Source organism: Nocardiopsis sp. M1B1 (assembly GCF_052466615.1).
On sequence record NZ_CP196194.1, the window covers coordinates 2,237,795 to 2,463,907 of the forward strand.

At 71.1% G+C, this 226,113-nt stretch carries 202 protein-coding genes, 5 tRNA genes, 1 pseudogene and 1 other annotated feature (1 of these 209 running past the window's edge); of the genes and pseudogenes, 100 read left to right on the forward strand and 108 right to left on the reverse strand.

Translation table 11 applies throughout. The annotated features are described in order from the left end of the window. Positions 1-210: 210 nt before the first annotated feature. Positions 211-1,455, forward strand: a complete 1,245-nt coding sequence (locus ACSTA4_RS09610; RefSeq protein WP_444963236.1) for a Kelch repeat-containing protein — start codon at positions 211-213, stop codon at positions 1,453-1,455. Positions 1,456-1,495: 40 nt separating this feature from the next. On the opposite strand, the gene ACSTA4_RS09615 is transcribed toward ACSTA4_RS09610, so the two are convergent. The 3 genes from ACSTA4_RS09615 to ACSTA4_RS09625 all read right to left on the reverse strand — a co-directional run bounded on the left by ACSTA4_RS09615 (position 1,496) and on the right by ACSTA4_RS09625 (position 3,964). Beyond that, positions 1,496-2,140: a GOLPH3/VPS74 family protein gene (locus ACSTA4_RS09615; protein WP_444963237.1), complete on the reverse strand. Its 645-nt coding sequence runs from the start codon at positions 2,138-2,140 to the stop codon at positions 1,496-1,498. Positions 2,141-2,264: 124 nt separating this feature from the next. Beyond that, positions 2,265-2,993, reverse strand: coding sequence for an ABC transporter permease (locus tag ACSTA4_RS09620; RefSeq protein WP_274977090.1), 729 nt, complete (start codon positions 2,991-2,993; stop codon positions 2,265-2,267). A gap of 86 nt (positions 2,994-3,079) precedes the next feature. Then, positions 3,080-3,964, reverse strand: a complete 885-nt coding sequence (locus ACSTA4_RS09625) for an ABC transporter ATP-binding protein (protein ID WP_444963238.1) — start codon at positions 3,962-3,964, stop codon at positions 3,080-3,082. Positions 3,965-4,468: 504 nt separating this feature from the next. Between ACSTA4_RS09625 and ACSTA4_RS09630 the strand changes: the two genes are divergently transcribed. The 3 genes from ACSTA4_RS09630 to ACSTA4_RS09640 all read left to right on the forward strand — a co-directional run bounded on the left by ACSTA4_RS09630 (position 4,469) and on the right by ACSTA4_RS09640 (position 7,518). Next, entirely contained in the window at positions 4,469-5,071 is a 603-nt protein-coding gene (locus ACSTA4_RS09630) for a response regulator transcription factor (RefSeq protein WP_047868736.1), read from the forward strand. A 362-nt stretch (positions 5,072-5,433) separates the two neighbouring features. Then, positions 5,434-6,219 (forward strand): DUF3159 domain-containing protein, encoded by a 786-nt coding sequence (locus tag ACSTA4_RS09635; RefSeq protein WP_444963239.1) that lies wholly within the window; start codon positions 5,434-5,436, stop codon positions 6,217-6,219. Between the two features lie 483 nt (positions 6,220-6,702). Continuing rightward, positions 6,703-7,518 (forward strand): SAM-dependent methyltransferase, encoded by an 816-nt coding sequence (locus tag ACSTA4_RS09640; protein WP_444963240.1) that lies wholly within the window; start codon positions 6,703-6,705, stop codon positions 7,516-7,518. A 158-nt stretch (positions 7,519-7,676) separates the two neighbouring features. Here ACSTA4_RS09640 and ACSTA4_RS09645 read toward each other — a convergent pair whose 3' ends face one another. From ACSTA4_RS09645 to ACSTA4_RS09665, 5 genes are all read right to left on the reverse strand, one after another. Then, positions 7,677-9,230, reverse strand: a complete 1,554-nt coding sequence (locus ACSTA4_RS09645; protein WP_444963241.1) for a glycoside hydrolase family 43 protein — start codon at positions 9,228-9,230, stop codon at positions 7,677-7,679. Positions 9,231-9,379: 149 nt separating this feature from the next. Further along, entirely contained in the window at positions 9,380-10,285 is a 906-nt protein-coding gene (locus ACSTA4_RS09650; protein ID WP_444963242.1) for a carbohydrate ABC transporter permease, read from the reverse strand. A gap of 1 nt (position 10,286) precedes the next feature. Continuing rightward, on the reverse strand, positions 10,287-11,234 hold the full coding sequence (locus tag ACSTA4_RS09655) for a carbohydrate ABC transporter permease (protein ID WP_444963243.1): 948 nt from the start codon (positions 11,232-11,234) through the stop codon (positions 10,287-10,289). Continuing rightward, on the reverse strand, positions 11,231-12,586 hold the full coding sequence (locus tag ACSTA4_RS09660) for an extracellular solute-binding protein (protein ID WP_444963244.1): 1,356 nt from the start codon (positions 12,584-12,586) through the stop codon (positions 11,231-11,233). Before ACSTA4_RS09660 ends, ACSTA4_RS09655 begins: the two co-directional genes overlap by 4 nt. Before the next feature lie 68 nt (positions 12,587-12,654). After that, positions 12,655-14,499: a glycoside hydrolase family 2 protein gene (locus ACSTA4_RS09665; protein ID WP_013152135.1), complete on the reverse strand. Its 1,845-nt coding sequence runs from the start codon at positions 14,497-14,499 to the stop codon at positions 12,655-12,657. 189 nt (positions 14,500-14,688) lie between these two features. Between ACSTA4_RS09665 and ACSTA4_RS09670 the strand changes: the two genes are divergently transcribed. Further along, on the forward strand, positions 14,689-15,741 hold the full coding sequence (locus ACSTA4_RS09670; protein WP_444964136.1) for a LacI family DNA-binding transcriptional regulator: 1,053 nt from the start codon (positions 14,689-14,691) through the stop codon (positions 15,739-15,741). Between the two features lie 151 nt (positions 15,742-15,892). Here ACSTA4_RS09670 and ACSTA4_RS09675 read toward each other — a convergent pair whose 3' ends face one another. Continuing rightward, positions 15,893-16,261: a hypothetical protein gene (locus tag ACSTA4_RS09675; protein WP_444963245.1), complete on the reverse strand. Its 369-nt coding sequence runs from the start codon at positions 16,259-16,261 to the stop codon at positions 15,893-15,895. 97 nt (positions 16,262-16,358) lie between these two features. Here ACSTA4_RS09675 and ACSTA4_RS09680 point away from each other — a divergent pair, with 97 nt between their 5' ends. Together ACSTA4_RS09680 and ACSTA4_RS09685 are read left to right on the forward strand one after the other, a co-directional pair. Beyond that, positions 16,359-17,135 (forward strand): Scr1 family TA system antitoxin-like transcriptional regulator, encoded by a 777-nt coding sequence (locus ACSTA4_RS09680; protein WP_444963246.1) that lies wholly within the window; start codon positions 16,359-16,361, stop codon positions 17,133-17,135. Beyond that, positions 17,135-17,305: a DUF397 domain-containing protein gene (locus ACSTA4_RS09685; RefSeq protein WP_275102131.1), complete on the forward strand. Its 171-nt coding sequence runs from the start codon at positions 17,135-17,137 to the stop codon at positions 17,303-17,305. The genes ACSTA4_RS09680 and ACSTA4_RS09685 overlap by 1 nt, the downstream gene beginning before the upstream one ends. Positions 17,306-17,347: 42 nt before the next feature. Here ACSTA4_RS09685 and ACSTA4_RS09690 read toward each other — a convergent pair whose 3' ends face one another. The 4 genes from ACSTA4_RS09690 to ACSTA4_RS09705 form a co-directional block, all read right to left on the reverse strand. Beyond that, positions 17,348-18,094: a spermidine synthase gene (locus tag ACSTA4_RS09690; RefSeq protein WP_444963247.1), complete on the reverse strand. Its 747-nt coding sequence runs from the start codon at positions 18,092-18,094 to the stop codon at positions 17,348-17,350. A 139-nt stretch (positions 18,095-18,233) separates the two neighbouring features. Beyond that, positions 18,234-20,558 carry a phosphodiester glycosidase family protein gene (locus ACSTA4_RS09695; RefSeq protein ID WP_444963248.1) on the reverse strand — a complete coding sequence of 775 codons (2,325 nt, stop codon included), beginning with the start codon at positions 20,556-20,558 and terminating at the stop codon, positions 18,234-18,236. Positions 20,559-20,933: 375 nt separating this feature from the next. Further along, on the reverse strand, positions 20,934-22,283 hold the full coding sequence (locus tag ACSTA4_RS09700; RefSeq protein WP_444963249.1) for an MFS transporter: 1,350 nt from the start codon (positions 22,281-22,283) through the stop codon (positions 20,934-20,936). A gap of 91 nt (positions 22,284-22,374) precedes the next feature. Next, the gene (locus ACSTA4_RS09705; RefSeq protein ID WP_013152143.1) at positions 22,375-22,974 is read right to left on the reverse strand and encodes a TetR/AcrR family transcriptional regulator; all 600 of its coding nucleotides are present in this window, start codon (positions 22,972-22,974) and stop codon (positions 22,375-22,377) included. 90 nt (positions 22,975-23,064) lie between these two features. Here ACSTA4_RS09705 and ACSTA4_RS09710 point away from each other — a divergent pair, with 90 nt between their 5' ends. From ACSTA4_RS09710 to ACSTA4_RS09720, 3 genes are read left to right on the forward strand one after another with little or no spacing between them, the layout of a single operon-like run. Then, positions 23,065-24,621: a class I adenylate-forming enzyme family protein gene (locus ACSTA4_RS09710; RefSeq protein ID WP_444963250.1), complete on the forward strand. Its 1,557-nt coding sequence runs from the start codon at positions 23,065-23,067 to the stop codon at positions 24,619-24,621. A 16-nt stretch (positions 24,622-24,637) separates the two neighbouring features. Beyond that, positions 24,638-25,819, forward strand: a complete 1,182-nt coding sequence (locus tag ACSTA4_RS09715; RefSeq protein WP_444963251.1) for an acyl-CoA dehydrogenase family protein — start codon at positions 24,638-24,640, stop codon at positions 25,817-25,819. Next, positions 25,816-27,645, forward strand: coding sequence for an alkyl/aryl-sulfatase (locus ACSTA4_RS09720; RefSeq protein ID WP_444963252.1), 1,830 nt, complete (start codon positions 25,816-25,818; stop codon positions 27,643-27,645). Before ACSTA4_RS09715 ends, ACSTA4_RS09720 begins: the two co-directional genes overlap by 4 nt. A gap of 81 nt (positions 27,646-27,726) precedes the next feature. On the opposite strand, the gene ACSTA4_RS09725 is transcribed toward ACSTA4_RS09720, so the two are convergent. The 5 genes from ACSTA4_RS09725 to ACSTA4_RS09745 all read right to left on the reverse strand — a co-directional run bounded on the left by ACSTA4_RS09725 (position 27,727) and on the right by ACSTA4_RS09745 (position 31,969). Further along, positions 27,727-28,185 (reverse strand): carboxymuconolactone decarboxylase family protein, encoded by a 459-nt coding sequence (locus ACSTA4_RS09725; protein WP_444963253.1) that lies wholly within the window; start codon positions 28,183-28,185, stop codon positions 27,727-27,729. After that, complete coding sequence (locus tag ACSTA4_RS09730; RefSeq protein ID WP_444963254.1) at positions 28,182-28,577, reverse strand: GNAT family N-acetyltransferase; 396 nt, start codon at positions 28,575-28,577, stop codon at positions 28,182-28,184. The genes ACSTA4_RS09725 and ACSTA4_RS09730 overlap by 4 nt, the downstream gene beginning before the upstream one ends. Positions 28,578-28,737: 160 nt before the next feature. Beyond that, positions 28,738-29,841, reverse strand: coding sequence for an LLM class flavin-dependent oxidoreductase (locus ACSTA4_RS09735; RefSeq protein WP_444963255.1), 1,104 nt, complete (start codon positions 29,839-29,841; stop codon positions 28,738-28,740). Between the two features lie 177 nt (positions 29,842-30,018). Next, positions 30,019-30,486 carry a MarR family winged helix-turn-helix transcriptional regulator gene (locus ACSTA4_RS09740; protein ID WP_444963256.1) on the reverse strand — a complete coding sequence of 156 codons (468 nt, stop codon included), beginning with the start codon at positions 30,484-30,486 and terminating at the stop codon, positions 30,019-30,021. A 541-nt stretch (positions 30,487-31,027) separates the two neighbouring features. Beyond that, on the reverse strand, positions 31,028-31,969 hold the full coding sequence (locus ACSTA4_RS09745; RefSeq protein WP_444963257.1) for a DUF5996 family protein: 942 nt from the start codon (positions 31,967-31,969) through the stop codon (positions 31,028-31,030). A 538-nt stretch (positions 31,970-32,507) separates the two neighbouring features. On the opposite strand from ACSTA4_RS09745, the gene ACSTA4_RS09750 reads away from it, so the two are divergent. The 3 genes from ACSTA4_RS09750 to ACSTA4_RS09760 all read left to right on the forward strand — a co-directional run bounded on the left by ACSTA4_RS09750 (position 32,508) and on the right by ACSTA4_RS09760 (position 34,185). Next, positions 32,508-33,164 carry a hydrolase gene (locus tag ACSTA4_RS09750; protein ID WP_013152152.1) on the forward strand — a complete coding sequence of 219 codons (657 nt, stop codon included), beginning with the start codon at positions 32,508-32,510 and terminating at the stop codon, positions 33,162-33,164. 128 nt (positions 33,165-33,292) lie between these two features. Then, positions 33,293-33,601, forward strand: a complete 309-nt coding sequence (locus ACSTA4_RS09755; protein WP_444963258.1) for a GNAT family N-acetyltransferase — start codon at positions 33,293-33,295, stop codon at positions 33,599-33,601. 245 nt (positions 33,602-33,846) lie between these two features. Then, a complete protein-coding gene (locus ACSTA4_RS09760; RefSeq protein WP_444963259.1) occupies positions 33,847-34,185 on the forward strand; it encodes a hypothetical protein in 339 nt (112 codons plus the stop codon). A gap of 33 nt (positions 34,186-34,218) precedes the next feature. Here ACSTA4_RS09760 and ACSTA4_RS09765 read toward each other — a convergent pair whose 3' ends face one another. Both ACSTA4_RS09765 and ACSTA4_RS09770 read right to left on the reverse strand, forming a co-directional pair. Continuing rightward, positions 34,219-34,626, reverse strand: a complete 408-nt coding sequence (locus ACSTA4_RS09765; RefSeq protein WP_444963260.1) for a hypothetical protein — start codon at positions 34,624-34,626, stop codon at positions 34,219-34,221. A gap of 233 nt (positions 34,627-34,859) precedes the next feature. Beyond that, entirely contained in the window at positions 34,860-35,321 is a 462-nt protein-coding gene (locus ACSTA4_RS09770; protein WP_444963261.1) for a TetR-like C-terminal domain-containing protein, read from the reverse strand. Here ACSTA4_RS09770 and ACSTA4_RS09775 point away from each other — a divergent pair. Beyond that, positions 35,307-36,236 carry an oxidoreductase gene (locus ACSTA4_RS09775; RefSeq protein WP_444963262.1) on the forward strand — a complete coding sequence of 310 codons (930 nt, stop codon included), beginning with the start codon at positions 35,307-35,309 and terminating at the stop codon, positions 36,234-36,236. The two genes, ACSTA4_RS09770 and ACSTA4_RS09775, sit on opposite strands and share 15 nt — an antisense overlap. A 111-nt stretch (positions 36,237-36,347) precedes the next feature. Here ACSTA4_RS09775 and ACSTA4_RS09780 read toward each other — a convergent pair. Continuing rightward, positions 36,348-36,437, reverse strand: a tRNA-Val gene (locus ACSTA4_RS09780). A 173-nt stretch (positions 36,438-36,610) separates the two neighbouring features. Between ACSTA4_RS09780 and ACSTA4_RS09785 the strand changes: the two genes are divergently transcribed. Further along, complete coding sequence (locus ACSTA4_RS09785; RefSeq protein WP_212643327.1) at positions 36,611-37,327, forward strand: DUF2637 domain-containing protein; 717 nt, start codon at positions 36,611-36,613, stop codon at positions 37,325-37,327. 433 nt (positions 37,328-37,760) lie between these two features. Continuing rightward, a complete protein-coding gene (locus ACSTA4_RS09790) occupies positions 37,761-38,516 on the forward strand; it encodes a DUF5131 family protein (protein ID WP_212643328.1) in 756 nt (251 codons plus the stop codon). Here the strand turns inward: ACSTA4_RS09790 and tcmP are convergent. Together tcmP and ACSTA4_RS09800 are read right to left on the reverse strand one after the other, a co-directional pair. After that, positions 38,513-39,631, reverse strand: coding sequence for a three-Cys-motif partner protein TcmP (tcmP, locus tag ACSTA4_RS09795; protein ID WP_212643329.1), 1,119 nt, complete (start codon positions 39,629-39,631; stop codon positions 38,513-38,515). The genes ACSTA4_RS09790 and tcmP overlap by 4 nt on opposite strands. Positions 39,632-40,603: 972 nt before the next feature. Then, entirely contained in the window at positions 40,604-41,167 is a 564-nt protein-coding gene (locus tag ACSTA4_RS09800; protein ID WP_444963263.1) for a maltokinase N-terminal cap-like domain-containing protein, read from the reverse strand. Positions 41,168-42,225: 1,058 nt separating this feature from the next. On the opposite strand from ACSTA4_RS09800, the gene ACSTA4_RS09805 reads away from it, so the two are divergent. The 12 genes from ACSTA4_RS09805 (at position 42,226) to ACSTA4_RS09860 (ending at position 56,918) form a co-directional block, all read left to right on the forward strand. Beyond that, complete coding sequence (locus tag ACSTA4_RS09805) at positions 42,226-44,616, forward strand: molybdopterin-containing oxidoreductase family protein (RefSeq protein WP_444964137.1); 2,391 nt, start codon at positions 42,226-42,228, stop codon at positions 44,614-44,616. A gap of 775 nt (positions 44,617-45,391) precedes the next feature. Beyond that, positions 45,392-45,865 (forward strand): hypothetical protein, encoded by a 474-nt coding sequence (locus tag ACSTA4_RS09810; protein WP_444963264.1) that lies wholly within the window; start codon positions 45,392-45,394, stop codon positions 45,863-45,865. Next, positions 45,862-46,635 carry an SDR family NAD(P)-dependent oxidoreductase gene (locus ACSTA4_RS09815; protein WP_444963265.1) on the forward strand — a complete coding sequence of 258 codons (774 nt, stop codon included), beginning with the start codon at positions 45,862-45,864 and terminating at the stop codon, positions 46,633-46,635. The genes ACSTA4_RS09810 and ACSTA4_RS09815 overlap by 4 nt, the downstream gene beginning before the upstream one ends. A 59-nt stretch (positions 46,636-46,694) precedes the next feature. Then, on the forward strand, positions 46,695-48,011 hold the full coding sequence (aroA, locus tag ACSTA4_RS09820) for a 3-phosphoshikimate 1-carboxyvinyltransferase (protein ID WP_444963266.1): 1,317 nt from the start codon (positions 46,695-46,697) through the stop codon (positions 48,009-48,011). Then, a complete protein-coding gene (gene gpmI, locus ACSTA4_RS09825; protein ID WP_444963267.1) occupies positions 48,008-49,603 on the forward strand; it encodes a 2,3-bisphosphoglycerate-independent phosphoglycerate mutase in 1,596 nt (531 codons plus the stop codon). The genes aroA and gpmI overlap by 4 nt, the downstream gene beginning before the upstream one ends. Beyond that, on the forward strand, positions 49,600-50,742 hold the full coding sequence (gene aepY, locus ACSTA4_RS09830; protein WP_444963268.1) for a phosphonopyruvate decarboxylase: 1,143 nt from the start codon (positions 49,600-49,602) through the stop codon (positions 50,740-50,742). Before gpmI ends, aepY begins: the two co-directional genes overlap by 4 nt. A gap of 55 nt (positions 50,743-50,797) precedes the next feature. Further along, positions 50,798-51,703, forward strand: coding sequence for a phosphate/phosphite/phosphonate ABC transporter substrate-binding protein (locus ACSTA4_RS09835; protein WP_444963269.1), 906 nt, complete (start codon positions 50,798-50,800; stop codon positions 51,701-51,703). Positions 51,704-51,756: 53 nt separating this feature from the next. Further along, entirely contained in the window at positions 51,757-52,572 is an 816-nt protein-coding gene (gene phnC, locus ACSTA4_RS09840; protein ID WP_444963270.1) for a phosphonate ABC transporter ATP-binding protein, read from the forward strand. A 77-nt stretch (positions 52,573-52,649) separates the two neighbouring features. Continuing rightward, entirely contained in the window at positions 52,650-54,299 is a 1,650-nt protein-coding gene (gene phnE, locus ACSTA4_RS09845) for a phosphonate ABC transporter, permease protein PhnE (protein ID WP_444963271.1), read from the forward strand. A 273-nt stretch (positions 54,300-54,572) separates the two neighbouring features. Continuing rightward, complete coding sequence (locus ACSTA4_RS09850; protein WP_212643340.1) at positions 54,573-54,734, forward strand: hypothetical protein; 162 nt, start codon at positions 54,573-54,575, stop codon at positions 54,732-54,734. Between the two features lie 522 nt (positions 54,735-55,256). Further along, a complete protein-coding gene (locus ACSTA4_RS09855; protein ID WP_444963272.1) occupies positions 55,257-56,132 on the forward strand; it encodes an amino acid kinase family protein in 876 nt (291 codons plus the stop codon). 189 nt (positions 56,133-56,321) lie between these two features. Then, positions 56,322-56,918, forward strand: a complete 597-nt coding sequence (locus tag ACSTA4_RS09860) for a cupin domain-containing protein (RefSeq protein WP_212643342.1) — start codon at positions 56,322-56,324, stop codon at positions 56,916-56,918. 232 nt (positions 56,919-57,150) lie between these two features. Here the strand turns inward: ACSTA4_RS09860 and ACSTA4_RS09865 are convergent, their stop codons facing one another. From ACSTA4_RS09865 to ACSTA4_RS09875, 3 genes are all read right to left on the reverse strand, one after another. Continuing rightward, positions 57,151-58,041, reverse strand: coding sequence for a permease (locus tag ACSTA4_RS09865; RefSeq protein ID WP_212643343.1), 891 nt, complete (start codon positions 58,039-58,041; stop codon positions 57,151-57,153). Then, positions 58,034-58,441 (reverse strand): ArsR/SmtB family transcription factor, encoded by a 408-nt coding sequence (locus ACSTA4_RS09870; RefSeq protein WP_212643344.1) that lies wholly within the window; start codon positions 58,439-58,441, stop codon positions 58,034-58,036. Before ACSTA4_RS09870 ends, ACSTA4_RS09865 begins: the two co-directional genes overlap by 8 nt. Positions 58,442-58,773: 332 nt before the next feature. Continuing rightward, entirely contained in the window at positions 58,774-59,052 is a 279-nt protein-coding gene (locus ACSTA4_RS09875; protein WP_444963273.1) for a TetR family transcriptional regulator, read from the reverse strand. Positions 59,053-59,474: 422 nt separating this feature from the next. Between ACSTA4_RS09875 and ACSTA4_RS09880 the strand changes: the two genes are divergently transcribed. Beyond that, on the forward strand, positions 59,475-60,503 hold the full coding sequence (locus ACSTA4_RS09880; RefSeq protein WP_444963274.1) for a ParB/RepB/Spo0J family partition protein: 1,029 nt from the start codon (positions 59,475-59,477) through the stop codon (positions 60,501-60,503). Positions 60,504-61,594: 1,091 nt separating this feature from the next. Next, a complete protein-coding gene (locus ACSTA4_RS09885; RefSeq protein ID WP_444963275.1) occupies positions 61,595-62,275 on the forward strand; it encodes an arsenate reductase/protein-tyrosine-phosphatase family protein in 681 nt (226 codons plus the stop codon). Between the two features lie 210 nt (positions 62,276-62,485). Here the strand turns inward: ACSTA4_RS09885 and ACSTA4_RS09890 are convergent, their stop codons facing one another. Both ACSTA4_RS09890 and ACSTA4_RS09895 read right to left on the reverse strand, forming a co-directional pair. Continuing rightward, positions 62,486-62,917, reverse strand: a complete 432-nt coding sequence (locus ACSTA4_RS09890) for an arsenate reductase ArsC (protein WP_444963276.1) — start codon at positions 62,915-62,917, stop codon at positions 62,486-62,488. Positions 62,918-62,928: 11 nt separating this feature from the next. Further along, complete coding sequence (locus tag ACSTA4_RS09895) at positions 62,929-63,585, reverse strand: arsenate-mycothiol transferase ArsC (protein ID WP_444963277.1); 657 nt, start codon at positions 63,583-63,585, stop codon at positions 62,929-62,931. A gap of 101 nt (positions 63,586-63,686) precedes the next feature. Between ACSTA4_RS09895 and ACSTA4_RS09900 the strand changes: the two genes are divergently transcribed. The 3 genes from ACSTA4_RS09900 (at position 63,687) to ACSTA4_RS09910 (ending at position 66,196) form a co-directional block, all read left to right on the forward strand. Then, the gene (locus ACSTA4_RS09900; protein ID WP_248774720.1) at positions 63,687-63,971 is read left to right on the forward strand and encodes an ArsR/SmtB family transcription factor; all 285 of its coding nucleotides are present in this window, start codon (positions 63,687-63,689) and stop codon (positions 63,969-63,971) included. Beyond that, positions 63,971-65,053, forward strand: coding sequence for an ACR3 family arsenite efflux transporter (arsB, locus tag ACSTA4_RS09905; RefSeq protein ID WP_444963278.1), 1,083 nt, complete (start codon positions 63,971-63,973; stop codon positions 65,051-65,053). The genes ACSTA4_RS09900 and arsB overlap by 1 nt, the downstream gene beginning before the upstream one ends. Positions 65,054-65,116: 63 nt before the next feature. Then, complete coding sequence (locus ACSTA4_RS09910) at positions 65,117-66,196, forward strand: ArsO family NAD(P)H-dependent flavin-containing monooxygenase (protein WP_444963279.1); 1,080 nt, start codon at positions 65,117-65,119, stop codon at positions 66,194-66,196. Between the two features lie 13 nt (positions 66,197-66,209). On the opposite strand, the gene ACSTA4_RS09915 is transcribed toward ACSTA4_RS09910, so the two are convergent. The 4 genes from ACSTA4_RS09915 to ACSTA4_RS09930 form a co-directional block, all read right to left on the reverse strand. Further along, a complete protein-coding gene (locus ACSTA4_RS09915; RefSeq protein ID WP_212643352.1) occupies positions 66,210-66,512 on the reverse strand; it encodes a hypothetical protein in 303 nt (100 codons plus the stop codon). Between the two features lie 83 nt (positions 66,513-66,595). Then, on the reverse strand, positions 66,596-67,645 hold the full coding sequence (locus ACSTA4_RS09920) for a flavin-containing monooxygenase (RefSeq protein ID WP_212643353.1): 1,050 nt from the start codon (positions 67,643-67,645) through the stop codon (positions 66,596-66,598). A gap of 48 nt (positions 67,646-67,693) precedes the next feature. Next, complete coding sequence (locus tag ACSTA4_RS09925) at positions 67,694-68,923, reverse strand: MFS transporter (protein ID WP_444963280.1); 1,230 nt, start codon at positions 68,921-68,923, stop codon at positions 67,694-67,696. Further along, positions 68,920-70,410, reverse strand: coding sequence for an FAD-dependent oxidoreductase (locus ACSTA4_RS09930; RefSeq protein ID WP_212643355.1), 1,491 nt, complete (start codon positions 70,408-70,410; stop codon positions 68,920-68,922). The genes ACSTA4_RS09925 and ACSTA4_RS09930 overlap by 4 nt, the downstream gene beginning before the upstream one ends. A gap of 95 nt (positions 70,411-70,505) precedes the next feature. Between ACSTA4_RS09930 and ACSTA4_RS09935 the strand changes: the two genes are divergently transcribed. Beyond that, positions 70,506-71,405, forward strand: a complete 900-nt coding sequence (locus ACSTA4_RS09935) for a helix-turn-helix domain-containing GNAT family N-acetyltransferase (protein ID WP_212643356.1) — start codon at positions 70,506-70,508, stop codon at positions 71,403-71,405. Positions 71,406-71,620: 215 nt separating this feature from the next. On the opposite strand, the gene ACSTA4_RS09940 is transcribed toward ACSTA4_RS09935, so the two are convergent. Beyond that, on the reverse strand, positions 71,621-71,848 hold the full coding sequence (locus tag ACSTA4_RS09940; protein ID WP_444963281.1) for a three-helix bundle dimerization domain-containing protein: 228 nt from the start codon (positions 71,846-71,848) through the stop codon (positions 71,621-71,623). Between ACSTA4_RS09940 and ACSTA4_RS09945 the strand changes: the two genes are divergently transcribed. The 4 genes from ACSTA4_RS09945 (at position 71,841) to ACSTA4_RS09960 (ending at position 73,169) form a co-directional block, all read left to right on the forward strand. Continuing rightward, the gene (locus tag ACSTA4_RS09945; RefSeq protein ID WP_444963282.1) at positions 71,841-71,978 is read left to right on the forward strand and encodes a hypothetical protein; all 138 of its coding nucleotides are present in this window, start codon (positions 71,841-71,843) and stop codon (positions 71,976-71,978) included. The two genes, ACSTA4_RS09940 and ACSTA4_RS09945, sit on opposite strands and share 8 nt — an antisense overlap. A gap of 34 nt (positions 71,979-72,012) precedes the next feature. Next, positions 72,013-72,321, forward strand: a complete 309-nt coding sequence (locus ACSTA4_RS09950; protein ID WP_212643358.1) for a PadR family transcriptional regulator — start codon at positions 72,013-72,015, stop codon at positions 72,319-72,321. Between the two features lie 236 nt (positions 72,322-72,557). Then, entirely contained in the window at positions 72,558-72,779 is a 222-nt protein-coding gene (locus ACSTA4_RS09955) for a DedA family protein (protein WP_212643359.1), read from the forward strand. A 27-nt stretch (positions 72,780-72,806) separates the two neighbouring features. Continuing rightward, on the forward strand, positions 72,807-73,169 hold the full coding sequence (locus ACSTA4_RS09960; RefSeq protein WP_256448863.1) for a DedA family protein: 363 nt from the start codon (positions 72,807-72,809) through the stop codon (positions 73,167-73,169). A 40-nt stretch (positions 73,170-73,209) separates the two neighbouring features. On the opposite strand, the gene chrA is transcribed toward ACSTA4_RS09960, so the two are convergent. The 9 genes from chrA to ACSTA4_RS10005 form a co-directional block, all read right to left on the reverse strand. After that, a complete protein-coding gene (chrA, locus tag ACSTA4_RS09965; protein WP_212643360.1) occupies positions 73,210-74,433 on the reverse strand; it encodes a chromate efflux transporter in 1,224 nt (407 codons plus the stop codon). A 370-nt stretch (positions 74,434-74,803) separates the two neighbouring features. Next, a complete protein-coding gene (locus ACSTA4_RS09970) occupies positions 74,804-75,976 on the reverse strand; it encodes an endonuclease/exonuclease/phosphatase family protein (RefSeq protein WP_249352227.1) in 1,173 nt (390 codons plus the stop codon). A 28-nt stretch (positions 75,977-76,004) separates the two neighbouring features. Beyond that, positions 76,005-76,376: a hypothetical protein gene (locus ACSTA4_RS09975; RefSeq protein WP_212643361.1), complete on the reverse strand. Its 372-nt coding sequence runs from the start codon at positions 76,374-76,376 to the stop codon at positions 76,005-76,007. Continuing rightward, a complete protein-coding gene (locus ACSTA4_RS09980; protein WP_212643362.1) occupies positions 76,373-76,651 on the reverse strand; it encodes a WhiB family transcriptional regulator in 279 nt (92 codons plus the stop codon). Before ACSTA4_RS09980 ends, ACSTA4_RS09975 begins: the two co-directional genes overlap by 4 nt. A gap of 79 nt (positions 76,652-76,730) precedes the next feature. Next, the gene (locus ACSTA4_RS09985) at positions 76,731-79,634 is read right to left on the reverse strand and encodes a type I polyketide synthase (protein ID WP_444963283.1); all 2,904 of its coding nucleotides are present in this window, start codon (positions 79,632-79,634) and stop codon (positions 76,731-76,733) included. Beyond that, positions 79,631-80,356, reverse strand: a complete 726-nt coding sequence (locus ACSTA4_RS09990; RefSeq protein ID WP_212643364.1) for a methyltransferase domain-containing protein — start codon at positions 80,354-80,356, stop codon at positions 79,631-79,633. The genes ACSTA4_RS09985 and ACSTA4_RS09990 overlap by 4 nt, the downstream gene beginning before the upstream one ends. Positions 80,357-80,397: 41 nt before the next feature. After that, positions 80,398-81,717, reverse strand: a complete 1,320-nt coding sequence (locus tag ACSTA4_RS09995) for a hypothetical protein (RefSeq protein ID WP_212643365.1) — start codon at positions 81,715-81,717, stop codon at positions 80,398-80,400. Next, the gene (locus ACSTA4_RS10000; protein ID WP_212643366.1) at positions 81,714-82,517 is read right to left on the reverse strand and encodes a DUF742 domain-containing protein; all 804 of its coding nucleotides are present in this window, start codon (positions 82,515-82,517) and stop codon (positions 81,714-81,716) included. Before ACSTA4_RS10000 ends, ACSTA4_RS09995 begins: the two co-directional genes overlap by 4 nt. Continuing rightward, complete coding sequence (locus tag ACSTA4_RS10005; RefSeq protein ID WP_212643367.1) at positions 82,514-83,002, reverse strand: roadblock/LC7 domain-containing protein; 489 nt, start codon at positions 83,000-83,002, stop codon at positions 82,514-82,516. The genes ACSTA4_RS10000 and ACSTA4_RS10005 overlap by 4 nt, the downstream gene beginning before the upstream one ends. A gap of 213 nt (positions 83,003-83,215) precedes the next feature. Between ACSTA4_RS10005 and ACSTA4_RS10010 the strand changes: the two genes are divergently transcribed. Beyond that, the gene (locus tag ACSTA4_RS10010; protein WP_444963284.1) at positions 83,216-84,658 is read left to right on the forward strand and encodes a helix-turn-helix transcriptional regulator; all 1,443 of its coding nucleotides are present in this window, start codon (positions 83,216-83,218) and stop codon (positions 84,656-84,658) included. A 2-nt stretch (positions 84,659-84,660) separates the two neighbouring features. Here ACSTA4_RS10010 and ACSTA4_RS10015 read toward each other — a convergent pair whose 3' ends face one another. Then, complete coding sequence (locus ACSTA4_RS10015; protein WP_444963285.1) at positions 84,661-85,560, reverse strand: phosphotransferase enzyme family protein; 900 nt, start codon at positions 85,558-85,560, stop codon at positions 84,661-84,663. Positions 85,561-85,601: 41 nt separating this feature from the next. Beyond that, a complete protein-coding gene (locus ACSTA4_RS10020) occupies positions 85,602-86,246 on the reverse strand; it encodes an HAD family hydrolase (protein ID WP_249352229.1) in 645 nt (214 codons plus the stop codon). Between the two features lie 300 nt (positions 86,247-86,546). Here ACSTA4_RS10020 and ACSTA4_RS10025 point away from each other — a divergent pair, with 300 nt between their 5' ends. The 4 genes from ACSTA4_RS10025 (at position 86,547) to ACSTA4_RS10040 (ending at position 91,184) form a co-directional block, all read left to right on the forward strand. Then, complete coding sequence (locus ACSTA4_RS10025; RefSeq protein ID WP_256448851.1) at positions 86,547-87,557, forward strand: NAD-dependent epimerase/dehydratase family protein; 1,011 nt, start codon at positions 86,547-86,549, stop codon at positions 87,555-87,557. Between the two features lie 29 nt (positions 87,558-87,586). Continuing rightward, positions 87,587-88,534, forward strand: a complete 948-nt coding sequence (locus tag ACSTA4_RS10030) for a thymidylate synthase (protein ID WP_249352433.1) — start codon at positions 87,587-87,589, stop codon at positions 88,532-88,534. Continuing rightward, positions 88,491-89,978 (forward strand): carbamoyltransferase N-terminal domain-containing protein, encoded by a 1,488-nt coding sequence (locus ACSTA4_RS10035; protein ID WP_444963286.1) that lies wholly within the window; start codon positions 88,491-88,493, stop codon positions 89,976-89,978. The genes ACSTA4_RS10030 and ACSTA4_RS10035 overlap by 44 nt, the downstream gene beginning before the upstream one ends. Continuing rightward, positions 89,950-91,184, forward strand: a protein-coding gene (locus ACSTA4_RS10040; RefSeq protein WP_444962296.1) for an IS3 family transposase whose coding sequence is annotated in 2 segments (ribosomal slippage) — positions 89,950-90,229 and positions 90,229-91,184 — 1,236 coding nt in all. Because the reading frame shifts where the segments join, the coding sequence is not laid out codon by codon here. Before ACSTA4_RS10035 ends, ACSTA4_RS10040 begins: the two co-directional genes overlap by 29 nt. Beyond that, positions 90,228-90,341, forward strand: a sequence feature (AL1L pseudoknot). (Overlaps the previous gene by 114 nt.) A 262-nt stretch (positions 91,185-91,446) precedes the next feature. On the opposite strand, the gene ACSTA4_RS10045 is transcribed toward ACSTA4_RS10040, so the two are convergent. The 6 genes from ACSTA4_RS10045 to ACSTA4_RS10070 form a co-directional block, all read right to left on the reverse strand. Further along, positions 91,447-93,237 (reverse strand): VirB4 family type IV secretion system protein, encoded by a 1,791-nt coding sequence (locus ACSTA4_RS10045; protein WP_212643401.1) that lies wholly within the window; start codon positions 93,235-93,237, stop codon positions 91,447-91,449. Further along, positions 93,237-94,043 carry a PrgI family protein gene (locus ACSTA4_RS10050; RefSeq protein ID WP_444963287.1) on the reverse strand — a complete coding sequence of 269 codons (807 nt, stop codon included), beginning with the start codon at positions 94,041-94,043 and terminating at the stop codon, positions 93,237-93,239. Before ACSTA4_RS10050 ends, ACSTA4_RS10045 begins: the two co-directional genes overlap by 1 nt. A 122-nt stretch (positions 94,044-94,165) precedes the next feature. Further along, the gene (locus tag ACSTA4_RS10055) at positions 94,166-95,617 is read right to left on the reverse strand and encodes a hypothetical protein (protein ID WP_212643402.1); all 1,452 of its coding nucleotides are present in this window, start codon (positions 95,615-95,617) and stop codon (positions 94,166-94,168) included. After that, complete coding sequence (locus tag ACSTA4_RS10060) at positions 95,617-95,925, reverse strand: pilin (protein ID WP_444963288.1); 309 nt, start codon at positions 95,923-95,925, stop codon at positions 95,617-95,619. The genes ACSTA4_RS10055 and ACSTA4_RS10060 overlap by 1 nt, the downstream gene beginning before the upstream one ends. A 236-nt stretch (positions 95,926-96,161) precedes the next feature. After that, on the reverse strand, positions 96,162-96,905 hold the full coding sequence (locus tag ACSTA4_RS10065; RefSeq protein ID WP_212643403.1) for a sigma-70 family RNA polymerase sigma factor: 744 nt from the start codon (positions 96,903-96,905) through the stop codon (positions 96,162-96,164). A gap of 286 nt (positions 96,906-97,191) precedes the next feature. Then, positions 97,192-100,932: a DUF4365 domain-containing protein gene (locus tag ACSTA4_RS10070; protein WP_444963289.1), complete on the reverse strand. Its 3,741-nt coding sequence runs from the start codon at positions 100,930-100,932 to the stop codon at positions 97,192-97,194. A 502-nt stretch (positions 100,933-101,434) separates the two neighbouring features. On the opposite strand from ACSTA4_RS10070, the gene ACSTA4_RS10075 reads away from it, so the two are divergent. The 5 genes and pseudogenes from ACSTA4_RS10075 (at position 101,435) to ACSTA4_RS10095 (ending at position 105,057) form a co-directional block, all read left to right on the forward strand. Then, positions 101,435-102,277 carry a hypothetical protein gene (locus tag ACSTA4_RS10075; RefSeq protein ID WP_444963290.1) on the forward strand — a complete coding sequence of 281 codons (843 nt, stop codon included), beginning with the start codon at positions 101,435-101,437 and terminating at the stop codon, positions 102,275-102,277. Then, positions 102,274-102,813, forward strand: a pseudogene (locus ACSTA4_RS10080) (DNA cytosine methyltransferase); the annotation flags it as partial. The gene ACSTA4_RS10075 and the pseudogene ACSTA4_RS10080, both read left to right, overlap by 4 nt. Before the next feature lie 354 nt (positions 102,814-103,167). Next, positions 103,168-103,425, forward strand: a complete 258-nt coding sequence (locus tag ACSTA4_RS10085) for a hypothetical protein (protein ID WP_444964317.1) — start codon at positions 103,168-103,170, stop codon at positions 103,423-103,425. Further along, positions 103,422-103,775: a helix-turn-helix domain-containing protein gene (locus ACSTA4_RS10090; RefSeq protein WP_444963291.1), complete on the forward strand. Its 354-nt coding sequence runs from the start codon at positions 103,422-103,424 to the stop codon at positions 103,773-103,775. The genes ACSTA4_RS10085 and ACSTA4_RS10090 overlap by 4 nt, the downstream gene beginning before the upstream one ends. Before the next feature lie 61 nt (positions 103,776-103,836). Then, positions 103,837-105,057: a tyrosine-type recombinase/integrase gene (locus ACSTA4_RS10095; RefSeq protein WP_444963292.1), complete on the forward strand. Its 1,221-nt coding sequence runs from the start codon at positions 103,837-103,839 to the stop codon at positions 105,055-105,057. A gap of 48 nt (positions 105,058-105,105) precedes the next feature. Here ACSTA4_RS10095 and ACSTA4_RS10100 read toward each other — a convergent pair. From ACSTA4_RS10100 to ACSTA4_RS10110, 3 genes are all read right to left on the reverse strand, one after another. Continuing rightward, positions 105,106-105,182 (reverse strand) — tRNA-Val (locus tag ACSTA4_RS10100). Positions 105,183-105,198: 16 nt separating this feature from the next. Next, positions 105,199-105,269, reverse strand: a tRNA-Cys gene (locus ACSTA4_RS10105). Between the two features lie 41 nt (positions 105,270-105,310). After that, a tRNA-Gly gene (locus tag ACSTA4_RS10110) sits at positions 105,311-105,383 on the reverse strand. A gap of 231 nt (positions 105,384-105,614) precedes the next feature. Here ACSTA4_RS10110 and ACSTA4_RS10115 point away from each other — a divergent pair. Next, positions 105,615-106,796 carry a molybdopterin molybdotransferase MoeA gene (locus ACSTA4_RS10115; RefSeq protein ID WP_444963293.1) on the forward strand — a complete coding sequence of 394 codons (1,182 nt, stop codon included), beginning with the start codon at positions 105,615-105,617 and terminating at the stop codon, positions 106,794-106,796. A 264-nt stretch (positions 106,797-107,060) separates the two neighbouring features. Here the strand turns inward: ACSTA4_RS10115 and ACSTA4_RS10120 are convergent, their stop codons facing one another. Further along, positions 107,061-108,845 (reverse strand): MFS transporter, encoded by a 1,785-nt coding sequence (locus ACSTA4_RS10120; RefSeq protein WP_444963294.1) that lies wholly within the window; start codon positions 108,843-108,845, stop codon positions 107,061-107,063. Positions 108,846-109,029: 184 nt separating this feature from the next. Between ACSTA4_RS10120 and ACSTA4_RS10125 the strand changes: the two genes are divergently transcribed. Continuing rightward, positions 109,030-109,581 (forward strand): TetR/AcrR family transcriptional regulator, encoded by a 552-nt coding sequence (locus ACSTA4_RS10125; protein ID WP_248774416.1) that lies wholly within the window; start codon positions 109,030-109,032, stop codon positions 109,579-109,581. A 73-nt stretch (positions 109,582-109,654) separates the two neighbouring features. Here the strand turns inward: ACSTA4_RS10125 and ACSTA4_RS10130 are convergent, their stop codons facing one another. Beyond that, entirely contained in the window at positions 109,655-110,152 is a 498-nt protein-coding gene (locus ACSTA4_RS10130) for a GNAT family N-acetyltransferase (RefSeq protein ID WP_444963295.1), read from the reverse strand. 543 nt (positions 110,153-110,695) lie between these two features. On the opposite strand from ACSTA4_RS10130, the gene manA reads away from it, so the two are divergent. Then, complete coding sequence (manA, locus tag ACSTA4_RS10135) at positions 110,696-111,880, forward strand: mannose-6-phosphate isomerase, class I (RefSeq protein WP_444963296.1); 1,185 nt, start codon at positions 110,696-110,698, stop codon at positions 111,878-111,880. Between the two features lie 519 nt (positions 111,881-112,399). Further along, positions 112,400-112,774, forward strand: coding sequence for an FKBP-type peptidyl-prolyl cis-trans isomerase (locus tag ACSTA4_RS10140; protein WP_444963297.1), 375 nt, complete (start codon positions 112,400-112,402; stop codon positions 112,772-112,774). Between the two features lie 290 nt (positions 112,775-113,064). Here the strand turns inward: ACSTA4_RS10140 and ACSTA4_RS10145 are convergent, their stop codons facing one another. After that, on the reverse strand, positions 113,065-114,240 hold the full coding sequence (locus tag ACSTA4_RS10145; RefSeq protein ID WP_358419450.1) for an acyl-CoA dehydrogenase family protein: 1,176 nt from the start codon (positions 114,238-114,240) through the stop codon (positions 113,065-113,067). A gap of 268 nt (positions 114,241-114,508) precedes the next feature. On the opposite strand from ACSTA4_RS10145, the gene ACSTA4_RS10150 reads away from it, so the two are divergent. Beyond that, on the forward strand, positions 114,509-115,144 hold the full coding sequence (locus ACSTA4_RS10150; RefSeq protein WP_444963298.1) for a TetR/AcrR family transcriptional regulator: 636 nt from the start codon (positions 114,509-114,511) through the stop codon (positions 115,142-115,144). 65 nt (positions 115,145-115,209) lie between these two features. Here the strand turns inward: ACSTA4_RS10150 and ACSTA4_RS10155 are convergent, their stop codons facing one another. From ACSTA4_RS10155 to ACSTA4_RS10170, 4 genes are all read right to left on the reverse strand, one after another. Next, the gene (locus ACSTA4_RS10155; RefSeq protein WP_444963299.1) at positions 115,210-117,768 is read right to left on the reverse strand and encodes an MMPL family transporter; all 2,559 of its coding nucleotides are present in this window, start codon (positions 117,766-117,768) and stop codon (positions 115,210-115,212) included. 42 nt (positions 117,769-117,810) lie between these two features. Continuing rightward, positions 117,811-118,473, reverse strand: coding sequence for a TetR/AcrR family transcriptional regulator (locus ACSTA4_RS10160; RefSeq protein WP_444963300.1), 663 nt, complete (start codon positions 118,471-118,473; stop codon positions 117,811-117,813). Between the two features lie 200 nt (positions 118,474-118,673). Beyond that, complete coding sequence (locus ACSTA4_RS10165; RefSeq protein WP_444963301.1) at positions 118,674-120,335, reverse strand: hypothetical protein; 1,662 nt, start codon at positions 120,333-120,335, stop codon at positions 118,674-118,676. Next, positions 120,320-121,093, reverse strand: coding sequence for an ABC transporter ATP-binding protein (locus ACSTA4_RS10170; protein WP_444963302.1), 774 nt, complete (start codon positions 121,091-121,093; stop codon positions 120,320-120,322). Before ACSTA4_RS10170 ends, ACSTA4_RS10165 begins: the two co-directional genes overlap by 16 nt. 154 nt (positions 121,094-121,247) lie before the next feature. Here ACSTA4_RS10170 and ACSTA4_RS10175 point away from each other — a divergent pair, with 154 nt between their 5' ends. From ACSTA4_RS10175 to ACSTA4_RS10195, 5 genes are all read left to right on the forward strand, one after another. Next, the gene (locus ACSTA4_RS10175) at positions 121,248-122,504 is read left to right on the forward strand and encodes a sensor histidine kinase (protein WP_444963303.1); all 1,257 of its coding nucleotides are present in this window, start codon (positions 121,248-121,250) and stop codon (positions 122,502-122,504) included. Continuing rightward, entirely contained in the window at positions 122,504-123,193 is a 690-nt protein-coding gene (locus ACSTA4_RS10180; protein ID WP_444963304.1) for a response regulator, read from the forward strand. Before ACSTA4_RS10175 ends, ACSTA4_RS10180 begins: the two co-directional genes overlap by 1 nt. Positions 123,194-123,277: 84 nt before the next feature. Further along, complete coding sequence (locus ACSTA4_RS10185; RefSeq protein WP_444964138.1) at positions 123,278-123,721, forward strand: nitroreductase family deazaflavin-dependent oxidoreductase; 444 nt, start codon at positions 123,278-123,280, stop codon at positions 123,719-123,721. A 1,256-nt stretch (positions 123,722-124,977) separates the two neighbouring features. Beyond that, positions 124,978-125,424 (forward strand): carboxymuconolactone decarboxylase family protein, encoded by a 447-nt coding sequence (locus tag ACSTA4_RS10190; protein WP_248774427.1) that lies wholly within the window; start codon positions 124,978-124,980, stop codon positions 125,422-125,424. Between the two features lie 191 nt (positions 125,425-125,615). Next, positions 125,616-127,580 (forward strand): AMP-dependent synthetase/ligase, encoded by a 1,965-nt coding sequence (locus tag ACSTA4_RS10195; protein ID WP_444963305.1) that lies wholly within the window; start codon positions 125,616-125,618, stop codon positions 127,578-127,580. A gap of 12 nt (positions 127,581-127,592) precedes the next feature. On the opposite strand, the gene ACSTA4_RS10200 is transcribed toward ACSTA4_RS10195, so the two are convergent. Further along, entirely contained in the window at positions 127,593-128,186 is a 594-nt protein-coding gene (locus ACSTA4_RS10200; protein ID WP_444963306.1) for a diadenosine tetraphosphate hydrolase, read from the reverse strand. A 74-nt stretch (positions 128,187-128,260) separates the two neighbouring features. Then, on the reverse strand, positions 128,261-129,019 hold the full coding sequence (locus tag ACSTA4_RS10205) for an IclR family transcriptional regulator (RefSeq protein ID WP_130397229.1): 759 nt from the start codon (positions 129,017-129,019) through the stop codon (positions 128,261-128,263). 222 nt (positions 129,020-129,241) lie between these two features. Between ACSTA4_RS10205 and ACSTA4_RS10210 the strand changes: the two genes are divergently transcribed. From ACSTA4_RS10210 to ACSTA4_RS10220, 3 genes are all read left to right on the forward strand, one after another. Further along, positions 129,242-130,612 (forward strand): NAD(P)-binding domain-containing protein, encoded by a 1,371-nt coding sequence (locus ACSTA4_RS10210; RefSeq protein ID WP_444963307.1) that lies wholly within the window; start codon positions 129,242-129,244, stop codon positions 130,610-130,612. Between the two features lie 103 nt (positions 130,613-130,715). Then, positions 130,716-132,062, forward strand: a complete 1,347-nt coding sequence (locus ACSTA4_RS10215) for a TRAP transporter large permease subunit (protein ID WP_444963308.1) — start codon at positions 130,716-130,718, stop codon at positions 132,060-132,062. A 3-nt stretch (positions 132,063-132,065) separates the two neighbouring features. Then, positions 132,066-132,317, forward strand: a complete 252-nt coding sequence (locus ACSTA4_RS10220; protein WP_444963309.1) for a hypothetical protein — start codon at positions 132,066-132,068, stop codon at positions 132,315-132,317. A 200-nt stretch (positions 132,318-132,517) separates the two neighbouring features. Here the strand turns inward: ACSTA4_RS10220 and ACSTA4_RS10225 are convergent, their stop codons facing one another. Then, positions 132,518-133,051, reverse strand: a complete 534-nt coding sequence (locus tag ACSTA4_RS10225) for a DUF7144 family membrane protein (RefSeq protein WP_444963310.1) — start codon at positions 133,049-133,051, stop codon at positions 132,518-132,520. Positions 133,052-133,278: 227 nt separating this feature from the next. Here ACSTA4_RS10225 and ACSTA4_RS10230 point away from each other — a divergent pair, with 227 nt between their 5' ends. The 8 genes from ACSTA4_RS10230 to ACSTA4_RS10265 all read left to right on the forward strand — a co-directional run bounded on the left by ACSTA4_RS10230 (position 133,279) and on the right by ACSTA4_RS10265 (position 139,877). Beyond that, entirely contained in the window at positions 133,279-133,803 is a 525-nt protein-coding gene (locus ACSTA4_RS10230; RefSeq protein ID WP_444963311.1) for an ArsR family transcriptional regulator, read from the forward strand. A gap of 10 nt (positions 133,804-133,813) precedes the next feature. Further along, the gene (locus ACSTA4_RS10235) at positions 133,814-134,890 is read left to right on the forward strand and encodes a serine hydrolase domain-containing protein (RefSeq protein ID WP_444963312.1); all 1,077 of its coding nucleotides are present in this window, start codon (positions 133,814-133,816) and stop codon (positions 134,888-134,890) included. After that, a complete protein-coding gene (locus ACSTA4_RS10240) occupies positions 134,887-135,270 on the forward strand; it encodes a hypothetical protein (RefSeq protein WP_444963313.1) in 384 nt (127 codons plus the stop codon). Before ACSTA4_RS10235 ends, ACSTA4_RS10240 begins: the two co-directional genes overlap by 4 nt. Before the next feature lie 269 nt (positions 135,271-135,539). Next, a complete protein-coding gene (locus ACSTA4_RS10245) occupies positions 135,540-137,156 on the forward strand; it encodes a sensor histidine kinase (RefSeq protein ID WP_444963314.1) in 1,617 nt (538 codons plus the stop codon). 61 nt (positions 137,157-137,217) lie between these two features. Further along, positions 137,218-137,643: a roadblock/LC7 domain-containing protein gene (locus ACSTA4_RS10250; protein ID WP_444963315.1), complete on the forward strand. Its 426-nt coding sequence runs from the start codon at positions 137,218-137,220 to the stop codon at positions 137,641-137,643. Beyond that, positions 137,640-138,002: a DUF742 domain-containing protein gene (locus tag ACSTA4_RS10255; RefSeq protein ID WP_444963316.1), complete on the forward strand. Its 363-nt coding sequence runs from the start codon at positions 137,640-137,642 to the stop codon at positions 138,000-138,002. Before ACSTA4_RS10250 ends, ACSTA4_RS10255 begins: the two co-directional genes overlap by 4 nt. Further along, positions 137,983-138,615 carry a GTP-binding protein gene (locus ACSTA4_RS10260; RefSeq protein ID WP_444963317.1) on the forward strand — a complete coding sequence of 211 codons (633 nt, stop codon included), beginning with the start codon at positions 137,983-137,985 and terminating at the stop codon, positions 138,613-138,615. The genes ACSTA4_RS10255 and ACSTA4_RS10260 overlap by 20 nt, the downstream gene beginning before the upstream one ends. Further along, positions 138,612-139,877, forward strand: a complete 1,266-nt coding sequence (locus ACSTA4_RS10265) for a cytochrome P450 (RefSeq protein WP_444963318.1) — start codon at positions 138,612-138,614, stop codon at positions 139,875-139,877. The genes ACSTA4_RS10260 and ACSTA4_RS10265 overlap by 4 nt, the downstream gene beginning before the upstream one ends. A 236-nt stretch (positions 139,878-140,113) precedes the next feature. On the opposite strand, the gene ACSTA4_RS10270 is transcribed toward ACSTA4_RS10265, so the two are convergent. Next, complete coding sequence (locus ACSTA4_RS10270) at positions 140,114-141,070, reverse strand: SDR family NAD(P)-dependent oxidoreductase (RefSeq protein WP_444963319.1); 957 nt, start codon at positions 141,068-141,070, stop codon at positions 140,114-140,116. 171 nt (positions 141,071-141,241) lie between these two features. On the opposite strand from ACSTA4_RS10270, the gene ACSTA4_RS10275 reads away from it, so the two are divergent. Beyond that, on the forward strand, positions 141,242-142,213 hold the full coding sequence (locus ACSTA4_RS10275) for an alpha/beta fold hydrolase (protein WP_444963320.1): 972 nt from the start codon (positions 141,242-141,244) through the stop codon (positions 142,211-142,213). A 64-nt stretch (positions 142,214-142,277) separates the two neighbouring features. Here ACSTA4_RS10275 and ACSTA4_RS10280 read toward each other — a convergent pair whose 3' ends face one another. Then, entirely contained in the window at positions 142,278-143,294 is a 1,017-nt protein-coding gene (locus tag ACSTA4_RS10280) for a methyltransferase (RefSeq protein WP_444963321.1), read from the reverse strand. 193 nt (positions 143,295-143,487) lie between these two features. On the opposite strand from ACSTA4_RS10280, the gene ACSTA4_RS10285 reads away from it, so the two are divergent. From ACSTA4_RS10285 to ACSTA4_RS10295, 3 genes are read left to right on the forward strand one after another with little or no spacing between them, the layout of a single operon-like run. Beyond that, positions 143,488-144,012: a nitroreductase family protein gene (locus ACSTA4_RS10285; RefSeq protein WP_444964139.1), complete on the forward strand. Its 525-nt coding sequence runs from the start codon at positions 143,488-143,490 to the stop codon at positions 144,010-144,012. Continuing rightward, positions 143,993-144,310, forward strand: a complete 318-nt coding sequence (locus tag ACSTA4_RS10290; RefSeq protein WP_444963322.1) for a DUF6092 family protein — start codon at positions 143,993-143,995, stop codon at positions 144,308-144,310. The genes ACSTA4_RS10285 and ACSTA4_RS10290 overlap by 20 nt, the downstream gene beginning before the upstream one ends. Then, complete coding sequence (locus ACSTA4_RS10295) at positions 144,294-145,043, forward strand: tRNA-dependent cyclodipeptide synthase (protein WP_444963323.1); 750 nt, start codon at positions 144,294-144,296, stop codon at positions 145,041-145,043. Before ACSTA4_RS10290 ends, ACSTA4_RS10295 begins: the two co-directional genes overlap by 17 nt. Positions 145,044-145,126: 83 nt before the next feature. On the opposite strand, the gene ACSTA4_RS10300 is transcribed toward ACSTA4_RS10295, so the two are convergent. From ACSTA4_RS10300 to ACSTA4_RS10320, 5 genes are all read right to left on the reverse strand, one after another. Further along, positions 145,127-146,149 (reverse strand): methyltransferase, encoded by a 1,023-nt coding sequence (locus ACSTA4_RS10300; RefSeq protein WP_444963324.1) that lies wholly within the window; start codon positions 146,147-146,149, stop codon positions 145,127-145,129. Positions 146,150-146,330: 181 nt separating this feature from the next. Further along, on the reverse strand, positions 146,331-147,188 hold the full coding sequence (locus tag ACSTA4_RS10305; protein ID WP_444963325.1) for an NAD-dependent protein deacetylase: 858 nt from the start codon (positions 147,186-147,188) through the stop codon (positions 146,331-146,333). A gap of 103 nt (positions 147,189-147,291) precedes the next feature. Further along, positions 147,292-148,080, reverse strand: a complete 789-nt coding sequence (locus ACSTA4_RS10310) for a hypothetical protein (RefSeq protein WP_444963326.1) — start codon at positions 148,078-148,080, stop codon at positions 147,292-147,294. Positions 148,081-148,344: 264 nt separating this feature from the next. Further along, on the reverse strand, positions 148,345-148,950 hold the full coding sequence (cyaB, locus tag ACSTA4_RS10315) for a class IV adenylate cyclase (RefSeq protein WP_444963327.1): 606 nt from the start codon (positions 148,948-148,950) through the stop codon (positions 148,345-148,347). A gap of 8 nt (positions 148,951-148,958) precedes the next feature. Then, positions 148,959-150,338, reverse strand: a complete 1,380-nt coding sequence (locus tag ACSTA4_RS10320) for a hypothetical protein (RefSeq protein ID WP_444963328.1) — start codon at positions 150,336-150,338, stop codon at positions 148,959-148,961. A gap of 171 nt (positions 150,339-150,509) precedes the next feature. Between ACSTA4_RS10320 and ACSTA4_RS10325 the strand changes: the two genes are divergently transcribed. Next, on the forward strand, positions 150,510-151,976 hold the full coding sequence (locus tag ACSTA4_RS10325) for a peptide deformylase (RefSeq protein WP_444963329.1): 1,467 nt from the start codon (positions 150,510-150,512) through the stop codon (positions 151,974-151,976). Between the two features lie 320 nt (positions 151,977-152,296). Then, positions 152,297-152,950, forward strand: a complete 654-nt coding sequence (locus ACSTA4_RS10330; RefSeq protein ID WP_444963330.1) for an HAD family hydrolase — start codon at positions 152,297-152,299, stop codon at positions 152,948-152,950. Positions 152,951-153,171: 221 nt separating this feature from the next. Here the strand turns inward: ACSTA4_RS10330 and ACSTA4_RS10335 are convergent, their stop codons facing one another. From ACSTA4_RS10335 to ACSTA4_RS10350, 4 genes are all read right to left on the reverse strand, one after another. After that, positions 153,172-156,552 carry a pyruvate carboxylase gene (locus ACSTA4_RS10335; RefSeq protein ID WP_444963331.1) on the reverse strand — a complete coding sequence of 1,127 codons (3,381 nt, stop codon included), beginning with the start codon at positions 156,550-156,552 and terminating at the stop codon, positions 153,172-153,174. A 388-nt stretch (positions 156,553-156,940) separates the two neighbouring features. Beyond that, entirely contained in the window at positions 156,941-157,528 is a 588-nt protein-coding gene (locus ACSTA4_RS10340; protein WP_444963332.1) for a DUF488 domain-containing protein, read from the reverse strand. A gap of 5 nt (positions 157,529-157,533) precedes the next feature. Next, positions 157,534-157,755: a DUF2945 domain-containing protein gene (locus ACSTA4_RS10345; protein WP_444963333.1), complete on the reverse strand. Its 222-nt coding sequence runs from the start codon at positions 157,753-157,755 to the stop codon at positions 157,534-157,536. A 110-nt stretch (positions 157,756-157,865) separates the two neighbouring features. Further along, the gene (locus ACSTA4_RS10350) at positions 157,866-158,537 is read right to left on the reverse strand and encodes a TetR family transcriptional regulator (protein WP_444963334.1); all 672 of its coding nucleotides are present in this window, start codon (positions 158,535-158,537) and stop codon (positions 157,866-157,868) included. 124 nt (positions 158,538-158,661) lie between these two features. Here ACSTA4_RS10350 and ACSTA4_RS10355 point away from each other — a divergent pair, with 124 nt between their 5' ends. From ACSTA4_RS10355 to ACSTA4_RS10365, 3 genes are all read left to right on the forward strand, one after another. Beyond that, positions 158,662-159,135, forward strand: a complete 474-nt coding sequence (locus tag ACSTA4_RS10355; RefSeq protein WP_444963335.1) for a hemerythrin domain-containing protein — start codon at positions 158,662-158,664, stop codon at positions 159,133-159,135. 401 nt (positions 159,136-159,536) lie between these two features. Next, complete coding sequence (locus ACSTA4_RS10360; RefSeq protein WP_444963336.1) at positions 159,537-160,025, forward strand: hypothetical protein; 489 nt, start codon at positions 159,537-159,539, stop codon at positions 160,023-160,025. A gap of 87 nt (positions 160,026-160,112) precedes the next feature. Further along, a complete protein-coding gene (locus ACSTA4_RS10365; protein ID WP_444963337.1) occupies positions 160,113-160,685 on the forward strand; it encodes a suppressor of fused domain protein in 573 nt (190 codons plus the stop codon). A gap of 40 nt (positions 160,686-160,725) precedes the next feature. Here the strand turns inward: ACSTA4_RS10365 and ACSTA4_RS10370 are convergent, their stop codons facing one another. The 3 genes from ACSTA4_RS10370 to ACSTA4_RS10380 form a co-directional block, all read right to left on the reverse strand. Next, on the reverse strand, positions 160,726-162,381 hold the full coding sequence (locus ACSTA4_RS10370; RefSeq protein WP_444963338.1) for a glycoside hydrolase family 10 protein: 1,656 nt from the start codon (positions 162,379-162,381) through the stop codon (positions 160,726-160,728). Positions 162,382-162,538: 157 nt separating this feature from the next. Beyond that, positions 162,539-163,636, reverse strand: coding sequence for a hypothetical protein (locus tag ACSTA4_RS10375; protein ID WP_444963339.1), 1,098 nt, complete (start codon positions 163,634-163,636; stop codon positions 162,539-162,541). Positions 163,637-163,869: 233 nt separating this feature from the next. After that, on the reverse strand, positions 163,870-164,913 hold the full coding sequence (locus ACSTA4_RS10380; RefSeq protein ID WP_444963340.1) for a LacI family DNA-binding transcriptional regulator: 1,044 nt from the start codon (positions 164,911-164,913) through the stop codon (positions 163,870-163,872). A 436-nt stretch (positions 164,914-165,349) separates the two neighbouring features. Between ACSTA4_RS10380 and manD the strand changes: the two genes are divergently transcribed. After that, positions 165,350-166,564, forward strand: coding sequence for a D-mannonate dehydratase ManD (gene manD / locus ACSTA4_RS10385; protein ID WP_444963341.1), 1,215 nt, complete (start codon positions 165,350-165,352; stop codon positions 166,562-166,564). A 238-nt stretch (positions 166,565-166,802) separates the two neighbouring features. Here manD and aztD read toward each other — a convergent pair whose 3' ends face one another. The 4 genes from aztD to aztB form a co-directional block, all read right to left on the reverse strand. Next, positions 166,803-168,005 (reverse strand): zinc metallochaperone AztD, encoded by a 1,203-nt coding sequence (aztD, locus tag ACSTA4_RS10390; RefSeq protein WP_444963342.1) that lies wholly within the window; start codon positions 168,003-168,005, stop codon positions 166,803-166,805. A gap of 79 nt (positions 168,006-168,084) precedes the next feature. Next, complete coding sequence (gene aztC / locus ACSTA4_RS10395) at positions 168,085-169,050, reverse strand: zinc ABC transporter substrate-binding protein AztC (RefSeq protein WP_444963343.1); 966 nt, start codon at positions 169,048-169,050, stop codon at positions 168,085-168,087. Next, positions 169,044-170,243, reverse strand: a complete 1,200-nt coding sequence (locus ACSTA4_RS10400) for an ABC transporter (RefSeq protein ID WP_444963344.1) — start codon at positions 170,241-170,243, stop codon at positions 169,044-169,046. The genes aztC and ACSTA4_RS10400 overlap by 7 nt, the downstream gene beginning before the upstream one ends. Further along, positions 170,233-171,129 (reverse strand): zinc ABC transporter permease AztB, encoded by an 897-nt coding sequence (aztB, locus tag ACSTA4_RS10405; protein WP_444963345.1) that lies wholly within the window; start codon positions 171,127-171,129, stop codon positions 170,233-170,235. Before aztB ends, ACSTA4_RS10400 begins: the two co-directional genes overlap by 11 nt. A gap of 63 nt (positions 171,130-171,192) precedes the next feature. Here aztB and aztA point away from each other — a divergent pair, with 63 nt between their 5' ends. The 5 genes from aztA to ACSTA4_RS10430 all read left to right on the forward strand — a co-directional run bounded on the left by aztA (position 171,193) and on the right by ACSTA4_RS10430 (position 175,784). Next, complete coding sequence (gene aztA / locus ACSTA4_RS10410) at positions 171,193-171,882, forward strand: zinc ABC transporter ATP-binding protein AztA (RefSeq protein ID WP_444963346.1); 690 nt, start codon at positions 171,193-171,195, stop codon at positions 171,880-171,882. Positions 171,883-171,973: 91 nt separating this feature from the next. Then, a complete protein-coding gene (locus ACSTA4_RS10415; protein WP_444963347.1) occupies positions 171,974-173,224 on the forward strand; it encodes an MFS transporter in 1,251 nt (416 codons plus the stop codon). A 230-nt stretch (positions 173,225-173,454) separates the two neighbouring features. Continuing rightward, positions 173,455-174,822 carry an L-lactate MFS transporter gene (locus tag ACSTA4_RS10420; protein ID WP_444963348.1) on the forward strand — a complete coding sequence of 456 codons (1,368 nt, stop codon included), beginning with the start codon at positions 173,455-173,457 and terminating at the stop codon, positions 174,820-174,822. An 84-nt stretch (positions 174,823-174,906) separates the two neighbouring features. Further along, positions 174,907-175,035: an MFS transporter small subunit gene (locus ACSTA4_RS10425; RefSeq protein WP_019610327.1), complete on the forward strand. Its 129-nt coding sequence runs from the start codon at positions 174,907-174,909 to the stop codon at positions 175,033-175,035. Between the two features lie 188 nt (positions 175,036-175,223). Next, entirely contained in the window at positions 175,224-175,784 is a 561-nt protein-coding gene (locus ACSTA4_RS10430) for a hypothetical protein (RefSeq protein WP_444963349.1), read from the forward strand. 59 nt (positions 175,785-175,843) lie between these two features. Here ACSTA4_RS10430 and ACSTA4_RS10435 read toward each other — a convergent pair whose 3' ends face one another. Next, a complete protein-coding gene (locus tag ACSTA4_RS10435) occupies positions 175,844-177,319 on the reverse strand; it encodes a potassium/proton antiporter (protein WP_444963350.1) in 1,476 nt (491 codons plus the stop codon). A gap of 47 nt (positions 177,320-177,366) precedes the next feature. Between ACSTA4_RS10435 and ACSTA4_RS10440 the strand changes: the two genes are divergently transcribed. Continuing rightward, positions 177,367-178,191 (forward strand): universal stress protein, encoded by an 825-nt coding sequence (locus ACSTA4_RS10440; RefSeq protein ID WP_444963351.1) that lies wholly within the window; start codon positions 177,367-177,369, stop codon positions 178,189-178,191. 102 nt (positions 178,192-178,293) lie between these two features. On the opposite strand, the gene ACSTA4_RS10445 is transcribed toward ACSTA4_RS10440, so the two are convergent. The 15 genes from ACSTA4_RS10445 to ACSTA4_RS10515 all read right to left on the reverse strand — a co-directional run bounded on the left by ACSTA4_RS10445 (position 178,294) and on the right by ACSTA4_RS10515 (position 190,807). Next, positions 178,294-178,773, reverse strand: coding sequence for an SRPBCC family protein (locus ACSTA4_RS10445; protein WP_416028678.1), 480 nt, complete (start codon positions 178,771-178,773; stop codon positions 178,294-178,296). Further along, positions 178,770-179,099 carry an ArsR/SmtB family transcription factor gene (locus ACSTA4_RS10450; RefSeq protein ID WP_212640584.1) on the reverse strand — a complete coding sequence of 110 codons (330 nt, stop codon included), beginning with the start codon at positions 179,097-179,099 and terminating at the stop codon, positions 178,770-178,772. The genes ACSTA4_RS10445 and ACSTA4_RS10450 overlap by 4 nt, the downstream gene beginning before the upstream one ends. Before the next feature lie 183 nt (positions 179,100-179,282). After that, complete coding sequence (locus ACSTA4_RS10455; protein WP_150254920.1) at positions 179,283-179,675, reverse strand: DUF2267 domain-containing protein; 393 nt, start codon at positions 179,673-179,675, stop codon at positions 179,283-179,285. Between the two features lie 98 nt (positions 179,676-179,773). Then, positions 179,774-180,883: a prephenate dehydrogenase gene (locus ACSTA4_RS10460; protein WP_444963352.1), complete on the reverse strand. Its 1,110-nt coding sequence runs from the start codon at positions 180,881-180,883 to the stop codon at positions 179,774-179,776. Then, entirely contained in the window at positions 180,880-181,251 is a 372-nt protein-coding gene (gene aroH / locus ACSTA4_RS10465) for a chorismate mutase (protein WP_047869121.1), read from the reverse strand. The genes ACSTA4_RS10460 and aroH (ACSTA4_RS10465) overlap by 4 nt, the downstream gene beginning before the upstream one ends. After that, positions 181,248-182,630: a class II 3-deoxy-7-phosphoheptulonate synthase gene (locus ACSTA4_RS10470; RefSeq protein ID WP_444963353.1), complete on the reverse strand. Its 1,383-nt coding sequence runs from the start codon at positions 182,628-182,630 to the stop codon at positions 181,248-181,250. Before ACSTA4_RS10470 ends, aroH (ACSTA4_RS10465) begins: the two co-directional genes overlap by 4 nt. A 156-nt stretch (positions 182,631-182,786) precedes the next feature. After that, entirely contained in the window at positions 182,787-184,016 is a 1,230-nt protein-coding gene (locus tag ACSTA4_RS10475; RefSeq protein WP_444963354.1) for an MFS transporter, read from the reverse strand. Between the two features lie 145 nt (positions 184,017-184,161). Further along, positions 184,162-184,758, reverse strand: coding sequence for a TetR/AcrR family transcriptional regulator (locus ACSTA4_RS10480; protein WP_444963355.1), 597 nt, complete (start codon positions 184,756-184,758; stop codon positions 184,162-184,164). A gap of 98 nt (positions 184,759-184,856) precedes the next feature. Then, positions 184,857-185,609, reverse strand: a complete 753-nt coding sequence (locus ACSTA4_RS10485; RefSeq protein ID WP_444963356.1) for an SDR family oxidoreductase — start codon at positions 185,607-185,609, stop codon at positions 184,857-184,859. Further along, positions 185,606-186,184 (reverse strand): quercetin 2,3-dioxygenase, encoded by a 579-nt coding sequence (locus ACSTA4_RS10490; protein ID WP_444963357.1) that lies wholly within the window; start codon positions 186,182-186,184, stop codon positions 185,606-185,608. Before ACSTA4_RS10490 ends, ACSTA4_RS10485 begins: the two co-directional genes overlap by 4 nt. Further along, entirely contained in the window at positions 186,181-187,167 is a 987-nt protein-coding gene (locus tag ACSTA4_RS10495; RefSeq protein WP_444963358.1) for a methionyl-tRNA formyltransferase, read from the reverse strand. The genes ACSTA4_RS10490 and ACSTA4_RS10495 overlap by 4 nt, the downstream gene beginning before the upstream one ends. A gap of 47 nt (positions 187,168-187,214) precedes the next feature. After that, entirely contained in the window at positions 187,215-188,429 is a 1,215-nt protein-coding gene (locus ACSTA4_RS10500) for an acyl-CoA dehydrogenase family protein (RefSeq protein WP_444963359.1), read from the reverse strand. Positions 188,430-188,461: 32 nt separating this feature from the next. Then, positions 188,462-189,910 (reverse strand): FAD-binding oxidoreductase, encoded by a 1,449-nt coding sequence (locus ACSTA4_RS10505; RefSeq protein WP_444963360.1) that lies wholly within the window; start codon positions 189,908-189,910, stop codon positions 188,462-188,464. A gap of 49 nt (positions 189,911-189,959) precedes the next feature. Then, the gene (gene aroH, locus ACSTA4_RS10510; RefSeq protein WP_444963361.1) at positions 189,960-190,316 is read right to left on the reverse strand and encodes a chorismate mutase; all 357 of its coding nucleotides are present in this window, start codon (positions 190,314-190,316) and stop codon (positions 189,960-189,962) included. Next, entirely contained in the window at positions 190,313-190,807 is a 495-nt protein-coding gene (locus ACSTA4_RS10515; RefSeq protein ID WP_444963362.1) for a flavin reductase family protein, read from the reverse strand. The genes aroH (ACSTA4_RS10510) and ACSTA4_RS10515 overlap by 4 nt, the downstream gene beginning before the upstream one ends. A gap of 434 nt (positions 190,808-191,241) precedes the next feature. Here ACSTA4_RS10515 and ACSTA4_RS10520 point away from each other — a divergent pair, with 434 nt between their 5' ends. The 7 genes from ACSTA4_RS10520 to ACSTA4_RS10550 all read left to right on the forward strand — a co-directional run bounded on the left by ACSTA4_RS10520 (position 191,242) and on the right by ACSTA4_RS10550 (position 197,959). After that, positions 191,242-192,243, forward strand: coding sequence for an aldo/keto reductase (locus tag ACSTA4_RS10520; RefSeq protein WP_444963363.1), 1,002 nt, complete (start codon positions 191,242-191,244; stop codon positions 192,241-192,243). A 157-nt stretch (positions 192,244-192,400) separates the two neighbouring features. Beyond that, positions 192,401-192,766 carry a VOC family protein gene (locus tag ACSTA4_RS10525; RefSeq protein WP_444964140.1) on the forward strand — a complete coding sequence of 122 codons (366 nt, stop codon included), beginning with the start codon at positions 192,401-192,403 and terminating at the stop codon, positions 192,764-192,766. Positions 192,767-192,912: 146 nt separating this feature from the next. Continuing rightward, complete coding sequence (locus ACSTA4_RS10530; RefSeq protein ID WP_444963364.1) at positions 192,913-193,581, forward strand: phosphoribosyltransferase; 669 nt, start codon at positions 192,913-192,915, stop codon at positions 193,579-193,581. An 84-nt stretch (positions 193,582-193,665) separates the two neighbouring features. Then, positions 193,666-194,325 carry a dienelactone hydrolase family protein gene (locus ACSTA4_RS10535; RefSeq protein ID WP_444963365.1) on the forward strand — a complete coding sequence of 220 codons (660 nt, stop codon included), beginning with the start codon at positions 193,666-193,668 and terminating at the stop codon, positions 194,323-194,325. Continuing rightward, complete coding sequence (locus ACSTA4_RS10540) at positions 194,322-195,620, forward strand: erythromycin esterase family protein (RefSeq protein ID WP_444963366.1); 1,299 nt, start codon at positions 194,322-194,324, stop codon at positions 195,618-195,620. Before ACSTA4_RS10535 ends, ACSTA4_RS10540 begins: the two co-directional genes overlap by 4 nt. Before the next feature lie 273 nt (positions 195,621-195,893). Continuing rightward, complete coding sequence (locus ACSTA4_RS10545) at positions 195,894-197,774, forward strand: outer membrane protein assembly factor BamB family protein (RefSeq protein ID WP_444963367.1); 1,881 nt, start codon at positions 195,894-195,896, stop codon at positions 197,772-197,774. 111 nt (positions 197,775-197,885) lie between these two features. After that, positions 197,886-197,959: transfer RNA gene (locus tag ACSTA4_RS10550), tRNA-Pro, on the forward strand. Positions 197,960-198,201: 242 nt separating this feature from the next. On the opposite strand, the gene ACSTA4_RS10555 is transcribed toward ACSTA4_RS10550, so the two are convergent. Then, entirely contained in the window at positions 198,202-199,803 is a 1,602-nt protein-coding gene (locus ACSTA4_RS10555; RefSeq protein ID WP_444963368.1) for an FAD-dependent monooxygenase, read from the reverse strand. A 120-nt stretch (positions 199,804-199,923) separates the two neighbouring features. On the opposite strand from ACSTA4_RS10555, the gene ACSTA4_RS10560 reads away from it, so the two are divergent. The 7 genes from ACSTA4_RS10560 to ACSTA4_RS10590 all read left to right on the forward strand — a co-directional run bounded on the left by ACSTA4_RS10560 (position 199,924) and on the right by ACSTA4_RS10590 (position 208,605). After that, positions 199,924-200,508, forward strand: a complete 585-nt coding sequence (locus ACSTA4_RS10560) for a TetR/AcrR family transcriptional regulator (protein ID WP_444963369.1) — start codon at positions 199,924-199,926, stop codon at positions 200,506-200,508. Between the two features lie 705 nt (positions 200,509-201,213). After that, positions 201,214-202,659 carry a GntP family permease gene (locus ACSTA4_RS10565; protein ID WP_444963370.1) on the forward strand — a complete coding sequence of 482 codons (1,446 nt, stop codon included), beginning with the start codon at positions 201,214-201,216 and terminating at the stop codon, positions 202,657-202,659. A gap of 353 nt (positions 202,660-203,012) precedes the next feature. Beyond that, positions 203,013-204,188 carry a CaiB/BaiF CoA transferase family protein gene (locus ACSTA4_RS10570; RefSeq protein ID WP_444963371.1) on the forward strand — a complete coding sequence of 392 codons (1,176 nt, stop codon included), beginning with the start codon at positions 203,013-203,015 and terminating at the stop codon, positions 204,186-204,188. Beyond that, entirely contained in the window at positions 204,188-205,057 is an 870-nt protein-coding gene (locus ACSTA4_RS10575) for an HpcH/HpaI aldolase/citrate lyase family protein (RefSeq protein WP_444963372.1), read from the forward strand. Before ACSTA4_RS10570 ends, ACSTA4_RS10575 begins: the two co-directional genes overlap by 1 nt. A 16-nt stretch (positions 205,058-205,073) precedes the next feature. Further along, positions 205,074-206,093 (forward strand): LysR substrate-binding domain-containing protein, encoded by a 1,020-nt coding sequence (locus ACSTA4_RS10580; RefSeq protein WP_444963373.1) that lies wholly within the window; start codon positions 205,074-205,076, stop codon positions 206,091-206,093. Positions 206,094-206,577: 484 nt separating this feature from the next. After that, positions 206,578-207,144 carry a type I-E CRISPR-associated protein Cas6/Cse3/CasE gene (locus tag ACSTA4_RS10585; RefSeq protein WP_444963374.1) on the forward strand — a complete coding sequence of 189 codons (567 nt, stop codon included), beginning with the start codon at positions 206,578-206,580 and terminating at the stop codon, positions 207,142-207,144. 594 nt (positions 207,145-207,738) lie between these two features. Then, entirely contained in the window at positions 207,739-208,605 is an 867-nt protein-coding gene (locus ACSTA4_RS10590; RefSeq protein ID WP_444963375.1) for a SigB/SigF/SigG family RNA polymerase sigma factor, read from the forward strand. 83 nt (positions 208,606-208,688) lie between these two features. On the opposite strand, the gene ACSTA4_RS10595 is transcribed toward ACSTA4_RS10590, so the two are convergent. The 10 genes from ACSTA4_RS10595 to eccD all read right to left on the reverse strand — a co-directional run bounded on the left by ACSTA4_RS10595 (position 208,689) and on the right by eccD (position 224,112). Then, positions 208,689-211,997: a right-handed parallel beta-helix repeat-containing protein gene (locus tag ACSTA4_RS10595; protein ID WP_444963376.1), complete on the reverse strand. Its 3,309-nt coding sequence runs from the start codon at positions 211,995-211,997 to the stop codon at positions 208,689-208,691. A gap of 66 nt (positions 211,998-212,063) precedes the next feature. Continuing rightward, on the reverse strand, positions 212,064-213,809 hold the full coding sequence (locus tag ACSTA4_RS10600) for a hypothetical protein (RefSeq protein WP_444963377.1): 1,746 nt from the start codon (positions 213,807-213,809) through the stop codon (positions 212,064-212,066). Between the two features lie 72 nt (positions 213,810-213,881). Continuing rightward, a complete protein-coding gene (locus ACSTA4_RS10605; protein ID WP_444963378.1) occupies positions 213,882-214,235 on the reverse strand; it encodes a hypothetical protein in 354 nt (117 codons plus the stop codon). Positions 214,236-214,282: 47 nt separating this feature from the next. Then, positions 214,283-214,621: a YbaB/EbfC family nucleoid-associated protein gene (locus tag ACSTA4_RS10610; RefSeq protein ID WP_071621734.1), complete on the reverse strand. Its 339-nt coding sequence runs from the start codon at positions 214,619-214,621 to the stop codon at positions 214,283-214,285. Beyond that, the gene (locus ACSTA4_RS10615; protein ID WP_444963379.1) at positions 214,521-217,823 is read right to left on the reverse strand and encodes a hypothetical protein; all 3,303 of its coding nucleotides are present in this window, start codon (positions 217,821-217,823) and stop codon (positions 214,521-214,523) included. Before ACSTA4_RS10615 ends, ACSTA4_RS10610 begins: the two co-directional genes overlap by 101 nt. A gap of 31 nt (positions 217,824-217,854) precedes the next feature. Further along, the gene (locus tag ACSTA4_RS10620; protein ID WP_444963380.1) at positions 217,855-220,398 is read right to left on the reverse strand and encodes an AAA family ATPase; all 2,544 of its coding nucleotides are present in this window, start codon (positions 220,396-220,398) and stop codon (positions 217,855-217,857) included. A gap of 139 nt (positions 220,399-220,537) precedes the next feature. After that, the gene (locus ACSTA4_RS10625) at positions 220,538-220,840 is read right to left on the reverse strand and encodes a WXG100 family type VII secretion target (RefSeq protein ID WP_444963381.1); all 303 of its coding nucleotides are present in this window, start codon (positions 220,838-220,840) and stop codon (positions 220,538-220,540) included. Positions 220,841-220,900: 60 nt separating this feature from the next. Continuing rightward, positions 220,901-221,224 (reverse strand): hypothetical protein, encoded by a 324-nt coding sequence (locus ACSTA4_RS10630; RefSeq protein WP_248774495.1) that lies wholly within the window; start codon positions 221,222-221,224, stop codon positions 220,901-220,903. Between the two features lie 22 nt (positions 221,225-221,246). After that, positions 221,247-222,692: a type VII secretion protein EccB gene (gene eccB / locus ACSTA4_RS10635; RefSeq protein WP_444963382.1), complete on the reverse strand. Its 1,446-nt coding sequence runs from the start codon at positions 222,690-222,692 to the stop codon at positions 221,247-221,249. Between the two features lies 1 nt (position 222,693). After that, positions 222,694-224,112: a type VII secretion integral membrane protein EccD gene (gene eccD, locus ACSTA4_RS10640; RefSeq protein ID WP_248774497.1), complete on the reverse strand. Its 1,419-nt coding sequence runs from the start codon at positions 224,110-224,112 to the stop codon at positions 222,694-222,696. 212 nt (positions 224,113-224,324) lie between these two features. Between eccD and eccCa the strand changes: the two genes are divergently transcribed. After that, positions 224,325-226,113, forward strand: the 5' end (the start) of a protein-coding gene (eccCa, locus tag ACSTA4_RS10645) for a type VII secretion protein EccCa (RefSeq protein ID WP_444963383.1). 2,174 nt of this gene lie beyond the right edge of the window; the window shows 1,789 of its 3,963 coding nt (coding positions 1-1,789); the start codon lies at positions 224,325-224,327; its stop codon lies off the right edge, out of view.

The window sequence follows — 226,113 nt, forward strand, 5'->3', positions numbered from 1 at the left end:
ACGTTTACTCCCCGGAAACCCCGTGGCGCTTCGGCAGAGAGGCCCACGCCTCGCCCCGCGCCGGGGGAGCGGTCGGAGTCGTGACCGGGCGGGTCCGCCGTGGCGCCGGAGGGGCGGTGTGGCCGGTTGCGGCACGAAACCCCCGCGCCACCGGGCTTTCTGGGATCATCGGGGCAGAACGGACCACTCCCTGCGCGCGGAAGCGGTGCCATGGCACACCCCCCACACGACGGCGCGCCCTCCCCGGGCGACTCCCGGCCGCACCGGAACACGGCGGTGCGTCGGGGGCGGGCTCGGCGCCTGACCAGGATCGCGGCCCCGGTACTGGCACTCCTGGTCACGGGCACCTCCTGCTCCCTGATCGGGGAGTTGACCGAGGAGCCGTGGGAGGCCCGGATCTCCGTGCGCGCGCTCGCGGAAGGGCCACTCACGCCCCGCGCCGACCACAGCCTGGCCTGGTCCGGTGAGGAGGTCCTGGTCTGGGGCGGGCACGTCGGGAGTCAGCACGACTCCTTCTCCGACGGCGCCGCCTACTCCCCGGAGAGCGACACCTGGCGCCCCCTGCCCGACAGCGGACTGGAGTCCAGGACCCGCCACAGCGCGGTCATGGTCGGGGGCCGGATGCTGGTCTGGGGAGGCTTCACACCGACCTACGACGGTGAGCGGGACGCGCACCTGGCCCGGGACGGGGCCCTCTACGACCCCGAACGCGATGTCTGGGAGCCGATCGAGCCCGCGCCGGAGAGCAGGACCGGGGCGCGCGGAGTGGTCGCCGACGGCCACGTCGTCTTCGGCGGCGGGTACAGCGAGCGGGGCGGGGAGGGCTTCCTGGTGTACTCGCCTGAGGAGGACGCCTGGCACACCGTCCCCCTCCGCCACGCACCCGAGAGGGCCGTCGTCCACGACTTGGCGGCCTTGGACGACACCGTGGTGGCCGTCGGCGGCTCCCGCGACGGGATGTTCCTGGCGACGATGCGCCTCGGGGAGGAGGCCGCGTCGGTCCAGGACGTCTCCGACCTCCCCGGGGCGCGGGAGCAGGACGCCTTCGTCGGGCTGGCGGCCTCGTCCGAGGGGCGTGTGCTCCTGGCGCTGAGAGGCGGTGAGAGTGCGGGCGTGTACGAGGTCGGTCCGGCCGGTGCGCAGCCGCTGGACACGTTGGACTACTCCGACTTCCGCCCTCCGGTGCCGACCTACACCGGCGGCCTGCTCTCGGGAGGAATGGACTTCGCCGCCGGACTGGGGCTGGTCGCGACCGGACCCGGCGAGATCAGCCTGTGGGACGTCGGGGCCGGGAGGGCCCGCCGCTTCCAGACTGAGGCGCTGTCCGGGTACTGCGGCCCCCTCGTACCCGTTGCCGAGGACGCGCTGGTCGGCTGGGGCGGTCCGGACTGCGCCTCCGCCGGTGTCCGGGTCGACGTCTCGGTTCCCGAACCGGGGGAGCCGTCGGCGTCGTGACCGGGCGACCGGGCGGATGCGGACGAGCGCGCCGCGCCGGTCAGGCGGACGCGCCCTTGCCGGTGGCCATGACGGCCGTGCGGACCGCGTTGCGCAGTCCGGGGGCGGCGGCGTCGAAGCGCTCCTGGAGCGCCCTGACCGCGGGCCGGTGCCGCCAGCGCTCGTTGGGGGCGAACACGGTCCACACGTCGCCCTCGGTCGCGATCGCGACCAGGGCCGCGTCCTGGAGGGGCACCGCCGCCGGGTCGCCGCCACCCAGGACCGCCCCGCGCGTGCGCTCGCGCAGCCGGTCCACCTCCTCGGGCCGGTCGGGGGTGACCGTGCGGGTGGGGAACACCCCCAGCGTCCGGCCGCGCCTGACCGTGACCGCCCCGTTGGCGACCAGTTCCCCGCGCACCATCTCCTCGGCCCTGCCCATCTGGGGGTAGAGGAGGTTGATCCAGTGGTGCGGCTCGTCGGGGGACAGGTCGGACAGGACCCGGGCCAGGAACGGGTCCCGGGGGGCCCGGGCGATGGCGCGCGTCACCTTGCCGTCGCGGGGGCGCAGCAGCCCGCCCAAGGTCAGGTCGGCCAGCGCCGCGGCGCACAGCAGCTGGCCGCGGTAGCCGGCGCTGACGGGGTCGAACCGGTTCTTGTCGGTGTCGTAGCTGAGCAGGTAGAGCCGCTGCGGCAGCGTCAGGTCCATGTCGTTCTCCTCTCGAAGGCGTCCTCGCGGGGAGCCCGCACGCGGCGGGAGACCTCGCGGGCCCGGTCGGGCTCTGCCGTGGAAGCACCCCGTTCGCGTGCGCGGGCGGTCCGTCACGGGGTCCTCACCTGCGCGGTTCCCAGCGGAAGATCCGGGTGGCCGCCGCGACGGCGACGACGACCCAGGCCAGCGTGGGCGCCAGCAGGAACAGGGACTCGGTGACCGGGACGCCTCCGCTCCAGGCGTTGACGACCAGCTCCGAGGCCGAGCCGCCGGGCAGCAGCCGCTTGAGCAGGGTCAGCTCCTCGGTGCCGGTGAACCCGACCCATCCGGAGACGGCCAGGACGCCGAGCATGATGGGCAGCGTGGTCACCTGGGCGTGGTCGGGGGAGTTGGTCAGTCCGGCCGTGGCCAGCCCCAGGCCCGCCATCATGACCATCGTCGCGACGACGGCCGCCACCAGCAGGAGCACGTTGTCCGGGGCGCCGCCGACCACGGCCAGCACTGCCAGGATCACGGTCACCTGCACCAGCGTGACGGCGGTGACCGGGAGCAGCAGCCCGGTGAGGATGCCGGCGTCGCCCGACGCCGTGGAGCGCAGCCGCTTGAGGAAGAGGTTCTGCCTCCGGGAGGCGAGCGTTGTGACCGAGGTGGTGTAGAGCCCCATGGTCACCACGAGGAACACCAGGATCGAGGCGATGGCGCCCAAGTCCACGGCCTCGCGCAGCGCCGGGAAGGTCTGGTGCATGTAGATGTAGAACGCGCTGGAGGCCGCCGGGACGATGAGCATGGTGACCAGGACCAGTCGGTTCCGGAAGATCTGGATCAGCTCGCTCTGAGCGATCGTGAGCATGGTGCGGGTCCTTTTTCCTGGAAGGTGCGGGGAGTCGGAGCGTGTTCGGCGCGGGCCCCGGAGAGCACGGGCCCGGTGAGAGCGGGCTAGTCGTCGCCGATGGAGCGGAAGACGTCGTCGAGCCGGGTCGGCCCGGCCTCCAGCCCCCGCAGTTCGACCGCGTTGTCCTGCGCCCAGCCCAGCAGGGTGTACAGGTCCTTCTGCAGGCCCAGGGTCTCGACGAGGAACGCCCCGTCGCCCTGGCGCACGGCCTGGACCGGCGGCGTCGGCGCGGTGTCGGGCAGGGAGAAGCGGATCGTGGCCGGAAGGGTCTGCGTCAGCTCGGCCACGGTCCCCTCCCTGTGGAGGGAACCCTTGTGCATCAGCCCGATGCGGTCCGCGCGCTGCTGGGCCTCCTCCAGGTAGTGCGTGGTCAGCACGATGGTCGAGCCGTCCTCGCGCAACCTGTCCACGGCCTCCCACAGCCCGTCCCGGGACTGGATGTCCAGACCGGTGGTGGGCTCGTCCAGGAAGATCAGCTCAGGCGACCCGTACGCGGCGGTGGCGAAGTCCAGCCGCCGCTTCTCGCCGCCCGAGAGCTGGGACACCTTGGTCCCGGCCTTGGCGGTGAGGCCGACCATGCCGAGCACGCGTTCGACCGTGTCCGTGCGCCGGGTGAGCCCGCCGATCAGCCGGACTGACTCCTTCACCGTCAGGTCCGGGGAGAACCCGCTCTCCTGGAGCATGATGCCCACCCGGGGCCGCACGGCGCGCCGGTCGCGCGGGTCCTGGCCGAAGACCCGTACGGTGCCCGAGGTGGCGGTGCGGTGGCCCTCGACGGTCTCCAGGGTCGAGGTCTTGCCCGCGCCGTTCGTGCCGAGCAGCGCGTAGAGTTCCCCGCGCCCCACCTGGAGGGACAGGTCCCTCACGGCGTGGAAGTCCCCGTACTTGAGGTTGAGCCGTTCGACGTCGATGACTGCTGTGGAGGTCATGCTTCCATTGCAGCGCTCACCGCGCCCGCGGGGCAGTGGGACCACGTCACCACCTGGCCGTGACGTTTGTGGGGGTGAGCCCATGACGCGGTGTCACTGGTGGGCGCGGCCCGATCGGCGGAATACTGGGAGGGACCCCCGTCCTCGGACCCGGAGAGCCGCACATGGACACCCGGCCCCCGCGCACCCCGCCGACGGCGGCTCCGGCCCTGCCGCGGCCGCCCCGCCCGGCCGCCGGGCCGTTGGCGGAGGGGCGGTGAGCCGCCTCTCCCGCGTCGGGCTCCCGTGCCCGGCCGCCACCGAGGCGGTCGGTCCGTCCGGGACGCCGGTCCGGGACGGCCCGTCGGCGTCCTATGGTTGCGCTGCCGTGGCCGTTCCGAGCGAACGCGCGGCCGACCGCTGCGGCGGGTCGGCGGTCCGACACGACAAGGGCCGGTCCCCGACCGCCGCGCAGTTCCCGCGCCCGGCCCCGGCACAGCGCACGACAACGCGGAAGGACTGCAGATGACCACCGTGGTACTCGCCGACGACGAGGCCCTCCTGCGCAAGGCGATGGCCGCCCTGCTCCCGCTGGAGGGGGAGATCACCGTGCTCGCCGAGGCGGAGGACGGGGAGGAGGCCGTGCGGGCCGTGCTGGACCACCGGCCCGACGTGCTCGTCATCGACCTGGAGATGCCCAACGTGGACGGGCTCGGCGCCGTCGAGCGGATCCGCCGCGAACTGCCGGACCAGGTGATCCTCATGCTCACCCGCCACGCCAGGCCCGGCGTGCTCCGCAAGGCGCTCAAGCTCCGGGTGCAGGGCTTCGTCAGCAAGTCCGCGGAACCGGCGCACATCGCCTCGGTCATCGACAACCTGCACCGGGGCAAGCGGTGGATCGACCCGGACGTCTCCGCGCTCGCCGTCATCGACGACTGCCCGCTCACCGACCGCGAGGTGGACGTGCTGCGGGCGACCAGCGAGGGCTACTCGGTCGCCGACATCGCCGCCCAGCTCCACCTGGCGGAGGGCACGGTGCGCAACTACCTGTCCAACGCGATGCAGAAGACCCAGACGCGGACCCGGCACGAGGCGGCGCGGTACGCGCGCGAGCACGACTGGCTGTGAGCCCCCGGCGGCGCCCGTGCGGGCGCACGCTTCCCGGACGCCGCGGTCCCGTGACACGGGACCGCGGCGCCTTCCTCACAGATCGGTGACCTCGCGTTTCGCGTTCCACCAGTGACACCACGTCATGGTCTGCCTCAGCGCGACGTCACGGCGAAGTGGTGACGCCGTCGCACTGCCCGACGAGCGCGCGAACCGGTGGAATAGGGGTCAAGAACTTCACACCGGCCGCCGCCGGGAGACACCCGGAGCGGACGCGGGACACCCCGTCGCCCCTTCCCCGCACGGGGGCGGCCCGGACGCGACCGCGACGGGGCGCCGACCCGGCGGCGGAGCCGGACCCGGACGCGCAAGAGAGGAACGACATGGCACGCAGCGACACGACCGCCTACCGGAACCTCCTCGACTCCCCCGAGCACACCGACCCGACCACCTCCCCGGACGGAGTGACCATGACCGAGCACCACCCCGCCCAGCCCCAGCCCGAGCAGGCCCCCGGCCCCGCCCAGCCCGAGCAGCCCGTCAGCGCCAAGCAGGCGGCGATGGACGCGGCGGGCGGTCCCTGGGGGATGGTCCTCTCGGCGATTCCGGCCCTGGTCTTCGCGGGGGCGGTCGCCTTCGTCCCGCCGCTGGTCGCCGTCGGGATCGCGATCGCCCTGGCCGTGGTGATCGCCGTGGTGCAGCTCTGGCGCGGCAAGCCCTTCAGCTCCGTGTACGGCGGGGTACTCGGCGTCGTGATCGCCGGAGGCATCGTCGCCTGGACCGGTTCGGCCAACGACTTCTTCGTGATCGGGATCTGGGCCGCCCTGGTGGTGGGCGTGGTCGTGCTCGTCACGACCCTCATGAACCGGCCGGTGACCGGCGTCGTCTGGAACGCCGTGCACGGCGGCACCCACGCCTGGCGTGAGGACCGGCCCACGCTGGTCGCGCACCACGCCGCCACGTTCGCGGTGCTGATGCTGTGCGTGCTGCGGTTCGTGGTGCAGGGCTGGCTCTACCTGGCCGACTCCACCGCCTGGCTGGCGGTCGCCGACACCGTGATGGGCTTCCCGCTGCTGGCCCTGGTCGCCGTGGTGGTCATCTGGGCCTTCCGCCGCTCCACCAAGCGCCTGGTCAAGTCCGCCGACTCCGAAGCCGCCGAGCGGGGCTGACCGTCCCCCACCGGCCTCCGGGCCGCCCGCCCCGGCACACCCCCACAACACGCCCCCGACACCCCGCCGCGCGGGCCGACCACCCTCGGCCCGCGCGGCGGGGTGTCCGGTACACGGTCCCGGCGCGCGGCAGGACGGGCGGCGGTCACCGCGGCGCGTGCCGACGCCCCGCTGTCCCGCAGCCCTACCGCCGCGCCCCCCTGCCTCTGGGCCGCCCCACCGCCGCGTCCGGCGGGGTCTTCCCCTTTCGCGGGGAACACCCTCCCCCCGGGGCGCGCGCGTCTTCGGTGCCGGGGCTTTCCCTTTCGTGAGGAAATACCGCCGGTAAGGGGAGGAATCGGGCATTCGGTGGGGGGCGTGCACACACGGTGTGGATAGCATCGGTGCGAGCAGTTTCCCCGACCACGGCGGTGTTCCGGCTCCGTGAGCACCGGGGGCTGCGTTCCGTGACGTCCGCCCCCGTCTATCGAGGTAGATGCCCAGATGACCGACGATGCGTCCACTCCCGCCTCCGCCGGCCGCCCGCCGCAGATCGACACCACCCGGACCCACTCGGCCCGGATCTGGAACTACTGGATGGGCGGCAAGGACCACTACCCGATCGACCGCGAGGCGGGCGACGCGGTCGCCGCGGGCTTCCCCGAGATCGTGGACCTGGCCCGCACCAGCCGGGAGTTCCTGATCCGCGTCGTGACCCACCTGGCGGGCGAGGCGGGCATCCGCCAGTTCCTCGACATCGGCACCGGCATGCCCACCGCCAACAACACCCACGAGGTCGCCCAGTCGATCGCCCCGGAGGCCCGCGTGGTCTACGTGGACAACGACCCCCTCGTGCTCGCGCACGCCCGCGCGCTGCTGGTCGGCACCCCCGAGGGGGTCACCGACTACATCGACGCCGACCTGCGCGACCCCGACGCGATCCTGGAACGGGCCGCCCGGACCCTGGACTTCGACCAGCCCATCGCGCTCATGCTCATGGGCGTCCTGGGCCACGTGCCCGACGGCGAGGTCCTGCCGGTCGTGCGCCGCTTGGTGGACGCGCTGCCCCCGGGCAGCTACCTGGCCAGCTACGACGGCACCAACACCAGCGAGGCCTACAACGAGGCCATCGAGGTGGGCAACAAGCAGGGCGCGGTCCCCTACCTCCTGCGCAGCCCGGAGGAGGTCGCCGCCCGCTTCGAGGGTCTGGAGCTGCTGGAGCCGGGCGTGGTCCCCTGCCCCCTGTGGCGCCCCGCCCCCATCGAGGTCGGCTCCCGGCGCGGCATGGACCAGTACGGCGGCGTGGCCCGCAAGCCCTGACGCCGCGCGGTGCCGGTTCCGCCCGCGGCCCGGCCGCGGGCGGAACCGGCACGGGTACCGCGTGGTGGAGGCGGCCGGGCGGGCGGCCCCGCTCCCGCGCGGGGCCGCCGGTGCTCAGACGTCGCGGCCCCGCTCCCGTTCACGGAACCGGCGCGCGCTCAGGGCGCGGGGTAGACCTCCGCGCGGTCGATGGTGACGATGGCGTCGCTGGACCCGGCGGGCCGGTCACCGGTGACCGTGACGGTCAGGGTGTGCTCGCCGGGGCCGAGTTCGGGGCTCAGGTACACGCGCTGCTCGCCGACCCGGAACGGGTTGTGGTAGCTCACCGGCTCCGAGGGCGGCCCACCGTCCACCGAGAACGTCGCGTAGCCGTGGTCGGTGTCCAGGGAGGCGTACACCGCGATCCGCGACCCGGTGAAGTGGTAGGTGGCCGTGGCCCCGGCCTGGGCGGTGTAGTGGTCGTCGCCGTAGAAGCAGTACGCCCCGCAGCGGTCCCCCGTGGTCCAGTCGCCCCCGTAGGAGATCCGCGGTCCGCCCCGGCCGGTGTCGGTGTCGTTGACCGCCGTGCTGCCCGCCCCCGGGTCGCCGGAGGGGAGGCGCTGGGTCGCCCCCGCCGCCAGCGGCCGTCCGAGGTCGGGGGTCCCCTCGGGGGTCCAGCCGATGCGCTGGGCGCGCGTGGACCGGAAGGAGTAGGTGTACTCGGGCGTGTTCTTGGCGTGGTAGGCGATCCAGTCCTCGGTGCCGTCGGGCGAGCGGAAGAAGAAGTGGTGCCCGGGACCCCAGACCCCGGCCGCGTCGTCGCGGCTGAACAGCGGCCCCGGCAACTGCTCCCAGTCGTCCGCCGACAGCGGGTCGGCGCCCTCGTCCAGTGCGATCGACCAGATCTGGTAGTCGGGTTTGCCGGTGTCGCAGGTGGAGTAGGTGAGGAAGGTCCGGCCGTCGCGGTACAGCGGGGTCGGCCCCTCCCGGACCTCGGGGCAGCCGCCCTCGTTGGGCAGCGCGACGGGTTCGCCCTCGACCGTCCAGGGGTTGCTCATCCGCGCGGCGTAGAGCTGCTGGGGGCCGCCGTCGAACCCGCGTCCGGGGCTGCTCCAGGCGAAGTAGGGCTGCCCGTCGTGCACGAACGGCTCGCCGTCGATGGCGTAGGTGCCGGTGTCGGCGATCCGCGCCTTGAACTCGTAGGGACCGGCCGGATCGTCGCCGGCCGACTCCAGGACGTAGAGCCGGTGGCTGGCGTCCCGCTCCACGGGGTCGGTCAGCCTGCTGTCGGCGGCCGTGTAGTAGAGGTACCAGCGCGGCCCGTCCCCGGTCTGGAACCGGTGCAGCGCCGGGGCCCACAGTTCGGTGTCGCGGCTGGGGTCGCTGTCGCGCCACACCTCCACGGGTTCGGCGGTGGCCAGGGTGGCCAGGCTGGGTGAGCTCCACACGGAGATGCGGTCGCCCTGGGTGGTGGACAGGTGGTACTTCCCGTCGTGGTGCACGATCGTGGGGTCGGCTCCGGCGTTGAGGGGGTTGCGGAACGTCCCCTCCCGCGCGGCTCCGGCGGCCGTGTCGGCGTCGGCCGCGCTGGCCGTCGTGGCGGCGTTACCGCCGGAGGCGTCGGCGGTGGCGGATGTGGCGGCGGTGGCGAGGGGGAGTGCGAGCAGCGCCAGGGTCAGGGCGCTGAGAGCCCTCAGGCGGCGTCGCGGGCGAGGGGACGTGCGTGGTGACATCGCTGTTTCCCGTCCGGTGAGTGGTGCTCTTCCTGTTTCTTGCGTCGTTGTCGTCGTGCGGTGGGGCCCGCGCGCCCGCGGCCCCGGCGGCGCGCGGTGCGCCCGCGGGTACGCCGCGGCCGGTCGGCCCCGGACGCGCGGGCCGGCCCTCACTGTCCGCCCAGACCCGTCGTGGCGACGCTGTTGACGATCTGGCGCTGGAACAGCATGAACACCACCACCATCGGCGCCGCCGCCACCATCGACGCCGCCAGCTGCGAGGCGTAGAAGGTGCCGTAGGAGTCCAGGATGTTGGGGATGCCCACGGGCAGCGTCATCAGGGCCGGATCGGTCGTGACGATGAACGGCCACAGGTAGTTGTTCCAGGCGGTGATGAACACGAAGATCGACGCCGCCGCCAGGATGGGCCGCGACAGCGGCATGATCACCGTCGTGAACAGCCGCCAGTAGGAGGCCCCGTCCATGCGGGCCGCCTCGTCCAGCTCGCGCGGCACCGCGTCGAAGAACCGCTTGAGCACGAACACGATGACCGGCGCCACCAGTTGCGGCAGGACCACCGCCGCGTAGGTGTCCACCAGGCCCAGCGACACCATCTGCTGGAACAGCGGCACGATGAGCAGCTGCGGCGGGACCACGATCGCCGCCACCGTGAGGGCCGCCAGCGCCGCGCGGCCCCGGAAGTCCATGCGCGACATCGCGAAGGCCGCCGGGGCCGCCACCGCGATCGTGAGCAGGGTGACCAGCACGGCGATGACCAGGCTGTTGAACAGCCACATCTGCACGTTCCCGGCCTCGAACAGGTTGCGGTACTGCTCCAGGGTGAACCCGGTCCCGGGGACCAGGGTCGGCGGCAGCGAGACCGCGTCCCCCTCGGTCTTGAACGAGGTGACCAGCGCCCACCCCATGGGGGCCAGCCACAGCACCGCGAGGACCGTCAGCGCCGTCATGGCGGCGATCCGCGGTCCGCGGCCCCCGCCCAGCATCAGGTCGCGCTGCCTGGCGCGGTCCAGGGCCGCCTCGGCCCGCCGCGTCGAACGAATGCTCCGCGTCGCCATGTCAGACCCTTCTCCGCGCGCTGATCCACAACTGGAGGGCGGCCACGCCCAGGACGAGCGCCAGGAACAGGTAGGAGACGGCGGCGCCGTACCCGAACCGGTAGCCGGTGAAGCCCACGTCGTAGATGTAGAGCAGTAGCGAGCGGGTCGCCTCGCCCGGGCCGCCCCCGGTGAGCAGGTAGATCTGGTCGAAGACCTTCAGCGAGGCCAGCACCTGCAACAGCAGGACGACCACCGTGGTGCCCCGCAGTTGGGGGAGGGTGATGTGGCGCAGCCGTGCCCACACCCCCGCGCCGTCCAGCGCGGCGGCCTCGTACAGGTGGCCGGGGATCGACTGGAGGGCGGCCAGGTACAGCAGGAAGTTGAACCCGACCGTCCACCACACCGTGGTCAGCGCCACCGACCACATCGCCACGCCCTCGTCGGTCAGCCAGCCCAGGCCTTCCGCCCCCAGCAGTCCCAGCGTGTGGTTGAGCAGGCCGAAGTCCTCCACGTACAGGAACTTCCACACCAGCGCCACCGTGGCCACCGGCAGCAGGAACGGCAGGAAGAACGACAGCCGCCACAGCCACTGCCCGGGCAGCCCGGTGTGCACCAGCACCGCCATGGCCAGCGCGACCACCACCAGGGGGACGGTGGTGATGAGGGTGAACAGGACGGTGTTGCCCAGGGTCCGCCACACCATCGGGTCGCCCAGCGCCTCGGCGTAGTTGCCCAGTCCGACGAACGCGCCGCCCGCCCCGTTGAGAGCGGTGTCGGTGAAGCTCATCCACAGGCCGCTCACCAGCGGCCAGGCCAGGAACAGCGCGTACACCAGCAGGAAGGGCAGCAGGAACACCAGGGGCGAGTCCGCCAGGCGCAGCCACAACCGCCGCGCGAGGCCGGGGCCGCCCGGCGTCAAGGCCCCGCCCGCGCGGGGGCGGGCCGGGGCCCGCGTGGTCACGCTCATTCCTGGCCTCCCGGGTTGGTGCGGGCGGCCCAGGAGTCCAGGGTCCGGCCCAGGTGGTCCACCGCCGCCTCGGGTCCGTCGCCGGTCAGGGCCGTGCGCAGCGCCTCGCTCACGTCGGAGTGGAACCGCGATCCGGCCCCGGCGAACCACACCTCGGGGTCGAGCACGGGGGTCTCCCCGGCGGCGGCGTAGTCCGACTGCGGGTCCAGCGCCAGGTACTCCGGCGACTGGGCGATCGGCGAGTAGGCCGGGATGTGGCCCGCCTCGCCCCAGATCAGGCTGTTGCGCACCATGAGCGCCACGAACTCGTGGGCGGCGCGCACCCGTGCGGGGTCGGGGTCGCCCTGGCGAGGCAGCACGAAGGCGTGGGAGTCGGCGTACCCGCCGGGCTGGTCGAAGACCGTGGGGAAGGGGGCCGCCCCCAGGTTCTCCACGTGTTCCGACAGGTAGGGCAGCTCCCACTCCCCGCACACGAGCATCGCCGAGCGCCCCGAGGCGAAGGCCGCCAGGGCGGTGGGGTAGTCCAGGTTCGGCTCCGACGTCCGGCCGTCGAGCAGTTCGGCGAGGAAGGAGTACACGCGCAGCGCCGCGTCGCGGTCGAACACCGCCGGTCCGCCCTCGGGCAGCTCCATGGATGCGCCGGTCTGGTTGTACAGCATCCAGAACAGCCGCCACCCCTGGGAGTCGTCGTTGACGTGCCCGTAGGAGACGCCGTTGCCGCCCCCGGCCTCGGCCAGCGCCCGGGAGGCCGCGAGGAACCCCTCGGGGGAGTCCATCCCGGTCAGCTTCCCGTCCCCGTCGAGCAGACCGGCCCGGTCGGCGACTTCGGCGTCGTAGAAGACGATCACCGGGTGGGTGTCCAGCGGGACGGCGTAGGTGGCGCCGTCGTGGATGCCGCGTTCCCACAGGTCGGGTACGAAGTCCTCGGCGGTGACCCCGAACTCGGCCAGCAGGTCCAGGTCGAAGGGTTCGAGCAGCCCGCCGGGGGCGTACCCGGGCAGGCGGGACAGGTGCAGCACGGCCGTCTCGGGGGCCCGACCGCCCACGGAGGCCACCGCCAGCTTGGTGTAGTACGGCGGTCCCCAGGCCAGTGTGCTGGGGGTGACGTCCAGGTGCGGGGCCTGTTCGCGCACCGCGTCCAGCATGGTCTGCACCCGGGCGCCGTCGCCGCCCTGGAACAGGCTCCAGAACCGCACTTGCGTGGTCGATCCCGAACCGGGGGCGGGGGCGCATCCGGCGGCGCCCAGGGCCGAGCCCAGGGCGAGGGCTCCCGTGCCCAGGAGCACGCGGCGCCGCGAGAACGGCGGGGGAGATCCTGTGGGCGGGCTGGGTCTGCGTGGTGGGTGCGGCATCGGCGGACTCCAAGGGGGGGCGGGGGGTGGTGGGGGGCGGTGGTCCCCGGGGCGTCCCGGGGACGCACTCACTCGGGCCGACGATCGGCCTTCTCGTACGCGGCGGTCCTGCGCTGGGCGGCCGCGATGCGGGCGGTGTCGAGCTTGTCGCCGCGGTCGAACCGGTAGACGCCGTTGCGTTCCTGGAACACGTCGGTGAGCTGCGTGTAGCAGTAACCGAACATGTCCGGGTCCTCCAGCAGCACGCCCGTCAGACCCTCGAAGCGGGTGTGGAACTCCTCCGGGGTCCTGGGGTCGTCGCCGTACCCCCACGACTGCTCGCCGCCGTCGGTGCCGGGGTCCCAGCGGATCCCGCCGAACTCGCTGCAGAAGTAGGGCTGGCCGCGGTAGGGCACCGACCAGTCGCGGCCGTCCGCGCCGCGGTTGACGTAGGGGTCGTCCTGGGCGAGGCCGCTCATCTGCTTGCGGAACGCCTCGGGGTCCTGCTCGTAGCTGTGGGAGTCGTAGACGTCGGTCTCGGGGACCCGGTGGGCGTATCCGGAGGCGTCCACCACCGGGCGGGAGGGGTCGATCGCCTTGGTGGCCAGGAACATCGCCCGGGTCACGTCGTCCAGCGCGGTGAAGCGGTCGTGCAGCCGCTGGAAGGTCTCGTTGAGCGGGCACCACCCGACGACGCTGGGGTGGGAGTAGTCGCGTTCCACGGCTTCGGTCCACTGGGCCACGTAGGAGGCGTCCGGCCGCTGGTTGTCGTCGGCGGGGCCGCCGTGGGCCGCGCACCCCCAGTCGCCGAATTCGCCCCAGACCAGGTAGCCGAGCCGGTCGGCGTGGTAGAGGAAGCGCTCCTCGAAGACCTTCTGGTGCAGGCGGGCCCCGTTGAACCCGGCCCGCAGACCCAGTTCGATGTCGCGCACCAGGGCGGCGTCGTCGGGCGCGGTCATCAGCCCGTCGGGGTAGTAGCCCTGGTCCAGGACCAGGCGCTGGAACACGCGTCGGCCGTTGATCAGGATCGCCTTGCCCTGGACGGAGACCGACCGCAGGCCCGCGTAGGACCCGGCCCGGTCCACCACCCTCCCCTCGGCGTCCAGCAGTTCCAGGCGCAGCGTGTACAGGTGCGGGTCCTGCGGCGACCAGGCGCGGCGCCGCTCCACCGGCACCGCCAGTGTCAGCCGGGGCGCGGTGTCCAGGTCGGCGCGGGCCTCGGCGGCGGTGACCTCGCCGTCCCCGTCCTCCAGGACGGCGCGCACCCGCAGGCCCTCGCCGCTGCCGGACAGCGGCAGGAGCAGGTGGAAGGCCCCGTTGGCCAGGTCCGGGGTGATGCGGGGGCGGCGCAGGTGCGTGTCGGGGACCGGTTCCATCCACACGGTCTGCCAGATCCCGGTGGTGCGCGTGTAGTGGCATCCGGTGTTGGCGTACCAGGTGGCCTGCTTGCCGCGGGCCTGGAAGCCGTGTCGGCTGTCGCGGGCGCGCACGACCACCACGGCCTCCTCGCCGGGGGCCGCGACCCCGGACAGGTCGGCGGTGAAGGGGGTGAACCCGCCGCGGTGGCGCACGACCTCCGTGCCGTTGACCCACACGGTGGTGTCGTGATCGACGGCCTGGAAGTGCAGTAGGACGCGCCGTCCCGCCCAGGCGTCGGGGACGCGGACGGTGCGCCGGTACCAGACCGCCTCCATGAAGTCGGTGTCGCCCACGCCGGACAGCTCCGACTCCGGGCAGAAGGGGACGGTGATGGTGCCGGAGAGTCCGGCCTCGCGCAGGCCCCGTTCGAGCCCGCTGTCGCCGCGGTCGATCTCGAAGTCCCAGGTGCCGTTCAGGCACAGCCAGTCGGGGCGGGTGAACTGCGGGCGCGGGTACTCGGGGCGGGGCGGGGTGGCGGGCCCGTCCCCGCGCTGTGAGCGCTGGTGCGTCGGCACGGAGGTGTTCTCCTTCTCACGGCGTCGTCCTGTGACTGGCGTCACGCCACATGTCAGCACATTTTTACATCGATGTAAATACCTCGATCCGAAGGTCAGGAGGCTCCGAACGCCGTGCTGGGGAGGGCCGGGTCCGAGCGCCGGGCGGCGGCCGGGCGCGGGCTAGGATGGCGCTGATCGGGGGTGGACGTGGGCACGAGGCCGCGTATCAAGGACGTCGCGCGTCAGGCCGGGGTCTCGGAGAAAACGGTTTCCAACGTTATTAACGACCACCCGCACGTCAGGCCCGCCACGCGCGCCGCCGTGGAGGCGGCCATCGACGCCCTGGGCTACTGGGTCAACCTGGCCGGACGCCACCTGCGCCGCGGCCGGACCGGCGTGATCGCGCTGGTCGTGCCCGAACTCGACCTGGGCTACTTCGCCGAACTCGCCGACCTGGTCATCCGCGAGGCCGAACGCCTCTCGCGCACCGTCCTGGTCCACCAGAGCGAGGCCCGCCGCGAGCGCGAGGAGTCCGCGCTGGAGGGGTTCGGCGCCGACTTCGTGGACGGGGTCATCCTCAGCCCGCTCGCCATGGACGACGCCGCCCTGCGCACGCACCCCTCCCGGCTGCCGGTGGTGCTCCTGGGCGAGCTGCCCCGCACGGTCCGGCACGGCCACGTCGCCATCGACAACGTGGCCGCCGCCCGGGAGGCGACCGAGCACCTGCTCGACGGCGGACGCACCCGGATCGCGGTGGTGGGCGGTCGGCCGCCGGGCCCCTCCGGCACGGCCGAGCTGCGCACCCGCGGTTACCGCGAGGCCCTGGAGGCGCGGGGGAGGGACTACGATCCCGCGCTGGTGCGACCGGCCGGGCACTTCCACTGGAGGGACGGGGCGGAGCTGGCCGCCGAACTCGTCGCCGGGCCCAGGCCGCCCGACGCCCTGCTGTGCATGAACGACCTGCTGGCGCTGGGGGCGATGCGCGCGCTGCACGACGCCGGGGCGCGGGTCCCCAGGGACGTGGCGGTGGTCGGGTTCGACGACATCGCCCCCGGGCGCTACTCCGTGCCGAGCCTGACCACCGTCGCCCCGGACAAGCCGGGCCTGGCCAGGGAGGCGGTGCGGCTGCTGCTGGAGGAGGTGGAGGCCCGTCGCGGCGCCCCGGACGCCGAGCCCCGGAGGGAGGTTGACCGGGCCTCGGCCAAGGTCGTCGTCGGCCACACCCTCCTCGTGCGGGAGAGCAGTGCCAGTGCGCTCTGAGGCTCGTCCTCCTCGGAGAGGCCGGTGCCGCGAGAAGGAGCGCAAGCCGCTTTACGGAAATGCATGGAAATGGTCTGATTTTCTCTTCGTGCTTGCGTAGGTGAATGAGAATGGACCCCACGGCATGGCGGAGGTGGGGTCCGTTTCCGTGTCACTCCTCCTGTTCGCGCGCACGCCTCCACTCGCTTCGGCGGGGGAGTGGTGGTGCTATCTTTTTGGCGGTTTTGTTCCATTCGGGCAGTTCGAGTGGGGTCGAGGTTCCCGCCCGGGTGCGGATGAGGTCGTCCACGACCAGCCCGACGAAGACGCGGGGGTGCGTCCTGTAGTCACCCTTGCCGTCCAGCCATCGGTAGAGGCCGTGTTCGGTGACGGTGACCTGCGCGTACCCGAGATAGGGGCAGCAGGTCAGGGTGGGTACCGGGTTCAGGCTGAACCAGTGGGGCTTGTCGCTGATCTGCGAGGGCAGCCCGCGTGCGGTGAGTTCTTCCTGGAGGTGCTGTAGCTGTTCGATCGCATCCATACACCAACGGTGCGACTGAACAGTGGTTTTGCACAGCTACCAATATCTGCCTGTATGGACATGGTCCAGGGTGCAGATTCCTGGATAGCTTTGAGGTGTGACTGAGAACGAATTCACATCTCTGTTTGCCAAGCTTCGTGAACTGTCCGGTTTGAGGCAGGAGGAGCTTGCCGAACGTGTGGGGTCCTCCGCTGCCTCGGTGTCCCGGTGGGAGACCGGCGTCATCACGCCCAAGCGGGCGAAGGTCGAACAGCTCGACAAGGCGCTCAAGGCCGAAGGGCGCTTGGTGCGCACGTGGGAACCGGTGGCCACCGGTTCGCAGATTCCGCCTTGGATGCGTTCCAAGGGCGCCCTGGAGGAGAAGGCGGTGGAGATCGACACGGTGACGGTCTCCAACCTCGTGCCCGGCCTCCTCCAGTCCCTGCCCTACGCGCGCATGGTGTTCCGCGCAGGACATCCCAGCGCGTCCAACGACGATGTGGAGCGCTTCGCCCAGCTTCGTGTCTCGCGCTACGAGGTGCTCAAACGAAGGAATGACCCGTTCGTCACCGCCGTCTTCCCCATCTCCGCGCTGACCTGCCTGCCCGACAGCGTACGCACCGACCAGGTCAAGACGATCCTGCGGCACATGGAACGGGAACGGATGGCGGTCCACCTGATTCCCGACGGCAATCCGATGCTGCTGATCGCCGCCTCTGTCCAGGTCTACCGGCTGGCGGATGGTGCTGCCGTGGCGGCCTCCGACTACGCCCGGGGCAACCTCCTGATGGACGAGCCGGAGGACACCGCGGCGGTAGTGTCTGTCGTGAGGAACCTGATCGGATTGTGCTCTCCCTTGGGGGAAACGTCCGCCCTGCTAGGAAGGCTGCTGTGATGTGGCATAAGTCCAGCTACAGCAATGACGCCGCTCACTGCGTCGAGGTCAGCGAAGGGCCGACCACCCTGGTACGCGACACCCAGAACCAGGAAGCGGCCACACTGGCCTTCCCCGCCGCCGAGTGGGCCGCTCTGCTTCGTTGTGAAGGCCCCGCCTCCTCGCGCTGACACCCCGCTCAGCCGACTCCCCGTCCGGGGGAGCGGGGGCGCTCACGACAGCGCGACGTAGACGGTGTTGGACGCGTCGTGGTCCTGCTGCGGGTTGGGGAAGTCCACGACCTCCGCGCGCGCCGTGGTGAAGACCTCCGCCAGCAGGGCGGTGAACTCCTCCTCCGGCGCGTCGTTGGACCACAGCGCGAAGACGCCGCCCGGCGTGAGCAGGCGCTCGCGCAGGCGGCGCAGCCCTTCGGCCGTGTACAGACCGGCGTGACTCGGGTGGAGCAGGTGGCGCGGTGAGTGGTCGATGTCCACGATCACGGCGTGGAACGGCTCCGTGCCCAGGTCGGGGGCGGGCCCCGACCCGGCGCCGACCGAGGCGAAGAAGTCCCCGTGCTCCAGGCGGCAGCGGGAGTCGGAGACCAGCGCCGCACCCGAGGGGATCAGCCCCTCGCGGTGCCAGTCGATGACCTCGCCCAGGGCCTCCACCACGACCAGGGAGCCCACACGCGGATCCTCCAGCACCGTGTGCGCGGTGTAGCCCAGGCCCAGGCCGCCCACGGCGACGCGCAGGTTGTTCGCCGCGTCTGTCCCATCCGCCCCATCCGCCGCGTCCAGTTCGGCCAGGGCCAGCCGGGCCAGTTCGACCTCGGCCGCGGTGAACAGGCTCGACATCAGGAAGTCGTCGTCGAGTTTGATCTCGTAGACCTCCTTGCGGAAGAGGGGGTCGTGGCGGCGACGGAGGCTGAGATCCCCCATGGGGGTCGCCCGCCAGTCCAGTTCCTGAAAACGGGCGCTCATCTGTTTCTCCTGCTCGTCGTGGTCCTCGGGTCCCCTTCGTACCACGTACCAGCGGGGTGCCGGGCGGCGTTCGGGACCAGTCGGTGGAAGCCCGGCCCCGGCGGGGCTCGTGCCGCCGCCGGGCCCGCCGCCCGGCGGGTCAGGGCTCCGTCGTGGTCCGGGCGGTGAGGCCGTCCAGCACCACCTCACCCGCGTAGGCCCGGCTCGGGTCCTCCTCCAACAGGTACACCCGCGAGACCGTGACCGGGTGCCCGACGTCCTCGGGCACCTCCAGGCGCACGTCGCGCCAGCCCTCCCAGTCCACGGCGGGGCCCTCCAGGGAGTGGCCGACACCGTGCGCGTCGGTGAGGCTGAGCACGAGGCGGGCGCCGTTGCCGTCGCCGCGCACGCCCACCGTGAACGCGAAGGCCTGGCGGTCCAGGGCGAGCGGCTCGGGCGGGTGGGCGGCGGCGGTCCGGGTGCGGATGTCGCGGGTGAAGTCGTAGGCCAACGCCAGGCCGGGGCCGTCGCGCCCGGCCACGGGGCGCACCTCGGCCGCGCCGCGCGCGGTCCGCGCCGTCCACTCCCGGGCGTCCTCGAAGTCCGCCAGGGGAGTCGTCCGCGTACCGATGGAGAACGGTATCCGCGTGCTCACCCCGCCCGCGGTCACCGTGAGGACGCCCGACCCCTCTCCGGGCCCCGTCCCCTCTCCAGTCCCCGTCCTCTCCCCGACGGCGGTGCCCTCCCCGGCGCGCGGTCGCACCTCGAAGCCTCCGTCGCCCCGGTCCGTGACCTCGACCAGGTCGGGGACGGCCTCGACCCGTGCGTCGACCGGTTCGACGGGCGCCCGCCGCCCGTCCCCGGTGACGCCGGTGAGCACGAAGGAGGCGGTGTCCTCGGTGGAGGCCATGCCCAGGCGCTGGGGCGCGGCGAGGAGGGTGTCCGGGGCGGGCAGCACCTCCAGGTCGACGGTGTCGCGGACCCGGCCCGCCCGCCCCGTGACGGTCACCGGGCCGGGCTCGGCCGCCACGAACCGGGGGCCGTCGCCGTGCCCGCTGGGCGCGGACAGCTCCAGTTCACCGGTGCGGTCGTCGGGGGAGTGGGGCGCTCCGGGCCCGGACGGCCCGAAGGCCTCGTCGTGCCCGGTGGCGGCCAGGGTGCGGTGCATGCCCGTGAACACGAGGCGGGGGTCGGCCTGGGGCGGCACGGGGGAGCCGTGCGCGGGCCGGGGTTCCAGCGCGGGCCGCAGCCACAGGCCCGAGGTCCGGGCCGAGCCCTCCGGCGCCGTGAAGATCAGGCCGTCGGGGACCTCCCGGAGCTGGTCACCGGCGCGGTTGCGCAGCACCGGACCGGTGCCGCCGGGTTCGCGCACGAGCAGGGTCGAGGACCCGCCGCCGTCCAGCTCCAGCGCCTGCTCGGCCCCGGACGCGGCGAGCAGTTCGGCGACCTCCGCGAGGGTGGCCCCGGAGTGGCCGCTGTTGCGTCCGTCCGCGGTCACCACGTGCATGGCCTCGCCGTCCTCGGAGAACCCGATCGCGGTGCGCGGCGCGCGGGAGTCGTCCTCGACGGGGACGGGCTCGCCGTCGCGCACCAGCACGTGCCGTCCGCCCACGACGACGCGGGGTTCGACGCCCTCGGCCGTGAGGGCGTGCTCCAGTTCGACCGGGTCACCCTCGGACAGGGCGGCGATCCGCTCCGCCGCCGAGCCGCGTGCCACCAGGACCTGCTCGTCCTCCTCGATCGGGCCGCTGCCCGGGGTGTCGTTGACCCGCTCGACCGCGCCCTCGGAGATCACGGCCTCGGCGACGGCCGTGTCCCCCGGGTCGGCCCCGGGTTCGTACACCACGTGTGCGCGGGGGTGCCCGCCCCAGTCCGACGTGTACAACCCCAGACCGTCCGCGGGGACGGCGGAGGTGTTGAGGGCGTCGAGGTCGAGGTCCCCCGACGGCAGGGACGCGGTCCCGTCGAAGGCCACCCGCCGCACGCTGCCCCTGCCCTCGGCGTCGATGACCGCGGCGTTGGCGAACCCGGGGTCGGGCGAGGTGAGCAGGCGCCCGTCGCTCATCCCGGCGCCCAGTGGGGCCTGGGTCGCGCCGATGTCGAAGTAGCCGCCGTTGACCGCGGCGACCACGGTGGAGCCCTCCGGGGGGTCGGCGGCGGCGACCATGTCCGCCACCGTCGCGGGGGAGGTGAGGCCGCCCCCGTCGACGTACTCGACCCCGATCTCCTCGGTGAGGTCGACGGTGAGGAGGCTGGCGAACTGCTCCCCGCCGTCCCCCGTGGCGGGGAGGGGGCCGGAGGAGAGGCCGACCCCGGTGGCGATCCGCTCCTCCACGGCCCCGGCGATCCCGCCCACCGGCGCGGCGACGTCAGCCGTCACCCGGGACGAGGGCGCGGCCAGGACCAGGGGTACGACCAGCACGGCGACCACGGGGAAGGCCGCGGAGCGGACGGGGCCCGAGGGCCTCGGACGGGACAGGTTCACGGGGGCACCCCTTCGCGGGAGGGTTCGTCTGGGCGGTGGGTGGCGCGCCCGGTGCCCGGTCGTGCACATCCTCCACGACGGGTGCTCTTTCCAACGGCGGTACACACCGGAGGGTGAGGAAATGAACACGGGGAGAACAGGGGTGTTCGCGGCGGCCTGGGAACCCCGGGAGGCGGCGCGTTTCCGGACTCCAGCGCCGCGCGGCCCCGGGGGAGGGCGCCCCGGGACGTCGCGCACACCCCGCGGGCCCCCGTGGGGAGCCCCGGGCCCGGGCGATCCGACCCCGGGTGTCCCGGGAACACCCAGGGACTACGGGAACCCCCGGGTGTTCCGGGGCCCCCGGAACTTCGGGAGTTCTCAGGAGTCCGGGAGTCCTCAGGAACTCCGGGAATCCTCGGGCGCCCCGGTCGCGGCGACGGCCGCACCGGCCTCCTCCGCCGACGCGGAACCGGGCGCGCGCCGCAGGCGGCCCTGGACCTGCGTGGTGACGACCGCGAAGGCCGCTGTCGTCACCAGGGTGACCGTCATCCACACCCGCCAGTCGCCCACCGCGACCACCTGCGGCGCGAACAGTACCGCGGCGAAGATGAACAACCGGCTCACGAAGTGGTTGAGGCCGAAGGCCACTCCCTGGGCGTCCGGGTGGACCTCCTCGGTGTACTCCGAGAAGCTGGCCATCCACGGGCCGAGGACGGAGCCGAGGGAGATGCCGACCCCGGTCAGCAGCACGACGACCAGCGGCAGGGAGACGGACGCCCCCGCGCCCATCGCGACGACGAGCGCCCCGAGCAGCAGCGTCGCCGCCAGCGCCCCGAAGACCAGGAACGGCTTGCGGTTCTGCGCCCTGTCGGAGAACCGGGCGAAGACCAGGCTGGCCACCAGGTTGCCGACCCAGAACGACATCACGATCGCGGACGCCGTGCGCACCTCGACGGCGAAGTGGTCCACCAGCATGGTCTGGCCGTAGGCGTTCATGGTGGCGAGCAGTACGTAGAGCAGCGACATCGCGGCCACGTGCGCCCAGATGACGCGGTGGCGCAGGAGCAGCCGCAGCCGGTGCCCGGCGGGGGCCGCCCCGCTTCCGCGGGTCGCCTGTTCGGTGAGGCGGATGGTGCGCCGCAGGTTCGGAGCCAGGTCGCGCAGGGTGAGGGCGACCACCGTCGCGCCCACGAAGGCCAGGCCGGACATCACGAAGATCTGCGCGCGCCAGGAGCCGTCGAACAGGTCGAGCGTCAGCGCGGCGACGGCCGCCGCGAAGAAGTTGGCTCCGACGGGGCCCCAGCTCCAGAACGCGAAGGCCTGGGCCCGCCCCATCCGCGGCGTGAAGTCCCGGATCAGCGGCTGGGTGCCCGCCATCGCCACTCCCTCGACGAAGGCGAGCAGGATGCGTGCGGCGGTGAAGTGGACGACCGTCTGCGACAGCGCCATGAACAGGCACGCCGCCGCGGACAGGAACATGAACGGCACCAGTACGCGGACGCGGCCGACCCGGTCGACCAGCTCACCGCCCAGGTAGCCGGACACGGCGCCGAACAGCAGCGACACGGCGGTGATCAGCCCGTAGACCTCCAGGGACAGCCCGAGGTCGGCCAGCAGCAGGGGCAGGACCGGCGCGAGCTGTCCTTCGAAGGCGGAGATGAACAGCGCCAGGACGACGACGGCGAGCAGGAGCCGGCGCCGGGCTCCGGTGGGGTACTCGTGGAGCAGTCTGCGGTACGACGGCACGGCACCGACCCTTCTCTCATTCCTGGACAGAACGTCCGATAATGTTCTGTGCGTCCAGAACATAAGGGCAGTGACCCGCGCCACACAACCCCTACGTGGGAACCGAGTCGAAACCCGTCGCCCAGTAGCGTCCGCGCCGGGACAGCTCGACCAGCGTCTCCACCACCTGTTCCGCCCCGGGGCGCGGCGCGGGCAGCTCCAGCCACCACAGGAGCACCGAGACCTGCTCTCCGACCCAGGCCCGCGCGATGACGCGCAGGTCCACCCGCGGGCTGATCCGCTGGGTCCGCGCCCGTTCGGCGAAGATGTCGTGGGCCGCCGTGGTCCATGCCTCGACCAGGGCCCGCAGGCCGCGGCCGTCGCCCTCGCCGCGCAGGATCAGCCGGTAGACGTCGGGCTGCTCGGCCGCGTGGCGGAAGAGCTCGGCCACCGGCCGCCCGGTGAACCCGACCCCCTCCCAGTCCGCCGGGGTCATCCGCTCCCGCAGCTCGGCCAGGACGACCTCGACCACGTGGTCGTAGAGGGCCTCCTTGTCGCGGAAGTGCGTGTAGAACGTCGCCCTCCCGGTGTCGGCCGCCGCGGCGATGTGCTCGACCCTGACCCCGGCGTATCCGTGTTCGAGCACCTGGGCGACGAAGGCCGCCCGCAGTGCGGCCCGCGTGCGCAGGGTGCGTCGATCCTCGTTTGTCATGAGGCCTTTCTAGCAACGTTCACGCCGCTGGACAGATCCTGGACAGTATGTCTACTATCTTCGCGTTCGCTCGTCGTCTCTGGAGGGTCCGTGAACCTTGGTGGCTACCTCACCCGAAGCGCGTCCTACTGGCCACAGGCACAGGCCCTGGTGTCCGGGGACCGGCGCTGGAGCTACCGTGATCTCGAACAGGAGGCCAACCGGCTCGCCTCCGCCCTGCTCGCGCGCGGCCACGGTCCCGGCACCGCCGTCGCCACCCTCGCCGGCAACCGCGGCGAACTGGTCGTCGCCGAGATGGCCCTGTGCAAGGCGGGGTGCCTGCGCGTGCCGATCAGCGCCCGACTGGCGGCGGCCGAGGTCGAACACGTCCTGCTGGACGCGCGGGTGCGGCTGATCCTCGTCGACGCGGCCAACCTCGGGGCGGTGCGCGAGATCGTCGACAGGCGCGCGCTCGACTGCCTCGTCGTCGCCTTCGACGAGGGGGCCGACGCGCCCCTGACCTACACCGCCCTCCTCGCCGAGGGCGCTCCCGACCCGGTGGCCGTGGACCTCGACCCCCACGCGCCGGCGGTGCTGAACTTCACCTCCGGTTCCACGGGCACCCTCAAGGCGGCCGTCCAGACGGTCGAGAACCGCCTGTCCAACATGCGCAAGCTGGCGATGAACCCGCAGGGCTCGGTCGGACAGGACTCGGTCTACCTCGCCCCCGGCCCCATCACCCACGCCAGCGGCATGGGCATCCTCGGCTGCTTCTTCCGCGGCGCCGCGGTCGTGGTGCTCCCGTCCTTCGACGCCGAGGCCTACCTCGACGTCCTCGAACGCGAGGGCGTCACCCACACCTTCCTGGTGCCGGTGATGCTCAACCTGGTGCTGGCCTCACCGACCGCGGGGCGCCGGGACCTGTCCCGGCTGCGCAGCGTCACGGTCGGCGGCGCGCCGGTGAGCCCCGCGCGCCTGCGCGGCGCCGTCGAGCTGTTCGGACCCGTGGTCAACCAGGGCTACGGGCAGGGGGAGACCACGAGCGCCGTCACCTTCCTCACCTCGGAGGACGTGGTACGGGGGATCGAGTCCGACCCCGAACTGCTGCTCTCCTGCGGCCGTCCGGTCTTCGACACGGAGGTCCGTGTGGTCGACGACGGGGGAGAACCGCTGCCCGCGGGCGAGGTGGGCCAGATCGTGGCGCGGGGGCCCGACTGCGTCCGGGAGTACCACCACGCCGCGCAGGCCACGGCCGAGACCTTCCGCGACGGCTGGGTGTACACCGGCGACCTCGGCTTCCAACGCCCGGACGGCTACCTGTTCATCGTGGACCGCCAGAAGGACATGATCATCTCCGGCGGCTACAACGTCTACTGCACCGAGGTGGAGGCCGCCCTCTACGAACACCCCGCCGTCTTCGAGGTGTGCGTGGTGGGCGCCCCGGACGAACGGTGGGGGGAGACCGTCAAGGCGTTCGTGGCACTCCGGCCCGGCGCCGAGGCCACCGGGGAGGAACTGCGCGAGTTCTGCGCCACCCGGCTGTCCCGGGTCAAGCTCCCGCGCGTCGTCGAGTTCGTCCAGCAGCTCCCGCGCAACCGAAACGGCAAGATCGACCGCCGCGCCCTCCGCCAGCGCGAGTGGGCGGGCACAGAGCGAAAGGTGGGGTGAGCGGGCCGTGACTTTCATGCTGCGACCGAGCTACCACGACAATCCGCGCCTCGACGCGCTGGTCACCGGGCTCCGGGACTACCTGTCCGGAGAGCTCGCCGACTACGAGGAGGAACTCGGCCTGACCCCCGAGGCCGAGCTGCGACGGTCCGTGCTGGAACCGGTGTGGCGGCGCAGCCGCGAACTCGGCTTCTACGGCGTCCACCTGCCCGAGCACCTCGGCGGACGGGGACTGTCCCACACGGAGCTGGCGGCGCTCAAGGAGGAGGTGGGCGCCTCCGGCCGTGTGCTGGCCACGAGCGTGCTCGGCGACATGGGCGGACCGCTGCGGATCGGCGCGATCTTCGAGCACGCCACCGAGTACCAGACGGAGAAGTACCTGCTCCCGGTCGTCAGGGCCGAACGCGCGTGCTGCTTCTCCATGACCGAGGACGACGCGGGCTCCGACGTGCGCCGCATGCGCACGACCGCGACCCCGGTCGCCGGTGGCTACCGCGTCACCGGGCACAAGGTGTTCAGCACCGGCGGCACCTTCGCGGACTTCTCGATCCTGGTCGCCCGCCTGGACTCCTCCGACGACCGGTACTGCGCGTTCTTCGTCGACCTGGACTCACCCGGCTGCCGCGTCACACCCGGCAGGACGCCCCTGTCGGGCCAGAACATCGAGAGCGACGTCGTCCTCCAGGACTGCTTCGTCCCCGCGGAGAACCTGCTCGGCGAGGAGGGGCAGGGCCTGCGCATCGCCCTCGGCCGGGTCACGACGAACCGGCTGCTCCACTGCCCCACCGCGCTCGGCGCGGCCCGGCGGGCCATCCGCCTGGCCCTGGACTTCGCCGCCACACGCCAGGTGTCCGGCGGGCTCCTCATCGAGAAGCAGGCCATCCAGCACAAGCTCGCCGACATGGCCACGGACTTCTACGCCGCCCGCTCGATGACCTACGACGCGCTCGCCGCGCTCGACGCGGGGGAGCGGCCCCGGGTGGAGTCCTTCATGTGCAAGCTGTTCGTGGCCGAGCGCGCGTTCGCCATCGCGGACCAGGCGATGCAGATCCACGGCAAGGCCGGGATGGTGCGGGGCGCCCCGGTGGACGTGATCTGGCGGCAGCTGCGCATGTTCCGCGTGCTGACCGGCGCGTCGGAGATCCAGCGCAACGGCATCATCCGCGAACTCGTCAGAGCCGAGGGGGCCCCGGCATGACCGACGCGAAGTCACCGGAGCGGAACCTTCCCGCCGAGGACGGACAGGACACGCGCGACGCCGAACGCGGCTTCCTGGGGACTCTGGAGCCCGCACGCGTCACCGACGCCGCCGGGCGCGTCGTCTACGACGCCGACGCCTACGCGTTCCTGGACGGGCCGGCGCCCGCCACGGCGAACCCGAGCCTGTGGCGGCAGAGCCGGCTCGCGGCCGGGCACGGCCTGTTCGAGGTCACCGAGGGGATCTACCAGGTCCGCGGGTTCGACCTGGCCAACATGACCCTGGTCGAGGGCGACTCCGGTGTCATCGTGATCGACACGCTGACCTCGACCGAGACCGCCGCCGCCGCGCTGGCGCTCTACCGGTCCCACCGGGGCGACCGGCCGGTCACGGGCGTGGTCCTCACCCATCCGCACGCCGACCACTTCGGCGGGGTGAGCGCCGTCCTCGCGGACGCGGCCGACGACGTCCTGGTGCTCGCGCCCGAGGGCTTCATGGAGCACGCGGTCTCCGAGAACGTCTACGCCGGACCGGCGATGGCCAGGCGGTCGGGTTTCATGTACGGCACCGCGCTGGAGGCCTCCGCCCCGGGGCACCTGGGCTGCGGCCTGGGGCAGCGCCCGGCCGCCGGAACGATCGGACTGGTCGAGCCCACCGAGTCGATCACCCGGACCGGCCAGGTCCGGGTGATCGACGGCGTGGAGATCGAGTTCCAGCTCACGCCGGGGACGGAGGCGCCGGCCGAGATGAACATGTACTTCCCCGCCCGGCGGGCGCTGTGCCTGGCCGAGAACGCCGTGCACACGATGCACAACATCATCACGCTGAGGGGCGCCCAGGTCCGCGACGCCCGGCAGTGGGCGCGCTACCTCACCGAAGCCCTCCAGCTCTTCGGCGGCCGCTCCGACGTCGCCTTCGCCACCCACCACTGGCCCACCTGGGGCGCCGACCGGATCGAGGAGTTCCTGGCCGGGCAGCGCGACCTCTACGCCTACCTGCACGACCAGACGGTGCGCCTGATCAACCGGGGCCTCACCCCCAGGGAGATCGCGGAGGAGCTGACGCTGCCGCCCGCCCTGGACCGGCGGTGGGCCAACCGCGGCTACTACGGATCGCTGAGCCACAACGTCAAGGGCGTCTACCAGCGCTACCTCGGCTGGTTCGACGGCAACCCCGCCCACCTGTGGGAACACCCGCCGGAGGAGGAGGCCAGGCGGTGGATCGGCCTGCTCGGCGGCGTCGACCGGGCGCTCGCGCACGCGGACGCCCTCGTGGAGGAGGGCGACCTGCGCTTCGCGGCGACCCTGCTCAACCACGCGGTCTTCGCCGAGCCGTACCACAGCGGTGCGCGGCAGCGGCTGGCCGACGTCTACACCGCGCTCGGCCACGGCTGTGAGAACGCGACGTGGCGCAACTACTACCTCACCGGGGCCGGGGAACTCCTGCACGGCCCCAGGACCGCGCGCCGCCCCGGCGGCCCGCGGCTGCTGGCGGCCCTCGACACCGGTCAGCTGCTCGACGCCCTCGCCGTGCGGGTCGACGGGCCCGCGGCCTGGGAACTCGACCTGCGCATCGACCTGCGCGTCGACGACGAGGACGCCCTGTGGCACCTGCGCCTGGCCAACGGCGTGCTCGTGCACTACCGCGACCCCGACCCCGACCCGCGGGCCGGGCTGACGCTCACCACGACCAGGCGGCAGCTGGTCGGCGTCATGACGGGCCGCGGGTGGGAGGACCTCCGGTACGAGGGCGACCTGCGGGTGCTCCGGGCGCTGCTCGACGTGCTGGAGGCGCCGGACCCCGCCTTCGACGTCGTGCGTCCCTGACCCGCCCGGCCCGGACCCGTGGCCGTGCCCCCGGCCCGGCCACGGGTCCACCGTCCTCCCACCGGTGCGGACGGTCTCCTCCTACTGCCCGACCACCGGGTGGCCGCTGGCGATCGAGACGCGGTTGAACGCGTTGATGAGGGTGGTCGTCCACTCCACCGCGGAGATCTGGGCGGTGGTCAGGTGAGCCGCCGCGCGAGCGTTGACGGCCTGCCGGTCGACGGTCGGATCGAGCACCGTCAACGACTCCGCCAGTTCGAGCGCGGCCCTCTGCTCATCGGTGAACAGCCCGGCCTCGCGCCAGGCCGGCAGCACGTCCAGGGCGCTCTGCTTCACCCCCGCCTTGCGCGCCTTCGGGATGTGGACGCTCAGGCAGGTCGGGCACCCGTTGATCTGGGACACCCGGATGTTGACCAGTTCGATGGTGTCGTCGCCCAGGCCCGCCTCCCGTGCCGCGGCCCTGGAGGCCGCTGCGGCCTTGAGCATCGCCCCGTAGACCTCGGGGTGCTCCTTGTCGATGTAGGGGCGCTCCGCTCTCATGCGCCGCCCCCCTTGACGGTCTCCTCGACCAGGGCGAGGTCGGCCGGTCTCGGCCGACGGAACCGTCCGCCCCCGGCCGTGTACTCGTCGCCGTGCTCCCGCAGGTGCCTGGCGAAGAGCGGGCACACGGGGACGACGGTGAGGTCCTCGCGGGCGCTGTCGGCCAGCGCCTCACCGACCAGCAGTCCGGCCAGGCCCCGGCCGCCGAACTCCGGTGCGACCTCGGTGTGGAAGAAGACGCGCTCACCGGGGTTCTGGGGCGGGTCGACGAAGTCCGCGCGCCCGGCAGGGGTGCCGTCCTCCAGACTCACGGTGTAGGCGCTGACGGCGCGTGCCTCGTCCAGCGCGATGTGGACGACGGCGCCGGTTCTGTCTGTTCGCGGCTCTCTCACGGAAGGCCTCTCTGGTGGGGACGGTGTTCGGCTCGGTCGGTGGCGGACACGGTGGCACCCCGGACCGGGGGTGGACGCCGGTCGGGCCGCCCGGGGGCACGGCGGCGGGTTCTCGTCGTGACCGGAACGGGAACGCGCCGTGGGGATCGGTCGTCGCGCCTCAGCCCGTTGCCGCCGCGGAGGTGTTCGCGGCGTCTCGGGCGGAGAGCAGTGAGGCGTGGGTGGGCGCGTCGGGCACGTGCGCGGGCCGCCCGGCGGCGAACTCCTTGCGCAGCACCGGCACGACCTCCTCGCCGAGCAGGTCGATCTGCTCCAGGACCGTCTTCAGGGGTGTCCCGACGCCGTCGACGTTGAAGAGCTGGCGCTGGTAGTGGCCGAAGCTGTCGCGGAAGGCGAGGGTCTTGTCGATGACCTGCTGGGGGCTGCCGACGGTCAGCGGGGTCTGGTCCATGTACTCCTCCAGCGACGGCCCGCCGCCCATCAGGGGGTGGTGGTCGAAGTAGGGGCGGAACTCCTTCACCGCGTCCTGGGAGTTCTTGCGCATGAACACCTGCCCGCCCAGGCCGACGATGGCCTGCTCTGCCCTGCCGTGCCCGTAGTGCTCGAAGCGGCGGCGGTAGAGCGAGATGAGCTTCTTGGTGTGCGTGGCGGGCCAGAAGATGTTGTTGTGGAAGAAGCCGTCCCCGTAGTAGGCGGCCTGCTCGGCGATCTCGGGGCTGCGGATGGAGCCGTGCCAGACGAACGGGGGCACGCCGTCCAGGGGGCGGGGGGTGGAGGTGAAGCCCTGCAGCGGAGTGCGGAACTTGCCCTCCCAGTCCACCACGTCCTCGCGCCAGAGCCGGTGCAGCAGGTTGTAGTTCTCCAGCGCCAGCGGGATGCCCTGGCGGATGTCCTGGCCGAACCAGGGGTAGACGGGGCCGGTGTTGCCGCGGCCCGTCATCAGGTCCACCCGGCCGTCGGCCAGGTGCTGGAGCATGGCGAAGTCCTCGGCGATCTTGACCGGGTCGTTGGTGGTGATCAGCGTGGTGGAGGTGGACAGGATGAGCCTGTCCGTCTGGGCCGCGATGTAGCCGAGCATCGTGGTCGGTGAGGAGGCCACGAAGGGCGGGTTGTGGTGCTCGCCGGTGGCGAAGACGTCCAGGCCGACCTCCTCGGCCTTGAGCGCGATGGTCACCATCGCCTTGACGCGCTCGGCCTCGGTCGGTGTACGGCCGGTGGTGGGGTCGGTGGTCACGTCACCGACGGTGAAGATCCCGAACTGCATCGCACCCGTCTCCCTGTGGTCGCTGTGCCGACTGCCGTGGCGAACGCGGTGCCGGGCGTGGTCGCCCCCGTCACGGCATCATCGTCTTTTTGTTGATGTATCAACCATGGTAGCCCAAAGGAAAGTCGATCCGTCAACGGAATAGCGCGGTATTCCCCGGGGCTGCGCGCCGCCCGCTCAGTCCGGCTGCTTCTCCATGTGGTCCACGACGCGCTGGGAGAGCCGGGCGAACGTCCTGAGCTGGCTCGGGGTCAGGGCGTCGACGAACAGGCGGCGGACGTGCTCGACGTGCAGGGGCGCGGCCTCCTCGATCGCCGCGTATCCGGCCGGGGTGGCGACGATGAACGCCCCGCGTGCGTCGTCGGGGCATTCCTCCCTGGCCACGAGCCCGCGCTTGGCCATCCGCCGGACCTGGTGGGACATCCGGCTCTTCTCCCAGTTCACGAGCCTGGCCAGTTCCAGGAAGCGCATCCTGCCGTCGTCCGTCGCGGTGAGGTTGACGAGCACGAGGTAGTCGGAGGCGGACATCCCGGAGTCGGACTGGAGGAGACGGGACAGCCGCCCGACGAGTGTCTCCTGCATGCGGATGAAGCCGTCCCAAGCGGCCTTCTCATCCGCATCCAACCAGCGCGGCGTCTCGTTCATCTGAATCCTTCCGAGGAAACTCTGGTCTTCAGGCCAGGGAGGAATCGGACCCCTGCGGAGCAGGCCGGGAAACGGCGATTCGCCCCCAGAGCGGATCGCCGCCCACCACAATCGCCAAACCCGCGAACCACCGCTGGAGTCGGTACTAACCTGACCTGCGTCGGCTCAGACGAGAACCAAGTCCGGGTCGGCCTACCGCCGGGCTGGCGGAAAGTGATGTCGGGCCCCCGCTGTGTGATCCTGGCGAAGCCCACATAGTAGGGGCGGGAGCTGGTGTAAGACCGATGGGCGGTACCCCGTCCCCCGCCGTTAGTTCGGGTCGGCAACCGGCAACGAAGCAGAAAACTCAACCCGCGAGGGAAGAACCTCCCTGCTTCAGCTGGGGGAGAAGTCAAGGGCGCAGTGTAACGAAGAAGTTGACACCTTATCCACCTGGGGCGAAGCGGCCCAGGTGCGGCCCTCCGTCGATCCGGGCCCTCCGCAAGAGCGGAGGGCCCGTCGACGGGGGCCACCACCACGGCCCGGTCCGTCCCGTCGTTCCTCAGGACGCGGGGGTGCCCTGCCACCGCAGGGGGTCGTCCTCCAGCGCGGAGCGGTCCCAGTTCCCGAGGTTCGCGGCGGCCTCGTAGGTGGTGCGCAGGAACTCGGCCACCGCGCGGTCGGGGTCGGGCGCGGTGCGGGCGGCCTCGTAGGGCAGCAGGAACTGCTGGAACTCGGTGCTGTAGTACGCGCCCTCGGGGCCCACCGGCTGGTCGGCGAACCCGTCGGGTGCGGGGTAGGCGTAGGAGTAGAAGGCGCCCTCCTCGCCGCCGCCGGGCCAGAACCCGCAACTGGACAGTTCCCGGGAGTAGCCCTCGACCATGACCCAGTCCCCGCAGTTGGGCGCTCCGCCCGGGTGGGGCGGGGCCGTCCGCCCGGAGAAGCGGGTGCAGGCCAGGTCCATCGCTCCCCAGAAGAAGTGCACCGGGCTGACCTTGCCCACGAAGTGCGACCGGAACTCGCCGATCACCCGGTTCGCCTGGAGGAGCTGGCGCCAGAACAGGGCGGCCGCCTCCCCGTCGTAGGAGGCGTGCTCGTGGTCCTCGGCGAAGGGGATCGCGGGCTCGACCTCGTTGGGTCTCGGCCGGATCGGGGCCTCGATCCCGAGTCGGCCGAGCGTGTCCATGATCCGGGTGTAGAACTCGGCGACCGGCATCGGCCGCAGCGCGAAGCTCCGCTCGCCGCCGTCGCTGCTGCGGATCCGGAGCTGGTGGCCGACGAAGTCGAACTCGATCTCGAAGGCCCCCGTGCCGTACGGGACGGCCGAGGTCGTCAACCCGCGCGGGCTGACGTAGAGGGTCACCTGCCACCAGTGGTTGATCAGCGGAGCGTGGGCCATGCGGATCTTGCCCACGATCTGGGTCCACATGTGCAGGGTGTCGCGGGTGGGGGTCCAGTCCGAGACCCGCAGGCTCGGCCAGTTCGCCGCTGAAGGGCTGGTCATCGCTCACTCACTTCCTTCTGTGCGCCAAGGGGCGGAGGCGGTCGTGCGCCGCGGACGGGCGTCCTGGCCCCGTCCCTCCCGGAGCGAGGCGGGCCGCGGTCCTGTCGGCCCCCGCCGCACCCCCGGCGGCCGACGGCCTCCGGAGGGGCGGCGCCCCGCGCCGCCTGTGGGTGCGAGACCCCCGCTGGTCGTTGATACATCATCCGGACAGTAGGTGACAAGTCAACTTGCTGGTAGGCGATCCGCGTTCGGTGGCGCTGGCGGATCCAGGGTCCGATTTGGTTGACACATCATCCAATGATGCTAATTTTGGTGATGCGTCACCTAACTCGGCGGAGACGCGCCGTCACCGACGCGGAGGGCCGTCTCCCATGCGGAGAGGTCGCGCTGGTCCGCGCAGCGGTGTCGGCCGACGCCGCGTGACGTCGGCCGGTACGGGCGGCACGGGCACGGGCGCGTGCGCCCGTGCCGCCCGCACGGCGGCCGGCGGTGTCCCGGCCGAGCCCCCGGAGTACGAAACCCCTGAGAGGAACCCCCTGTGAGCACCAAGGCCAAGAACGGACTCCAGGCGCTGCTGACGCCGGAGGAGAGCATCCTCGTCCTGATCGACCACCAGCCGTTCCAGTTCGCCAACCTCAACAGTCACGAGCCGTCCATGGTCGTCAACAACACCGTCGGCCTCGCCAAGGCCGCCAAGGCGTTCGGCGTTCCGACCATCCTGACGACCGTGCTGGAGGAGCGCGGCGGCTACCTCATCCAGGAGCTTCAGGACGTGTTCCCGGAGCAGAAGCCGATCGACCGCACGTTCATCAACACCTGGGAGGACGAGCGCGTCGTCGACGCCGTCAAGGAGACCGGCCGGAAGAAGGTGGTCATGGCCGGGCTGTGGACGGAGATCTGCCTGGCCATGCCGGCGATCCAGGCGGCGGGCGAGGGCTTCGAGGTCTTCGCCGTCACCGACGCGTCGGGCGGTGCCACGGCGGAGTCCCACGACATGGCCGTGCGGCGCATGGTCCAGGCCGGCGTGGCGCCGATCACCTGGCTGGCCGTGGCGGGCGAGTGGCAGCGCGACTGGGCCCGCGAGGAGACCATGCAGGGCATGGTCGACGTCCTGACCCAGCACGGCGGTGCCACCGGCATCGCCTTCGCCTGGGAGACGCAGATGCTGGCCAGCCGCGCCGCGAACGGCGCCTGAGGACACGACCGCGCGACGGGGCCGGTCCGCGGCGGGCGCGGCCCGTCCCCGGCCGGTCCCGTCGCCGACGAGGACACCGCCGGTCAACGGCGTGAACAGGCTGACACACCAACACGAGGGGAGGACCCGTGGCGGTCCAGGTGGGCGACGTACCCCAGGCGAAGCGCTATGAGGCCCGCGTCGACGGAGAACCCGGGGTCGCGGGCGTCGCGGAGTACATCCGCACGCCGGAACTCGTCGCGTTCGTGCACACCGAGGTCGCGCCGGAGTACGAGGGGAGGGGGGTCGGGTCCGCGCTGGTGCGCACTGCCCTCGACGAGGCGCGGTCCGCGGACCTGCGCGTGCTGGCGACCTGCCCCTTCTTCGCGGGCTGGATCGCCCGTCATCCCGAGTACCAGGACCTGCTGTACCGGTCCCGGAGCAGGGTCAGCGACTGAACGGTCGTGCCTTCGGGCGCCGGGACGCCGCGCGGAACCCCTCCCTGACCGGGCCGACCGCCGACGGCCGTCCCGGCGTGTGAACACGTGTGCGCGTCGCTGACTCCGCTGAGCGGCGCCCGCCCACCAGCCTCCGGACGGACAGGTACCGGTTCCCGGACCGAGGGCCGCGAGGGCCCGGGCGGGGAACGGCGAGGCGGTCCGGACCGCCTCGCCGTTCCCCGTGTCCGGGGCATACTGGTGCCATGCCTACCCCCTTTCGTCCGATGGGCTGGGTCTGCGCTGTCCTGGTCCTGACCGGATGTGCTCCCGACATGACCCCCGAGCAGGAAGCGGTCGCGCGTGAGGTCTGCCTCCACGCCGGTGAGGTGGACAGTTCTGCTGAGGCCCAGGCCCGGGGTGAGGCCTACAGCGTGCTGGTCGCCACTGCCATGGCCGCGATCGGGGTCGAGGAAGGCCCCGGTGACCTGCCTCCCGGCCTGTACGAGATCTTCGAGGAGGAGGACTTCACCGGGTCCTACGACGCGGTCCCGCGGATCCTCGACTGGTGCCGTGACAACGATCTGCCGACCACGGGGAACTGACCCGCGGGAGTCACGGCGAGCGGTGGAACGAGGTCAGAGGCCGTGAAGGTGGAAGCCCCGGCTCCGGTGGAGCAGGTGCAGCGTGTTGGCGACCAGCAGCAGTGGCAGGGCCGCGAACACCAGTCCCAGCCAGAAACCGGCGATCACCGCCCAGACGGCCAGGGCGAGAACGAGCACCAGTAGGAGGAGTTGCAGCCCCACGGCGGACACGTACACCGCACGGCTCGGTCGTCCAAGCAGGTATCCGCAGATCAGGCAGGCGGCACCGTAGACGGCCACGAGGGCCACCAGCGCGGTACCGGACGAACCGGTCTGGCCGCAGGAGGCCAGTCCGGCGATCAGGAACAGGCCGCCGGTCACGTACATGGAACGCCGCGAGGACCGCGCCTGCGTCGGCGGGGGGACCGGAGGGGTGGGGTGGGGGGAATCCGAAGGGGGCATGCTCCCATGTTGCCACCCCGACGCTCTCCGTGGCGGCGTACTTCCCCGACGTAGGGAGACCGTGGGTACCGGTCCGCCGCCACCTGCTCCTCCCGGGTCGCCGGTCCGAGCCCGGGGACTCTGGAGCGCGGTCGACTGGGACTTCGCCGCCCAGCAGTTCGCGGGCCTGACTTCACCATCGCCGAACACGCGCTCGTTCGGCTGGCCGTCCCCGACATCGATCCCGGGGTCTGTCAGTCGAGGACCCGGTCGACGACATCGGCGATGAACTCCTCTGTCGCCGCCTCGCCCTCGTAGGTCACGCGGACCAGGACGGCGCCGACGAGCATGGCGAGGGAGGGGTCGACATCCCGGCCCGGGAGGTGCGCGTCGAGGACGTCGCGAATGCCTTTCGTGGCGGTCTCGTAGAGGCGGTCCCGGAGTTCGCGTGCGACCTCGTTCTGTCCGGCGCGCTCGATGACTCCGGCCATCAGTTGGTCGTAGCGGCGCTCGGACAGGGTGAGCGCGAACCTCCCGAGGAGCGTGCGCAGGTCCTCACGAAGGTTTCCGCTCGGCGTCGGGCTCGTGGAATCCTCGCAGATCCTGTCGATCCGCAGCCGGGCGATGTCGTCCTGGACGCCTCCAGCGACCTCGCGCCCTTCCGGGCATGGGCGGGGGCGGCGCCGAACAGTTCGCTGTGGATGCAGATCAACCACCCGGGTCGCGTGGTCCAGCGCGACACCGGTTCCAGGGCGCTCGCCCCCTCGGCGGTCCCGGTGAGGGTCGGCTCGCTGTCCAGGCTCTTCGCCGCTCCGGTACCGATGACCGAGGACGACATCCACGAGATCATCGAACGCTTCGCCACCACGGCGGCGCTGGCGGAGGAGTCCGGTTTCGCGGGTGTGCAGATCCACGCCGCGCACGGCTACCTGCTGGCCCAGTTCCTCTCCCCGCTCGTGAACGTGCGTGAGGACCGGAGGGGCGGGTCGCTGCGCGGTCGCGCCCGGCTGCTCCTGGAGGTGGTGACCGCTGTCCGCGCACGCGTGTCAGCGGGCTTCGGTATCGCCGTCAAGCTCAACTCCGCGGACTTCCAACGCGGAGGCTTCGATCTCCACGACGCACGCCAGGTCATCGACTGGCTCAGTGACAGCGTCGACTTCGTCGAACTCTCCGGGGGGAGCGTCGAATCACTCGCCACCGCGGGGCACCCCGCGGACGGACGCACCCTCGAACGCGAGGCCTACTTCCTCGAACTCGCCGGGGAACTCGTCGAGCACGCTTGGGTGCCCCTCATGCTCACCGGCGGCATCCGGCGGGGGCGGGTCGCGCAGGACGTGCTCGCCCGCGGGTTCTCGCTCGTGGGTGTGGCGACCGCGCTGGCCCAACAGCCCGACGCCCCTCGGCGCTGGCTCGCGGGCCAGGACGCCGAAGTCGAGCCGCCGTGCACGCTGGCCCGCTCCGAGCCCCTGCGTGCGGCGGCCGTGCAGGCGAGCATCACCGCACGAATCCACGATCTGAGCCGCGACAGACCGGAGCGGTCCGTGCCCCCGCTCGCTGCTCTCGTTCTGGACCAGTACCGGCGTTCACGCGCGATTCGTCGCCACCGGCGGGTGGGAGCGCCATCGCCCTGATGAGGCCTGGAGCTCCCGGGGAACCCGCTTCGGAAGCGGTCTTCCGGATGTCTCCCGCTCAGGGGCCCCGGAAACGACTCAGGCCGGAGCGTGTGCTCCGGCCTGGGAAGGTGGTGGGCGATACAGGATTCGAACCTGTGACCTCTACCGTGTCAAGGTAGTTCCGGCTCCGCAGCGACCTGCGCCGATGAGCATTCGCCCAGGTCGGAGGGTTCCGTTGAGGGATCTTCGCGGCGGTTGGGAGCCGTTGGGAGAGGTTCGCGTCTCCCAGAAATCTCCCAGTGCGGGGTGGGAGACGGGTGTCTCCCACCCCGCCCGGCAAGGTGTTTTCGGCCCTGTGAAGGTTCCTCGGTCACCGGGAAAGGGTGATCGGGATGGAGTCCTCCCGCTGGTCACGATGGGTCACCATCGCGGCTGTTCTGCTGCTCGCGGGCATCGCCGCGGTGGTGTCCTACTCGCACATGTACGAACTCGCGCTGCGCCACGGTGAGCCGGAGTGGCGCGCGGCCCTGTTCCCGCTGTCGGTCGACGGCATGATCGTGGGCGCGTCGATGACGCTGCTGAGCGATGCCCGCCACGGTCGGAAGGGCAGCCTGCTGCCCTGGACACTGCTGATCGTCGGCTCCGGCGCGTCCCTGGCCGCCAACGTCGCGGTCGCCGACCCCACGATGTGGTCGCGGATCATCCACGCCTGGCCGAGCTTTGCGCTCATCGGTGCGTACGAGTTGCTCATGCGGGAGTTCCGCGCAACCGCTCGGAGCGTACGCACTGCGTCCGCAGCCCATGAGCAGGCCATGAAACCGATGTCGGGGGTGAAGAGCCAAGTAGCCCAAGGCCCAACCGTCTCGGGTGCTTCGAAAGCCACCGGTCTCCAGGCTGTGCATGGTAGGGATGCCGAGACCACCGCAGGACCCGCCCTGTCACCGTTTCAAGACCGAGCTTGGCAATGGGCGTTGGAACAGCAGCGAGAGACAGGAGAGCTGCCGAGTGGTCGAGAGATCGCGTCCCACTTCGACCGCAAGGAACGTTGGGGGAGGCTGGTCAAGCAGCGAGGACTGCGAGGAGGAGGCCTCCTCGCCCAAGCCGGGTGAGAACCCTTCCCCAGGCTGGTGGAGATCCGCCGCATGACACGAGGCTTCTCAGCACGTCGCAAAGTCGTGCTTTGGTAACCACCGGATTAACTGTTCGTCTGCTAGCTGCACTGTCCGCGTTCTTGTGCTCTTGGGGCGTCGCTCTGCTGGTATGGAAACAACGAAAGCCATCCAGACAAAGGTGGACTCTGGGAGACTGGGTAGTGGCTGTGGGCAACAGCCTCGCGGGCAGCCATCGACCGGACAGTGGAAACCGACGAGGGGTGACGCATTGCGAGAGACCTGTGTAACCATCTTTCTGGGGTCCTTTGCAACAGGCATCACCTGTTGTTAATGTACGGACAGTTGTTCGAATCAAACCTTGCTCATACTGACTGACCGGCCCGCAGCTGGGGTCGCTTGCCCTTATCCGTCTTTGAAAGCTGGTGCCGCTGTGGCAGAACGAAGCTCGATCGAGTGGACCGAAGCCACCTGGAACCCCACCACCGGCTGCGACCGTGTCGCCTCTGGCTGCGACAACTGTTATGCCCTCACCCTGGCCAAACGTCTCAAGGCCATGGGTGCGGAGAAGTACCAAAACGACGGCGACCCACGCACCTCAGGCCCCGGGTTTGACGTGACCATCCACCCGCGAGCTTTGGACATCCCACGCAAATGGAAGAGCCCGCGTCTGGTCTTTGTCAACTCGATGAGCGACCTGTTCCACGCTCGGGTACCCAAGGACTTCATCACCCAGGTCTTCGCCGTGATGGCCGAGACACCCCAGCACACCTACCAGATCCTCACTAAACGCTCTCTGCGCCTGGCCCGCCTCGCTGATCAACTGCCTTGGCCGCCCAACGTCTGGATGGGGGTCTCAGTGGAATCGGCTGATGTGCTCGAACGTGTCGACCACTTGCGCCGAGTTCCTGCGGCCGTACGGTTCTTGTCGTGCGAGCCGCTGCTCGGGCCGTTGCCAGAGCTGAACTTGTCTGGCATCGACTGGGTGATCGCCGGTGGGGAGAGCGGTCGCGGTCACCGTCCCATGCATGTCGACTGGGTGCGCCAGATCCGTGACGCTTGCCAGCAGAGCTCCACCGCCTTCTTTTTCAAGCAGTGGGGCGGACGTACCCCCAAGGCCAATGGGCGCCTCCTCGACGGGCGTACCTGGGATGAGAAGCCGCAGTCTTCCGTGTTGGCCAAAGGCTAGCCGTAGGCCTCGGCATCACGAATGTCACCGGGGGAATAGAAGCGCACCCGGCACCCCTCCGGCCATGGCGTGCGAGCCGTGATCGGTTCGATACGCATCGCCAGTCCCCGCTGGGCGAGTCGGTCCAATACCTGGCGCAGGTGCCTGTCGACATACCGGTGCTCAGCTGCCTCCCGGGACAGCTGGGACCAGGTCCGTTCAGTGCCGGCATGGGCTTCGAGTGCGGCCTCCAGAGCGTCTACCACAGGGGAGTCAGCGAACAGGGTGTCAGCGGCTGCGGTGTCGGCCGAGGCACTGCGCCCGGTGTAGCTGTCCAGTTTCCAGCCGACCGGATTCCAGCACCTGAGCCCGGCTTCACTGTGGGTGGCCATGACCAGATGGTAGACCTCGGTGGTGTTGCTGACACGGACACCGAAGCTGCCCGTGAACAGGCCGAGCTGCTTCAAGCCCTCCTCGTAGGCCGAGGCGAAGGCAGCCTTCCTCGGGCCGTCCCCTGACACGGTCACTGCCGACTTCCAGTGCTCCCCACCGAAGCAGCGGTCCATGGTCCTGCCGTATCCGTCTTTTTCGCAGAACCGGTGCATGTACCCCGTGAAGAGGGTGAGGATGACTTCGTCCCGCCGGTTCTTGAGGCATCGGCGAACCAACTCGAAGGGAGCGTCCCTGATCTTGAACGGGTCGATGATCCACAGTACCGGGCATCCTGGACTGCTGCGCCGCGCGAGCGTGGACAGGTACTCCTGTTGTTCGGTGAAGACCCCGGGTGGCTGGATCATGACATTCAGGTTCGCGTCATGGGGAAGCTTGGCGAACTGCCGGTGCAGCTCCTCGACACGATCGTCTCGCTCTTCCAGGCATATCAGGTCGAGCTTGTTGAACCTCGGGCGCGAGCTGTGCTCCAGATAGGCCTTGGCAGCCAGGATAGGCGACCCCGGGGCTCCGTCTTCGTATATCCCCGGACCAGAAAATGCGTCTACGATAGTCGCCTTCGGGAACCTCTGCAGAATCTTCGCCATCCAGCAGTCCATATATTTGCGGTAGACGAGATGCTTTACCTGCAAGTGCGGATCGCTGGACCAAATCGTTTTGCTATTGAGCTCTTCCGATCGCTTCAACCCGAGCTCCTTGCGACTCGAATCAATTATGACAACCGATACAAGTGTCATACATAGAAAAGTTCGGGAGCAAGTATCACGGGGGCGAATGATAGTCTTTGTCAGGGGCAGGAGCAGATCGGACTGTACTTGACCTGCTACTTCTTGCCTTGGTCGCCCGACGTGACGGCCGGATGCGGTCATCTTGTTGACAGGTCTTCCAAAGACTGATGCGGATACGCTATGCATCGATGCGGCCCGCGAGCGGGGTTGTGGTGTGGTAGGCCAGATTTAGGCAGCCATCGTAGCGGTGGCGAGATCGGTGACGGCCACGATGAACCAGACTGGCAGCGCTGGTATCCGGCGATCGGCTGGTACCCGTAGGCATCCGATGGATGCAAGGTGTCAAGCCACGACCCCCAGCTCGAGTTCGAGCGGATTCGGGAAGGTGGTGGTCTCGTCGTAGGGAACGTCGTGCTGGAGGTAGTGGAACGAGCAACCTACTCAGTTTTTCGTTAGCTGTGTGGGGCTGGAGGGTGGATCTTCAACCCCAGGTGGGTCAGGAAGGACCATGGAAGCCGATCGTCTTCGCAGACACGATTGATGTCTCGTTTGACTGCGTCGCCGACCTCTGTCAGGTGGCACCAGCAGGATTGGCCAACTTCCGTGCCTTGAGGGCTGACCACAACATCTCCACGGGGTTGAGCTCGAGAGTGTAGACAGGTAGCCCTTCCAGAGTGAGCCAGTCCTGGCCTGATGCGTTCTGGGTTTTCCGGAGTCGAGTTTCTAGGTTCTGAGGCCACGTGTCCTCAAGGAGAACATCGTGCGACGTCGTAGCTACCCAGCCGAGTTCCGGTACAAAGTGTTGGTCCTGGTCGAAGCCGGACGTAGTACCGCGATGTGGCGCAGCCAGCTGGTGGGCGCCCCGATCAAGCGATCACTGCTTGCTTACGACTGCTGACCAGGACACACCAACCCCTCAGGACGGTACATCTAGACCAGCACCGCGACCACCGCCTGTTCGTCACCCCACCGGGCACGGAGTCGTCGTCTTCCCTCGGAGGCGGCTCCCAGGACACGCGGAAGCAGCATCTTCCCGTTCGGAATCAGTCGATCGGCGTCATTTGCGGTCTCGGGTTCACTGGAGACCAGGACCTGCTGGGGCCTCCGCTCCAGGAGGCGGCCTTCCTGCCAGACCTCCAGCTCCGCCTGTGCCTGCTCTCCGGCGAGGGCGCGCTGGAAGCAGGCGACGGCCACCGCGTCCTTGGTTCCGTCGTAGACCCAGCGTGTCCCCAGAGTGGAGTGCTCCAACGTGCCGACCAGGTGCTCTTCGTAACCGTGTAGGGGTTCGCCCCGGTAGGTCAGCGGAATGTGGAGCAGTCGTGCCCCGCGTCGAAGCAGGAAGGCCTCCACGCCGACCTCCCCCTCCGGGTCGTCGAACCTGTACTTGCCGAGGTTCTCGTCGCACCCCCGGCCCGCCCACGATTGGTTGTCCAACCAGGTGCTGATCAACGTCATTTTGCTCGGGGTGACAGTAGCTTTGTGAATGATCGCCATGGGCGCCAGTATCCGGCAGAAGTGTTCATGGAGGAAGCTGACTTCCAACCCGGTCCCAGCATCTCGATTGCAGTACAGGACGTCTGTCCTTCCGCTCTTTCTTTTCTGCCGGGGTCATGCTATTGGTCCCCGCCGGGAACCTTGGAGCGCCTCACCCCTGGGATCAGGGCGTGCGGTATCTGGCGTTGCGCTGGGCCCAACTGCTGACCAGTGCTGGCCTCGGCTGTCGACGTTCCGGCGAGGAGATGCGCCGTGCGGATCCGTGCTGAGCTTTTCCTCCGCGAGCCGGGGAAAGCGGCCACATGCCGTCCTCCGGCTCACTGTGATAGCAGAACCCTGAGTTGGCACGAAAAGACACCATCTCAAGATTCCCAGAAGGTACATCCTTTTAATGTCGCTTTCTTGGTGCAGGGTGTGGTACTGGAGCAGAGTCAGTGCCAGAAGCACTGTCCTCTCTTGTGAACAGAGAGATCCACTGTGGCCGGATTCGGCCACAGCTTTGGTCTTTGTGCTGCTCTCCACCTTCCTTTGGGGCAGCCGTCCCGCCTTGGGCGGCTGTGACCTGTGCTCGAGTATCCGCGAAGCGGCACGGTGATCGACCATTAATTCATCCGACGCGGGATGGCAAACGCCTCATCATCCACGGGGCTTATCCCAATGTCAAACAACAGGGAAGAAGGCAGGTGTGTGCGATAACCGCGCCCTACGAAAGGGTTGCCCTCCGAACTGGAGGGTGGCAACCTGGTGTGGCTCCAGAGCCTCAGTCTTTCCATGGTGGGTTTCGGGCAGGTTTCTGGAGTGCAGGTGTGTCTTATAAAGATTTGGGCGAGATCAGTTCTTTTGGAAGAGGACTTGAAGTCTGTCCTCGTGCTTGCCGCCCATGCACCAGGCGTGGCAAAGGGAGAATCCAGATGTCAGTCGAAAACCCGGGGTCAAGTCGTCGTTCTTTCTTTTTCCAGAGCGGTCTCGTCGGAGGTGGTATGGCGCTGGGACTGCAAACTTCGTCCGCCCCGCCTCCGGCGTCTCTCTCGTCGGGGCCGAACTCCGGCCATGACGCAATGTCGAACGATTCCGTGGTGAGCGGAGGCGGGTTCGACTTCACCCAGGAATCTGCGGCACTATCTCCGGAAGAGATCGTCGACACCGCATGTCAGTTCTGTAATTCTCATTGCGGTATGAAGGTGTCTCTGAAGTCTGGACGTGTGATCGGCATCAGCGGTGAAGACGAGGACCGCGTCCAGGACGGAAACCTCTGCGTCAAAGCGAAGATGATGCCCGAGTTGGTCTACAACCATCACCGGATCACCACGCCCCTGCGTCGGGTCTCAGGACAGAAGGGCAGTAAGGACTCGCGTTTCGAGCCCGTCTCGTGGGACGAGGCGCTACGTGCCATCGCTGAGAAGATGGTGGGACTACGCGACGCAGGAGAGGCCCGAGCCGTCGCCAACCGCACCACCGGGCGTATGCCCCGGGGCTCCGCGGACCTGATCGCACGTTTGTTCTCGCTACTCGGCAGCCCCAACAACACCGACGTGGGGCCGGTCTGTAACGATGCCGGGGCCAACGCCCTGTCCAGCACCTTCGGGCTGGGTTACTTCACCAACGGCTACGGCGTGGACGAGGCCACGGGAGAGCAGGATCTCGGTTCGGCCAGGTACTTTCTGTTCCTCGGAACCAACCAGGCCGAAACCCACCCGGTCACCTTCGAGTACCTGCTGCGTGAGCGGGCCAGGACGGGGGCGAAACTGGTCGTGGTCGACCCCAGACTCACGCCCACCGGAGCCCAGGCCGACCTGTGGGTGTCCCCGAAACCCCACACCGACCAGGCGCTGGTGCTGGCGATCCTGTACCACGTCGTGGCGCAGAATTTGTATGACAGGAATTTCATCGACCGATGGGTGGTGGGATTCGAGGAACTGCGCCGCCATCTGGTCGACCACGCCTACACACCCGAATGGGCCGCCGATGTCACCGGTGTGCCCGCCCAGACCATCAAGCAGATCGCTGAGGAGTACGCCAGCGCGTCTCCTGCCGCCATCGTCTGCAACGCTGGTATCTCCCATCAACTCGGGGCCTTCGACACCTATCGCTGCCTGGCCTTCCTTGCTGCGATCACCGGCAACATCGGTCTACCCGGCGGTGGCTGCAACTTCATGCACAACACATGGCCGGGAAAAATGTACCTGCCTCCGCTCGAATCGACCGTTCCCGAGACAACAGAGGCGCTGCCGGTAGGTCCCGATTACTTCGCCGAGTCCATCCTGGAGAAAAATCCCTACCAACTCAGGGCCGTCATCACCCAGGGCAATCCACTCCTGTCGTCAGCGAATACCGCCAGGGTGCGCAAGGCGTTTGAGAAGCTCGACTTCTATGTCTATACCGGCCTGTTCATGGAAGAGGCAGCCTACTTCGCCGACATCATCCTGCCGGTGTGCAGCGGTCTGGAGATGGAGGGCGTCTACATGCGTCGGGACGATCGCGCGATCCGATGGCAGAACCAGGCTGTGCCGCGGGTTGGGGAGTCACGTCCGGACTGGGAGATCTGGATCGACCTCGCCCATACCCTGGAAGAGGTGGACACCAGCAGTCCCAGAGGTTATTGGGCAAACGCCTTTCCTGCCGAGTGGAAGGACTACCGAACCCTGTGGTCGCAGTTCGTGGCGCACACCCCGGGGATGAAGGGAATGGACGCCGAACGGATGAGCGCCAGAAGGGAACCCCTGCGCTGGCCCTGTCCCGGTTCCGAGCACCCTGGGGTGAGCACCCTCTACATGGATCACCCGAGCTGGTACGAAGCGGCTGATTCCTTGGGGGAGGAAAACAAGGGGAAACGCTTCCTCACCCCTTCGGGGAAGGTTGAAATCCACACCGAGGAACTGGAGGAGGCCCTGGCCAGGGCCGGCCACTCCGCTCTGCCGATCTTCTACACCCATCCCGAGGTAACCGGCGGGCACCCGACCATCGAATACACCAATGCCTTCGTCACCAACCCCCTCTACCCCCACGCCAACACCGTGAAGGTTCGGCTGGGCGTCCAGGCCCAAGGTGACGTGCACAGGGACTACCCACTGATGGGTATGACCGGCAGGCCCAGCGTGGTGCACTTTGCCTCGGTCACGCAGTGGACCCCCACGGGCAAACAACTCAACGGGGTACGCCTGATCCAGATCCATCCTCGAACAGCCCAGAGGAACGGTATCGCCGAGGGGGAACAAGTCCGTGTGGAGAGTCCCCGCGGAGCGGTCACCGGAACTGCTCTTCTCTGGGAGGGCATCCGCGAGGACACGATCTTTGTGCCCAGTACCTTCGGCCCCTCGCAGGCGGTCGGTGACGTCTCGGGTGCGGACCGCTACGAGTCCGCCAACCTGCTGACCGACGACCGCTATTTCGACAATGTCTCGGGGCAGCAGGCCTACAAGTGCTTCGCCTGCCGCGTCACCAAGGCGTAAACGGGAAAGCACCCGCTGTCACCCAGCAGGCAGTCCGAGCCGGGACTCCCCCGCCGAGAGAGCCTGGCTCTGCGACCTCACGGGTCGTCCTCCTCTCCCGAGCGCCACTCGGTCCGCAGGCTCATGGTGGCCGTCCTCGCTTCCTGGTTCCTGGGGGAGGCCCGCCTTCGCCGATGAGGCAGCGGATCCCGGGCGACTGCCCGAGCCCTGAGGTCGAAACACCGCTCCCAGGTGATCGGTCCAGGTCAAGGGACTTCCTTGTGGGTTTTTGCGACTACTCGAGGAGGAATGACTCAAGTTCGACTGAGGAATTCCTCAGTCGGACAGTGATCGGTGGTACTGGTGGCGGCCTGTTCGACCGGGTGCTGGGGAGGCCGAGGGGTGTGATCGAGCTATGCAACTCGTAGTCCCGGCCACCGACCCGGGGACGCCCTGCCCTGGGAAAACCCCTGCGGCGGGCGTCTCCTTGCCCGGCTTCCCTGGCCGGCAAGGTTCCGTGACGGAACGATGGCCGACAAACCACCATGAATCACCACCAAGGTGACATTTTTTAACTTTCTTTCCTCTTTGTTCTCTACTCTCACACGAGTCACAGACGACACCTTCGTCGCCTGTCTCCGTGGTCAGCTCATTGACAATTCTTCTGTTGATTCATACCTTCTCTCTCGCGCCTTCATCCGCCTGCTGAATTTTTGACCCTCAAGGTCCCTTGACAGTCAGCATCGTCATTGGATCCAATGTCGACGCAAAAGCCAAAGACGAAATACGGTAATCGATGACGAGCATCAAGGGTGAAACCGGATTGCGCCGCCAAGAGATGGTCTGCGAACCACTCGGGGTCAGTTATCCGTCCACCTGTGCGGGAAATGATCTGGATCTTTCCCACGTTCTCTCCCCTGCTGCATCCGTATCGAGTCCGGATTTGGGAAGCGGACTGCGAAGTGCTTTCCGCGTATCACTGAACGGCCTCAAGCGCACCCCGAACACGCTGGTCAGTCTGCTCGGGGTGCACAATCCCACCTCGACTCAGGCGGAGTTCACCGTTACCTCGTGCTTTCCCGAGGTGGCCGCGAGCAAGGCCCATTTGGCCTTCCTCGGCGGTTCGGTCGAGACGTCCGGGCAGAGCGGAGCGGATCTCCGTCTCCTCCTCCAGCCTGGAGCCCACGTCTGGTTGACCCAGACTGCGGTACCGACCGGGGAGCCGCTCTTCTCCACCACCTCTGTTCCGCGGAAGGACGCATACCGATGAGCTCTTCTCCGGAGGGGGTTCAGAGGACCGCTCTCGTCACCGGTGCCGGAAGCGGGATCGGTGCGGCCACCGCTTACCGGCTGGCCGACGAGGGCTACCGCGTCGTCCTGACCGGCCGCCGGGTCAGCGCTTTGGAAGAGGTCGCCAAACGCATCGCAGCGGACGGGAAGGCGGCCGATGTCCAGCCCATGGACGTCACCGACCCATCGGCCATCGCGGCCGTCGTCAACGGGTTGTCCCGCTGCGACGTACTCGTCAACAACGCCGGCGGCGCCATCGGGACCGAAGAGGTCGCGGACGCCGCCCCCGCCGACTGGCGCACCATGTTCGAGACGAACGTCGTGGGAGCGCTCGCGACCACGCAGGCACTGCTCCCGCTCCTCACCGAGAGCGGGAACGGGACCATCGTCGTCATCTCCTCGACCGCCGCCTTCACCGTCTACGAAGGCGGTGGGGGATACAGCGCCGCCAAGCACGCCGAACACGCCCTGGCCGGAACCCTGCGCCTGGAGTTGTGCGGCCAGCCCGTGCGCGTCGTCGAGGTCGCCCCCGGCATGGTCCACACGGAGGAGTTCTCCCTCAACCGCTACCGAGGTGACAAAGACCGAGCGGCAGCCGTCTACGCGGGGGTCGACCAACCCCTCATGGCCGAGGACATCGCTGACGCCGTGGCCTGGGCAGTCAGCCGTCCCGCACACGTGAACGTCGACCTCCTCGTCGTGCGGCCCCGAGCCCAAGCCGCGCAGCACAAGGTGCACCGGCGGAGCTGACATCCCACCGACCCGTACCGCGTATCACCCTCACCCCCGACCCAAGGATGGGCACCGCTGTGACACGTTCGACCCGCAACCCGATCATGGACCTCCCCGAGGTCGGCATCACCCCCCTCAAGGACCTCGACGCAACGGTCACCGTCGTCGGTTCGAAGAGCTACACCAACCGGTTCCTGGCGATCGCGGGACTGGCCCCGGAGCCGACGGTCCTTCGCCACGCACTGCACTCCCAGGACACCCTGCTCCTGGCCAAGGCCCTGCGCGCCTTCGGACACGTGGACGTCGAGGCCGACGCGGACAGCGAGACGTTCTCGGTGGTCCCCAACGGCCGCCCCATGCGTGCGCCCGACACCGCCATCGACATGGGAAACGCGGGTACGCCGATCCGCTTCCTGATCACCATGGCGGCCCTGGCGGAGGGCCGCACGGTCCTGACGGGCAACAAGCGCATGTGCGAGCGGCCCATGGGCCACCTCCTCGACGCGCTCGGCAAGCTCGGCGCTGAGGTCCGGAGCACCGCGGGCAACGGTTCGCCGCCGATCGAGATCGGCGGCGGCACCCTGCGCGGCGGCTTCACCCGCGTCGACGGCACCGTGAGCAGCCAGTTCACCAGTAGCCTGCTCATCGGCTCGGTCGGAACGGAGTCGGGCCTCGAACTCGTCGTGGACGGGGACCCCGTCTCCAAGCCCTACGTCGACATGACGATCGCCGCGATGGCCGCCGCCGGGGTCCCCCTCCGGCGGTCGGGGTACGAGCGCTACGCCGTACCGGGTGCCGTGCGCTACCGCGGGGGCGACATCACGGTGGAGTCCGACGCCTCGGGCATGTCCTACTTCCTCGCCGCGGCCGCGATCACCGGCGGGAGGGTCACCATCCCGGGGATCAGTCTCGACTCCGCGCAGGGAGACGTCGGCCTGGTCACCGCCTTCGCCGACATGGGGTGCGCCGACCGCTCCGACACCACCGGCATCACGTTGACGGGTGGCCCGCTCACCGGGATCGACATCGACATGTCGAACATGCCCGACGTCGCCCCGACCCTGGCCGTCGTCGCCGCTTACGCCCGCGGAACGACCCACATCACCGGAATCGGCAACCTGCGCGTCAAGGAGTGCGACCGGATCGACGCGGTCAGCACCGAACTCCGCAAGATGGGCGTCTCCGTCGACACCACCGAGGACACGATGACGGTCCACGGCGGCAAGGAGCCCCAGGGAGCGGTGATCGACACCTACGACGACCACCGGATCGCCATGGCCTTCGCCATCGCGGGTCTGCGCACCCCCGGCGTCGTCATCCGCGACCCCGCGTGCGTGACCAAGTCCTTCCCTGACTTCTGGGACCGCTTCGAGGCTCTGCGAGGCGACCGGTGACCACTCTCGCACCTGGCGTCCTTCTCGTCCTCGACGGCTGGGGGTACGCACCACCCAGCCCCGCAAACGCCCTCACCGCGGCCCGCACTCCGTTCCTCGACGCCTTCTCCGGCGGACCCAACGGGCGGCTTCTCGACGCCTCCGGGGCCTCGGTCGGCCTTCCCGAGGGAACCGTGGGCAATTCGGAGACCGGCCACCTGGTCATGGGGGCGGGCCGTGCCGTGGAGTACGACAGTCTGCGCGTCGAGCGGGACGTGTCCTCAGGTGATCTGCGGTCCCACCCGCTGCTGCGTGACATGTGTGCTGCGCTGGCACGGAACGGGGGAACCCTCCACCTGGTGGGCCTGTGCTCCGACGGGCGGATTCACTCCGACATCGGTCACCTTCCGGAGATCCTGCGGGCGGCCTGGGAGGCCGCGCTGTATCGGGTCCGGATCTGGGTGATCACCGATGGCCGTGACGTGGCCGACGGCACAGCCGCGCGGTACCTGTCCCGGCTCGCCGCCATGACCGAAGAACGGGGGGTCGGTTCGATCTCCGGAGTGGTCGGCCGCGACTACGCGATGGACAAGAGCGGGAAGGAGCACCTGACGGCCGCGGCAGCGCGGCTCCTCCTGGACGGCGACGCGGAGCACACCGCCGTCACCCCCCAGGACGCGCTGCTCCCCTCGGTCGGTGACGGAGCGATCCCGCCCACGGCCGTCACCGGCCTCTCGGGACACCGCGCACGCGTCGAGGACGGCGACGGCATCCTGTTCACCAACTTCCGCAGCGACCGCACGGCGCCGCTGGCGGACATGGTCGCGGACCTCCTCGCCGCGAGCGGCCGGGATCGGGTGCGCTTGCTGAGTCTGGCCCAGTACGACACCCGCACCGCGATCCCCGCACTCGTCTCCCGGGCGGACGCCTCGGGAGGACTCAGCGATGTGCTCGAAGAAGCCGGCGCACGGTCGCTGCGCGTCGCGGAGCCGGAGAAATTCGAGCACGTCACCTTCTTCCTCAACGGACGGGACTCCCGGCCGAGGAAAGGGGAGGAACACCTCAAGATCACCGGTGCCCCCGACGGGCCGGTCCACGAACACCCGGAGATGAACGCCGCAGGGGTGGCCGACGCCATCGCCGAAGCGTGCGGACGCGACGACATCGACCTCATCGCGGCCAACCTCGCCAACATCGACGTGGTCGGGCACACCGGAAACTTCGACGCGACCCGGCGCTCGGCCGAGGCCGTCGACACGGCGGTGTCGCGCATCCACGCAGCGGCACGAGCCGCAGGCCGGTGGATGCTGGTCGTCGGCGACCACGGTAACGCCGAGCAGATGCTGCGGTCCGCCGGAGACAAGGGTGAGGCCGTCCCCTACGGGGGACACACGCACAATCCCGTCCACTGCGTCCTAGCCCCGGCGGGCACACGGAGCGATGCCGTCTTGTCCACGGACCCGGCGGCGATCACCTCCGTCGCCCCGACCGTCCTCCGCCTCCTCGGGCTTCCCGTCCCCCCGCCGATGACCGCGCCCTCGCTTCTGCGGGAGCCCGTCCTCGACCCGGCAGCGCCGGGCCCGACCGGAGCCGCCCAGGAGGGACGACGATGATCTCCGCCGCGTTCTTCTGCGACGAGCTGGAGCGGCACGGCTTCGGCTTCGCCAGCGGCGTCCCCTGCTCGTACTTCGGTGGACCGATCTCCCTGCTGAGCCGCACTCCGGGCCGCTATGTCGCCGCGGCCAACGAGGGCGGTGCGCTCGCCACGGCCGCCGGTGCCGCGTTGGCCGGTGAACGCGCCTACATCATGTTGCAGAACTCCGGGCTCGGTAACCTCGTCAACCCCCTGACCTCGCTGATCATGACCTACCGGATTCCGGTGCTCACCTTCGTCAGCCTGCGGGGCTGGCCCGACCCAGCCGGCGACGAGCCCCAGCACGCCGTCATGGGACCGACCACCGCTCCTTACCTGGACCTCCTGGGCCTGCCGTACTGGATACTGCGCGCGGACGCCGACGAAGCACGTTTCCAGGAGATCCTGGAAGCCGTGACGACGGCGCTGGACGAGGGGCACGCGCCGTTCGTACTCGTGGAGAAGCACGCGGTCGACGCCGCGGCACCGGCCCGGGGGACCGCGCGCGGACACGCGGGCACCGACCGGATGGACAGCGTCGACGCCGTCCGCCTGATCACCAAGCTCATCGGTGACGCCCCGGTAGTCGCGACCACCGGCTACACCGGACGCGAGCTGTTCGGGGTCGAGGACAGGCCGGCCAACTTCTACATGCAGGGCTCCATGGGGCACGCGTCCTCGATCGCCTTGGGCATCGCCCTCAACCGGCCCGACCGCCCCGTCATCGCTCTCGACGGCGACGGCGCCGCGCTCATGCACCTGGGCGCATTGTCGGTGATCGGCGCCCAGGCGCCGCCCAACCTCGTCCACGTCGTGCTGGACAACGGTACCCACGAGTCGACCGGCGGCCAGGGCACGACATCGGACACCACCGGTCTGGAGAAGGTGGCTGCGGCGGCCGGATACGCCGACGCCAGGCGATGCGCCACCCCTGAGCAGCTCCACACGGGTGTCACCGCGGCGCTGTCCTCCCCGGGGCCGCACATGCTCGTCGTGCCGACCCTTGCGCGCAGCGGCCCCATGCCTCCGCGCGCGACCAGCACCCACCCGCCCGAGACCATGCGGGACCGTTTCGCGGCCGCGACGCGCAGATCCCCCTCGAGCGCTGTGGGCGACTGACACAGCTCGTGCCCCCAGCCACCTCGTCCCCCCTCTGACCGGAAGGGCTAGCACCATGCCCGGAAAGCTCTTCAGAACGACCGCGCTCTGCGCCGTGGCCCTCACCATCGCGCTGGCCACCGCCTGCGGCGGCGCCTCCAGCGCCGAAAGCGCCTCCGACCCCGACACACTCGTCCTGGGTTTGATCCCGAACGAGAACGCCGCTTCCTTGAACGCCTCGTACGAACCGCTCGCGGACCTGATCGCCGACGCCTCCGGCAAGGAGGTCGATCTACAGGTCATGACGAACTACGCCGCGCTCATCGAGGCCCAGCGCGCGGGCACCGTCCACATCGCCATGTACGGACCGTTCAGTTACGTCCTGGCGAGGGACTCGGGGGTCGACATCTCCCCGATCGGGGCCGAACTTTACGAGAAGGACGGCAACCCCAGCTACCACTCCTATATGGTCACCCAAGCCGACAGCGGAATCAGCGAACTCGCCGATCTACGGGGAAAGACGGTCTGCTTCGTCGATCCCAACTCCACCTCCGGACGCCTCTACCCTTTGGCCGGACTGATGGAGGCCGGTCTGAACGAGGGTGACTACACCGAGAGGTTCTCCGGCGGGCACGACGCCTCCCTCCTAGCGGTCCGGGACGGAGAGTGCGACGCGGGAGCCGTCCGTGACCTGCTGTACGACGAGGTCCTGCCGGAGCAGGAGGGCATCGACCACGACGACTACACCGTCATCTGGACGTCCGACCCGGTCGTCAACTCCCCTCTGGCCATCCTCAACTCCCTGGATCCCGAACTCCGCGACGCGATCACCGAAGCGGTGCTGGAACGGGGGAACGCCGACGCACTCGGAGTTGACGACATCGCCGGCTACTGGGGGTTCACGGAGGCCGACGACTCGTTCTACGACCCCATCCGCGAGATCTGCCAGATCACCGGGGCCGAAGCCTGCGAGACGGGATAGCGCACATGCGCACCGGCACCTCCCTCCACCCCCACCGACGATTCGAGGTTCACATGGCAGACCCAGCGGTGTTCGACGATGCCGACCGTGGGCCGGTCGTCTCACTGACACAGGTGACGAAGGAGTTCGACGGGGGAGTCACCGCGCTGCGCGGGGTCGGGTTCGATGTCCCGAGAGGGCAGATCCTGGCCCTGTTGGGCCGTTCCGGTTCCGGGAAGTCCACCCTGCTCAGGCATATCTGCTGTCTGCACAGGCCGACCAGTGGCAGCCTGCGGGTGCTGGGTACCGATGTGGCACGCGCACGTGGGTCCCAGCTGCGTCAACTCCGCCGCAGAACCGGCTTCGTCTTCCAGCAATTCAACCTTGTCGGACAGTTGAGCGTGCTGGAGAACGTGTGCAGCGGCGCGCTCGGGCGACTGGTGGGCCCCCGGCTCGGCCTGTTCTCCTATTCACGCGCCCTCCGTCTGGAAGCGCTGGAGCACCTCGACCGGGTCGGTATGGCCGATCACGCGTTCCAGCGCACGAGCACCCTCTCGGGCGGTCAGCAGCAGCGTGTGGCCATCGCACGAGCGCTGATGCAGCATCCGGCCATTCTCCTCGCCGACGAACCCGTCGCCTCGCTCGATCCGGACAGTGCTGACACGGTCATGCGGCTGCTGCGCGAGATCGCGCGGGAGAGGTCGCTGACGGTTATTGGCAGTCTGCACCAGGTCGACCTGGCCCTGGGGTGGGCGGACCGGATCATCGGGCTCCGCGATGGCGAGGTCATGCTGGACGCTTCCACGGCCACCCTGGACACCACGACCGCGATGGGTGTCTACAACACCGCGCCGGGAGTGGGAACGGTGGCATTGGACGCCACAGGATGATCGCGCCACCACCGGTACGCTCGCCTGTTCGCGGGCCCCTCCCGGAGGGCCCGCGGCGCCCTTCACGGAGCACGGGGGTGGTCCTCGGATTCCTCTGCCTGTTCGTCGGGACCGGCACCTGGTCGCTGAACTCCCTCGGAGTGAACATCGCGGCTCTGGTCCAAGGGGTCTCCAACGCCGAAGCGTTCATACGGCGGACCTGGCCCCTGTCCTTCCCCAGCGCTGAGGAGGTGCTTCAGCAGACCGGGATCACACTGGGCACCGTTCTGCTGGCCACACTGCTCTCCGTCGCGCTCAGTCTTCCGTTGGCCGTGTGGGCGTCATCGGTGACAGCCCCCAGTAGGCCGCACCGGCTCGCGTCACGTGGACTGATCGTGGCCGCCCGCGCCGTTCCCGACGTCGTCCTCGCCATCCTCTTCGTCCGACTGTTCGGGCTGGGGGCACTCCCGGGCATCCTCGCCATGGGACTGCACTCGATCGGAATGGTGGGCAAGCTCTACGCCGACGCGATCGAGCAGACATCGCCTGGTCCTCGGGAAGCCCTGAACAGTATCGGCGCCACCCGCGTCCAACGGCTCCTCACCGCGGTCGTTCCCCAGGCCCTGCCGTCGTTCATCGCGATCGGGCTCCACCGCTTCGACATCAACCTGCGGGTGTCGGCCGTCCTCGGAATCGTGGGCGTGGCGGGCATCGGTTTCGAGATGACGAACGCGTTCGCACGCCTCGATTTCGGGCTCGGGATCTCCTGGGCACTGATCCTGTTGTTGCTGTGCCTGCTGACCGAGATGGTGTCCGCCTCGATCCGAAGGATTCTCCTGCGCGGGTCCGGGGACGGCGAATTCGGTGCGCAGGGCTTCCGTACCCGGTTGTTCCCCGGACGCCCAGCCTCTGGCACGGACGCGCCATCCGCACCGTCCCTCACGGCCCTACCGGCGGAAACGGCACGACGGGTCTCTCCCCCCTTCGGCTTCGCCCGAGCACGCCGCTGGGTGTATGGCGTCATCGTCGTCGCCGCCGTGGTGGCGTCCCTGTTCGGTAGCGGTGCACTGGAGGCCAGGGCCTCGGCCGGCTGGACAGGATTCTTCACGACGTTGGGCCTGTTCTGGCCGCCCGGGGACGCGGGAATGCTGGACCGACTGCTGCTCGCCCTGGTGGAGACCGTCCAGATCGGTCTTGCGGCTACCTTCCTGGGTGCACTGCTGGCGGTGCCTGTCGGGACACTCGCCGCCCGGAACATCTCGGGCAACCACGCGGTGCACGGGCTGTTCCGAGGGTTCGTCCTCGTGGTCCGCGGGCTGCCGGAACTGGTCGTGGCCATTGTCTTCGTCGTGGTGATCGGGCTGGGGCCGGTGGCAGGGGTGCTCGCGTTGGCGCTCGGGTCCGTCGGCCTCCTGGGCAAGCTCGTCGCCGATTCTCTCGAAGAGGTCGATGCCGGGCCACTGGAGGCCATGTCCGCGCTCGGCTCGTCCAGGACCCAGCGCTACTTCACCGCAGTCCTTCCCCAAGCGGCCCCCGCACTCATCGGCGGACTCCTGTACCAACTCGACGTGAACATCCGGTCCGCGACCCTGCTCGGGCTCGTCGGAGCCGGCGGGGTGGGCTTCTACCTCCTGCAGGCAACGCAGACGCGTGAATACGAGGTCATCACCCTGATCACGCTCATGACATTCACAGTGGTCTTCGCCCTTGAACTGGTCAGCATGCTCCTGAGGCGTTTGGTCCGCTGAGACCACCGAAGTTCGATCAACTTCCATGGTTGACACCAGCGTTGGCTGTTGTTATTAATGGAGAGGAGAAAGACGTTCCCCATCCCAGAGGTCCATCACGACGCTCCGCAGGCCGGAAGGAATCCATTCGGGTACCGTCCTGGCGTGGACTCCCGTGTGCTGGGGTCCTTGACCCGGCCTCTTGTCCCAACGGTCATTCGAAGAGCGGGGCATCGATTTCCCTCTGGCGGACACCAGCGGTTCGTCGGAACGAAAACAGATTGGAGGCCAAACATGGCTGGAGGATTCTTCAAGAAGCTCACCGGCGGTGGCTCCAAGCAAGAGCTGGACAGCTGCTGCGGCGCCGTGAGCGTTACCGAGGAGGAAGAGGAGACGCCCCAGGCGGAGACCCCGGCGAAGGTCGACGTGAGGGCTGAGGAAACCTCCTCCCGCTAGGTCGACAACCGAAAAGAACTCTCGGGGGATCGTGGCAAGGTTTCCCTGGAAGTAATATCGACCAGCAGAAAAAAACAGCCTGCATCGATCAAGTGATCGGTGCAGGCTGTTTTTTCTGCCAGGTGCAACGCACAAGCCCTCTCGGTGCTGACGCCGTCAAGCCGAGATGTCTGCCTTCAGGTGTTTCCACGTGCGGAAACTCATCTCTGATCGTACCGAACGTGCTGTTCGAGGTACGCCGGGGGAAAGCATGTGCTGCACCCTCTGGACATGTCCGACATGTCGCCTCTAGGGTTCATCTCAGTCGAACAATTGCTGTTTCGAAGTCGCAGGGCCGCTGCCGAAGAGCGATCCTGATCACCGACACCCCCACCGTCCTCCCCGTCGGCCGAGAGCACTCCTCAGATATTTCGGAGTTTGCTCATTCGGAATTCATGTTCGCACTTCACTCCGCCGGGCGGCGGATCGCCCTGCTGCGGACGCGAACCTGTCTACCCTGCATGAAAGTGGAGAACGATTACAGTGAGCGTCATCCCCGCGATCGACACGCGACTCGGCAGAGAACGTCCAGCTCCCCGTGAGGGCTCGCAGGCGACAACCATCCTCGCGCTCAAGATCGGCGGAAGCCTCTTCTCCGACAAGAGTGTTGAGAACAGCCTCGACATGTCAGCGATAGCGGATTACGCTCGAATGGTTTCCAGGCTCTTCCAGGGGCACTGCGGACGTCTCGTCTTCATCACCGGCGGCGGGGCCTTGGGCCACGGGGCACTCCGCGGAAACGACGGCGCTGACCCGTTCGGGTGCATCCCCCTCACCAAAGCGCTCGCGGATGTCCGCTGGTCGTGGACGGAAGCCCTGCGGCGCCAGGGTGTCCGGGCGCTTCCCCTCCAGCTCGGCGCGATGTCGGTCCTGGACGACGACGGATCGTTCTCGGTGCGCGGCGACGTCCTGACCAAGGTTCTCGACTCCAGTGCCCTTCCGGTCCTGTCCGGCGACAGTGTCCTGGACATGGACGGCAGGCTCCACGGCATCTCCAGCGACCGAGTGCCGGAGTTCCTCGTCCGGGCCCTAGACGCCGACTTGCGGGTGGTCAGCCTGACGGACGTCCCCGGGATCCTGCTGGACGGCCCCAACGGTAAGAACGTCCTGGCCCATGTCGACCCGGCCTTCCCGGAGCGCGCTTACTCAGCGCTGTGGGCGAAGAGCCCGTGGGACTCGACCGGGGCGCTCAAGACGAAACTCGACGCGCTCCTGGCCTGCGCTTCGGCCGGGGCCGAATGCTTCATCATGCGCGGATCGGCGCAGGGCACGGACTACTCCCACCTGTTCAGTCCCTTCGGAGACTGGCCAGACGGCGTCTCGTGCACGCGCATCTCGTCCCCCTCGGCCACGGCCTGAGCCGTTGTACGGCGCGGAGCCATCAAGACCTCACGGTGCGAGCCCGCACCGTGATCCGCGAAGAGGAGAAGGAGGTGCCAGGGCCACCTGGTCCCGCTCGGCAGACTCGCCATCGGACGTGTCAGCCGGACCACCGCTCGGTTTCCTTTGCCGCTTCGCCACCACCGAATCACCGAAGGAGAAAGAGAAATGGCAGCGACTCCTGCCCTTGAAGAGACCTACGGTCAGAAGATCAAGGACCGCCGCGAGCACATCAAGATGGACCGAGGGTCCTTTGCGAAGATGCTGGACCTGAGTGTCGACGACGTCGCCGCCATGGAGGAGAAGGGCGGCGGCGAGCTGACCCTCGAGAAGCTGACCCAGATCGCCGGCATCCTGGGGACCTCGACCGCGGAGCTCACCCCCGGGTTCGTCACCGACCTCGACGAGGGCGTCCGCGTCCAGATGCCGAGCGACAACCCGGTGGTCGAGGGCATGCGGGACGGTACCGAGTACTACACCTACAACTGCCTGGTGCGCACCCGGACCCTGCCCAACCTCGTCCCGCTGCTCCTCGAGGTCAACGTCGACGACCCGGACAAGGCGGCGTTCAACAGCGGCCACGACGCCCACGAGATCATCTTCTGCATGGAGGGCGACATCCACTTCAAGTGGGGTGACCCGGCCAACCCCAAGGAGGCGACGATTCCCCAGGGCGGCAGCTTCTACATCGCTCCGAACGTCCCCCACACCCTGACCGCGACCAAGGGCTCCGGCCCGGCCAAGGTCGTCTCGGTCAACTTCTGATCCCCGGCGGATCGGACTTCCGGCTCGGTGGCCCCGTCCCTCGACGGGGCCACCGGCTCTTTGCTCTGCCTGCGGTCGAACCTGCCGCTCACCGTCGCCGTACCGACGGCAGCGGTGCGCCGATGACCTCCGCTGGGGGAAATCGGCCACCGCGCTACGCGCGGAACGACGATCGCGGCCCCTCTCACGGTCGTCGACCGGAGAGGAACCGCGGGTGCGGGAACGGAGGGAATCAGGCCACGAGGGGGATGAGAAGGCCACCGGCAATGGCGACCACCAGAACGCAGGCGACGTAGGCGCCGACCAACCGCGGTTTGAAGATCGCGGCCAGCATGGCCAGTTCGGGAACACTGGCTCCGGCCCCACCGATGATGAGGGCGAACACCGGGCCCAGCCCCATTCCGGCCGCCTGTAGGGCGAGGCCGATGGGAAGGGCGGCCTCGGTGCGAATGTAGAGGGGGATACCGATGAGCGCGGCGACCGGCACGGCGAACAGGTTGTCGGGACCCGCGACGGAGGCCAGGAAAGTCTCGGGAACCACACCGTAGATGAAGGCACCGATCGACACACCGATCAGCATCGGAATCGCCAGCGGCTTGAAGAACGACACGGCCTGGTCCCAGGCGGGACGGGCCTCGGCCTTGAGGCCCTGCCAGGGGGCGTCACTGTGTCCCTCCGCACTGACCTTGACCCGGCGGACGTACTTCTCCATCCCCAGCGCCTCCAGGAGGAGAGCGAGCAAGATCGTGCTGACAAAGACCACCAGGAAGTAGCCGACCATGACCTGCCAGCTGAAGAGGATCCAGGTGATACCGAGGATGATGGGATTCAGCAGGGGAGAGGCGAGCAGGAACGCCGCCGCCGCCCGAAAGGGTGCCCCGACCTTCAGCATGCCCATGAGCATCGGGAGCGTGGAGCACGAGCAGAAGGGGGTGAGCGCACCGAGAACAGCACCCTTCAGAGGGGCCGTCAGCTTTCCCCCCGCCAGCCAGCGCTGGAGTCTCTCCTCACCCAACCGGCGCTGCAGCAGAGCGACGAGGAACGCGACCGCGAAGAAGAGCAGGACCAGCTCAATCGCGATCGTTCCGAACGTCTTGATCGTCTCGATCCAGTTTTCAGACATCTGTTGGTTCCTCTGGGGGGGTAGTCGCTTCGTCGTCTTCTTCGCTGAGGCAGCATGCCTTGGCGCCTTCGGGGGTCAGCGCCGCGAGCGAGGCGAGCCAGCGGACCGGCATCCCGAGCTCCTCGCAGCAGAGCGCGTACACGTTGGACCGGCCACGGGGCATGACCTTGACGAGTTCCTGCTCACGCAGGGGGCGCAGGTGGTGACTGATGAGGGTCTGGCTGAGTCCGGTTGCTTCCTGGAGTTCCTTGACGGTGTGCGGGCGCTCGGCGAGGAGAAGGCACAGGATCGTACGGTTCTCGTCGGCCAGCGCCTTCAGCTTGGGAACGAGCAGCCGAGCCCGCTCCCAGTTCGACAGCTCTTCGCCTTCGAGCAGCCGGATGTCCAGTTCCTTCGACATAACCCTACTCCTATCAACAGTAATTATTCATGTCAACAGCTTTTGCTGTTGTGTCCTTCGGTGGTGCCCCGCGAGCCGGGCGAGGAGCACCGACATCTCCCTGATCAGGGCGCCATTACGGCATCACTCATGATCTCATCAGCGAGCACTGTTGCCATCAGTGAACCTGCTCTGCCGGGTGGGCGCCCAGGGGCCTCGGCCCCTGCCCGAACGGTCAGTTGTTGGGTGTGGGGCCGCCGCGGGAGAGCGGGCCAACTGAGGACGACAGGAGGAGGGGAGCGGACCCGGGGCCCAAGGGGCATGGTGCCGTGGGTGCCGAAGATGGCGCCTACCTACGCGGGCAGGCGCAACCGGTCCTGGGAGCGCGGAACATCGGACACCTCGTCCACCACGGTCCGTGCGCATCGCGTGACGTCGGCACCCCATGTGCATACGGCTTCGATCAACGCCGCCTTGGACGAAAAACGGAAGGTCAGTGCTTCTATGGTCACGCCAGCACTGGTACCGACCCGGTTCAGAGTTGTATCAGCGTACCCAGAACGAACTAACTTCACGCTCGCATCCTGGATGAGAAGAACCCACGTCCGCTCCGACCACTCCTGCCTCTTCATGGTCCTGACTTCCGAGGCCAATATTGATCATGATCAGCGGGTACACGCGTCCACTACCTGCGTCAAGGGCCACTGGTGCGGCTATCCGCGCCCGACTCGGTGCCATCATCGAGCACGTACGGTGCCAAACCTCCCAGAAAAACAGAGCAGGTGATCTGTTGTTGGTTGAAAACAGAGAAAATACACTTTATTCTTGGTCTCTGTGAGTACTCACCTCAGCGCTGCTCCGGAACCCCGTGCGCGTCGGCGCGTCCTCGCGCTTCTTTCCCCTGTCCGGCTTGACCACGGCATCCGCGTCCACGTTCTCCGTGCCGAGTCCGTCTCTGGCTCTGTCGATGGCGAAAGGATTCGGCGCACCGCTGGCGACCATACTGAATCCGCCACGCTGACCATGGATAGCGTTCTTCGTCAAAGGAGCTGAGATGGCGACCACTTCGGAGCGAGTCCGGGTCGACGTCCTGTTGGACGCCGATTCCCCCCGGGTGGAAGGGATCGACCGCGATCACGTGGCACGTCTGGCCGAGCGGATCGAAGAATTACCTCCGATCCTTGTCCACCGGTCGACGATGCGGGTTATCGACGGGATGCACCGCCTGCAGGCGACACGGATGAGTGGCCGCACAACCATCGAGGTGGTCTACTTCGACGGCTCGGTCCCTGACTGTTTTCTCACAGCGGTTGAAGCGAACATCCGACATGGGCTTCCTCTGACTCTGGCCGACCGTAGGGAGTCCGCGAAGAAGATCCTGGCCAGTCACCCCGAATGGTCGGACCGAGCGATCGCCGCCAGGGTCGGCTTGTCCGGAAAGACGGTCGGTACCCTGCGCCGCGCCTCGACCGACCCCGCTGTCCAATCTGCGGTTCGAGTCGGGCTCGACGGCCGTGTCCGGGTCGTCAACCCCGACGAAAAACACCGAAGGGCTGCTGACCTCCTGTCGCAGAACCCGGAGGCATCACTTCGGGAAATCTCCAGGCTAGCCTGTGTCTCCATGGAGACGGTGCGGGACATCCGTGACCGGATGGGAGGTGAGGACAACCCCCAATCCAGCGATGACACCTTCGCGCCCGGGACGAGAGGCGATGCGGTCGGCGACGCGTTGACCACGGCTGACCATCCGGCTGCGTCCGAGCTGAACGAACAGGTCAGTGCAAGGATGAAAGGCACGAAGCAGCGCTCCGCCGAGGTCCGACCCATCGATCTCGGGGTTGTGCTCGACTCGCTCAAGAGGGATCCCACTCTCCGGTACAACGACGAGGGCCGCACGATGATTCGTTGGCTCGAGGCCCGCGTCATACGCCACGATGAGGCCGACCTCGTCGAACACATCCCCCCGCACCAGGCAGCCAGAATCGCGGCGGTCGCGCGCGCCTGTGCCGTGAACTGGAATGTCATCGCGTCCCTACTGGAGAGCCGCGGGGATCAGCCGACCCATGCGAGCGCCAGCACCTGACGACCGGTGTACACGGATCGGAACCCGGCCAAGAGAGCTTGGTCGGGCTTTTCCGTCCCTCGTGTGGAACGATTTCCAGTATCTGATTCCCGCCATGGGGTACGCCTCGGAGTGGCGAAAGAGCCACCACTGAGCGGGGAGGGCGAAACTAGAAGCACGAGTATGTTCAATATGCTTCCAGGTGGCGTTGCCAAGCACGGGTCGCGGCAGCGACCAAAGTTTCATGTGACATGGTTCACATTTCATTCCATTGACGAATCAGGTCCACTGCTGTTACCTATTTCCATCTCTGCTGGAGGCCTGTCGGGCGAGGAAGTGGTATGAGAGGTTCTCCGGGGCGGGCGAATCCGGCTCCCCGGCTTCTGCTGCCTTCGGTTTTTCCTGGGGACGAAGACAGCCTTGCGCAAAGCCGGGGCTGATTTCGTGGCTCTCAAAAAGAGCCTCCTTCGATGAGCAAGTGCCGACTGTCCCACTTCGGCCAGCCAAGAAAAGAGTTATCGCTCCCTTTGGGATCGAGAAGGCCGTCGAGGCAGAGGATTTGGGGCGGCCGATTCTGCATCGGTGCCACGTGCCGCGGCACCGTGGCACCGCGGCACCGCGGGCTCAACGGTGAACGAGAAAGCACGCGGAGCGCGTTCGCTGGAGCAGTTGCGCTGCGCGGCAATGTCCCCCGTCCTTTCCTCTGCCGTGTCGGCGGATTAGGATATCGGTGTGGGCGAGGGATAGTCGTTCGCGGACTTCACCTCGGTCCCGTTCTGGGTCCGGCGCTTCCCGCTGTCGCTCATCCTCTTGGCTCGAAAGTTCTGGGGAACGAACGCCGGCGTGCCGGGTTTCACCGTCGCAGGCCGGACCCGACTGGGCTCTCCCGGAATGGGGGACCCCTGTCGCACGAAGACAGCCGGGCGTTCAGGCCGAGTCTGGGAGGCCGTGTCGAAGGCGGATGGCGACGAGCGAGCGCGTCGGAAGCGTTGTGGTTCCCGCGCAACAGGCATGGCGCACTTCAGAGCAGGTATCGAATCCCAGACGGGCTTCGAGCGAAGAGAAGGAGCGAGGGCTTGTCCCCGTATGTTCACCCTGTGAATGTTGACCCGATGAACGCTGAGCTTGCCTTGGAACACCGGGCCAGGCTGCACGCGGTGCTGGCGGACAGCGCCCGCCTGGCCGTCACCGACGTCCTGCGAACAGGCGACGCCTCCCCCACCGAACTGGGCGAACTGTTGAGCATGCGTTCTAACCTCGTCGCCTACCACCTACGCATCCTGGAGGAGGCTGATGTCATCACCCGTGTCCGTTCCGAAGCGGACCAGCGCCGGGTCTACATTCGCCTTCGCCCTGAGGCGCTCACAGCCCTGACACTGGCCCCCCTCCTGAACACGCCCCGCGTGGTGTTCGTGTGTACCCACAACACGGCCCGCTCCCAACTGGCCGCCGCGCTGTGGGAACACCACAGCCCGGTCCCCGCAGCATCGGCCGGTACCCATCCCGGCTCTCGCGTCCACGAAGGCGCGCTGACCACAGCCCGCAGTCACGGTCTGCGAATCGGATCCCGAACCCCCGCCCACGTGGACGACGTGCTGCGCGAGGGCGACCTGATCGTGGCAGTCTGCGACAGCGCTCACGAGGAACTCCCTCCCGCCCGCGATCGTCTGCACTGGTCGGTTCCCGACCCGATACGGGCGGACACCGCCACCGCCTTCGAGGACGCCTTCACTCAGATCAGCGGTCACATCGAGCGGCTCGCGCCCACTGTCCGACACCAGAAGAGACCGTGACCGGCCATTCTCGCCGGTTTACCGTCGATCAGCAGTACACCCTGAACATCGCCTCACGTGGGCTGGAGAAGGAGCGCAAGAGGTCCTCAACGCCGCCACTGTGGCCCGTGCCTGCCGCTGCTGGCCACGAGTTCTTCCGAGTTCGAGCAGGGCTCGGAGTGCTTCTCTGGTGGCGTGGGGCGGCTGGGCGGTCCAAGAACCCGCTATGTGCTATTCCAGCTGCCCTGTCCACTCCTGAGTGGAGAGCTCCTTGATCAGTTCCGCGACGCGCTTCTTGATCTCGTCGCGGATGGGGCGGACGGCGGCCACGTCCTGACCGGCGGGGTCGGGCAGGGTCCAGTCCAGGTAGCGCTTGCCCGGGAAGATGGGGCAGGTGTCGCCGCAGCCCATGGTCACGCACACGTCGGAGGCCTCGACGGCCTCGGTGGTGAGGATCTTGGGGTGCTGGTCGGTGATGTCCACGCCGACCTCGGCCATGGCCTCGACCACGGCGGGGTTGAGCGCGTCGGCGGGCGCGGACCCGGCGGAGCGGACCTCCACGCGGTCCCCGGCCAGGTGGGACAGCCAGGCGGCGGCCATCTGGGAGCGGCCCGCGTTGTGGACGCACACGAACAGGACGGACGGCTTGGCGGAACTGGTCATGGGTACTGCCTCTACTTCGTTTCAGCGGTGATGGACGGCGAGGCCAGGAAGGCCACGAGGCCGCCGACGTGCGTGTTAATAGTGTCGCGGATGTGGCGCAGGTCCTCGATGGAGGCGCCGTGGGGATCAGCAGTGGGCCAGTCCAGGTAGCGCTTGCCGGGCACGACCGGGCACGCGTCCCCGCAGCCCAGGGTCACCACGACGTCGGCTGCCTCCACGACCTCCTGGGTCAGTGGCTTGGGGTAGGCCGGGCCGAGGTCCACCCCCACTTCTTGTAGAACCCTGGCCAGGTTCGGCTCCACGTCCGCAACGTGTTCGGTGCCCGCGGAGGAGACGGTGATCGGCTCCGTGGCGCGGTGAGCCAGCAGGGCGGCGGCGATCTGGGAGCGCCCGGAGTTCTGCGTGCACACGAACAGCACTCGGGGTGGCCGGTCATGAGAAACCTGCTGGATGGAGGCGAGGGCGTCCAGGCGTTCGGTAGCCAGACGTTCGGCCAGGACGTTCAGGTGAGTGGTGACCCGGGCCGTGGCGGCCAGGCGCTGGTAGGAGTCGAGGATGAGTGCCTGCACGGTCTCGATGGAGAAACGGCCCTGGTGACGAGTGGCCAGGCGGGCGGCACCGACATTGACGCGCTCGTGCAGGAGCGACTGCGGCTCGGGGATGGTCATACTCTGGATTCCTCTGCGAGAGAAGAGGCCGTTCGGCAATTCATCAGCCTCGAATGATGAGATAGTATCAGCGCATGCTGATATCAGTCGACACTGACCTCATGAGGGCGCTGGGAGACCCGCTCCGGTTGCGGATCGTGACCCTGCTCGCCCGGGAGACCCTGTGTACGACGCACCTGGTCGAGGAGACCGGGGCGCGCCAGACCAACCTGTCCAACCACCTGCGGATCCTGCGCGAGGCGGGGGTGGTGGAGACCGAGCCCTGCGGCCGGTTCACCTACTACCGGCTGTGCCCGGACCGGATCGAGGACCTCTCCGGGGCCCTGTCCGGGCTCGCCGCCACCGCCCGCGCCAGCGGCGCCGCCGCGAACAGGAGGCCCTGCTGATGGCCTCGACCGACAGGACCACCAGTGGTACGGACGGGTCCGTCGTCGCGAAACTGTCGTTCCTCGACCGGTTCCTCGCGGTGTGGATCCTGCTCGCCATGGCCGTCGGCCTGGGTCTGGGGCGCCTGGTCCCGGGGCTGAACGAACTCCTGGCCGCCATGGAGGTCGGCGGGATCTCCCTGCCCATCGCGCTCGGCCTGCTGGTCATGATGTACCCGGTGCTGGCCAAGGTCCGCTACGACCGGCTGGACACCGTCACCCGCGACACCCAGCTGCTGGTCTCCTCCCTGGTGATCAACTGGCTCATCGGCCCCGCGGTGATGTTCGCGCTGGCCTGGATCTTCCTGGCCGACCTGCCCGAGTACCGCACCGGCCTGATCATCGTCGGCCTGGCGCGCTGCATCGCGATGGTCATCATCTGGAACGACCTGGCCTGCGGTAACCGCGAGGCCGCCGCCGTGCTGGTCGCGCTGAACTCGGTCTTCCAGGTACTGGTCTTCGGCCTGCTGGGCTGGTTCTACCTGGACCTGCTGCCCGGGTGGCTGGGCCTGGACACCGGCGGCCTGGACGCCTCCCCCTGGCTCATCGCGCTCAACGTGGTGATCTTCCTCGGCATCCCCCTCGTGGCGGGGTTCCTCACCCGCCGGATCGGCGAGCGGCGGATGGGCCGCGAGCGCTACGAGTCGGCCTTCCTGCCCCGGATCGGCCCGTGGGCGCTGTACGGCCTGCTGTTCACCATCGTGCTGCTGTTCGCCCTCCAGGGGGACCGGATCACCAGCCAACCGCTGGACGTGGCGCGCATCGCGGTGCCGCTGCTGGTCTACTTCGCCCTCATGTGGTTCGGTACCTTCGCCTTCGGCAAGGCGGTCGGGATGGACTACGACCGCACCGCGACGCTGGCCTTCACGGCGGCGGGCAACAACTTCGAGCTGGCCATCGCGGTCGCGATCGCGACCTTCGGCGTCACCTCGGGCCAGGCCCTGGCCGGGGTGGTGGGTCCGCTGATCGAGGTGCCCGTGCTCATCGCCCTGGTGTACGTGTCCTTGGCCTGGCGCAGGCGCTTCGACCCGGAGCGGAGGTAGCACGGCTCGTCTATGGGGCCCGCAGATAAGCGGGCCCCGTTCACGTGAGCGTCGGGAGGACGTATGGAACACTTAGTTGACATCGCGGTCATCGGCGGTGGACAGGCCGGACTGGCGGCCGGGTACTTTCTGCGCCGCGCCAAGGCCGACTTCGTCATCCTGGACGACCGTGAGGAACCAGGAGGGTCCTGGCCCGAGTACTGGGACTCCTTACGGCTGTTCTCCCCGGCCTCGCACAGTATGCTGCCCGGCTGGTGGATGCCCGTTGAGGAAGGGCAGGAGTATCCGAGCGCGCGGCACGTGGCCTGGTATCTGACTGAGTACGAGCGCCGTTATGCTCTCCCGGTCCGGCGCTCGGTGCACGTGCGTCGGGTCGAGCGGGTGGGGAGCCGACTGAGACTGGTCACTGACGGGGACACCTGGTCAGCCCGGTATGTCATCAGCGCCACCGGTACTTGGCGGGCACCCCACATCCCAGACATCCCAGGCCGTGACGTCTTCGAGGGCGAGCAGTTCCACACGGTGGACTACCGCCGCCCCGAAGAGTTCGTCGAGCGGCGCGTCGCGGTGGTAGGCGGAGGAAACTCGGCGGCCCAAATCCTGGCTGAGGTATCCGCGGTTACGCGGACCACCTGGATCACCTCGCGTCCGCCCCGGTTCCTGCCTGACGACGTCGACGGTAGGGCTCTCTTCGCTCTCGCCACAGGCTCACAGAAAGCGGCTGAACGAGGAGAAGCCCACCCCGGGGGAATTGCGGAATTGGGAGACATCGTGGTGGTGCCGAGCGTGAGCGAGGCCCGCAAACGCGGAGACACCAAAGCTGAGCCGATGTTCGACCGCCTCACCCACACCGGTATGGCTTGGGCCGACGGCAGCACGGTGGAGTGCGACGTGATCGTGTGGTGCACGGGGTTCTACCCGGTGTTGCGCCACCTCGATTCCCTGGGTCTCGTCAACGAACGGGGCAGGGTCGTTGTGGAGGGGACCAGGGTCGTAGCCCAACCCCGCCTGCACCTGTTGGGCTACGGCGATTGGACAGGCCCTGCCTCGGCCACCCTCATCGGTGCGGCGCGCACGGCCAAGGCGACTGTCGCGAAGATCATCCAGGAGCTTGAGCGTGAGGCGCGGCCTGGGACGAAGTGAGGGGGCCGAGCGTTCAGTGCCACTGCAGGGCCCGTGCACCGCGCGCGGTGGCGCGGTAAACCCCCGGCGCACCAGTGGGCTCGGCGTAGTCCAGGGACTCCAGCACCCACAGCAGCCGTGCGATGAGGTGGGCCCGCGCCGTGAGTGGGGTGCTGTGCCGCCACATGTCGGCGACGTCCTGGGCCGAGGCTGGTCCGTCGTCGCACAGGGTCCGTAGCGCCCGGCGCCTGGCGGCGCTGAGGTGACGCAGGGAAACCGTCTTCTCCTCCTCAGAGCTGACCGCTTCCGCTCCAGTGGTCGCTTCTGTCTGTTGCATGGTCCTCTTCTTTCCATGGTGTGTGATTCGGTCCGGGCTGGCCCTTTTAGCGTGCGTTCCTTGGACGGAAGCAGATGTTTCCCTCATCGGCGCACTCCGACGAGGAGTCGTCGCACGACGTGTCGGGCGTCGCGTCCGACTCCGCGCAGGGTGGCCGAGGAGAAGCTGCGCTGGAACTCGAGTCCCACGTACCCCAGCCCTGGCACGGTGGTGGATATCCCACCGCGGTGCAGCGGACGCCTGCGGGAGTCCAGCGCCGTTGTGGGGGAGAGGTAACCCAGTGCGGGCCGGTACCCGGTGGCCAGCAGAACGGTGTCCACCTCCTCCACCGCGCCGTCCGCCCACACCGCCTTTCCGCCCTCCAGTCGGGTGAACATCTCCCGCCGGTCGGGGTTGCCCGTGGTGAAGGCCGCACGGTGGCGGCCGTCGTCGTTGACCAGGGTCGGACCCTTCTCCCAGACGCCGCGCAGCGGGGCGGCGTCCAGACCGCTGCGGGTGAACCACCAGTGGATGTCCCGGCCCAGGGGCCGCTGGTTCGCCCAGGTCACCGGTGCCCGGGTGGCGAGGCTGACCCGGGCCACGTCGGCGAGCTCCGCGGCGATCTGGACTCCGGAGTTGCCGCCGCCGACCACCACGACGCGCTGGCCGGTGAAGGGCTCGGGGACACGGTATTCAGCGGCGTGCAGGACGGTCCCGGTGAAGTCCGCCAGCCCCGGCAGGTCGGGGCGATGGGGTCGGGTGAAGCCGCCGGTGGCGGCGACCACCACTGCGGCCCGCGCCCGGGAGCCGTCGGCGGTGGTGAGCGTGAACCCGTGCCCGTCGCGCTCGACCCGCTTCACCCGCTGGCCGCAGCGCAGGTCCGCGTCCAGGTGCGAGGCGTAGTCGCGCAGATAGTCCACCACCTCGTCCCGGCGCGGATAACGCTCCGGATCGCCCGGTAGCGCGTGTCCGGGCAGGGAGGAGAAGCGGGCGGGGGAGAACAGGGACAGGCTGTCGTAGTAGTGCGGCCACGAGCCGCCCGGCAGGTCGGCCGCCTCCAGCACAAGGGGGCGCAGACCGCGCCGGTTGGCGGCCCAGGCGGTGGCCAGACCTGCCTGGCCAGCACCGATGACGGCGAGGGGAACGTCGTCCATAACAGAGGCTCTTTCATTCTGGCGAGGGCGCGCACCTCGAGGGGAGGATCAAGAAGAGGTGACAACCCGCTCGGTGCGAGTGGCTAGGGCGGTCAACGCGCCGAGTGCCGCCAGCGCTCCCAGTGCCGCGAACGCCGCCGGGTATCCGCCCAGGGGACCAGCCAGGGCGGCGCCAGCCCAGGGCGCGACCGCGACGGCCAACATCAGCGGGGTGTGCATGACGCCGTTGAGGGTGGCGTAGTGCTCCGTTCCCCACCGGTCGGCTACCGCGGTGGCCTGGAGGAGGGTGAGGATGCCACGTGCCATGCCCGCTAGGGCGGCGACGACCAGGACCAACCCCAGAGGGCCAGGGGCCAGAGCCAGAAGGAGAGTGGTCACCGCGCAGGCACCCAGAACGGCCGCAGTGCGCAGAACCGGGCCGGTCCTCCGTTCTAGGGGCGCGTAGACCAGACGGCCGAGCACCTGTCCCACGCCACCCATACCCAGGGCCCAGGCCGCTTCCGTCGTGCCGAATCCCTGTTGCTTCAGCAGAGGGACGATGTTGATCACGACCGCGTACATGGTGAAGGACCCTAGGAGCAGAGCCGCTGTGAGGGCCCAGAAGGCGCGGCTGCGCACCACAGAGCGCACATCCTTCTTCTGGCCGCCCGAATAGCCATCGTTCTCGGAAGATAGGCCTCGGGGTAGGGCGAAAGCGTGTAAGGGCACCACCACGAGGAGCAGGATGGCCGCGAGCACCAGATAGGCGCCTCGCCAGCCCCACGCTCCCTCCAGTAGTGCGGTCAATGGAGCGAAGATGGTGCTGGTTAGCCCGGTGACCAGGGTCAACGCGGTCAGAGCTCGCACTTTGTCCTGCCGGTACCAGTGGGTCAGGGCGGCGAAGGCCGGAGGGTAGAACAGCCCAGCCATCGCGGCTCCCGCCACCAGCCACGCGACGGCGAAGCCCCACAGGTTCGGGGCCAGAGCTATGGCCGCCACGGCGGGAGCCGCGAGCAGAGCCGCCGCCGCCATTGCCGGGCGCGGGCCCCGGGCCTGGACCCAGCGCCCCACTGGGATACCTGTCAACCCCGCCATGACCTGGGAGGCGGAGAACAGCGCGGTCACCGTGGTCAGGGACCACCCGGTGTCGGCGGTGATGCTCGGAGCTAGGACGGGGAAGGCGTAGAACAAGGCCCCGTAGCTGGCGGTGACGGTGACACACAGGACCGCCAGGCCTCGGCGCGCACCGACCACGGCGGGTGCGGACGCGCCGGAGACCCGACTGGACACAGGTGTCACGAGACCCGGTCCGGCTCACCCAGCTCGACCTGCTGAACCGATGTGGAGCAGCAGCCGCTTCCGGCGGACGCAGCCGCCTCCTGGGAGGGCACGGTGCGGCTCTCGCCGAGAGAGATCACCGGCGCCTCGGAGACGGCCAAGCCGCCGCAGCAACCACCTTGCTCGGCTGCGGGCTCCTCTGCGGTTTCGGGCGTGGGTCCGCAGCAGCCGCCGCTCTCGACCGCCGCGTCCGGCTCCTCGGACAGGCCTCCGCCGCTACAGACCCCCGTCTCGGGCAGGACCAGCTCCACCCGGGCGGCGGCCTCGCGGTCCCCGGCCAGATGGGCGGCGACGCTGCGCACCTGCTCGTAGCCGGTCAGGGCGAGGAAGGTCGGGGCGCGCCCGTAGGACTTCATTCCCGCGAGGAAGAACCCCTCCTCGGGGTGGGAGAGCTCCTGCGCTCCGTGGGGGTAGACGGTGCCGCAGGAGTGCTGGTTGGGGTCGATGAGCGGGGCGAGTTCCACCGGTGCCTGGAGGGCGCTGTCCAGGCCGAGGCGGATCTCGGACAGGAAGGACAGGTCGGGGCGGAATCCGGTGAGGGCGACCACCTCGTCCACGGGGTCCAGCTCCCGGCCGTCCTCGTCGGCCAGTACGAGACGTCCGTCCTGCTCCGTGCGGACCTCGGCCGTGCGGAACCCGGTCACCACCTCGACGTGCCCGGCCTGAACGGCCTCGCGGGCGCGCTGTCCCAGGGCGCCGCGCGCGGCCAGCTGGTCGGCGGCCCCGCCGCCGAAGGCGTCGCCGACCTCTCCGCGGCGCAGCACCCACAACGCCTTCGTTCCGGGCTCCTGCTCGGCCAGCGAGGTCAAAGCGACCAGGGCGGTCAGCGCCGAGTGACCCTTGCCCACGACCGCCGTGGTGCGGCCCGCGTACCGGGCCCGTTCGGTCGGGGCGGCGGTGTCGGGAATGCGGTACGAGACGTGCTTGGCGGCCGTCGACTCGCCCAGTGCGGGCAGCCCGTCGCCGCCCACCGGGTTGGGCGTGCCCCAGGTGCCGGAGGCGTCGACCACCGCGCGGGCCAGGATCCGCTCCTCGCCCCGGTCGGTGCGAAGGCGCACGGTGAAGGGCTGCTCCCCGCGTCCGGCGTCCACGACCCGGTCCCGGCCCATGCGGCTCACGCCGGTCACCTCGGCGCCGAAGCGGACCCGTTCGCCCAGGGCCCCGGCCAGGGGAGCGAGGTAGGCCTCGACCCACTCGCGGCCGGTCGGGTAGCCCGCGTCGTCCGGGCGCCGCCAATCGGTGGCGGTGAGCAGCTTCTCCGCGGCCGGGTCCACCAGGTCGCGCCACATCGAGAACAGGCGCACGTGGCCCCAATCGGACACGGCGGCACCGGCGGAGTTCCCCTTCTCCAGGACCAGGACCGGCAGGTCGCGCGCGACCAACTCCGCAGCTGTCGCCAGCCCTACCGGACCGGCTCCGATCACCACGACCGGATGCTTGCCACCCATGACACACCTCTTTCATTGACTAGTGTCTATGAAACAGGACCCTATCGATGTCTGCCGATGGACGCAACCATAGATCGTGGTCGATAATGTGAAGTATGACCGTGATACAGCCTGAGCGCACCACTCCCGAACTCCCTCAAGCCGACGCCGAGACCTACGCCGCCTGGTTCGCCTGCCTGGCCGAACCCATGCGCGTCCAGCTCCTGCACGCCATCGCCACCACCCCCGGCTCGGTCAGCGTGGGGCAACTCGCCGAGATGGTGGAGGTCCGCCAACCCACGGTCTCCCACCACCTGCGCAAGCTCGCCGACGTCGGGTTCGTGACCCTCACCAAGGCGGGCACCTCGACACGGGTGACGGTCAATCCCGCCTGCTGCACGGGCCTGCCGCACGCCGCCGACGCGGTGATGGGCATGCTCACCGCCCGTCCGTGCTGCCCCACCGACCTGCCCGCCGACGTCACCACCCGCGCCATGGCCGACGCCGACCTGGACGCGGTCCGGGAGATCTACGCCCAGGGCGTCGCCACCGGCCACGCCACCTTCGAGACACAGGTGCCCGCCGTCGAGGACCTGAAGGGCAGATGGATGCCTGACCACCGGTGGGTCGCCGAGTCGGACGGCCGCGTCGTCGGCTGGGCCGCCGCCTCGCCCGTCTCCGCCCGCGAGGTCTACTCCGGGGTGGCCGAGACCTCGGTCTACGTCGCCGAGGACGCGCGCGGCCGGGGCGTGGGCAAGGCGCTGCTGTACCGGCAGGTCACCGAGGCCGACACCGCCGGACTGTGGACGCTCCAGACCTCGATCTTCCCCGAGAACCGGGCCAGCCTGGCCCTGCACCACCAGGCGGGTTACCGCACCGTGGGCGTGCGCGAGCGCGTTGCCCGCCACCACGGGATCTGGCGCGACACCGTCCTGCTGGAGCGACGGAGCCCAGAGGAGGGCACTGAGCCTAGAGAGGCTCCCTGCGTCGACGGCCCCCGCTGCCCGACCTCCTAATTCGGTCACCTCTGCCGTTCGTTCGCCCCGCGCTGGGTTTAGGAGCGGTTCCGTCTGCGGGTCCACCTCTCCGCCTTCGGTCGCGGCTTCGCGCACGGATCCCTGGGGCGTGAGCCCTTCGATGGTCTCGACTCGTGGATCACTCGGGTCCTGGGTGTCCAGGGCGGAGCAGCGTGGGCTGCGGCAGTGGTGGGTCCCTGGCGCGCGAAGCTTCCTCAGGCGGTGCGATCGGTCGCGCCCTGGGCGCTTTCTGCAGCCTTGACGAGCTCCTTGTGCGCGCGGCTCTGGGTGAGGGTGATCAGGTGGGTCGTGATGGTAGCGCCGTTCTTGAGCGCGTCGTAGGTGGCGTACACGCAGGCGGCGACCTGTGCGGGGTCGACTTCGGGGTGGCGGGCGACCAGGGTGTCGATGACGGCGTCGAGGGTGGATGTATGGATGATCACGCTGATCGCCTCCAAATATCGGATCACGATGTCGAAGGACGATATCTACGGACAGCTTCGCGCGGATGTCCAGGGAGTGAACAGCAGCCTCGGCCCGGTATCTGATCCCGATATCGGGCTCGTGATATAGGGTGCGCGCAGCACAGTGTTCGAGGAGGCGAGGCATGCGCGACTTCATGCGTGGGGCGGTGCGGCTGCACATCCTGCACCACGCTGCCGAGGAGGAGATCCACGGTGCTTGGATGACGCGGGAGTTGGCCACCCACGGCTACGACATCAGCCCGGGCACGCTGTACCCCACCCTGCACCGTCTGGAGTCCGACGGCCTGCTCGTGTCCGAGCAGCGGGTGGTGGAGGGCCGCACGCGGCGGGTCTACCGCGCCACCGAGGCCGGGAGGAAGGTACTGGCCGAGGATCGCGCGGCGCTCAGGGAACTGGCCCGCGAGGTGCTGGGCACTGAGGAACCCCGGTGAGCGCTTTCTTCGCCGCCAGCGGCGGCGAGGGGAAAACCAGTGGTGGTTGAGTGCGTGCTGGCTCGGGTAAGCGAAAATAACGCGAGTCGATATCGTGAAGCGATGGGTAGCTGCCGTGTGTTTTCGGTCAGGCACGCTCTGATGAGGCGGCATGGCGGGAACGACCGGTCCCGAGTCCTGAAAGGAACGGATCCGCCGGATGGCGTGGGGACGTCCGGACCGCGTCGGGGCGGCGCGTGAACCCGCTGGACGCCGTCGCCGCCGGTACTCCGCTCAGTTGCCCGGTCCTCATCGTGTGTCTGGCAGGTTCGGCGGTGTTCCCGCCGCTGCCCAGCGAGGCCGCTATCTTCACGGCCGGGGCGCTGGCCGGTGCCGGACGCCTCAACATCCTCGCCGTGGGCGTGTGCGGCGCGGTGGGATCACTGGCCGGTGACGGTGTCGGTTACCTGTGCGGCTGACTCCTGGGTTGGCGTGCTCTGACCCGACTGGAGCGGGGAGAGCGCGGTCGACGCGCGGCTGGCTGGGCCCAGCGCCGGATCGAGCGCTACGGCGGCCCGGGCACCGCCGCCTCCCGATTCGTCCCCGGCGGTCAGACCGCCTTCAGTGTCACCGCTGGCATGTTGGCCTACCCGCTGGGCCGCTACGTCCTCTACTCCGCCGTCGGCGCCGCTCTGTGGGCGGTCTGCGGAACCCTGGCCGGCTCACTCGGCGGCCGTGCGCTGGCTGCGGGCAACTGGATCGGCCTAGTCGTCGCACTCCTGGCCGTGGTCTTGCTCTTTCTCGCGCCCAAGCTGCTGCGTCGGGGCACCGGACGGATCCCCACAACGGATCGCGCCGGGGAATGGTGAAGCGGGGTTGGTACCGCGACCCGGACCGCGCCGTGGCCGCTTACAGGAATACGAACCCGGCCGCGCTGGCCACCAGGACGACCGCCCAGGTAGGCAGGCGCCACACAGAGAGAGCCACGAACGCAACCGCGGCCACGGCCATCGTGCCGGAGGAGACCACGCCCTGGACGAAGACCGGGTCGTACAGGGCCGCGGCCAGGATCCCCACCACTGCCGCACCGGCTCCGGCCATGGCGCCGCGGGCGCGCGGCGCGGTGCGCAGCCGCTCCCAGAACGGCAGTGCGCCCACGACCAGAAGCGCCGAGGGCAGGAAGATCGCGGCCAGGGCGATCGCTGCGCCCAGCAGCGGGCTTCCGGCTACGGGCATCAGCGCGCCCAGGTAGGCGGCGAAGGTGAACAGCGGTCCGGGCACGGCCTGTGCCGCGCCGTACCCGGCGAGGAAGGACTCGTGGTCCACGGCTCCGCTGCTCACTACCTCGGCCTCCAGCAGCGGCAGCACCACATGCCCGCCACCGAAGACCAGCGACCCCGCTCGGTAGAAGCCGTCCGCCACTCCTACGGCGGGATTGGCTGGCAGCGTCGCCAACACGGGCAGAGCCACCAGCAGGGCGGCGAACACTCCCAGGCACACCAGCGCGGTCCCGCGCCTCACACCGACCCCGCCGCCGTCCGTACCGTCCTGGGTGGACGCGGTCGTGTGCAGACAGAACAGGCCCAGTACACCGCCCACGAGAATCGCCACGACCTGGCTCAGAGCCGAAGGCAGGAGCAGGACCAGCACCAGAGCGGCCACCGCGATCGCGGCCTGGCGTTTTCCGGAGGCCAGGCTTCGGGCCATGCCCACCACGGCGTGTGCGACCACGGCCACCGCCGCCGCCTTCAGCCCGAGCAGCCATCCGGCCCCGGGCTCGGCTCCCACGGCCTGCACGCCCAGCGCAAAGGCCACCAGCAGTATCGCCGAGGGCAAGGTGAAGGCCACCCACGCGGCGGCCATCCCCGCGTACCCGGCCCGGCGCAGCCCGATGGTCATGCCGACCTGGCTGGAGGCCGGTCCGGGCAGGAATTGGCACAGCGCCACCAGGTCCGCGTAGTCGGACTCGGTGAGCCAGCTGCGGCGCACCACGAACGCTTCCCGGAAGTAGCCCAAGTGCGCCACCGGCCCGCCGAACGAGGTCAGGCCCAAGGTGAGGAAGACTCGGAACACCTCGCCGACGGTCCCGAGTCCGGCGGCGGCAGTAACCTTCTTCTCGGTTGACCCGTTCATCTCCACACCATCCCCACCACGTCCGGTGCTGGGGTTGCGGGCGACGGTCGCCGAACCGTCGGGGGTGTCGGCGGTGTGTTCACGGGTGGCTGCTCCGTCTCTGCTGACGTGGTCCGATATCGGAGGACGATATCGAAAGTGGAGCAGCGACCGTCGGGCGGGGTGCCGAAACGGTGACGCGGTGCAGGGCACGCCGATCCCCTGTGCCGACAGCCGCATCTCCAGGAGACCCGCTGTGCTTGCTGCAGGGCCGGCACATCGCTGCTCGGGCACCGGGTCGCGTATCAGCGCAGCCATGGGACTTCAGCGGCCGTCGGTGGTGTCGCCGGGGGTGAGTAGAGCGCCGTGCGCATGTTCACCGACAGAATCCTCAGGTGCGCAGGGACGACCTTGCCTGTAGTGCGGTCGTGAGAAGCCGGTGGTCACTGACCATCGCTCCTCTGGGCAGATGGACCGCTGTCTCCTCAGGCAGTACGGTCTCAGCCAGTGCCGGACTGAGCAGGGCGTGATCGATGACCATTCCTCCGCCCAAGTCGATGCCGTCATTGACCGTGGCGGGGAAGAGCCCGGTGGGGCGACCGCGCAGCTCCCATGCGACCTCGACCGCGGTATGCCACCCGATACCTCCCACGCGAGCTCTGGTGGCGGGATCCCAGGTACCGAGTAGGTGGTCCAGGGGTGCGGTATGTGCTGCCCACGGGCCCGACGGCCCGTTGGGCTGCCACCCCTTGTGGTGGCGTTGGTGAATTGGCATCTGGGTGAAGTCGGTGAACGGCCACAGGGCGGAGTCTCCGCTGGGGGAGCAGTTGAAGTCCCCGGCGAGAATGGCGAACCTCTCGGGCCCCAGCAGCCCGGAGGCGGTCAGGGCAGAGTGCAGCCGATTGGTGCGGTCCCACGGGTGCCAGTGGGCGGCCATGACGGTGAGCGGGCTGTCCCACCAGGCGGTTTCGAAGATCGCTCGGTTCCACACGTCGGAGTTGTTCGGGGTGCTGGAGGGGACGTCCCACCGGATCAGGGCAAGCTGGTCCGGATTCCAGATGATTGCGGGCGGGACCGGCGCGCGCTCCAGGTGGCCGATGCGGATCTGATAGCGGGGGCCGAAGATGTCGGCCAGGACGCTGGTGGCTCGTAGTCCGAGCCGGGTGCCGTTCTTGTCCCAGTCGCGGGCTTCGGTGACTACGACTGCGGTTGGCGGGGCCTTGACGGTCGCGAACAACTCCGTCAGCACGTGGTCCATGCCGAGCGGATGCCGAATACCACCATCCTTGATGTTGACCACAGCGAGTCGGAAGGGCGTGCTGTTGGTCGGCATGGCTCTCCTCGGGGTGCACAGGACGTGGGGCAGAAGACAAGACAAGAGCAGGTCGACCGTTTCCAGAGGTATGACTGCGGTCGTCTTGGCGGCGATGAGGACCCCGTTGAGCCAGGTGTGCAGGATCAGACGGTTGCAAGTCGGGCGGGCGACGCCGTCGATGCTTGGCCCCTGGCCAGACGGTTGAGTGAGCAGGTCACCCACGGTGGTCACCAGGTGCAGGTCGTCCATGCCGGTAGCTCCGGCGTGGTAGCCCTGCTCAAACGCGGATGATGGTGTGCGAACGCGTGGCCAGAGTGGGGTTGGTGCCCAGGTGACGGGTGTTCGCGACTGGGGAGCCCACCCGGTCACCGGCCTTGCTGAGCAGGCGCATCATCTCCGCGAGCCCGCCCTCGACGTCCACTTCGGTATCACCCTCGAAGAAGGCCAGCTCCTGCCACCAGCGGCGTCCCTTCCGCATGAGGTGCGCCTGGATGCGGCGGTCCTGTTTGGCGGAGGAGATGGTGACGCGGTACCCGTGTGAACACGCGGTGATGGTGGTGTCCACGGTGGCGCGGCGCCCGTGGGCGGCCAGGTGGCGAATGATGGCGGGAGCGCTCGACAGCTCCTGCGCACTCAACGGCTCGGTCATCGTCTTCCTGTCATGGCGGGGACCGGGGTGGTGATCGCCTGCTCCCAGTCGGTCGGGTGTTGCTGGAGGAGTTGGCGGCGCTGGCGTGCGGTCATGCCGCCCCACATCCCGTGCTCTTCCTGGTTCTTCAGGGCTTCAGGCAGGGACGGCAGGCGTATCGCGCAGCTGCGGCAGATACGGGTGACCTCGCGTTGGGCGCGGCCTGTGACGAACAGGGTGTCGGGGTCGATGTCGGTGCGGCGACAGGCCGCGCGGGTGTCGGAAGAGAGGGACATGGCGTGGTCCTGAAGAGTGTGGGGGTGCCCCCGCCCGTTTCCAGCTGAGCGGGGACACCCCTGGGGCGCCGCTCCGGGATCAGGGGAGAACGGACGGGCGCCCGGCGGAAAGGGTCGAAGGAGCCGGAAACAGGGCTTGGAGGTCCTCCACGACCCGGGACAGAGGGCGACTGGGCAGGAACAGCCGGATGTTCACGTGTCGCCAGGCCGGAACGCGGCGTAGCCGGGAGGTCAGCTGAAGGAGCTGGTGGCTCTCCAAACCCAGCTCGGTCCAGGACGCCGTCATGTCCAACCCATCAGGCAGATGAAGCAATCGGCAAACCTCGGCGGTCAGGTGCTCCGCCACCCCGTCAGGCGTGGGTGCTGGGACCTGTCCGGGCACGGTCCCCGCCGTTGATGCCCTGGTGCGGTCCCAGCCCGGGGCGATGACCAGGTCCGGATGGGCGCGATGTGCTGGTCCCGTGGGAGTGACGCCGCGGGTGTACAGCTCTCCGATCGCGTGGGCGAACGTTGTGGGATCGGCGGTGGCGGCCACAGGACGGTGGACGGTATCGCCCAGTGTGTGGGCGATGTGCTCGACCAGCAGTGTCCGCGGCCCGATCTCCACGAACACCATCGGCCCGCCGGGGATGTCAACGGCTCGGTGGAGAGCGTCGGTGAACCGCACCGGCTGTCGGGCCTGCGCGGCCCAGTACGCCGTCCCCCACATCTCCGCCTCGGCCGTGCCCTCGTGCGGGTAGGCGGTGGAGATGATCGGTACCCGGGGCGCCTGGACACGCAGCCCGAACAGGGCCTGTTCCAGTGCGGAGACGAGTGGATCCACAGCGGGGGAGTGGGCGGGGATGACATCGGCCACCGGTCTGCTCCACACCCCTTCGGAGTCCAGGGCGGCGTGCAGGTGCAGCAGGTCCCCGTGTGGTCCGGCGACGACCTGGACCCGCGGAGCGCTGTAGGAGGCGATGGACACCCGCCCGTCGTAGGCGGCCAAGAACTCACCGGTCTCCTCGACCCCGGCGCGGACGGCCAAGAGTCCGCCCGCCTCGGTCAGCCCGCCCAGCAGGCGGCTGCGGTGGGCGAGCACCCGCGCGGCCGAATCCAGGGGCAGGGCCCCGGCGGTGTGGGCGGCGGCGATCTCCCCGACCGAGTGCCCCAGAACCAGGTCTGGGACGATGCCGCGGTCGGCCAGCAGCGCGGTGAGCGCGACCTGGGCGAGGAAGGTGCAGTGCTGGGCGTCGGTGAAGGACGTGATGCCCTGGCCCGGCTCCCACACCGGATAGCCCGTGTGCTCAGCCAGCTTCTCCCGGGCCTCGTGGAGAACGTGGGCGAAGGCGGGTACGCGCAGCAGTTCGGCTCCGGCGTCCGGGTGGTGGCCGCCGTGCCCGGTGTAGACGAACACCGTCTGTGGTCGGAGGTCAGCCGCGCGGCCAGGGTCGACCACGTCGGCGTTGGGTGCGCCGTCTTGGATGCTGCGCAGTCCCTGGACCAGGGTGCCCAGGTCGGCGGCGACCACAGCGGCCCGGTGCCGGTGGTGGGGGCCGTGAGCAAGGCAAGTGTCGGCGACGGTGCCCACCGATCGGCCCTGCGGGGCGCGCTCGGCCAGGCGTTCGGCGGCCGAGGCGAGCGCGGCCGAACTGTGGGCGGAGAGCAGGACGGTCTCGGGCAACGGCATCGGATCCTGCTCCAACGGCGGCTCCACCGCGGGTGCCTGGGTGATGACGGCGTGGGCGTTGGCGCCACCGAACCCGAAGCTGCTCACCCCGGCCACACGGGTCCTCTCCTGCCCGGGGTCCTCACCCGTGGGCCAGTCCTCCACGGTGGTGGGTACCCGCACCAGCCCTTTCACCCGGTGGCGCAGGGTGCGGTGGTGCAGGGTCGGCGGGATTTGGCCGTGGTGGACGGCCAGCGCGGCGACCATCACCCCCAGCGCTCCGGCGCCGCCTTCGAGGTGGCCCAGCGCGGCCTTGACCGACCCCACCGGCACAGGCGTGCCCCGGCCCAGAGCCTCGGCGAGGGCGATCGCCTCGATACGGTCCCCGGCGCGGGTGCCGGTGCCGTGCGCCTGCGCCCACCCCACCCGGTCCGGGTGGACGGCGGCATCGGCCAGGGCCTGGCGGATCACCGCTGTTTGGCGTTCGGCGCGCGGGCGCAGCAGGTGCCGGGAGGCGCCTCCGTGGCCGATGGCGGTCCCGGCCACCTGCGCCCACACCCGACGCCCCTGCTCGCGCGCCCGCTCGGCGCGCGTGAGGACGAGCACCACCGTGCCCTCCGAGCGCACGTACCCGGCAGCCTGGGCGTCGAAGGGGCGGCACCGCCCGTCCCAGGCGAGCACACCGGCCTCGACGAAGCTGGCGGTGATGACCGGGCTGGTGAGGATGTTGGTTCCGGCGACGACCGCGGTCTCCACCGCTCCGGCGCGCAGGTCGCGCACCGCGTAGTGCAACGCGGTCAACGAGGAGGAGCAGGCGGTGTCGAAGGTCAGCGACGGTCCCGACAGGTCCAGCAGGAAGGAGACGCGGTTGGCCAGGATCGCCATCCCGGCCCCGGAACCGGTATGAGTTCCGGCCCGGTGCCCGGCACCGAAGTTCACGCTGGCCTGGTCGGTGCTGGCCGCCCCCACGTACACCCCCGTCGCCGACTCAGCCAGCGAGGAGGGGCGCAGTGAGGCGTCGGCGAGCGCTTCGTAGATGGTCTCCAGCAGGAGCTTCTGCTGGGGGTCCATCTCCGCGGCCTCGTCCGGGCCGATGCCGAAGAACTCCCGGTCGAAGGCGTCGACGTCGACCACCCCGGCGGGGAACGGCTGGCCGGGGACCTGGTCGGGGTGCAGGTGCTTAACCATCTGCTTCCACCGGTGCTCGGGGATGCGGGTGACGCAGTCCCGTCCTTCGAGCAGCGCCTCCCACAGGCCAGCTGGGGAGATGATGCCGCCGGGGAGGCGGCATCCCATGCCGACGATCGCCACGGGTTCACGGTTGGTGGTGGTCATCGGCGCGGCCCCTTCGCCACCCACACCCCGGCCGCTCCCATGACGCTCACCTGCACGTCGGTGAAGTGCAGACTCAGCATGTGCCGGAGTTCCACGAACCGGTCACCGTGGTTGTTGAGCACGGTCGGCTCGGCCTTGTTGTAGACACGCTGCAACCGGCGGGCGAGCCAGTTGTTGCGGGTGAAGGGATCCTCCAAGCCGAGCAGGGTGGAGCCGATGAACACCCCGCCGGGCGCCAGAACCCGGGCGATCTCGGAGAAGGGCGTGTGCTTGGCGAACAGCGAGGCGCCCTCGACGCAGTGCAGCACATGGAACATCGCCACCGACCCCACCGCCTCGTCGGTCAGCGGCCACGGACGGGAGAGTACGTCGTGCTGATGGGTGCTCACCTGGGCGCGCTCGCCCAGCAAGCGCGCACACCGTTCCAACGGTGCCGCGTGCAGGTCCAGAAGGTGGATCTGGCGCAGACGCGGTGAGAGCGGCACACCGTCCGGGCCGACGGGGTCGGGGGCGTTGACCAGGAAGTGGCCGTCGGCCGGGCCGACCTCCAGGTGCGAGGCGGCCAAGTGGCGGGCATAGAGGGCCGCGATCGCGGTGTTGTCGACCTTCCACGCGAGCCGGTGGGACAGCCCCACGACCAAGCGGCGGTACCGCTGGAGGTTGCGGTGGCTGTACAGCTTCGGGTTGGGGGTGGATCTCGGAGGGGAGGCGTTTTCGGGCATGGTGAAGCAGGTCCTTCGTGCCGGGGGTGAGGGAAAAGGGGTCAGGGCGAGAGGAGGCGGGCCATGCGCGCGGGGTCGTCCAGTCCGGCGGCCCAGGCGTTGGCGCCTTCAGGGATGGCCACGGTCTCGGCGAAGGCCGTCAGCAGGGCCCCAGGCAGAGAGCCGTTCCAGTAGCCGGTGACGAACTCGCCGAAGCCGCTGGTGTACTGGCCGTGCCGAGCCCAGTACGCCTCCCACGCTCCGGTGAGGAAGTCTCCGTCCAAGGGGCCGTTGAGGTGGCGCTGCTGCCGGATCTGGTCGCGGACGGTGGTGGCCACCAGAACGGAAGCCCCCGCTCCCTGACCGGAGGCGTGCTCCACCGTCACCGTGGCGTCGCCGATGCCCAGAACCGGCGTTCCGCCCACAACGGCGACCGGGTGCCGTACCCGGGGGCGGATGTGGCGTACCAGCTCCGAGCGGGGAACCACGCTGGCCTTGGCGCACTGCTCGGCCACGTCGGGCGCCAGCACTCCTAGACGAGGCAGCACATGGTTCCAGGCGTTGCGCGCGTGGTGGCCGTGCCGGGAAGGCAGTCCCGCCGCGGTGGCGGCGTTCGCCTTCTGGCCCAGAGCGGGCGTGGGGTCCAGGTCCGTGCCAGGGCGTGCGAGCACCTGTACACACACCGCCCAGAAGGGCGCGACGTCGACAGGGGCTTCGCCAGCCCCCGACAGCTCCCGGACCTGGCTCGGGCTGAGCACGTCGTGCGTCAGCGCCGGGTAGACCAGCACCTCTCCTTCCGGGTGGGTGATGACCTGGATGTCGGCGTCCCCAGGGGCACGGTCGAACCCGTCCAGGTGCACCTGTACCGCTACCCGGTCCGTGGCACCGCCGACACGGCGCTCATCCGGGGCGAAGAGTCGGCCCAGGTCGCTGTCCACACCGGGGGCGACCACGACCAGGTCATACATCCCGGAGGCGGCGAAGGAGGCCACGTCCGCGACGGTGCAGGTCTTGACGTAGACCCCGCCGCCCAGCGCTTCGAAGCGCTGCAACCAGTACGCGGTCTTCAGCCGGTGGTCGACGGCGGTGGCCGCCGCGGGTAGTTCGGCCCTGAACTCCCACGGCCGATCCGCGGAGGCCATCGCCATGCGCACGCTCTGCGCCTTCGGCGCGGTGGCGGCCCACAGGTCCAGCCCCAGGGAGCGCTCGGCCGCGCGAACCGACGGCAGGGTGATCTGGGTGAGCCCGGCCGGGCCGCCCAGGAGTTCGGGGGTGGAGTGGCGGGTGAACACGTCCACGCGCCAGCCGTCCGCCAACAGCCCGGTGCCCAACGTCAGGGCAGAGTGCCCGGAGCCGAAGATCACCGCACGGGGCTGGTTCATCGGTGGCCTCCGTTCTCCAGGTATGTGCACAGGTCCATCAGCCCTTCGGCGCTGGCGGTGGACGAGCCCAGATCGGCGGCCACCACCGGGTCAACGTCATCGGCCAGGCCTGCGGCTGCGCGGAGTTGTTCAGGGGTGGGTTCCGCGCCGTCGTGTACGGGGACCAGAGCCACCAGCGTGACTCCCAGAGCGCGCAGGACCGCGATCCGGTCCGCGGTGTGAGCGGGCTCGGTGGGGTCGGCGATCACCAGGGCTCCGAAGGCGTCCCGGCACAGGTCCGCCCATGACGGGTGGTGCGCCTCCACCGCCACACCGAGCCCCAGCAGGTGCAGGTCCTCAGCGATCCGGGCCACCGCGACATCCACACCGCACCCCGGGTCTAGAGGAAAGGGCTCCCTCCTGGTCAGGTGCGCGAGACATCGGCGCACCTGCTCGGGTTGGCCTCCCACGACGAGCAGCTTGGCCACGCGCGGAACGGGGCCCTCGGCCGGCCCACCGCAGGCCCACGAACGCAGACGTGCCGCCAGCGCGGGAGAACGCACGATCCGAAGCAGGTCCACCTGGGCCAGGTCGCAGACCAGCACACCGGCCAACGCCGGAGAGAAGCCCAACCGGGCCGCGAGTTCGGCGACCGTCACGGGGTGCTCCGCATCAAGGCAGAGCCGCCACACCGAGACGGCCGGCTCGGGCAGGTCGGGCTGGTAGGAAGCCGGTATGGACGGAGTGGCCCGCACCAACGTGTCCATGAGCACCCGTGTACCGGGCCGCACCGTCAGCGGTGCGGGTGCGATCGTGCTCATCCCCGCCCCTCGTCTCCGCTGGCCTGGTGAATGAACGGGCGCGGCTGGCGCGGGAGGAGGTGCTGGACGGATCCGGCGAACAGCGTCAGGGCACGGGCCGTCTCACGCAACGACGCCGCATCGTCCACCACGAGCGCTGCTGTGGCCTCGTCGGTGAGCGGGGCGATCACGACCGCGCCGCTCCGGTAGCGCACCAGCACGGTTTCCACTTCTCCCCGCTTGTGCTGGCGTCCGGCTTCCCTGGAGAACAGGTGCAGGCCGTTGAGTGCGGCGGTGGCCCGCTCGGCTTGGACCTGGTCCATCCCGGCGCGGGCCAGGTGCAGCCCGTCGCGGCCGAACACCACGCCGCCCAGCGCCCGGGTGTCCTCCAGAAGCTGGACGAGCGCCTGCACCAGGGCACGGTCGCGTTGCTCCCCGTCCGGGTACGTCGTGTCAGGGGCGGACCAGAGGTGGGAACGCTCTGTCCCTGTTGCTGCTGCGGTCATACACGGCAGTGTGGTTTCGCTCGGAGGGAGAACCTATGCGTGCGAGGTTAAGCGCGGCGTTCGAATAATGCGTGCCGTTCGATTTCCGGGTCATGACGAGGAGAAAGCTCTCCTGGCGCACCTGGCTGGTTTCCGAAGGCGCTGAAAAGGAATCGGATTCACCGCTACTGTGAGGGCGTCTCGTTACGCCCCCAGGTGACGGAGGAGGCTCCGATGTGCGGGAACTGCGGACGCCCGCGCCATGACGGGCGAGGAGCGTGCCACTGCATTCCGGCCTGGGTGTGGCAGGACCCGGAGATGGTCGACGCGGTCCGGGAACGCGACGCCCGGGCAGTGGTGCGGTTCCTTCGACGCCGAGTGCCTTCGCTGACGCAGGAAGCGCTGGCGAGCATGTGTGGAGTGGCGCAGAGCACCATCACCCGGGCTGAGGCTGGGAAGGGACTCACCGACCGTCGCAAGGCCATAGAAGCCCTGCGGGGGCTCGGCGCACCTCTGGAGACACTGCCTTCTGCGGCTCCTACCGTGCGGATGACTGATGACCGCGCTTCCTCGGATGCTGATCTGTTCACCGAATCCGTGCAGGAAGCGGTCAGACAGGCAGGAACGCTGTGGGACGCCGATCTTTCACAGCGCATTCCTGATAACTGGCCCATGATGCAGGCGGAACGCCTGAGCACGCCCCTGCTCCGGTGGTTGGTCGCACCCCCAGCCCTCATCGGTACCGAAGCCGATGCCCAGCTCAACGTCACCGAGGACGACGTCCACGCCATCACGCGAGCCTGCGACCTCTTCGAGACTCTGGATCATGAGTTTGGAGGCGGACACGCACGAACCGCAGCCGTCCAGTACCTGACCAGTGAGGTCGCACCCCTGTTGCGGGGCCGCTTCACCCCACAGGTGGGCAGAGCGCTCTTCTCCGCGAGCGCTCGCTTCGCCGCCAAGACGGGAGCCATGGCTTATGACGCGGGGCTGCACGCCTTGGGCCGCCGCTACTTCCTCCAATCCCTGAACCTGGCCCACCTTGGGTCGAACCGCCTGCTGGGGGCGAAGGCGCTCGCCCTACTCAGCCACCAGGCCAACTTCCTCGGTGACTTCCGCAGCGCGGTCGATCTCGCCCGTACCGCCAAGGCCGGTACCGGTGCCCAGGCCACCCCCGCTATCCGAGCCATGCTCGCCGCCATGGAGGCCCGAGGACTGGCCTCCCTTGGAGAGGAACGCGCCTGCGCCAGCGCGCTGAAGGAGATGGAGAACGCCTTCGCCGCTATCGACAATGAACAGGAACCCGCCTGGATGGGGTACTTCAACTCCTCCGAGATGGCCGACGAGTTCGCGCACTGCTTCCACGACCTTGGACGAGGTCCACAGGCGGTCGAACACGCACAGAGGTCTATCGCGCTGGCACCCACCAGCTTCCGGCGCAGTCGTACCTTCGCCGGTCTGGTACGGGCGGGAGCTCACCTGATGACCCCGGCCAAGGACATCGAAGCCGCCTGCACGGTCGCGCGGCACACCATCGAGGCTGCCAGCCGACTGCGCTCGGCCCGCGTCCACGCCTACATCACGCGCTTCCAAGCCAGCCTGGAACCCTATGCCACGACCCGCCCCGTACGGGAGTTCCAGGAGTTCCTCGTCGACTCTCCGTTGGCGCGGCCCTGAAGTCAGGTTCCGGGCTGCCACCGCTTGAGGCCGCAGGCCTGGTCCAGGGAAGCGATGCGGCTTCGAGCCTCGGGCAGAAGGTGCGGCTCCCGTCCGGTGCGGGCACACAACCACGCCGTCATCCGCAGCTCCCGAACCGCGGCCATGGTCTCGAACTCCGACCACTCCCGGACGTCCCAGCCGTAGGCCGTGACGAACCCCGCGTACTCGGCGGCGGTGTACCAGCCCAAGCGCTCGTACACCGCTGCCACGACGAGATCCCATTCGCGAAGCCCGTTGCTGAAGCGCTCAAGGTCGAGGACCACCGGTTTCCCGTTCTGGTCCTGCACGATGTTCTTGCGGTGGGCGTCGCCGTGGACAGGACCAGGAGGAAGCACGGGCTCCAGATGCACGTAGGCGTTACGCAGGCGATCGAGCCGGTGGCGGAGGAAAGACTTCTCCCCGGGTTCCAGGTACGACTGGTCGATGTAGTCCTCGGTCCCGTCGAGGGGGTCCAAGGACGGAAGCTCCGTGTCCGGAGGGTCCTTCAGCTCATGCAGCCGACGTAGGACCGTGCCGATGACATCGGGCGATGCTGGTCGGACGCCCGGAACGTACTTCCACACGGTGATCGCCCAACCTTCACGCAGAAGGGGGCCGTCCATGCCGTTGACCGCCTGGACGGCGGGGACATCGCTGTCGTGCAGCCACCTGGCCAGACGTAGCTCCCGTCGCCCCCGGTCATAGCTGCTACCAGCACAGATACGAAGGACGAGCTGCTCGCGGGGGAGTAGCACGGAGGCGTTCTCACCCACGGGCCCGAGGATGTGTGCGTCCAGGTACGACCAGGAGAACTCGGCTGCCGTGCGGGCCGCGGTGCGCAGCGCGGTCTCAGCCGTAAGAGAGGGAGAGGGTTCGGCCACGCTGCCACTGTAAGGGCCCCTGGCGCGGCGCACAGTGGGTTTCAGGCCTCGGAGAGCAGAGCCGGGAGGTCGTGTACCGAGTCGATCACCCAGTCCACGCGTTTGGTGACCTGGGGGTCGTTCGCCCACAGGTGCCCCCACGGGCCGCGCCGGATCAGAGCGGTCCGCAGGCCGGCGGCATGGGCGGGGAGGACGTCGTTGTCGCGGTGGTCGCCCACGTACACGATCTCCTCGGGCGCGCCGGGAGCCATGGCGATGACCTCGACGAAGAACGCGGGGTCGGGTTTGGCGACCCCCCATTCACCCGACGTGGCGATGCCGTCCACCGGCAGATGTAGTCCGTGGAGCAGTTCTCCGGCCCGTGCCGTCTGGTTGCCGGCGATCCCCACCCAGACACCCGCGTCACGGAGCGCGCGCAGCCCCGCGCGTACGTCCGGGTACAGGTCCACCTCCTCGATGAGCTCTCCCTGTCCTGCCTCCTCGCGCAGCTGCCGTTCCCGTGCGAGGTCGAAGCCCGGCCGGAAGTAGTCGAAGGTCTCGGCGTTGTCGCGGCCCTCGGCGGTCACCGCGCCCAGGACGGCGGAGAACGTGTGCCGGGGGACGTTGATCCAGTCCGCCCACCGCGCCCACTCGCGGGTGTCGTCCAGCAGGGTCCCGCCGACATCGAACACCACGGAACGGATCATGCCTTTGGTCTTCCCCACCCGAGTCGGCCGCCTTGTCCGTACCTCATTGTGCCCGGGCGCGAAAACGCTCCGCCCGGCCGCGGCTGCCCTCCCGGCTCCTGTCTGGGAAAACGGCACCTTGCTGTCGGGTTATCGAACCTGTTCAAAGGCAGTGAATCGAACGCCGCGCATAATCCGAACGCGAAGGTTATGCGTGCGCGCATAGGTTGACGCGATCCCGGGCGGAACACTGCTGCCGTTGGCGAACGACCGAGCAACGGCTACAGGAGTTCATGTGAGGGTGTTGGAAGGTCCGGTCCGATGACCGGCGGGCAAAGGCCCTGGAGAAGGGCTGTCACAGGAGCCAGCGGCTTCGTGGGTTCCCACCTCGTGGCACGTCTGGCGCGGGACGGCTATCAGGTCGTCGGTCTTGACGAGGTGCCCGTGCCCCGGGAAGCGGATTTCCGCTGCGGTGCGACGGACATCAGCACGGAGGGCGATTTCTCGTTCCGGCAGTGCGACCTGGCCGTCAACGAGCTGGTTCCGCTTCTGCGAGACGTGGACACGGTCTTCCACCTCGCGGGCGTGAGCGGGGTCCGTGAGTCGTGGGGCAGCCGCTACGCCGACTACGTGCATGCGAACATCCTTGGGACGCAGCGGCTGCTGGAGGCGTGTCGTGAGGCCGGCGTCCGACGGGTCGTCGTCGCCTCGTCCTCCAGCGTCTACGGTTCCACGGTCCGGCCATCACGTATTGAGGACCTTCCGCAACCGGTGTCGCCGTACGGGGTCTCCAAACTCGCGGTTGAGCGGCTGGCCCTGGCCTATGCCGAGGTGTCCAGCTTCGACGCCTGCATTCTGCGCTACTTCACCGTCTACGGTCCGTACCAGCGTCCGACGATGCTGATGTCTCGCATACTCCAAGCCGCTCACACGGGGCACCCCGTGACGGTGTTCGGAGACGGCTCTCAGAGGCGGCACTTCACCTATGTGGACGATGCCGTTGAGGCGACGGTCCTGGCCGGTACTCGTCCGCTCACGGGCTCGCACGTGGTCAACGTGGCGGGCCCACGGAGCGCCAGCGTCTCCGAGGTCCTGGCCGTTGCCGAATCCGTAATCGGGGCGCCCATCCGGGTGCATCACGGAGAAAGCCAGGCGGGAGACGTCACCGCTTCTGAGGCGGACCTGAGCGAGGCGTACGCGTTGCTGGGCTACCGACCACGCACCGACCTGGCCGAAGGGATCGCCGAGCACTGGGAGTGCTACCACGCCGATGCCACCGTGCACACGGTCAGTTCGCGCATCGCTGCGACCGCCACCGGGGGCGCCCTGTGATCTCGATTCGAGGCGGATCGGCGAACGAGGTGTTCACGTCCGCCGCGCACACGGTTCTGGCCCAAGGCGATCTCGTGTCCCCACGCGGATCCGCGACCAAGGAGATCCTTGGGGCCCATCTCGTGATCGCCGAACCTCGCCGCAGGCTGGTGTCGCTGCCCCCGGTCCGGCTTCTCAATCCGGCCTTCGCCGTGGCTGAAGCGGTCTGGATCCTCTCCGGCAGCGACGGGGCATGGATCTTCGACTACAACCGCCGTCTGGCGGAGTTCGCGGACAACGGGCTCCTCCGCGGTGCCTACGGCCCGCGACTGCGCAAGTGGAGGGGAGAGGTCGACCAGTTGGACCGTGCCCGCCGTCTGCTCCTGGAGGATCCCGACACCCGGCGCGCCGTCATCCAGATCTACGACCCCGCCTGCGACGTCGTGCCGAACAAGGACATCCCCTGCACCCTCAACTTCCGGTTCTTCGTACGCGAGGGCCGGTTGCAGATGCACACCACCATGCGGAGCCAGGACCTGTGGTTGGGGTTCTGCTACGACATCTTCACCTTTTCGATCCTGCACGAGCTCATGGCGCACTGGATCGGCGCTGAACTGGGCGAATACCACCACCACGTCGACTCCCTCCACCTGTACGCCGAGCACTGGGAGAGCGCCGCCGAGCTTCCCAGCGATCCGCGTTCCAGCCCCAGAGGCCTCCCGCTCGTACTGGCTTGGGAGGACTTCGACGCGACCCTCGCTCACGCCCAGGACGGCGGGCTCGCGCACCCCGGCTGGGGAGCGTTCTCCCAGATCATGCGCAGCTACCAGCAGTGGAAGACGAATCAACGCCACGAAGCCCAGCAGGGGGCCCAAGCGATCCCGGGAGACCTGGGGATGGCGCTCACCCACTGGTACGAGCACCTCGCGCGCCGCTCGTCTGGAAGGAGGGACAGTGACGACACCTGTGCTCCTCGGCCTGTGCTCGGGAACGCATGACTCGGCCGCCGCGCTCATCAGCGACGGCAAACTCGTCGGCCTGGTGGAGGAGGAACGGCTCAACGGGGACAAGCACACCCGTGCCTTCCCTCGTCACGCCATCGACTACCTGCTGACACGCGCGAACCTCACGGCCGACGACGTCACCTCGATCGCCTACAACTTCGACCCGGGCCTGTACCGCAACGCGATCCCCTCCAGCCTGCGGTACCTCCTTCATAAAACAGCCCGGCGTAGGGCGCTGCCCCGAGCCACCAGCTTCGCGAGGGTTCATCGTCGGGCTTCTGAACGCCTGTCCGCCCTGACAGACACCTTTCCCCGAGCCCGTGTCACAGGGGTGGAACACCACCGTGCCCACGGCATCTACGCGTTCGCCGCCTCCGGCTACGACAGCGCCGCCGTGCTGATCGTGGACTCCCTCGGGGAGACCACGACCACCTCCATCGCCAGAGTGAGCCTGGACGGTGACCGGGCCATCTATGAGCCGGTCGCGCGGATCAGTGATCCCGCCTCCCTCGGCTACGCCTACGGGGCGGTCACCCAACACCTGGGGTGGCGTCGCGGGGACGAGGAGGGAACGGTCATGGCCCTGGCCGCGCTGGGTGACCCCTCGCGCTTCCGAGCCCTCTTCCGACGGGCCATCCGCCTGACCGAGAACGGCTTCTCTCTCGACTCCGCTCTCTTCCCCCTGCGGGTCATCTCCAGCCGCTATCCCCGGCTCTCACCGGTGTTCACCGCCGCCACCTGCCCTCCACGCACCGAGGGATCCCCGCTCCTGGACGTGCACGCCGACCTCGCCGCGGCCTTGCAGGAACGCACCGAGCAGACCATGGTCCACCTCGCGCGCAGAGCCCGGGAGCTGACAGGGGAACAACTGCTGTGCGTGGGCGGCGGGGTGGCGATGAACTGCGTGTCGATCGGCGCGATCGTGCGCGAATGCGGATTCGAGGAAGTCGCGGTTCCTCCCGCTCCAGGAGACGCGGGTACCGCGGCTGGAGCCGCGCTCTCCCTCTACGCCGAAACCACCGGGACCCTGGCCAGCGGGACAGCGCGTCGCTGCTACCTCGGTCCCGACTATCCCGAGATCACTCTGGACAGTCGACCGCGTGAAGGGCTCTCTGCTCGGCGCATCACCGACCCCGTGCAGCACCTGGCCCGCCAACTCGCGGACGGACGGATCGTGGGTCTCTTCCAGGGCTGCCTGGAAGCAGGCCCGCGCGCCCTGGGCAACCGGTCGATCCTTGCCTCACCGCTCCACCCCGAGGTGGTCAACCGTCTCAACGCGACCGTGAAGTTCCGCGAACCGTTCCGGCCCTTCGCCCCCGTCGTGCTGGAGGACAAGGCCGCGGACTACTTCACGCTCTGTCTCGTTCCGGGTGTGATGGAGGCTCTCAAACTTGGGAAGGATGAGAGTCATGCCGGCACCGAGGAAGTACCCGCCTGAGCTGCGCGAACGAGCGATCCGGATGGCTGTGGACGCCCGCCGCAACCCGACCACCCGCGATGGGGCCATCGCCCGAGTGGCCGACCAGTTGGGCGTCAACCGTGAAACGCTGCGCAACTGGGTCACCCAGGCCGAGATCGACGACGGGACCCGGCCCGGCACCACCACCGACCAGGCCCACAAGATCGCTGAGCTCGAGCGCGAGGTGCGGGAGCTGCGGCGGGCGAACGCGATCTTGAAGTCAGCGTCGGCTTTCTTCGCGGCGGAGCTCGACCGCCCACACACCAGGTAGTGGCCTACATCGACCTGTACCGGCAGGAGTTCGGGGTCGAGCCGATCTGCGAGGTGTTGCAGGTCGCCCCGTCCACCTACTACGCGGCCAAGAGCCGGACCCCGTCGCTGCGTTCGCGCACCGATGAGGCCACCACCGCCAAGATCCGGCAGGTGCACGCCGACAACTACGGCGTCTACGGGGTGCGCAAGGTCCACGCCGAACTCAACCGGCAGGGCCACCGGGTGGCCCGCTGCACCGTTCACCGGCTGATGCGCCAAGCCGGTTTGCGGGGCATCACCCGCGGCAAGAGCCCGCGCACCACCACCCCGGCCCCGGGCCCGGACATGCGCCCGGACCTGGTCGAGAGGGCGTTCACCGCGGATGCTCCGAATCGGTTGTGGGTCGCCGACATCACCTACATCCGCACCTTCGCCGGGTGGGTCTACGCCGCGTTCGTGATCGATGTGTTCTCTCGCCGGGTGGTGGGCTGGCAGGTGTCGCGGTCGTTGCGCACCGATCTGGCCTTGGACGCGTTGGAGATGGCGGTGTGGAACCGGGCACACGTGGGACGGCGCATCGATGGGCTGGTCCACCACTCCGACCGCGGGGTGCAGTATCTGGCGGTGCGCTACACCCAGCGCCTGGCCGAGGCGGGCGCGGTGGCCTCGGTCGGCACCACCGGCGACTCCTATGACAACGCTCTGGCCGAGGCGTTCCACTCGTTGTTCAAGGCCGAGCTGGTCCGTAACCGCGGCCCGTGGAGGAACCTTGACCACCTGGAGATCGCGGTAGCCGAGTACGTGGACTGGTTCAACCACCGCCGTCTGCACGGCGAGATCGGTCTGGTCCCGCCAGCGGAGTTCGAGGACGGCTTCTACCGGCAGCAGGCCGGGGCAACAGAAGGCGAAGCGTTGGTTCCGAGCCTCCAATAAACCCGGCACGAGACAAGCATCTGACGCCACAGGTCCTCGGCCCCGGCCAGATCGCTGCGTGGCGGGGGCAGGATCTCCACCAGGCGGGCAGCGTTCCGCCACCGCCACTGCCGCGCCCACCCCAGGACGTAGCGGACGAGAACCAGGCCGACCACGGCGGGCGGGACAGCCGCTGCGAGCGTGAAACCGAAGGAGAACGCCCATCCGGTGATGGCGGCCCCCAATGTCGCGGGCAACTCTCCGAGGTCGATGAGCCAGCCGCTCACAGCAGGTCCTCCTCGTCCTCGTCTGCCAGGCCCGCGAACGGGGTGTTCTCTTCGGGACGGGTCGAGGCCAGCTCGGCGGGGTCGGTGGTGACCAGGGCGTGTTCGGCGTCGCTGGCCACCACCCGGTAGGCCACCCGCAGATCCGCGCCGCTGCACAGCAGGGCATCGCCGGGGGAGGCGGTGAGCAGGTACTGCTGCTCGCCCTCCGACAAGGCGAAGGCGTCGGCGACCTGGGCGATGGCCTGAGGCGCTTGTCGCATCAGGATCTGCGTCGCGCTGTTGGCGACGATCGCCTTGCCCAGTTCGCTGCCGAGCACATCCGCGGCGTCCTGGGTGGCCAGACCGAACGCGGTCCAGCGTTTTCGTGCGGCCTTGGCCAGCCGGAACAGGAACCGGGCGCCTTCGGGCTCCTGCATCAGGATCCATCCCTCGTCCACCAGCACCATGCGCGGGTGATCAGGGGTGGCATCGGCCACGGTCCGCCAGATCGAGTCCAACGCCAGCAGTGTGCCGACCGCTTTGAGTTCGTCGGGTAGTTGACGCAGCGACCACGACACCAGGTGGCCGGTCGGGCGCTGGGTGGTGGGAGCACGAAACAGCTCGGAGTAGGACCCGTTCACGAACGGCTGGAGCTGAATCGCCAGGTCTTGGGCGTGCTCGTCGGAGTCGGCTTCCAGAGCGGCCACCAGATCCGCCAGCAGCGGCGCGGACCGGGACCAGGTGGAGGCGTCAGCGGTAATCCCAGCAGCTCGGTAGGCGGCCACCAGAGCCCGGTCCAGCGCGGAACGTTGCCGTGCGGACAGAGCACCGCCGAGCATCACCGCCATCAAGGTGTGCAGGAACAGCGCACGCCTGGATACCGCGTCGCGTCGCGCGGAGGCGTCCAGGGCTAGGTCGAGCGGATTGAGGTGGACACCCGGTGCTCCCAGGCTGATGACCGTTCCGCCCACGGCGCGGGTGAGACGGGTGTACTCGTCCTCGGGGTCGATGACCGCGGCGGTGACCCCGGTGTACAGGGAGCGCAGTAGGTCGAGTTTGCAGAAGTAGGACTTGCCCGCGCCGGAACGTGCGAGCACGACCGAGTTGTAGTTGTCGGACGCCCACCGGTCCCAGACCACTACGCCCGAGGAGGTGGCGTTGAGCCCGTAGAGCACCGCCCGTTCGCTGGTCTGTACGGCCAGGTCCGGGCTGGCGAAGGGGAACGCGGCCGACAGAGCGCTGGTGTCCATGCTGCGCCGCTGGTCCAGCAGGTCCACACCCAGGGGCAGCCCGGAGATCCACCCCTGGAGTTGGCGGTAGGAGGCGGGGCGGGCATCCAGCAGCATGGAGGCGGCGAGGGAGCGGACGTGGTCGACTTCCTCCGCCAATTCCTCTTCCGTGCGAGCGTGGACGGTGAGGTAGAGCCCGACCCGGAACAGCTTGCCCTCACCTCGGGCCAACGAGGCAGCCATCTCCCGGGCATCCTCGGCGGCCACCTCCGCCTCGAAGTCCTCCAGCTTCCCCTTCTCCGCCGTGGTGCGGCTGGAAGCCTCCAGCTTCGACATCTGTCGCCTGAGCCGGTCGGCGGCGGTCTGCGCAGGGATCGGTTCGATGTGCAAGGACACGTCAAGCCGCCCCGGGTAAGTCAGTAGGGGCTCCATCCACCCGTGACCCACCTCGGCGGGATAGCCAGTGATCGCCCAGGACGCGCTCACCCCGCCTCCCACACGCAGATGGCGGACGGCGACCTCCACCTCAGCGGGTACAGGCCCACCTGCCGAGGTCTGGGGCTTCCGGCGGTTACGCATTACGGCTCCTGAGCGGTGGCGGGGCCGGTGATGACCGTGTCCAAGCCAGCCAGCCCAGCGGGTGGTACGTGACGGCTGGAAGGGTCAGCAGCCGAGGCGAGCACAGCGAAGACCTCCGGCCCAGTGAGCACACGAGCACGTGAACCAGCGGAGGCCAGGCCACGCACGGCGTCCTCGGCACGGCGCCGCACCGAGACGGCCCCGTGGGAGGCATCCCCGGGCTCGGTGAGCACCAGGACGATCTGGCGCCGCAGCAGGTCCTGGGACTGGGACAGCACGGCCAGGTAGTCGGCGTGGTCGCGAGCGGCGCCTTCCAGCGCCGGGTGCGGCAGGTTCGGCGCGGCCTGGTCGAGCGCGTCCACCAACGGGTCCAGACGGATCGACTCCGCCCGGATGAGGAACTGCACCGGGGTGTTGAGCGAGTTCAGGTAGGACGCGAAACCGTTCACCAGCCCGTTCTGCTCCGAGGGCGTACGCAGGGCGAAACTCACCGTCGAGCACGACACCAATACGGCGCAGCCGTGCTCGGCCAGGTCGACCACACCGTCGTCGGAGACGGACCGGAGGGGCAGGTTCAGCGGTGAGGGCAACGGTGGTGTGGTGGCGCCGACCCAGGAGGGCAGGGGCGCTGCGGGGGCGGCACCGGTTGCTCGGCGTTTGGGGGAGCGGGCGAACCGGAACGCGGCCAGCATCAGCCGGTCCAGGCTCAACCCGTCGCGCTGGACCAGTGCCGCGGCCACCGCCGCGCCCATGACCGGAACCGCGACGACCACGACCACGATCGGGGACACCAGGTGGCCGAGCACCGAGTAGGCGGCCCACAGGCCGATCCCCGCGGAACGCCGATGATCACCAGTTGGCGGGCGGTGAGTCCGGCGAGGATCTTGTCCTCGCGCTCCACATCGGCGGGCATACGTACACGTGACACTCAGGGCCTCCTCCGAGGGCGGGAACGGGTTGGGGGATCGAACAACGCGGGCTGCCGAGGGCGTGGTCGCGGCCGGGGCGGTGGCAGGTTGCGGGCTCCGGGCAACATCTCCTGCCGGGGAGTGGGCTCCTGCCACTGCGGCAACGGCTCCTGACGCCACCGCGGAGGCGGCATCTGCCGGGGAGGGGTCAGCTCGGGCTGGTGGTAGCGGCGCCGCTCCCGTAGCCGCGCCTGCTGAGGGCGGTCGATCCGCCGGTCGATCCCGGGCAGCGGATCTTGCCGATACGGCAACCGTGCGGAGAAGTTCGACAGCTCGGGTTGACGCCACCGCGGTGACGCACGGGTGGGGGCGGGCGCTGCCGCTGTGGCGGGTGCGCGGCTCGCTGCCCGGGAGGCGGCAGCGGTCCCGGCGGTCTTCTTCGCGGCGAACGCCCTGCCCAGGCCTCGGAAGACCAGCAGGCTGGCCGCGAGCTTGGTCCCCTTGACCAGGGGCGACTTCTGGTAGTTGAACACCTGCTTGAACGCCCAGAAGGGGATGCGCACCAGCACGTACATGCAGCAGATGATCAACAGGACGTCCATGACGCCCTGGGCCGCCTCGACGAAGTCCGGGGCGGCGTCTCGCGACAGGAACAGCACCACCATCAGGCGCAGCACCAGGGCCTGGGCGATCTGGATCACCATCAGGGCGCCCATCGCCCGCCACCACAGGCGGGCCAGGCCGTCGATCTGGGGGAGCGCGTGACAGGCCAGCGCGAGCGGGGCGATGGCGGTCAGCAGGATCCACAACACGATCCGCACGATCGCCGCCAGCATGAAGAAGAAGACCAGCAACGAACCGATCAGCATCAACAGCAGCACGAGGAGTGCTTCACCACCGGGATCACCCAGCACCCGGGCGAGCGTCTCGGTGATGTTGTCGACGGTGGCGGCCCCATCGAGCATGGTCACCGCGATGCCGTTGGCCAGCTCACGCATCATCTCGGTGAGCAGGAACGAGGTGTTCGCGCCCACGAAGCCCAACACCACCCGGGGCAGCAGCTCCTTGAGCCCGGCCGAGGTCTGCACGGTCTGGTAGCTCATCAGCAAAACCCCGGCAGCCACGACCACCAGCAGGTACAGGCTGTTGGTGACGGCCAGCACCTCACTCCACGCGGTCCTGACCCCGTCGGTCGGGGCAGGGGTGGACAGCGCGGGCAGTGCCGCCAGCGTGATCGTGAACTCCACGCTCTCCGCGACGAAGTCGGCCACCCACACGTAGAAGCCGACCGAGACCCGGCAGCCGTAGTCGAAGGTTCCGCACTCCTCGGGGTCGGTCGGCGCGGACTCACCCGGCTCTTCGGGGACGTCTGCGGGGACCGGTGCGGCCTCGGCGCCTGTCGGTGATCCGACCAGGACCACGCCGCTGAGGGAGAGAACCAGGACCGCCACAGCCCACGGGCGCGGTCTCATCACAGCCCCACGAACCCGCGCAGGATCTGCACCAGGATCGGTGCGAGGATCGCCACCAGGTAGCCCAGCGCGGCGTACTTGAGGGTGTCCTTGGCCTTGTTGACCTCACCCGGGTCACCGCCGGCGAGCAGGTAGCGCAGCCCGCCGATGGTCAGCAGCAGCGTGGCCAGCACCACCAGCAACCCGACGATCCAGTTGCGGATGTTGGTGATGACGGCGTCCAGGTCAGTGACACCCGGATCCTCGGCCTCCTGCGCCCATGCGGGCCACAACTCGGCTGAGGCCAGGACGACGCTCACGGTCACCACGCCGACCACCAGGACTGGGCGAAGACATCTCCTGAGAGCTTTCATGATCGCCACCTCGATTCGGTGAGACCCCGCAGAAAGCAGGGAAGGCACGCGAACCAAAGGGCCGGGGCGGAGGGCCGATCCCTCCTTTCACTCAAAGGCTGTATCGGTAGGCGCTCGATACCTGCTCCGCCCCGGCTGCCGTGCTTCCTCTGCGGGTGAGGAGAGATCCCTCCTCACCCATCAAGAGGAATTCAGGGTGCGATAGCGCTCATCGTCTCCGTGGACTTCTCTTCTTCCAGGCCGGCCGTCAGCTTCTCCTCGGCCGAGCGGCGCCAGCGACGTGCGGTGATGTAGGTCAACCCCAGTTCCTCGGCGACTCGGGCCAGGGTGCTGCGCTCCAGCCGGGTGCGGGCGATCAGGTCGGCCTCCACCGGGGACAGGGCTCCGGTGAGAACGGCATCGGCCAAGACGGTCACCGGCCCTCGCCCGTCGGCGGCCTGGTCGGTGGCGTGCGCGTTGGGGTTGTACTCCACACACCGGTACACGTCGCGGGCGTGGCGGTAGCCGTACCGGTTGGCGGTGTTGGCCACCGCCGACCACAGCCGCGCTCCCACATCGCTTGCCTCAAGGGGTAGGGACCGTACCTGCTCCAGCAACGCGGTCAGCATCTCCGCCTCCACGTCGGGGATGTGCTGGGAGGAAACCCGCGCGTACCGGGAACAGGCCACCACCATGCGCGGCAGCATCGCTCCGGCCGCGATCACCGTCCAGGTCGCCTCGCCTGCCCGGGAACGGGCGAAAAGGCGGTGCCAGAGGGCGTCAGTGACTTCCTGAGGGGCGTGACGCAACAGCTCTATGACCTGGGCAGCGCTCACTTGCCGGGCGTCGACCTCGTCCAGATCCCAGGTCGGCAGTGTCGGCTGCCCAGAGCCGCAGGTGATCAGTTCCACCGAACGCCGCAGCACCTCAAAGGGCCGCTCTTGGTCGTGCAGCATGGCAACTCCCTTCGTGTCGGGGTTTCCATGGAGCACAACTTGATTCGCAACAAATGAGCAGAAAATCAGCAGGATATTAGCACCCTGGCCTGCGTAAAGGAGTCCTGTGAGGGCGCCAAGAAGGGAAGAATTTTTAGCTTTATCCTCGACTTAGTCTTTGTTGGTGCATCACGTTTTTGTTAATTATTGCTGCGCGATTGATCGTCTTTTGGTCTTCTGGGTGCTGAATATGCATAGAATTTTTCCATGGTGCAGGTTGGTCTCAAATTGGTTCAGCGTGAAACGCTCAGGCTTCAGATTGGGGAGAGCCTAGCTCAGCAATAAGTGCACGCACAGTTTCCTCAGACCTGACGACTCCAGCCTCGCTTAAAAATGCACGAGCTGCGGGGAGGGCTAGCATTGGATCGCCGGCATCTTCGAAATCTCTGGCGACGCGACGGGCGTTGCGGCAGCTCTTGGCGAGATCTTCGAAAACCGGTTCGTCGTTGACATTATGGTCCCATCCGAGAAGTGCAAGGATTGCCAAAATGCGGCTAATTTCCTCAGGGGTTGACCTCCATCGAGCGGCCCCCAACATTGCGGCATACTGCCATTCAGGAAGTTGTGTCGCATCAGATTCTCTGATAGTCGCATACAGCTGCAGGAGTTCATTGATCGGATCCTCCTGCCATCCCCACCAAGCGGGTCGAGAGATCGCCCAAGCAGCTGCTGCAGGAACCCAGCCGTCTGCTGATGCCTGAGCGGTAAGTTGCTCGAAGGTGACTGGGATGTCGACTACGTACTCAGCCAGCAGCTCTTCCGTGACACGTGCTGCGAATTGGACTGCCCCGTCGATCTCATCAGTCCCTGCTGCTGACTGAAGTCGCGAGTCACGTAGCACTTCGGCCATAGCCATAGTGGAGAAGGCCATAACACCGATACTCCGAGCAAGTTGACGCACCGCGAGGTCGTCGCACCACAGAGGCACACCTTCCTGCGCTGCCAGCTCGATCGCGGCCGTCCATGGTGCATTTCGAATCATGTCCGACACGTCCCCGAACAACGTCGACGGAGTTACGTCCTTGACCAATGTACGCCGGACCATAGCTTCCATCGCCTCGGTGCGCTCGCGCACAAGGCGGTATTCCTCACCAGTTTGTTCGTAGAAGACTGGACGCCCGGAACGACCGTCCCATCCCAGCCTGCCCGTACTTGCTCCCAGGCTCTGCGCTTCGACTGATGCTCGCAGCACATCTTGCTTAGCCATGCGAGGCAGAAGCATGGCGGAAACCTGACCAGTGAGGATGTCTGCATCTGAGAGCTGGGAGAGCACGAGCAGAGTTGAGAGATCCACGACTGCTGGACCTTCTCTCGCCTTGGTCGCAGCCTCAATCTCACCCTGGTGCTCATCGTCGTTGACGGCGACAGCGACGAGCTGCCCCGCAGCCCGACGTACTAGCACTGCGGTGTAGGTGGTGCGGGCCACGAATGCCACTACGCCTGCGGGAAATTGGCCGCGAGCGATCTTGTTCAGCAGATCGGTGAGGTCCGGTGGCGCGGAGCTTCGAGCCAGCTCAATGACCTTTCCCATCATTTCTTCGGACGAGGAGCCCTGGATGACCTGTGCCCCGGTGGCCGCGCCGTGGGTCTCGATCAGCTCTTGGAGTACCTCGAATGCACGTCGGTGCAAATCAGTAGGTACCATGGGGCGGTCATCAGTAGGAGTCGTCTCCAGGACGTTGCTCTCGTCGTAGGAGCTATCTGGTTCAGTCGTGTCTTCATCGGTAGCGGTGCGGGTCGTTGTGACGAGATGCGTCAGCAGACCCGTTGCCAGATCGGGAGTGTCAGAGAATCGAGAGGCCAAAGCAATTGCTTCCGAGGCGATGGCGTCGTCCCATGCGACGTTGATCATCGCAGTCGCCCACAGGCGCGCCTCGGCTTCGGAACGGCATTGGGGGCGATGACGGGAAATAGTCGCTGCGGCCCGATCCCCAGCAGCTCCGAAGATCTGAACTTCGGTGAGGTTCCATACCAGTGCGTCCGGAGGAGGATCTTGGTATGTGAGCGCGGTCGACAGGATTGACTCTGCTTCTGACCACCGATGAGCATCGGTCGCGATTTTTGCCAGGCGAGTGGCGAGCATAAGCTGCTCAAAAGGTGCTTCTTCAATCCTCAATGCCTCCCGCAGGGCACTTTCAGCCTGCTCCGGGTCTTTGTCAAAAATGATCAAGGCACGCTGTGTCAGGAACTGAGAACTTCGGAACCGTTCGAAGGCTGCAGAACAGGCCTCAGCAGCATTATCGACATAGCCCATGGACACCAGTGTCTGGACCAAGTACTCAGCCGCGCTGACATCCTCAGAAGCCAGGGAACGCAGCAGAGCTATCCCTTCCTCGGGGCGTTGCTGAAGGACAAGGACCGCCTTCGGCAACCGCTGAGTGCCCAATGGGAGGATGCCGTTACGCATCAGTGGATCGAGACGATCAACGACATCGACGCCCAACGTGGCAAGACGATGTACTACCTGAGCGATCGCTTCCCAATCCTGGTCGGCCTCGGCTCGAGAAAGCTCTTCAGACCACAACTTTTTCGTCTCTGGTTCGGTCAGCTTAAGGAGACCGAGCTGCGCCTGTGCAACCCGATCTTCGAAACTGCCCGTCATCTGAGCCGTCACCGAATCGACAAGTTCAGAGGAACCGTGACAGTGCGCCGCCCCTAGGGCGTACCGCAACAGGACCGGATCGTTGGCCTCCCCAGAGCTGGCTGTTCCATACGGTGGCGGAAGCAGCCAGCGCAGTGTAGCGCCGTGCTCGCCACGTAGCGTGAGCACTCGCGCGAGACTGACCAGCAGATCGAGCGTGGGCCCCGCCCATTGGCGACGCTGCTCAACAGCGGCACTCAACAATTCCACTGCCCGTGTCATGTCGTTGACTTGGGCATCAGTGGTCAAGGCACGTTGTACGTAAATCTGCGCGACGAGGGCCATGACTTCGGTTGCCTCTGGTCCCAGCGTCAACGCGCGCTCGGCATGACGGGCTGCCCTGTCCAAGTCACGAGCTCGGAGCGCCTGTTCGGCGAGGAAGGCCTGCGCAGTCGCGTTCGTGCTGATGTCCGTCCCTCCGGCGGCGAGGACTGCATCGATACGCAGCGAAGAGGCATCACCTTCCGGGTGTTCAAGCCCGGCCTCGACGATTGCTACGAGCAAGTCTGCGCCGCCGCGTTCTCGGGCCGCCTTCACCAACTCGCCTGCTCTGGTCCTGTCCTGGACGGCGCTGTAAATGGCAGCGGCAGCCAGGCGTTCGCCGCATGCATCACCACCGGACTCCGCCGCGATCTCCAGTGCGTCCGCGGCTTCGCGCATGGCGTCGTGGTTAGCGCAGTAAGAGGCCAACGCGCGCCAGGCCCAGGAAGTCTGGGTGCGCATCCACGTCGGTCGTGCGGTCATGAGCGCTTGTGCAGTACCGGCTGGATTTGCACGGCCTTCGGCAAGGTGCAGCGCGACGAGTTCACTTTGCGCACCACCTGCGCCCTCGGTCTCGATCAATCCGCGAACTGGAGGCGGGAGAACTTCGAGATTCGCCTCGTACCTCTCGGTAGCACGTTGCTCCAAGCCGCTCGCGGCCAGCTCCCACGCCTCCGCAGCCGTGTCCAAAGTCTGGTCCACGGGGAGCGTCACCGCGTAACCCTTCTTGGTCTGCCGCTCCGTCGAAGGACTGATCCGCTGCCAGTAAGCTTTCCGGCTGTCCAGATCGACCATGACGACCATCACCGGTAGGGCGTGGCCGAGCCACAGTTGCCGCTCGCGTGCGGAGTAATAGAAGGCCCAACCGCCCTTGACGCGCCGGAAATATGAGGGGCCCGACTTGATCTGCACAGCGATCAAGCGCCCTGTCCCGTGACCCTCGACGGCGACCTCGACATGGCCGTCAACGCCTTGGTCCACGACCGTCTGTTCCCGAAAGATCCAGCCCAGATCCTGGGTGACGATCAACTCCACGATTGCCGTGCCAGCACGGTCGGTGAGTGCAGTGCTGGCGTGTCCCGACATCCCGGCTCCTAGGCTCGAACAACTGGACAACTTGACTGTATTGCCTAGGCATAGGCCTGAGGTCTCGGTCGCTGAGTCTGTGCAACACCGCGTTCATGACTCCGATGAGTGCCTTACTGCCGTTGCGTCTGCGTAGCAGGGACTCAGCGTCGGTACAGTCGCGCTCGTCTAACAGAGCCTCGATGGAGGCGCGGTTTTCTGAGTTTAGGAGGAAGGTGCAGTTCCTACCACCTCAGGCAACCTCTACTGCGTACCCACACATGGTCCCTACGCACTGACAGGCGCACGTAGCTCTCGTCCATCGGCGATCTCTCTTCGTGGTCGAAAAGGCCGTCTGAGTTGACGGCGGCGCTGTTCTTCTGAAACCTCAGCCAGCGATAGCCTTGCGTGCGCATTACGTGCACTGCTAGTGAGCGAAATCGGGTCCCTCGGTCCTCTTGACGGGTAGAGGCGTTCGATACCGGCCGACCACGCGATGAGAACACCCACTCCGCAACCACGATTGCGGTTGCTGCTCCTGGACGGCAGCCCCGGAGCCGCAGCATTGCTCCTCCTGGCTGCTCACCGGGCACTGCCTCCCTTCGACGCGGTGCTCGTCCCCGACACCGGGTGGTACCCGGCCAGCGGCTACCACATCCTGGACCGCTTGCGCGGTATCGCCTCCGAGGCCGCCATCGGCTGGGAAGCGGTCAAGATCGCGCCGATCGCCCACCGCACCCTCAACCCCCGCAGCCCCATGCCGCTGCTCCCCCTGTTCACCCTCCACCCCGACGGAACCTCGGGACGCCTTCCCCAAGGGTGCGCACGCAGCACCGCGATGGCCCTGACCCAGCGCATCCGCCGCCTGCTCGGCTACCCCCGCCCCACCCCGATCCCCGACGGCATCGTGGCCCAGTGCGCGATAGGAACCGGCACCGGCCAAGCTCATCAGGGGCCTGCCGTCGGTCCCTCGTTCGTGCGCTTGCACCGACCTCTGGCCGACCTCGGCTGGAGCGCGCAGGACTGCCAAGCGCTGCTGTTCCACCACGGCCTGGACCCGGCCGCGGACATGTCGTGTACGGCATGCCCCCACCGCTCTAACCGGTCCTGGGCGCGTTTGAGGCGAACGGAGCCGGACGTGTTCGCCGACGCGGTCGCGGTGGACACCTTGGTCCGGCACGGCCGCCCCCAGGTGGCAACGCACGGCATGCCGCCCGGCACCACCTTCTTCCTCCACCCCTCCCGGACACCCCTGGACCAGGTCGACCTGAGCACCGACACCGATGCCGCGACGGACAGGTGTGTGCCATGGGCATGCCACGGCCCTGCCACCGTCGGCACAACGAACGGGGACGGTACCCGATGACCGCGACCCTGCCGCCGAACCAGCTCGCCGCCCCTGACCCTGCTGCGGTGACGATCGGTTCCCTGTGCACCGGCTACGCCGGGCTCGACATGGGCGTGGCCGCGGCCCTGAACGGCAACGCCCGGCTGCTCTGGACAGCCGACAACGACCCCCACATCACCCGGTTGCTCACGCACCGGCTCCCCGACGCTCCCAACCTCGGAAACCTGGCAACGGTGCGCTGGACGGTGGTAGAGCCGCCTCAGGTGCTCACCGCCGGGTTTCCCTGTCAGGACGTCAGCGCAGCCGGCCGAGGAGCCGGAATCGAGAAAGGAACACGCTCTGGTGTCTGGCACCAGGTCATGGACGCCGTTCGCCATCTACGACCCCGCCTGCTCGTGCTGGAGAACGTGGCCGCCCTGCGCTGGAAAGGCCGAGGATTCGACCGCGTACTCGCGGACCTGGCCCGCGCGGGGTATGACGCGAGCTGGTGTTGCGTACGCGCCTGCGACATCGGCGCGTGCCACCGCCGCGAACGGATCTTCGTTGTTGCCCACCCCGTGCGCCAGCGACGGCCACCGGGGTTCCTCCGATCCGCATCAGCGCACGCGACAGAAGCGGCAGGTGCGGGTCGGCGATGTGCTGTGTCACCCGCCCCACACTCCCGCGTACGCACGCACCCGCACTGCGCACACCACGAACCGCACCCGCGCCCCCGAACCTCTGCTGCCCACACCCTTGGCCAGCGACGGCACCAAAGGCAGTCCTCGGCAGAGGGATTCACGCGGGCGCCCCACACTGCCCTCCGCGGCCATCGCTACCCACACCAGCGACCCCACCCCGAAGCCGCAGCGGCGCCGTTCGCGTACGCATGGGGCGCCTACGAACCCGCCATCCAACGGTGGGCGAAGGTGCTCGGCAGAGCGGCACCCCCTCCCACCGAACCCGGCACCCGGAGACAGCCCCGGCTGAGTGCCGCGCTGGTCGAGTGGATGATGGGCCTGCCCGAAGGCTGGGTCACCGACCCTGACCTCGCCCTGCCGCGCGCCGCCCAGCTCCAGGCGCTCGGCAACGGGGTGGTGCCGCAGCAGGCGTGCACTGCCGTGCGGCACCTGCTCGCTGAGACCGCTCTTACCGACACAGAACCGGGTGGGGAGGGTCGTCGGTGAACCGGGACGCCTCCACACCAGGCGGCATGCCGCACCAGGGCAGCGGCACCGAACGGCAAGGCACAGGTCGCAACCGCGAAAGCGTTCCCCAGCAGGGAAAACGCCACTACCGTGCGGGCTGCGACGAGCGCGACCGACCGGAGCTGAAGGTCTTCACTCCCGCGGAGGCCGCCGCACTGCTCAAGGTCCCCGAGTCCTGGCTGCGCAAGCGCGCCTCCGCGCGCCAGGTGCCCTGCACCTTCATCGGCAAGCACCTGCGCTTCAGCTCCAGCGACCTCGAGCAGATCATCCGCGACGGCCACCGCGATCCCGTCACCGGCTCCCCACGCGCTCGTCGCACCGCCACCTGAAACACACCCGAGAAGGGGAGTACGCATGGCGTACGCAGAACGCCGGGGCAAAATCTGGCGCGTGAAGTACAAGAAACCCAACGGCGCCTGGGCCTCGGAGTCGGGGTTCGCGACCAAGGAAGCGGCTCTGACCTGGGGCCGTGACCAGGAGACCGACATCCGCCGCCACACCTGGATCGACCCGGCCCAGGCCGAGGTCCGCTTCGGCGTCTTCGCGGAGGAGGTCTTCGACGCCGCCCGGTTGGCGGGCAACACCCGGGCCAAGTACCGCTCCTACCTGGACCGCCACATCCTGCCCCAGTGGGAGGACTGGCCCCTGGGCGCGGTCTTCAACGACTACCTGGAGATCGAACGCTGGGTGAGGGACCTGCACGAGGAGCTGGCCGAGCCCTCGGTGGCGTCGATCTTCGCCTACTTCTCCCGGTTGCTGGAGGTCGCGGTCAAGGCCCGCAAGATCCCCGCCAACCCCGCCCGCGGAGTCCGGGTGACCAGCGGCGAGTACGAGGCCGAACGGCAGGTGGCCACCCCGGCCCAGTTCCTGCGCGCTGCCCTGCGGCTGCACGAGACCTTCGGCAGGGCGGGGTTCGTGCTGGCGCTGATGAACGGCTACACCGGCGCACGCTGGTCGGAACTGGTCGCCTTGAGACCGCACGACTACGACGAGATCAACCACGCTGTCCCGGTGCGCACACCGCTGCGCGAGGTCGGAGGGAGGTTGGAGAGGGCCCCGAGCCCCAAGACCCCGGCGGGCAAGCGGTGGATCCAGCTCCCGCCGTTCCTGGACACCCTCTACACGGAGCTGATCGAGGACTGCGAGGACGACTACCTCTTCAGCGGCCCCCGGGGCGGGTTGCTGCGCCGGGGCAACTTCCGGGCCCGCTTCTGGCGTCCGGCCTGGGACGGCGACCCCCGTAGCGGTGAGGCCCGGTGGCGGCGTCCGCTGCTGCCGGGGTTCACGTTCAACGAGGGACGCCACACCCACCGCACGTGGCTGGCCGAGGACGAGATCCCCGAGGTGGCCCGCGCGGCGCGGCTGGGACACCGGGTGCCGGGGATGGCCCGGGTCTACGAGCATGTGACCCCGGAGATGAAGCGGCGTGTACTCAGCGTGCTCGAGAACCGGTGGCGGGGGAGCGTGACGGCCCTCACGGACCGGGATCGCGAGTGGCTCTTCACCGTGGCGCCGACGCTCGAAGAGCACTACCGTGGAAACAGCGAAAGCGGGCTCCCGGAGGAACCCGCTTCGAAGACGATCTCCCAGATATCTCCCAGTCTGGGCTGACCGGTCTTCACTCACATGTCAGATAAACCCTCTGACCTGCGGTGATGCTGGTGGGCGATACAGGATTCGAACCTGTGACCTCTACCGTGTCAAGGTAGCGCTCTAACCAACTGAGCTAACCGCCCGCGTGTAGCGATGGGGAGGTGGAGACGGGATTCGAACCCGTGTAGACGGCTTTGCAGGCCGCTGCCTCGCCTCTCGGCCACTCCACCGAGTTGCACGTAAGGCGCCGGGGCACCTCGCGTCTCCTCCGAGCGGACGACGGGATTCGAACCCGCGACCCTCACCTTGGCAAGGTGATGCTCTACCAGCTGAGCCACGTCCGCTTGCTGCCTGGCGTCCGGCCCGTGGGCCCCGCCGTGCTGCTGGTAAGAACTCTAGCGGAAAGTCGGCAGACGGCAAATCGGCGCTGGGAGGGGCCGGTTCGGCGCTCTCGGCGCGGGTAGGCGGCCGTGCGGTCGCAGGACGCGCCGGGGCCGTCGGAGCGGACGTTAACGTCCGCGTCATGCGCCCGGGTGGACAATGGAGGACACCGGCGTGACGAGGGGGAGACGGATATGGGAGCGGGCGGCTGCACCGGGGGACACGGCGGGCACCGGTCGTGGCCGCGGGCGCGCGTGGCCGCCCGGCTCCTGGGCGGCGGCAGGCCCCCGGTTCCGCGAGAGCTTCCCCTGGAGGACGCCCTGGGCGCCGTCCTCGCCGCGGACGTGCACGCACTGACGGGGCTGCCCGCCTTCGACGCCTCGGCCATGGACGGCTTCGCGGTGTCGGGCCCGGGGCCCTGGCGGCTGGTCGGCAGGCAGCTGGCGGGAGCGGCTGAGGCGCCCGTGGGCCTGCGCCCGGGCGAGGCCGTCGAGATCGCCACCGGCGCCCGTGTGCCCAAGGACACGGAGTGCGTCGTGCCCTACGAGCTGGCCGCCGTCCGGGACGGGACGGTGGAAGGGCCCGCTGAGGCGGGCCGCCACGTGCGCTGGGCGGGGGAGGAGACCGCCCCCGGCGAGACCGTCCTCGAACGGGGAGCGGTGGTCGGCCCCGCCGCACTGGGTCTGGCCGCCAGCCTGGGCCACGACACCCTGCCGGTGCTGCGCCCCCGGGTCTCGGTCCTGGTCACCGGTGAGGAGATCACCACATCGGGGCTGCCCGGCGACGGCAGCGTGCGCGACGCCATCGGTCCGGCGCTGCCCGGGGTGGTCGAGCGAGCGGGAGGCCGGATCGCGTCCCTGCGCCACCTGGGCGACGAGCGGCGCCCGCTGCTCGACGCGCTGGCGGGTGCGGACGGCGACGTGGTCGCGGTGTGCGGTTCCTCGTCCCGGGGCCCGGCCGACCACCTGCGCTCGGTCCTGGAGGAGCTGGGCGCCGAGGTCGCGGTGGACGGGGTCGCCTGCCGTCCGGGCCACCCGCAGCTGCTCGCGCACACCGACCGGACCGTGTTCGTGGGACTTCCCGGCAACCCCGGGGCCGCCCTGGTCGCCGCGGCCACCCTGCTGGTTCCCCTGCTGGCCGCCATGACCGGACGCCCGGACCCCGGAACGGGTCTGGCCCGCGCCGCCCTGGAGGGCGCCGTCACCGCCCACCCCCGGGACACCCGGCTGGTCGCGGTGCGTCTGGACCGCGGCCGGGCGCGGCCGGTGGGCCACGACCGTCCGGGCAGTCTGCGCGGCGCCGCGCTGGCCGACGCCTACGCGGTGGTGCCGCCGGACTGGGACGGCGGCGAGGTGGAGCTGCTCCGCGTGCCCTAAGAACGCCCCCGCGTCCGCCCGTAGGCCGGTCCGGCGTCGGCTCAGAGGCCGGTCCCGCGTCCGCCGGAAGGCCGTCCCCGCTCCCCGTTCAGAGACCGGACCAGGGGTCCTCTCGCCTCCACGACGTCGGGGCGACCGAACCGCGTTCTCATGCGAGGACCCTACAGAACTCCGCGGCGCGGCCCCAGGGGTGTGACCCCGCAGGGGGCGGACACGCGCCGGGCCCCGGAAGGCGTCGCCTTCCGGGGCCCGGACCCTCACCTGCTAGCCGTCGGAGCGGGTCCGCTCCGGCGCGGCCTGGGTGTCACCGGCCGCCGGGTCGGCGGCCGCCGGAGCGGGCTCCTGCCCGGCACCCGTGGTTCCTTCGGCCTCCTCGGAGCCCGCGGCCTCGGCGGCCACCGTGGCCCCCGCGGTCCCGGCGGTGCCCACGGCCTCGACCGTCTCCTCCAGGGCCCCCTCGGCGGGGCCCTCCACCGGCTCCACCGCCGGGTTGCCCCGCCCGCGCAGCAGCACCCATGCCTGCGCGGCGGCCGCCAGGACGATCACCACGGCGATGACGCTGGTCAGGTGCATGCCGTCGGTGAACGCCGTCCGCGCGGCGAGCATCAGCGCGTCGCCCGCGGCGCCGCCCACGTCGGCGGCGGCGTTCGCGGCCCCGCCCAGGGTCTCCCGGGCGGCGTCCACAGCCTCCGAGGGCACGCCTTCCACTGTGGTCAGGTTCGCCCGGTAGGACGCGGTCAGCACACTGCCCAGCAGCGCGACGCCCAGCGCCGCGCCCAGCTCGTAGGCGGTCTCGGAGATCGCCGAGGCCGCGCCCGCGCGCTGGGGAGGGGCCGACGACATGATCGCGCCGTTGGTCAGCGTCTCGGCGAACCCTGAGCCGGTGGCGATCAGCGCGAAGCCCGTCGTCACGAGCACCACACCGGTCACCACGTTCCCCTGCGGCGCGAAGACCAGGACCGCGAACCCCGTCGCGGTCACCAGCAGGGACCCGCCGATCACCGTGGCCAGGCTCAGGTGGCGCGACAGCCGCACCGCCACCAGTCCGGCCAGCACCGACAGCACCAGGCCGGGCACCAGCACGAAACCGGCCCGCATCGGCGAGATGCCCAGCACCAGCTGGAGGTACTGCGTCAGGAAGAACAGCGACGACACCAGCGAGAACACGATCATCAGGTTGGTGGCCACCGCCACGCTGAACACGCGGTACCGGAACAGGCCCACGTCGATCAGCGGGTCGTCCAGGGCCTTCTGGCGCCGGACGAACAGGTAGCCCAGGCCGAGGCCGACCGCCAGGGACGCGACCGGGACGACCGCCAGGCCCTCGGTGGCCAGGTTCTTGACGCCGTACACGACGGGCAGGATCGCGGCCATGGACAGGACCACGCTCAGCGGGTCGAGACGGCCGGAGTCGGGGTTGCGCGACTCGCGCACCAGCAGCGGGACCAGCACCAGGATCAGCGCCATCACCGGCAGGTTGATCAGGAACACCGAGCCCCAGAAGAAGTGCTCCAGGAGCCAGCCGCCCAGGATCGGGCCGAGCGCCGCGCCGCCGGAGAACCCCGACGCCCACAGGGCGATGGCCAGCAGGCGCTGGCGCGGGTCCAGGAAGATGTTGCGCAGCAGCGACAGGGTCGAGGGCATCAGTGAGGCGCCCGCCAGGCCGAGCAGGGCGCGGGCCGCGATGAGCACCTCGGCGGTGGGCGAGAACGCGGCGAGCAGCGAGGCCGCGCCGAAGGCGGCCGAGCCGATCATGAGCAGGCGCCGTCGGCCGATGCGGTCGCCGAGCGAGCCCATGGTGATCAGCAGTCCGGCCAGGACGAAGCCGTAGACGTCGACGATCCACAGCAGCTGGCCCGCGTCGGGTCGCAGCTGCTCGCTGAGCGCGGGGACGGCGAACCCGAGCACGGTGGAGTCGACCGAGATCAGGATCACCGGGAGGACCAGGACGGCGAGCGCGGTCCATTCGCGCGGGCCCGCGAGGGTGGGCGTCGCGCCGTCGCGGCCGCGCGCGCCGACGGTGCCGTTTCCGGTCTGGGCGGAACTCATCTTTCCTCGTTACGTGTCGCTTGTGTGCGCGCCGCACGGCTGTGAGGGCGCGTTCGGACCGGCGGGATGCGGAGGGCGAACGGCCGGGCGGAAGGACGGGAAGCCTGGTCGACCGGGGGCGTACTCCCGGGACTCTTCAACCGTCCAGACGGTACAGTACCGTCCAGCCGGTACAGTGTCAATCGTGAACGCTTCGAACACCCGCGACCGCATCCTCGACTCCCTACAGGACATCCTCGTCGGTGAGGGTTATTCCGCGGTGACCCTGGAGGCCGTGGCCCGTGACGCCGGGGTGTCCAAGGGAGGACTGCTGTACCACTTCCCGTCCAAGGCCGCCATGCTCACCGGGCTCATCGAGCGCCTGCGCGTGCTGGCGGAGGAGGAGTTCCGGGAGGCCGTGGAGGGGGAGGAGGGCGTGGTCCGCGTCTTCCTGCGCACCTCGCTGCCCCGCAGCCCCGAGGAACGGGAGCTGTACTGGGCGGTCATCGCGGCCCTGCGCGGCCAGGAGGACATGCCCGAGGAGGCCGTCCGCACGGTCCAGGGCCTCTTCAGCCGCTGGGGCGACCTGCTGCACGAGGAGCTCACCGACCCGGTCCTGGCCGAGATCATCCTGCGCGCGGGCGACGGGCTGTACATGGCGGCGATCGCCGGGCTGCCCCAGCCCGACCCGGCGCTGACGCAGCGGATGATCGACCGCCTGGTGGAGGCCTCCGACAAGGTGCGCCGCGAGCGCTGAGCGTCCGCCGACCGGGCCGGTCGCCCTCCTCCCGCCGCTCCTGAGGGCCCGGCCCGGTTCGGCCCCGGTCGGTTCAGACCCGGTACTCGAACATCTGGACCTCGGTGCCGCCCACCGGCACCCGCTCGACCGGGGTGAACCCCTGCCCCTCGTAGTAGCGCACCAGGGCCCCGTCCCCGCCCGCCCAGCAGTCCACCCGCACCAGCCCGACGCCGCGCTCGCGCGCCCGCCTGCGGGCGAAGGAGAGCAGTTTGCCGCCCACGTCGCGCCCGGAGTAGGCGCGCGCGACCAGCAGCAGGTGGACGTAGAGCTCGCGTTCGCGCACCCGCGGCGCGTAGCCGGGAGCCCGTTCGGTGACGGTGAGGAACCCGGCCGTGCCGTCCCCGACCTCGGCCACCCACAGGCCCTCGGCGACCAGCTCCTTCACGCGCGCGACCCGACGGGGGTCCTGTGACCAGGGGCGGTCGCCCCACTGGGCGGAGCGCCCGTGCTCGACCAGCCACGCCACGGTGGCGTCGAAGGTCTCCAGTACCGCTGACAGGTCCGCTGGTCCGCCCTGGCGCAGCCTCAAGTGTCCGCCTCACACGTCGGGGAACAAACACGACCAGAGCACGTTAACCGGTCGCCCGTCCGCCGGGCACCCCGGTTCCCCGGAGGGAGGGAGAGGTTTCGGCGGCGCGGCGGGTAGGCGGTTCCACAGACGGGGCCGTGGCACCACGGGCGCCGCTGCGGGACAATGACGGAACCCCGCCAGGGGAGCGCGGGGCCCGTGAGCCGCACGGTCCGCGCGGTGGCGGCCGGTCGCCTCCACGGGCGGTCGGTACGGGATTCCCGCCGCTTCGCGGGGCGCCCGACCCGTCGCCGGGTGGAAGGAGGAGGTCAGGATGTGGCGCTGTTCACGTGCTTCCGATCATGGTTTACTTCCCAGTAACTTCGTTGCCGCAGCCGGTACCCGTGTTCGTGGGGTGCCCGCCCACCCCGCGAGGTGAAGTGTGCACTACCTCAAGGTGTGGGGCGCGCCGTGTCGACCGGGACAGCGCCCTCCACGAGACTGTTGCAGCCTCGCCGGGGTGTCCACGGGGTGAGAACACGCAGACGGGAAAGCGGGGGGCGCATGCACAGGCTCACCAACCAGGTAAGGCCTTACGCCTGGGGAGCGCGCACGGCCATCCCGCGGCTGCTGGGCGCCGAACCCGACGGCACACCCCAGGCCGAACTGTGGCTGGGGGCCCACCACGGCGCGCCCAGCACGGCCCACTGCGAGGACGGCCCGCGCCCCCTGCCCGGCCTCATCGCCGACAACCCCCACCGCGTCCTGGGACGGCGCACCGCCGAACGCTTCGACGGGCGACTGCCCTTCCTCCTCAAGGTCCTGGCCGCCGAGGCGCCCCTGTCCCTCCAGGTCCACCCCGACGCCGTCCGCGCCCGCGCCGGGTTCGAGGCCGAGGAGCGCGCGGGCATCCCCCTGGACGCCCCGCACCGCAACTACCGCGACCCCCACCACAAGCCCGAACTCCTCCTGGCCCTGGAGCCCTTCGAGGCGCTGTGCGGCTTCCGCGAACCCGCCGCCGCGCACGCCGACCTGCACGGACTCACCTGCGAACTGGCCGTGGCGCTGCGCGGCGACCTCGCCCTGACCGACGCCGGAACCGCGCTGCGCGGCGCCCTCACCCGCCTGCTCACCCTCACCGAGGGCGAGCGCGCCCGGCTGCTGGACGACTTCGTGCGCGAGTGGTCGGACTCCGGTCCGCGCGGGTCCCACGGCGCCATCGTCGCCGACCTGGCCGACCGCTACCCGGGCGACCCCGGCGCGGTGGCCGCCCTGCTGCTCAACCGGGTCACGCTCTGGCCGGGCCAGGCCCTGTTCCTGCCCGCGGGGAACATGCACGCCTACCTCCAGGGCACCGCGGTCGAGGTGATGGCCAGCTCCGACAACGTGCTGCGCGCCGGACTGACCGGCAAGCACGTGGACGCGCCCGAGCTGCTGGACGTGGTGGACTTCTCGGTGCTGCCCATCCCCTACGCCAGACCCGGGGTCTGCGAAGGGCGCCGGGAGTTCCGCACGGCCGCCCCGGAGTTCGCGCTGCACGAGATCGGCCCCGGCCGCATCACCGCCCACCTGCCGGGGGAGGGGCCGACCGTGCTGCTCGCCCTGCACGGGCAGGTGGAGCTGGTCGCCGAGGTGGGTCAGGGGATGACCCTCCAGCGCGGTGAGTCGGTGTTCGTGCAGGCCGACAGCGGGCCGATCAAGGTCGAGGGCCACGGCCACGTCATCGCCGCCACCGTCGGCGATATCTGAGACCCGGATCTGCGGACCCGAGACCGTACACCTGATACCCCACACCCGAGATCCGGGACCCGAGCCCCCACACCCGAGATCCGGGACCTGAGATCTGGGACCCGGGATTCCACACCCCAGACTTCGCACCCGAGATCCGACTCCCCGGACCTGAGACCCGAAGCCCGAGTTTCTCGACCCGAGACCCCAGACCCGGGTTCCCACACCTGGGTTTCGAGACCCGAGACTCCGGGCCTGAGAACCGAGGCCCGGACTTCCAGACCCCGGCCTTCAGCCCCCAGGTTCCAGAGCCCGGTCCCCAGCCTCCAGACCTCAGGCTCTAGATTCCAGACTCCAGGTCCCAGCCTGCGGATCTCACATTCCAGGCCCGGACTCCGGAACTCAGGCCTGGGACCGCGTCAGGGCAGCGCGAGCGCGTCGCAGAGCACCCGGGCGGGACGTCCATTTTGCTCCAGGAGGTTCCCGCGCAGCGATAGCCTGGGCCCCTCTGTTCACTGTGACCACACGAGGGGTACCACCATGGCGCTTGAGCGTCCCGAGATCGACTTCATCGAGGGCCCGCCGCCCGCCGAGCTGGAGGTCACCGACATCCAGGTCGGTGAAGGCGCCCAGGCGGGCCACGGCAGCACCGTCGACGTCCACTACGTGGGCGTGGCCTTCTCCAGCGGCGAGGAGTTCGACGCCAGTTGGAACCGCGGCGCCCCGCTGAGCTTCTGCCTCGGCGGACGCCAGGTCATCGAGGGCTGGGACCAGGGCGTCCTGGGCATGCGCGTGGGCGGCCGCCGCAAGCTGGTCATTCCGCCGCACCTGGCCTACGGCGAGCGCGGCGCCCCCGGCGCCATCGCGCCGAACGAGACCCTGATCTTCGTCTGCGACCTGGTCGGCGTCCGCTAGGACCTCTTCCTCTCCCGGAGAGGGCTCCGCGTGGTCGCCGCACCCCGCCCGCGGTCCCTCCCGGTCCGGGCCGGTTCCACGCGCCCGGGCCCGGGAAGCCCCGCTCTCCGGCTCCCCTCGGCGACCGGTCGGGACACGCGCCCGCTCCGGCCGGGGGGCACGTACCCGCCGCTCCGGCCGGGGGCACGCACCCGGCCCGCTCGGGGCGGAGGCGGCCCGATCGGGGCACACGCGTACGGCAGGGGCCCGTGCCGCGCTCCCACGTGCGGCACGGGCCCCTCGTCCCGCCGCTAGCCCAGGGTTGCGCCCACCTTGACGTGGCCCTTGAGCAGGTCGCGGGCGATCGTGCGGCGCTGGATCTCGTCCGTGCCCTCGAAGATGCGCAGTAGCCGCACATCGCGGTAGAAGCGCTCGATGGGCAGCTCACGGGTGTAGCCCATGCCGCCGTGGATCTGCATCACGCGGTCGACGATCTCGTTGGCCTTCACACCGCCGAAGAGCTTGGCGATGGACTGCGCGTGCCGCGAGTCCCGGCCCACCGAGACCTGCCACGCGGCGTGCAGCACCAGCAGGCGCAGCGCCTCGATCTCGGTCTGGGAGTCGGCGATCATCCACTGGATGGCCTGCCGGTCGGCGATGGGCGCCCCGAAGGTCTCGCGGGTGCGCGAGTACTCGATCGCCATGTCCAGCAGGCGCTCGCAGCCGCCGAGCGCGCGGGCGGGCAGCAGGTAGCGGCCCTTGCCGATCCACTTCATGGCCAGCTCGAAGCCGCGGCCCTCCTCGCCCAGGATGTTCTCGTGCGGCACGCGCACGTCCTGGAAGACCAGGGAGGCCGGACGGCGCTCGCCCATGGTGTCGATGGGCTCGGAGGTCCAGCCCGCCTCGCGGTCGACCAGGAAGCAGGTCACGCCCCCGTCGGCGCCCTTGTCCGGGTCGGTGACCGCGAAGACCATGGCGAAGTCGGCCTCGTTGCCGCCGGTGATGAAGGTCTTCTCGCCGTTGACCACCCACGTGTCGCCGTCGCGGACCGCGCGCGTGCGGATGGCCTTGGCGTCGGAGCCCGCGCCGGGCTCGGTGATGGCGAAGCAGGAGCGGCGCTCACCGGCGATGGTGGGCAGCAGGTAGCGCTCCTTCTGCTCCTCGTTGGCGTGGTAGAGGATGTTGTCGGCCTCGCCGCCGAACTTGAAGGTCAGGAAGGTCCTGCCCAGCTCGATCTCGATGATCGCGGCGGTGACCGGGTCCAGGCCCATACCGCCGTACTCCACCGGCGTCTCCACGCCCCAGAAGTCGGACTTGCGGGCCAGTTCGCGCAGCCGGGTGCGCTCCTCGGCGTTGAGGCCGGGCGGCTGCCCCTCGCGCTCGCGGCGCAGCACGTCGTTCTCCAGCGGCATCAGCTCCCGCTCGACGAAGGTCCGCACCCAGTCGCGGACGGCGCGCTGTTCATCGCTCAGTGAGAAATCGATCACGGCCTGTCTCCCCAGTAACCTAACGGCGTTCGGTTTGAGGGTACGGTCTTCCCCCGGGTGTGTGCAAGAGGTGCCGCCGAACAGGAGGAAACGGGTGCTGCGTCCGGTTCCGGACAGCTCCCCATGCCGGGGCGCACGGGCCCCGAAGACGGGCCCCCAGGTGCGCGAACACCGCCAGGGGGCCGCACGCGGTGTGCCGACGTGCGATGATCGGGCCGGACGCCGGAGGGTCCGGTCCGTCCGCCGCAGTGGAGAAGGGGACCCCTCCGTGGCCCGACCCAAGACGCCGATCCTGAGCCGTCCGGGCATCCGCCGCGCGGCTCTCGCGCTCATCGACCGCGACGGGCTGGACGGCCTGTCCATGCGCAAGCTCGCCCAGGAGCTAGACGTGCAGGCGGCCTCCCTCTACAGCCACTACCGCACCAAGGAGGAGTTGCTCACCGAGGTCGCGGACGAGGTCACCTCGCGCATCGACGTCTCGGGCTTCGAGGGCGGGGACTGGCGCCGGGGCCTCACCGTCTGGGCGCGCTCCTACCGCGACGCCCTGGCCGAGCACCCCCATCTGCTGCCGGTGGTCTCCTCCGGGCCCGGACGCCGCGAGGAGGCGCTGCGCCGCGCCGACGCGGTGCACGGCGGCCTGGTGGGCGCCGGATGGCCGCCCCGCTACGCCACGATGATCGGCGCCTCCACCAAGTACCTGGTCGTGGGGGCCGCCACCAACTCCTTCGCGCGCGGGTTCGACGACGACGTGCGCGTCTACCGGGACCGCTACCCGAACCTGTCCCAGGCCCACCGGCTGCCCGAGCACGCCGCCGAGATCGACGACGCGAGCTTCGAACTCGCGCTCTCGGCCTTCCTGGACGGGCTGACCGGCGTCTTCGGCGAGGTCGGGAACCGGGGCTGAGCGCCCGCACGCGAAGGGCCCGGGGGCGGTCACCACCGCCTCCGGGCCCCTGGAACGCGTGCGCCTCAGCGCCGCTCGGAGGACACCCGGTCCGTGTCGTCCTCCTTGTGGGAGGGCGAACCCGTGTCCCCGGCGGCCGACGCGTCGCCGGTCGTTCCGTCGGCGTCCCCGCCGGTTCCGGCCCCCTGCTCACGCGGGTGGCGGCGCTCCAGGGAGGCGCCCTCCACGTCGATGTCGGGCAGGATCCGGTCGAGCCACCTGGGCAGCCACCACGCGGCGTTGCCCGCCAGGTGCATCAGCGCGGGGATCAGCGCCATGCGCACGACGAAGGCGTCGATGAGCACGCCGAAGGCGAGCGCGAAGCCGATCGAGCTGATCATGACGCTGTGCGAGAAGACGAACCCGCCGAACACCGAGATCATGATGATCGCGGCGGCGGTGACCACCGAGCGTCCGGCCCTGAAGCCCTGCACCACGGCCAGCCGCGAGGGCGAACCGTGCACGTAGGCCTCGCGCATGCCCGTGCCGATGAAGAGCATGTAGTCCATCGCCAGGCCGAACAGGATCCCGACCAGCAGTGTGGGCAGGAAGTTCAGGACCGGTCCGGTGTTCTCCAGCCCGAAGAGGCCGCCCAGCCAGCCCCACTGGTAGACGGCGACCACGCCGCCCAGCGCCGCGAAGAAGGACAGGATGAACCCGAGCGTGGCCACGACCGGCACGAAGATCGACCGGAACACCAGCAGCAGGATCACCAGGGACAGGCCCACGACCACCGCGAGGTAGGTCGGCAGAGCGTCGCTCAGCGTCTCGGAGATGTCGATGTTGCCGCTGGCCATGCCCGCGACGCCCAGCGGGCCGGTGCCCTCGATCGGCTCCATCGCGCGCAGGGTGTGCACGAGCTGCTCGGTGGAGGCGCTGGCCGGGCCCTCGACGGGCACGACCTGGAAGATGGCCAGGGTGTGGTCCTCGGAGACGCCGATGGGCGCCACCGCCGCCACGTCGTCGTGGGAGTAGATCTCCTCGGCGACCAGCGCCTGCTCCTCCTCGGCGTTGCGCTCCGCGGACTCCTCGTCGGGTCCGCCGGTCAGCTCGGCCACGACCAGGAGCGTGCCGTTCTGCCCCGCGCCGAAGTTCTCCTCCACGGCGGTGAAGGCCTGGTACTGGGTGGAGTCGGTGGGCTCGGAGGAGCCGTCGGGCATGCCCAGGCGCAGGTCCAGTGCGGGCAGGGCGACCACGCCCAGGGCGATCACGGCCACCGCGGCCTGGGCCAGCGCGCGGCCGGTCGACATCGGCTTGACCCGCTCCGCCTCGTGCGCGTCCCCGCCGGCGGCGGAGGTGCTCTCGGCGAGACGGGCGCGCTCGCGGCGCGACAGGATGCGCGCGCCCACCAGCGACAGCAGCGCCGGAACGAGCGTGATCGCGATGAACACGGCGATGGCGATGGAGACCGCGGCCACGCTGCCCATCAGGCCCAGGAACCCGATCCCGGTCAGGTTCAGGCCCAGCAGCGCGATGAGCACGGTCGTGCCCGCGAAGACCACGGCGTTGCCCGCGGTCCCGTTGGCCAGGCCGATGGACGCACCGACGTCGACGCCCTGCTTGAGCTGGCGGCGGTGCCGGTTGATGATGAACAGCGCGTAGTCGATGCCGACGGCCAGGCCCAGCATCAGGCCCAGGATCGGGGTCACCGAGGCCATCTCCAGCACCCCGGACAGCGACATCGCGATCAGGGTGGCCACGCCGACGCCGACGAGCGCCGTCAGGATCGGCAGGCCCGCGCCCACCAGGGTGCCCAGCATGACCACCAGGACCACACCGGCCACGATCACGCCGATCACCTCGGCGGTGCTGACCAGGGAGGGCATGGTCATGGCCATGTCGTTGCCGAAGTCGACCGTGGTGCCCGGCACGGGATCGCTCTCGAAGACCTCCATGACGGCGTCGCGGGTCTCCGGGGTGATCTCGGTCTGGCTGTCGCTGAAGGCGATACGGACCAGGGCGGTGTCACCGTCCTCGGAGACCGAACGGATCTCCGAGGCCATCTCCAGCATGGCCTCACCCCGCTCCAGCTCCTCCAGGCCCGCGTCCAGCTCCTCGCGGTTCTGGTCGATCACGGCCTGTTCGGCGTCGAGCCCGGGGCCGACCTGGTCGATCAGCCCGGCGGCCTCGGCCTGCTCGCGGCCCGCGTCGAGCTCGGCCTGACCGGCTTCGAGCTCCTCCAGGCCGCTCTCCAGCTCGTCGCGGCCCTCCTCCAGCTCCTGCTGCTGGTCGGCGCGCTGCTGCTCCGTGGCGAACGGGTCGATCGCGTCCTCCACGCCGGAGAGCCCGGCGGCCTGCTCGGCGCGGTCGGCTATCGCCTCCCGCTGCTCCTGGGTGAAGTCCGAGCCGTCCTCGGTCTGGTAGACGACGGTGCCCGAGCCGCCTCCCATCCCGGAGAACTCCTGCGACAGGAGCTGTTCCACCTCGTCGGTGGGCGTCCCGGGGATGGAGAAGCTGTCCTCCAGCTCGCCGGAGAAGAGGAAGAAGGCGGTACCGGAGGCCACCAGGAGGGCCAGCCAGACCGCGATGACGGTTCGGGCGCGACGTGCGCACGCACGCCCGAGTCTGTAGAGAAATTCAGCCATGGTTCCTGCAAACGGAGTGGGTGGGAGGGAGCGCGTGTGCTCTCAGGAGGTGGGCGATCCGGCGTTCCCGTAGCCGTCACGGGTCACGGCGAGCATGCGGTCCAGCAGGTCGGCCCAGACCCGGCGGGAGTCGTCGTCGTCGACCCCTCCGGTGGTCTGCTCCCAGCGCTGGACCGTGATCGTGCCGCCGCTGATGACCGCGCCGCACATGAGGTCGACCACGAGCGGGTCGGCGTGCGGGTGGCGGCGCGTCATGATGGCCGCCAGTCGGACGCTCACGTCGTTGATGGCCCGCTCGAACAGCGCGGCCTGGCTCGGGGCGGGTTCGTTCCCCTGCTGCCGGAGGAGGCGCTTGAGCCGGGTGACCGGGGTGACCAGGTCGGTCCGGCGGATGGCCGCCGCGAACTCGTCGAACATGTTGCCCGCCCGGTCGCCGGTGACGGCGGGGAGGTTGGCCTCGATGCTGTCGACGATCGCCTCCAGCATCTCGCCGAACACCTCCAGGACGATGTCGTCCAGGGACCTGAAGTGGTTGAACACGGTTCTTCGGGAGACGTCGGCCCGTTCGGAGAGCTGGTCGACGGTGAAGCCGGTGTCCCCGCGTTCGGTCATCAGCGCTGCGGCCGCGTCCACGATGGCGCGGCGGTGGCGCGACTTCAGTGCCTCACGCCGGTCGCGTGCGGGCGGTTCGTGCTGATTGTCCACGTCTCCACGGTACGGAGGTGGTTGCACCAAGTGCAACGAAGCACTGAGTGCACCCAGTCACACTCGGGGCGCGGGCTCACGAACTGCCATGGGGGCGGCGGGGGCGGTGTCCCGTGGTGCCGGTGGGGCCGCCGGGAGCGGCCCGCGCGCGAGAAGGCGGCCGCGCGGCCCCCGTCCCGGGTCGCACGGCCGCCGGTCCCTCAGGAGCCCGTGGGCTTGGTCTCGGCGTTGCCCTCGATCGCGGACCGCTCCAGGCGGTCCAGCCATCCGCCCCGTTTCGGCACGGTCTGGAGCGCGACCTCACGGCCGTACCGGATCCGGGTGAAGGTCTCCGGGAGCCGCGCCTCCAGCCTCCGGTAGGCGACGCGGCCCAGCAGCCAGGCCACGAACCCCCCGTTGAACACGCCCACCGGCACCGCCAGCCACGGCAGCCCCCACAGCGACAGGAACACGGCGGCCAGCACCGAGGGCGTGCACAGCACCGGCAGCGCCACGAGCGCGATCCACACCTGCACCGAGTTGTCGCCGGAGTCGTTGGCGTCCACCCGCAACTGCGGGTCCACACCGGGGGAGAGCGCCACCACCGACAGCAGCAGCGCCAGCCCGCTGCCCACGCCGAAGAACGCCGCCAAGCCCGTGAGCACCAGCGGCCACGCCCAGTGGGCTCCGGTGGCCGCGATGAACACCGCGCTCAACGCGGTCGCGGCCGGGGCGATCAGCAGCAGGATCGCGATCTGGCGGCCGCGCACGTCCGCGCGCAGCGTGTCCCGGTCCTGGCCGACCACCGACAGCCACAGCGCCGTGCCGTCGTGCCCGTACATGTTCGAGGTGGACAGCGCCATGACGAAGGCCGCGATCACCCCCGTGAACGGAGCGAAGAACGCGTACAGGTCGGTGGGCCAGGCCATCAGGCCCATGAACAGCGCCGCCCACAGCGACGCCCGCAGCTCCAGGCCCCGCCACGGGTCGCGCCACCACTGGCGCAGTTCCCGGCCGACCACCGCGCCCAGCGGGGAGTCGGGCAGCAGCGCGAACGCCCGGCGCGTGAGCGCGCCGCTCCCGCTCCCGCGGCGCCGCCGGACCCCGCGCGAGGTCACCCGGGGCGCCAGCAGCACGCTGGTCACCACCACCATCGCCGCCGTGAGCACGGCGAACCCGCCCAGCCAGGCCGCGGCCGCAGGCCAGGAACCGGACGCGGCGGCCTGCACGGCCAGTACGGGCCACGAGGTCGGCAGCGCCGCCAGCACGGCGCCCACCACGCCCTCGCCCAGACCGTTCTCGCTCAGGCTCAGCGTCGCCCGGAACGCGGGCTGCACCACCATCCACCCGAAGAAGAGCCCGGCCAGGATCAGCCCCCACTGCACCGACGCGATCTCCATGCCCAGCCGCGAGTGCATCGCCGCGCCCAGCGCCCGGAACACCAGCCGGGACAGCGTCACCACGAACACCCACAGCACCAGGACCCCCGGCACCGCCACCACCAGCGCGGACGGGTCCAACGCCAGCGCGTGCCACACGAGCGCGCCCAGCGCCAGCAGCGTGACGACGGGACCGAGGTCCACGAACATCGTCACGAGCAGCAGGGCGCCCACCCGGCGCCGGTCCAGGGGCAGCAGCGCGAAGTACTGCGAGCGCAGCACACCCGTGCCGTTGGCGACGGTCGGGCCGAGCATCCAGCCCACCGCCCACACCGCGAACGCCAGGCAGAGCAGGTCCGCCCGCACGCCGTCCGAGGCCGCCGCCACCGCCAGGTACCAGGTCAGCGCGGTCCCGCCGACGACCAGGGCGATCCCGAACAGCCGCATCCCCGTCGCCGAGTGCCGCAGCAGGGTGAACTTCAACCGGATCAGGAGGCCAGCCACGCCAGCTCACCCTCCTCCATCTCGCGTGCGCCCACCAGACGCACGAAGGTGTCCTCCAGGGTGGTGTCCACGCCGCGCACCTGCTCCAGCGCCCCGTCGGCCAGCACCCGGCCGCGGGCGATGATGGCCACCCGGTCGGTGAGCTGCTCCACCAGCGCCATCACGTGGCTGGAGATCACCACCGTGCCGCCGCCGTCGGTGAACCTGCGCAGGATCGCGGTCAGCACCCGCGCCGAGACCGGGTCCACGGCCTCGTAGGGCTCGTCCAGGACCAGGACCTTGGGCGCGTGCAGCAGGGCCGTGGCCAGCCCGATCTTCTTGCGCATGCCGGTGGAGTACTCCGCCACCAGCACCGCGTCCCCCTCGGCCCGGTCCAGTTCCAGCACCCGCAGCAGCTCCTCGGCGCGCGCCCGCGTCACCTCCCGGCCCAGCCCGCGCAGCTGCCCCCAGTAGTTCAGCAGTTCCCCGCCGGTCAGCCGCTCGGGCAGGGCCAGGCCGTCGGGCAGGACGCCGAGCATGCGCTTGGCCCCGACCGGGTCCGACCACACGTCCACGCCCAGGACCCGGGCCGTTCCGGCGTCGGGGCGCAGCAGCCCCACCGCCATGGACAGCGAGGTGGTCTTGCCCGCCCCGTTGGGGCCGACCAGCCCGAGCATGGCTCCCCGCGGCACGGACAGGCTCACCCCGTCCGCCGCCGTCGTGCCGTTGAAGACCTTGGTCAGCCCGTCCAGTTCCAGGGCGGGCGCGTTCTCACTCATACCGCCACCCTCCCCGCGTTCCCGGTGCGGGCGCATCCGCCGAACGGTCACGGCCGCCTGTCCGGTCGGCCAGGTCCGCGCCGGTGCGGCGGCCCGTCGGCCGATGCGGCGCGGGTGCGGCCGTCCTACTCTTGGCGTGGAGGAGGGGGTCCACGTGGACACGACACCGGCCGCGGACGGCGGCACCGCGTCCGGGGAGCGCCGGGGCCCGCGGGGATGGGCGGCGGACGTCCTGTTCTTCCTCGTCGCCGCGCTGGTGTGGGCCTACTACGTCCTGGCCTACAGCGTGGGCCTGCACCCGTACGTGCCCTCCTGGCTCATCCTCCCGGACCTCGCCCTGGGCGTGGTCGGCTGCCTCGCGCTGTGGTGGCGCCGCGGCCACCCCCTGGGCGTGGCCGTCCTGCTGTGCGTGGTCCAGAGCGTGTCCAGTTCGGTGACCGCGGCCCTGGTCGTCGCCCTGTTCAACCTCGCCGTCCGCCGCCCCTGGCAGCAGGCCGTGGTGACGGCGATGGCGAGCCTCATCCTGGGCCTGCCCTGGATCGTCATGGTCCCGCCCACCCGCGGAGACAGCGTCGTCGTCCTGATCATCGCCACACTGCTCTTCGCGGGCAGTATCGGCTGGGGTGTGGCCATCCGGACCCGGAGCCAGCTCATCGAGCGGCTGCGCGAGGACGTGCGGCGCGAACGCGAGGACCGGGGGCGGCGCCTGGCCGCGGCCCGGACCGAGGAGCGCCAGCGCATCGCCCGCGAGATGCACGACGTGGTCGCCCACCGCATGTCGCTGCTGTCGGTGCACGCCGGTGCGCTCGCCTACCGAACCGAGCGCGCGGAGCGGGGCGAGGCGCCGCCGCTGGAGAACGCCGAACTCGGCGCGGCCGTGCGCGTCATCCGCGACAACGCCCACCAGGCGCTGGAGGAACTGGGCGGCGTCCTGTCGGTGCTGCGCGCGGCCGACACCGCCCCGGGGGAGGAGGGCGACCACGCGGGCACCGCCGCGCCCCAGCCGCCCGCCCTGACCGAGGTCAACCGTCTGGTGGAGGAGGCGGTGCGGGCGGGTCAGCGCGTGCGCTCCGTCCACGACGTCCCCGAGGGCGCCGAGCCGCCCGGCCAGGTGCGCCGCACCGCCTACCGGCTGGTGCAGGAGGGGCTGACCAACGCGCGCAAGCACGCGCCCGGAGCCCGGGTGGAGGTGCGGATCGGCGGCGCCCCCGGGCGAGGCCTGGAGGTGTCGGTGGTCAACCCGCTGCCGGTGGGGGTGGCGCCCGCGGAGATCCCCGGGGCCGGGGCGGGGCTGACCGGCCTGTCCGAGCGGGTGGCCCTGGACGGCGGAACCCTGCGCCACGGGCCCGAGGACGGGGAGTTCCGCCTCCGGGCCGCGCTGCCCTGGCTGGAGACGACGGAGGTGCCATAGTGGTGCCCGTGAACACTCCCGTGCGCGTCCTGCTCGTGGACGACGACCCCCTCGTCCGCTCCGGCCTGCGGATCATGCTCAGCGGCGACGGGGACACCGAGGTGGTGGGCGAGGCCGGGGACGGCTCCGAGGTGCCCGCGGCGGTGGCCGAGCACCGCCCCCACGTGGTGCTGATGGACGTGCGCATGCCCGGCACGGACGGGATCGCGGCGACCGAGGCGCTACGCGGCGACGGGAGCGGGCCCCAGGTCCTGGTGCTCACCACCTTCGACGCCGACGCCACCGTGGTGCGGGCGCTGCGGGCGGGCGCCGCCGGGTACCTGCTCAAGCACACCGCTCCGGAGCGGATCGTGGAGGCGGTGCGCCGCGCGGCGGCGGGCGAGCCCGTGCTCTCGCCGGGCGTGGCCCGCGCGCTGATGGACCGGGTGGCCGGGGCCGACCCGCTGGAGCGCGACGAGGCGCCCTCGCGCCGAGAGCGCGCCCGGGAGCGGCTGGCGCTGCTCACCGAACGCGAGCGCGAGGTGGCCGAGGCGGTGACCGCGGGGCTGTCCAACGCCGAGATCGCCGAGCGGCTGTACATGTCGATGGGCACCGTGAAGGCGCACGTGTCCAGCGCGCTGACCAAGCTGGACCTGTCCGGGCGGGTGCAGCTGGCGCTGCTCACCCACGACGCCCGCACTCCCGACTGACGTGGTACGGATGAGCCCCGTGGGGAAGTGATGTTGGCAGTGCTGTCGGCCAGCATGATGAGCAACGACGAGGGAGACGATTCCATGCCGCTCGAAGGCGAGTACGAGCCGAGTCCGACGGAGTGGGTGCGCGACCAGGTCGAGCAGATCGAGCGCTCCGGCGGGAGGGAGGGGATGACCCTGCGCGGTATGCGGGTCATCCTGCTCACCACGCGCGGGGCCAGGAGCGGCAAGCTGCGCAAGACGCCGCTGATGCGGGTCGAGCACGAGGGGCGCTACGCCGCCGTCGCCTCGCTCGGCGGTGCGCCCAAGCACCCCGTCTGGTACTTCAACGTCCTCGCCGAGCCCCACGTGGAGCTGCGGGACGGGACCGTGAACCAGGACATGGTGGCCCGAGAGGTCACGGGCGAGGAGAAGGCGGCCTGGTGGGAGCGCGCGGTGGCGGCGTTCCCGGACTACGCCGACTACCAGAAGAAGACCGACCGCGAGATCCCGGTCTTCGTGCTGGAGCCCGTCGCCGACCAGTGACGTGTTCTCGGAACGGACCGGCCGGGGAAGGAAACCGGCCGGTCCGTTCAGGGGCGTATGCTCGCGCCCACACCGGTCCGTGGAGATGTGAAAACCAGCCTCGCGGTGATCCAGCACCCACTTTCCTGCTCGCATTAGCCGGCGAGAGGTTTTGTTTAATGCTTTTGCGGGCTGAGGGTGTCTGATCGCGCTCACGCCAGCCCGTGGGGGTTTTGAACCCCCGCTCCAGGGGGTTTGAACCCCCACCGAAGGGGGTTTTGAAGCCCGGCCGTCTGGTGGTTGTAGGTGTGCGGTGCTGCCCTCCTCAGACACGGCGGGGTACAGACGGAAAACACCAGTGTCGGGTAGGGGTGTGGGGGGTGGCCGTAGGTCCCAGGCTCCCCGCCCGGACATAGGGGGTTTTCTCCAGTGCTGGGGACCACGCGATGCGCACGTCGGTTGTCCAGGGGGTGAGCGCATCGCGTGCTTCGCCCCGGTTCTCCAGTGCCGCGGTCGAGGGCACGTCCGCGAAGTGCGTGATAAGCGGCTCAGCCACCGCCCCACGCCGTCAGGACAGCCTCCAGGTCCCGACCGCTGGGGGTGGTACGAACGTGCACGTATCCGCCCTCCAGAAGACAGGGGGTTGTAGAGCGTGCAGCAAAGCCCGGCCACAGACCCTGTACGTGCGCGCGACCTCGACCACAGACCGTGCAGATGCGTGGAACCCGAGCCACAAGCCGTGGACGTACGCGGGACCCGAGCCACAGACCCTGTACGTACGCGGAGCCCGAGCCACAGACCGTGCACGTACACGGGACCTGAGCCACGGCCCTCTTTCTTCCGTTTCCCCTTTGTGTTTTCTGTGGTCGCGGTTGTCCCGGACCACGCTCCAGGTGACCGGCGAACCCGAACCACAGCAAGGCCCTGGTCTTCAGTTCACCGGTGGTCGCTGTCGCGTTGGGGCATGGGGTTTCGTGCTCAGTAGTGGTGCAGGAGGGCAGTGAAAGGAAATGAAGGAAAGCGAAAGGAAGGGAAGCGCGGTAATCTCCGCACCCCCGTGCTTCGGTTCGGCTTGCGGAAACCCAATTCAAAATAAACCAAAAAAACCAAACCAACCCAAAACCACCCGAACCCTCCCCTCTCTTCCCCTTCCCCATCCCTTCCCTATCCGGTTCCGCCCTTGACCCCGCAGCGCCCGGACCCCGTTGGTAGCGTTGTGGTCCGGGTCCCGGCTGGGACTGGGACGGTGAAAGTGTTCGACGAGGAGGGCGGCCCCCGTGGCGAAAGAACGCGTGATCTGGGCGAAGAAGCTTCCCGAGGTCTACAGCAAACTGGACGAGATCGACAAGGTCATCTCCGGACACCTTGACCTCGGCCTGCTGGAACTGGTCAAGCTCCGCGCCTCGGTGCTCAACGGGTGCTCCTTCTGCATCGACCTGCACACCCAGCGCGCCCTGGAGGCGGGGGAGTCCCAGCAGCGGCTCTTCCTCGTGTCCGCCTGGTACGAGGCCGGTGAGATCTTCACCGACGCCGAGCGGGCCGCTCTGGCGCTCACCGACGAGATCACCCGCCTGGGCGAGCACGGCGTGTCCGACGAGGCCTACGAGGGCGCCGCCGAGCACTTCGAGGACCAGGAGTTGGCCGCGCTCATCGCCGGCATCGCCATGATGAACCTCTACAACCGGCTGGCCGTCACCAGCCACCTGCACCCGCGCAAGCGCTGAGCCCGGCTCCGCTCCGGCCGCCGAGGGGACGGCCCTGCTCCGGCTGCCGAGGGGGCGGCCCCGCTCCGGCCGCCGACCCCTCGGAGACCGGAGCGGGGCACCCGGAGCGGGCACCCGTTTCCCGGGTAGGGATGAGTGCACCCGACACCCCCCGTCGGCCGTGTACGGAGATCCCGGACCCAGGAGCGCCCATGCCCCCCGCCGGACGAACCCTTCCGAGCCTGCTCGCCCGCAACGCCGCCGACCACCCCGACGCGCCCGCCCTGTCCTGGCGCGCGCCGGACTGCGGCGACTGGACCACCCTGACCTGGTCGCGGGTGCGCGACCGCGTCGCCGTGCTCGCCGAGGGCTACGCCGCCCTGGGAGTCGAACCCGGCGACCACGTCCTGCTCATGATGGGCAACCGCCCCGAGCACTGGCTGTCCGACCTCGCCCTCGTCCACGCGGGTGCCGTTCCCACCACGGTCTACGACACCGCCGCCTCCGAACAGGTCGCCCACATCGCCCGGCACAGCCGAGCCCGTCTCGCCGTGGTGGGGGACACCGCGGCCGCCGCCGTATGGGAGGGCCTGCTCGCCGACCCCGAGATGCCCTTGGCCGCGCTGGTCGTCGTGGACGGGGCCGACCCCGGCCGCGGCCACACCGACTACGCCTGCCTGGAGGGCACCCCCGCCGCCCCTGCCGCTCCCGACGTCCCTGCCGCCCCTGCCGCTCCCGTCGTCCCCGTCACCCCCACTGCCCCCACCACCCCCGCCGCCCCCACCACCCCCGCCGCCCCCGCCGGGACGGCCTTCGAACGCTGGCGCGACCTGACCCCCGACGACCTGCTCACCGTCGTCTACACCTCCGGGACCACCGGGGACCCCAAGGGCGTGGCCGTCACGCACCGCGACGTGCTCGCCAACGCCACCGCCCTGGACGCGGCCATCGCCCTCCCCGACCACCCCGCCCTCCCCGACCACCCCGCCCTCCCCGACCACCCCGCCCTCCCTGCTCTCCCCGCCCTCCCCGACCACGTGTGCTACCTGCCCCTGGCCCACATCGCCGAACGCATGCTCGGCCTCTACCTGCCGGTCTTCCGCGCCTCCCACGTGTGGATGTGCGAAAGCCTCCAGGACCTGCCCGGGGTCCTGCGGCACGTGCGCCCGCCCCAGTTCTTCGGGGTTCCCCGGGTGTGGGAGAAGTTCGCCTCCGCCCTGCGCGCGGGGATCGCCCGCATGCCCGAGGAGAGGCGCGCCGCCGTGGACGCGGCCACGGCCGTGGCCACCGAGCACGTCGCCCACCGCGAGCGCGGCGAGGAGGTGCCCGCCGAACTCGGAGAACGCTTCGAGCGGGCCCGGGCCGAGGTCCTGCTTCCCCTGTTGGCCCAGGTGGGCCTGGACCGGGTGAGCTGGGCCTCCAGCGCCTCCGCGCCGATGCCGCTGGACGTGGTGCGGTTCTGGGCCGGGTTCGGGGTCGTGGTCATGGACGCCTGGGGCCTCACCGAGTCCGTGGGCGTGGCCACCGTCAACAGCCCCGCCACCGGGTTCCGGCTGGGCTCGGTCGGCCGCCCCCTCGCGAGCGTGCGGGTGCGGGTGGCCGAGGACGGCGAGGTGTGGCTGCGCGGGGAGTCGGTCTTCGGCGGCTACCTCCAGCCCGACGGTTCGGTGCGCCCGGCCACCGACGCCGGGGGGTGGTTCGCCACCGGCGACGTCGGCCGCCTCGACGCGGACGGCTACCTGTGGATCACCGACCGCAAGAAGGAGCTCATCGTCACCTCCCAGGGCAAGAACGTCGCGCCCGCGCCGGTGGAGAACGCCCTCAAGGAGCACCCCATCGTCGGCCAGGCCTACGTGCACGGGGACCGCAGGCCCTACCTGGTGGCGCTGCTGGTGCCCGACCGCGAGACGCTGCCGGTGTGGGCGGCCGTCCGGGGCATCGACACCGGCGGGGACTGGGAGGCGCTGGTCGCCCACCCCGAGGTGGCGGCGGAGGCCGAACGCGCGGTCGCGGCGGCCAACGCCCGGTTCAGCCGCGCGGAGGGGGTCAGGCGCCACCTGCTGCTCCCGGGCGAGTGGGGACCGGACACCGGTGAGCTGACCCCCTCGCTCAAGCTCCGGCGCCAGGTCGTCCGGGAGCGCTACGCCGACGCCCTGGCGGAGCTGTACCGCGACTGACCCCGGGTCCGGTCAGTCCGCCTCCTGCGGGCGGTCCAGTCCGGTGCCGGTCGCCTCGCGCAGACGGTCCGGTTCGGCGCCGGACGCCTCCCGCGGGCGCTCCGGTTCGGTGCCGATCACCTTCCGCAAGCGGTCCAGTTCTGCGCCGATCGCCTCGCGCAGCGCGTCGTGCCGCGGACCGAGCGCGTGCCGCGGGTCGGTCCACCTGTCCCGCGGGTAGAGCCACACCGGTCTGCCCACCAGGTCGGGCGGCTCCCAGTCGAACCGCGGCCACACATGCGCGTGCAGGAATGCGTCGGTGTTGCCCAGGATCTCCAGGTTGACCCGCCGGAACGCCGGGTCGCGGCGTCGGCAGGCCAGCTCGACCGCTTCACCGAGCCGTTCCATGCCGGACAGGAACGCCAGCCGTTCGGGTCGGGGCAGGTCCGACAACCTCTCCGCCTCCGGGCGGTCTGTGAGCAGCACCGAGTACCCCGGCAGGAACTGGACGTCCCCGATCACCGCGAAGCCCGCGTCCAGACGCCGCAGCACGGTGGGGTTGGCGCCCCGCAGCGCGCTCCCGACCCGGTCCGCCCGCCAGTCGTCGTCCATGCCCGCAACGTCCATGCCCGGAACCTACACGGCCGGGACCCGAGCGCGTCCGCCCGTCCCGGCGGGTGACGCCTCAGGCGGGTGACACCTCAGGCGCGCACCCCGATGGCGTTGGCGCCCCGTGACAGCTCCGGAAGCTGGGACAGCAGCTCCTCGGGGCTGGTCCTGTCACTGGTGGTCACCAGGTTGACGGCGCCCAGGGTCTCGCCCTCGGAGTCGTACAGCAGCCGGGTCAGGCTGAGGGCGCCGGGCTCCCGCTCGGACTCGGCGAGGTGGTAGCCGACCTCCCGGATCCGCTCGATCTGCGCCCGGAGGTCGGCGGCGTCCTGGGTCCTGCCCGAGGCCAGGCGCACCTCGGCGTGGTCGGCGAGGTAGGCGTCGAGCTCCTGGTCGTCCCAGTCGCTGAGCAGCACCTTGCCGCCGCCGATGTAGAGGGGCACCCGGCGCCCGATGGGGAACTGGTAGCGCAGCGGGTCGGCTCCGTCCACGCGCGCGATGAGGATGCGCTCCTGTCCCGAGCGCACGTAGACCGACGAGGTCAGACCGGTCGTGGCCGACAGTTCGGTGAGGATCGGCGTCGCGACGCTGCAGAGGCGGTCGTTGACGACGAAGGAGTGCGCCAGGGACAGCACCACCGGCCCGAGCGAGTAGCCCAGGCGCTCCTGCTGGACGTATCCGCGCCGTACGAGCTGGTTGACGGTGCGCTGCGTCGTGGCCAGGTGCAGCCCGCTCTCCCGCGCGATGTCGCTGAGCCGCAGGGGGCCGCGCGCCCGCTCCAGGCACTCCAGCACGTCCAGAGCCCGGTCCAGGGTGCGCCCCTGGTTGCCACCCCCAGCCGTCGCTCCCATCCGTGCCCTCGCCCGCCCTTCCGTCGTCGTTCGCTCTGTCCCGGGAGTTCGCCCTGCCGCGGGAGTTCGCCCTGTCGCGGGAGGGACCGATGTGCCCGTCCCCAAGGCGATGCGCGCATCGCCGCCCTCCCCTCAACGTAGCGGACGGGTTTCCGGCAGGTTGACACCGCGAAGCGTCGCAGGTCACACTCACTATCAACAGGCAACAGTAACTATCACTCAATGATAGAGGGTGGGATCATGAAGGTCGCCGTGCTCGGGCTCGGAGAAGCCGGTGCCATCTACGCCGGCGCGTTCGCGGCCGCCGGTTGGCAGACCGTCGGCTACGACCCCTCGCCGGGGGCGCGGACGCCCGAGGGGGTGGCGCGGGCCGCCTCGACCGGCGAGGCGGTCGCCGACGCCGACCTGGTCCTCAGCCTCACCACGGCCGCGTACGCGGTGACCGCGGCCGAGGACGCCCGGCCGGTGCTGCGCCGGGACGCGGTGTACGTGGACCTCAACGCCGCCGCCCCGGCGACCAAGATCGAGGTGGAGGCGGCCCTGGGCGAATCCGCCCAGGTCGTGGACGGTGCGATCATCGGTTCGGTGCTCAGGTACGGTGCCGAGGTCAACGTCCTGCTCTCCGGCCCCGCCTCCGAGGCCGCCGCCCGGCTGCTCCGGGCGGTGGGCTCCGACGCCGAGCCCGTCGGCGGCGAGGTCGGGGCCGCGTCACGGCGCAAGCTGCTGCGCAGCGTCTTCATGAAGGGCCTGGGAGCCCTGATCACCGAGGCCGTGGACGCCGGAAGGGCCGCGGGGGAGGAGGCGTGGATGCGCACCCAGGTCGCCGACGCGCTCGCCGACGGCACCTCCGCGCTGGAGCGCCTGGACAAGGGCACGCGCCTGCACGCCCTGCGCAGGGCGCACGAACTCCGCTCCAGCGTCGAACTCCTCGATGAACTGGGCGTCCAGGCGCCGGTGAGCACCGGGGCCGCCGACCGCCACCTGTTCCTGGCGCGCTCGGGCGGGGAGGACGCGCGCGAACTGGCCGACGCCTACGTCGGCGTCCCCACCGCCGCCATCGGCGACGGCCGCGACCGGTTGGGCTTCGTCTCCTCGCGCGTCCGTCCGGTCTGGCCCGGGGCGAGCGTCACCGGCCGGGCGCTCACCGTCCTGACCCGCCCCGGCGACAACCGCGCCCTGCACCGGGCGCTGACCCTGGCGCGGCCGGGGGACGTCCTGGTCGTGGACGGCGGGGGCGACACCTCACGCGCCCTGCTGGGCGAGCTCATCGCCGAACGCGCCCTCAACCGGGGCGTGCGCGGCATGGTGGTCGACGGCGCGGTCCGGGACGCCGACGAACTCCGCGACCTGGGCTTCCCCGTCTGGGCGGCCGGGATCTCGCCCGCCGGGCCCTACAAGGACGGCCCCGGGCACGTGGGCCGGACGGTCTCGGTGGGCGGCGCGGTCTGCTCCACCGGGGACATCGTGGTCGCCGACGGCGACGGGGTGTTCTTCGTCCCCCGTCTGGAGGCGGAGCAGACCCTGAGCGCGGCCCGCGAGGTCGTGGCGGAGGAGGAGCGCCGCCGCGGCGCCATCCGGGCGGAACGCCGGTGAGCGCCCGCCCCGCCGGTCTCCGCCCCGCCGAGCCCCGGTCGGACCGGTCCCCCGCCGCACCCGGCCGCCACCACTCCCCGACTCCCCTCCCGAAGGTCCACCCATGCCCATCGCACTCCTAGCCCTGGCGGCCTTCATCGCCGTGATCATCGTCTGGAACGTCGTGTTCAAACGGAACATGGGCGAGGCGATGCTGCTCGGACTGGTCGTCACCGCGCTGTTCGCCGGGGCGCAGGCGCCCGCGTACCTGCTGCGGGGGCTGGTCGACGCCCTCACCCACGAGGTGCTCTACGCGGCCCTGGCCTTCGTGTTCATGGCCTACCTGATCGACGTCACGGGCCTGATCCAGCGGATCCTGGCCATCCTGAACTCCCTCTTCGGGCGCGTCCGCGGCGGCCCCGCCTTCATCGACACGGCCGGTTCCGCGGTCTTCGGCGCCCTGTCCGGGTCCAACTCCGCCAACACCGCCTCCAGCGGCTCCTTCACCGGCCCCTGGATGGTGCGCACGGGGTGGTCCCCCACCCGCGCCGCCACGGTGATGGCCGGCAACGGGGGGATGGGCGCGGCCCTGCCCCCCAGCGCCTCCATGGTCATCATGATCGGTTTCGCCGGGGGCATGGTCAGCACCGGCCAGGTCTACATGGGCCTGCTCGCGGCCGGGGCCTACCAGATCCTGCTCAGGTTCGCCCTGATCACGTACTTCGTGCGCAGGGACGGTATCCCCAGGGCCGACGAGACCGACCTGCTGCCACTGCGCGAGTCCCTGCGCCAGGGCGCGGGAGCCCTGACCATCTTCCTGGGCGCGCTCATCCCGATCGTGGTCACGGCGGGGCCCCTGGCCGACTACCTGGAGAACTCCACCCCGCTCGGCGAGGCCATGGGAGAGATCTCGCTGCTGATCTGGATCCCGATCCTGATCATCGTGTTCTCCCTCGTCGCCGGACGCGACCGCCTGCCCCGGAACCCGCGGGACTGGTCGGCCCTGCTCGACGGCGCCCTGCCCAAGTTCGCCACCATCGGGGCCCTGCTGTTCTTCGCCATCGCGGCCAGCGAGATCCTGGCCCGCCTCGGGCTCGCGGAGGACGTCAACACCCTGCTGGAGAACCTGCCGGTCAACCGCGTCCTGCTGGTGGTGGCCGTCGGACTGGTGATCGCCCTGGTCGCCGGGCCGCTCTCCTCCACGGCCACCCTCACCGCGGTCGGGCAGATCTCCTTCCTGGCACTGGTGGGCGTGGGCGTCGACCCGCTGCTGGCGGTGATCGCCATCTTGGTGTTCGCCTCCACCGAGGGGGCCTCGCCGCCCGCGTCCGGGTCGATCTTCGTGGCGGCCGGACTGACGGGTGCCCGGCCCGAGAGCACCTTCCTGCCGCTGATCGTCTACTACATGATCCCGATCTTCCTGATCGGCTGCCTCATCGGTTGGGGCGTCCTACCGGTCTTCGGAGGCTGAACAATGACCACCATCAGATCCCGCGCCCTCCTCGTGGTGCGCACCCTGTTCAAGCTGGGCCTCGTCGCCTGCTTCCTCCTCGGCGTCCTGCTCGTCGCCGGTCAGCTGGCCGGAGTCGTCGCGCAGCGGCCGGACTGGATCACGACCACCTCGGACCTGCTGTTCGTCCCCGCGGTCGCGGCCGCGGCGGCCTTCGGGGTCCTCGGATTCCTGGCCAACTACCTCACCGAGGACGAGGGCGGGGGAGAGGACTGAGGCGCTCCGCGGGGGAGTGACCGACCCGCCGGGGGCGGTGGCCGAGGCCGCCGCCCCCGGCCGTGTCCGCGGCGGCCGTCCCCGGGCGCGCGAAGGGGTCCTCCCCCGGCCCGACCGCGGTCCCACCACCGACCGCGCACGGGCGCGGGCGCGCGAAACCGCCCCCGTCCTGGGGAACGGGGGCGGCCCGGGAGGGGCTCTCAGTAGTTCTGCCCGGTGGTCTGCTGCGGTCCCGCCGTCTGCTGCGGCGAGCCGGTGCCCCCCTCCGGGGACTGCGCGGGCCTGGGCGCCGCGTGGGCGGCGTTGTACCCGCTCTGGTAGGCGCCCTCGTGGTGTTCGGTGCGCCCGGACTCGCGCTCGCGGTCGGGCCAGCCGGCGGTCAGGCCGTAGATCACCAGCAGGTCCACGGCGATGGCCACCATCGACCACAGCGGCATCGCCATGACGAAGCCCAGTTGGGCGATGGCGTTCACCGAGGCGAGGATCAGGGCGAAGCCCCGGGCCCACGTGCTGCGGGACAGCACGGCCAGACCGGCGACGATCAGCACCGCCCCCCACAGGCCCAGCAGCACGCCCCAGGAGGTGTACCCCAACAGGAGCACCTCCGTGCTCGCCGCGGCGTAGAACTGGGGGGTCAGGAGCGCCACCAGCCCCTGGATGACGTTGATCGCCCCGATGACGATCAGCAGTGTCGCGACGAAGAACTGCCAGCCGTTGGCTGCCTGCGTTCGCATGTTCACGGATCCTTCCCGGCCGTCCCCGCTGGCCTCTGCGCGGTCCGGGACGTGGGAACGGCCGCTCGGGTGTCCCTCTCGCGGATGCGCGATCCGCGCGCCTTGTCTTCATCATCCGACCCCGCGGGTCAGCGACACCCCACCCGTTCCTACGGATCGGGCAAAGCTCACGGGCCTGGTAATCTAAAATTACGTAATTACGGAAAAGCATGTAAGGTGGAGGTGTGGTGGACGGGACGACGGAGGAGCGGCTGGCCGAGCTGGAGGCGCGGGTCAGTGCCCTGGAGGCGGCCGGCGAACGCGCGGCCGAGACGCCCCGAGCGGAGGAGCTCGGAGACGTGTTCTTCGCGCTCAACGCCCTGCGGGAGCGCGTCACCGGACACGGCGGCGTGGTCTTCGCGGGGATCGTCCGCGACGGGGAGGGGGAGGAGAACGCGCTGGAGTGGCAGCAGGGGCTGCCGGTCGAGCGCCTGGAGGAGTCCGACTGGGCCCGCCACGCCGCCAGCCTCGACGCCCTGGGCAACCCCGTCCGGCTCCAGTTGCTACAGGCGGTCTGGAGGGGGACCGGGACCGTCGCCGCCCTGGCCGAGCGTTCCGACTTCGGCACGACCGGCCAGATCTACCACCACGTCAACCTGCTCGCCGCCGCCGGATGGCTCATCACCGTCCGGCGCGGCCACTACGCCATTCCACCGGAACGCGTCGTCCCCCTGCTCGCCATCCTCACGGCGGCCGGGGGAGCGCCCCATTGAGGAGGGTTCCGTGAGAGCCAGAAGGGGGACCGTCGCGGTCGCCTGTGCGGCGGCCGTCCTGGTCGTCGTACTCGGGATCGCCGCACGGCCGCACACACCCGCCCTGTCCGCCGAGGAGTCCGGGGACGCCGGGCTCCTGGACCGGGCGCGCCCGCTGCTGTCCGAGGGCGTGCGCGACCGCGTCAGCGTCGTCGAGGTCGACGGCGGACGGGCGCGCTTCGCGCACTTCGGCGCCGACGACGGCACCGACTACGAGATCGGCTCGGTCACCAAGGGCATGACCGGGATGCTGCTCGCCATCGCCATGGAACGCGGCGAGGTCACCGCCGACACCCGGCTCGGGGAGCTGGTCGAGCTGGACGGCGCCCCCGCCGCCGACGTCACCCTGGCCGAGCTGACCAGCCACCGCTCCGGCCTGCCCCGGCTCTCCACCCGCGTGTCCGACATCGTGGTCTCGGTGGCGGCCTCCTACCTGGGCAACGACCCCTATTCCTACGACTACGACGACCTGGTCGCGCAAGTGGCCGCGGCGGAGCTGTCCGACCGCGGCGAGTCCCACTACTCCAACATGGGCACCGCGATCCTGGGCCACGCCCTGGCCAACGCCGCCGGGACCGACTACGCCACCCTCCTGCGCGAGCGGCTGCTCGACCCCCTGGGGATGGACGACACGACCCTGCCCGACTCCGGGGACGACCTGCCCGAGGGCGCGACCCGGGGCTACACCGACAGGGGGCGCCGGGCCGACCCCTGGCTGGCCCGCGCCTACGCGCCCACGGGCGGAGTGCGCTCCACCCCCGCCGACATGGCGCGCTTCGCCGGGGCGCTGCTGGAGGGCGCCGCGCCGGGCGCGGCGGCCCTGGAACCGCGCTGGGACGACGGGCCGGACCAGCGGATCGGGTTCGCCTGGATCACGCAGGAGCACGGCGGTACCGAGGTCACCTGGCACAACGGCGGCACCGGCGGCTTCTCCTCCATGGTCGCCCTGGACCGGGAGGGCGGGCGCGCGGTCCTGGCCTTCGGCAACACGACCACCGGACTGGAAGGTCCCGTCCTGGAGCTGCTGACGGGGGAGGACGCCCGATGAGCGTGATGGACGTGCTGACCTACGCCGGGGCCGCGTTCCTCAACGGCATCTGCGTCCTGAGCGCGGCGGACGTACTCCTGCGGCTCCGCGGCCGGGGCAGGTTCCGCTTCGCGGACCGCTGGGACGTGCTGAACCGGACGGCCCACACCCTTTTCTTCCTGGTGCTCTCGCTGCTGCTGACCACGTGGGCGTCCTTCCCCGTGGCGGTCTGGTACCTGGACGTGGCCCTGAGCGCGGGGGCCGCCGCGGCCGCGGTGCTGTGCTGGCCCGGCCTGCCCGCGCGCGCCGACGACGCGGGCGCCGCCTCCCGGCGCCACTCCGCGATCGGCGCGCTGGTCTTCCTGGCGGTGGTCCTCGCGGTCTTCCTCCTTTTCTCCTGAACCGGGCATCCGTGCGAAAAGCGCGCAATGCAGGGTTATGTCAGGATTAAGAAGAGCGGAAAAAGCGGGATGCCGCACTTCTCCGCCGTCTGACCGGGGTTCCTCGCGAGAAAGCCCACGTGCCTTTCGCCCGTGGTCTACGGTGATTTCCGTCCGCCCTCGAATTCCCCGAGGGAAAACCGGGTGGACCTCCCCTGCCCGGAGACCGGGCGACGGGACCGGGCACGGCCCCGCTCCCTTCGCGCGATTGCCCCGCGAGGAACCCGCCCATGCCAGTTCACCCGTCCGACCGACGACGGCGGCCACCGCGCCCCGGACGACAGGCCCTGGTCGCCCTGTTCGCCGTGACCGCGCTGGCGGCCCCCGCCTGGTCCTGGGCGGTCGTCACGGCTCACCCCGACGCCCGCCAGAGCGTGGCCCTGGCCGTCGGCGCGGCCGGAGCCGCCCTGTGCGCCGCCGTCACCGCGGCGGCGCACCAGGCCGCGGCGGCCCGCGCCGCCCGCGAGCACGGCACCCGGGTCGACACCACCGCCCAGGCCCTCGAACGCGAGGCCGAGCACCTGGTCGACGAGCTCCTGCCCGCCCTCGTCGAGGGCCTGCGCGCGGGCCGCGCCGCCCGCGAGGTCCTCGACGAGCACCCCCAGCCCCGCCACGTCGCGCTGCACAGGCTCACCCACGCCGTCACCGCCGAACTCGACACCGCGCGCGTGCGCGCCGCCGACGCCCTGGCCCGGCGCACCGCGCTGGAGGAGCAGATCGCCGACCTCGACCGCGTCGGTCTGCCGCTCATGGTCGCCCGCATCCGCGAGGACCGCGTCGGCGCCGCCGAAACGCTGGGGGAGGAACTGCCCCCCGTCCACGACGCCCTCGCCCGCCTGCGCGCGCACACGCTGGAGGAGCTGCTGGCCTCCGACCGCCGCTCCGCCTCGGCCATGGAGGCGACCGCCGCCTCCGGCGCCCGCGTCCAGGCCCACCTGACCTCCCTGCTGGCCAGGCTCCGCGAACTCCAGGACCGCTACGGCGACAGCCCCGGCATCTTCGGCGACCTCCTGGACATCGACCACGGCGTCTCCCGCACCGGCCGCCTCGCCGACGGCCTCGTCGTCCTGGCCGGGGGCCGCTCGGGCCGCCGCTGGACCCGGCCCATCGTCATGGAGAGCATCCTGCGCGGAGCCATGGGCCGCATCAGCGCCTACCGTCGCGTGCGCCTGCACAACACCAGCACCGCCTCCATCGCCGGGCACGCGGCCGAGGGCGTCATGCAGGCCCTGGCCGAACTCATGGACAACGCCGCCAACTTCTCCGCCCACGGCACCGAGGTGCACGTCTACGTCCAGGAGGAGGACACCGGCCTGTCCGTCACCGTCGAGGACAGCGGACTGGGCATGCGCGTGCGCGAGCGCAGGCTGGCCGAGAGCCTGGTCACCGAGCCCCGGGACCTGTCCACGCTGCGGGGCACCCGCACGGGCCTGGCGGTCGTGGGACGACTGGCCGACAAGCACGCGCTCGGCGTCAGCTTCCGCCCCTCGGCCCGCGGCGGCGTCGGCGTCGTCGTCCTCGTGCCGCCGCACCTGGTCACCGAGTCCCGACCCGCGCACGGCGGCCCGCGCGCCGGGCACCACCCCCGGCGCCCCGCGGGGTCCTCTCCGGCTTCGGGGCCGGATCTCCGGACGGGGGCGGCCCCGGGACCCGGCACCGCTCCCGCGCCCTCCCAGGCCGCCTCCGGGCTGCCCCGGCGGCGGCGCGGCCAGACCCTGGCCGCGGCGCTGCGGGAGGAGCCCGACCAGCTCTCCGCGGCTCCGGCCGCGCCCGCGCCCGGCGGCGACCCCGGCACCAGGTTCGCGTCCTTCCGCAGCGCCCGCCAGCCACAACGAGCCGAAGAGTAGAGAAGAGAAACGGAGGGAGGGGCACGCGACCGGACCCGCGCGCGGCTGCCCCGCGACCCCGATGAACACCATGGACACCAGTCTCGACTGGCTTCTGGAGAACCTGCGCCACCGCACACCCGGCATCCGCCACGTGCTCGTGCTGTCCAGGGACGGACTCAGGATGTGCCACACCCGCGAACTGCACACCGACCGCGCCGACCAGCTCGCCGCCATCGCCGCGGGCATCCAGAGCCTGTCCCTGAGCGCCTCCGCCGAGTTCGGCGACCGCGGCGGCGCGGGCCAGGCCATGGCCGAGTTCGGCGGAGGCGTCCTGCTCATCATCCGCGCCGGGGAGGGCGCCCACTTGGCGGTGATCGCCGACGGGGAGGCCGACGTCGGCGTGATCGGCCACAGCATGAACCAACTCGTCGAGCGGATCGGCGGCTTCCTGACGGCCGCCCCGCGCCGCGGTGAGCGGGCCCGCGCGGGCGCCGAGCAGCGGTGACCCACCACGACTCCCTCCCGGGAGAGGCCCCCGACCGCCTGTACACCGTGACCGGCGGGCGCTCCGACGCGGACACCCGCGCCCTCGACCCGGTCACCCTCGTCGTCGCCGAGTGCGACCCCGCGCCCGGCATGCAGTCCGAGCACGCCGCGATCCTGCGCCTGTGCGCGTACCCGACCGCCGTGGTGGAGCTGTCCGCGGAGCTGCGGCTCCCCGTCAGCGTCGTGCGGATCCTCCTGCTGGACCTGCTGGACACGGGGCGGGTGACGGCCCGCCACCCGGTGGTCCCCACCCGGCAGGAGGGCGGACACGACCCCGAGACCCTGAAGCAGGTGCTCCTTGCCCTCCAACGACTCTGAACGGCCGGCCCAGCCGCGCCGGGCCCCGCTCGCCGCGACGGCCGACAACGCGCTCAAGATCGTCGTCGTCGGCGGGTTCGGCGTCGGCAAGACCACCCTGGTCGGCTCCGTCAGCGAGATGTGCCCGGTGAGCACCGAGGAGGTCATGACCCGGGCCAGCGCCGGGATCGACGACATCAGCGCCGTCCGCGACAAGCGCACCACCACCGCGGCCTTCGACTTCGGGCGCGTCACCGTGGACGAGCGGCGTGTGCTCTACCTCTTCGGCGCCCCCGGCCAGAAGCGGTTCTGGTTCCTGTGGAACCAGCTGTTCGAGGGCAGCCTGGGCGCGGTCGTGCTCGTGGACACCGACCGCATCCAGGACTCCTGGTACGCCGTGGACCGGCTCGAACACCACCGCACGCCCTTCGTCGTCGCGGTGAACCGCTTCGGCCCCGGACCCGCCCTGCCCGAGGTGCGCCGCGCCCTGGACCTGTCCGAGCGGGTCCCCGTGGTGGACTGCGACGCCCGCAGCCGCGAGTCCAGCCGCGACGTCCTGATCACCCTCGTCCAGCACGTGTCCGGACCCGTGGCCGGGTACCCGTCCGCGCCGACCCAGGAGGAGACGACGTGAACCACACCCCGGGCCCGGAGGCCGCGGCACCGGCCAGCAGCGGCCCGCCGCCCCCCTCCCCGGACCACGCGGGCGCCGCCCGCTTCTACGGTCCCGACATCGCACGCGACCCCGCCGGGCTCTACGAGGAGCTGCGCGGGCGCTACGGCCCGGTCGCGCCCGTGCTGCTCGACGGCGACGTTCCGGCGTGGCTCGTCATGGGCTACCGGGAGCTGCACCACGTCACCAGCAGGCCCGAGTGGTTCGCCCGCGACTGCCGCCGCTGGAACCAGTGGGACCGCGTCGGCCGCGACTGGCCGCTCCTGCCCTACGTGATGTGGACGCCCTCGGTCATGTTCGCCGAGGGGGCCGAGCACCAGCGGCGCGCGGGCGCGATCGGCGACGCCCTGGACGCCGTGGACCGCACCGACCTCAGGGCCCTGTGCCAGCGGGCCGCCGACACCCTCGTCGACGCCTTCCGCGCGGAGGGCGAAGCCGACCTGGTCTCGCAGTACGCCCACCACATCCCCGCGATGGTGGTCGCCCGCCTCTACGGCCTGCCGGAGGCGGAGGTCCCGGCGCTGGTGCGCGACGTCGTGCTCTCGCTCGACGTCACCGCGGACGCGGGCGGCGCCCACCGGCGCCTGCACGCCCGCCTGGACGCCCTGGTCGCCGACCGCCGCGCCGAGCCCCGCGACGACGTGCCCTCGCGGCTGCTGCTGCACCCGGCGGGGCTGAGCGACGTCGAGGCGGTGGTCGACCTGCTGGTGGTCCTCGTCGCGGCCCAAGCGCCCACCGGCAACTGGATCGGCAACGCCCTGCGCCTGATGCTGACCGACGACCGGTTCTCCCTCGTCCTGCGGGGCGGGCGCAGCAGCGCGGGGGAGGCCCTCAACGAGGTGCTGTGGAAGAACACCCCCACGCAGAACTTCATCGGCCGGTGGGCCGTGCAGGCCTGTGAACTGGGCGGCCGCGGCATCCGGCGCGGCGACATGCTGGTGCTGGGGCTGTCGGCCGCCAACGCCGACCCCCGCCTGCACGCGGGGCTCCCCGACGTCTACGGCGGCAACCGCGCGCAGATGTCCTTCGGCCACGGCGAGCACGGGTGCCCCTTCCCGGCACCGGAGGTCGCGGAGACGATCGCCCGCACGGCGGTGGAGAGCCTGTTGGACCGGCTGCCGGACGTGCGGCTGGCGGTGCCCCCGGACCGCCTGGAGTGGCGGCCGTCGCTGTGGATGCGCGGACTGTTCGAGCTCCCGGCGCGCTTCACGCCGCAGCGGTAGGGGGCGCACGCGCGCCGCGGTGCCGGTCGGCTCGGGAGGGGACCGGACCGTAGGTTTTCCCCTCCGCCCGACTTCAGAGGAAACAGTGTTCTACGGATATGGAATATCGCGGGCCGCCCGGGTGGAATTCCTTTCATGAGAAATATGTCGGTTGTGGGGCTTCGGTGGTGATCCCGTGCCGCCGCCCACGGGGCGCGGCCCCGCGGACCGCGGCACGGGACGCGACCGGCCGCCGCTCAGGCGAGCGCGTTCTCCCCGGTCAGCTCGGCGGAGAACGCCCACAGGCGCTCGGCCTGCGCGGGGTCGGCCGCGTGGTCGCGCACGCCCTCCGTACCGGCCTCGGTTCCGGCGGGCACGGCGACGTCGCAGTCCTCGCAGTACACCCCGCCCATCCCGGCCAGCCGCGGCGAGGTGGCCGCCCACACCTGGGTGGCCGCCCCCTGCTCCGGCGTCTTGAACCGGGGGTCGACCAGCTCACCGTTCCCGTCGACCCACCCCGCGTCGACCATCTCCCCCCGCGTCATGTGCCGCTGCAAGGGGGTGAGGATCGCGCCCGGGTGCAGGGAGAAGGCCCGCACGCCGAAGGGCTCCCCCAGCCGGTCCAGGTGGAGGGCGAACAGCGCGTTGGCCGTCTTGGACTGCCCGTAGGCCAGCCACCGGTCGTAGCCCCGGGCGAACCACGGGTCCTCCCAGCGGATCGGCGAGGCCTGGTGCCCGCTGGAGGAGACCGAGACCACCCGCGCCCCGCCCTCGGCCAGGGCCGGCCAGAGCCGGTTGACCAGGGTGAAGTGCCCCAGGTGGTTGGTGGCGAACTGGTACTCCCAGCCGGGTCCGGCGACGGCCTGGGGGCAGGCCATCACCCCGGCGTTGTTGACGAGGACGTCGATCGCGCGGCCGGTCTTGAGGAAGCGTTCGGCGAAGGCGCGCACGTCGTCCTGGTCGGACAGTTCCAGGCCGTCGACCTCCACGCCCCCGATCCCGGACAGGGCCTCGGCCGCCGCCTCGGGCCGCCGCGCGGGAACGACGACGCGGGCGCCCGCCTCCGCCAGGGCCCGGGTGGTCTCCAGTCCGATGCCCGAGTACCCGCCGGTGACGACGGCCAGCCGTCCGGTCAGGTCGATTCCGTCCAGGACCTCGCGCGCGGTGCTGCGCCCGCCGAAGCCCGAGCCGATCCTTCGCTGTGGTGTGGTCATGGACCGGACTCTAGGTACTGGAGCGCGCTCCACTTCAAGCGGCGCAGGTGGGAGGAGGCGCCCGCCCGGGGACACGTCCGGCCCCCGCCCCCGAGGGAGCCTGGAGGAGCCGGTCCCGCCGGTATAGCGTGACTGTGGCCCCACCCCTCAGCGACGAGGAGCACGTACACCATGAACGTGGAACACAGGGACGTCGAGGTCAACGGAATCCGGCTGCACGTCGCCGAGCAGGGCAGCGGACCGCTCGTCCTGCTCCTGCACGGCTTCCCCGAGAGCTGGTACTCCTGGCGCCACCAGTTCGCCCCGCTGGCCGGGGCCGGGTACCGCGTGGTCGCACCCGACCAGCGCGGTTACGCCCGCAGCGACCGGCCCGAGGCGGTGGACGTCTACACCCTGCCCCATCTGGTCGGCGACGTCGTCGCCCTCGTCTCCGCGCTGGGGGAGGAGGGCGCGGTCGTGGTCGGCCACGACTGGGGGGCGCCGGTGGCCTGGGCCACCGCCATGATGCGCCCCGACCTGGTCCGCGGCGTGGCGGGCCTGAGCGTTCCGCCCGTTCCGCCCGCCATGATGCCGTCGGTCTCGTCCTCCCGCGCCGTCTACGGTGACGGCTTCTACCAGGCCTACTTCCAGGAGCCGGGCGTCGCCGACGCCGAGCTGGCCGCCGACCCCGCATCGACCCTGCGCCGCCTCCTGGTCGGGGCCTCCGGCGACGCCCCCTTCGACCAGCCCCGGCTGTGGATTGTGCCCGAGGGCGAGAGCGCGCTGGGCTCCCTGCCCGAACCGGAGGAGCTGCCCTCCTGGCTCACCGAGGAGGACCTGGCCGCTTTCACGGCCGACTACTCCGACCCCGGCGCCTTCACCGGTCCGCTCAACTGGTACCGCAACATCGACCGCAACCAGGGGCTCATGTCGCCCTTCCAGGGGCGCGTCATCGACGTGCCCGCGCTGTACGTGGGCGGGGACAAGGACCTGGTCAGGGCCATGCGCGGCGTTCCCGAACTCCTGGAGAACCTGTCGCTGGTCGCACCGGGGCTGCACGCCGGCGTCACCCTGCCCGGCTGCGGCCACTGGACCCAGCAGGAGCGCCCCGAGGAGGTCAACGCGGCCCTGCTGGACTTCCTCGCCGCCGTCCACGAGGGCTGAGCCGTGCCCGTGCGCGCCGGGGTCGGCGGCGCGCACGGGCACGGTGGCGGCACCGGCGCGCCGCTCAGGCGCGCACCCCCTCGACGATGCTGGTCCCGTAACTGGGCAGGACGCGGGTCAACTTCAGTCCGGCCTGCTCGAAGAGCTCGGCGAACTGGGTCCTGGTGCGCTGCTTGCCGTCGCAGTGGGCGAGCATGCTCAGGTCCATGAACTTGGCGGTCCGTGCGGGACCCGGGGAGTCGGGCACCACCACCTCCGCGAGCAGGACGCGCCCGTCGCGGGTCATCGCCTCGCGGCAGTGGGAGAGGATCCGCGCGGCGTCCTGGTCGCCCCAGTTGTGGATGACGTTCGACAGCAGGTAGGCGTCGCCCCCTTCGGGGACGAAGGAGAGGAAGTCCCCGCTGACGACGCGGCACCGCTCACGGACGCCCTCCAGCACCGGTTCGGCGTGGGTGACCACGTCGGACCGGTCGAAGAGCACGCCGTGCAGACCTGGATGGGCCGACAGCACGATGGCCAGCAGCCTGCCCCGGCCCCCGCCGACGTCCACGAGGGTGTGGTGCGCGCCGAAGTCGTAGCTGCCCGCCACGCCTCGGGTGAGCTGGGCGGAGATGTCGGTCATGCCCTCGTCGAAGACCGCCGCGGTCTCGGGGTGCTCGTCCAGGTAGGCCCAGGCCGTCAGGCCGTGCACCTCCTCGAACACCGAGCGCCCGGTCCGCACCGCCCGGGCCAGGTGGGCCATGGTGGACCGCTCGGCCTGGCTGCCGACCCACCGGGCGTAGCCGCGCATGGAGTCGGCCGCGTCCCCGCGCAGGGCGCGGCCGAGCCCGGTCAGGGCGAAGTGCCGCCGCGGCCCCTCCTCGACCAGGTCGAGGTCGGCGCAGGCGCGCAGGAGGCGGTGGAGGGCGTCGGCGTCGGCGTCGATCCTCTCGGCGATCTCCTCGACGGGCAGGGGCTTGAAGGTCATGGCGTCGGCGACGCCGAGTTCGGCCGCCGCGCTCACGGCGGCCGCCACCCAGCTGGCGGTGATGAGCTCGAACAGTTTCGTGGCCGAAGGACTCGGGGGTGCGGATGCGGACATCGCGGTCCTTTCAGGGGTGCCCCTCCGGGGTGCGGAGAGGGGCGGCCAGATGCGCCTATGCGGCATCCATGGAGCCGTATAACAGGGTAAACTACGGAGCGTGCTTAGAAAATCGCATACTGTGGACACAGGTTCGAGTGATACGGATGCGAACCTGTGCCCCTCTCAGCGGTCATCACACGCCCTCCAGACCCTGACCACCCGCCGTGCCGTACGCGCCTTCACCGACCGGCCGGTGGACGACTCCCTCCTCGCCCCCATGCTGGACGCCATGCTCGCCGCCCCCTCGGCGTCCAACAAGCAGGCGTGGGCCTTCGTCGCCGTCCGCGAGCGGCGGAGGCTGAGGCTGCTGCGCGCCTTCTCCCCCGGGATCATCGAACTCCCGCCCCTGGTCGTGGCGGCCTGCTTCGACCGCTCTCGCGCCGTGGGGGGCTCAGGCGGCTCCACTGATTCCAGGGATTCCAGGGACTCCTGGGACGAGGGCATGCTCTGCGTCGCGATGGCGGTGGAGAACCTCCTCCTGGCGGCCCACTGCCTGGGGCTGGGCGGGTGCCCGTCCGGGAGTTTTCGCGCCGGCCCCGTCCGCAGGCTCCTGGGCCTGCCCGACCACCTGGAACCCCTGCTCCTGGTTCCGATCGGGCACCCCGCCCGGCCGCTCGCCCCCGCACCCCGACGAGACCGGAACGAGGTGGTCAGCCATGAGCGCTGGGGAACCTGAGGTCCGACAGGTCGGCGAGGAACTCCTCCTGCTCTCCGCCTACCTGCTCAGCAGCGGCCGCGGCCTGCTGGACGAACCACGGCAGTACGGCACGTTCCGCTGTCTGGACGCCGCCCGGCGCGTCCTCGCCCTCGCGGCCGGAACCGGCCCGCACCACCCCGAACTCGACGCCCTGCGCGGCCGGATGGACGACGTCATGTGCGGGGCGATGGGCGACCACGAACTGGACACCCTGCTCGACCAGCTGTGCGATCGGCTGGCATCCGTCCTGGAGGATCCCGATGTCATCCCCGACTGAGCCGGAGCCGCCCCCGGAGCCCCCGGACGACTTCGACGTCCTGCCCTTCACCGGTTCCTGCCGTCGCGTGTTCGAACGCGGAGAGCACGCCCTCATCGGCATCAGCGCCGGGAACAGCTACTTCAGCCAGCAGCGGATCGCACGGCTCCTGTGCTGGGCGCGGGGCCGCTTCGCCCGGGTCGACGTGCTCTACACCGACCTGCACCTGGACGCCATGTACATGGCGTCCGGCAGCAGCAGGGAGCACGCCGCGGTCCGGGCGAACAGGACGCTCAGGGACGTGCGGCGGCGCATCCGGCGCGCGGTGGAGTCGGCGGCCGCGGAGTCGGCCGCCGGGGCGGACGTGCGCGTCCTCGCCCTGTCGCAGTGCACGCGTCTGCCCGGCTACCGGGCGGTCGAGCGGCGCCTCGACCGGGAGTACGCCGCCGATCCCCGCATCCGCCGCTGCTGGGAGGAGCACGTACGCCGGGTCGTGGGCGCCCAGCCGGACCCGGAGGGCGCCAGGCTGCGCGCCGGGCTGGCCTACCTGCGCGCCGAACTGCCCTTCCTGCTCAGCACCCCCGAGGTACTGGAGGTGCCGTCCTCGGTGTCCTGCTACCACGACCTGTTGCCGATCCTGTCCGCGCTGCGCGGCGTCACCTCCTGCTTCCACCCCGGACAGGCCCACGTGGTCGTCCGCCCGGCCCTCCGGTGCCGTACCTCCCCGGAAGCGGAGGCGCTGGCGTCCCCGTGACCGCCGTCCGGTGGCGCCCCGGGCGGGGCGCCACCGGACGGAGCGGTTGCGGCTGGGGCGTCGTCCCGGACGGGACGGGGCCCCTACGCGCGGCGGACGTCCATGACCGACTCCCCGTCCTCGACCCGGTGCACGGCGTGCAGCGCGAGGCCGGTCTCGGCGAACAGTTCCCGGTACTCCTCCGCCGTGCGCAGCGGGGCTCCGTAGAGCACGAGCATGTACAGGCTCATCGCCTGGAGGAAGGGGGTGGTGCCCTCCCGCTGCGGCAGGTGCCCGATGATCAGCAGCCGGGACCGCTCACCCATCGCCGCGCGGACGTTGCGCAGGATCCGTACCGCCTCCGGCCGTGGCCAGTTCTGCATCACCCGTGCCATCAGGTAGACGTCCACCCCCGTCGGCACCCCGTCGAAGAAGCTGCCCCCCACCACGGCGCACCGGTCCGCCACGCCCCGTTCCCGCAGCAGCGGCCCGGCCCCGGACACCACGTGCGGAAGGTCGAACAGCACCCCCTCCATGCGCGGGTGGCGCCGCAGGAGGGCGGCCAGCATCGAGCCCTCTCCACCGCCGAGGTCCGCCACGCGTTCGGCCCCGGACAGGTCCACGTTCTCCAGCAGGGTGTCGGCGGCCACGGACGTGACCATCGCCCTGCGGAACAGGGCCTCGGCGTCCCCCCGCTCCTGCTCCAGGTAGGCGAACAGCGGGTGGCCGGTGTGCACCTCGAAGGCCGTACGGCCGGAACGCACCGCCTGCGACAGGCAGGTCCACGCCTGGAGGAAGGCGCCGTGCGTGCACATCCGGAAGAGGTCGTACAGGCCGCTGGGGTCCCCGGCGCGCAGGTGCCCGCCCGCTGCGGTCAGGGCGAACGACCCGGCCTCCGGCTCCGAGAGCAGCCCGCTCACCGTCCCGGCCCGCAGCACCGCCGACAGGGTCTGCTCGGAGACCCCGGTGCGGCGGACCAGGTCCGCCACCGGACGCGGCCCGTCCGCCAGGTCCTCCACCACGTCCAGTTCGACTATCGCGACGACGGCGTGCATGAGCATCGCCGACGCCACCAGTTGGTTCAGCGGCAGGTCCGTGCGCTCCGCGCGTACAGCGGCCTCGTCCATCGCACCCACAGTCGGTCCTCCCCGGGGGACGTCGTCATCGGGGCCGACGCGGCCTCCCTTCCGGGACACGGCGCCGACCTCCCAAGACTACGGGGAGTGTACGGATATGTTCTCGGGGTTGTGGAAAACGTAACCGGGCGGGAAGGGGTGAGGACCGCGGCGGTGACGGCCGGCGTCCGGGTCAGGCCGGGGCGGCGTCCTCGGCCTCGTAGGCGTGGACCAGGGCGGTGAGCACCTCGGAGCAGCCCGCGTCGACGGTGAGCGCGGCGACGTCGTCGGCGCGGGTGGCGCCCCGGTTGAGGACCACCACCGGCTTGCCCTGCTCGACGGCGCGCTTGACGTAGCGCCGCCCCGAGAAGACGGTCAGGGACGAACCCGCCACCAGCAGCGCCCGCGCGCCGTCCACCATCGCGTAGCCCTCCAGCACGCGCGCCTTGGGCACGTTCTCGCCGAAGTAGACGATGTCGGGCTTGAGCACGCCGCCGCAGCCCTCGCAGTCGGCCACGCGGAACCCCTCGGTGGAGGCCAGGACCGCGTCGGCGTCGGGGGCGATCTCCACGTCGGGGACCCCGTCGGCGAAGTCGGGGTTGAGCGCGCTCAGACGCCCGGCCAGGATCTCGCGGGAGGTCACGGCCGAGCAGGCCAGGCAGATGACGCGGTCGTAGCGGCCGTGCAGGTCGATCACCCGCCTGCTGCCCGCCGCCCCGTGCAGGGTGTCCACGTTCTGGGTGATGACGCCGGCCAGGGCGCCGCCCGCCTCCAGCGCGGCCAGCGCTCGGTGGCCGTCGTTGGGGCGGGTCCGGTGCACGTGGCGCCAGCCCACGTGGTTGCGGGCCCAGTAGTGGCGTCGGAAGGCGGCGTCGCCGACGAACTGCTGGTAGGTCATGGGCTTGCGCGGCGGTGAGTCCGGGCCGCGGTAGTCGGGGATGCCCGAGTCCGTGGACAGGCCCGCGCCGGTCAGCGCGACCACCGGGCCCGAGCCGAGGACCTCGCGCATCCGGGCGGCCAGGACCGCCGGGTCGTCGAGCGTGTTCCTCACGCCTTCGAGGGTACGCGGCGCCCCGGTGTGGCCGCCGCCACCCCGCCGGGTTCCGGTCGCCGTCCCGCCGGTCCCCGGCCCGGCGCGGTACTGCCCCGCCGGTTCAGGCGGCGCGCTCCAGCTTCTCCACCGCGCGGGACAGGACCTCCTCGAACTCCTCCTCCATCAGGGCGTCCCTCTCCCTGTCCACCTGAGCCCGGTGGGCGTCGCGGCACTCCTCGCTGAAGTCGTCTTCCCGGCAGGCCTCCATGAGCTCCGTGGACGACACGTCCGAGTAGCCGCTCGTGCGCATCCCCACGAGGACGAAGTACACCTCTCCGACCTGGCCCCACGCGGTCCTCGCCGCCATGTGCGAGCGCTCGCCGTACAGGGTCACCGAGAACATGCCGCCGCCCTCGGGAAGGGAGGGCGAGTCCCTGGAGACGAGCGCGCCCTCGACCCCTCCGTTCGCGGACACGCTCATCCTGGAGCAGGTGTCCAGCAGGTTCCCGAACCCGGTGCCCTCGACCGGGGCGTCGCCGAAGTCCCCCGAGACCAGGACGTAGCCGTAGACGGCTGAGCTCCGCGCGGAACCGGGCGGGGTCGCGATCTGCGCCGCCCCCTCGACGGCCCCCGCGGGCAGCCGCCCGGTGCCCCCGTTGAGGACGGCACCGCACTCGGCCGGTTCCACGTCGCCGAAGTCGTCGGCGCCCGCCTCGCCGCCGAAGTCCACCCCCTGGATCTCGTCGACGTCCAGATCGTCCACGTCGAACCCGTCGGGGTAGGCGTTCGGGGAGGGCAGCAGGGCCTCCAAGCGTGAACTCTCCCGGAGGTCGAGCTGGGGGCCGCAGCCGGTGGTCAGGACCAGGGCCGCGAGGAGGGTCAGGGCGCCGTGGCGGTGCAGGGAAGCCAAAGGGGGAGCCTTCGTTCTCGTGTCAGCGGTTTACCGACACGTTCCGACGCCGCCGGGACACGTGGGGTTCCCGCCCTTCCGCGGCCGGTTGCGGCCCAGTCCTCGTCCGGTCCGGAGGAACCCCCGCCCGAGCTCCGGACGGACAGCGCCCCCGCAAGGTCGCGCCCGGCTCCGGCCGGTGCGGCCTCCCAGGGGTCCGGGGAGTTGAGGCGGGACGTCAGGGCAGCGTGCAGACCGAAGGTGCCGCGTGTCCGAGACGGCACCTCACTCCGGAGCGTCGGCGAGGGAGTCGGCCTCCGTGTCCGCCTGTCCCTTCAGTACCAGGTCCCGGTACGGAAGAGCCACCACCGGGTGAGTCCGCAGGCCCAGAAGCCGTTCGGTCTCCTCCAACCGCCGCACGGCCTCCTCCCGGGCACTCTCCGAGACGATCTCGACCTCGACGAACACCCCCAGACCGGCGATCACGTCCACCACCACCGACAGATCCGGCTGGCCGGGAGCTCGGTAGCAGCTGCGCGACTTCTCCACACGGGTCAGCGGGACCATGCCCAACGCCTCCAACAGACCGTGGGCGTGCACGGCCTGGTCGGCGTTCGCCAGCACGACGTTCGTCTCCTGCTTGGCGATGACACCGCCTGCCGTGCGGGTGGTGGTGTCGGAGGCGGGTTTGTAGGTGACCTCGCACCCGCTGTCACGCTCACGGACCCGCAGGCACTCGACCGTCTCCAGGAAGTCGACGTCGGGCCTGCTGTAGTAGGTGTCGACCTCTGCTGTCGGTCCTGTGGCGACGAAGCCCAGTTCGACCAGCCGTCGCTCCAGGACCTCGCGGCTCCGCAACGCGCGCTTGCGTTCGACCTCGACCAACGGCATCGGGAACTTCATCCCCTTCCAGGGGCGAGGGCCGCGTACACGCGGGCGAGGTTGTGTTTGCTGAACGACTCTCGTGCACCGGCCAGTGCCTTGGTCAGCATCACGGAATCCGACACCGGGATGTTACGGAACAGCACGAGCTGTTTGGCGTCCCAGAGGGGGTTGGCGAGCCGTTTGGTCAGGTACCGGTTGTAGTAGTGGCGCTGCCTGACCACGATGTCCTCGGCTCCGGAGGGCAGGAGCACGGTCGGACGACCGGGGTTCGCCTGCGCGGAACTGACCGCGAACTCGGTGAGCAGTTCGTCGGTCGTCAGGTAGGCGTAGGTCTCACGCCCCTCGCGGGCGCTCCACTCGTTCCAGACCTGGGAGCACTCCGCGTCGCCCTCCTCCGCAGCGGTCAGGAAGGCGTTCAGTGCCACGTCGGTGCACGTATCGAAGATGTCCCCGTCCACGGTGCGGTGGTCGGCGTAGGGTTCGCTGAGCGCCTCCAGCATGTCCTGGTAGGCCCCGGGCAACCACTCGGTGCCGACGAGAGCGTAGTGCACGAGCTTGTGTCCGGTGCGTGCGTCCAGCCATTCCGCCGACAGCTGGCCGTCCAGTACGGGGACGAAGCCCAGGGCTCCGGAGCGCCACACGTGGTCGCGGAAGGTGATGTAGTGACGCTGGATCTCGCGGAACAATCCGATGGGGGCGCTGACCACGGCGCAGATCCCCACGTCCAGATCCGCCACTTCCACGAGTCGTGAGTTCTGGCGGGCCAACACCTGATCGTGAATGTGGTGGTAGGGGTGCCTGCCGTGATCCAGGTAGTGCGGAGTGAACATGCGCAGGAACCGCAGCCAGGAGGGCGCGTCGTAGGCGTGTGTGACCCGTTCGTGCAGGCTCCGGTCCCGAACGGAGAACAGGTCCCTGTAGACGAAGTATCCGTGGGGTTCGATCACCGAGCCGAGCACGCGTATGAGCGCGTGCAGGCCGCCATAGCCGCCCCCGTAGGAGTAGACCTCGTGCACCAGTGACGAGGCGCTGACGACGTCGGCGGGGCGCTGCAGGAGTGACTCCAGATCCTGGGCGAAACCGTGGGCGAGCACGCAGTCGCCGACCTCGTTGAACTCGGCGACGGCTAGTGACAGCGCGTGCGAGGTGACACCGGGGACCTCCACCAGGGTCAGGTCCACGGAATTCGGCCCATTCCGGTTCTCCCGCAGCCGGGAGGCCAGGAAGCGCACTGCTGCTCCTCCGCCAGGGCCGATCTCCACCACGTGGGGACGCTGCGCCCCCACCTGTTCCAGCGCCCGCAACACGAGGAACGCCTTCTCCTCGCCATGGGTGTTCGCTGCGACATCAAGGTAACGGGGAGCGGACTTGTGCTCGGTGGCGAACACGGTCAACGGACACCTCCTCGATCAGGGGGACTCCACCCGCTCCGACAAGCCGGAGACGGGCGGGGCGGCGACGGTACTTCGAGTAGAACCGGCACCGGCGGCGTGAGGCCAGAATGAGACCGGCTCAGTCACGTTTCACTCAGCCGCTCACGCTCCGTGTACGCGATAATCAGCGGTATGACCACCCCTCCCCCCGCCGACTTCCGTACCGCGCTCGCCCACTGGCGCAAGCTGCGCCGCCTGACGAAGAAGGCCCTCGCTGGGGCGATGGGCTTCGACCCCTCCTACATCAGCCATGTCGAGTCCGGGCGTTACCCCGCCAGTGAGGAGTTCGCGCGCCTGGCGGAGCAGAAGCTGTCTACCGGCGGAGACCTCTGGCGGTTCTGGCAGGGGACTCCTGGAGCACAGCCCGCTTCCGCTGGAAACGGTGAGTTGTTCGTCGATCTCGACCACGCAGAACTGCGTTACCACGAGGGAACCTACACCGCGTCCATGCGGCGCCGCGTGGTCAACGGCGGTAACGAACCGGTGACCCGTTACCTGGTACGCATCAGCGTCGATCGCTATCCGGGTCGCCCCGAACTGTCGAACGAGCTCTACCGCAACCATCCGCTCACATGGGAGCGGCTGAACCTGACCGCCTCCTGTGACGGTGAACCCATGACCTGCGTGCCCAAGCACGACAGGGACTCCTTCAAGGAGGTCTGGTTGGGCTTCGAGAACGAGCACTCGATGTTTCCCCTCTACCCGGGGCGGTCCGCGCTGCTCGAATACTCCTACGTCGTCGGCTCCGACCAGTGGGGGCAGTGGTTCCAGCGCGCCATCCGGCTGCCGACCCGGGCCGTGAGCGTGGAACTGCGCTTCCCGGCTGCGCTGGGCCCCGATGTCTGGGGTACCGAGACCTCGACCACGGCCGCGGCCGTACCGCTGCGGTCGGCCATACAGTGCGGGGAGGACGAGAACGAGGTGTCCTTCACCTGGCACACGAACGATCCGCCGATCGGAGCCCGGTACCGGTTGGAGTGGCGCTGGCGCAACGACACCGCTCAGGAAACCGGCACGCGCCCGTCTCTCCGTACCGCCAGCGACCGTATGCGTGCGGCGGGGATCGCTCAGGAGGGCGAGGAGATACTCACACGGGCCGCGAGTCCTTTTCGCCTCCCTTGCGAGGCGAAGCAGGCCGCGGATGCCGTCGATCAATTGCACCGCGCTGTCCAGCGTGTGCGCGACCACCACCACTTCGGCAAGGGCATGGGGCTAGCCGCGCCGCAGATCGACATCGACCGGGCAGCGGCCCTCGTGCTCCCACCGGACCCCGACGCCGCTCCGGTGGTCCTGCTCAACCCGACGATCATCAACGAGTCCGGTGAGACCGACTCCCAGTATGAGGGGTGCCTGAGCTTCTTCGACGTGCGAGGGCTCGTTCCACGTTCACGCCGTATCGAGGTCGAGCACACCCTGGTCGACGGGGCTACGGTCATCACCGTGTTCACGGACGCCCTGGCCCGCCTGGTGGCGCACGAGGTGGACCATCTACACGGTATGACCTACAAGGACCGGATGGCCGAAGGGTCGGCGCCCATCCCCGTGGAGGAGTACCGGGGGACGGGCAGGTCCTGGAGCTACGACCGCAGTACGGGGTAGCCGGAACGGAACCAGGCGGGGCGGCATGGCGGTGGTTCCCGAGGTCACACCGCGCTGATGACGTGATTGTCCTGGAGCTGTCGGAGGACGTGGCGCTGTGTCTGGCAGCGCGCTGCAGGCTGTTCTCTGGCACCGGCGGGCGTCCCGCGAGTCGCGGGGCCGCCACCGAGGGCCAGGACGAGGCAGGCCCGGTCCCGCTTCCGGCCGGGGCGTGAAGAGCGCTCCGCTCTGCGAGCATGGGAAGCGGCCGCCGGGCCGCTCCGTACGGCACGGCCGAAGGCGTCCGTACCGAGTGTCCCAACCGTCTCAGCGGGGAGCACGTGACCTACCTACACGTATTCGACATGGACGGAACGCTCCTGAGGGAGACCACCGCGAGCCTGGAGATCGCACGGGCCCTGCGCTGTGAGGAGCAGTTGGTGGACCTGGAAGCGAGTTTCCGCCGACGGGAGATCGACACGCCCGACTTCGCGCGGGGGGTGCACCGGCTCTGGAGCGCCCTGACGGAGGACGACGTCCTCACGGCATTCGAGCAGAGCCCCTTTCTCACCGACATCCCCCGGGTGTGCGACGACATCCGCTCCCGGGGGGAGTACTCGATGGTGGTGAGCATGTCCCCGGACTTCTACGCGCGCCTTCTGCTCCGGTTCGGCTTCGACGAGGTGGTCGCGTCGCGGTTCCCGCCGCTACCCTTCGCCTCTCCCATCGTCTCCGGTGACATTCTGACTCCCGAGGACAAGGTGGACATCGTGGAGCGCGAACGTCTGCGCAGGGGAGTGGGGCCCGAGAACTGCGTGGCCTACGGGGACTCCATGTCGGACGCTCCACTGTTCCGTCATCTGACCAACACCGTGGCGGTGAACGGCGACGAGCAGATCACCGGGATGGCGGCGGCAAGCTACACCGGTGCCAGCCTGTGGGAGGCCTATTCCATGGCGCGCGGGTCCTTCACGGTCCTGTCCGCGTCCAGTTGACCGGCATGTGACCTCGGCCGGGCGCGTAGGGACCACCCGGCCCGCCGGATGTCGGGGCCGCAAGGCGCGTTCCGGGGTCTTCGAGGACTTCCTTCCGGCCGGGCTCCGGCCGGAGCCGCCACTTCTCCGGCCGAGCCCTCGGGCGGCAGAGGGCCCGGCGGACACCCGCAGGTGCCCGCCGGGCCCGGACGAACGGCCGCCCTGCCGTCCTGGTGCCGGGCTCAGCCCAGGCAGACCAGCAGGTCGCCGCCCTCCACCTTCTGCACCCGGTCGACCGCCACCCGCGTGACCGTCCCCGACACGGGCGCGGTGATCGCGGCCTCCATCTTCATCGCCTCGATGGTGGCCACCGTCGCACCGGCCTCCACCGCGTCGCCCTCGGCGACCGTCAGGGTCACCGCGCCCGCGAAGGGCGCCGCGACCTGCCCGGGGTCGTTGCGGTCCGCCTTCTCGGCGGTCCGCACCTGCGAGGCCAGGGCCCGGTCGCGGATTTGGAGCGGGCGCAGCTGGTCGTTGAGCGTGGCCATCACCGTGCGCACGCCGCGCTCGTCGGCCTCGCCCACCGCCTCCAGCTGGATGAGCAGCCGCACGCCCGGCGACAGGTCCACCGCGTACTCCTCACCCGCGCGCAGGCCGTAGAAGAAGTCCGCGCTGGAGAGCACGCTGGTGTCGCCGTAGGCCGCCCGGTGCTCCTCGAACTCCCGCGTCGGGCCGGGGAAGAGCAGCCGGTTGAGGGTGGCCCGCCGGTCCTCGGCCAGCCCCGCGCGGTCCTGCTCGCTCAGCTCCTGCGCGGGCCGCGCCTCGGAACGCCCCTGGAGCGCCCGCGTGCGGAAGGGCTCGGGCCACCCGCCCGGCGGGACGCCCAGCTCACCGCGCAGGAACCCCACCACCGAGTCCGGGACGTCGAAGCGCCCGGGGTCGGCCTCGAAGGCGGCCGGGGAGACCCCCGCGCCGACCAGGTGCAGGGCCAGGTCGCCCACGACCTTGGAGGAGGGGGTGACCTTCACCAGGTGCCCGAGCATCCGGTCGGCGGCGCCGTACATCGCCTCGACCTCCTCGAAGTGCTCGCCCAGCCCCAGCGCGACCGCCTGCGTGCGCAGGTTGGACAGCTGCCCGCCCGGGATCTCGTGGTGGTACACCCGGCCCGTGGGGGAGGAAAGCCCGGCCTCGAAGGGCGCGTAGACCCGGCGCACCGCCTCCCAGTACGGCTCCAGCTCGTTGACCGCGTCCAGGCTCAGGCCCGTGGCGTGCTCGGAGTGGTCGAAGGCGGCCACGATCGCCGACAGCGACGGCTGCGAGGTGGTGCCCGCCATCGACGCCACCGCGCCGTCCACGGCGTCCGCCCCGGCGTTGACCGCCGCCAGGTAGGTGGCCAGCTGCCCGCCCGGGGTGTCGTGGGTGTGCACGTGCACCGGCAGGTCGAACTCGCTGCGCAGCGCCGTGACCAGCTTCGCGGCGGCCGGAGCGCGCAGCAGGCCGGCCATGTCCTTGATCGCGAGCACGTGCGCGCCCGCCTCCACGATCCGCTCGGCCAGCTTGAGGTAGTAGTCCAGCGTGTAGAGCTTCTCGCCCGGGTCGGACAGGTCCGAGGTGTAGCACAGCGCCACCTCGGCCACCGAGGTCCCGGTCGCGCGCACGGCCTCGATGGCCGGGCGCATCTGCTCGACGTCGTTGAGCGCGTCGAAGATCCGGAAGACGTCCACGCCCGTCTCGGCGGCCTCGCGCACGAACGCGTCGGTCACCTCGGTGGGGTAGGGGGTGTAGCCCACGGTGTTGCGCCCGCGCAGCAGCATCTGGAGGCAGATGTTGGGCACCGCCTCGCGCAGCGCCGCCAGCCGCTCCCAGGGGTCCTCGGCCAGGAAGCGCAGCGCCACGTCGTAGGTGGCGCCGCCCCAGCACTCCAGGGACAGCAGCTCGGGCAGGGTGTGCGCGACCGCGGGCGCCGCGGCCAGCAGGTCGCGGGTGCGCACCCGCGTGGCCAGCAGCGACTGGTGGGCGTCGCGGAAGGTGGTGTCGGTGACGCCCAGGTTGGGCGACTCGCGCAGCCACCGGGCGAACCCCTCCGGGCCCAGCTCGGCCAGGCGCTGGCGCGAACCCGGGGGCGGCGGCCCGGCGGGCTCGGGCAGCGGCGGCAGCTTGGTGGCGGGGTCCACCAGCTGGGGGCGCTCCCCGTGCGGCTTGTTCACCGTGACGTCGGCCAGGTAGGTGAGCAGGCGCGTGCCGCGGTCGGCGGAGGGCCGCGCGGTCAGCAGGTGCGGGCGCTCCTCGATGAAGGAGGTGGTGATCCGCCCCGCCTGGAAGTCGGGGTCGTCCAGCACCGCCTGGAGGAAGGGGATGTTGGTGGCGATGCTGCGGATGCGGAACTCGGCCACGGCCCGGCGCGCCCGGCTGACCGCGGTGGCCAGGTCGCGCCCCCGGCAGGTGAGCTTGACCAGCAGCGAGTCGAAGTGCGGGCTGATCTCGGTGCCCGCCGCGGAGGTGCCGCCGTCCAGGCGGATGCCCGAGCCGCCGGGGGAGCGGTAGGCGCTGATGGTCCCGGTGTCGGGGCGGAAGCCGTTGGCGGGGTCCTCGGTGGTGATGCGGCACTGCAGCGCCGCGCCGCGCACGTAGACGCCCTCCTGGGAGATGCCCAGGTCGGACAGGGTCTCGCCGGAGGCGATCCGCAGCTGGGACTGCACCAGGTCCACGTCGGTGATCTCCTCGGTCACCGTGTGCTCGACCTGGATGCGCGGGTTCATCTCGATGAAGACGTGGCTGCCGTCCGCGCCGACCAGGAACTCGACCGTGCCCGCGTTGCGGTAGCCGATCCGGCGGGCGAAGCGCACCGCGTCCGCGCAGATGCGGTCGCGCAGGTCCGGGTCGAGGTTGGGCGCGGGGGCCAGCTCGATGACCTTCTGGTGGCGCCGCTGGAGGGAGCAGTCGCGCTCGTAGAGGTGCACGACGCCGCCCTCGCCGTCGGCGAGGATCTGCACCTCGATGTGGCGGGGATCGACCACGGCGCGCTCAAGGAACACGGTGGCGTCGCCGAACGCGGCGGAGGCCTCGCGCATGGCCGCCTCCACCGACTCGCGCAGCCGCTCGGGCTCCTGGACGCGGCGCATGCCCCGCCCGCCGCCTCCGGCCACGGCCTTGACGAAGAGCGGGAAGCCGATCCGCTCCGCGGCGGCCACCAGCGCCTCCACGTCGTCGGAGGGCTCGCTGGACTCCAGGACTGGCACGCCCGCCTCCCGGGCGGCGGCCACGGCGCTGGCCTTGTTGCCGGTCAGTTCCAGCACGTCGGCGGGCGGGCCCACGAAGGTGATCCCGGCGCGCTCGCACGCGCGGGCCAGCTCGGGGTTCTCCGACAGGAAGCCGTAGCCGGGGTAGACGGCGTCGGCCCCGGCCCGGCGGGCGGCGCCCACGATCTCGTCCACGGACAGGTAGGCGCGCACCGGATGGCCGGGTTCGCCGATCTGGTAGGCCTCGTCGGCCTTGAGCCGGTGCAGGGAGCCGCGGTCCTCGTGGGGGAAGACGGCGACGGTGCGGGCGCCCAACTCGTAACCGGCGCGTAGCGCGCGGATGGCGATCTCGCCCCGGTTGGCCACGAGCACTTTGCGGAACATGGCGCACTCCTCCTGGTCGGTCAGGCGTGGTGCCGGGGCGCAAGAACCGGCACCGTCGCCGGGGGCCCGCGGCCGGGTGGAACACCCGTACGTTAACCAGAAGAGGGTTCGGCGGAGCCCACCGGGGCCGTCCTTCGCGCCGAGTACCGCTTCCGGCGGGCCTTTCGGGACGTCGGCGTGTCGTGCGGGGCGGGGGCGCGACGAACCCCGGCGGGTGTTTCGTGCTGTTCGCGTGTCGCGTGGGAACGGGGGGACGACGACATCCGGTGCCCGCCCGGATGAGTGGACGCGGCCCTCGCACGCCCGCTCCCGACCGCCCGCCGGTACGGTCGGTCCGCATGCGCCGGTGGCCCTCGGCGCGGTGCGCCCCGGCCGGTCCGGGCTCCCGTCACCCCCGGGGCGCCCCGTCCGTCCGGGCGTCCCCGCCGTCGTTCGCGTCCGGGGACCGCGCCGGGTAGGTGACGGTGCGGTCGGCGTGCACGACGGCCCCCGGCGTGAGACGGGCGGCGTCGGCGCGGTGGGCGGCCATGACGTGGAGGACCTCGTGGCCTCGGGCGAGCAGGTGGTCGGCGATGATGCGCCGGTGGCACCGCCACCAGACCGCCTCCGAGCACATCACGGCGGCGCGGTGGTTCGCACCCGCCTCACGCAACCGGGCGAGCCCCGATCCGAACCCGGCTGAAAGCGCGTAGTCGGCGTAGTTGTGGAAGCTGCGGTTGCGCCAGAACCCGTTGACCTCGGGGGAGACGTCCTTGGCGACCGGACGCCGTCCACCGAGTTCCGCGACGCGCGAGTAACGTACGCCGACATTCCGCAGGGCCCTGGAAAGGGCGTCCTCGTCGAACTGCGGGTTGCGGCGCGAACCCGGGAGTTTGCGCACGTCGACCACCACGTGCACGCCGTTCTCGTGCAGCAGTGCGGCGAACTCCTCGAACGTGCGGTCGGAGTGGCCGACGGTGAGGAACGGCGGCGCCATCGCGGTCAGCCGTCGCCGGAGATCCGGGTCAGGGCCCCGTCCTTGTGCGCGGCGACGTGGTCGGTCTTGTCGCTCCTGATCTCGTACTGCGGCTCGTCCTCGGAGGCGCGGCGCGTACGGCCCATGAACTCGAAGTCGCTGGTGTGGATCCTCGTGATCGTGCCGGATACCCGTCCGGCCTCGGAGTTCCAGCTCACATGGTCACCGACGTCGAAACGGCGTGTCATCGCGTACACCCTCTCCTCCGGCCGTGGCGCGGCGGCGCCTGGTGGGACGGACCCTCGCCTACCCCGGACGGCCTCGGGGTATGCGGGCGGGGCTCCCGGCGCCCGCCGGTTCAGCCGAAAGGCGGGAGCGTGTCCGGTGACAGGGTCAGCGCGCGGGGCAGGGCGTCGAAGGCGGCGGTGACCTCGGCGACGAGCGTCCCGGCGTCGCCGGTGCGCTCGCTGTGCCGGTAGGCGCGCACCCAGTTCATGCTTCCGTAGCGCACCGCGGACAGGGCCATCTCACCGACCAGCCGCAGCCGCACGTCCGTACGGCTGTCCACGCCGGTCTTGTCCTCCAGCAGTTCGGTCAGCCGCACCTGGAGGCCCTGGACGGCGCCCGCGTGGTGCGCGCCCAGCGCCGGGTTGTGTGCGACCAGTTTCCGGGTGGCCAGGTAGCGCTCGGTCCAGTCGTCCGGCAGGCCGCGCACCGCGTCCGCGTAGCAGTCGCGAAGGAGGGGCAGGACGGGGCCGGTGACGCTCATGCGCTCCACCTCGGCGGCGTAGGCCTCCCAGAGTTCACCCTCGGCGGCCAGGGCGACCTCCTCCTTGGAGGAGTAGTAGCGGAAGAAGGTGCGCACCGACACCTCGGCCGCGGCCACCAGGTCGTCCAGCGTGGTCTGGTTGAAGCCACGCTCCAGGAACATCCGCAGGGCGGTGTCGGTGAGCACCCGGCGCGTGCGCAGTTTCTTGCGTTCGCGCAGGGGGAGCGCGGACTCCTCGTTCCGGAAGGGCTCGGCGGTCATCGGGCCAGGATACGGCGGTCCCTCCGGGGCCGGGAAAAACCCGTTGCTTAAATCTGCCAGTCACTGGCACTATGCCATCACTGGCGTTTTTCGCCGACCCCACCCCTCCACCGGGAGAGAACCCATGAGCGACCGGACCGCCGCCCCCGTACCCGAAGGACAGCGCATCGAGGCGCTGGGCGACCAGCTCGTCAAGATCCACGACATGCTGCGGGGCGAACTCGCCTCGCTGCGCCGCGACCTCGCCGGGGGAGGCGGCCCCTCCGGAGGCCCGGCGCCCCTGGACGAGCAGTTGCGCAAGAAGTGCCTGTCCTTCTGCGACTTCCTGCACGGCCACCACACCGCCGAGGACGAGGGCGTGCTGCCCGGACTGGCGAAGAGCCACCCCGGGCTCGCGCCCGTCCTGGAGCGCCTGACCCGGGAGCACGTGGTCGTCAGCAGGTCGCTGGACCGCATCCGCGTGCTCATGGACGGCGACGACGCGGCCGGGGTCCGCGACGAGGTCGAGCGCCTGGCCGCCGAGGTGGAGGCGCACCTGGACTACGAGGAGCGCCAGATCGTGGAGGCGCTGAACTCCTACGGCCCCGTCACGCTCTGAGAAGCGCCCCGCGGCGCCCCGCGGGCTCGGCCGCGCCCCCGCCGACCCGCATACCCGTGCTGCGTCCGTGGACGGGTGACCCGAAACCTCCACCGCGGCCCCCACCCGCGGGTGCGCCACGTCCCGGGGGCCGCCCGTGCGTCGGTGAGCGGTCCCGGCGCCCGCGCGCTCTTGGCGCGGGCCTTGGGCACCGACGCCCCGGCGACCGGCCCCCACACCCGGCGACCCGCGCGCTCCGTGGCGTCGGCCTCGGACCGGACCCCGGACCGGGCCCGGGGAGACCCCGGGCTAGTGTTCCCGTCAGACGGGGCCCGCGGTGCGTCCGCACCGCTTCCGGCCGCCCGAGCGCCTGCCGCCGCGCCGGTCGGGCCCCGCGCTCCACCGAGAGAGGCGGACCACCGGTGCGCGACACGGTACGGGTACCCCCGTGGCTGAGGACGACCCTGTGGGCGCTGCGGTGGCTGATCGCGCTCGTGGTCCACGGCGCGGTGCTCACAGCCCTGCTCATGGGTCTGATGACGGCCTTTCCGGACGCCACGTACGGGCTGACGCTGCTGACCATGGGACTCGGCGCCCTCTACGGGCCCGTCCAGCTCCTGGGCCTGGTCATGCCGCTGTGCACGGCGGGCGCACACCTGGCCGACGCGCGCGGCGGCGGCCGGGTGCTGTGGTCGCTGCTCCTCGCCCTGGTGCCGCTGGCCCTCACGGCCGTGGTCCTGGCGTTCCTCGTGCCCCCGTGGGCGGTGGTGTACGTCATGTACTTCGCCACCGGGCTGCTGCTGAGCACGACGGCGGTCTACGCGGCGCTGCCGGGGCGTCCCGAACGGAACGCGCACCGGAACGCGGACGGGGCGGCCCTTCCCGTCCCGGACGGCGTCGGGACGCCGTAGTCTGTCCGTTCCAGATGTCCGTATATCGGGCGCCTCGGGAGGGCGACGCCCCCTGGCGGCCGAAGGCACAGCGAGGGGTCGGGTTCGTTGACGACCGGGGAGGACGCGCGGATCCGCGCGCTCGAACGCCACGTCCGGGAGTTCTGGCAGGGCCACGCCGTGGAGCCCGCCACCTGGGAGGAGGGGCCCATCCTCGACCGGGTCCCGGGCTTCGCCACCTACCGGGTGGCGCCCCGGAACGCGGGCGAGGGCTGGACCTACGTGACGGTCGGCTCGTCCGTCCACGAGGCGGAGGGCGGCACCGAGTTCTTCCTCATGTCGCCGACCGCGGAGCAGGAGCACGCCGAGACCCTGGCCATGGTCAGCCACCTGCACTCCTTCGAGGAGTACCGGCTCGGCGTCGGCTCGGTGATCGACGTGGGCCGCCCGTGGACGCGGGGCTCGCGCATGGACCACCTGCTGGTGAGCCTGCCCTACCCCCACGGGCCCGCGCTGGAGTGGGCGTCCGCCGAGGCCGGGGGAGCGAGGTTCCTGTGGCTGCTCCCCGTCCACCGGAGCGAGGCCGCCTTCGTCGCGGCCGAGTCGCTCGACGCCTTCGAGGAGGTCCTGGAGGCGGAGGGCGTCAACGTGCTGGACGACGACCGGGCCCCGCTGGTGTGAGCCGACCCCGTCCGGTGTGAACCGCCCCCCGCCTCCGGGGTCAGCCGCGCGGGTCGGCGATCCCGCCGACCGGACCCTCCACGCGGTAGTCGTCCAGCGCGGTGACCACGTACGCGGAACCGGACTCCTCGCCGCCCTCCTCGGCCTTCGCGGCGTCCTCGGCGGTGTGGTCGGAGTCCTCCAGCGAGGTCCCGCCGGTCACGCCCACGAGGTTGTCGGACGAGAGCACCTCGCAGTACTCCTCCGGATCGCCCGAGTCCGCCCGTGCGGCCTCCTGCGCGTCCAGGCGGTAGACGGCGTAGAAGCGCGCGTCCTCCACCCGCTCCCACTCCACCGAGGTGTGCTCGTCCGCGACCTCGGCGGTCACGTCGTCCACCGGGCCCGCCAGGGACTCGCCCCCGCGGTCCCCTCCGGCCAGGGGCGGCAGGGCGGGGTCGCCGTAGTGCTCGTCGGCCAGGTGCGCGTAGGCCTCCTCGGCCACGCCCGTGAGGGACTTGAAGGAGAAGTAGACGTCGCCGTCGACCTCGGGGTGGTCGGAGGAGTAGTCCAGCTGGGTGCTCAGCGCGTCCTCGCCGGTCCAGTTGCGGTCACCGACCCGGTACGCGCCCTGGCCGATGTACAGGTCCACGTCCGTGCCCTCGACCTGCTCGGCCCACCACGGCAGCAGCTCCTCGTAGTCGGCGGCGTCGAAGCCCCGCTCCCAGTACAGCTGCGGGACGACGTAGTCGACCATCCCCTCCCGGATCCAGGCGCGGGTGTCGGCGTGCTGGGCCTCGTAGGACTCCAGGCCCGAGGTGTCGGACCCGGCGGGGTCGTTCTCGGCGTTGCGCCAGATGCCGAACGGGGAGATCCCGAAGCGCACCCAGGGCTTGGCCTCCTCGATGCGCTCGTGCACGCCGCTGACGAACTCGTTGACGTTGTCGCGCCGCCAGTCCTCGCGGCCCTCGAAGCCGTCGCCGTGCTCCTCCCACGTCCGGTCGTCGTCGAACTCCTCGCCGTCCTTGGGGTAGGGGTAGAAGAAGTCGTCGAAGTGCACGCCGTCGATGTCGTAGCGCTCCACCACGTCCATGATCACGCGGGTCACCCACTCCTGGACCTCGGGCCTGCCCGGGTCGAGGAAGCCCTCGCCGCCGTAGCGCACCAGCCAGTCGGGGTGCTCCCTGACCGGGTGGTCCTCGGCCAGCTCCTCGATGTCGGAGTCCATGCCGACCCGGTAGGGGTTGAACCAGGCGTGCAGCTCCAGGCCGCGCTCGTGCGCCCCGGCCACCGCGTACTCCAGCGGGTCGTAGCCCGGGTCGCCGCCCTGCTCGCCGGTGAGGTACTTCGACCACGGCTCCAGGTCCGACTCGTAGACCGCGTCGGCGGTGGGCCGCACGTGCAGGAACACGGTGTTCAGGCCGAGCTCCACCGCCTCGTCCAGGCGCTGGTCCATCTCCGCCTTCTGGTCCTCGGCGGACAGGCCCGGCTCGGAGGGCCAGTCGATGTTGCCGACCGTGGTCAGCCACGCCCCGCGCATCTGCCGCTTGTCCTGGGCGGCCTCGCATCCGGCCGCACCGGGGCCGGGGAAGGAGCCGGAGGAGGAGTGGGCGGCGCCGACGAGGGCGTATCCGGAGATCATGAGCCCCGACGCGGCGGCCGCGGCCACCCACCGGGAGCGCCAGCGCGGTGAGAGGCCGGCTCGTCGTCCAGGGGTCAAGGGAACTCCTCTGAGCTGCGTTGACATCCGTTTGACGTCACGTCGGGCATCAGAGTAGGCGAAGAAGTAACGTTTTGGACAACATGGGCGGTTTTGGTGGTTTGAATCTCATCTGTCTGGGAAAAGCAACCTCCCGCCATCCCAGGCGGCACCCGCCTCAGACGGGGACGAGCGCGCCCGCCAGCAGGAGCACGGACACGAGGGCGACCACGGCCCCGACCGCCACCAGGTAGTGGCGGGGCCGGGTGGTCCCGGGCATCCACGCCAGGACCGCGAGTACGGCGGCCAGGGCCGTGGCCCCGATCGGCAGCAGCAGCCGCCAGGCGCGGTCGAGGGAGTCCAGCGGCAGGTAGGGGTTGGCACCGTACAGCGCCAGCACCAGGGCCGGAAGGCCGATCACCGCCGCCCCGGCCCCGACGGCCAGGGTGAACCGCTCCTGCGCCTCGGCCCCCTGCGCCACCGCGAAGCTCGACATGCCGCCCAGCAGCGCCTGGAGCCGGTCCGCCTCCTCGGACAGCTCGCGCTCCATCGCCTCGCAGTGCCGTACGCCCGCGCGCAGCCTCGGCGTCCACGCGGGTCCCCCGTCCGGCTCGGGGGCCGACTCCTCCCGCAGGCGCAGGTAGGCCGCCCTGTCCCACGTCCAGACCCCCAGTCCCGCGCGGACCGCCTCCAGCGCCTGGTCGCGTGCCCGGCCGACGGCGGTCGAGAGCTCCACCGCCGCCGCGAGCAGGGGCCGCAGCTGCCCGTCCGCCCGACCGGCGAGGTGGTCGGCCATGCGCTGCTCCAGTTCGTAGCGCAGCTCCCGCAGCCGCAGCACCTCGTTGCGCGAGGACTCGGCGAACGCCTTGGCCATGGTCACCGCCCGTGAGCGCGCGTCCCCCGCGACCCCGTGGGCGGGTTCGGCCAGCGAGGCGGCGAGTTCGTCGTCGGGGCTCGGGGCAGCGGGCCGCTCCTGGCGCCAGCCGCCGTCCTCCGACCACACCGCCTGCACGGCCAGGACGACCAGCGGGGCCTCGCCGCGCCCGGTACGGACCCGGATCCGGCCGACGACGACCCGCCGCCGACCGCGGGGGCCGACCACCCGCAGCAGCGGGGCGGTCAGGGACGTCCCGGGGTCCGAGGAGGCGGAGCCGTCCCGCTCGGGGGAGTCCCCGGCGGACCGCGCCCGCGCGTGCAGGATCCGCGCCTCGATCCCGTGCCCCTCCCGGCGGGGTTCGCCCGCGAGGACCCACCGCCGACCATGCCTGGTTTCCATGGCAGGAGACACTAGTGACCCGGCCTGTCGGCCTTTCCCCCGGCCCGGGGGGAACGCCACGCCTTCTGTCGGAACGTCTCCGCCTCCGTTGAGGAGGGTTCCACCGCCGAGGGGAACATCCCGCCTGGGGCGGGAACGCCGCACCCCCGTCCGGGAACGTTTCCGCTCCGTCCGGGAGCGTACGCTCCGGCGCGGGTCGACGCCCCCGCGGACAGCGGAGCGGCTGCCCGCGCTCAGACCCCGGGCGGCGCCGTGGACTCGCGCACCACGAGCCCGGGAGGGGCGATCGCGGGCACGTCGGCCGGGGACCCGTCCAGCGCGGCCACGAGCGTCAGCGCGGCGGCCCGCCCGAGCCCCACCAGGTCGTGGCCGACCGTGGTCAGGCGCGGCTGCACGAGCGCGCCCAGGGGCAGGCCGTCGTGGCCGACGACGGACAGATCCCGGGGCACCTCCAGCCCCCGCCTGCGCGCGGCGCTGATCCCGGCGATCGCCATCATGTCGTTGGCGAACAGGATCGCGGTGGGACGCTCGGCCGCCGACAGCGCCTCGTCGGTGGCCGCCGCCGCCCCCTCGGTGGTGAAGTCGGGGACCGTCAGCACGACGGCGGACAGCCCGTGCCGCCGCACCTGCTCCTCCACGATCCGGCGGCGGAACCCGGTGTGCACGCGGTCCTCGGGGCCGCACACGTAGGCCACCCGCCGGTGCCCCAGCGAGGCCAGGTGCCGGACCGCCTCGACCAGCCCCCGCTCCTGGTCGGGGGCGAGCACCGAGGCGACCGGGTCGTCGCGCCAGGGCATGCCGATCAGCACCGAGGGGAGCCCGAGCCGCCGCAGCAGGTCGAACCGGGGGTCGCGGACCAGGCTCTCGGTGAGGATGACGCCGTCCACCCGGCGCTCCTCGGCCAGACGCCGGTAGGCGCGCCGTTCGGCGTCCTCCTCCTCACCCACGATGTGCAGCAGCAGGCCGTAGTCCAGGGGGGCGAGTTCGCGCTCGATGCCCGAGATCAGCACGCCGAAGTGCGGGTCGTAGGACAGCAGGTCGGGGGAGCGGCGCGAGACCATGCCGATGGCCCGGGTGCGCGCCCCGCGCAGCGCCACGGCCGCGGCCGAGGGCGACCACTGGAGCTTGTCCACCGCGTCCAGGACCCGCCGCCGGGTGGGTTCGGCGATGCGGCCCTTGTTGTTGACCACCTTCGACACGGCCGAGACCGACACCCCCGCCAGCGCGGCGACGTCGGAGATCGTGGGGCGGCCGGTGGATCCGCGGACGGCCGTCATGGCGTCCTCCGGCCGGACGGGGCGCCGGGGGTCTGCTCGCGCACCAGTGCCGCTCCCTTCGCTGTGGCGGGCCCCGCCGCGTTCGCGCCGCCGTTCCCGGGTGTGGCGGGGCGGGCGGGGCCGGGGCGCGGACAGGCTACCAGTGGGTGTGTGGAGGGCCTCCCGGCGCGTACCGGAGAGCCCTTGGGAAAACGATGAACCCGAACGTTTCGGCGGACCCTACCGCAGCGGGAGCGGTTTTTCCAGGTCTCGACACCCGCATGGGAAAACGATATACCTACCACGTCAGGCCAGCACGGGGAGTCGGCGCGAGCGCGGCGCGACTCCGCCGGGCTCACCAGGGCCCCGGGCCGCGGGGGCGCGCCACCGTCCGGCCGCCCCCGCGGCCCGGTCACGCCGGGTGTCGCGGTACACCCCCACCCACGAGGAAGCACCCATGAGGATCACCTCCGCCGACGTCATCGTGACGTGCCCGGGACGCAACTACGTCACCCTCAAGATCACCACCGAGGACGGGACCACCGGCCTCGGCGACGCCACCCTGAACGGCCGAGAACTCTCCGTCGCCTCCTACCTGCGCGACCACGTCTGCCCGCTGCTCGTGGGCCGTGACTCCGGCCGTATCAACGACATCTGGCAGTACCTGTACCGCGGCGCCTACTGGCGGCGCGGCCCCGTCACCATGACCGCGATCGCCGCCGTGGACTGCGCCCTGTGGGACATCCTCGGCAAGCGGGTCGGCAAGCCCGTCCACCAGCTGCTCGGCGGCGCCGCGCGCGACGGGGTCATGGTCTACGGCCACGCCAGCGGCCGGTCCGTGGACGACCTCCTGGACTCGGTCGGCGGCTTCCTGGACCAGGGGTACCGGGCGGTGCGCGTTCAGGCCGCCGTCCCGGGCCTGGAGAGCACCTACGGGCTGCACCACCCCGGCACCGGCCACACCTACGAGCCCGCCGACGCGGCGATGCCCACCGACAACGTCTGGCACACCCCCGCCTACCTGGACTTCGCGCCCGAGATGATGAAGGCGGTCCGGGAGAGGTTCGGCTACGGCTTCCACCTGCTGCACGACGTGCACCACCGGCTCTCCCCGCTGGAGGCCGCCCAGCTGGGCAGGTCGCTGGAGCCCTACCGCATGTTCTGGATCGAGGACCCCACCCCGGCCGAGGACCAGGAGGCGTTCCGCACGATCCGCCAGCACACCACCACCCCGCTGGCGGTGGGGGAGGTCTTCAACACGATCTGGGACTGCCAGCACCTGATCACCGAGCGGCTCATCGACTACATCCGTATGTCGGTCTCGCACAGCGGGGGCATCACGCACCTGCGGCGGATCTTCGACCTGGCCGACCTGTACGGGGTGCGCACCGGCTCGCACGGCGCGGGCGACCTGTCGCCGGTGTCGTTCGCCGCGGCCCTGCACCTGGACCTGACCGTGCCCAACTTCGGCATCCAGGAGTACATGGGGCACCTGGAGCCCGCCAGCGAGGTGTTCCGGACCTCCTACACCTTCGCGGACGGCTACATGCACCCGGGCGACGCGCCGGGTCTGGGGGTGGAGATCGACGAGGAGGCCGCGGCCCGCTACCCCTACGAGGCCCGGTACCTGCCGGTCAACCGCAGGCTCGACGGCTCGATGCACGACTGGTGAGACGCCCGTTCCGGACCGGCGGGACCCGGTCCCGTTCTTCGGACCGGTCTCAGCTCGCGGGGGTCCGGTTCGGGCGAGCACGGGCCTTGCCCGCCCGCGCCCGGCGCCGCGCACCATCCGGCGCGCGGTGCGCTGTGCCTGACCGGTGCGTCCCGGTACCGGGACGCACGTCGGGGCGGGCGCGCGGGGGACGCGCGCCCGCCCCGACGCGGGAGGAGCGAAGCGGAGGTCCGGAAAGCTAGGACGCCACGCCGCTGAGCTCGTTGGGCTCGACGTCCAGGGTCACCGAGGCGGTGACCTCACCGGACTCCAGGTCCAGTGCGTGGACCTGCTTCGTGGCGGGGTCGCTCACGTAGGCGGTGGCGCCGCGCACGAACAGCGCCGGGCGGGGCTGCTGCCACTCCAGCGGCTCCCGCCACTCGTCCATGACCTCGATGCTGTCCACGACCTCGCCCGCCTCGGGGTCGATCACGTGCAGGCTGCCGTCGGTGCCCAGGACCAGGGCCTCCCCCTCGGGGCCGCGGCCCAGGGAGCGGAAGGTGTAGCTGGCGGGCAGGTCGACCAGGGTCAGTTCTCCGGCGGCGGTGTCCACGAGGGCGACCCGCTCGGGGCGCTCCAGCTCGGCGTCGGGGTCGGTCTTGTAGTCGCCCAGCACGATCGGCGACTCCTCGCTCCCGGCCTGGTTGCCGATGCGCCCGTACTCGTCGGGGCTGTCCACCTTGGTGAACTCGCCGTCCTGGTAGACCAGGACACCGTCCTCGCAGCCGATGACGACGGCCTCGCCCTCGGCAGTGGTCTCGCCGTGCACGCCCGGGCACTCCTCGCTGCGGGCGACCTCCTCGCCGGAGGCGTCCAGGACGACTGCGCCGACCCGCTCCTCCTCGTCGCCCAGGGTCAGCAGCATCTCGCCGCCGGCCAGCTCCACGGCCACGCCGTGGTGGGCCTCCTCCGCGCTGCTCACGTCGGTCTCGGGCAGGCCGTCGCCGAGGGAGTCGGTGTCGAAGGCGGTGATCTCGCCGCTGCCGTCGGCGAACAGGACGGTCCTGCCCGCGTGCCGGACGACGTGGCCGGGGGTGTCGGCGGGGAAGAGGGTGTCGGTCAGCTCCGCGCCGGCCGCGTCCAGGACCTGGAATCCCTCCGAGGTGGAGACCAGCACGTGCCGGTCGTCGCCAGCCGGGTTGATCCGGTTGAACCCCTCCAGGGCGATGTCCTGGACGACCTCCAGGGTCTGGCCGTCCAGGACGTACAGGCCGCCGTCGTAGGTGGTGACGACCGGGTTCTCCACCACGGCCTCCGCGGCGGCCTGCTCCTCGCCGCCCTGCTCCTGGCCGGTGTCCTCTCCGGTGCCGCAGGCGGTCAGCAGCAGTCCAGCGGACAGCAGCACGGGCAGTGCCGCCCGCGCCGGGAACCGCGTCGTCGCGTCGTTCGTCGGGGTGTTCACGTTTCTCTCTTTCGGGGTGGAAGGGTCCGCTGCGGGCGGGGGGAGGGGCCGCCGCGGTCGTGCCGGGGCTGTGGCCCGGTCACTCGCCACGCAGTCCGGTGGCGATGGCCTCGGTGTTGGAGCGCATCATCTCCAGGTAGGTGGCCGCGCCCCCGCCCTCCTCGCTCAGCGACTCGGAGAAGAGGGGGACGACCTCGATGTGCACGCCCGCCTCCTCCGCCATGGCCGTGGCCAGGCGGTCGGGCTGGGAGGAGTCGGCGAAGACGGCCTCGACGCCCGCCGCGCTCACGGCGTCGGCCAGGGACTTGAGGTCGGAGCTGCTGGGCGAGGCCAGGGTGGTGCCGCTGGGGATCACGGCGCCCACGACCTCGAACCCGTAGCGTTCGGCGAGGTAGCCGAAGACGTGGTGGTTGGTCACCAGGTTGCGGTCCTGCTCCGGGATCGCGGCGAACTCCTCGGCCATCCACGCGTCCAGCTCCTCCAGCTGCGCGGTGTAGGCCTCGGCGTTGGCGCGCACGGCCTCGGCGTCCACGCCGTCCACCTCGGCGACGACGTGTTCGGCGATCAGCTCGACCGCCCGGACGACCCGCCGGGGATCGGTCCAGAAGTGGGGGTCGGGCTCGCCCTCGTCCTCGTTGTCCGCGGCGTCCCCGCCGGGGGAGAAGGCCAGGGGGTCGACCTGTGCGCCGACCTCCAGGGCGGGTATCCCGGCCTCCTCGGCGGCGGCGACGTTGCGCAGCACGCCCTCCTCCAGGCCGAGCCCGTTGTAGACCACGAGCGCCGCGTTCTCCACGAGCGCGGCCTCGCGCGCGGAGATGCCGAAGGAGTGCGGGTCGGCGTTGGGCTTCATCAGGACGGTGACCTCGGCCTCCTCGCCCACGACCTCCCGCGTGAGGTCGCCCAGGATGTTGGTGGTCACCACGATCCCCTCACCCCCGCTCTCCGAAGGAGAACAGGAGGCCGTGCCGAGGAGGGCGGCCCCGGCCAGGGCGGCGGCGGTCGCGGCGCGCAGGAGCGCCTTCGGATTCGTCACGGCGGTCACCATCCCGTCTCGACCATGAGGTGCGGCGCGATGCCCGGGTCGAGGGTGCGCGCCACGCGCAGGTCGTCGTTGTAGTCGATCTCGTGCACCACGCCGCGCCCGGTGTCGTTGACGTAGGCGCGGCTGGTGTCCGCGCGGATGACGGGGGCGTGCGCGGTGTCGGTGCCGTCGAGCAGGTCGGCGGAGGCCAGTTCCTCACCCGAGGCCGGGTCCAGGGAGTGCAGGGTCCCGTCGCCGGTCAGGGCCAGGACGGGGGCGCCCTCGCCGACGGCCGTCGCGGTCACGGCGTCCTCCAGCTCCAGCGCGGTCCACCCGGGTTCGGCCAGGTCCAGGACCCACAGGTCGCCGCCGGTCGAGACCGAGGCCAGGGTCGCCGAACCGGGGCGGTGCCCGAACTCCTCGACCCGCTCCTGCGAGCCCTCGGGGTAGTCCACCAAGTCGCCGGAGAGCTCCCCGTCCTCCTCGGTGACGTGCAGGGCGCCCTCGGCGCAGCCGATGACCGCGCCGCGCCGGGTGACGGCCTGGCCGAGGGGGTCGGTGCAGGCGGCGTCGAGCGTCGCGAGGGGGGAACCCTCCCGGTCGTATACCTCGACCGCGCCTTCGGAATCGCCCCCGGCCACCAGGAGGTGCTCGGCGAAGGGCAGGACCACCGAGGCGCCGTCGGGAAGAGTGGCGGCCTCCTCGACCGATCCCTCCTCCAGAGCGGCCCGGTCGAGCACGGCGGCGCCGTCCGTCGCGGTCAGCGCGGTCAGGGCCGTGTCTGAGGCGACCCGGCCCGCGGCCAGGCCCTCCACCGTGCCCGCCAGCCCGACGCCGGTCCGGTAGTAGTGCTTGTGGTCCCCGTGGTCGACGGTCCACGCCCCGCTGTCCACCACGGTGGTCATCCGGTGGTCGGATGAGTACAGGTACGCGAAGCGGCCGTCCCCGGCGATGCCGTCGAGGCCCTCCACGGGGTCGAGTTCGGTCGTCTCCTCGGTGATCAGGTCCAGCACCCGGACGTCTCCGCTGCCGGGGTCGGCGACCACGAGGCGGGACTGGGGCTCGGCGGTCTCCTCGGCGCCCTCGACGTAACCGTGCGGGACCTCCTCCTCCGGCTGCTGCTCCGCGCCGTCCTGCGCGGCGCCGCAGCCGGTCAGCAGGACGAGGGCGGACAGTCCGGCCGCGCCCAGCGCGCCGGTGCGGTGTTCACGCCTCATGTGTCATCGGCCTCTCCATCTGTACGGGGTGGTCGGGGGTGGTGTCGGGGGTCGGGTCGGGGGAGGCGCGCCCGCGGGAGCGCACGGCCGCCGCGAGCGCGGAGGCGAAGAAGAACGCGGTGGCCGTGGCGGCGATCGTGGCCCCGGCCGCCGTCTCCCAGTGCCAGGAGGCGAGCAGGCCGAGGAAGGTCGCGGCGCTGCCCAGCACGGCCGCGCCGAGCATGATCGCGGGCACGCTGCGCGCCCACAGTGCCGCGGCCGCCGGGGGCGCGATGAGCAGCCCGAACACGAGCAGCGTGCCGACCACGTGGAACGAGGCGACCACGGCCAGGGTGACCAGGCCGAGCAGGACGCCGTGGGCGGCCCGGGGCGCCAGCCCCAGCGTGGCGGCCTTGCGCGGGTCGAAGGCCAGGGCGAGGAACGCCCGGTGCCCCGCGACGGCGACGACCAGGGCCGCGGCCAGCGCCAGGCCCAGGTGGACCAGGTCCTGTTCGCGCACCGCCAGGACGTCCCCGAACAGGAAGCCCGTGAGGTCGACCGCGAAGGAGGACGAGTGCGAGACCAGGATCACGCCGAGTGAGAGCATCCCGACGAAGAGCAGCCCGATGCTCGTGTCCTGGGACAGCCGGGACGAGCGGCCCAGCGCGGTGACGCCCGCGGCCATCGCCCCGGCGGCCAGGGCCGCGCCCAGCATGAGGTTCTGGCCCAGCAGGGAGGCCAGGGCCACCCCGGGCAGCATCCCGTGCGACATCGCGTCGCCGAGGAAGGCCATGCCGCGCAGCACCACCCAGGTCCCGGCGACGGCGCAGATGAGGGAGACCAGGATGCCTCCCCACAGCGCACGCTGCACGAACACGACCCCGAACGGGGCGAACAGAGCTTCCATAGTGGGACACTGTATAACGATAACCATTGTCATTTGCACATCGGGGTGAGCGTGAGGAGCGGGATGAACCGTCTGGAACTGGACGGCGTGTACGCCGGATACGGGCGCGAGGACGTCCTGCGGGGCGTCGACGCGGCGGTCCCGGAGGGCGCGGTCACGGCGCTCGTGGGGCCCAACGGGTCGGGCAAGTCCACGCTGCTCGGCCTCATGGCGGGCACGGTCGCGGTCCGCCGGGGCGGGGTCCGGGCCTCGCGTCCGGGCCGCCCCGCCTTCGTGGTCCAGCGCAGCGCCGTCCCCGACGCCCTGCCGGTCACGGTGCGCGAGGCCGTCGCGATGGGGCGGTGGGCCCACCGGGGGTTCTGGCGGCCGCTGACCCGGCGCGACCGCGCCGTGGTCGCGGAGTGCCTGGACCGCCTGGACGTCGCCGACCTGGCCGACCGCCGCCTGGGGGAGCTGTCGGGCGGTCAGCGCCAGCGGGTGCTCATCGCCCAGGGGCTGGCGCAGGAGGCGGACCTGCTCCTGCTGGACGAGCCCTCGGCCGGGCTGGACCACCGCGCGCGCGAGTACGTGCGCCGCGTCCTGGAGCGGGCCCGCGCTGACGGGGTCACCGTCGTGCACGCCACCCACGCCCCCGACGAGGCCTTCGACGCCGACCACTGCCTGGTGCTCGCGGGCGGTCGGATCGCGGCCTCGGGGCCGCCGGAGGAGGCCGCGCGGGCCTGGGAGGGGGCGCGGGGCGCCGGATCCCGTTAGGGGGACCGGCGGGACGCGGCCGGGCCGGGGCGGAGAGGCCGCCGTCCGGGGCGGTGGATTCCGCGGACGGAGCCTTCCCTAGGCTGGCCGGGTGCTCGTACGGAACCGCTGGGCCGTCCTCTCGGTCAGCATGGTGGCGCAGGTGGCCAGTGTGTCGGCGATGTTCGGCGTGCCCGTCGTGCTGCCGCAGCTCAGGGAGGCCTTCGGCGTCACCACGGCGCAGGCCGGGATGCTGGCCGGACTGCCCTCGCTCGGCCTGCTGCTCACGCTCCTGGTGTGGGGTCTGGTGATCGACCGGTTCGGAGAGCGGCCGACGATGGCGCTGAGCCTGGTGCTCACGGCGTGCGCGCTCGGCTCGCTCTGGGCGGTCTCGGGGCTGTGGGGCGCTGTCGCGGTCCTGCTGCTGGTGGGCGCGGTCGGCGGCCCGGTCAACGCGGCGAGCGGGCGGCTGGTCCTGTCCTGGTTCTCCGAGCGCGAACGCGGCCTGGCCATGGGCGTCCGCCAGTCGGCGCTGCCCCTGGGCGTGGGCCTCTCCGCCCTGGCGCTGCCCTGGGCCGCCGGTGCCTGGGGGTTCGTCGGCGCGATGACCCTCCCGGCGGTGCTCGCGCTCCTGGCTGTCCCGTTCGTGCTGGCGATGCCCGCCTCCGCCCCCGGACGGCCCCCGGCGCCGGAGTCGGCCCACGCCTCCGCGGGCGCGGACACCGCCGACGACGCCGCGCACACCGAGGCCAGCGAGGCTTCCGCGCGTCCCGCGGCCGGATCGCCCTACCGGCACGGGCACATCTGGCGGGTGCACGGCGTGAGCATGCTGCTCGGCGTCCCGCAGATCGCGCTGATGACCTATGCCGTCATCTACCTGGTGCAGGAACAGGGGTGGAGCCCGCCCGCCGCGGGCGCGGTCGTCGCGGTGGCGCAGGTGCCCGGGGCGGCCGGGCGGCTGCTGCTGGGCGTCTGGTCCGACCGGACCGGGGACCGGATGCGCCCGGTGCGGTGGCTGGCGGCGGTCTCGGGGGTCTGCCTGGTGCTGCTCGCGGTGCTGCCGGGGGTCTGGGGGTGGACGGCCGTGCCGTTGCTCCTGGCCTGCCTGGTCCTGACGATGTGGCACAACGGCCTGACCTTCACCGCCGTCGCCGAGACGGCGGGGACCTCCTGGGCGGGGCGGGCGCTGGCCGCGCAGAACTGGCTCCAGGCGGTCAGCACGACCCTGACGCCGGTGCTCATGGCGGTGGTGATCACTCTCGCGGGCCTGCCCTTCGTCTTCGCGGTGAGCGCGCTCTTCTCCGCCGCGGCCCTCGCGGTGGTCCCGGTGACGCGGGGGAGCCGAGAGAAATGGGGTATTTGACCGGTTTGTGGGTACTGAGGTCTTGATCACGAAGCCCTCATCACATAAGTTCGCTTCCGGCACAGACGTTCGACATTCGCACGATCACTCTCCGTGAGGAGGCTGCTCCCGAAAGGGTGGAACACCCCGCCCAGCCCGGTTCCCGGCGACCCCGGGATGATCCCGGACCGGCAGGAGCGGCCCCCGCGTCCGCGCCCCCACCGCGACAAGCAGAACACGAAGCGGGATCCATGACGCGCACCAGTCCCCTGACCTCGTTCCTCGACTACGAGAGGAGCATCGCGCCACCCGGCTACAGCCGGTGGCTCATCCCGCCCGCCGCCCTGGCGGTACACCTGTCCATCGGCCAGGTGTACGCGTTCAGCGTCTTCCGCAACCCGCTGGTCGAGCGGTTCGACACCTCGCTGACCGCGATCGGGGTCATCTTCAGCATCGCCATCGTCATGCTCGGCCTGTCGGCCGCCTTCGGCGGCAAGTGGGTGGAGCGCAACGGCCCGCGCAAGGCGATGTTCGTCTCCGGCCTGTTCTGGTCCGGCGGGTTCGCGGTCGCCGCGCTGGGTGTGGCGACCGGACAGCTCTGGCTGGTCTACCTCGGCTACGGCGTCCTCGGCGGGCTCGGCCTGGGCATCGGCTACATCTCGCCGGTCTCCACCCTCATCAAGTGGTTCCCCGACCGGCCCGGCCTGGCCACGGGCATCGCGATCATGGGCTTCGGCGGCGGCGCGCTCATCGCCTCGCCGCTGTCCTCCGAACTCCTGCGGCGCTACGCCGACACCCCCGCGGACGCCATCGCCCCCGCGTTCCTCACCCTGGGCGCGGTCTACTTCGTGATCATGATGCTGGGCGCCTTCACCGTGCGCGTCCCGCCGCGGGGCTGGCGGCCCCGGGGCGCCGCTGCCGAGGAGCCCGAGGGCGCCTCCGCCAGCACGCCACCGGCCCTGGAGGGGGTGTCGGTGGAGACCGCCGTGCGCACCCCGCAGTTCTGGCTCCTGTGGACCGTGCTCTTCTGCAACGTCACCGCGGGCATCGGAATCCTGGAGCAGGCCTCGCCCATGGTGCAGGAGTTCTTCACCGGGGTCGGCCCGGCCGAGGCGGCGGGCTACGTCGGCTTCCTCTCCCTGTGCAACATGCTCGGGCGGCTCGTGTGGTCCTCGGCCTCCGACGCGATCGGCCGCAAGCGCGTCTACATCGGCTACCTCGGCCTGGGCGGGCTCCTCTACCTGCTGATCGCCATCGCCGGAACCAGCTCGATCGTGCTGTTCGTGGCGTTGACCGGCGTCATCCTGTCCTTCTACGGCGGCGGCTTCTCCACGGTGCCCGCCTACCTCAAGGACCTGTTCGGCACCTTCAACGTGGGCGCCATCCACGGCAGGCTCCTCACCGCCTGGTCGCTGGCCGGGGTCGCCGGGCCGATGATCGTCAACGTCATCGCCGACGCCCAGCTGGCCGCCGGACGCGACGGGGCCGAGCTCTACGGGCTCTCCCTCTACGTCATGGTCGGCGTCATGGCCGTGGGCTTCCTCGCGAACATGCTGGTCCGGCCCCTGCCCGAGCGGGTCCACCAGCGCGACCGGGAACGCGTCGCCGGGCGCGGCTGAGCCCGAGACCGGGGGCGGGTCCGCGACGGATACCGCCCCCGGAACCCAACACACGCCTCACCGGTCACCGAGGAAGGGCCACACATGTCAGGCAACCGGACCACCAACGCCTCCACCGTCACCGCGATCCTGCTGTGGGTGATCGTGCTCGCCGCCCTGGCCTACGGGGTGGCGCAGACCGCCGTGGACGCCGCGGCGCTCTTCGCCTCCTGAGGGACGGCTCCGCGCGAGCCCGCCAGGCGGTACGCCGCCGCGTCGGCCGCCCACCGCTCCACCCCCGCGGGGAGCGGTGGGCGGCCGGCGTTTCGCACGCTCCCCTCCGGGAATCCCGGCCGTGTGCCCGCGGGCGACGACGGGTCCTGCGGCCGACCGGCCGCCAGTGGAGAGCGGGGGAGTGGAGCGTGGACCGGCCCGAGGGGGCAGCGGAGGAAGGACCGCAGCGGGAGGAGACGCCTCGCGAGCGGACGAGGCGCCGTGCCGTCGGCCTCGGGTTCGTCCTGGGTGTCCTCGCCGGGACGGTAGCGCTGATCCTCGGCCTGAACGCGGCGGGAGCACCGCGGCAGGCCTCCTGGATCGCTACGCCGCTCCTGGCCGCCGTGCTGTGCCGGGCCGTCCCCCGCAGGTGGGTGCTCCAGGCGATCATCCCCGCCGCCTGCGCCGTTCTGCTGATGATGCCGGTGGCCGTGGTCGTGCAGCAGTTCGTCGACTGGCTGCCCTTCTACTCGGTTCTGGTCTCAGCCATCCCCGGGATCGCTGTCGCGATCCCGGTGTGGCGCCGAACGCGCGCAGACGCGGCCGACGCCACACCGGTCGGGGACCCGCTCCAGGAGGCGCACCGCCGGGACGGAGGGGAGCCCCGGCGTCCCGACCGTCGCCGGGGCGCGGAGAATCCGCTGATCCTCGGACGCCTGCGCCGTTACCTCGACGGCCCCGGGAACGCCTCCCGGGGCGGCCCGTCCTGACCCGGGGAGCGGCCGGACCCAGCTCCCCGGCACCCGCCCCGGACCGGTTCAGGGCTTCGCTATCCGGCCCCGCCCGTGTTCTCGCCCTTGGCCCAGGCGGTGACCAGCCTCTGGGCGTCGGGACGGCGCGGCATGGCCACGATGAGCAGGTCGTTCTCACGGACCCGGGTGTGCGCCGAGGGCACCAGCACCCGCTTGCCCCGCACGATCGTGGTGACCAGGCCGTGCGGCGGTTCCAGCTCCCCGAGCAGCCGGCCCACGATGTACAGCCCCGGCGCCGCGCGCACCTCGATCAGCTCGGTGCCCAGGTCGCTGATGGGCACGTCCGCCACCACGGGTTCGAGCGAGTGCCCGCCCCGGGTCAGCCCCAGCAGGCCCGCGGCGGTGCGGATGCTGGTGCCCTGCACCGCCGCGGAGACCAGCACGACGAAGAAGACGATGTCGAAGATCAGGGCGCCGTCGGGGTACCCGGCCACGAACGGGAACGTGGCCAGCACGATCGGCACGGCACCGCGCAGCCCCACCCAGCTGACGAAGGCGATCTCCCGCCACGTGTAGTCGAACCACACCAGGCACAGCGCCACCGTCGCCGGACGGGCCACCAGCACCAGGACGGCGCTGACGGCCAGCCCCGGGAGCGCCACCCCCGGCAGGTCGGAGGGGAAGACCAGCATCCCCAGCAGTAGGAACAGCCCCACCTCGGCGGTGCTGGACAGGCCCTCGTGGAAGGTCCGGATGCCCCGCCGGTGCAGGGGCGCGCGGGCGCCCACGACCAGCCCCGTGACGTAGACCGCCAGGAAGCCGGAGGCGCCCGCCAGCGCCGCGGCGCCGTAGGAGACCCCGGCCACGCCCAGCGCCAGCACCGGGTAGACCCCCGCCGGGCCCAGGTTGATGCGGGTCAGCAGCCAGCTTCCGGCGAGCCCCGCCGCGGCGCCCACGACCAGGCCCCCGACCAGCTGCATGAGGGCGAACAGCGCCCACTCGGCCGGGGACGGCGTGTCCTGCCAGGTGGCGATGAGGCCGATGGTGAGCAGGACGGCGATCGGGTCGTTGGCGCCGGACTCCACCTCCAGCAGGGACGCGACCTTGCGGGGCAGCGGGGCCCTCCGTAGCATGGCGAACACCGCGGCGGCGTCGGTGGAGGCCACGACCGCGCCGATGAGCAGGGCGGTCAGGGGGCGCACGTCCAGCAGCAGGTACGTGCCCGTCGCCAGGATCAGCGCCGTGCCCGCCACGGCCACGGTGGCCAGCGCGAACCCGGGCGCGGCGGCGCGCCTCAGGTCCCCGGGTTTGGTCGTCAGGCCGCCCTCGAAGAGGATGAGGATCAGCCCGACGGCTCCGCCGATCTGGGCGACCTCGGGGTTGTCCAGCCGGATCAGCCCGAGCCCGTCGTCGGCGATGAGCATGCCCAGCGCCAGGAACAGCAGCAGGCCGGGCAGCCGGATGCGGTTGGCGAAGCCCGAGGCCAGGATCGCCGCCACCAACAGGAGTCCGGCCGCCAGGATCCACCCGTCGGCGGGCAGGTGTACTGTCATGGTCCCCCGTCGTCGGCTCTGGGACGCGGTGGAGGGGGGGAGTGCCGATGGCCGCCGGTGGTGAGGACGGCACCGCACGGGCCCCCGCCCGCGCCATCACCCGGTTCCTGGTGCCCCTGGACGGCACCGCCGGTGCGGCGGCCGCCCTCGGCCCGGCGCTGCGCGCCGCCCGCGTCCTGCGGGTCCCCCTGGAACTGCTGACCGTGCGCGACCGCGTGAACCGCGCGTGGGTCGAGGACGTCGACGCCATCGCCGCGGGCCTGGACTACGACCGCGTCGAGGTCTCCATGGTCGGCTCCGGCTGGCCGGGGGACGTGATCGTCGACGCGGTCGCCGAGCAGCCCGGAACGGTCGTGTGCATGGCCACCCACGACCGGGACCGGTTCTCACGCCTGGTGGCGGGCAGTGTCACCGGACACGTGCTGCGCCAGGCCGCCGCCCCGGTGCTCATGATAGGTCCCGGGTACCTGTGTGACGGGGGAGGCGGGGCCGGTGGCCGCGCCCTCGTGTGCCTGGACGGCGGTTCCCGCGACGCCGACACGCTCGTCCTGGGGCGGGGGTGGGCCCGCCAGCTCGGACTGGAGGTGGAGCTGGTGCACGTGGCCTCGCCCGGCGGGGCGGCCGTGGCCGGGGCGCGGCTGTCGGGGGCCGCGCGGAGGCTGGAGGCGGACGGCCTGGCGGTGCGCACGACCGTGCTGACCGGCGCCGACCCCGCGGGCGACATCACCGGGCTGCTCCACCGCCGCCCCGGCGCCCTGGCGGTGCTCGCCAGCCGCGCCCGGGTGGGGATTCCCAAGCTCGTCCTGGGCAGCGTCAGCTCGCGGATCCTCGCGGCCAGCCCCCGCCCCGTCCTCCTCACGCGCTCGTCCTGAGGTCGCGCTCCCCGACGCACTGACCGGCAAACGCCGCCCGCGAGGCGCGGGGGGCCCGGCCCCGGAGCGCGCGGGGGTCGGCGTCCCCGCGCGACCGGTGCGTCAGTCGGCGGCCAGGGTCTGGCGGTAGTGCGCGATGAGCGCCTCGTCGGGACCGGCCTGCGCCGGTTCCGCGCGTCCGTCCAGCACGGCGGCGAGCGTGCGCAGGCACACGTCCCACCCCGCCGCGGTGTTGGCCGTCCATGCCGGGTCGGCGACGGTGTTGGACAGGCGCAGCACGCACCCGTCGCCGTCCTCCTCCAGGGTCCAGCGCAGGTCCTCGCCGTCCCAGCGGAAGGCCAGGACGTGCGGCGGCGCGAACTCGGTGATCGGCGCGGTCTCCGGTTCCTCTCCGGGGAAGGTGAGCGTGAGCGCGCCGCCCTCGCGCGCGTCGATCGCCACCCGGCAGGGGAACCACCGGCTGAGCGCCTCGTCGGTGGTCAGCGCGGCCCAGACCGTCGGCAGCGGGTGCGGGTAGCGGCGGGTGAAGCGCAGTACGGGAGCGCCGGACGTGCTCGTCCCGACGCGGACCTCGGTGCTCATGGCTGCTGCCCCTCCTGTGGGTGCGTGGAGTCCAGGTACTCGCCCAGTTCGTCCAGCCGGTCCGTCCAGAACGCCCGGTAGGGGCGCAGCCAGTCGTCCAGGTCGCGCAGCGCCTCGGCCCGCAGGCGGTAGCGCCGCCCCTGCCGTTCGGCGGTCTCGGAGACCAGCCCGGCGGTGCGCAGCACGCGCAGGTGCTTGGAGACGTTGGGCTGGCTCATGTCCAGCCCGGCGACCAGGTCCTTGACGAGCAGGCCCTCGCTGCGGCGCAGCGCGTCCAGGATGCGGCGCCTGCTGGGCTCGGCCAGGACGGCGAACAGATCGGGCATGTGTTGAGTATGCCTGAGTGATTATATAACCGTCAAGGCATCAACGGGGGAGTGCGCTCCCCCGGGGGAGGGTCCCGGCCTGCCTGGGGGCGGCGCCGGACGGCCGTCCGGAGGACCGGCTGCCCGGAGGGCCCGGGTCCCGCCGGGAGCGCCCGACGGGGCCCGGAGCGGTCTAGCCGCCCGTCAGCCGCTCAGCTCCGGTTTGCCGAACAGCGCGGCGTAGCCGGAGGGGAGCTGGCTGAGGATGTGGTTGAGCTGGCCCCCGGTGACCCGGCGGGAGACGGTGGTGAGCACGGCGCTGGCGTCCCACTCGGCGGTCCGGGGCCGGGCCCCGGTGGCGGCGCCCACCCGGGTGAGGAACTCCTCCACACCGAAGGACTCCGCCTCCAGCAGTTCGCCCTGCTGGATCGCCTCGCCCAGTTCGTCGGGCAGCTGCGCGACCAGGTGTTCCGCGCCGTTCGCCTGGAGCCGGGGCGCCAGCACGCCCAGTACCGCGCGGCTGACCTGCTCGGCCTCGTCGCGATCGGCGTACTCGCCCAGCTCGCGGACCTCGTTCAGGAACTCGTCGTAGTGCATCTCGACCTCCACGTGGTGGCGGATGTCCGGGTCCCCTGCCCGCTCCCCGGCGGAGGCAATCACCGGGGAGCGGGCGGGTCCGCCCGTGCGGGGCGCCCTCAGCGCAGGGCGCCGACCCCGGAGTCCGTCGCCAGATCCGCGTACCCGGCCGTCCAGCCCTCCGCCCCCAGCCGCCTGAGCAGCGGTCCGGCGGCGGTGGCCGGCGCCGCGAACTCCGCCGTCAGGGTGTCGTGGTCCCAGGAGGCGGACACGTCGTCGGCGGTGACGCCGGACTCGTCCAGCACCGCCAGCAGCCGTGCCAGCTCTCCGGGGGCCTCCTCCACCGCCACCCGCAGACGCGCCCCGCCCGGCGGCTGCTCCCGGAGCAGCCCCAGACCCTGGGAGCCCCGGTCCAACAGGTCGCGCACCCGGCCCGACTCCCGCGCGCCCTGCCCCGGACCGGAGCGGGAGAGCACGTCCAGGGAGGCCAGCACCAGTGACAGGTCCTCGTGCAGGTCGCGCAGCACCCCGACCAGCGGCCCGGAGTTGGCGCGCAGGATGTCGGTCCACAGCCGGGGGTCGCCGCCCGCGACGCGGGTGGTGTCGCGCAGCCCCTGCCCGGCCAGGCGGAAGGCCTCCTCGGTCCCGCCGCGCAACCGCGCCGCCATCAGGCTCGCCACCACGTGCGGTGCGTGCGAGGTCAGCGCCACCGCGTCGTCGTGGGCCTGGCTGTCCATCATCACCGGGACCGCGCCGCACAGGCAGATCATCTCCAGCGCCCGGTTGAGCACCGGCCGCGCGGTGGCCGCCGTCGGCGTGAGCACCCAGGTACGGCCCTCGAACAGGTCCGCGCGGGCCGCCAGGGGACCCGCCCGCTCCCGTCCGGCCAGGGGGTGGCCGCCGATGAACGTCGCCGGGTCCGCGATGGCGCTCAGCACGTCCCGGCCGGGCGCGGACTTCACGCTGGCCACGTCCGTGTAGGCCCGGGCCAGGCCGCGCAACTGCTGCTCGGCCAGGACGGCGCCGACCATGCTGGGCGGCACCGCGATCACGGCCAGGTCCGCCGCCTCGGCCGGGGCGCCGACGGTTCCGGCGCCCAGCGCGGCGGCGGTGCGGGCCGCGGCGGGGTCCCGGTCCATCAGGTGGACGGCGACCCCGTGCCGTCCCGCGGCCAGCGCCACGGACGTTCCGATGAGCCCCGTGCCGACCACCGCCATGGTGCGGATCACGGCGCACCGCCCTCCAGGTCCTCGCGCAGGCACGCGGCTCCGCCCAGGTAGACGTGCTGGACGTCCGCGCGGGCCAGGCCGCTGCGCGCGTGCACCATCAGGCGCACCGTCCGGGGCAGCGCTCCGGACACGTCCAGCTCCCGCGCGCACATCAGGGGCACGTCCAGCAGTCCCAGCTCGCGCGCCGCCTCCGCCGGGAAGGCGCTCACCAGGTCCGAGGTGGAGGTGAACAGGATGCTCACCAGGTCCTCGCCGCCGATGCCGTTGGCGTCCAGGACCTTGGTGAGCAGCTCGCGGACCCCCGCGAGCAGGTGCTCCCTCTCGTCGCGGTCCAGCTGCACCGCTCCGCGTACCGCGCACACGTTCATCGGCGCGCCTCCCCCGCCCGGCGGGCCTCTCCCAGAACCTCGGCGACCAGGAAGGCCAGGTCCAGGGACTGGCTGCGGTTCAGGCGCGGGTCGCAGGCGGTCTCGTACCGGCGCCGCAGGTCGTCCACGCCGATGCGGCTCCCGCCGCCCACGCACTCGGTCACGTCGTCGCCGGTCAGCTCCACGTGGATGCCGCCGGGGTGGGTGCCCAGGGCGTGGTGGACCTCGAAGAAGCCCCGCACCTCGTCCAGGACGTCGTCGAAGCGCCGGGTCTTGTGCCCGCTGCCGGCGGTGAAGGTGTTGCCGTGCATGGGGTCGCACACCCACGCGATCCGCGCGCCGGACGCCGTGACCTTCTCCACCAGCGCGGGCAGGCGGTCGCGGACGCGTCCGGCGCCCATCCTCGTGATGAGGGTCAGCCGTCCGGGCTCGCGTTCGGGGTCGAGCCTGTCCACCAGCGCCAGCACCTCGTCGGGTTCGGCGCCGGGGCCGAGCTTGACCCCGACCGGGTTGCGTATGCGCGAGGCGAACTCCACGTGCGCCCCGTCCAGCCGCCGCGTGCGCTCGCCGATCCAGACCATGTGCCCGGACACGGCGTAGAGTCCGCCGGTACGCGAGTCCACGCGGGTCAGCGCCGCCTCGTAGTCCAGCAGCAGGGCCTCGTGGGACGAGTAGAACTCGGTGGTGCGCACGGCCTCGGCGTCGGTGACCCCGCACGCCCGCATGAACGCCAGCGCGTTGTCGATCTCGCGGGCCAGGCGCTCGTAGCGCCGTCCGGCGGGGGAGTCGCGGACGAAGTCGCGGTTCCAGGCGTGCACCTGGGACAGGTCGGCGTAGCCGCCGGTGGTGAAGGCGCGCACCAGGTTCAGGGTCGCCGCGGAGGCGTGGTAGGCGCGCTTGAGCCGCTCGGGGTCGGGGCGCCTGTCCTCGGCGGTGAACGCGCGTCCGTTGACGGCGTCGCCGCGGTAGGAGGGCAGGCTCACCCCGTCACGGGTCTCGGTGGGGCTGGAACGCGGCTTGCTGTACTGCCCGGCGATGCGGCCCACCTTCACCACGGGGACGGAGCCCGCGTAGGTGAGCACGGCGCCCATCTGGAAGAGCGTCTTGAGCTTGTTCCTGATCTGGTCGGCGGAGACGCCGTCGAGGGCCTCGGCGCAGTCGCCTCCCTGGAGGAGGAACTCCTCGCCGCGCGCCACGGCGCCCAGGCGGGTCCTGAGCTGGTCGCACTCGCCCGCGAAGACCAGCGGCGGGTAGGAGGCCAGGTCGGTGAGCGTGTCGGAGAGGGCTGCGGGGTCGGGCCAGTCGGGCTGCTGTTCGGCGGGTAGGGAACGCCAGTCGTCCACGGTGGTCGTGCTCTGCTCGGGGTTCATGGTGGCCATGCCTCACAAGGGGGTGGGGGAGGGGCGGCACGGGGCGGTGGCGGGGCTCGGCGGGGACGGGGCCGAGGAGGCGCGGGCGGTCCGGTGGTGGTGGTGGGGCGGGGGGAGAGGAAAGGGGGTGCCGCCCCGGGTCCGGGAGGCGGCACCCGGTCGGTGTCAGGCCCCCGTGGGGTGGGCGGCCCGGTCCTCCTCCACCGGCCTCGGCGCGGTCTGGGGCGGCACGTACAGGTCGGTGGCCTCGTGGCCAACCCTGCGCGCGGTCAGGGCCGCGGGCACCATGGCCAGCAGCGCGAGCAGGGCCAGGACGACGCCGACCCACAGCGGTGCGCGCAGGCCGAAGGCGTCGATGCCCATGCCGCCGATCCAGGAGCCGACGACCACGCCCATGGTGATGAACGAGGAGTGGACGGTGTTGACCAGGGCGCGCGGGTTCCCGGCGCGCTGGACGCGGGTGATCATCGCGGGGTTCAGCGTGATGCCCACCAGGCCGATGCCCGCCATCGCCAGCAGGGCGGGGACCGGCAGGTCCGCGAAGAGCGCGAAGACGCCCAGGAAGACCGTGTTGAGCGCCAGACCGGCCACGATGACGGTCACGGTGTGGGACATGGCCAGGCGGCCGACCACGATGTTGCCGATGACCGTGGCCCCGCCGTAGCCCAGGAGCAGCAGCGGCACGATGTCGCGGGAGAACCCGGTGACCTCGGTGAGGATCGGTGTGAAGTAGGAGAACGCCGCGAAGGTGGCGCCGATGATGAGCGTGGAGGTGGCCATGATGGTCCACAGGCGCGGGCGGCGGAACACCTCCAGCTCGGAGCGCAGGGCCCCGGCCTCCTCGGCCTTCTCCAGGCGCGGCAGGGCGAGCATGGTTGCCGCGGCCACGACCACGGTCAGCACGCCGACGGCGGCGAAGGCGGCGCGCCAGCCGAACTGGCCGCCGATGAGCGTGGACAGCGGCAGGCCGAGCAGGGTGCCCACCATGAGGCCCTGGAGGGCCACACCGGTGGCGCGCCCGCGCAGGTGCGGCGCGGTGACCTGCGCGACCGCCGACAGGGCGACGCCGAAGAAGGCTCCGGCGGCCGCTCCGGTGACCACGCGGGCCACGAGCATGGGCCAGTAGGAGGTGGACAGGGCGGCCAGCGCGTTGCCGACGAAGAAGATCGCGAAGAGCACCATCAGGGCGTGGTTCGTGCGCAGACGGAGCACCGACAGGGTCGCCAGCGGACCGCCGAGCGCCATCGCCAGTGCGAACGCGGTGATGAGGTAGCCGATCTGCGGGATGGTGGCCCCCAGGTCCTCGGACATCTGCGGCATGAGTCCACCGACGAGCAGCTCGCTGGTGACCATGGCGAAGATGCCGAGCGCCATGAGGTAGACGGACTTGGGCATCGGAGCTTCCTTCTGAGTTTTGAATTGATCAGAACAAAACTAGGGCGCACGGGGAGACGCACGCGGGCGCGCGGCCGCGCCGACGCGGGTCGGGGGAGTCAGCGCGGACGTGCTGGTCGGGGGTGTTGGCCGGTCGGTCCCGGGGTCAGGGCCTGAGTGCCTCGATCCCGCTGGAGGCGATGCCCTCCAGCACCGTTCTCCCGGCGCCCGACTGGGCCGCGACCCTCATCCCGGAGATGAGGGAGGTCACGTACCAGGCGAGGTCACCGGGGTCCCGGTCGGCGGCGATCGAACCGTCGAGCTGGCCGTCCATGACGGTCAGGCGCAGTGAGGACAGGCGCTTGTGCAGGTCCGCCTCCACCACCTGGGCGATGCCCGGGTTGCGCGAGGCCACCGCGGTGATGGTGTTGACGGTGAAGCACCCCGACCCGCGGCCGTTCTCCCGGTTGTCGGTCTCGTCCTCCACGATCACGGTCAGCAGCGAACCGATCCGGTCCAGTCCGTTGCCCTTGGTGGAGTCCAGGACGGACCCCTGCCGCGCGGTCATGGTGGTGACGTAGTAGGAGAGCGCCCGTCGGAACAGGTGCTCCTTGGAGTGGAAGGTGTTGTAGAGGCTGCTGCGGGTCAGTCCGGTCGCCTGGCACAGGTCGGCCGTGGAGGTCCCGTCGAACCCCTTGGCCCAGAACTCGCGACAGGCCGCCCGGACCACCTGCTCCTCGTCGAACTGGCGTGGTCTCCCCATGGTCCAGACGGTACCACTTTATGGATGGCTCGTCACAAAAAATCGGGGATCCGTGAGAGGCGCGCGGGCCGCCGGCGGCCCCGGCGGCCCGCGCCCGGTCAGGCGTTGCGACCACCGTCCACACCCAGCCGGGCGCCGGTGGTGAACCCCGCGGACGGGGAGACCAGGTAGGCGACCGCCTCGGCGACCTCCTCCGGAGTCGCGAACCTGCCCAGCGGCGACGCCTCCTTCTGCGGCGCGGAGTTGGGCCCGTCCTGCGGGTTCATGTCGGTGTCGGTGGCGCCCGGGGCCACCTCGTTCACCGTGATGCCGCGCGGCCCGAGGTCACGGGCCAGCGCCTTGGTCATACCGGTGATCGCGGCCTTGGAGGTCGCGTAGACGGTGTACCCGGCGCCGGGGACGCGCTCGCCCACGCAGGAGCCGAGGTTGACGATCCGTCCGCCCTCGCCCAGGTGGCGCGCCGCAGCGCGGGAGGCCAGCAGGGGGCCGCGCACGTTGACGTCGAGCACGCGAGCGGCGACCGCCGGGTCCAGGTCGTCGATCACGGCGGAGGAGGGGTCCAGCACCCCCGCGTTGTTGACCAGGATGTCCAGGCCGCCCAGCAGTTCGGCGGCCTCGTCCACGACCCGCTCCGCGTCCCGGGCGTCGCCCGTGTCGGCCTGCACGATCACCGCCTTGCCGCCGGTCCGCTCGGCGATGGCCGCGGCGGTGGCCGCGGCCGACTCGGCGTCGGCGCGGTAGCTGATCGCCACCGCCGCCCCGTCGCGGGCCAGGCGCAGGGCGATGGCCGCCCCGATCCCGCGGCCTCCGCCGGTCACCAGTGCCCGCCTGCCTTCGAGGACGCCGCTCATACCCTGATCTCCTGCTCCGTGTCGGTGTGGTGGGCGAGGTCGGCGCGCGCGTCGGCGGTCCGCCCCCGCGTGAACTGGATCTGGACCGACCCGTACTTCTCGCCGACGTCGTTGATCCTGCCGTCGTCGGCCGGGTCGCGCGGCGGCGCCGGGCGCGCGGCCACGACCGGGGACCCCGCCTCCAGGAAGAAGCGCTCATAGCCCCCGGGCGTGAAGATCAGCAGCTGGCGCGCCGGATGCGTGCCGGTGTTGCGGAACCCGTGGACGGTCCCGTGCGGGATGAACACGTAGTCCCCGGCCCGGGCCCGGAAGGTGCGCTCACCGGCGTAGATCTCCAGCTCCCCGTCCAGGACGTAGAACGCCTCGTCCTCGACGTCGTGCGTGTGCAGCGGCGGCCCGCCCCCCGGCGGGACGGAAGCCTCGATGAGCGTCATCGCGCCCCGGGACTCGTCCCCCGAGGCCTTGACCGTGTACACGTCGCCGTTGAGCCACACGGTCCTGCCCTCGCCGCGGGCGCGGAACACGACCCCCGGCTCGGGCGCGGGCGTGGTCAGCAGTTCCTCGGGCACGCTCATACCGGGGCCCCCTTGCGTTCCGGGACGGCGGAGGCGGACAGCACCCGCCCGTCGCTGAGCACCCTTCCGGCCTGGGCGGGCGCCTCCTGCCCGTCCTGGTCGATGGTGAGCACGCGCAGCCAGGCGTCCCGGCAGCCCACGAACACCCCCTCGGGGGAGGTGCGCACCAGGCCGGGCACCGGCGGCCCGTCCGGGGCGGGGCCGCCGCCGGTGACGGAGAGGATGGTGACCGTCTCGCCCTCGGGGGTCTGGGCGAACGCGCCCGGGTGCCGGTAGCCCGCGCGTACGTGGCAGGAGACCTTGTGCGCGGTGTAGGTGAAGTCCAACCGGTACTGGTCGGCGCCCGGCCGGGTGAAGTAGGTCCGCTCCGAGGGGTCCTGAGGGACGCGGGTCAGCGTCCGCCGGGCCAGGCTCGGGATCAGGTCGAGCAGCATCAGGACGTTGGCCCGCTCCTGGATGGTGCGCAGCTCCAGGGCGGTCTCCCGGCCGGTCAGCGGGGTGGCGTGCTGGGCGAGGATGGCACCGGTGTCCAGTCCCTCGGCCATCTCGATCGCGGTCACCGCGCCCTCGGTCTCGCCGTTGCGCACCATCCAGTAGAAGGGCGCGAGACCGGCGTAGCGGGGCAGCGGGCTGGGGTGGAAGTTGACCGAGGTGACGCGGGGGACCGAGAGCAGGTCGGCCTTGAGCACCTGCTGGAAGTTGCCCACGACCAGGTAGTCGGGGGCCATCGCCCGCAGCGCCTCCACCGTGTCGGGGGAGTTCACGCTCCCGGGGCGCAGGACCGGGACGCCGAGGCGTTCGGCCCGGCCCTCCAGGTCCACCTGCTGGTCGTCGCTGACGAAGTAGTCGCACACCTTGCCCGGAGGGCTGGTCACGACGGCGGCGAGGTCGATCAGGGGGTGGTGGTGGAGCATGTCGAGGAAGGGGGAACCGAGTTTGGAGTTGACCTCGGATAAGAGGACGACGCGTGCGGTCTCGGGCATCACTGCTCCTTGTGCGTGGGGGGCGGTCCGTGGCGCGGGGCGGGGTCTCACAGGAAGGGCGAGGTCGACTCGCCGCCCAGCAGGATGTTCCCGGTGAGCTGGAGGATGGAGTCCTGGGCCACGGCGTGCTGGCACATGGTGTTGGCGTCGCGCAGCCAGCGGTCCATCGGGGACCGGTCGCGGTAGACCGACGCGCCGCCCACCAGGTCGAACAACCGGTGCACGATCGAGCGCGCGGTGCGGAAGGCGTGGTATCGGGCCAGCGCGGTCTCCGCGCGGGCGTCGACGTCGCGCTCGCTTCCCAGCTCCAGGGCCTCCCACTGGCGTTCCAGGGTGGAGTACACGGACGCGCGGGCGGCGGCCAGCTCCATCTCCATCTGGGCCACGGCCTGCTGCACGCGGTGGTCCGCGGGCCAGGGGAGGCCGGTCTCGCGGTCGATGCGGCCCGGCGCCAGGCCGCGCACGTGGTCCAGGGCGGCACGGGCCAGGCCCAGCGGGACGCCGGACATCTTGCGCAGGATCGCGTCGGGGGCGTCGTGCAGCGGTCCGGTGCGCACCGGCCGGTTGAAGGCGAAGGTGCGCTCCGCGGGCACGAACAGCTCCTCGACCGCGTAGTCCAGCGACCCCGAGCCGGCCAGGCCCGTGGTGTGCCAGGTGTCGACGATCTCGTACTCGTCGGGGGAGGCCAGCGCGATCCGCCACTCGGGCTTGCCGGTGCGGGGGTCGATGACGGGCTCGCCCTCGTCGTCGCGCACGGTGCACCCGGCGGCGAGCACGTCGCAGTGGGTGATCCCCGAGCCGAACCGCCACCGGCCCGAGACGAGGTAGCCGCCCTCGACCCGGCGCGCGTTGCCCTGCGGGAAGATCCAGCCGGACTGGGCCAGGTCCAGGGACGGGTAGACCCGCCGGGCCGTGTCCTGGTCGATGAAGCCCGAGTAGATGCCCGAGTCCATGCCGATCATGGCGCACCAGCCCACGGACACGTCGCCGTAGGCCGCGGCCTCGACCACGCGGGCCTGCTCGACCGAGGTCAGGCCGGGGCCGCCCCAGGAGGCGGGCGCCGCGGCGCGGAAGACACCGGCGCCGCGCAGCAGCTCCACGACGTCGGCGGGAAGCCTGCGGTGCTCCTCGATGCGGGCGGAGTGCTCCCTGAGCAGGGGCTGGAGGGCCACGACGGCGGCGTGGATCTCCTCGAAGCTGTTGGGAATGGTTGTGCCGGCGGTGGAGATGGGGGCCGTGCCCGTGGCCAGGGTCGTGCTCATCAGGGGGTGTTCCTCTCCGTGGTCGTCGTCGTTCAGGAGTAGCGGCCGCGCGCGATCACGTCGCGCGGGTCCAGGGCGGTGCGGATCGTGCGGATCAGGGCACGGGAGGCGGGGTCGCCGAGGAAGTCGGTCCGGGACGCGTGGTCCACGTCGAGCCGGTAGGGCAGGTATCCCGCGGAAGCGAAGGACTCGTGGAGCAGGTCCAGCCCGAGGTGGGCGCGCTCGGTCTCGTCCGGGTCGGACCGGTCGAAGCGCAGCGAGACCACCAGGTCCACCACGTCGGGGTCCAGGGCGTTGACGGTGGCTCCCGGGCGCAGCCCGGTGCGAGCGTGCACCCAGTCGAGCAGCGCGAGCGCGGCGGTCACGTCCCGGCCGGTGTAGGGGACCAGCGGCAGGAAGAAGATCCAGCCGCCGCCCAGGGTGTCCACGTCCGCCGCGCTCCGGCCCACGGCCGAGCGCAGCATCTCCTCGTGGTGGGAGACGTCGCCCGCGTACCCGGCCTCGACCACGCGCGAGACCACGTCGGAGGGCTCGGGCGGGTCCTGGTCGGAGCGCAGCACGGAGGTGAACAGCTTGGCGGCCTCGGCCTCGGCGGCCAGGACCGCGAGCAGGGCCTCCACGGACTCGGCGGTGCCGCCGACGCTCAGGTGCGCCAGGTATCCGGAGGAGGCGGCGGTGCCGTAGGAGGAGGCGGAGGTGGTGTCGTAGACCTTGAGGACCCCCTGGAAGAGGCCCTGGCCCTGCCACCGGCGAAAGACGTCCACGGCCGCGCCGAGGTCGGCGGGCCCGAAGGTCAGGCGCAGCACCCGCTGGACCTCGGGACGCACGGGCAGGCGCACCACCCCCGCGACGGCGACGCCGAGGTCGGACTGGGTGAACAGGTGCAGCGGGGAGGGTCCGAGCCCGTGGGGGTTGGGCGCACCGCCCCCCTCGCCGGGCCACCAGCCCACGCGCGCCACCTCGCCCCCGGGCAGGACCACCTCCAGGCCGACGAGGTCGTGGACGCGCTGGCGGCGCAGCCCCACGCCCCGGTCCAGGGCGTTGCCCAGGACGCTGGTGTGCGCCGAGGAGGCGGTGACGTTGAGCATGCGGCCGGTACCGGCCAGCTGTTCCGACAGTTGGCGCTGGGTCACGCCGGTCTCGATCACCGCCCAGCCCGCGTCGGTGTCGACGCGGCGGACGCGGTCCAGTCCGTGCAGTTCGAGGCGTACGGCGCCGTCCCCGACCGGCTCGCGTGAGCCCAGGCCCCAGTTGCGGCCGGTGGAGACCGCGTACAGGGAGGGGGCGTCGGCGTCGTCCAGGGCCCGCAGGAGCGCGGGGACCTGCTCGGCGCGGGTGGGGCGCAGCACGGCCAGTGTGTCGCGTGTGGCGAAGCCGGAGACGTTGGCGTGCCCGGGCGCGGGGCCCAGGACGCGGTCGGTGTCGGGTCCCAGCACGGAGCTGATCCGTCTGCGGAGGTCGGACAGGGCGTGGTCGGTCACAGCGGTCTCCCCGGCTGCGGTCGTCGGTGGGGGTGGGGGCGGGGGCGTCTCAGGGGCGGTCGCGTGTGGCGCCGTCGAGGTAGACGTGGCGGACCTCGTGTCCGGGCTTCATGCGCGCCAGCGCCATCACTCGGACGGTGCGGCGCGGTGCGCCGTCCCAGACGGGCTCGGCGGCGCACAGCGCCGGGACGTCGTCGAGCAGGCGGTGCTCGCGCAGGACCAGCGGAGGGACGTCCGCCGTCAGGTCGGGGGTCACGGTGAACCACAGGCACGCCACGTCGGCGGGGGAGAGCCCGTTGAGGTCGAGGACCCCGCGGACCATGGCGAGGGTCGCCGCGGTGATCGCCTCGCGGGTGTCACCGGCGACACCGGTGCCGCCGCGCACCGCGCGCAGCACGGGGTTCACGCCGTTACCATCCGCCCCTGGTGGAACAGGAGCGCGCCGTCCGCGGGGTCGCCCAGGTGGGTGGCGCTGACCCGCCCGGTGTACATGCGGTGGTCGCCCTCCTCGCGGACGGAGGTGGTCTCGCACGTGAGCCCGCCCAGGGCGCCCCGCAGGACGAGGCAGCCCGAGGGGGTGGTGGTGAAGTAGGGGCCCAGGGCCTCGCCGCGGGGTTTGTCGGAGGCGGCGAACAGCCGTGCGTGCGTCTCCTGGCCGCCGGAGAGCAGGCTCAGGCAGAAGCCTCCGGTGGCGTCCACGACCCTGCCGGCGCGGGAGGTCTCGTGCAGGGAGACCAGGACCGTGGGAGGGTCCAGGGTGACGGAGATCAGCGAGTTCACCGTGGTGGCCACGGCCTCGGCTCCGCTGCCCGAGGTCAGGACCGCCACGCCGGTGGGGAACAGGCGCATGACCGAGCGGAGGTCGGGCGGGTGCGCCTGGGGGGTCTGCGTGTTCATCCGTGGTGCCCTTCGTCAGCTGGGTGGTGCTCGACGGACGCCTCCGGGGGCGGAGAAGGCGCGTGAGGGAGGGGCTCTGGTTTTAAACAGCTCGTTCCAATACGGAGAATTTACCACGTTCCGCTCTTTTGTTTTAGGTGGCGTGGATCACATTCGAATGCGGGTGAACGGCTCCCTCGTTTTCCCTTTATTTTGGGTGAATGTGCAGGTTGAAAACGGGTTGACTTGCGTCTTCGCGGCTGCTCTAGCGTGTGATCCGTGCCTTTTTCGGCCAGAAAGAGGGCCTTCCCTGGCGCGGTTCTCCGGTGGTAATGGGAGGGGTGGCGGTGGTGGCTCACCGTATTCGGTAATCGTTGCCGGAGTCGGGTAAAACCTTTTCCTGGTGACGGTGGGTCGACCATTCGCCGTCGTCCGACACAAAGGAGAGACAGGAAATGGAACGCAGTCCCGTTAATCGTGTCCGGCTGGGCGGGTCCGCGGTGGCGATCAGCCCCCTCGGGCTGGGCACCGCCCCGCTCGGCAACGGCGGCTACCAGGAGGTGGGCGAGGAGGCCGCGGCCGCGACGGTCCTGGCGGCGTGGGAGGCGGGCGTGCGCTACTTCGACACCGCTCCCCACTACGGCCTGGGCCTAGCCGAGCGCCGCCTGGGCCGTGCCCTGGCCGGGCTGCCCCGCGGGCAGTACGCGGTCTCGACCAAGGTCGGCCGCCTGCTGGAGCCCACCCCGCACCGCGCCGGGCGGCTGGACGACCAGGGCTTCGCCGTCCCCGCCGCGTACGGGCGGCGGTGGGACTTCAGCGCCGACGGGGTGCGCCGCTCCCTGGAGCAGAGCCTGGAACGGCTGGGCCTGGACCGGGTGGACGTGGTGCTCCTGCACGACCCCGACCACCACTGGGAGCAGGCGGTCGGCGAGGCCTACCCGGCCCTGCACGAGCTGCGCGATCAGGGCGTGGTCGGCGCGATCGGCGCGGGCATGAACCAGGCGCGCATGCTGGAGCGCTTCGCCGTGGAGACCGACGTGGACGCCGTGCTGCTCGCGGGCAGGTACACGCTGCTGGACCAGGGGGCGGCGGCCACGATGCTCCCGGCCTGCCTGCGCGCGGGGGTGTCGGTGATCGCGGCCGGAGTGTTCAACAGCGGGATCCTGGCCGTGGACGAGCCCTCCGCCGACGCCACCTACGACTACGCGGCCGCCCCCGCGCCGCTGCGCGACCGGGCGCTGCGGATCGCCGCGGTGGCCCGCCGCCACGGGGTCGGCCTGCCCCGGGCGGCGATGGCCTTCTGCGCGCGCCACCCGGCGGTGGCCGGGGTCCTGGTGGGAGCCCGCTCGGCCGGGGAGATCACGCACGACGCCCGCCTCCTGGCGGCCCCGGTCCCCGAGGCCCTGTGGACGGACCTGGAGGCCGAGGGCCTGATCGCCCCCGGAGCCGCGTCCTGACCCCGCGGCCCGAGTCCGCCTTCCACCCGCCCGCACCGGCGTCGCGGCGTTCGGCCGCACCGGCGCCGCGGGGTCTCCCGGAGCCGCGGGTTCGCGTCGTAGGGTGGCCGTGCGGTCCGCGGCCGCGGACCGCACGGCCTACCGAGGGGACCGCCACGTGCGCCTGGTCTGGGTACTCGACACCAACGACCTCCACGCCGCCGCCGACTTCTGGTGCGCCGTGCTGGGCTTCGAGCGCGAGGAGGGCCAGCACCCGGTCTACCTCGCCCTGAAGGACCCGGGCGGGCGCTGGCCCGACCTGGTCCTCCAGAAGGTGCCCGAGCCCCGCTCCGGCAAGAACCGGATGCACCCGGATCTGGTCGTCCACGACCTGGACGCCGAGGTCGAGCGGGTGCGCGCACTGGGCGCGCGGCTGCTGCGCCCGGCCTACGAGGAGGACGGGCACCTGCTGGCGGTCCTGGCCGACCCCGAGGGCAACGAGTTCTGCGTGGTCGAGCGCCTCGACGGCACCCTGGGCGGGTAGCGCCGAACCGGTCCCGGAGGGCCCGCCCGGTCCATGTGTGCGCCGAGGGCCCCGGGGTAGCGCTCACCACACGGCCCGCGCGCGCCGCCGAGCCGCGCGGACGCGGGCCGTCGCGCCACGGGATCCAGACGACGCGACCGGGTGAGGTGGCACACGTGTTTCGGGACCGGCGAGAGGCGGGCGAGCGGCTGGCCCGCGCGGTGGCGGAGCGGGCGGGACCGCGCCCGCGCGTGCTGGCCCTGCCCCGGGGCGGCGTCCCCGTGGCCGAGCCCGTCGCCGAGGCCCTCGGCGTACCGCTGGACATCGTGGTCGCGCGCAAGATCCCCGCCCCCGGGAGTCCGGAGACGGCGATCGGCGCGACCACGGCCGAGGGCCCCGCGCTGTTCGACCAGAGGGCGCTGGACCTGCTGGGCATCCCCGAGGGGCGCCTGGCCGACATGGTCGGGGCACAGCAGGCCGAGGCGCGGCGCAGGCTGCTGGCCTACCGCGGGGAGGACCCCGAACCCGAGGCCGCCGGATACGACGTCGTGGTGGTCGACGACGGGCTGGCCACCGGACTGAGCGCCCGGGCGGCGCTGACCTCGGTGCTCGCCCGGCGCCCCGCGTCCCTGACGCTGGCCGTCCCCGTGGGCGCGCCCGAAGCCGTCCGCGCGCTCTCCGACGTCTGCGACCGGATCGTCTGCCTGGAGACGCCGCCGGACTTCGGCGCGGTCAGCCTCTGGTACGAGAGGTTCGCGCAGGTCACCGACGACGAGGTGCGCGGCCTGCTGGCGAGGCCTCCCGGCGGTCCCGGCGGCCCTCCCGGCCGCCCCTGACAGCCACCGGCCGCCGTGCACACGGCGGACGACACCGGGTCGGCGCACCGCACGGGAGCCCGGCCCCCACGAAGGGAGAGGACCATGACCGCTGTCGACGTGACGGTACGCACGCCGGACGCGCTACTCGACGGGCGGCTGGCCGTGTTCCCCGGGGCGACCGCGGTCGTGGCCTTCGCGCACGGCAGCGGAAGCTCACGCCACAGCCCGCGCAACCGGGCCGTAGCCGAGGAGCTCAACCGGGTCGGGGTCGCCACCCTCCTGCTGGACCTGCTCACCCCGGAGGAGGAGCGCGCCGACAGCGCGACCGGGCGGCAGCGCTTCGACATCGACCTGCTCACCCGGCGGCTCACCGGAACCGTGGACTGGCTGGCCGCACACGAGGACACCGCGGGCACGCCCATCGGACTGTTCGGCGCCAGCACCGGCGCCGCCGCCGCGCTGAGGACCGCCGCCGAGCGCCCTGACCTGGTCGCCGCGGTCGTCTCGCGCGGCGGCCGCCCCGACCTCGCGGGCACCGAGGCGCTCCAGGTCGTGCGCGCCCCCACGCTGCTCATCGTCGGCGGCGCGGACACCGAGGTCCTGCGGCTCAACGAGGACGCCGCCGACCGGCTCAGCGCCCCGCACCGGATCCACGTCGTCCCCCGCGCCACCCACCTGTTCGAGGAACCGGGCGCGCTGGAGGAGGTGGCCGACGCCGCCTCCGGCTGGTTCGCGGGCATCCTGGGCGAGGTGGAGCGATGAGCGGCGGAACCCTCCCGGACGCCCTTCCGCGGCTGACCGGACCGAGATCGCTGGACCCGCTCATGGAGCGGATCGGCGACGCGCGCTACGTGCTGCTGGGCGAGGCCTCGCACGGCACCGCCGAGTTCTACCGCTGGCGGGCGGAACTGACCCGGCGGCTGATCGAGGAGGCGGGCTTCTCCTTCGTCGCGGTGGAGGGCGACTGGCCCGACTTCCAGCAGCTGCACTGCGGCGTGGTGGGCGCGGAGGGGGCGCCCGAGGACCCGAAGGAGATCCTGGAGGGCTTCCGCAGGTGGCCGCAGTGGATGTGGGCCAACACCGAGGTGCTGGAGTTCTCCCGGTGGCTGCGCGGACACAACCTGGGGCTCGCGCCGGAGCGGCGCACCGGGTTCTTCGGCCTGGACGTCTACAGCCTGTGGGAGTCGCTGTACGCGGTGCTGGGGTGGCTGCGCGAGAACATGCCCGAGCAGGTGGAACCGGCCCTGAACGCCTACCGCTGCTTCCAGCCCTACGGCGAGGACCCCCAGGCCTACGCCCGCGCGACGCGGCTGGTGCCCGAGAGCTGCGAGGCCGAGGTCGTGCGCCTGCTGGCCGGGCTGCGCGAGCGGGCGGGGGAGGCCTCCGCCGCCGAGGACCTGGCCGAGTTCGCCGCGCGCCAGAACGCCGAGGTGCTCGCGGACGCCGAGCAGTACTACCGGGCGCTGGTGCGCGGCGGCCCCGAGTCGTGGAACGTCCGCGACCACCACATGGCCGACACGCTCGACCGGCTCATGGAGTACCACGGGCCCGGTGCCAAGGCCGTCGTGTGGGAGCACAACACCCATGTCGGCGACGCGCGCGCCACCGACATGGCCGCCGCGGGCATGGTCAACGTGGGGCAGCTGGTGCGCGAGCGCCACGGCGACGAGGGCGTGGTCCTCGTCGGCTTCGGCACCTACGAGGGCCGGGTCATGGCCGCCCGGGCGTGGGGGGAGACCCCCGAGCCGATGCCGGTGCCCGCGGCGCGCCACGGGAGCGTGGAGGCGCTGCTGCACCAGTCGTTCGAGGGGGAGACGGGCCTGTTGCTCCTGACCGGCGACGGTGCGGTCGATCCGTTCGCGGGCGAGGTCCTGCCGCACCGCGCCGTCGGCGTCATCTACCACCCCGGACGCGACGGGCTGCGCAACTACGTCCCGACCGTGCTGGGGGAGCGCTACGACGCCTTCGTGTTCGTCGACCGCACCCGCGCGCTCACGCCCCTGCACGAGGTGGAGGAGGACTCGGGCGAGGAGGAGACCTGGCCCAGCGGCCAGTGACGCGGACCGGCTGCCCCTGGCACGTGCGTGGACTCCGGTGGCGTGCGCGGATTCCGTCTGTGTGCGCGGATTCCAGCCGTGTGCATGGTTTCCGTCTGTGTGCACGAATTCTGGTCGGATGTCTGGAACCGGGCGGGTGTGCGGGCGGGACCGGACGCCCCTGCCGTCCGGATTCCGTCCGCTGCTAGGTTGTCCGCGGACATGACCGACGGTGCGGCCGCGCGGACACGGCGCCGCCGTCTCCGGCGCGCGGCCCCGGAGCCGGGGAGAGCAGTGGACGGGGCAGGGGCGCCGGAGCGGCGCCGACGCGTGGGGAACGCCCTGGCGTGGGCCGGGTCGGGGCTGCTCGCGGGCGCCCTGCTCCTGGCGGCCGCCACGGTGGTCCGGAACTGGGGAAGGTACGAGGACGGCCTGCTGGAGGAGACCGGCGGCTGGTGGATTCCAGGGGTGGCCGTCGCCGGACTGGCCCTGTTCTACGGGATCCGCTGGAGCCTGGCGGATTCCCGCCGCCTCGACGACGAGCCCGAGGGCCGGGCGTACGTGGTCTGGCTCGCCCTGGCCGCCCTCGGCGGCGTGTACCCGGCCGTCGCGGGCTTCCCGCGCGACTCCTTCCCGGCCACCGCGGAGACGGCCTGGCACTACGACCCCTCGCCCGCGGCGGCGGCCATGTGGCTCGTCGTCTGCGCGGTCGTGCTGGGGTGCCTGTTGATGCTGGCGTCCGTGCGGCCGCAGAGGCTCGCGCCCCTGCGCCGCTCGCTGCCCTCCGCCACGGCGGGCGCCCTCGCCGTCGTGTTGGTCAGCGTGCTGGTGGGCGTGACGGCCTTCCCCCGGGAACCGCACACCACCGCGGCGCAGGGCGGTGATCCGCCCCCGGTACCGGAGACGGTCAGCCGGGTGGGGTGGAGCTGGGCGCCCCCGATGGGCACGCGGATCGAGGAGGTCCACGCGGGCACCCACGGCCCCCTGGTCCTGCTCGGCGACGGCGCGGTCTCCCTGGACGGGGAGACCGGTGAGGAGCGGTGGTCCTTCCGGCGCCCGCGCGACCACGGCCGCGGCGTGTGGGCCGACGACGCGCACGTCTACGTGCGCTACGTCCGCGGCGACGTTCCCGAGGGCGCCGAACCCGGCGCGGACGGGGAGCCGGTGGAGCGGACCACGGCGGTGCTCGACATCGCGACCGGTGAGGTCACCGGCGAGCACACCGCGTTCCAGCCGGACGGATGGGGCGGACTCGTCGCGATGACCCCCGAGGCGCGGATCGGGCTCGTCCGGACGGGGCCCGGCGGCTCGCTCACGCTGAGCGCGAGGGCCCTGGACGGCGGAGAGGAGCTGTGGTCGCGCGCGCTGGCGGAGGCCGACGACGGCCGGGCCTGCCGCAACGAGGACCCCCTGCGCTACGGCGACCTCCTGGTCACCCTGCACGGGTGCGCCCCCGAGCGGCAGAGCAGGTTCGGGGACCACTCGGACTACGAGAGCTTCTCCGACCTCTTCTCGGGCGAGAACCGGGTGGATGTCGCGGTCACGGCGGTGGACCTCACCACCGGGGAGGAGGCCTGGCGCCACACCTGGGTCACCGAACCGGGAGGGACGGCCCCCGAGCCGGTGGGAGGCGGTTACCCGGTCGGAGAGGGCGATCCGGTGGTCGTGCTGGAGCAGTACGACGCCGATCCGCCCCTGCGCGTGCTCGACGCGGCCACCGGGGAGCGGATCGACCGCCTTCCCGAACTCGTGGCGGGCGGGGACTGGGGCAGGGACGAGGACTACGAACCGGAGAGCGTGGTGCGGGCCGACACCGCGGGCGGCGTGCTCCGCGAGGACCTGCGCGACGGTTCGCTGTTCCACCGCGTGGACGCCTCCGGCGGGATCACCGCGACGGCCGACGCGGGCGACCTCCTCAGCGGGCTCGCGAGCATGGAGAACGTGGTCGCGCTGGAGGAGGCGGTGGTCATCCCGCGCGTGCCGCCCACCGCCTGGGGCGACGAGAGGGTGGTCGAGGTGGCGGTGGCGCCCTTCGGCGAGTCGGTGTCCCGGGACACGGCGCGGTGGATCGTCCCCGAGGGACAGGTGCTGGTCGACGTGCTCGCGGTCCCCGGAGCGGTGGTCGTGCACACGGGTGAGGACGAGGAGTCCCTCGTGGAGGGGCTGGTGCCCTGAGCGAGCCCTTCGGGTCCGGTGCCCGCGGCCCGATATCCGGTTCGAGAGCCCTGCCGGATGCGATACAGTTTCACCTGTTGGCGGCGCCGGGAACGGCGTTCGCGCAGCGGACGGGACGTAGCGCAGTTTGGCAGCGCACTTGACTGGGGGTCAAGGGGTCGTGGGTTCAAATCCCGCCGTCCCGACAGAGGAATAGCAGGTCAGCGAGGGGCCCACCGGACGGTGGGCCCCTCGCTGCGTTCCAGGTGGGTTGGACCGGGGGCGGATGGGCACACGAGGTCGGACGTCCCCCCGAGTAGTGGACATCTCCGACACTGAAAAGCACGAGGAGGACGACCAGCTCAGCCCGCTCGTCTACGAGCGAAGAGGTCGCGGACCGCTTCGATGTCTTCGAGGCGGCGGAGACGTTGTTCGAATGTGGTGGCGGTCATGACCATGCCTCGCTCGCTGTTGTCTCGACGGTGTGGGCGGGCATAGCGGTGGCGTTCAACGCGGCGTTGAGTGCTTGGGCGGGATCGGGCGGGGCGGTGGTGGTGCGCCAGGCGATGTAGCCGTCGGGGCGGACCAGGGCGGCCCCGTCGGATTCAAGGCCGTAGGCGGTGCGGAAGGCGTTGGGCTGCACCGGTTCCGCATCAGTGCCGATGTGTACGAACGTGACTGGGGTGTCCATCTGCTCGGCGGCGCGGGCCGCGGCGGCGGCCCAGCGGTCGTCTTCGGACAGCAGCACCCAGTCGCGCCGGAACAGATCCAGCGTCGAGCTCTCCCCGCCGTCGATGGTGACCCAAAGGTGCGGGGCCCGGGTGCCGGGCTGACCGGCCCATTGGTCGGGTCGCTGCGCGGGCGGCAGGTCGGCGTCCGCGCCCAGGACCGCGGCCGAGCGGTAGAGCTGGCCGAGTTCGATGGACGCGTCGTCGAGCACCGGCACGTCTGTCCTGGGGGCCGTCAGGTAGGCCTTGTAGTCGGCGCGGGCGAAGAGCTGGTCGTGGCGCAGGTCCGCGATAGGCCGGCGTTCGGCGTCGTAGGTGTCCAGCAGTCGGGGCGCGGACTTCCCGGCCAGCACGGCGGCCAGTTTCCAGGCCAGGTTGTGCACGTCGTCGATACCGGTGTTGGCGCCGAAACCGCCGCGGTTGGGCGGCAGTTGGTGGGCGGCGTCCCCGGCGAGGAACACCCGGCCGTCGGAGAAGCGGTCAGCGATGAGCCCGGCCAGGTCCCAGCGGCCGGTGGTCATCAGTTCGATGGGGATGTCGGTGCGGCCGATCGCCTGCCGCACCACCTGGATCTGCTCGTCGAGGGCACGCTCGATGTCGTCGCTGAGCATCAGCACCCAGCGCCCGTCGGAATAGGTGGTCAGGAATGCCTTCAGGCCGGGCTGCTCGATCTCGAACTGGACCACACCGTGCCGCAGGTACTCGTCCAAGGGGGCACGGAACAGGATGCTGCGCTGCACCGACAGCGGACCCGCCCCGTGGCGGCCGATGCCCAACGCCTCACGCACGGCACTGGTCGCGCCGTCCGCGGCCACCACATACCGGGCGCGCAGGCGGTATTCGTGACTGTCGTCGCGACGGCGCAGGGTGGCTGTCACGCCGTCGGCGTCCTGGACGAAGCCGAGCAGTTCGGTGCCCAGGCGCAGGTCGGCACCCAGTTCGACCGATCGGTCACGCAGGAGGGGTTCGAGCCGGTCCTGGGTGACCGCGATGGCGTGCACCGGGGAGTCCTCCGCGCCGTAGGCGCCCTCGCCGCCGGGCGTCCACGGGTATTCCTCGAACCAGGTCCCGGTCAGGCTCTCCACCCGGGCCCGCCGCGGCGGCTTCATGCCCTGCAGCGACGGCGGCACCTCGACCCCGACCTGCCGGAAGTGTTCCACCGTACGGGTGGTGAAACCGATCGCCCGCGGATGCGGGGAGCTGCCGCGGTGCTTGTCGACCACCACGACCGGAACGCCCTGCCAGGCCAGGAACACCGCGGCGGACAGCCCGACCAGGCTGCCGCCGACGATCAGTACCGGTGCCGTTTCGTTGCCGTTCATCTCGATCATCCCTTCGCTTCGGTGGATCCAACTCCGACCCGCCCAGGAAAACACAACCTGATTAAAAATACAACTGAGTTAATATTCTTAGTGAGTTAAGTCATGTGTTAGGGTGGTGGCATGTCTGTTGAGCCACCCGGACGTCGGGAACGCAAGAAGGCCCAGGTTCGCCGGGCGCTGGCCGAGGCCGCGCAGCGACTGTTCCTGGAGAGGGGCTACGACCAGGTCAGCGTCAAAGAGATCGCCGACGCGGTGGACATCTCGGGCCCGACGGTGTTCAAACACGTCCCCGACGGCAAGGAGGCGTTGATGTTCGACGATGGCGTCGAACGCCGGGAAAGCCTGCTGTCCGCGGTGCGTGAACGTCCCGCCGGAGTGTCGGTGATGGCGGCGCTGCGGGACTTCATGGCCGGGCGTGGGCCGTTCGTGGCCGACCCCACCCCGGAGGCCCGCAGGCTCACGGAACTGATCGTCAACACCCCGGCCTTGCGCGACTACTCACGCAAACTGTGGATTCGCTGTGAGGAACCCCTGGCCGAGGCCATCGCCGCCGGACTCGGCCGCGACCCCGACGATCTCACCGCCCGCGCCGTCGCCCGCTACGTCCTCGAGATCCCGCAGTTCCTCAGCGACGAACCCGACCCCCGCGCCGCCCTCGACGCCGTGTTCGACCTGCTCGAACACGGCGTCGAGGGTGCGCCCTGACAGCGTCGGCACCTTTCGCCGAGCCGGTCCTGCCGACACGGGCAGGGGTTCGCCGCGATCAGCCCCGGAAGCGGGGTCCAGCCGGGTACAGCCGATTCGTCCAAGCGCCGGTGTCGAGAAACCGCATCAGCCCCGAGGCCGTGGAGCTGACGACGCCCTGCGCCAGAGCCGGAGCGCAACACGGATTCCGTGTGCGACGGCCCCTGCCAAGGGTGTTTCGTGGCCGTGTCCCCTGGCCGGGGTGTTCGTGTTCCTGAGCGACCCTTCTCGACCTCTCCTGGCCGGGCTCCCTTCGCCCGGGGGCCGAGGGGGCGTGGGTTCACTCCCCGCCGTCCCGGGCCGCTGCGCCGGTATAAGCCCTGCTTATGAGCCCCATGGAGACGGGCCCCTACCAGGCGACCCCGACTTCGTGTTGCATGGTCAGGTCTGTGGCGCGGACCACAGGGCGACGCGTCCACCCCGCCGCCGCGCGGCGCAGCGCCGTTTCCGGCCTTCCGCGGGACGACCCGCCCGCGATACGGCCCCGGCGCACGTCGGGGCGGACCCGCTCACGCCGTTCAAGTGCGGATGTGCGAGCGTTTCCGCCAAGGCGGCCGCGCTTTCGCGCGGCCTCAGGCGGTGGAGAGACCGGGCCGGTCGCGGTCCGCCTCAGTGACCCAGAGCCTGACACCGCCCCCCCATCAGGTATGAACGGAAAAGAGCCAGATGACTGACACCTTGGTCGTGGCGCACACGGCGATAGCGATTATCGGCGTGGTGCTGCTGATCCTGGCCGCCCGCGTCGAGCCGGTGATCGCACTCGTGATCGGGTCGATCTACCTGGGACTCGCGGCCGGGCTGGGGTTCGAGAAGACCATCTCGACCATCGCCCAGGGCTTCGGCGACATCATGACCGAAGTCGGGCTGCTCATCGGATTCGGCGTCCTCCTGGGGTCGCTGCTGTTCCGCATGGGCGCCCTGCAGAAACTGGTGGAACTGCTGCTGAGACTGCTCGGCCCCAGACGGCTTCCCTACGCGCTCGCCTCCGTGCTGAGCACGATCTTCCCGTCCATCTACGTGGACGTGCAGCTCGTGCTCGCCGCCCCGCTGGCCCGCTCCGCCGCGCCCGGCCTGGGCCGCAACGGCGTCGGCATGATGGGCGGCGCGCTCAGCACCGGCATCCTCGTCGGCTACGTGTTCGTGATCCCCGGTCTGGGAACCGTGTCGATCGCCGGTCTGCTGGGCGTCCCGCTCGGCACGATGCTGCTCTACGGCTTCGGGGTCGGACTGGCCACGGCGGTGCTCACCGTGTTCCTCTACGGCCTCCTGCTGAAGGTCGGGTTCTGGAACCCGGACAAGGACGAGACCGCCCCGGTGGCGGTCGGCGACCGCGAGCCCGCCGGTGCCGTGCAGCCCGCGGGCGCCGCGCCCGGCGGCGGCAGCGGCGGCGCCGGTGGAGCCGGTGACGGCGGTGGCGGCGACGGCACGGCGAAGGTCGCCGAGACGGCGCCGCGGACCCCGCCGCTCTACGTCTCCCTGCTGCCCATCCTCATCCCGCTGGTCATGATCGCCGCCGGGGCGATCGCCGAGGCCGCGGGCGTGACGTCTCCCGTGATCGCCTTCTTCGGCGACCCGGTGCTGGCGCTCTTCGTGGGCCTGCTCGGCGCCTACCTGCTGTCGCGGGGCGTGCTGGGCAACGCGCGCACCAACGACGCGCTGGGCGAGGGACTCAACACCACCGGGCAGATCCTGCTGGTCACCGGCGTCGGCGGTTCGCTGGGCGCGGTGATCGGTGAGACGGCCCTCGAAGGGGTCCTGGGCGGCCTGTTCTCGGCCGACGCGGGCACGCCGACGCTCGTGGCGGTGCTGCTGGCCTGGCTGGTGGCGGCCGTGCTGCACGTGGCCATCGGCTCGATCTCCGTCGCCGCCATCGCGGCCGCGGGCATCCTCGCCCCGATCATGGGCAGCCTGGACCTGCCGCCCGCGGTCCTGGGGCTGTCCATCGGCGCGGGCGCCCTGTTCGCGCTCCACGTGAACAGCAACTTCTTCTGGATGTTCCAGTCGCTGCTCGGTGTGACCACCCGGGGCACGCTCAAGGCGCTGACCTTCGTGACCTCACTGGCCTCGGTGGTCTCGCTGGTCATCGTCGTGGGCATCAGCCTCGTCGTCTAGGGAGTGTTCCGCGGAGGCTTTCGGATCAGCGAGCGGCCGTCCGGGCAATCTCTCGCAAGACGGTTCGCGCAGGTCAGCCTGGTTGGCTTTTCAAGCGAAACCGGCGCAGCGAGAGGCAGCCCGGTGCTCGCGGAAGTACTGGAGCCGAAGGCTCTCCGTTGAGGGTGGCGGAGGGCGACGGGCGGGACCGAAATGCTCCAAGGAGCACGACCTAGCCGGGACGACCGCCGCGAGCCGCGGCCACCGTCCCTACGGGTCGCCGCGCACGCGGCGGCCCGGGGGGACGCGGCTCGCGGCACCCCCCGCACCCGTGGCGCGCCCGACCTTCCCACACACGCAGGAGAGAAGAAACCATGCAGCCGCTTCGCGGTGTAACCGTCGTGTCCCTGGAGCAGGCCATCGCCGCTCCCTACGCCAGCCGCCACCTGGCCGACATGGGAGCCCGCGTCATCAAGGTCGAGCGCCCCGGCACGGGCGACTTCGCCCGCGGCTACGACTCCCGAGTCAACGGCATGAGCTCGCACTTCGTGTGGGTCAACCGCAACAAGGAGTCCCTGACGCTGGACATCAAGGACCCGCGCGGCAACGAGGTGCTGCGCCGGCTGCTGGCCCGCGCCGACGTCTTCATCCAGAACCTGGCGCCGGGGGCCGCGGCCCGTGCCGGGCTGGGCGCCGCCGAGCTGCACGCGCGCCACCCCGAGCTGATCGTCTGCGACATCTCCGGCTACGGTTCCCCCGGCCCCTACGAGACGATGAAGGCCTACGATCTGCTGGTGCAGAGCGAGTCGGGGCTGCTGTCGGTGACGGGCAGCGGAGAGGAGATGGCCAAGGTCGGCATCTCGGTCTCCGACATCGCCGCGGGCATGTACGCCTACAGTTCGATCCTGGGCGCGCTGCTCGAACGCGCACGCACCGGGAAGGGCGTCCACCTGGACGTGTCGATGCTGGAGGCCACCGCCGAGTGGATGGGCTTCCCGCTCTACTACACCTACGACGGCCAGGAGCCGCCGACGCGCGCCGGTGCGGCGCACGCCACGATCTACCCCTACGGCCCCTTCGTCGCGCGCGATGAGCAGGTGGTCCTGATGGCGATCCAGAACGAGCGCGAATGGCGCGCGTTCTGCGAGCGCTTCCTGGAGCGCCCCGCGCTCGCCGAGGACCCCGACTACGCCACCAACGCCGCCCGCAGCGCCAACCGCGACACGCTCAGGGCCGTCATCGCCCGGCGTTTCGCCGAACTGGACGGCGACGAGGCCACCTCCCTGCTCGCCGACGTCCCGGTCGCCTACGCCCGGGTGAACAGCCTCGCCGACGTGTGGAACCACCCGCAGCTCGCCGCGCGCGGGCGCTGGCACGAGGTGGACACGCCGACGGGGCGGGTCCCGGCGCTGGCGCCGCCCGGCCCGCGCGACCCGGCCCCCCGCATGGACCCGGTCCCCGGCCTCGGCGAGCACACCGACGCCATCCTCGGCGAACTGGGGATGACGGCCGAGGAGACCGGCGAGCTGCGGTCGGGCGGGGTGGTCTGATGGCGCCGCGGACGAACGCCGCCGCGCGCGCGGACGCGCTCGCCTCGGCCGTCACCTGGCTGTTCGTGCCCGCGTCCCGCCCCGACCGGTTCGCCAAGGCGGTGCGCAGCGGCGCCGACGCCGTCATCATCGACCTGGAGGACGCCGTCCCGGCCGACGGCAAGGACGCCGCGCGCGAAGCGCTGCGGGCCGGGTGGCCGAGCGTCGCCGCCTCCCGTCCCCCCTCCGGCGGAGCCCCCGCCGTGGCCGTGCGCGTCAACGCGCGCACCACCGCGGAGTTCGCCGCCGACACGCGGCTGTGCCGCGAGCTGGCGCCGGACGCCGTCGTCCTGCCCAAGGCCGAGTCCGGCGACGACGTGCGCGCCGCGGCCGAGGCGAGCGGGGCGCCGGTACTGCCGCTGATCGAGTCCGCCCGCGGGTTGGTGGAGCTCTCCGGCATCGCGGGCCGCCCCGAGACGGTCCGGCTGCTGTTCGGCGGGATCGACCTGGCCCTGGACCTGGGCACCTCCGACGACGCCGCGCTCGACCCGTCGCGGAGCGACCTGGTGCGCTGGTCGGCGGCGTGCTCGCTGCCGCCGCCGGTCGAGGGCGTCACCACGGACGTGCGCGACGGCGCGGCCGCGGCACGCGACGCCGTCCGCGCCCGCCGCTGGGGGTTCGGCGGCAAGCTGTGCGTGCACCCCGCCCAGGTCGCGCCGGTGGACACCGCCTTCGCCCCCGACGCCGCCGAGCTGGAATGGGCGCGCGGGGTACTCGCCGCGGGGGACGGGGGCGCTGTTCAGCGCGGTGGTGAGATGATCGACCGGCCGGTCGTGGAACGCGCCCGCCGACTGCTGCGGCGCGCCGAGGGGAGGGACCGGACCGTGTAGGCCGAGGGGACAACCAGTGGACATCGCCCAGTTGCGGGACTTCATCGCGGTCATCGACAGCGGGAGCTTCACCCGCGCCGCCTCGGTGCTGTTCGTCTCGCAGCCCGCGGTCAGCCAGCGGATGAAGCAGCTGGAGAGCGAACTGGGCGTGCGGCTCGTGCAGCGCGGCCCCCGCGGGGTGGTTCCCACACCGGCGGGGCGGACCCTGTACCGGGACGCCCAGCAGCTCATCCGCCGGTTCGACCAGATCGCCGAGGACGTGGCCAAGGAGCCCCGGGCCATCCGCGGTCCGGTGGCGGTCGGACTGCCCACCGCTGCCGCCGTCCACCTCGCTCCGGCGCTGTTCTCCTGGACGAAACGGAACTACCCCGGCGTCCACCTGCGGCTGTTCGAGTCGGTGAGCGGGTACATCCAGGAGCTGCTCACGGTCGGGCGGATGGACCTGGCCGTCCTGTACCGCGACGACGCGGCGCCCCGACCGGCCGAGACGCCGCTGTACTCCGAGGAGCTGTACCTGGTCGGGCGCTCGGAGGCGGAGGAGCCGCCCGGAGACGACCGGGCCGCCGGGCCCGCCCCGGCGGGCCCGGCCGCCGCCGACACCGCGGCGTACGGGGACATCAGCCTGTCCGACATGCTCCGGGTGCCGCTGGTCGCCCCCGGAGCGCGCAGCAACCTGCGCGTGCTCATCGACCGCGTCTTCACCGAGCACGGCGCGGTGCCGACGATCGCCGCCGACGTGGAGTCCCTGGGCACGATGGTGCGCATCGCCGAGAGCGGCGAGGCCTGCGCCCTGCTCCCGCTGTCCAGCGTCGAGGCGCTGCGCAGCGCCCCCGACCTCATGGTGCGGCGGGTCGTGGACCCCGTGATCGAACGCCACATCGCCGTGTGCGCCGGTTCGGACTACTACGAGCCGCGGGACGCGGTGTCCGTCGTCCGGCACGGCATCGTGCAGGTGACTACCCGGCTCGCCGAGCGGGGGGCCTGGCCGGGGATCCGCCTGGCGGCCCGGACCGGGACGCGCGCCGGCCGGCCCTGACCGGGGTGTGCGGGCTGGCGGTCCGCGCCGGCCGGGACGCCGTCCACCGGCGTCGTCGCCGCGTTCGGCGGACCGTACCGGCGCTCTCCGGTGTCCGGCCGCCTCCGGGACCGCGAGGCGTCGGTGCGCCGCGGTCCCGGCCCGCCGTCACTCCACCCGGGAGAGGGCGTCGCAGAGCAGGTCCACGGCCGCCCGGGGAGGGGGTGGCCCTGCGGCTGCCCGGTGGGAGGCCGGTGGCCGGGGGGAGGCGCCTGGTGAGGGGGTTGACGGGGAGGGCGGGGGCCCTGGGGAGGCGGGGCACCGTGTTCGTGCATGGTGCGTACTCTAGCCACGCCTGACGACGCTGCCGGGGGACGGGCCGAGCCGGGGCGCGGTGCCTCGTACAGTGGGAACTCCGTTCCGGGCGGAGGCGATCCTCGACGGCCCGCGACCGAACACGAACACCGACCCCCGCCCCGGCGGGGACGCCCCGGAGGGGAACTCCTTGTACCTGTCCCGCATCAACCTCGACCCCAAGCGCAGCGCCCGGATGGACCAGTGGGCGGTCATGGGGCAGGCCGTGCGCAGAGCGGTCGACCCCGACCCCGATTCCGACGCCCGCGTGCTGTGGGCGCGCACCTCGCCGAGCACGCTGGTGGTCAGCTCCGACACCGCCCCCGCCTGGGGCAAGGTCCCCGGCGCGACCTCCGCCGCGATCCACCCGATGCCGCGCTACTCCGAGGGCGAGACCGTCCGCTGGGAGCTCATCACGGCGCCCACCGCGCCGCGCGGAGCCGGGGCCGCCGGTGAGGGGGAGCGCCCGCGCGGCAAGCGGGTCCCCCTTCCGGAGGAGGAGTTCGAGGGCTGGCTGGACGGCAAGCTCGCGGGCGCGCTGGACCTCACCTCGGTGCGGTGGAAACACCTGGGCGGCAGGCCCGCGCGGTACCACTTCACCGGCGAGGCCGTGGTGCGCGACAGCGAGGTGCTCCAGGAACTGTGCCTGGACGGCGTCGGCGCGGGCACGGCCACGGGGGCCGGGCTGCTCCTCGCCAGCCCGCTCGCCCCGAGGTAGACCCGGACTCCCCGGGCGCCCCGCGAACTCCCGGACTCCGCCGGGCCCGCACGCCCACCCGGGTGCCCCCGTGTCCTCGAAGCGCCGGTCCGGAGCCCCTCCCGGCGGGGCCCGGGGCTCCCGCCCGCCGCCGTCCCCGGTGCCGGAGGCGGGCGGGCCGGGCGTCTCGCGCACGTGTCGGACCACGTCCGGAGCCCGGAAGCGTGCGACTGTGTATCCGACCGACGCGGGCGCCTTCGACCGGGCGAGCGGGCCGCGGTGCCTCGGGAACACTGGCGGCGGGGCCAGGGGACGAACGGATATTCGTGTCGGGTTTGAGGTAATTTGACGCTTTTTGCAAGATAATTGTCGTATTGCAACAAAAATTTGGATTCGTGGCTTTTGAAGCCGTTCCTCAGGGAACCTAGTCTGTGCATCGCGGCTGTCCCGCCAGCCACAGGGCCACCGGCCCCGCGGATCGGGCGCGGGATCGCGCCGCCGGTGTCCTGCCCAGGCAGGTACATGAGCACACAGGACAGAGCACCGGGGGGTTTCCTCTTGTCCACGTCTCTCAACGAAACACACACGTCAACGACCGTCACCGGCCGACTGCCCGTGATCCCCAGACCGCGCAGGCCGGTCGAGGACACCGTCCCGGAGGACGCGGGGAACGAGGATGTCCGGGAGGCCGGGGAAGCCGGGGAGGCCGGGAAGGACCGCCCCGAGGAGCTGATCTCCCAGCTGCGTGACCTCGCCGAGGACGACCCCAGGGCCGACGAGCTGCGCGAACGGGTGGTCGTGCTCTACCAGCCCCTGATCAACAAGATCGCGCGCCGCTACGGGGGGCGCGGCGAGCCGCTGGAGGACCTGAAGCAGACCGCGATGGTGGGTCTGGTCAAGGCCGTGCGCGGCTACGATCCGGACCGCGGCAAGCCCTTCATCTCCTACCTGCTGCCCACGGTGACGGGGGAGATCAAGCGGCACTTCCGTGACCACACCTGGGCGGTGCGGGTGCCGCGCCGCCACCAGGAGAATCGGGTGAAGCTGCGCCGGGTGACGGGGGAGTTCCAGCAGGAGCACGCGCGCACGCCCACGATCGCGGAGCTGGCCCACGAGATGGGGCTGCCCGAGGCCGAGGTCAGCGAGCTGGCGCAGGTCTCGGAGTCCTACCGGTCGCTGTCGCTGGACGCGCCCGACTCCTCCGATTCGGAGGGGCAGGAGGGCACGCGCCTGGAGGACCACCTGGGCTGCGAGGACGCGGCGCTGGACCGGGTGGTGGAGCGCGAGTCGCTCAAGCCCGCGCTGGCGCGGCTGCCCGCGCGCGAGCGGGAGATCCTGCGGTTGCGGTTCTTCGGGGACCACACCCAGTCCGAGATCGCGGACCGGTTGGGCTATTCGCAGATGCACGTGTCGCGGTTGCTGTCGGGGGTGCTGGAACAGCTGCGCGAGGAGGTCGGCGGGCACGCGCCCGGCCACGGCTGAGTCCGTGGCCGGGCCGCCTCCCGGAGGACGGCCCCCGTGGCGCCCTCCGGGAGGCGGCCCCGCCCCCGCCCCGCACCGCGGGGTCAGCGGGCCGGGATGTCCTCGGGCAGCAGGGTGGTGAAGTCCTCCCGGGTGGCGTTCTGGACGCCGTTGACCAGGCGGCCCGCCTGCCGGGTGATCATCCGCTCCAACACCTGGCGCGCGTAGCGGGCGTTGCCGAAGTTCACGTCGCGGACCACCCCCGAGAAGTGCTCGTGCAGGGCCGCCGTCGTCTGCTCACCGCAGGTGTAGCCCGACCCCTTCGCCATCCGCTCGACGATGGTGACCAGCTCGTCGTCGCTGTAGTCGGGGAACTCCACCTGGTGGTTGAACCGCGAGGCCAGACCGGGGTTGGAGTCCAGGAAGCGCTGCATCTCGTTGGTGTACCCGGCTACGATGACCACCGCCTCGTCGCGGTGGTCCTCCATGAGCTTGACCAGGGTGTCGATGGCCTCCTGGCCGAAGTCGTTGCCCGCTCCCCGCGGCGCCAGCGAGTAGGCCTCGTCCACGAACAGCACGCCGCCCTTGGCCCGCTCGAACACCTCGGCGGTCAGTTGGGCGGTGTGCCCGACGTAGCGACCGACCAGGTCCGACCGGGCCGCCTCCACCACGTGGTCGCCGCGCAGCACCCCCAGGGCGTGCAGGAGCTTGCCGTACAGACGGGCCACGGTCGTCTTACCGGTACCGGGGGGACCGGCGAACACCAGGTGGTGGCTCATCGGCGCCACCTGGAGCCCCATGGCGCGCCGCTGCTGCGACATCAGCAGCAGGTTGGCCAGGTCGTTGACGGTCTCCTTGACGCTGGCCAGGCCCACCATGGCGTTGAGCTCCTCGCGCAGGGCCGCGATCCCGTCCGCCGTGCCGCCGAGCTGCTCCTCCTCGGCCGCCTCCCCGAGGTCCTCGGGCAGCAGGAGGGTGAGCGAGTCCGGGCTGTCGGGGATGCTCCCGCCCAGCCGGAACGCCTGGCGGTCGATCATCTCCTCGAACAGCTTGCGGGCCTCGCGGCCGTTGCCGAACGCCGGCCCCTTGGGCACCCGCTCGAAGTGGGCGAGCAGGGCCGCCTCGGTCTCCTCCGCCATCCGGTAGCTGTGCGAGACGCACATGTTGCGCACGATCTGCGTCAGCTCCTCCGGCGAGTAGTTGGTGAACTCGATGGTCCGGCTGAAGCGGGAGGCCAGGCCGGGGTTGGTGTCGAGGAAGCTCTGCATCTCCTCGGTGTAGCCCGCGACGATCACCACGACCTCGTCGCGGTGGTCCTCCATGAGCTTGACCAGGGTGTCGATGGCCTCCCGGCCGAAGTCCGGGCCGCTGCCGCCGCCCTCGCTGCCGTTGGCCAGCGTGTAGGCCTCGTCGACGAACAGCACGCCGCCCTTGGCCCGCTCGAACACCTCGGTGGTCTTGATCGCCGTGCCGCCCACGTACTGCGAGACCAGGTCGGCGCGGGCCACCTCCACCACGTGCCCGTAGCGCAGCACGTCCAGTTCGGCGAGGATCTGCCCGTACAGCCGCGCCACGGTGGTCTTGCCCGTACCGGGCGCGCCGCCGAAGACCAGGTGGCGGCTCATGGGCGGCGTGGGCAGACCCATCTCCGCCCGGCGCTGGGCCATCTGGTTGCGGGTGACGAGCGTCTTGACCTCGTGCTTGACCCCGGCCAGACCCACCAGCCGGTCCAGCTCCATCATGGGGCCGACCTCCTCGGTCTCCCCGTCCTCCTCCTGGGGGGCGGGGACGTCCGGCATCGGGACGGGCGCGCCCGCCAGGTCGCCGAACGCGTCCGGGGCCCCGTTGCCGCGGCTGAGCAGCTCCTCCGTGCGCATGCTCTGGCTGGCCACGGTCTGGCGCAGCCCGGAGCGGCCGTTGTCGCGCACCGAGCAGTCCTCCACCGCCACGTCCTCGGCGGAGTGCACGAGGATGCCGTCGGCGCCGTTGCCGAACACCTCGCACCGGCGCAGCGTGGCGCTCGCCTTGGCCGCAACCAGCACGCCGTTGCGGCGGCCGTTGTAGACCCGGGTGCGCAGCACCGTCGCCCTGCCCCCGGCCCGCACGGCGATGCCGTCGCCCGTGCACTCGGACACGTCGCAGTCGCGCACGTCGGCGGACCCGCCCGAGCCCACCGAGACCCCGGCGTCGCGGCTCCCGGAGATCTGCACGCCGGTCAGCAGGGGCGCACCGCCCTCCTCCACCGACACCGCGCTCTTGCCGGTGCGCTCCAGCGTCACGTCCTCCAGGCGTCCGCGCCCGCCCCTGCCGAACACCACACCCTGGCTCCTGGTCCCGGTGATCGCGGTCGCGCGCAGGAACGGGGCGCACTGCTCGACGACCACGCCGGGACCGGCGGTCTCGCTGACCAGCCCGCGGTCGAACTCCACGACGCTGTCGCCGCCCAGGCTCAGCCCCTGTCCGCCGCGCACGACCAGTCCGAGGAAGGCGGTGGAGGCGCGCTCCTCGGCGAGCACGGCGTTGCCGCCCGACTCCTCCACCTCGCACTCGGTGAAGGTCCCGCGCGCCCGGCCCGACAGGTGGATGGCCACGCCCTTGGCGCGCGCCACGCGCACCCGCGCCACCTGCGGGTCCGACCCGTTGTGCACGGCGACGCCGCGTCCGCCCACGTCCTCGAACACGCAGTCCTCGACCAGCGGGCGGGACCGGCTGGAGACCACCAGCCCGTCGCCCTCGACGTCGTGCACGCGCGCGCCCAGCAGCGAGGTGGCCGAGCCCTCCTCCAGCGCCACCGCGGGCTTCTTGGTCCCCGAGATCTCGCAGTCGCGGACCGTGCCCCCGGACTGCCCGCTGGCGAACACGCCGTTGCCCCCGGCGTCGCGCAGCACGCAGGAGCGGATGGTGGGGCGGGCCTGCTCGCCGATGACCACGGCGCTGGTGTCGACCTCCTCGACCACGCAGTCCTCGATGACGCTCGGCCCCGAGGAGGTGATCACCACGCCCGCCCCCGCCGAGCAGGTGACGCGGCTGTCGCGCATGGCGAGCGCGCCCTCGCCGCGCACCGACACCGCGGTCCAGGAGGCGCCCTCCACCTCGCAGTCGGCCATCTCCAGCTGTCCGAGGGGGATGTCCACCGCGGGGTAGTCGGCGTGGCGGCCGCGCAGGACCAGGCCCGACAGCTTGACCGCCTCGGCGCCCGAGACCACGGCGCAGCCGCTGGCGGTGGTGATCTCCACGCTGCCCAGGCCGTCGCGGGCCATCAGGGTGACCACGTCGCGCAGGACGAGGCTCTCCTCGTAGCGACCGGGGGCGATGGTGATGAGGGCGCCGCTGTCAGCGGCCTCGACCGCCTCGGTGATCGTCGCGTGCCCGTCCTGAGCGTCGGCGTCGACGGTGAGGAGCTGCCTGGTCATCGGTGTCTTCCTAAGTCGGGGGAGGGCGGTGGCGGGGCGGCCGGAGCCGCCCCGCCGGGGGTGGGGTCAGGAGCAGGACGCGCGCACCGCCGAGGCGGCCACGTGCGAGCTGGCGTGCTCCTGGTCCGCGAGGGCGTCGGTCCCCGCGTTGGTGAGCTGGACGGTGAACTCCTCCGTGGGGGAGGTGAACCCGGTCACCTGGACCCAGCCGCCCCGGATCCCCGCCTGGTCGATCCCGAACACCGCCACGGGCGACCCCTCGGCCGAGGGGCCGGAGAAGAGCTGGTACTTCGCCTCCCCGGGGGAGATCCACAGCGGGCTCTCGTCGTCGGGCACGTGGACGTAGAGCTCGCACGCGACCCCCGCCTCCCCGGGAGTGAAGGTCCAGGTGGCGTACTGCCCGTTGCCCTGTTCCGGGTCGCCCGAGACCGGAAGGGCCTCGTAGCCGCCGTCACAGCCCTCCTGAGCGTACCCGCCGGGCCGGGTGGCCCAACTGGCGGTGCCCTCCGCGCTGTCCCAGCGCCCCTCGTTGGTGTAGGAAGCGCCGGGGGAGGCCTGGCAGCCGGGCCCCGCGACGGCGAGGAAGGACTCGGGCTCCGAGGCCGCCGTCAGCGCGCCCGAGTCGGCCAGGACCGATCCCCCGCCGTCCGAGGCCGGAGGGTCGGCGGGCGCCGAGCCGCCGCTCGCGGTGTCGCCGTTCCCGGCGGCCCCGCTCTCCCGTGCGGTGTCCCCGGTGCCGGTGCCGGTGGTATCGGAGAGGGGGGCGTTCATCTCCTCCGGGGCGGTGCCGGTGTCCCCGGTACCGGTGTCGCCGTTCCCGGCACCCTCTCCGGCCGCGGCTCCCTCGGTCTCCCCCTCACCGGAGGTCCCGGCGCCCTCGTCTCCCGCGGCCGCCGTGTCCTCCCCGGCCGTCTCGTCCGCGCCCGTCTCACCGGAGGAGGGACCGGCGGCCGTGTCACCGCCTCCGGCCGTGTCACCGCCTCCGGCCGTGTCACCGCCTCCGGCCGTGTCACCGTCCCCGGCCGCGGCTCCCTCGGTCCCCGGCTCTCCGGCGGCGCTCCCGGTCCCCGGCTCCCCGGCGCTCTCCGCGCCGGGCTCCCCGGCGGCGGTCGCCTCGCCCGCGCCTCCCCCGGACTCCGGGGCACCGGCGGCCGCCGTGTCCGGGACCTCCTGGGCGGCCGGGGCGGTCTGCACGGGGTTGCCCCCGCCGGCGGCGGCGTTGCCCGGATCGGGCATCGTCGGCGTCGAGGCCCCGTCCCCGCTCACCTCGGGGACGTAGCCGGTCTCCTGGGGTGCGCCGCCCTGCTGGGCCGCGGGCGCGGCGCCCGTGTCCGCCGGCGCCGCGACGGCTCCGGACTCGCCGCCGGCCGAGGCGCCCGCCTCGGCGGTGCCCGAGGTCTGGCCGCCGGTGCCGTCCGCGCCGCCCGCGCCCGAGGCGAGCGGCGTCGTGTCCAGGGTGACCCCGGGAACCCCCGCCGTCATGGCGAAGGGGGCGGCGACCAGCAGCAGGCCCGCGATGGCCGCGCCCGCCAGGACGGGCTTGCCCGGGCGGTCCAGGGCCACCTCCGGCGCCTGGGGGGCGGCGGGCTCGTGCAGGGCGCCGGTGATCCGGGGGCCGGGCACGGCCTCGGCCGCCCCCGCCCCCGTTTCCTGGGCCGCTCCGGACGGGGGAACGGCCCCGACGCGCGCCGCGGAGCCCGCGGAACCGTCGGAGACCGTGCCGTCGGCTCCTCCGCCGAGCGCGGACCGGAAGTCGGGCGCCGGTGCGGGACGGCCCTCGGCCCCGCCGCGAGCCTGCGCGCTCTCAGACATCGGAACTCCTTCTCGGGGGGCCCGTGCGGCCGCGGGAGCGGCCGCACGGGGAGGTGGGGGTGGGGTCGGGGGTCACCGGCGTCCTCCGGTCCCGTCCGGGCCGTCCATGTCCGGGACGGTGTTGATGTTGTCCTCCTCGGAGCGGCCGAACTTCTCCTTGGTGCCGCCGAGGATGGCGCTGGTGTCCTCCGCCGCGATGACCAGGAATCCCAGGTACTCGTCGATGGAGGTCTTGAGCACGCCCAGGGACTTGTCCATGTCGTCGGCGAACTTGTCGCCCTCGCCCCAGAGGGGACCCAGGGCCTCCAGTTCGCTCCTCAGCCACTGCTGGAGTTCACGTGCGTACTCGGCCGCGTCGTTGACGCTCCAGCTGTTCCTGTCCATGCCGTCGAGGTCGACGAAGAGATCGTCGCCGCCGGTCGTCATGTCCGTCTCCTCTCGTGGTCCTCAGCCGCGGGTGTGGCGCGGGACGCCTAGTGCCGCGGGTTCTCGGAGGGGATGCCCAGCCGGTCGAGCAGCTTGAGCGGGTCCAGCTCGCCGCTCATGACCTCCTCCGCGCTCGTCACGTCGGGCATGAAGGGGCTGTAGGCCTTCGAGACGCGCTCGGCCATCTGGCTCCGCGCCTTGTTGACCACCTCGGTGATGGCGGCGGCCAGCTCGGTGGGGGCCATGTCCCGGTAGGCCTGGGTGTGGAACTTCAGCTCGACCAGCTCACCCGTCGCGTTCACCTTCGCGCCCACGAGCCTGTTCTTGGCCACGACCTCTTCGGTTGCCGCCTCCAGGTTTGCGCTTGCGTCCGCCAGCAGGCCCATCGTCTTGTGAAGCTGTGCCAGTTCCTCTTCCATCTGGCGTTGCATCTGCGAACTCATGCCGGGTGGCTCCCTTCTTGCTCTGACCGGGCACGGGGCGTCCCAGTGCGGATCTCTGCGCGTCGGCCGTGGTTCCCCAGACCTTCTCGTCCTCGGAGAGCCAGGTGGAGCGCTGGCGGTCGCGGTTGTTGTCGCCGCCGCCACCGCCCATACCGCCGCCCATGCCGCCCATCATGGGGGGCATCATCGGCATGCCGCCCATGCCCCCCATGCCGCCGGCTCCGGTTCCGGCGCCGCCGGTGCCCGCGCCGGGCTGGCCGCCCAGGCCTCCCACGCCGCCGAGCCCACCCGCGGTGCCGGGGGCGCCCGGGCCGCCGGCGGCCCCCTGGGGGCCGCCCGCCGGGTACTGGGTGCCGTCGGGGTTGGCGAACAGGGAGGAGCGGTCGGAGCTGTCCGGAGCGCCGGGGCCGTCGCTGGAGTAGGGGCTGGGGCTGAGGCCGCCGTAGTTGAGGCCGCGGTCGTCGGGGGCCAGCGGCGGCGGCAGGACGTCCGGGGGCTCCTGTCCCGAGCCCGTGTAGTTGCTCGTGATCGGCTCCCCGGTCTCGGGGTTGATCGGGTAGGGCCGACCGGTCATGGGGTCGATGACGTAGGGCTCGCCGGTGATCGGGTTGATCGGTACGTCGCTGCCCGTCCCCGGGCCGTTGAGGCCCAGGTCCTCCGGCATCGGCGGCGGCCGCAGCCCGTAGTCGTAGTCGTCGGAGGTGCCGGGTCCGTTGAGGCCGAGGTCGGGCGGGGGAGCCGGTATCTCGTAGTCGTAGTCGGTCGGCAGCCCGGTGACCGGGTCGATGCCGACCGGCTGGCCGGTGACGGGGTCGATGGGCAGGGCCTGCCCGGTCTCGGGGTCGTAGTTGATGGGGAGTTCGGTCTCGGGGTTGTAGGGCAGTCCGGTTTCGGGGTCGACGGGGAAGGGTTCGCCGGTCTCGGGGTTGATCGGGAGTCCGGTGGCCGGGTCGAACTCCAGGGAGCTGCCCCTCTCCCCGATGGGGACGGGTTCGCCGGTGACGGGGTCGATGGGCAGGGCCTGCCCGGTCTGGGGGTCGTAGTTGATGGGCAGCCCGGTGACGGGGTCGATGGGCAGGGCCTGCCCGGTCTCGGGGTCGTAGTTGATGGGCAGCCCGGTGTCGGGGTTGTAGGGCAGTCCGGTTTCGGGGTCGACGGGGAAGGGTTCGCCGGTCTCGGGGTTGATCGGGAGTCCGGTGGCCGGGTCGAACTCCAGGGAGCTGCCCCTTTCCCCGATGGGGACGGGTTCGCCGGTGACGGGATCGATGGGCAGGGCCCGGCCGGTCTCGGGGTCGTAGTTGATGGGCAGCCCGGTGTCGGGGTTGTAGGGCAGTCCGGTTTCGGGGTCGACGGGGAAGGGTTCGCCGGTCTCGGGGTTGATCGGGAGTCCGGTGGCCGGGTCGCGCTCCAGGGAACCGTTGTAGCCCCCAGGGCCGCGACCGCTTCCCGGGCCGTTGAGGCCGAGGTTCGGAGGCGGGGGCGGCGGGATGAAGGGCCCGTTCATGCCGGGGTCGTTTCCGCTACCGCTGCCGAAGCCGGGGCCGTTGAGGCCCAGGTCGTTCGGCGGCGGCGGGGGTGTGAAGGAACCGTTGTTGGCCCCCTGGCCGAAGCCGGGGCCGTTGAGGCCCAGGTCGTTGGGGGGAGGCGGGGGCACGAGGCTGTTGTTGCCCAGCTGATCGAGACCGGGGCCGTTGAGGCCCAGGTCCGGGGTGGGAGGCGGCGGGCCGCCCAAGCCCTCGGGGTTGCCTGTGCCGGGCCCGTTGAGCCCGAGGTTCGGCGGAGGCGGCGGCGGAGGCAGGAACTCTTCGTTCCCGGGACCGCGCTCGCCGGTTCCGGGGCCGTTGTAGGGGAGCTGCGGAGGCGGCGGCGGGGGCGGGGGCGGCGGCGGGGGCGGACCGCCTCCCTCGTTGTCCCAGTCGCCGAAGGGGTTGTCGATCTCCCAGTCCCCGAAGGGATTGTCGATCTCCCAGTCCCCGAAGGGGTTGTCCCAGTCCCCGAAGGGGTTCTCGCCGCCGGGCCCGTCGCCGCCGCCACCGGTCTCGGGGGTCGGCGGCGGGAGCGGAGCGGGGTCCACGATGACCGGCACGGCGGCGTGCGCCCGCGTGTAGGTGTGCGCCATGAGGTCGCGCACGTGGTTGGCGGCCTCGTAGACGCCCTCGTAGTGGTTGCGGAACCTCTGGTAGAGCACGTTGTTGATGTTGTCCTGGGTCGGCGGGTCGCCGGGGATACCGGTCAGTTTGTCCCCGCCGGTCTCCTCGGGGTAGGCGATCGTGACCCGGAACTGGTCCCGGTCCGGGTCGAACTCCTCCGTCCCCGCGGAGGTGTAGAAGTACCAGTCGTCGAGTACCTCCTGGACGCGCCCTCCCCTGGAGTTGAGGGCCTGGTCCACCGTGTAGGCGAGGACGGCGGTGGCGAACGTCAGAACCGTCTTGACCCGCTCCAGCTCCGCCTTGAACTCGGGGAGCTCCATGTGCACGGAGGTCATCCGGTACGCCATGTCCTGGAGGCGGTACTTGTACGCCGCGGCGGCCGAGCCCTGCATGGCTCCGTCCGGGACGTCGATCTCCTGCCAGAGCTTGTTGAGGCTGCCGCCCTCACCGTCGATGTAGGGGGTCAGCGTCTCGTGGAGCGTGCCCAGGCTGTCGATGGTGTTCTGCAACCGGGTGAGGTCCCAGTTCTCGGAGGTCAGCTGGTTGTTCCCGTAGTCGGCGAGGTGCGCCAGGTTGCTTAGTTGCTGTCGGAACCCGTCCTGCGGGGGAGGGGTGTCGTCTGTGTGCAGATCCTCCTTGCCGTCGCTGAGGGTCTCCTCGCCCCACAGGTGCTTCTGCATGGTGTAGCCGGCGTAGTCGATGCCGTAGGTCTCATAGGGATAGCTGCCGCCGCCGTACCCGGTCGAGTACGCCGTGTAGTACTCCCTGTAACTCCACCAGCGGTCCATCTCGTGGCCGCCGTAGTTCCAGGAGAAGCCGCCGATCCCGCTCGTTTCATGGAAGTGGTAACGCCCGTCCGCGACCCAGGGGTCCTTGGTGACCGTGTCGATGCTCTCCATCGGTTTGTAGTCGCCGTCGCCGCCGGCGAAGATGTTCATGAGCTCGTGCAGCGGCTTGTCCGGCAGGTCTTCGTACTTGATCTCTGGTTCTGGCATGGTCCCTCCCCCTGCGGATCGCGTTTCCGTACTAGGCTTCGCTGCTGTCCTCGTCCTGACCGTTACCGTTACCGGGACCGCTTCCGGAGCCGCCCGAGCCGCCCGAGCCGCCGAAGCCACCCGAACCGCTCTGGCTCGAATAGATCAGGTTCTGGACTTCCTGGGCGGTGAGGTTCTGCTCGTCCTCCAGGTTGGCGAAGACGATGAGGTTCTCCGAGAGCCTGCGGTCGATCTCGATCAGTTCCTGGTTCAGGCCGTAGACGAAGTCGTAGATCCCGCCCATCGAACTGTCGATCTTGCTCGTGAGCCGCCCGGCCTCTTCGAGGATGCCGGGGTCTCCGAGCCTCTGGTAACCGCTTTCGGCCACCCCTTCGTACACGGAGAGTTCGGTGACCAGGATGTTGAGGTCCCTCTGGAGGGGCTCCACGACCTTCGAGCGGAAATCCTTGATCCGGTCGAGATCGATCTTGGTGCCCTTGTCACCGCTGCCGGAGCCCGCGCCCTCGTCACCACCTCCGGTGCCCCCGGTGTCGGTGTCCTCGCCGTCCTCGCCGTCCTCCTCGCCGTCCTCTTCGCCGTCTCCCTCGCCGTCCTCGTCGCCCTCTTCGTCGTCGCCCTCGGTGTCTTCTTCGTCCCCGGCGGTGTCCTCCTCGTCGCCGGGTTCCTCTTCGTCGTCGCCCTCGGTGTCCTCTTCGTCCCCGGCGGTGTCCTCCTCGTCGCCGGACCCCTCTTCACCGCCGCTCCCGGCAACGTCCTCGCCGCCCCCGGTCTCCTCGCCGGGCGTTTCGGAGGTGTCCTCGACCACAGGCTTGAACGAGACGGCCGGTTCCATCGGTACCGGTTCCTCGCCGGGGGCGGGGTCGTCCGTAGACGTCTCGTCCTGGCCCGTCTCCGTGTGCTCGGGACCGCTGTCGTCCCCGGTGGCGCCCGGGCCCGGGAGCAGGCGTTCGTGCTCGGTGTCGTCCCCGGCGTTGCCGGAGTCGTCGTCTTCGCCGGTGATGTGTTCGTCCCGGTGGGTCCCCGCCGCGACCGGGGGCGGGGTGGTGCCCGCGGGCACGCCCGGAGTCCCGCCACCGCTCGGGTCGTTCGCGCCGGGGCGGTGGCTCTCCACGTGTTCGGGGGAGTCCTGCTCGTCGGGCTCGCCGGGCCTGTCTCCGCCGGGGCGGTCCTGGCCGGAGGTGTCCTCCTGACCGGGCCCGTCTCCGCCGGTGTGGTCGTGGTCGGAGGTGTCCTCTTGGCCGGGTATGCCGGGTCCGTCGCCTGTGGAGTGGTCGTTCTCGGAGGCCCCGTCCTCTTCTCCGCCGGGGCTGTCTCCGCCGGGGCGGTCGTGGTCGGAGGTGTCCTCCTGGCCGGGCCTGTCTCCACCGGGACGGTCGTCGCTGTCCTCGTCGCCGGTGCCCTCCTCCTCGCCGTCGAGGTCCTCGGACACGGTGATCAGGCCGGTCTCGGGATCGACCTCCACGTCCCCGCTGCCGGGGTCGAGGGAGACCTCGCCCGTCTCGGGGTCCAGGGTGAGCTTCAGGTCGCCGATCTCGATCGTGGTCGGCAGGTTCTCCCCGCCGTCACCGGAACCGCTCGTCTCGATCCCGACGGTGCCCTCGACCGGGTCGATGGTCAGGCCCAGGTGTCCTGCCTCGACGGTGACCGGCGCCGCCTCGGGGTCGAGGGGCACGTTCCTGTCCCCGGGCTCGATGCTGATCGTGCCCGCGTCCGAGTCCAGGACGAACTTCAGCTCGCCCGCCTCGACGGTGGTGACCCCCGTCTCGGGGTCCAGGGTCACGACCGGAGCCCCGGGGATCTCGGAGCCGGTCTCGCCGAAGGCGGGGTCGTCGGCGTCGGCGGAGATGGGCTCCACACCGGAGACCACCTTCGTGTTCTCGGTGTTCACGGGGGACAGCGGCTCCAGCAGCTCATCCTGCTCGGCCTCCGTACCCACCAGAGGTTCCATCGCCTCCACGCGCTGGGCGGGCTCCGCGAGGATCGCCGGTTCCGCGGGGATCGCCGGCTCCAACGGCTGCATCGGTTCCAGGCGCTGGGCGGGCTCCGCGAGGAGCATGGGCTCCAGCGGCACGGGCTCCGTGGTCTCGCCCTCGGGGACCGGCTCCGCGTTGGCGGGCACCCCGACGGACCTGACCGCCGGTTCGGCCGGGAGCGCCGGTGTCCCCGGGTCCACGGGTTCGAACCGGCTCTCCGTGTGGGACTCCTGGCCGGAGACGTCCCCGGACTCGGGCGCGGACACCGTGACGACCCGCGCGACCCCCTGGTCGGCGAGCACGTGCGGGGAACCGGTGTCCCCGGCCTGCTGCGTGCCGAACAGCATCACGCCGTCGTCGCCGACGCTCACCTCGGAGTCGCCCGGGTCGAGCACCGCCTCCCGGGTGGCCGTGTCCACCTCGACCGAGGAGCCGGCGTGCCGGAGCATGAGCAGGCCGCTGGTCAGGTCCACGCTGATCGGGGTGGACTCCGACCGGTTCGTGCTGGCGTTCTGCTCCTGGAGGGTGGCCTCCTCGGTCTCGGTCGGATCCGGCTCCTCCCCGGAAAGGGCAGCACGGAAGTCGAAGAGGGGGGACTCCACGTCAGGACCTCCTCACCGCCCGTAGGGCGGCAGTTCGTCTGGGTTGTGTCGGGGGTGGCGGGGGATGGGGTGGGGCGAGGTGGGGCGGGCGGCCGCGAGGGGAGTGGTGGGCCGCCCGCCCCGGGGGGAGGGGAGCGGACTAGAGCAGCGCCTGCCAGTTCATGGCCTCGCGGCTGTCAGTGGATTCGTACTGGTCGCTGATCTGGATCAGCGCTCTCTCGGCTTCCTTCAGCAGGGTGTTCATGTCCTCGACGTTGAGCTGCCAGGACGCGTACTTCTTCTCGTACTCCGTGAACATGGCGCCCTCGAGCTGTGTCTTGAGGGACTGCATCGTGGTGTTGAGGTCCTCGATCTGCTGCTGCACCTTCACGGTCTGGGCGCGCAGGTCCTCGGTGACGTCGTTGACGTGGGCGTAGGTGACGCTGAAACCGTTGATGCTCATGGTCTCGCCTTCCGGAAAGGGACGGGTAGGTGTGGGCGCGGTGGTCCGGCCTCAGCCGGGCTAGTTCGTATTCGTGTTGAGCGCTTCCATCCACCGCGAACCGGAGATGATGTTGGCGTCCTCCGTGCTGTGCATGGCCTGGACGGTGCCGCCGAAGGTGCCGATCATCTGGTTCATGTCGTTGGTGATGAGCCGAAGCTCCTCCAGCCAGCCGACGACCGCCTCGCTGTAGCTGTTGGAGGCCGCGCCCTGCCAGGAGGCGCGCAGCTTGTCACGCGCAGCGTCCACCTGGGTGTAGACCTCGTTGCACTTGGCGTGGGCGTTCATCATCGCCTCCTGCGCAAGCCGTTCGCCATCGTCCGTAGTCTGTGTCATCTGCGCCATGGGATCTCCTTCGTCGGTTCCATCAGGGGCATCCGGCGTCCTCGGCCATCGGCGAGGGCGCCAGCGGGAGGGCGGCCGCCTCCGGGTCGAGCACCGGCCCGGAGGGCAGCAGCCGCAGCAGGGAGGTCGGGACCGGGACGGCCTGGGCCGTCTGGTAGCCGAGTGAGGTCAGGGCGGTCTCGTCCAGCACCGGGTACTTGGCCGCGCTGTCGGTGACGAGGTAGTGGGTGGTGGCGCTGCCTCCGCCGCCCACGGGCTGGGCGGCGGCGAGCGAGCCCCGGCCGGAGGCGATGCCGACCAGGTCGGGGGTCGGGCACCCCGGGGCGATGCCGGGCCGCTCCTGCACGGGCCACGCCTCCACCCCGGCGGGGTCGTCCATGCTCACCGACAGGGAGCCGTCGGGGGCCAGCCGCAGGCACGGCACGCCCGCGCCGGCGCCCACCAGTTCCGGCGGGGCGGCGGGGTGGCGCTCCTCGCGCGGCCCCTGGCCGTCGGAGAGCCGGCTGTGCGCCTCGCCCGCGGGCAGCGGCAGCGCCTCGGCGGGGGCGTCGGGGTAGGCGGCGCCCGAGACGTCGGGGTCGGCCAGCAGCAGCAGCGCGTGCGTCACGGAGAGCGGCACCAGGCCGTCCCGGGTGAGCAGGTAGTGCTGGTCCTCCTGCCCGGGGGTGGAGACCGCGAACACCTGCCCCACGCGCCGGGGCTCGCCCGCCATCTCGCCCGCGTCCTCACCGGCGCCCGGGACCCCGGGCGCGGTCAGGTCCGGGCCGGTGGGCACGGTGTTGAGGAAGGCGGAGGTGACGGGCGGGGCGTCGCTCGTGCCGTAGCCCAGGGCCTGGACGGCGCCGCCCTCCTCGTCCAGGCGCAGGCGGGTGCCGTTCCACAGCAGGTGCGGTGCGCCGTCGGGGCCGGAGACCAGGACCGCCTGTTCGGCGGAGGGCGGGTTCGGGGCGGGGGCCGTGCCGACCACGAGGGCGGTGCGGCCCCGCTCGTCCTCCTCGCCCTCGGGCGGCAGCGCGCACACCCGCCAGACCGACTGCTCCAGCCCCTCGGTGGTCGGCAGGGCGTCGGGCGCGCCCGCGATGCCGACGGGGCCGCCCACGGGCACGCCCTCCAGTGAGTCGGCCGAGACCAGGCTCACGGCGGCGTCGGCGCCCTGGACCAGGCGGGCGGAGGCGCCGTTGGCCACGGGGCGCAGCGTCCCCGCCGAGTACAGGTAGGAGGCCCCGGTGTCGCGGTCCACGATCAGCCGCCCCTCCTGGCGCCAGCTGGTGGCGCCTCCGGGGAAGATCAGGCCGAACACGAGGAAGCCGACGCACAGCACCGCTCCGATGGCGATGCCGATGTAGGTGCCGGTGCGGGTGCGGCGCATGGGGGCGTCGACCGCGTCGGGGTCGCCCTCCAGCATGGCCGTGCCCAGGCGGCCCACCGTGAAGTTGTGGGCCATCACCCTGTCGCGACGTGACTGCATGTCAGCCGCCGATTCCGCGCAGGAGCGAGAACACGCCGAAGATCGCCAGGACCAGGGGCACGATGGCCACAGTCAGCAGCGACTGGATGATCTCGGCGGCCCGGCCCCAGTGGGGCAGCGGCCGCGTGCCCGGCAGGTTCCACGACACCACCGCCAGGATCGCGGAGGCGGCGAACAGGCCCACCATGGCGAGGGTGCGGGGTAGGGGGTCGGCCGTCCACACCAGGACCAGGACCAGCGCGGTCAGCCCGATCCAGGGCGGCGCGACCACGAAGGAACGCTGCCAGGCGCTGGCCAGGCCGCGCGACTGGAGCAGCATCACCAGCGACACGATCACGCACAGCGTGATCGGCACCCAGCCGGGGGAGGCGGCGAGTACGACCAGGCAGACCGTCAGGACGGCGCCGGTGGAGGCGTACAGGGCGGTCTGGAAACGGTCGGCCAGCGCGGCGCGGTCCAGGACCCCGCGCGCGGGGTAGGGGTCGATGCCCTCCTGGAGCTGGTCGGGGTTGGAGGGCAGCGGCGGCAGTTTGAGGCCGGAGAGGCGGAAGGCCAGCTGGGGGGCGAACGTGCCCAGCAGCAGCGCGATGAGCGCCGTCAGCGCCGCCACGGCCGGGACCGTGGCGCCGGGGATGAACATCAGGGACAGCGCGCCCAGCGCGCAGAGCACCTCGGCGGTGAACAGGCCCGCGAAGAAGGGCACCGATCCCGCCACGGCCGCCAGACCGAGCACGCTGGCCCCGGCGGCGGTCACCGCGCCGGTCAGGACCCGGGCCCCGGTCAGCGCGGTGCCGGGGTCGCCCGAGGGCACGGAGGCTCCGGCCACCGCCATGTACAGGGTGGCCGCCGCGGCCAGGCCGGTGGCGGCGGCCAGGTCGCCCATGGCGCGCGAGGCCGCCCAGGCCGACAGCAGCATGAGGACGGAGGAGCACGCGGCGGACACGGCGGTCAGCAGGCCGGGGCCGCCGCTGACCAGGACCGCCAGGCCGGTGAACAGCACGACCAGGCCCAGCGCCTGGAGCAGGACGCGGGTGGCCTCGGGGCGCCACCGGTCGGCGCGCTCGCCCATACCGGTCGCGACGCCGTCGGTCAGGTCGTCGAAGTGCACCGGCGGCAGCTGGTCGCGGCGGGGGCGCAGGTAGAGGGTCTCTCCGTGGCAGAGCCCGAGGGAGCGGAGGGTCTCGTCCTCCTCCAGGGGCTCGTCGCCCAGTTGTTGGAGGACCCAGCCGTCGTGCTCCAGTCCGCTCTCGTCCAGGTCCTCGCCGTTGTCACCCTCGGCGTAGAGCACCAGGGTGGGCAGGATCTCTGAGAGGGGGACCTCGGTGGGCGCTGCGATCTCGAAGGAGCGCGCGGGGGCGCGGATCAGCAGTCGGCACAGGTCCGGGGAGGCGACATCGTTCATCCGGTGGGGGCCCATCATGAGGCGGGGTCGTGACAGGGGTGGAAGTGACGGTAACACTCCGGCGACCCATTTTGGAGGTGTGTTGTTTTAAATTTTGGTGTCTGTCACTTTAGTTGGCAACAGTAGTGTTCTGCTGTCAGTCTTCGGTTCCGGACGGCCGGTACGGCCCCGTTCCGGTCCCGACTTTCGGACCGTTCCCCGTTGTTCCCTGCAAGGGAGGACCCCGCCCCGTGAGTACGATCCTCGTCCGGCGCCCCCCGCGGCGCCCCGGGCCGGACCTGCCCTCGGGCGAGGTCAGCCTCCAGGAGCCCCCGGAGCTGCCCGAACCGCAGGCCAACGTTTCGTCGGTGTTCACCTACCTGCCGATGGCCCTGACGTCGATGGCGATGCTCATGATGATCGTCCGCCCCGGCAGGATGGGTGACGGCAGCAGCATCATGCCCTATCTGGCGGGCGGCATGATGCTCGTGGGCGCCGTGGTCATGCTCGGCGGCCAGTACCTGCGCAGCATGCTGGAGCGCCGACGCCAGCTCAACGACGACCGCCGGGACTACCTGCGCTACCTCAAACAGATGCGCACCCGTCTGCGGAGCGTGGTCACCGAGCAGCGCGACGCGATGCTCTGGCGGGCGCCCCACCCCGACGCCCTGTGGTCGATCGTGCGGACCTCCCGGCTGTGGGAGCGCAGGGGGACCGACGACGACTTCGCCGAGGCGCGCATGGCCGTGGGCGAACAGGCGCTGTCCATGACCATCTCCCCGGTCTCCTCCAAACCGGTGGAGGACCTCGAACCCCTCAGCGCCCACGCGCTGCGCCGCTTCATCCGCGCCTACGGCACCGTCGAGGACCAGCCGGTCCAGATCTACCTGCGCGGCTACTCCCGCATCACCATGCGCGGCGACCTGGACACCAGCCGGGCCCTGGTCCGCGCCCTCGTCGGCCAGCTCACCGTCTTCCACGCCCACGACGAGCTGCGCGTGGCCGTGTGCTGCTCCGAGGAGTCCCGGCCCCTGTGGTCGTGGACCAAGTGGCTGCCGCACAGCCAGCACCCCACCGCCCGCGACGGCGCGGGCCAGGCCCGGCTGCTGTGCACGGACGCGATGGAGCTCGAACAGCTCATCCCGGACCTGGCCGACCGGCCCCGCTTCGACCCCACCGCCGCCCCCAGCCGCGAGGAGCCCTTCACCGTCGTCGTCGTGGACGGCGGGCGCATCCCCCCGGGGTCGCGCATGCTGGGCGGCGGCTACCGCAACGCCGTCGTCATCGACGTCGCCGACCCGATGCCGCCCGAGGACGACCCCTACACCCTGGCCCTGCGGGTGGAGACCGAGCGCCTGGTGATGCTCTCCCGCGACAACAGCGGCCGCGACACCGAGGAGGTGCTGGGCCGTCCCGACACCCTGAGCCTGCCCCGCGCCACCTCCCTGGGCCGCCTGCTCTCGCCCTACCGGATCGGCATGGTCGTCGAGGTCACCGAGCCGCTCACCACCGACTTCGAGCTGACCACGCTCCTGGGCATCCCCGACCTGCACCGGCACGACAGCGAGCGCATGTGGAGCGAGCTGCACGAGAAGGACCGGCTGCGCGTGCCCATCGGCATGAACTCCGACGGCGCGCCGCTGGAGCTGGACCTCAAGGAGTCCGCGCTGGGCGGCATGGGCCCGCACGGCATGCTCATCGGCGCCACCGGTTCGGGCAAGAGCGAGCTGCTGCGCACGCTGGTGCTCGGCCTGGCCCTGACCCACTCGCCCGAGACCCTCAACTTCGTGCTCGTCGACTTCAAGGGCGGCGCGACCTTCATCGGCCTCGACAAGCTCCAGCACACCTCCGCGCTCATCACCAACCTCGCCGACGAGGCCATCCTGGTCGAGCGCATGCAGGACGCCCTGCACGGCGAGCTGGTCCGCCGCCAGGAACAGCTGCGCGCGGCGGGCAACTTCAGCTCCGCGCTGGAGTACGAGAGGGCCCGCGAGACCAACCCCGACATGGAGCCGATGCCCACGCTGTTCGTGGTCGTCG

What these genes read in the sequence shown, in the direction of transcription:
- ACSTA4_RS09610 (WP_444963236.1), top strand. Translation starts at nt 211, where the DNA reads ATGGCACACCCCCCACACGACGGCGCGCCCTCCCCGGGCGACTCCCGG.
- ACSTA4_RS09615 (WP_444963237.1), bottom strand. Translation starts at nt 2,140, where the DNA reads ATGGACCTGACGCTGCCGCAGCGGCTCTACCTGCTCAGCTACGACACC.
- ACSTA4_RS09620 (WP_274977090.1), bottom strand. Translation starts at nt 2,993, where the DNA reads ATGCTCACGATCGCTCAGAGCGAGCTGATCCAGATCTTCCGGAACCGA.
- ACSTA4_RS09625 (WP_444963238.1), bottom strand. Translation starts at nt 3,964, where the DNA reads ATGACCTCCACAGCAGTCATCGACGTCGAACGGCTCAACCTCAAGTAC.
- ACSTA4_RS09630 (WP_047868736.1), top strand. Translation starts at nt 4,469, where the DNA reads ATGACCACCGTGGTACTCGCCGACGACGAGGCCCTCCTGCGCAAGGCG.
- ACSTA4_RS09635 (WP_444963239.1), top strand. Translation starts at nt 5,434, where the DNA reads ATGGCACGCAGCGACACGACCGCCTACCGGAACCTCCTCGACTCCCCC.
- ACSTA4_RS09640 (WP_444963240.1), top strand. Translation starts at nt 6,703, where the DNA reads ATGACCGACGATGCGTCCACTCCCGCCTCCGCCGGCCGCCCGCCGCAG.
- ACSTA4_RS09645 (WP_444963241.1), bottom strand. Translation starts at nt 9,230, where the DNA reads ATGTCACCACGCACGTCCCCTCGCCCGCGACGCCGCCTGAGGGCTCTC.
- ACSTA4_RS09650 (WP_444963242.1), bottom strand. Translation starts at nt 10,285, where the DNA reads ATGGCGACGCGGAGCATTCGTTCGACGCGGCGGGCCGAGGCGGCCCTG.
- ACSTA4_RS09655 (WP_444963243.1), bottom strand. Translation starts at nt 11,234, where the DNA reads ATGAGCGTGACCACGCGGGCCCCGGCCCGCCCCCGCGCGGGCGGGGCC.
- ACSTA4_RS09660 (WP_444963244.1), bottom strand. Translation starts at nt 12,586, where the DNA reads ATGCCGCACCCACCACGCAGACCCAGCCCGCCCACAGGATCTCCCCCG.
- ACSTA4_RS09675 (WP_444963245.1), bottom strand. Translation starts at nt 16,261, where the DNA reads ATGGATGCGATCGAACAGCTACAGCACCTCCAGGAAGAACTCACCGCA.
- ACSTA4_RS09685 (WP_275102131.1), top strand. Translation starts at nt 17,135, where the DNA reads ATGTGGCATAAGTCCAGCTACAGCAATGACGCCGCTCACTGCGTCGAG.
- ACSTA4_RS09690 (WP_444963247.1), bottom strand. Translation starts at nt 18,094, where the DNA reads ATGAGCGCCCGTTTTCAGGAACTGGACTGGCGGGCGACCCCCATGGGG.
- ACSTA4_RS09705 (WP_013152143.1), bottom strand. Translation starts at nt 22,974, where the DNA reads ATGACAAACGAGGATCGACGCACCCTGCGCACGCGGGCCGCACTGCGG.
- ACSTA4_RS09715 (WP_444963251.1), top strand. Translation starts at nt 24,638, where the DNA reads ATGCTGCGACCGAGCTACCACGACAATCCGCGCCTCGACGCGCTGGTC.
- ACSTA4_RS09720 (WP_444963252.1), top strand. Translation starts at nt 25,816, where the DNA reads ATGACCGACGCGAAGTCACCGGAGCGGAACCTTCCCGCCGAGGACGGA.
- ACSTA4_RS09725 (WP_444963253.1), bottom strand. Translation starts at nt 28,185, where the DNA reads ATGAGAGCGGAGCGCCCCTACATCGACAAGGAGCACCCCGAGGTCTAC.
- ACSTA4_RS09735 (WP_444963255.1), bottom strand. Translation starts at nt 29,841, where the DNA reads ATGCAGTTCGGGATCTTCACCGTCGGTGACGTGACCACCGACCCCACC.
- ACSTA4_RS09740 (WP_444963256.1), bottom strand. Translation starts at nt 30,486, where the DNA reads ATGAACGAGACGCCGCGCTGGTTGGATGCGGATGAGAAGGCCGCTTGG.
- ACSTA4_RS09745 (WP_444963257.1), bottom strand. Translation starts at nt 31,969, where the DNA reads ATGACCAGCCCTTCAGCGGCGAACTGGCCGAGCCTGCGGGTCTCGGAC.
- ACSTA4_RS09760 (WP_444963259.1), top strand. Translation starts at nt 33,847, where the DNA reads ATGCCTACCCCCTTTCGTCCGATGGGCTGGGTCTGCGCTGTCCTGGTC.
- ACSTA4_RS09765 (WP_444963260.1), bottom strand. Translation starts at nt 34,626, where the DNA reads ATGCCCCCTTCGGATTCCCCCCACCCCACCCCTCCGGTCCCCCCGCCG.
- ACSTA4_RS09775 (WP_444963262.1), top strand. Translation starts at nt 35,307, where the DNA reads ATGCAGATCAACCACCCGGGTCGCGTGGTCCAGCGCGACACCGGTTCC.
- ACSTA4_RS09785 (WP_212643327.1), top strand. Translation starts at nt 36,611, where the DNA reads ATGGAGTCCTCCCGCTGGTCACGATGGGTCACCATCGCGGCTGTTCTG.
- ACSTA4_RS09800 (WP_444963263.1), bottom strand. Translation starts at nt 41,167, where the DNA reads ATGGCGATCATTCACAAAGCTACTGTCACCCCGAGCAAAATGACGTTG.
- ACSTA4_RS09805 (WP_444964137.1), top strand. Translation starts at nt 42,226, where the DNA reads ATGTCGAACGATTCCGTGGTGAGCGGAGGCGGGTTCGACTTCACCCAG.
- ACSTA4_RS09810 (WP_444963264.1), top strand. Translation starts at nt 45,392, where the DNA reads ATGACGAGCATCAAGGGTGAAACCGGATTGCGCCGCCAAGAGATGGTC.
- ACSTA4_RS09815 (WP_444963265.1), top strand. Translation starts at nt 45,862, where the DNA reads ATGAGCTCTTCTCCGGAGGGGGTTCAGAGGACCGCTCTCGTCACCGGT.
- aepY (WP_444963268.1), top strand. Translation starts at nt 49,600, where the DNA reads ATGATCTCCGCCGCGTTCTTCTGCGACGAGCTGGAGCGGCACGGCTTC.
- ACSTA4_RS09835 (WP_444963269.1), top strand. Translation starts at nt 50,798, where the DNA reads ATGCCCGGAAAGCTCTTCAGAACGACCGCGCTCTGCGCCGTGGCCCTC.
- phnC (WP_444963270.1), top strand. Translation starts at nt 51,757, where the DNA reads ATGGCAGACCCAGCGGTGTTCGACGATGCCGACCGTGGGCCGGTCGTC.
- ACSTA4_RS09850 (WP_212643340.1), top strand. Translation starts at nt 54,573, where the DNA reads ATGGCTGGAGGATTCTTCAAGAAGCTCACCGGCGGTGGCTCCAAGCAA.
- ACSTA4_RS09860 (WP_212643342.1), top strand. Translation starts at nt 56,322, where the DNA reads ATGGCAGCGACTCCTGCCCTTGAAGAGACCTACGGTCAGAAGATCAAG.
- ACSTA4_RS09865 (WP_212643343.1), bottom strand. Translation starts at nt 58,041, where the DNA reads ATGTCTGAAAACTGGATCGAGACGATCAAGACGTTCGGAACGATCGCG.
- ACSTA4_RS09870 (WP_212643344.1), bottom strand. Translation starts at nt 58,441, where the DNA reads ATGTCGAAGGAACTGGACATCCGGCTGCTCGAAGGCGAAGAGCTGTCG.
- ACSTA4_RS09875 (WP_444963273.1), bottom strand. Translation starts at nt 59,052, where the DNA reads ATGAAGAGGCAGGAGTGGTCGGAGCGGACGTGGGTTCTTCTCATCCAG.
- ACSTA4_RS09880 (WP_444963274.1), top strand. Translation starts at nt 59,475, where the DNA reads ATGGCGACCACTTCGGAGCGAGTCCGGGTCGACGTCCTGTTGGACGCC.
- ACSTA4_RS09885 (WP_444963275.1), top strand. Translation starts at nt 61,595, where the DNA reads ATGAACGCTGAGCTTGCCTTGGAACACCGGGCCAGGCTGCACGCGGTG.
- ACSTA4_RS09890 (WP_444963276.1), bottom strand. Translation starts at nt 62,917, where the DNA reads ATGACCAGTTCCGCCAAGCCGTCCGTCCTGTTCGTGTGCGTCCACAAC.
- ACSTA4_RS09895 (WP_444963277.1), bottom strand. Translation starts at nt 63,585, where the DNA reads ATGACCATCCCCGAGCCGCAGTCGCTCCTGCACGAGCGCGTCAATGTC.
- ACSTA4_RS09900 (WP_248774720.1), top strand. Translation starts at nt 63,687, where the DNA reads ATGAGGGCGCTGGGAGACCCGCTCCGGTTGCGGATCGTGACCCTGCTC.
- arsB (WP_444963278.1), top strand. Translation starts at nt 63,971, where the DNA reads ATGGCCTCGACCGACAGGACCACCAGTGGTACGGACGGGTCCGTCGTC.
- ACSTA4_RS09910 (WP_444963279.1), top strand. Translation starts at nt 65,117, where the DNA reads ATGGAACACTTAGTTGACATCGCGGTCATCGGCGGTGGACAGGCCGGA.
- ACSTA4_RS09915 (WP_212643352.1), bottom strand. Translation starts at nt 66,512, where the DNA reads ATGCAACAGACAGAAGCGACCACTGGAGCGGAAGCGGTCAGCTCTGAG.
- ACSTA4_RS09920 (WP_212643353.1), bottom strand. Translation starts at nt 67,645, where the DNA reads ATGGACGACGTTCCCCTCGCCGTCATCGGTGCTGGCCAGGCAGGTCTG.
- ACSTA4_RS09930 (WP_212643355.1), bottom strand. Translation starts at nt 70,410, where the DNA reads ATGGGTGGCAAGCATCCGGTCGTGGTGATCGGAGCCGGTCCGGTAGGG.
- ACSTA4_RS09935 (WP_212643356.1), top strand. Translation starts at nt 70,506, where the DNA reads ATGACCGTGATACAGCCTGAGCGCACCACTCCCGAACTCCCTCAAGCC.
- ACSTA4_RS09945 (WP_444963282.1), top strand. Translation starts at nt 71,841, where the DNA reads ATGATCACGCTGATCGCCTCCAAATATCGGATCACGATGTCGAAGGAC.
- ACSTA4_RS09950 (WP_212643358.1), top strand. Translation starts at nt 72,013, where the DNA reads ATGCGCGACTTCATGCGTGGGGCGGTGCGGCTGCACATCCTGCACCAC.
- chrA (WP_212643360.1), bottom strand. Translation starts at nt 74,433, where the DNA reads ATGAACGGGTCAACCGAGAAGAAGGTTACTGCCGCCGCCGGACTCGGG.
- ACSTA4_RS09970 (WP_249352227.1), bottom strand. Translation starts at nt 75,976, where the DNA reads ATGGACGACCTGCACCTGGTGACCACCGTGGGTGACCTGCTCACTCAA.
- ACSTA4_RS09975 (WP_212643361.1), bottom strand. Translation starts at nt 76,376, where the DNA reads ATGACCGAGCCGTTGAGTGCGCAGGAGCTGTCGAGCGCTCCCGCCATC.
- ACSTA4_RS09980 (WP_212643362.1), bottom strand. Translation starts at nt 76,651, where the DNA reads ATGTCCCTCTCTTCCGACACCCGCGCGGCCTGTCGCCGCACCGACATC.
- ACSTA4_RS09985 (WP_444963283.1), bottom strand. Translation starts at nt 79,634, where the DNA reads ATGACCACCACCAACCGTGAACCCGTGGCGATCGTCGGCATGGGATGC.
- ACSTA4_RS09990 (WP_212643364.1), bottom strand. Translation starts at nt 80,356, where the DNA reads ATGCCCGAAAACGCCTCCCCTCCGAGATCCACCCCCAACCCGAAGCTG.
- ACSTA4_RS09995 (WP_212643365.1), bottom strand. Translation starts at nt 81,717, where the DNA reads ATGAACCAGCCCCGTGCGGTGATCTTCGGCTCCGGGCACTCTGCCCTG.
- ACSTA4_RS10000 (WP_212643366.1), bottom strand. Translation starts at nt 82,517, where the DNA reads ATGAGCACGATCGCACCCGCACCGCTGACGGTGCGGCCCGGTACACGG.
- ACSTA4_RS10005 (WP_212643367.1), bottom strand. Translation starts at nt 83,002, where the DNA reads ATGACCGCAGCAGCAACAGGGACAGAGCGTTCCCACCTCTGGTCCGCC.
- ACSTA4_RS10010 (WP_444963284.1), top strand. Translation starts at nt 83,216, where the DNA reads ATGTGCGGGAACTGCGGACGCCCGCGCCATGACGGGCGAGGAGCGTGC.
- ACSTA4_RS10020 (WP_249352229.1), bottom strand. Translation starts at nt 86,246, where the DNA reads ATGATCCGTTCCGTGGTGTTCGATGTCGGCGGGACCCTGCTGGACGAC.
- ACSTA4_RS10025 (WP_256448851.1), top strand. Translation starts at nt 86,547, where the DNA reads ATGACCGGCGGGCAAAGGCCCTGGAGAAGGGCTGTCACAGGAGCCAGC.
- ACSTA4_RS10045 (WP_212643401.1), bottom strand. Translation starts at nt 93,237, where the DNA reads ATGCGTAACCGCCGGAAGCCCCAGACCTCGGCAGGTGGGCCTGTACCC.
- ACSTA4_RS10055 (WP_212643402.1), bottom strand. Translation starts at nt 95,617, where the DNA reads ATGAGACCGCGCCCGTGGGCTGTGGCGGTCCTGGTTCTCTCCCTCAGC.
- ACSTA4_RS10065 (WP_212643403.1), bottom strand. Translation starts at nt 96,905, where the DNA reads ATGCTGCACGACCAAGAGCGGCCCTTTGAGGTGCTGCGGCGTTCGGTG.
- ACSTA4_RS10070 (WP_444963289.1), bottom strand. Translation starts at nt 100,932, where the DNA reads ATGTCGGGACACGCCAGCACTGCACTCACCGACCGTGCTGGCACGGCA.
- ACSTA4_RS10115 (WP_444963293.1), top strand. Translation starts at nt 105,615, where the DNA reads ATGGGAGCGGGCGGCTGCACCGGGGGACACGGCGGGCACCGGTCGTGG.
- ACSTA4_RS10120 (WP_444963294.1), bottom strand. Translation starts at nt 108,845, where the DNA reads ATGAGTTCCGCCCAGACCGGAAACGGCACCGTCGGCGCGCGCGGCCGC.
- manA (WP_444963296.1), top strand. Translation starts at nt 110,696, where the DNA reads ATGCACAGGCTCACCAACCAGGTAAGGCCTTACGCCTGGGGAGCGCGC.
- ACSTA4_RS10140 (WP_444963297.1), top strand. Translation starts at nt 112,400, where the DNA reads ATGGCGCTTGAGCGTCCCGAGATCGACTTCATCGAGGGCCCGCCGCCC.
- ACSTA4_RS10155 (WP_444963299.1), bottom strand. Translation starts at nt 117,768, where the DNA reads ATGGCTGAATTTCTCTACAGACTCGGGCGTGCGTGCGCACGTCGCGCC.
- ACSTA4_RS10170 (WP_444963302.1), bottom strand. Translation starts at nt 121,093, where the DNA reads ATGAGTGAGAACGCGCCCGCCCTGGAACTGGACGGGCTGACCAAGGTC.
- ACSTA4_RS10185 (WP_444964138.1), top strand. Translation starts at nt 123,278, where the DNA reads ATGCCGCTCGAAGGCGAGTACGAGCCGAGTCCGACGGAGTGGGTGCGC.
- ACSTA4_RS10195 (WP_444963305.1), top strand. Translation starts at nt 125,616, where the DNA reads ATGCCCCCCGCCGGACGAACCCTTCCGAGCCTGCTCGCCCGCAACGCC.
- ACSTA4_RS10200 (WP_444963306.1), bottom strand. Translation starts at nt 128,186, where the DNA reads ATGGACGTTGCGGGCATGGACGACGACTGGCGGGCGGACCGGGTCGGG.
- ACSTA4_RS10205 (WP_130397229.1), bottom strand. Translation starts at nt 129,019, where the DNA reads ATGGGAGCGACGGCTGGGGGTGGCAACCAGGGGCGCACCCTGGACCGG.
- ACSTA4_RS10210 (WP_444963307.1), top strand. Translation starts at nt 129,242, where the DNA reads ATGATAGAGGGTGGGATCATGAAGGTCGCCGTGCTCGGGCTCGGAGAA.
- ACSTA4_RS10215 (WP_444963308.1), top strand. Translation starts at nt 130,716, where the DNA reads ATGCCCATCGCACTCCTAGCCCTGGCGGCCTTCATCGCCGTGATCATC.
- ACSTA4_RS10220 (WP_444963309.1), top strand. Translation starts at nt 132,066, where the DNA reads ATGACCACCATCAGATCCCGCGCCCTCCTCGTGGTGCGCACCCTGTTC.
- ACSTA4_RS10225 (WP_444963310.1), bottom strand. Translation starts at nt 133,051, where the DNA reads ATGCGAACGCAGGCAGCCAACGGCTGGCAGTTCTTCGTCGCGACACTG.
- ACSTA4_RS10240 (WP_444963313.1), top strand. Translation starts at nt 134,887, where the DNA reads ATGAGCGTGATGGACGTGCTGACCTACGCCGGGGCCGCGTTCCTCAAC.
- ACSTA4_RS10245 (WP_444963314.1), top strand. Translation starts at nt 135,540, where the DNA reads ATGCCAGTTCACCCGTCCGACCGACGACGGCGGCCACCGCGCCCCGGA.
- ACSTA4_RS10250 (WP_444963315.1), top strand. Translation starts at nt 137,218, where the DNA reads ATGAACACCATGGACACCAGTCTCGACTGGCTTCTGGAGAACCTGCGC.
- ACSTA4_RS10270 (WP_444963319.1), bottom strand. Translation starts at nt 141,070, where the DNA reads ATGACCACACCACAGCGAAGGATCGGCTCGGGCTTCGGCGGGCGCAGC.
- ACSTA4_RS10275 (WP_444963320.1), top strand. Translation starts at nt 141,242, where the DNA reads ATGAACGTGGAACACAGGGACGTCGAGGTCAACGGAATCCGGCTGCAC.
- ACSTA4_RS10280 (WP_444963321.1), bottom strand. Translation starts at nt 143,294, where the DNA reads ATGTCCGCATCCGCACCCCCGAGTCCTTCGGCCACGAAACTGTTCGAG.
- ACSTA4_RS10290 (WP_444963322.1), top strand. Translation starts at nt 143,993, where the DNA reads ATGAGCGCTGGGGAACCTGAGGTCCGACAGGTCGGCGAGGAACTCCTC.
- ACSTA4_RS10295 (WP_444963323.1), top strand. Translation starts at nt 144,294, where the DNA reads ATGTCATCCCCGACTGAGCCGGAGCCGCCCCCGGAGCCCCCGGACGAC.
- ACSTA4_RS10300 (WP_444963324.1), bottom strand. Translation starts at nt 146,149, where the DNA reads ATGGACGAGGCCGCTGTACGCGCGGAGCGCACGGACCTGCCGCTGAAC.
- cyaB (WP_444963327.1), bottom strand. Translation starts at nt 148,950, where the DNA reads ATGCCGTTGGTCGAGGTCGAACGCAAGCGCGCGTTGCGGAGCCGCGAG.
- ACSTA4_RS10325 (WP_444963329.1), top strand. Translation starts at nt 150,510, where the DNA reads ATGACCACCCCTCCCCCCGCCGACTTCCGTACCGCGCTCGCCCACTGG.
- ACSTA4_RS10335 (WP_444963331.1), bottom strand. Translation starts at nt 156,552, where the DNA reads ATGTTCCGCAAAGTGCTCGTGGCCAACCGGGGCGAGATCGCCATCCGC.
- ACSTA4_RS10340 (WP_444963332.1), bottom strand. Translation starts at nt 157,528, where the DNA reads ATGGCGCCGCCGTTCCTCACCGTCGGCCACTCCGACCGCACGTTCGAG.
- ACSTA4_RS10345 (WP_444963333.1), bottom strand. Translation starts at nt 157,755, where the DNA reads ATGACACGCCGTTTCGACGTCGGTGACCATGTGAGCTGGAACTCCGAG.
- ACSTA4_RS10350 (WP_444963334.1), bottom strand. Translation starts at nt 158,537, where the DNA reads ATGACCGCCGAGCCCTTCCGGAACGAGGAGTCCGCGCTCCCCCTGCGC.
- ACSTA4_RS10355 (WP_444963335.1), top strand. Translation starts at nt 158,662, where the DNA reads ATGAGCGACCGGACCGCCGCCCCCGTACCCGAAGGACAGCGCATCGAG.
- ACSTA4_RS10375 (WP_444963339.1), bottom strand. Translation starts at nt 163,636, where the DNA reads ATGGAAACCAGGCATGGTCGGCGGTGGGTCCTCGCGGGCGAACCCCGC.
- ACSTA4_RS10380 (WP_444963340.1), bottom strand. Translation starts at nt 164,913, where the DNA reads ATGACGGCCGTCCGCGGATCCACCGGCCGCCCCACGATCTCCGACGTC.
- manD (WP_444963341.1), top strand. Translation starts at nt 165,350, where the DNA reads ATGAGGATCACCTCCGCCGACGTCATCGTGACGTGCCCGGGACGCAAC.
- aztC (WP_444963343.1), bottom strand. Translation starts at nt 169,050, where the DNA reads ATGGTGACCGCCGTGACGAATCCGAAGGCGCTCCTGCGCGCCGCGACC.
- ACSTA4_RS10400 (WP_444963344.1), bottom strand. Translation starts at nt 170,243, where the DNA reads ATGAGGCGTGAACACCGCACCGGCGCGCTGGGCGCGGCCGGACTGTCC.
- aztB (WP_444963345.1), bottom strand. Translation starts at nt 171,129, where the DNA reads ATGGAAGCTCTGTTCGCCCCGTTCGGGGTCGTGTTCGTGCAGCGTGCG.
- aztA (WP_444963346.1), top strand. Translation starts at nt 171,193, where the DNA reads ATGAACCGTCTGGAACTGGACGGCGTGTACGCCGGATACGGGCGCGAG.
- ACSTA4_RS10420 (WP_444963348.1), top strand. Translation starts at nt 173,455, where the DNA reads ATGACGCGCACCAGTCCCCTGACCTCGTTCCTCGACTACGAGAGGAGC.
- ACSTA4_RS10425 (WP_019610327.1), top strand. Translation starts at nt 174,907, where the DNA reads ATGTCAGGCAACCGGACCACCAACGCCTCCACCGTCACCGCGATCCTG.
- ACSTA4_RS10435 (WP_444963350.1), bottom strand. Translation starts at nt 177,319, where the DNA reads ATGACAGTACACCTGCCCGCCGACGGGTGGATCCTGGCGGCCGGACTC.
- ACSTA4_RS10440 (WP_444963351.1), top strand. Translation starts at nt 177,367, where the DNA reads ATGGCCGCCGGTGGTGAGGACGGCACCGCACGGGCCCCCGCCCGCGCC.
- ACSTA4_RS10445 (WP_416028678.1), bottom strand. Translation starts at nt 178,773, where the DNA reads ATGAGCACCGAGGTCCGCGTCGGGACGAGCACGTCCGGCGCTCCCGTA.
- ACSTA4_RS10450 (WP_212640584.1), bottom strand. Translation starts at nt 179,099, where the DNA reads ATGCCCGATCTGTTCGCCGTCCTGGCCGAGCCCAGCAGGCGCCGCATC.
- ACSTA4_RS10455 (WP_150254920.1), bottom strand. Translation starts at nt 179,675, where the DNA reads ATGCACTACGACGAGTTCCTGAACGAGGTCCGCGAGCTGGGCGAGTAC.
- aroH (WP_047869121.1), bottom strand. Translation starts at nt 181,251, where the DNA reads ATGAACGTGTGCGCGGTACGCGGAGCGGTGCAGCTGGACCGCGACGAG.
- ACSTA4_RS10470 (WP_444963353.1), bottom strand. Translation starts at nt 182,630, where the DNA reads ATGGCCACCATGAACCCCGAGCAGAGCACGACCACCGTGGACGACTGG.
- ACSTA4_RS10475 (WP_444963354.1), bottom strand. Translation starts at nt 184,016, where the DNA reads ATGCCCAAGTCCGTCTACCTCATGGCGCTCGGCATCTTCGCCATGGTC.
- ACSTA4_RS10480 (WP_444963355.1), bottom strand. Translation starts at nt 184,758, where the DNA reads ATGGGGAGACCACGCCAGTTCGACGAGGAGCAGGTGGTCCGGGCGGCC.
- ACSTA4_RS10485 (WP_444963356.1), bottom strand. Translation starts at nt 185,609, where the DNA reads ATGAGCGGCGTCCTCGAAGGCAGGCGGGCACTGGTGACCGGCGGAGGC.
- ACSTA4_RS10490 (WP_444963357.1), bottom strand. Translation starts at nt 186,184, where the DNA reads ATGAGCGTGCCCGAGGAACTGCTGACCACGCCCGCGCCCGAGCCGGGG.
- ACSTA4_RS10495 (WP_444963358.1), bottom strand. Translation starts at nt 187,167, where the DNA reads ATGCCCGAGACCGCACGCGTCGTCCTCTTATCCGAGGTCAACTCCAAA.
- ACSTA4_RS10500 (WP_444963359.1), bottom strand. Translation starts at nt 188,429, where the DNA reads ATGAGCACGACCCTGGCCACGGGCACGGCCCCCATCTCCACCGCCGGC.
- ACSTA4_RS10515 (WP_444963362.1), bottom strand. Translation starts at nt 190,807, where the DNA reads ATGAACACGCAGACCCCCCAGGCGCACCCGCCCGACCTCCGCTCGGTC.
- ACSTA4_RS10520 (WP_444963363.1), top strand. Translation starts at nt 191,242, where the DNA reads ATGGAACGCAGTCCCGTTAATCGTGTCCGGCTGGGCGGGTCCGCGGTG.
- ACSTA4_RS10535 (WP_444963365.1), top strand. Translation starts at nt 193,666, where the DNA reads ATGACCGCTGTCGACGTGACGGTACGCACGCCGGACGCGCTACTCGAC.
- ACSTA4_RS10540 (WP_444963366.1), top strand. Translation starts at nt 194,322, where the DNA reads ATGAGCGGCGGAACCCTCCCGGACGCCCTTCCGCGGCTGACCGGACCG.
- ACSTA4_RS10555 (WP_444963368.1), bottom strand. Translation starts at nt 199,803, where the DNA reads ATGAACGGCAACGAAACGGCACCGGTACTGATCGTCGGCGGCAGCCTG.
- ACSTA4_RS10560 (WP_444963369.1), top strand. Translation starts at nt 199,924, where the DNA reads ATGTCTGTTGAGCCACCCGGACGTCGGGAACGCAAGAAGGCCCAGGTT.
- ACSTA4_RS10565 (WP_444963370.1), top strand. Translation starts at nt 201,214, where the DNA reads ATGACTGACACCTTGGTCGTGGCGCACACGGCGATAGCGATTATCGGC.
- ACSTA4_RS10570 (WP_444963371.1), top strand. Translation starts at nt 203,013, where the DNA reads ATGCAGCCGCTTCGCGGTGTAACCGTCGTGTCCCTGGAGCAGGCCATC.
- ACSTA4_RS10575 (WP_444963372.1), top strand. Translation starts at nt 204,188, where the DNA reads ATGGCGCCGCGGACGAACGCCGCCGCGCGCGCGGACGCGCTCGCCTCG.
- ACSTA4_RS10595 (WP_444963376.1), bottom strand. Translation starts at nt 211,997, where the DNA reads ATGACCAGGCAGCTCCTCACCGTCGACGCCGACGCTCAGGACGGGCAC.
- ACSTA4_RS10600 (WP_444963377.1), bottom strand. Translation starts at nt 213,809, where the DNA reads ATGTCTGAGAGCGCGCAGGCTCGCGGCGGGGCCGAGGGCCGTCCCGCA.
- ACSTA4_RS10605 (WP_444963378.1), bottom strand. Translation starts at nt 214,235, where the DNA reads ATGACGACCGGCGGCGACGATCTCTTCGTCGACCTCGACGGCATGGAC.
- ACSTA4_RS10610 (WP_071621734.1), bottom strand. Translation starts at nt 214,621, where the DNA reads ATGGGCCTGCTGGCGGACGCAAGCGCAAACCTGGAGGCGGCAACCGAA.
- ACSTA4_RS10615 (WP_444963379.1), bottom strand. Translation starts at nt 217,823, where the DNA reads ATGCCAGAACCAGAGATCAAGTACGAAGACCTGCCGGACAAGCCGCTG.
- ACSTA4_RS10625 (WP_444963381.1), bottom strand. Translation starts at nt 220,840, where the DNA reads ATGAGCATCAACGGTTTCAGCGTCACCTACGCCCACGTCAACGACGTC.
- ACSTA4_RS10630 (WP_248774495.1), bottom strand. Translation starts at nt 221,224, where the DNA reads ATGGCGCAGATGACACAGACTACGGACGATGGCGAACGGCTTGCGCAG.
- eccB (WP_444963382.1), bottom strand. Translation starts at nt 222,692, where the DNA reads ATGCAGTCACGTCGCGACAGGGTGATGGCCCACAACTTCACGGTGGGC.
- eccD (WP_248774497.1), bottom strand. Translation starts at nt 224,112, where the DNA reads ATGATGGGCCCCCACCGGATGAACGATGTCGCCTCCCCGGACCTGTGC.